This window comes from Clostridium sp. D53t1_180928_C8, from assembly GCF_015667795.1.
In the GTDB taxonomy this organism is placed as follows: domain Bacteria; phylum Bacillota; class Clostridia; order Clostridiales; family Clostridiaceae; genus Clostridium.
Genome location: NZ_JADPEL010000005.1, coordinates 1 through 203540, shown reverse-complemented (window position 1 = coordinate 203540; position 203540 = coordinate 1). Strand labels below are relative to the sequence as shown.

The window sequence follows — 203540 nt, the reverse complement described above, 5'->3', positions numbered from 1 at the left end:
GAAGAAGAAGAGGGCTCTTCTATGAATCGTTACAAAAAAGATAGTTATTATTGGTATAAAAAAGTTATAGAAACAAATGGTGAAGAACTATAATAAAAAGGAGCTAATTATTTTTTTAATTAGCTCCTTTTTTTAGGGAATTGTAATATCATTTATAAAATTATAAGTAATTTCAAGTATGGTATATGCAACTCCAACTAAAGTAATAATTGCTAATAGAATCATAGTATCACTCCAAAAAAACAATATTTATTAATATGGTAATAAAAAATAATAAAAAATATACGTTAATTTTATTTTAAATTATAAAATACTAAACAAATAAATGAGTTATAGGCATTATGCTAATGCCTAAGAATATAGAGGCTACAGAAAGACGTGTATATCCATACTTTCTAGAGGAAGGAATAAGCTCATCTAATGAGATGTAAATCATTATCCCACATACTACAGCGAAAATTATTCCAAGTATAAGTTCATTAATAAATGGTTTTAAACATAAGAATGCAATTAAAGCGCCTAAAGGTTCTGCCATTCCTGAAAGGAAAGAATATTTAATTGCTTTATATCTGCTTTTGGTTGCAAAGTAAATTGGCATGGCAATGGCAATACCTTCTGGTATATTATGAAGTGCTATAGCTAAAGTTACAGCAATTCCTAATGAAGCATCCTGATATCCAGAAACAAATGTCGCAATACCTTCGGGAAAGTTATGTATCATAAGTGCTATAGTTGATACCAAGCCAACTCTAAAAATATCAAAATTATTATCACATTTAGGAACGGTTCCTTTCTCATCTTCAGGAATAAATATATCAATTAAATAAGCCATTAATGCACCTATTAACAAAAAGAGAATAGACCATAGTATACCATTAACTTTTCCATGATACTTTGATATAGCTTCTTGCGCAGTAGGAAATAAATCAGTAAATGATACTGTTATCATAACACCAGCAGAAAAACCAAGAGAAAAGGTAAGAAATTTTTCGTTTCGAGTTTTACTAAAGAAAATAATAACGGCACCTAAAACAGTTGACAGTCCTGCTATTGTGGAAAGTAATAAAGGAAATAATGAATTATTATCAATCATTTTCAACCTCTCTATATTATTGTTACATAATTATTTTATGAATGATGTAAGATAAAAAGAATATAAATTTTTACAAAATATTGGTATAATCATAAATAAAAATAATAAAATTGGGGTGATAATATGCTAGGAACAATAGTAAATTCAATAGCAGTAATTGTAGGATGCTTAGTCGGTCTTGTAGTAAAAGGTAGATTAACTGAAAAAATAAGTACTACTATAATGAATGGACTTGCATTATGTACTATATATATAGGTATAGCGGGAGCTTTAAATGGTGAGGATACATTAATAATGATAATATCTGTAGCTATTGGAGCATTATTGGGTGAAATTATAGATATTGATAAGTGTCTAAATAAATTAGGATATTATTTAGAAAGTAAATTTAAGAGAAAGAAAGAAAGTAATATATCTATAGCTGAAGGATTCATAACTTCAAGTCTTTTATTTTGTGTAGGAGCAATGGCAATAGTTGGTTCTTTAGAAAGTGGATTAAAAGGAAATCATAATACGTTATTTACTAAGTCTATTTTAGATGGAATATCTTCTATTATTTTTACATCATCATTAGGAATTGGAGTTGTATTTTCTGCAGTAACAGTATTTATATATCAAGGAGTTATAACATTAGGAGCAGGACTTTTATCCGGAGTATTAAGTGAAACTGTAATTACAAATATGAGTTCTGTTGGAGGACTACTTATAGTTGGACTTGGATTTAACATGTTAGGTTTAACTAAAATTAAAATTGCTAACTTACTTCCATCTATATTTTTACCAATTATATTTCAATTATTTATCTAATTGCTATTGGATGTAATACTGTTACTCTTTTTATCTGGGAGTTAACAAATTTGTATTACCATACAAAAGGAATTTCTTTCTAGAGATTAAGAAGTTAGGTGATATGGTAAGATTTTATAAAAGTTGAATTAATTCAAGTAAAATTAGTAATAAGAGGTACAAAATGGTAATATATAATTGTAATTATATATTTTTAGGAGGGAAATAATGAAAAAAGATTATTCGGCACTTATTTGGGGACTTGTGTTTGTTGCTGTAGGAATTATCTTTGGAGGGAATGCTCTTAACATATGGGATATAGATGTATTTTTCCCAGGATGGTGGACTTTATTTTTAATTATACCTGGATTAGTATCTATGGTTAGATACGGATTTAATTGGGGATCAGGAATACTAGTAATATTAGGCTTAATATTACTTTTTGATGCCTTAGATATTATTAGTAGTGATATTATGTGGAAATTAGTATTTCCATTGATTTTAGTTATTATAGGTATTTCTATTTTAACATCATTTTTTAGAAGTGGTACTAAAAGAAACATTGAAGATGAAGAGTATACTAAAAGTAAATCATATAAGTATGATTCAACACAATATCCAAGATATACTGCTATATTAGGTGGTGGAGATTACAAGAATAATGCTGAAGATTTAAAGGGGGTAGTGGCAGAGGCTATATTAGGTGGACTAGAAATAGATTTAAGAGATGCTAAAATAACAGAAGATATAGTATTAGAGCTTACTGCTGTATTAGGAGGAATAGATGTATATATTCCTGAGGATGTTAGAGTGGAAATAATTTCTGGAGTACCAGTTTTAGGTGGATTTGAGCATAAGATAAATAGAAACGCTTTGTCTGGCCCTAAGGTGAGAATTAAATATACTGCAGTATTAGGTGGAATAGAAGTTAAATAATATTTTAAGTAATAGTTCTAATTTTAGGACTATTATTTTTTTGAATTTCATTTATAATAAGAATAAATGTTATTTAACAATTACTTTATTTTTATATAAATTTAAGATAAAGAGTAAACTATAAATAATTGAGGGTTCAATTATAGAAGAGGAAGGTGTTATAGATGAAGGTTGTAATTATCGGTGGAGTTGCAGCAGGAATGAGTGCAGCAGCTAAGTTTAAAAGACTTTCACCTAATGATGATGTAGTAGTATATGAGAAGGGTGATATAGTTTCATTTGGAGCTTGTGGACTACCATATTATGTAGGTGGATTCTTTGATGATTCAAGAGAGATGATAGCAAGAACTCCTGAACAATTTAAGGAATCAGGAGTAGAAATACATATTAAACATGAAGTTATAGATGTAGATTTTTCTAATAAAAAATTGAATGTAAAAAATCTTAATACAAATGAAATATTAGAAGAAAATTATGATAAATTAATGATTGCAAGTGGTGCAAGAGCAATAATACCGCCTATTAAAAATATTAATTTAGAAAATGTAGTAACTTTAAAATCTATGGAGGATGGTAATAAATTAAGAGACTTAATGGCAAATGAAGATTATAAGAAAGTTACTATTATAGGAGCTGGATTTATAGGACTTGAGGCTGTTGAAGCTGCAAAGCATAAGGGTAAGGAAGTTACTGTTATTCAATTACAAGATAGGGTCCTTCAAGAAGTATTTGATAAAGATATAACTGAGCTTTTAGAAGAAGAATTAAGAGATAATGATATTAATCTTTTATTAGCAGAAACTGTAGTTGAACTTATTGGTGATGGAAAAGTTTCTAAGGTTAAAACTGATAAAAGAGAAATTGATGCAGATATAGTTATACTTGCAACTGGTGTTAAGCCAAATACTGATTTCTTAAAATCAGATGAAATAAGGATGTTAAAGAATGGAGCACTTATAGTTGATAGCTATGGAAGAACATCAGTAGAGGATGTTTATTCAGCTGGTGACTGTGCGACTATAAATAATTTAATTACAGGAAAAGAAAGTTATGTTCCTCTTGCAACTGGAGCTAATAAGCTTGGAAGAATAGTGGGAGAAAATTTAGCAGGTCAAAATAATTCATTTCAAGGTTCTATGGCATCTAGCTGTATTAAGGTTATGAAGATGGAAGCTGCTAGAACTGGCTTATCTGAAAAGGAAGTTAAAGATTTAGGATTTGATTATAAAACTAAGTTTATAACTGACATGAATCAAACAAGCTACTATCCTGGTAGAGAAAGAATTTATATTAAGCTTATTTATGATGCACATACTAAGGTTATATATGGAGGGCAAGTAGCAGGATATAAGGATGCTGTTCAAAGATGTAATGTAATAGCAGCGTGTATTTATGCAAAGATGACTACAGATCAATTAGGAATGTTAGATCTTTGTTATTCACCACCATTTGCAAGAACATGGGATGCATTAAATGTAGCAGGTAATGTTTCAAAGTAAATTAAGTATATTTTAAAGATATAAATAATGTATAGTGCAATTTCTTTAGGGAGATTGCACTTTTTATTTAAATGGGAAATAAGTAAAAATATAAATAGAACTACATAGAAAATAAGATTATGTAGTTCTATTTATTGTATAATATAGGTAAGGCAAAATAAAGTTAAGAAAAAATTGAGAGGTGTTATGGCAAAAAGCAAGGAATTACTATTAATACGATATATATCTATGTTTATACTTATTTTTCAAGTGTTTATAGAAAAGGAAAACAAAAGTATAGTAAGTATTATTTTTATATTATTATTTATAATAAATAATAATTTGAGAGTATTTTATTTTAAAAGTGATAATGCTAATATATTATCCATAATTGTAGAATTATTAATTATACCTTTTGCGCAAGTTAGATTTGGAGGAAGTATAATTTTTTATGTTATTGGAGCGGCTATTGATATATTTAATTTAAAAAATAATGGATTTAAGTATAGTTTAATTGGCTTTGTATTAGCAATAAGTCTGTCAAATAGTTTTACAGGCAATATAGAAGAAAAGTTTATTTATTTTACTGTTTTAGTAATATTCTTTATTTTATTAAATTATATTTCAAATCTTTATGCTACAAAAAAAGAGGCTCAAAATCTTTATGATAAGCTGAGAATTTCAGAAGAGAGTCTTATAGGTGCTAATAAAGAACTTGAAATGTATGCTAATTCTATAGAAGAAATTACATTGCTTAAAGAAAGAAATAGAATATCAAGGGAAATTCATGATAGTGTTGGACATGCTTTATCAACAGCAATGATTCAATTATCTGCAATGGAGGCAATTGCGAATAAGGAAGGTAGTTCACTAAAGAGCATGGCTAATAATTTAAGAGAATTTATAAATGTAAGTTTTCAGGATGTTAAAAAGGCAGTAAGAGAGCTTAAACCTGATGAATATGATAATTATCAAGGTGTTTTGAGATTACAGGAAATATGTAAAAACTTTGAAAAGATGTCTGGAATTGAAGTTAAAACAATAATATCCAAAGGTGAGTGGAATTTATCAACTAAGCAAATTAGTCATTTATATAGAATAACTCAAGAAGTATTATCTAATTCATTAAAACATGGTAAGGCAGAGTTAATAAAAGTAATTATGAATTTTACAGATAATGAATTCATAATTTCTTTTAATGATAATGGAATAGGAACTGATGTTATAACTGAAAGTGGAGTAGGGCTTAAAAGTATAAGAGAACGTATAGAAGAGTTAGGTGGAATGGTTGATATAAAATCTGAAAAAGGAAGGGGCTTCTTCATTAAGTTAATAGTACCTAGGGAGAAGGAGATTTAGGGATGGATAAAATAAAGTTATTGATTGTAGATGATGAAAAGTTAATAAGAGAAGGTTTAAAAATAATGCTATCTATTTTTGAGGATATTGATGTTGTTGGAACAGCTGAAAATGGATATAAAGCTTTAGAGTTTTGTCAAAATAATGAAGTTGATATTGTTCTTATGGATATAAGAATGAAGGAATGTGATGGAGTTATGGGAACAAGGCTTATTAAGGAACAATTTACAAAAATAAAGGTATTGATTTTAACAACCTTTAAAGATAAAGAATATATTCAAGATGCATTGAAATATGGGGCATTCGGATATATGCTTAAGGATAGTTCTCATGATGTAATTTATGAAGGAATAAAAACAGCCTATAAAGGCAATATGGTAGTACATCCTGAAGTAGCAACACAAATGATGGATAATAGTCCAAACATTAAGAAGAGTATAGAAAAATTTGAGCTGTTAGATAAAGAAATTAAAATAATAGAGTTAATAGCTAATGGATTAACTAATAAAGAAATAGCTGAAGAGATATTTTTATCAGAAGGAACAGTAAAGAATTATATTACTAATATACTTTCTAAGTTAGAACTTAGAGATAGAACACAAATTGCAATTTTTGCATTTAAAAATGGAATAGTGACTTAAGTCATTTATGTAGTGACCTTAAGTAGTGGTTATCCCCCTAAGAATATCTTATTATAATATTAAGATAAGCCTAGGGGGTATTTTTAATGAGTATTATAGAAGTGAAAAATATAACAAAAAGATTTAATGATAAGTTAGTTTTAGATAATGTTAGTTATGAAGTAAATGAAGGTGAGATATTTGGGTTTATAGGACCAAATGGTGCAGGGAAATCTACTTTGATAAATATAATGACAACACTTATTACACCAGATAGCGGAAGTATTAAAATATGTGGATATGATATTTTAAAAGAACCTATAAAAGCAAAGGAGTGTATAGGATATGTTCCACAAGATCTAGCTTTAATTGAAGAACTTAATGCTTATGATAATTTAGAGTTTTTTGGATCTTTATATGGACTGAAAGGTAAAGTTTTAAAAGAAAGAATAAAAGAGTCGCTTAAAGTTACAGGGTTAGAGGAAACAAAAAGGCTAAAGGTTAAGAAATTTTCAGGGGGAATGAAGAGAAGATTAAATATTGCAGTTGCTATAATGCATCACCCAAAGGTTTTAATATTAGATGAACCTACAGTTGGAGTTGATCCACAATCAAGAAATCACATATTTTCTTTTGTAAAAAATATATGTAAAGAGTGGGGAACTACTGTTATTTATACATCTCATTATATGGAGGAAATTGAAGAGCTTTGCAAGAGAGTATTTATAATAGATTTAGGAAAAGAAATTGCTTATGGTGATAGGGAAGAAATTAAAGCTGCTGTATTTTCTAATAATAAAGTGTTAATAGAAGCTCAAGATATAAATGCAAAAACTATAGTAGAGCTTAAATCAATAGATGGAATTAATAATGTTACAGATAAAGATAATAAAGTTTCATTAACTATAGGTTCTAATTTTAAACTTGGAAGTGTTCTTTCCTTGATGGAAAAGGAGGGTATTAATATTAAGAAAATTAGCTATGAAGAAGCTAAGCTTGAAGATGTATTTTTATCATTAACAGGAAAAAGTTTAAGAGATTAGGGGGAATAGATATGAAGCTTTGGTATTACATGAAAATGAATTTTAAGAATATGTTTGCAACTGGAGTCATAACAATAGCTTATTATATATTATTTCCTATCTTATTAGCTGGAGTTATGGGGTTTATGCAAGGGACACTTCATGATAGCCAGTTAAAGATTAAATCTGTAAATACTAAGATAGTTGATTATGATAATAGTGAAATGTCGAAACAATTGGTAAGTTTTTTAGAAGGCAATGAGTTAAGTGAAATAGTTAATATTGTAGATAAAAAACCAGAAGTTGAAATTATAATAAATAAAGGTTATGGAGATGATGTTCTATCATTAAATGGTGGTGAAATAATAATAAATAGAGAGTCTGAAAAGAAGTTAGCTACTATTACAACTTTAAAATCTGTTTTAGATAGATATCATCAAGGGATATATGTTTCACTAAGTGATGGGAATACATTACAGTTAAATAATACGACAAATAGTATTATAAAGAATATATCTATAGATTCAAAAGAAGGTGCCACGGAGTATGAAAAAATGTCTGCATCTATGATTGGATTTATAATAACTATGCTTATATATTCATTAATTAAAGCTGGATATATGCCAGTAAGTATGAATATTGATAAAAGGTTAAATTCTACTCCTATTACAAAGGTAGAGCTTTTAATAATTGATTCAATATGTTTAGTAGCATATATATTTATAATTCTTTTTGCATATGTTATGTTCTTTAGAATATTAGGTATTAGTTTTACAGGAGAATTTTTAAGCTTAATTATATTGATATTGTTAGGAGCAATGCTTGTTGTAGGTATAGTTAAGTGTATATCTACATTATTTGGAGCTAAATATGGTAATTTAATAGGAGTTATTTTATTTACATTACCTTTAATAAGTGGAGAGATATTCTTAGGAGAAGGAAATAAATTAGCGGTAGCAACTCCAACACATTATTTGAATAATGCCTTTTCTTTATATAATTTAAATGGAAATTTAGAAGGCTGTGGTAATTGGTTAATTATTATAATTGCTATTGTTGGAATTACCTTTATGTTAGCCTTTTTAAAGGAATGGATATTAGGGAGGAAAAGAATATGGGGTTAATGAGATTAACGTTTATTAATATAAAAAGACAATTAAAAAATCCTTTTGTAATCATAATAACTTTATTAATGCCAGTAGTAATGCTTTTAATTATTAATGGAGGCAAAGGCGAAGGTCGTGATAAAATTGGAGCTATAGGAATTGTAGATAAAAGCAATTCAATTTACTCACAAGAGATAATTGGTGAATTAGAAAAAAGTTATAATATTACTTTAACTGGAGATGCAGAAGAAAATTTAAATTTAATAAGGGATAATAAGGTTGGAGCTATTTATGTTATAGACAGTAACTTTAAAGAAGTTTTAGAGCATGGTAATAGTCCAGAAGTTAAATGTTATAGCAATGGCACTAGCAATGGAATAATATTGGCAGATGAAATAATAACAACCTATATAAATAATGTTGTTCAAGAAAGTATTAGTGAAGGGTTAAGTACAAAATCAATAAAGACTATAGTTAACAATGAAAAAGTAACAGATAAGTCAAATTATATAATGATAGTTTTAATGTTATGTTATTTTATGATGATTGGTGGATCTATAATATCAGAAGAAATAATTAAACTTAAAGAACAAAATGTTTTAAGGAGAACAATAGCTACAGCTAATTCTGATAGAGCTATATTAGGAAGCTTATTTATGTCATCATTTATAATACAAGGAGCCTTATGTAGTTTAGGATTATTAATTTTAATATCAGTTTTAAAGCCGGAAAATGCTAATATAGCTCAAGGGATATTGGCGGTTGTATTAGGAAGCTTAATTACCACATCTCTTATTGTAGCAGTAACAAGGTGGATAAAAAATAAGACATTAGCAAGTTTAGCTATTGTAGTTATAGGTCTAATAGCTTTTGTAGCATCTATGATGCAATGGGGAATGGATTCTATTGAAAATGTTCCTATATTCATAGAAGGACTATCTATAATATCACCATTTACATGGCTTTTAAGAATAATTGATACAGGAAGTATAATTATGCCTTGCTTAGTTTTAATTTTGATGTCGGTAGTATTTTTTACAGCTGGAAGTTTTAGGTTAAGAGACTTTGTTAAGGATTAAAAATAAAAAGACCAACTGGTCTTTTTATTTTTTTCCTTTATTTGAATTTGAATTAGATTCTTTAAGCTTATCACTTCTAATAGAATTTTCAATTATAGTATAAAAAATGGCATCTTCAACATCTACGTCACTAGTATCATTAATAGTAATTTTATATTTATGAGTAGGGCTAAAAATACTACCATCAATAATATAATCAACATTATCGTCATTATCAAAAATCTTATAATCTCTACATAAGATTATAGAGTCTGGAATTCCCCTACCTAACTTTTTATAACTGGAATTATAAAAGTGTTCAACTCTTTTTAATCTCCAAAAATCAGTAAGTTTTTGTTCACCTATGTAACCAGTTATATTACCATTAGAGTCTTCTACCTGTGCTAATCTGTTTATAGATAAATTGAATAATTTAACTTGAGTTAAGCCCATTCTTTTAATTTGATTTTCTTTTTTTATAAGATTTCCATTAATATCTTTTAATTTTAAAGTATCTCCGAATATAGGAAATAGCTTTCCTGTAACTTCACCAACAAGTACACCATCACTAAGGATATAATAGTGTTTCCTAAAAGAAAAAATCTTTTTTTCAATAGTGATTTTATTAGAAATATCCATTATTTCATCAAAGGTTTGAACTTGAGGATTTATTAAATCTGTAGAAGTAGTGCCAAAAACCCTAACTTTTTGTGCAACATAAAAGCTTAAGTTCCATATTAAAATAAATAAAAGTATTCCTAAAAAGGTTTTTAAGAATTTATTTTTGATTTTCATTTTTCCCCCTAATTTTATAGCGTTAATTAGATAATTATAGCATTTGGGCGTTTTAGCATCAATAAATAATAAGAAGGTATTTAATTAATTTATTGATTGAGATAGAAAGAAAAGAGTGTTTTAAAAGTTATGATATAAAAATATAATTCTTGTTAAATTTTACGAATTATAAATATTCTGAATAAATTTTATTTCGTATTTTATAGTTTACTTTATTAAAATTTTGTGCAATAATATTATATATTTTGTGCCTAATTAATAAGAATAAAATTGAAATTTTTTATTAATAGTTGCAATTAGTATAAATAGTTCTTTATATTAAAAAGCTATTTATGCTAAAAAAAAACTATAAAATTAGGAGTGGACATATGAAAATAGGATTTGATCATGAGAAATATTTAGAGGAGCAATCAAAGTACATATTAGAAAGAGTAAATAACTACGACAAGTTATACTTAGAATTTGGAGGGAAACTTTTGTTTGATTTACATGCAAAAAGAGTTTTACCAGGATTTGATGAAAATGCAAAAATTAAATTATTACATAAATTAAAAGAAAATGTAGAAGTAGTTATTTGTGTTTATGCAGGAGATATAGAAAGAAATAAAATAAGAGGCGACTTCGGAATCACTTATGATATGGACGTTTTAAGACTTATTGACGATTTAAGAAGTTATGATCTAGAAGTTAATTCAGTTGTAATAACTAGATATAATGATCAACCTTCAACTACTGTTTTCATTAATAAATTAGAAAGACGTGGAATAAAAGTTTATAAGCATAGAGCTACTAAAGGATATCCAACAGATGTTGATACTATAGTTAGTGAAGAGGGATATGGAAAGAATCCATATATTGAAACTAGTAAACCAATAGTAGTTGTTACTGCACCAGGACCAGGAAGTGGTAAACTGGCTACATGTTTAAGTCAATTATATCATGAAAATAAAAGAGGAAATGTAGCTGGATACTCTAAGTTTGAAACATTCCCAGTATGGAATGTTCCGCTAAAGCATCCATTAAATATAGCTTATGAAGCAGCTACAGTTGACTTAAAAGATGTTAACATGATAGATTACTTCCATTTAGAAGCATATGGAGAAACTGCAGTTAACTATAATAGAGATTTAGAAACATTCCCAGTGCTTAAGAGAATAATAGAAAAGATTACTGGAAAAGAATCGATTTATAAATCACCAACAGATATGGGCGTTAATAGAGTTGGATTTGGTATAGTTGATGATGAAGTTGTTAAAGAAGCTTCAAGACAAGAAATTATAAGAAGATATTTTAAAACTGGTTGTGAATATAAGAAGGGGTATGTAGATAAAGATACTTTTGAACATGCAAAACTTATAATGGAACAAGTAAACTTAAAAGAAGAAGATAGAAAAGTTGTAATGCCAGCTAGAGAGCGTGCATTAAAATTAAAAGAAGAAAAAAATAATGAAATATGTACAGCAGTTGCAATAGAATTAAATGACGGAACTATTCTTACAGGAAAAGGTTCAGAGTTATTAGATGCATCAGCAGCAGCGTTATTAAATTCTGTAAAACATTTAGCTAATATAGCAGATGATATGCACTTAATTTCACCTGTTATTTTAGAGCCAATTTTAGATTTAAAATCTAAAACTTTATCAAATCAAAAAGTATCATTAAACTGTGAAGAAGTTTTAATTGCTTTAAGTATTTCAGCTGCTACTAATCCAACAGCACAAGTTGCTATGGAAAAGTTAGCTATGCTAAAGGGATGTCAAGCACATTCAGTTACTATATTACCAACTAGTGATGAGCAAACATTTAGAAAACTTGGAATAGACGTTACATGTGATGCAGAATACGCTTCAGAAAGTCTTTTCTATAATAACTAATAAATAGATAAATTAAAGAGATTATTACAAAAGTGAATGTAATAATCTCTTATTTTTATATAAGTTTCAATATTAATATAAAGTACTCACTATTTTTTTGTGTGATGAATAGTAATAAAGTATATCTAAAATATTACGCAAAGGAGTAGAGAGATGACAACTTATAAGGGGATAGATATTAGCAATTGGCAAGGAAGCGTAAATTTTTCAGAGGTAAAGAATAGCGGAGTACAAATAGTTTATATTGAAGCAACAGAAGGAAACTTTTATACAGATCCTTATCTTCAAGAATTTTATGATGGAGCATCTGATAGTGGATTATTAATAGGATTTTATCATTTTTTTAGCCCATCTGTATCAGCATCAGAACAGGCAAGATATTTTACTAATGCTATAAGTGGAATGACAAGTGAATGTAGATTGGTATTAGATTTAGAAGAAGCAGGTGGATACGGGCCTTCAGAATTATCAAGTATTGCAAGTGAATTTTTAAAAGAGGTTCAATCAAACAGTGGATTAGATGTAGCTTTATACACTTATGCAAGCTTTGCAAATAATAATATTGAAACAGGATATGGATTAGAAAATTATCCATTATGGATAGCAGAGTATGGAACTAGTAGTCCAGAAGATAATCCAATATGGGGAAGTAGTTATGCAGGCTGGCAATATTCAGATACAGGATATACTCCAGGTGTAAATGGAAACTCTGATTTAGATACTTTTAATAGTGGTATATTGCTAAATAGTAAGGTAAGTATTCCAGGAACTAGAAAGCAAGAGTTGGAAAATGGGAGTATCAAGTATTATGTAGTACAAGCAGGAAATACATTAAGTGGAATTGCAGCAAGATTTGGAACTACAGTTCAAGCATTAGTACAATTAAATAATATAGCAAATCCTAATTTAATCTATGTAGGACAAGTATTGAAGATATATGGAAATAGTAAAGTTCAAAGAGGAAATAATAGTTTTAGTGGAACCTATGTAGTTCAATCAGGAGATACTTTGAGCGGATTAGCATTAAGATTTGGCACAACTGTACAAGCATTAGTGCAATTAAATAATATAGCAAATCCTAATTTGATATATGTTGGAGAAGTATTAAAACTTCCAGTTTCTAATTCAGTTAAAACTGGAGCATCATCTAAACAATATCAAACAACTTATGTAGTACAATCAGGAGATACATTAAGTGGAATTGCAGCAAGATTTGGAACTACAGTTCAGTATTTAGCAAGAATAAATGGAATAGTAAATCCAAATTTAATATATGTTGGGCAAGTGTTGAAAATTAGCGGATCAGGAGTATCTGCACAAAGAGGAGACTCAACTGCAACTTATGTAGTTAAATATGGTGATACTTTAAGTGGAATAGCATTAAGGTTTGGAACTACAGTTAATAATTTAGTGGCATTAAATGATATTTCAAATCCAAATTTAATATATGCAGGACAAGTTTTGAAAGTTTAGTTGTAAAGTAAGATGGAAGCTATATAATTTAGCTTCCATCTTATTTTATAATTTTACATAATTATTTAAATATTAGTTTGGGCATCACTTTTAGCCTTTTTTAATGAAGTGAAGCTTTCTACAACAAGAACTATAGCTAAAATAAATAGTATTATAGCAATAACTCCAAGTATATAATTAGGAGTTGAGCTAAATAAGTTTGTTTTAATTAAAAGTCCAAGGGCAACTAGAGTAACTATAAACATAAATACCATAGGAATTATAGTCATCATAGTTTTCTTACCTTTCTTTGCAAGCCATGCAGTTATAGCTAATAATGATAATGCAGCTAATAATTGGTTTGCAGATCCAAACATTGGCCAAATTTTATCATAGCCATATCCTAATAATATTGCTGCTAGTAAAACTGTAATTATTGTTGAAGTATATATATTTCCAAAGAATTTTTTTACAGGTTCACTGGCATCATCAAATAATTCCTGAAATATATACCTACCAATTCTTGTTGCAGTATCTAAGCTTGTCAAAGCAAATGCAGAGAAAGTAAGAGTTACAAATATTCTACCTATTTCCATTGGTAAACCAAATTTATTCATAAATGTAGCTAAACCATTTGAGAATATTTGAGCAGGGGTAGCACCATCAGCTTTTGCAACTGAAGCAACAGCTATAAGTGCAAGTACAGCAACAACACCTTCTATAAGCATAGCACCATATCCTATAAGTTGAGTATCCTTTTCAGATTTTACTTGTTTTGCAGTTGTTCCAGAACTTACAAGTGAATGGAATCCAGAGACAGCACCACAAGCAACTGTTACAAATAAAAATGGAAATAATGTATTTCCATTAATTTTAAATCCAGCAAACATAGGTATTTCTGAAAGAGATGGAGTTGAGAATAATATACCTATTACACCACCAATTAACATTGCATATAAAAGGAATGAACATAAATAATCTCTTGGTTGTAATAAAATCCATACAGGTAGAATAGAAGCTAATGCTATATATATTATAAGAATAATATTCCAAGCGCCTTGGGAAAGTTTAACTACTGGGAATAGGTATCCTAGGCATATACATATAAATAAAACTAAAACGCCAATTATCGTAGCAATACCAAGTTTAGCTGATTTTCTATAGACAAAGTAACCAAATGCAACAGCTAAGGCAATGAATAGAAGAGAGGCAGTACCAGCCCTAGCTCCAGTTAAACTTTCAGGTGCAGTTGGATTATATGCAAATGTACCAGCACAAATAGAAGTAAAGGCAGCAACAACTAATATTAGTGTTGCATATGCAAATACATCAAATAATAATTTGCCTCTTTTGCCTATATTAACTTTCATTATTTCACCAATACTTTTACCATCATGACGAAGGGAAGCAAATAGTGCACCAAAATCATGAACTCCACCAATAAATATAGATCCAACTAAAATCCATAAGTAAACTGGAAGCCAACCAAATACAGAAGCAAGTATAGGGCCAGTTATGGGACCTGCACCAGCAATTGAAGAAAAGTGATGTCCGAGGACTACTTTAGCATCTGCAGGAACATAGTCAATGCCATCTTTTAAAGTGTTTGCAGGAGTTTTTCTTTCAAAATCAATACCCCATTTTTTTGCTAACCAGCGTCCATAGGTTAGATAAGCAATAATGAAAATAGCTATAGCACCAATAAGTAATAATAATGAGTTCATATAAGTCCCCCTTATAAAATATAATTAAGATGTAGGTAAATACACCTTTTTTAGCTTTTTACCTGCTTTATTAGATTCAACTAAGTTATCAGAAAGACCTACAATAAATAATCTTATTTCGCAAAAACCTTGAAAGTAAAATTTATATATTTTTTCAAATTTGAACTCTTTAATTTTTTTTATTGTTGATTTATTAGGAAGAGTATTGCAGACAATGATTGCATTTATATAAGAACTTTTATGATCTTTATGGGGTTTTACTAAAAGGTTAGGGGTAGTTTTTATGTATTCTATAAAGTCATCAATTTTATAATCATCTATAGATTCAAAATATTTTACTAGAACATATTCATTTGATTCAAATTTATCTATTATATCTTTTTGAGATATCATTGTTCTACCTAGAATTAGCTTTGTGCTAGCGAAAATGTTAAATGTATTAGAAAGTAATTGATTATCGTATTGTATATCAAAATAAGAATTCAATCGATTAGATAAGATGCTTGTATAATGAGATATATCCATTAATAGCCTCCTTTATAGAAAGAATATTTTAAAAATAAACGGGGAATAATGGTTGTACAATATAATGATATTCTTTGATTTGATAAAATAAAACTATTTTTATAATAAATACATTAAATAATTATAAAAATAAAATAGTTATAAAAACAAAATAATTATAAAAATATACTTTCAATTTATAGAATAACTAATAATATGGCAAGGAATAATAATAATAGATATATTAGATATTTTATGAAAGGAATTGTTTTGATGAATGAAGAAAAAGTTAGAATAATACCTCTTGGTGGATTAGGGGAAATAGGAAAAAATATTACTGTTATAGAGTGTGATGATGAGATTATTGTTATTGATTGTGGAATAGCATTCCCAGATGAAGAAATGTATGGAGTTGACCTGATAATTCCTGATATTACTTATTTAAAAAACAATGAAAAAAAAATAAAAGGTATTTTTTTGACTCATGGACATGAGGATCATATAGGAGCATTACCTTATGTGTTAAAGGAAATTAATGTTCCTCTTTATGGAACTAAATTAACAATAGGTATTGTTAAGACTAAGCTAGAAGAACATAATGTTTTAGCAGAGGCAAAGTTAAACAATGTTGAGCCAGGAGACGTTATTTCATTTAATAAGCTTAAAGTAGAGTTTATAAGAAATACTCATAGTATTGCAGATTCATGTAGTTTAGCTATATTTACACCTGCAGGAATAATACTTCATACAGGTGATTTTAAAATAGACTATACACCAATAGATGGACAAAAGATGGATTTGCAAAGAATATCTAATCTTGGTAAAGAGGGAATAGCTTTATTAATGGCAGATAGCACTAATGTTGAGAGACAAGGACATTCTTTATCAGAGAAGAGTATAGGATTAACATTAGATCGTATTATTGGAAAAGCAAAGGGAAGAGTTATAGTTGCTACTTTTGCATCTAATATTCATAGGATGCAGCAAATAGTAGATGCATCTATTAAAAGTAATAGGAAAGTAGTTTTTAATGGAAGAAGTATGGAAAATATATCTAAGGTTGCTATGGAGCTTGGATACTTACATATTCCTAATGAACATATTATTAGTATTGATGATTTAAATAATTATGAAAATGATAAAATTACATTGATTACTACAGGAAGCCAGGGTGAACCTATGGCATCATTAGCTAGAATAGCATTTTCAACTCATAGAAAAATAGTTATAGAACCTAATGATACTTTTATAATTTCAGCATCACCTATACCAGGAAATGATAAACTCATTTCAAGAGTTATTAATCAATTGTTTAGAAAAGGTGCAGACGTAATATATGAGGATTTAGAAGATGTTCATGTATCTGGGCATGCATATCAAGAAGAATTAAAGCTTATACATACATTAGTGAATCCGAAATATTTTATGCCTGTTCATGGCGAGTATAGACATTTAAAACATCATGGTGATTTAGCTGAAAATTTAGGAATGAAAAAAAGTGATATATTTATCTTAGAAACAGGAAATGTTTTAGAATTAACAAAGAATAGTTGCAAAAAAGAAGGTAAGGTTAGAACAGGAGCTATATTTGTTGATGGCTTAGGTGTTGGAGATGTTGGAAATATTGTATTACGTGATAGAAGACATTTAGCTCAAGATGGAATGTTAACTATTGTGGTTGCAATTGAAAGAGATACTTTAAGTATTGTTTCAGGACCAGATGTAATCACAAGAGGCTTTGTATATGTTAAAGAGTCTGAGGAACTTATAAATAAAGTAAAAGAATTATCAGTAAATGAGCTAGAAAAGTGTTTAGGAATGGGCGTTATTGAGTGGTATGTATTAAAGAGTAGCATTAAAAAAACTGTTGAAAATTATATATATGAAAAAACCAAAAGAAGACCTACAATAATTCCAATTATTATGGAGACTTAGTTAGTATTTATATAGATTTAATTATATTTATTATTTAAATTGTAAAATATGAATTGTGATTTTTAGTTGTCGTTGAAAAAATGTAGATATATGTTGTATAATTGAAATGTAAACATTTAAAAAGGGAGAAAAGGGGAAAAAATATGAATACAGGAACAGCTAAAAAATATCAAGAATTATTGCAAGAATTTTCAAAAACTCCAAGAGCTGATGTTAAAGGCTTTAGAAAAAAAACTGAAGAGGTTTTAAGTGAATTTTTTAAATTAAATGAAGTTTATACAATAGCTTCAAGAAGTGCAACAGTTGAAGAGGTTAATGAAAATACAGCAAAACCATTATGTGCTTTAAATCATAAGAAAATGCCATGTATGTGGTTCTTTTCAGAAAAGGAATTTGCACAAAATTTTGTTAAACATTTTAATATTATAAAAGATGGTACTGAATATATAAGAAAATTACAAGGTAAAGAGTTAATTGATGTTATAAAGTTTGGAGTATTTAATGGAATATATCAATTTTCTATAGATGAAGGCAAATGTACTATGGTTGTTGTACCATATGATTTATTAAATGCGTATTTTGCTAGTAATGGAGAAGAAAATTTCTTAGAAAAAGATCAATATGAGTTAATGATTTTATTTACAATGATGAAGTTCCATAAAAAACTTGTATATGCAATTGAAAGTGATGAGAAAGATTGTAACGATAAAAATATATTAGCAGCAGATAGAAAAGGTGTCCTTAATATTTTTGATAAAAAGGATGATGCAGATGTTCATAAGTATGATATTGGATATGGGAGAAAAGAAGCAACATCGCTTAATATAATTGAATTCAGAAATGCAATTAATGCAATAGTTGATTGTGTTGAACTAGTTAGGTTTGAAATAAGAGAGAAAATTATTGAAGTAAATAGTAAGAAATTAGCTTACATATTAAATGAAATGGTTAGGGTTGATTATAAATAAACAAGAAAAAACTACCTATAGGTATAATATTATAGGTAGTTTTGTTAATATAAAGAAATTTTAAGTGAGTATAAATTTTATTTATTAATTATAATAAAAATTTATATAGATTTATAATTAAATAGATGATATAAAAGAATATAAAGAGAAAAGCTTATAAATCTATAGTTAATAAATAGATAGTAAAAGCAAAGTATATTACATTTATTTGAGAGGAGAAGTTCTATGAAAGATTTATTAGATAAGGGAGCTGTAGTTCAAAGAGATATGGAAACATATGCAATAGCTCCACATTTAACAGGAGGGCTTATAACTCCAAAGCAACTTAGAGATATTGCCGATGTTGCTGAAAAGTACAATGCATCAGCAGTAAAGGTAACAGGAGCTCAGAGAATAGCCATAGTTGGCTTAAAAGAAGAAGATATTGATAATGCATGGGCTGATTTAGGTATGAAGCCAGGAGCTGCAATAGGGTTATGTGTAAGAAGTGTAAAGATATGTCCAGGAACTACCTTCTGTAAAAGAGGGCTACAGGATTCAGTAGCTATAGGTTCAAAATTAGATGGAGCATTCCATGGTAGAAATCTTCCTAATAAATTAAAAATAGGTGTTAGTGGATGTCCAAATAGCTGTGCAGATAGTCATACTAGAGATATTGGTTTAATAGGTGGACCAAAGGGGTGGATTCTTTACCTTGGAGGAAGAGGTGGAGTTATTCCTAGATTAGGTGATAGAATTGCTATGAATATTCCAGATGAAAGAATTTTTGAGGTTGTTGAAAGAGTAATAGATATTTACGCTGAAAATGGCCAAGGAAGAGAAAGACTAGGAAATTATATTGATAGAATTGGATTAGAAGAATTCAAGAAGATATTAAATATTGAAGAATTCTTAAACTCTTAAAAAATACAAAAGGCAAATTCAAATTGTTGGTAATAGTTTGAGTTGCCTTTTATTTTTTTATTTACTTAATATAAATATAGGTTATACTAATTAAATGAAATATAATAAATAAAATTTATAAAAACGAGGTAAATATGTTAAAAAATACATTTAAGGATTACAATTTATGTAATGAAATAATGAAGTCATTAGAAGGAATAGGCTATAATAAGCCTTCTGATGTACAAAGCAAGGTTATACCTGAAGTATTAAGTGGAAAGGATGTTGTAGTTAAATCTCAAACAGGAAGTGGGAAAACTGCAGCTTTTGGAATTCCATTATGTGAAAATGTGCAATGGGAAGAGAGTAAGCCAGAAGCCTTAATTTTAACACCCACTAGAGAGTTAGCTATTCAAGTTAAAGAAGAATTAACAAATATAAGTAGATTTAAAAGGTTAAGAGCTGTTGCTGTATTTGGAAAGCAGCCTTTTTCTGATCAAGCAAGAGAGTTAAAACAAAAAACTCATATTGTAGTAGGAACTCCAGGTAGAATATTTGATCATATTGATAGGGGAACATTAGATATATCGAATATAAAATATTTAGTAATAGATGAAGCTGACGAAATGCTTAACATGGGATTTATAGATCAAGTTAGGGATATAATAGATGCATTAAGTAAAAATAGACAAACAATGTTATTTTCAGCAACTATTCCAGATGAGATATTAGGATTATGTAAGGTATATATGAATAATCCTGTTAATATTGAAATTAAGGCACAAAAGTTAATAACAGACAATATAACTCATGAATTATATAGATTTGATGAGTTTTATAAGTTAGATAATTTAAGTAAGCTTTTAATAAGTGAAGTGCCAGAGACAGCAGTTGTATTTTGCAAAACAAAAGAAAATGTAGATAAAGTTTTTGAAGTCTTAAATAAAAAAGGATACTCTGTAAATAAGATTCATGGTGGAATGCTTCAAAAGGAAAGATTAGAAGCAATGGATAAATTTAAAAAGGGTAACTTTAAAATATTAGTATCTACAGATGTCGCAGCAAGGGGAATTGATGTAGAAGGCATTACTCATGTAATTAATTATGATTTACCAGTAGAAAAAGAAGCTTATGTACATCGTATAGGTAGAACAGGTAGAGCAGGGGCAAAAGGAAAAGCTATATCCTTTGTTAATCAATATGAGGATAGACTTTTAGACACAATACAAGATTATATAGGATTTAAAATTCCTGTTGCAGGAAATATTATTGAAGTAAATAAAGAAAAAAGAGATGAAGCGATAAAAGCTTTAAAATCTAAACCAAAGGTCAAAAAGGAAAAAGCTAAGGTTATAAATAAAAATATAACTAAAATATATTTAAATGGTGGTAAAAAGAAAAAATTAAGAGCAGGAGATTTTGTAGGGGCTATATCTAGAATTGAAGGAATAACTGCTGAGGATATTGGAATAATAGACGTACAAGACACTGTTTCGTATATAGATATATTAAATGGTAAAGGAAATAAAGTAATAGAAGGGCTTAAGAATTCAACTATAAAGGGAAAGAAACTTAGAGTTGAAAGAGCAAGAAAATAACTAAATTACATATAAAGTGCTAATGCCATGAGATCAAAAATTAATGATATTTTGATAGCATGGCATTTAAGATTTAATTGTAATGAGTATTTCTAAATTCAGATGGAGATACTCCTTCAAAGGATTTAAAAGTTTTTGAAAAATGACTTTGATCATAAAAACCAAGTGATATTGATATATCAAGCATGCTTTTATTGGTTGTAAGTAATAAAACTTTAGCTCTATCTATTTTAATTTTTTTTGAGTATTTCATTAAAGATATTCCCATATGTTTTTTAAAGCAAGTTGATGCATATTCTGGTGTTATTCCAAGATGTTCAGATATCTTTTCAAGAGACATAAAACTTTCGATGTTCATATGAAGATGTTGAAGTAATTTATTTACTATGAAGTTATCCTTAACTTCTACATCACTAATTAAAAATTCAAGATATGCTTCAGCCATTTCTATTTCTAGCTCTTGAAGTGAGTTTAAATCATTAAGTGTAGGAATTTTAATATAATATTTATTGTAAAGGGTATGAAGATATTTTTTTGAAATACCGTGTCTTATGATTTCTTTAGAAAATATAGCATTCCAAATATATAAATCTATTTTTTTATCTTCTATATTTAAATCTTCTTCTAATTCTCCAATATGTTTTTGCTTAATTTTATAAAGAATAGCAGGTCTATTACTAGTATCAATAAAAGATGAAAATTCATTGCTAAAAATATTTAAATCGGAAATAAAACTTTCGTACATAATAATCCTCCCCAATATAGAAAGTTATATTAATTATATATATATTATATTATAAATATACAAACTGTGGTATAAAAAATTTTTATAATAGTTATGTAAATGTTTTAATATAACAGGAGGAAATTTATGAATAAGTATGCAGTTTTTCATGTTTTAGATACTCCTTATTCTTATGGAAAAGATAAGGATACTTTAGTTGTAAGAGTTAGAGTTGCAAGAAATGATATTAAGGAATGTTATATTTATTATAAGGATAGATATGATTGGGAAAATCAATACAATAAAAAAGCTATGAGAATAGTTGGAGAAACAGAGTTTTTCACATATTATCAAACAGAGATATCAGTTTTTAGAAATAGGTATAGATACTATTTTGAGTTTGTAGATACAAATTGTGAAAAGTTTCAATATAATGAGAGAGGCTTTGTAAATAAACATTTTAACTATAATGATATGAATTCTTTTCAATTCCCTTATATAGCAGAAGAAGATTTATATGAAGAGATTAAATGGTTGCAAGAATCAGTTGTATATCAAATATTTCCTGATAGATTTTGTAATGGTGATTCATCTATAGATATTGAAGGAACTAGTGAGTGGGGAAAAGGAAGAGTTCATAGAAGAAGTATTTATGGAGGAGATTTACGAGGAATAATTAATAAGTTAAATTATTTAGATGATCTTGGAGTAAATTTAATATATCTTACACCTATATTTAGAGCAAGTACTAATCATAAATATAACACTCAAGATTATTTTGATATAGATCCTCAATTTGGAACATTAAATGAAGCTAAGGAATTAGTAGATAAGGCTCATAAATTAGGTATGAAAGTAGTTTTTGATGCAGTATTTAATCATTCGGGTTCAGACTTTTTTGCTTTCGAAGATTTAATAGAAAATCAGCAAAAATCTAAATATAAAGATTGGTATTTTATAGATTCATGGCCTGTAACAAAATCAAAAAATAAATATTACACTTTTGCAAATGGTTGTGACAATATGCCTAAGCTGAACACTAATAATAAAGAGGTCAGAGAGTATTTGTTGAGCGTTGGAGAGTTTTGGATTAAAGAAGTAGGGATTGATGGTTGGAGACTTGATGTTTGTGACGAAGTTGGACATGAATTTTGGAGAGCATTTAGAAAAAGAATTAAGAGTATAAAAAAGGATGCAATAATAATTGGGGAAATAATGCATGAGGCTAATGCCTTTTTAAAAGGAGATCAACTAGATGGTATAATGAACTATCCTTTTAAAAATGCTATTATAGATTTTTTTGCAAAAGGAATTATAGGTGGAAGAGAGTTTTTTGATATAATGGCTGAAAATCGAGTTCTATATATGGAGAGCATAACTAAGCAAATGTGGAATTTAGTTGGAAGTCATGATACAAAGAGAATTTATACAGAATGTGATGGAAATATTGATAGAATAAAACTTTCTATAGCATATCAATTTTTATATATAGGTGTTCCGTATATATACTATGGTGATGAAATTGGATTAAGTGGAGGAGATGATCCTAACAATAGAAAGTGTATGGATTGGAATAATAATACACAGAATAGAGAAATATTTGATTTTTATAGAGATATAATTAATATTAGAAAAGAAAATAAAGTATTTATTTATGGAACATTTGAAGAAGTACATTGTGAAAATAATATAATAGCTTTTAAGAGAGTTTTAAATAATGAAGAAACTTTAATAATATTTAATAATAATGAAGATGAATCTCTAGTAAGACTTAATTTAAGGTCAAAGGGAGTAAATTTAATAACGAAAACTATTGAAGATTTATTAGAGGTTAGATTGGATAAACTTTCATTTAAGGTATATAAAGTATTAAATAATAAATAATGAATAAGGGCTAATATAAATTAGCCTTTATTTTAATTTGAGTAAAATAATATTGACAAAATATAAAGATATGATAACATAAAGATAAGAAAACAATTTCAAAGGTCTTTAAGATAGAAGAAATTTTTTTGAAGACTTTATTAAAATAATTAATAAAGAAGTGGTAATGTGAGTAAAGTATTAAAAGGTAGTTTTGAGTTAATGAAACAATTGAATGTTTCAGCGGTACTTAAAGTTATAAGAGATAATGGAAGTCTATCACGTGCAGAGATTGCAAAACTAACGGGGTTAACTCCAGCTAGTGTTACTAATATAACAAAAATTTTAATTGAAGATAAAATTCTTGTAGAAGGTAAAATTGGAGAATCAAGTGGAGGAAGACCACCAATAATATTAGAGCTTAATCCCAATGCTAGATATGTAATAGGTGTATGCATAGGGGTTGGTGTAATAGAAGTAGTGATAACTAATCTTTCAGCTATGATAATAATTAAAAAATCAATAAAAATAGATGATGAAAGATTTAATCATGATTTAGTTTTTAATAAGTTAGTTAATTTAATTAATGAAGTTATTGATGATAGTGAGATAGATAAGGAAAAAATATTGGGGCTAGGAGTAGCCTTACACGGGATAGTAAATGCAAGAACAGGAATATCTATATATGCTCCATATTATGGGTGGAAAAATGTAGATATAAAGAGCGAGTTAGAAGAAGCTCTTGGATTAACAGTATATGTAGATAATGATGTAAGAGCAATGGCACTAGGTGAAAGTTGGTTTGGAGTAACTTCAGATATAGCTAATTTTATAATTCTAAATATATCAAATGGTATTGGAGCTGGAATTATTATAAATAATAAGCCTTATTATGGAGTTGATTTTAGTGCTGGAGAAATAGGACATATAGTAGTAGAACCAGATGGTGACAAATGTAATTGTGGTAATTATGGGTGTCTTGAAACTGTTGCATCTAATAATAATATAACTAAAAAAGCTATTAAGCTTATAAAACAAGGGGTAAATAGTTCTTTAAAGATAAAACATAATGATATAAATAATTTAACTATAGAAGATATATGTATAGCTGCAAGGGATGGTGATGAGCTATCAATAACAATATTAAAAGAGGCAGCTAGATATATAGGAATAGGTATTACAAATTTAATAAATATACTAAATCCTACGGCAATAGTAGTTGTTGGAGAAATATTTGAAAATACAACACATGCTATTGAAACACTAAATGAAATAGTTAAAAATAGAGGGCTTAAATTATCAAGCGAAAATGTAAAGATAATTAAGAGTTTACTAGGTAGAGACGTTGCAGTAGTAGGAGCTACAACATTAGTTATTCAAGAAATATTTAATGGTATTACAATAAAGTAATACAAAATTAGACTATTAAATTTTATTTTAAATATTATTAAATTAAAAGTGGATGGTGAAAATTATGTGTAATATTGGGTATGAAATTGAAAGGCTTTTAAAATTTGCTTTAAAAAAGGAAATGATTTCAAAATGGGATGTGATTCCTTCAAGAAATGCATTAATAGATTTATTAAAAGTAGAAGCACCTTTTGAAGGAGAAGTAGAAGAGGGTATAGAAGAAAATGCAGTTGGTATATTAAATAATATTTTAGACTTCGCTGTTGAAACTGGTTTAATAGAAGAAGATACTACTACATTAAGAGATTTATTTGATGCAAAAATAATGGGATTATTAATGCCAAGAGAAGGAGAAGTTGTTAAAACTTTTTATAATAAATATGAAAATGAATCAAAAGAAAAAGCAACAGATTGGTTTTACGATTTAAGCAAAGCATCAAATTATATAATGACTGAAAGAATAGCTAAAAATCTTTGGTGGCCAGCAAAAACTGAGTATGGGGATTTAGAAATTACAGTTAATTTATCTAAGCCAGAAAAAGATCCAAAGGAAATTGCAAAAGCAAAGCTTATGAAACAAGCAACATATCCAAAGTGTTTGCTTTGTAAGGAGAATGTAGGTTATGCAGGAAGAATAAATCATCCAGCTAGGCAAAATCATAGAATTATTCCTATGAAATTAACAAATAAAGAATGGTTCTTACAGTATTCACCATATGTGTATTACAATGAACATTGTATTGTATTTAGTGGTGAACATGAGCCTATGAGATTAACAAGAAATTCAATTGAAAGACTTGTTGAATTTACAGAAGTTTTACCACATTATTTTATAGGCTCTAATGCTGATTTACCAATTGTTGGAGGATCAATATTAACCCATGATCATTATCAAGGTGGAAGACATGAATTTCCTATGGAGAAGGCTGAAATAGAAAAGTATTATGAAAGCAAAAAATATAAAGATATTGAAATTGGAACTGTTAAATGGCCAATGTCTGTAGTTAGAATAAAGGGTAATGATAAAAATAGAGTTGTAGATTTAGCTATGGAAATATTTGAAGCTTGGAAGGGTTATTCAGATGCTGAAAATGAGATAGAAGCTTTTAGCGGAGATGTACCACATAATACAGTTACACCAATTGCTAGAAGAAAAGGTGAAGCCTTTGAATTAGACTTAGTTTTAAGAAATAATAGAACTTCAGAAGAACATCCAGATGGTATATTCCATCCACATAAAGAACTTCATCATATAAAGAAAGAAAATATAGGTTTGATTGAAGTTATGGGACTTGCTGTTTTGCCAGGAAGACTAGAGAAGGAATTAGATACTATAGCTAAAATATTATGCGGGGACTTAGTTTATAACAGAGTTGAAGCAGAAAAAAATGATGAAATTAATAAGCATATACCATGGATAGAAAGAATGATGTCTGAAAATTCTTCATTAACTTATGGAGAAGCTAAGGAGTTATTAAAAGAAGAAGTTGGAATTATATTCTCAAGGGTGCTTGAAGATGCAGGAGTATTTAAGAGAACTGAAAAGGGACAAGGTGGACTAGAAAAGTTCTTAAGCACAGTACTTTAAGCAGTTTATAGTTATGAGTGTTTATTTAGTAGTTAAGTATGAAACTACATGGTAGTTTCTTTGAATATGTTTTCTAAATTTTGATAAGGAATAATCTATTCCATAACTCCTAATTTCTAACTAGAAAAAATGATTTTAAGAGAGGTTGAAGAAAAAATGAATAGAGAAGAAATGATACAATTATTTAAAAATGAATACGGGGTAGATAACAGAGAAATAAAGACTTTCTTATCTCCAGGAAGAGTTAATTTAATTGGTGAACATATAGATTATAATGGCGGTTTTGTATTTCCAGGAGCATTAACAGTTGGTATTTATGCAGCTTTATCCTTAAGAGATGATAATAAAATAAGAATGAGATCAAAAAATGTTGCTGGAGAAGTTATAGTTAATTTAGATGAAGAGTTAGTTTATAAGAAAGAAGATGATTGGGGTAACTATCCAAAAGGTGTTATTAAGGCACTTAAGGATTTGGGACATGAAGTACCAGGAATGGACATAGTTTTATATAGTAATATTCCAGATGGGGCAGGACTTTCATCATCTGCTGCACTTGAAGTACTAATGGCATATATAATACTTTATTTAGAAAATCCAGAGCAAATTGATAGAGTAGAAGTATCTAAACTTTGCCAAAAAGTTGAAAATGAATTTGTTGGTGTTAACTGCGGTATCATGGACCAATTTGCAGTTGCAGTAGGTAAAAAAGATCACGCGATACTTTTAGATTGTGCATCTCTTTACTATGAATATGCACCATTAAATTTAGGTGACTATAGCTTAGTTATAATGAGTACTAACAAGAGAAGAGAACTTGCTGATTCTAAATATAATGAAAGAAGAGCAGAATGTGAAAAAGCTCTTGAAATAATAAATGAGAATAAAACAGAAAAGTTAGAAAATCTTTGTCAAGCAACATTAGAAGATATAGAAAACTTTATTAATGATGAAACTATAAAGAGAAGGGCTATACATGTTGTTACTGAAAATGAAAGAGTTAAAAACAGTATGGAGATGTTAAAAGCTAACGATATATTAGCATTTGGTAAGCTATTAACAGCATCTCATATGTCTCTTGAAAATGATTATGAAGTTACAGGACTTCATCTTGATACTTTAGTACACGAAGCATTAAAAATAGAAGGTTGTATTGGTGCTAGAATGACAGGAGCTGGATTCGGTGGTTGTGCTATTGCTTTAGTAGATAATACTAAAGTTGAAGAATTTAAGGAAAAAGTATCAGTAGCATATAAAGAAGTTACAGAAATTACACCTTCATTCTATACAAGTAACATAGGTGAGGGAACTCACGTATTAAACTAAATAAATTTAAAAAAAGTTGTCCTTTAATTGGACAACTTTTTTTTGGTTGATATTATATATTAACTAAGAGAATTTCCAATAGTTTTTAGAAAAATGAGATTATAAAAGCATTGACTAGAAAATAATATAAAAGTATAATTTTAAGGTGTTGCTAAAAACTAAAAAGTGATAAAATTCGACATAATACGAATTTAAAATAAAGTTAATTTAAATAATATTCATATAATATTGTTCTAATAAAAAAAGAGGAAAGTTCCTTTAATATTAATTGAAAAAGGAGGCGTTTAAATGAGAAACAAGCTGTCAATTAAAGCTATAGTTGCAATTGGTATTGGAGCAGCAGTATTCATGATACTAGGAAGATTTGGTTCTATTCCAACAGGAATACCGAACACTAGCATTGAAACAAGTTATGCGCTTTTAGCGTTAATGTCAGTTATATATGGACCAATAGCAGGATTTGCAATAGGGGTTATAGGACATGGTTTAAAAGATTTAGTGTTTTATGGAATGCCATGGTTCAGCTGGGTGTTTGCGTCAGGAGTAGTTGGTCTTATTATAGGATTTTCAGCAAGAAGATTAAAAATAAATGGTGGAATATTTGAGAAGAAAGAAATTGTAATTTTTAATATATATCAAATAATTGCAAATATATTAGCATGGGGAGTAGTGGCACCAACGTTAGATATAGTTATATATGCCGAACCGGCTAACAAAGTATATTTACAAGGAACTATAGCAGCAATATCAAATTCAATTACAGTTGCTGTGCTAGGCACTATATTATTACATACTTATGCTAAAACTAAGATAAAAACAGGTAGTTTAGATAAAGAAGATTAATTTGAATTAAAATAAAAAGTATGGAAATTAATTATATTACATTACATTACATATAAAAACGAGGGAGATTTGCTATGAAAAAACCTGTAATTGAGTTCGAAAATTTTACATTTCAATACAGAGCTCAAGCAAAGCCAACATTAAAAAATATAAATTTAACTATATATGAAGGAGAGAAGGTACTTATTGTTGGACCATCTGGTTCCGGGAAAAGTACATTTTCTAATTGTATAAATGGTCTTGTTCCTTTTTTACATGAGGGAACAATAACAGGAAGCTTGAAGATTAAGGGAAAAGAAAGTAAGAATTCGAGTATTTTTGAATTATCTAATACAGTAGGTACTGTACTACAAGATCCAGATGGACAGTTTATAGGTCTTACAGTGGGTGAAGATATTGCTTTTAAGTTAGAAAATGATTGTGTATCGCAAGAGGAAATGAAGAGTAAAGTAAGTCTTGTTTCAAAAATAGTAGATATAGAAAGTCATTTAGATTCAGCACCTTACAGTTTGTCAGGAGGACAAAAACAACGTGTAACATTGGCGGGAGTTATGGTTTCAGACGTAGATATATTATTATTTGATGAACCACTTGCAAGCCTAGATCCAGCTACAGGAAAAAATGCCATAGAGTTAATAGATCAAATACAAAAAGAAAGTGATAAAACTATATTAATAATAGAACATAGATTAGAGGATGTATTACATTCATCTATAGATAGAATAATTGTTATTGATTCAGGAGTTATTGCTGCAGATATAACTCCTGAAGAATTATTAAGTTCTAATCTACTTAATGATATAGGAATAAGAGAACCATTATATATTACAGCTTTAAAATATGCTGGATGTAGAATTACACCAGAAATTAAACCAGAAAATATAAATTCATTAAAAATAGATGAATCTATAGATAAAATAAAAAATTGGTACAATGAAACAAGAGAAGAATTAGAAGTTACTAATGAACAAGTATTGCTTGAAATGGAAGATGTAAAATTTGGTTATGAAAAAGGTAAAGAAATTTTACATGGAGTTTCTCTTAAAATTAATAAGGGCGAAATGGTTAGTATAGTGGGAAAAAATGGAGCAGGAAAATCTACTATATCTAAGTTAATATGTGGTTTTTATAAACCAACTGCAGGAAAAATATTATTTAATGGACGAGATTTAATAAATGATACTATTAAAGAGCGTGCTGAGAAAATTGGTATGGTAATGCAAAATCCAAATCAAATGATATCGAAGACTATGATTTTTGATGAAGTTGCTTTAGGATTGAAGGTTAGAGGAGTTCATGAAAGGGAAATAAAGGAAAGAGTAGTTGAAACACTAAAAATATGTGGTTTATATCCATTCCGTAATTGGCCAATTTCTGCATTAAGCTATGGACAAAAAAAACGTGTTACTATTGCATCAATACTAGTTTTAAATCCAGAAATAATTATTTTAGATGAGCCTACAGCAGGGCAAGATTTTAAACATTATACTGAAATTATGGAGTTTTTAAGAGAATTAAATAAAAAGGGAGTAACTATTTTAATGATTACTCATGATATGCATTTAATGCTTGAATATACTAACAGAGCAATTGTTTTGGCCAATGGCTTAAAGTTAGCTGATGATACAGCAGCTAATATTCTTACTGATAAAAATGTGATAAAAGCAGCTAATTTAAAAGAAACTTCTTTATATGAATTAGCAGTAAAAACAGGGTTGGAAAATCCAAGATTATTTATTAAAAAGTTTATTGATTATGATAGGAGGGTTAGGCAAAAATGAATACAATGTTAAGTTATTCAGAAATAGATTCGCCTATTCATAAGCTGACAGGTGCTGCAAAATTGATAGCATTAGTTTTATGGGCAATAGCTTCAATGATAACATATGATACGAGAGTTCTTGTAGGAATGTTTATTATAAGTATTATTGTATTTAAGCTTTCTAAAGTAGAATTTAAACAAATTGCATTTGTGGTATATTTTATATTAGTATTTTTATTAATAAATAATATAGCTATATTTATTTTTTCACCATATGAAGGTGTAGAGATATATGGAAGTAGAACAGAGTTGTTTAAAATAGCAGGTCCATATACAGTTACAGTTCAACAGTTATTTTATCAATTTAATATAACTCTTAAATATTTTTCCATAATACCAATGGCATTATTGTTTATGGTTGCTACAAACCCAAGTGAATTTGCAGCTTCATTAAATAAAATAGGAGTTAATTATAAAATAGCTTATTCAGTATCTATAGCTTTAAGATATATTCCAGATGTTCAAAGAGATTATCAAGATATATCATTTGCACAGCAAGCAAGAGGAATAGATACATCAAAAAAAGAAAGTTTTATTAAAAGAATAAAAAATTCAGCTGCTATTTTAATGCCACTTATTCTTTCAAGTCTAGATAGAATCGATACAATAAGTACGGCTATGGAGTTAAGAGCATTTGGAAATAAGAAGAAGCGTACATGGTATAGTGAAAAGCCATTTAAGAAAAATGACTATATTGCGATTGTTTTAGTTGTCTCTATATTAGCTATTGCTATAATTGCGAATATAGCTAATAAAGGACGTTTTTATAATCCATTTATTTAAATAAGAAAGTTAGTGCTATAAAATTTTATGGTGCTAACTTCTTTTTATATTTTAATTTAGAAATAAAATAAGGAAAAAAATTCACCAATAGCCATAAATTATAGTTGCATTGTAACTCTTTTGTAATTTAATTTAGCACTTATATAGGTATAATATAAAGTATAGAGATATGTAAGAAGTAGCTAGGGGGAATTTAAGATGAACAAATCAAAAAAGTCTATAAGAAAACAACGTAGCAAAAAAAGAAGTGTTATAATAAAAAATAGTATTGCAATAATAGTTTTAGTAGTTGTTTTGTTGGGAATAAAAACTTTATATAATGATAACGAAGATAGAGAAGTTATTGCTAATCAAACAGTAAGTATAAAGGAAGAGAATGAATCAGAGGAAAGTAGTAACACTAAGTCTGAGGGTGAAGAATCTAATATATCTAACAAGGAAAATGTTAATACTGCTACAAAGAAACAAGACTTAGTATATACTTCTTATGAAAATGATTTATATGCAGATAATGCTAAAGATATAGAATGTATGCTTAGTAAATGGAATTATTTAAGAGAAGATGGAAAGAAAATTGCATATCTTACTTTTGATGATGGGCCTTCTACTGAAGTAACACAACAAATTTTAGATACTCTTAAAGTTAATAATACAAAGGCTACTTTCTTTGTGTTAGGAAGTAATGTTGAGAAAAGTGATACGCAAAAAGAATTATTAAAAGAAATGGTTATGGAAGGACACGCCATTGGAAATCATGGGTATTGTCATGATTATAGTGTTTTATATCCAGGCAGGGTTGCAGATCCTACAGCATTTATAAATGATATGAAAAAATCAGAAGAAGTAATGAAATCAGTTTTAGGTGAGGAATTTAGTACAAATGTTATTAGATTACCTGGAGGACATATGTCATGGAATACTAAAGCATTAGATCCTATTCTAGAACAAAATGGTTATAGCTACATAGATTGGAATAGTTTAAATGGAGATGCAGAAAGTAACGATAGAACAGTTGAGCAATTAGTAAGTAGATTAAAGGGTTCAGTAAATGATTTAGCAGGAAACGATGATGTTTTAGTGGTGTTAATGCATGATACAAATGCAAAGGAAACAACAGCACAAGCATTACAACAAATTATAGATTATTTAAAGTCTTTAGGATATGAATTCAGAACGCTAAAATAAAAAGGAATCTTAAAATACTGGGTGAATTAATATATTTATCCAGTATTTTATTTGTATATATTAGAAAATATAAATAGAGAAAGTAAGGCTATAAAACTGAAAGGAAATTTGTATGAAAAAAATATTGATAGTTGAGGATGAGGAAAGTATAAGAGGGTTTTTAAAAATAAATTTAAAGAGAAATGGCTTTGAAGTTTTAGAAACTGATAATGGAGAAGAAGGGTTAGAGATAGTAGAGAGAGAAGGGCCAGCTATGGTGATATTAGATGTTATGTTGCCAGGAATGGATGGCTTTGAGGTGTGTAAAAGAGTAAGGGAAAAACAAGATGATATAGGAATTATAATGCTGACAGCAAAGGGACAAGAGATGGATAAAATAATAGGGCTTGAATATGGTGCAGATGATTATATGGTAAAACCATTTAATCCTATGGAATTATTGTTAAGAATAAAAGCTATATTAAGAAGAATTGGGAAGGATGATGAGAAAAAAGTTTTAAAAGAAGGGATATTCACTGTAGACATATATGGAAAGAAAATATTTAAGGGGGATGAAGAGATAGATTTAACTCCTAAAGAATATTCACTTATTAAGATATTTATAGAGAATCCTAATAGGGCTTTCTCACGAGATGAATTACTGGATTTAGCTTGGGGAAAAAATTATTTTGCAGATTCAAAGATTATAGATGTTAATATAAGAAGACTTAGAAGTAAAATAGAAGATTCATCATCCAAACAAGGATACATAGAGACAATATGGGGATTTGGTTATAGATGGAGAGGAGAAGAGTGTGAAGAGTATACGAAGTAAGTTATTAAAAAATTTCCTTATAGTAATAATATTAACAGTTTTAATATTAGATGTATTAACTTTGTTATGTTTAAAGGGATATTATTATAAAAATACTCAAAATACTTTGCTTAATCAATTAGAATCATCTATTAATTTTTATCAAAAGTATTTTTCAAATAATAAATTAATGGAGAATATATATGAAAATGTTGATGTTTTTTGGAATACTAATGATGAACAAATTGAAATATTAGATTCAGATGGAAATTTATTAATGGATTCATATGGGGTAAGAGATGCAGAACTTTTAAGCACACCGGATATTGCAAAGGCTAAAGCTGGTGAGGTAGGAGTTTGGACTGGAAAGGTAAATTGTTATAATGATAAGGTAATGATAGTATCTAAAGCTATTACCTCTAAAATAGACACTAATGAAAGAATTGGTATAGTTAGAATTATTTTTTCGTTAAAGGAAGTACATAAAATAATAGATTCGTTTAGTATATTATTTTTAGCTATTTCTGTAATTGTGGTAATGCTAGGGATAATAATGAGTTTAATAATAGCCAGAGATATAGTATATCCAATAAAAAAGATAACAGAGGTTGCTAAAGAAATGGCAAAGGGAAATTTAAATATTAGAAGTAATATTACTGATAATATTGAAATTGCACAATTATCAAAAACATTGAATTATATGGGATGTGAAGTTGAAAAAAGAGAAAAATTAAAAAATGAGTTTATATCATCAATTTCCCATGAACTAAGGACTCCATTAACATCAATTAAAGGGTGGGCTGTTACATTAAAATATGATTGTAGTGATATGGAAACAGTAGCTTTAGGTCTTGATATTATTGAAAAAGAAAGTGATAGGTTAACTGATATGGTTGAAGAGTTGCTTGATTTTTCAAAACTTATAAATGGTGTTATTTCATTAAATGTAAAAGAAAATGATGTTAAAAGTTTTATTGAATATATTGCAAATTATATGAGACCAAGAGCTGATAGAGAGAAAAAAAGGTTTATAATAAATATAGATAAAAATGTTGGTAAAGTTTATTTTGATGAAAATAGGATTAAGCAAGTTTTAAGTAATATTATAGATAATGCTTTTAAATTTACTGGTGAGCATGGAGAAATAATTTTAAGTGTTAAGAGAGAAAATGATAATTTAGTATTTATAGTAAAAGATAATGGTAGTGGAATAAGTATTAAAGATTTACCGAGGGTAAAGGATAAATTTTATAAGGGGAAAAATAGTAAATCTAGAAATGGAATAGGTTTATCTATATGTGATGAGATAGTAAACTTACATAATGGAAGTTTAGAAATCGAAAGTAAGGAAAATGAAGGGACAGAAATAGTTATTAAAATTCCCTTAAATCAGGGAGAAATATAGTATGAGTAGAAAATTTTTGTTAATATATTTTTTTATTATAATATTATTTTTTGGATGTAAGGCAAAGAGTATTAATGAAGAGAATAATGGGATTTTTAATTTTATTGGAACTTGGAGAATTGAATCAGTAGAAAAACTAGGTGATAAGGAAGATGATGAAGAGGACTTAGCATATTTAATTGGTGATGAAATACAGTTAGATAGTAATAAAGTTAATATTTTAGGGATTTATAAACAAAATATTCATTATAAATTAAAAGCTATTCAGGGAGATTACATCATTTCTTATGAAAATAGCTTAACAATGAATGAGTTTATGAACGGTAGAAAAATGGTAGATTTAATATCCATAATTGATAAGAATCAAATAATAGGAGAATTCTTTTTAAACTCTGATACTGAAATGATATTATTATATAAAAGTAATCTAATTAAATTAAAGCGTATAAATAAAAACACTAATTTTGATGATATCAAGAATGATGTTATCATAGGAAATGAAACTCAAGAGGAGGAATTTGATGCAAAAGAAGGAATTATGCTAGGCATTAAAACTCCAAGTAAAGAAATAGATGAAGGAATATATAGTGATGATAAATATAAAACCTTATGGATATCTCATGATAATTGGAAAATAGGAAATGTTTATGAAAAACCAAATGTTATTTTTCCAAGATTAAATGGAATATGGAAATTAGAAGTTAATCAAAAGAGTAGTAATGGTTTTGAACGTGATGAGTTTATGGTTGGAAAATATGATGAAAAATTAAAAGATAATGCAGTAGGAAAGTTAAATCTAGATAAAAGTGAGTATAAAACTATAAAATTTGTTGGAAATGATTATATTGCAATAGGGAAATATCAAGGAACTTCTTTTGAGGGGAATTATCCAATTTATCAAATAATACCTGTGAATAATATTAATATTGAAAATGGTTTACAGATAGATGAGATATTTACAGGAACTGAGAAGGAAAAATACTTAGAAGAATTTCAAAGAGAAATTAATAGTTTATCGAAGGAGCAATTAGAGGAATTAAATATTTCATCAATAAATTATAATAATTTAGCAATAGAACGAAGAATAGGGCGCTGGATGTTTGTAGCTAATTTGCTACCAAAAGATATGAATGAAGCAGGGGAAAGTTTTAAAATATCAATACTACCAGATAGTAGATTTATAAATTATAATTCTCTTTATATGTCTTGGAAAGCTCTAAAGCAACAGTTTGGATTTTTTAAGGACGTATTTATATCTCCATTGGGAAAAATCGCATTAGTCCAATTTGATGATTATATAGCAATTTATAAAATAGAGAATGGAAATTTGATAACTGAGCCATTAGAAATGATTCCTATAGGTGAAAATGATGAAATAATAATGTCGGAATGGGCTAGTGGAAGTTATGTGGAACAATGGGAAAAAGCATTTGTCGATGGGGAGTTAATAATAGAAAATTAATAATAGTAAATAGTGTTTTTTAAAAGGATAAAAAATTAATAAATTGTATAAAAGTGTTGTAATATAAAATTTATGTGATATAATTAAAAAAGAAGTCAAAAATATTTGACTAATACAAGCACAAGATTTAAAGTAGATTAATAAAATTTCTCCTATTCAAGAGATATGTTATTAACCATGATAAATCTTAAGAAAATGGAGGAATTTAAAATGGCAGATAAGACTATCGTATGCAGAGACTGCGGAAAAGAATTTTTATTCACTGAAGGAGAGCAAGCTTTCTACAAAGAAAAAGGATTCGATAACGAACCAGTAAGATGCGTTGAATGCAGAAGAGCAAGAAAAGCTCAAAACAACAGAAAGTAATTGAATTTTCAAGACTATAAGATTAATCTTATAGTCTTTTTTTTATAAAAAAAATTAATATAGTAAAAAATATATTTGTATAAAAAGAATGAAAGTATACCATGACTAATGAAAATTATGGTAAAATATAAAAGTCGTATAGTTTATTAATAGGGGGCAAAAAAATGAGCAGAAATACAGTAGATAAAAAGAAAAAATTCCCTAAAAAGAAAAGAGTGATTGTTTCAATTATAACTTTAGTAATGGTAGGTATAATTGGCGTAGTTATGGGATATTTTAGTTATGTAAAGAGTAAAATATATACAGAGCCTAATGAAGTGAAATTAAAAACTGTAGAGAAGAAAAATGAAGATGATGTAGATTATAAAGAAGTGGAAGGAATTACGAATGTATTATTAGTTGGGACTGATGGAAGAGATTTAGAGGAGCCTGCAAGAGCGGATTCTATTATAATTGCAACGTTAGATAGCAATAATAAGCAAATAAGATTAACCTCATTATTTAGAGATACACTTGTTGATATTGAAGGATATGGAGCTGAAAAGTTAAATGCAGCTATGTCTATTGGTGGGATAGAATTGTTAAAGGATACAATAAGAGAAACATATGACATAAATATAGATAAACATATAATAATAAATTTTTGGGGATTTGAAGCTATAATTGATCAAATTGGTGGTTTAGAAATAGATGTTAAAGATTATCAGTTAAAGGAATTAAATAAGTATATAGGTGAATCTACTGGAGGAAATGACTGTCCAGTTACAGAAACAGGATTACAATTATTAAATGGAAAACAAGCATTATCTTACGCGAGAATAAGAAAAGGTGTTGGAGATGATTTTGAAAGAACTGAAAGACAGAGAGAAGTGTTGTTTAAGGTTGCAGAGAAGTTAAGAGATACAAAACCAACAAAATACTTAGGAATTGTTAATAGTATGTTAGATTATATAAATACTAATATAGACATTATGGATGCTATAAATATGGCATATACAATTTATAAATTTCCTAGTTTAGATACAAAGCAAATTCATATTCCTATTACAGAATTATCTGATGATATGAATTATGGAGGCGGAATAGGTTCTGTGTTTATAATGGATAGAAGACAAAATACAGAAATTTTACATGATTTTATATTTAATGGCATAGAACCAGATGAAAGTAAATTTGATTATAAGTCATTAAGAGAAGCTCTTTATGAATATAAAACTGGAGAGTGGAAATCAGATTATAAAAATAGTTATGATAATAAAAGTAATAAAAAAAATATAAATAAAGAAGACGACGAAGAAGAAGTTACTGGTGAATGGGAATAATTAATCAGGAAAATTGTTTGTAGTTATTAAATTACAAACAATTTTCAGTAATTAAATTATTTGATATAAATAATATTAAAATGTATTTATTTGTAGATAAGGATTGAAAAATAGTATACAATTGATATATAAGTCGGAAACGTTTCCGAGAGTTATTAGAGAATGAATAAAGTTTATAGATGGGAGAGAGTAAAATGAGTATTAAAATAGAATTTAATAATGATTTTGATAAAATATATGGTTATAACGGAGAACTAGGAGCAATTTATAATAAAGATAGATGCAAATTTATATTATGGGCACCTACAGCAATTAGTGTTGAAATAGCATTGTATGGTGAGGATGGATATAAATATAATTGTGATGCTAAAGAAGTTTATCCTATGAGTAAGGGGAGTAATGGAACTTGGGTAATTGAGATAAATGGCGATTTAAGTGGTAAATATTATAATTATTTAGTTAATGTAGATGGGAAAATTAACGAAGTAGTTGACCCTTATGCTAAGGCGGTAGGTGTTAATGGAAATAGAGGAATGGTAATAGATTTAGATAGTACAAATCCCGAAGGATGGCAAGATGATAAAAAGCCAGAGTTAAAGGATCCTACTGACTCAATAATATATGAAGCTCATATAAGAGATTTATCTATTGATGATTCTTCTGGAATAGATAATAAATATAAGGGGAAATTTAAAGCATTAACTATTAAGGATTCATGCATTCCGGGAACAAAAATTAAAACTGTTATAAATCACATAAAGGATATGGGATTTACTCATATTCATTTATTACCAGCATTTGATTATGGATCTATAGATGAAACTAAGTTAGATAAGCCACAGTTTAATTGGGGATATGATCCTAAAAATTATAATGTACCGGAGGGGTCTTATTCAACGAATCCTTATTTAGGGAATATTAGAATAAAAGAGTTTAAGGAAATGGTTAAATCACTACATGAGGTAGGAATAAGAGTTGTAATGGATGTTGTTTATAATCATACTTATAACCTAGAATCTTGTTTAAATAAGGCTGTACCAGGATATTACTATAGACAAGACGCAGAAGGAAGTTATAGTGATGCTTCAGCTTGTGGTAATGAAACAGCATCAGATAGATATATGTTTAGAAGATATATGGTAGATTCAGTTGTATATTGGGCTAGAGAATATCATATTGATGGATTTAGATTTGATTTAATGGGAATACATGATATAGAAACTATGAAATTAATAAGAGAAGAATTAAATAAAATAGATCCAAGTATAATTGTATATGGCGAAGGTTGGATGGGAGGTCCAAGCCCTTTGAAAGATAATGAAGCAGCATTGAAGAAAAATACTTATAAGTTTGATGAATTACAAATAGCGGCATTTAGTGATGATTGTAGAGATGGAGTAAAAGGACATGTTTTCTATGAGGAAGAAGCTGGATTTGTAAATGGTAAAGAGGGACTTGAAGAGACAATTAAGTTTGCTGTAGTAGCATCAACACCTCATAAAGAAGTTGATAAAACTAATATAATATATTCAGAGGATTTTTGGGCTAATGAACCATATCAAACAGTAACTTATGCATCAGCACATGATAATTATACTTTGTGGGATAAACTTCAAATAGTATCACCACATTGTACAGAAGAACAATTGATAAAGATGAATAAGTTAATAGCGGGAATAGTACTGACTTCACAAGGGATAAGTTTTGTACATGCCGGTGAGGAGATGGCAAGAAGTAAAGTTGATGAAAGTGGAAAGTTAGTTGAAAATAGTTTTGCATCTTCTGATGAAGTAAATAAAATTTGTTGGAATAGAAAAATTAAGTATAAAGAGTTAGTTGAGTATTATAAAGGGTTGATTTCTTTAAGAAAAGAGTATAAAGCTTTTAGAATGAATAGCAATAAGGAAATACAAAGAAATATTCATTTCTTAGAAAAAGGTAATGAATTTGAGGCTGATAATTTAGTTGCGTATGTAATAGATTCTAAAAATATTGATAATAAATGTTCTAAAATAGCTGTTATAATAAATGCCAATGAAAAAGAAGAATCTATTAATCTTAATGAAAAAAAATGGGGAGTACTTGTTAATGAAAAAAAAGCAGGAACTGAAATTATTGAAAGTGTAGATAGTAATATAGTAATAGTTCCAGCAAAATCAATAAAAGTATTAATAAAATAATATACTAAATATATAGGCAATAGAATAAATTATATAGTATGTAGTTTTTATTAAAATTAATAAACTACATACTATATTGTATTTAAAATTGATAAAAGGGGTGAGACTTATGGGCATGAATATGATAGTTTATCAAATAGTCAATGAGTTTAAGCGATTAGATGAAGTAGTTGCTATAACTTTAGCAGGATCATGTGCAAGTGGAAGAAAGGATAATTATTCAGATATTGATATAGATATAATTACTAAAAAAGATATACCAATTGAGAAAAGAGAATTAATTGCGAAGAAGTTTTCGGACTTAATGGAAATAAATAATAATTTTTGGGGTACTTCAGATGAATTTGTATTGAGAAATTCATCAATACAAGTTGATATAGCTTATTTTGAATTTAATTGGTTAAAAAATCAATTAGAAAATGTTGTAGGTAGATGTAATCCATCTATAGGATATACAACTTGTTTTTGGAATAATGTAATTAATTCATTAATAGTTTTTGATAGATATAATGAATTTAAGGACCTCCAAGAGAAATATACAGTAGATTATCCAGAGAAGCTTAAACAAAATATAGTTAATAAAAATTATCCTATATTAAAAAAGAATTTCTCTTCATATTACAATCAAATAGAAAAAGCAATAAATAGAAAGGATTTAGTTAACTTGAATAATAGAATAGCTGCATTTTTTGATAGTTATTTTGATATTATTTTTGCTGTAAACGAAACTCCTCATCCTGGAGAAAAAAGACTTTTGAGTATAGTTAATGCTTCGTGTAAAAAGATACCTAATAACTTGCTGAGTAGTATTGATAGTTTGATTAATAATATTCCTGCATGTAATGAAAGCATATTAGAAGATATTAATAATCTTGTTAAAGAGTTAGATATAATTCTTAAAGAGGAAAATTTGATAAGTTAAAGTGGTAATGTTTACAGCTGTGTTTATGGTTGGTATAATTAGTATGATAGAATATTATGTAAATATGTTAATGGAGGGGCAATAATGAGAATACAAAAAGAAGAAATGCTAAATAAAATTGATAATAAATCAGTTTATATTTATACATTAGCCAATAAAGACACTAGCGTGAAGATAACAAACTATGGTGGAATAATACTATCATTACTTACCAACAATAAACATGGAGAGCAAGACGATATTGTTTTAGGATATGATAACTTTGAGGATTATAAAACAACAACAACATATTTTGGATCTATTATTGGGCGTTGTGCCAATAGAATTGGAAAGGCTGAAATTGAAGTTGATGGAGTAAAATATCAGCTTGAAAAAAATGATGGTAATAATCATCTTCATGGAGGAAATAAAGGGTTTAACAGAGTAGTATGGGATTCAGAGATTAAAAGTGATAAAGATGGAGAGTATTTATCATTATCATACTTTAGTAGAGATGGTGAAGAAAATTATCCAGGAAACTTAGAAGTTATTGTTGAGTATAAGTTAACAGAAGAGAATGAATTGGTTATTAATTATTATGGTAAATCTGATAAAGATACAGTTTTAAATTTAACTAACCATTCATACTTTAATTTAAGAGGACATGCTTCTGGTGATATATTAGAGCATAAGGTTAAGATTTATGGAAGTAATATAACAGTAGCAAATTCAGAAAGTATACCAACTGGTGAAATAAGAGATATATTAGGAACTCCAATGGATTTCACTACGCTTAAACATGTTGGATTAGATATAGAAAAAGAATATGATCAATTAATTAATGGAAATGGATATGATCATAATTGGATTATTGATGATTATACAGGAGACTTAAAGAAAGCTGCTGAAGTTGTAGATGAGAAGAGTGGAAGAGTACTAGAAGTATTCACTACAAAACCAGGAATACAATTTTATACAGGGAATTTCTTGGATGAAAATGAAGTAGGAAAAGGTGGAGTAAGATATAAGAAAAGACAAGGATTATGTCTTGAGACACAGTACTTCCCAGATAGTTTACATCATTCAGGATTTTCAAATATACTATTAGAAGCTGGTCAGGAATATAAACATACTACAGTTTATAAAATGAGTATTATAGATAAATAGAGAATAAAAAATGACTAAAGAGTGATTCTACTCTTTAGTCATTTTTTTGCAAGATTTACAATAGCCATATATTTCAAGTCGGTGCTCAGTTACATCAAAATCCATATCATCACGTATATGCTGTTCATAAACACATAGAGGACAATCGTTTATAGGAAATACCTCTTTACATTGTTTGCAAATTAAGTGATGCTTATGCTCAGAAGTGGTCAATTCATATGAAGTTTTGTTATCATCCCCTAAAATACATTTAGAAATTACATTTTTATTAGAAAGAGAATCTAATATTTTATAAATTGATGATAAATTTATAGAAATTGAATTTTCCTTTAATTTTGAATATATTTCTTCAGCGCTAAGTGGGTGGGTACTATGGGATATAATCTGAAGTACAGAAGTTCTATGCTTAGTTACCTTTAACCCTTTTGATTTAAGTATATCATTAAAGTTAATTTCGTTATCCAAATTATTACCTCCAGGCATTGTTTAAGTTATATTATACAAATTTACGCCTAACAATTAAAGTGATAAAAAATATTGCAGATGATACAAGAACGATTGTTGCACCTGTAACTGTATTTAAATAGTATGAAATTATTAGTCCTGTAATACCAGAAAATATAGCAATTAATACTGAGAATAAATGATATTGGCGAACGTTTTTAGATATATTACGTGCAGCAGCAGCAGGTAATACTAAAAGTGAATTAATTATAAGTAAACCAACCCATCTAATTGTTATTGTAACAATTACCGCTATTGTACAAGTAAAAATAATTTCAATTAATAAGGTATTCATACCACGACTATTTGCTAGTGAAGTGTTTAAACTTGTAACAAGTAGTTTGTTAAATATTAAAGCCCATAAAATAATAACAGTTATAAATACAAAAATTAAAAGGATTATTTCACCTTTAGATATACTAAGTAAATCTCCAACTAGGTATGAAGAAAATTTACTTAAACTACTAGAAAAGCTCATAAGCACTAATCCAAGAGCGATTGAAGTAGAAGAGAAAACTCCTATAATGGTATCTGTAGAAGAAGTACCTTTATTTTTAATAATAGTTATTGCTATTGCAAAGCACACTGAAAATAAGGTTGCTCCCCACATAGGATCCATGCCACCTAGTAATATTCCAACAGCTATTCCAGTAAAGGCACCATGTCCTAATGAGTCAGCAAAGAAAGACATTTTATTACTAACAACCATAGTACTAAGTAATCCGAATAAAGGTGTTATTATTAGTATGGCAATAAATGCATTCTTCATAAAGGTATGAGATAGCCATTGAAAAGGTAGTAAGAGATCAAGTGTATTATATAAAGTGTCAAACATATTTTAAATTCCTCCTGTATTAGACGATTCTTCATTAGAGCTTGCAAATGATAAGCCAAATATTTTTTTTGCAGCAGGATTATTAAATACTTGCTTTGGAGTTCCTGAACAAATTATAGTTCCATTTACAAGTGCTACACGATCTGAATATTTATAAACTAAGTCTAAATCATGAGAAACTAAAATAATTGATAAATCATAATTCTTTTTAATATCCATTAAAATTTCATAAAATAACTCTAATCCATTTTGATCTACTCCAGATACAGGTTCATCTAATAAAAGAATATTTGGAATAGGGTCTAAAGCTAGTGCAAGTAATACTCTTTGAAGTTCGCCACCTGATAAAGCCCCAAGTCGTCTATCTATTAAATAAGGTATTTTAACTCTTTCTAAGCTTTCTAAAACCTGTTCACGTATTTTCTTTTTTGGAGTTAACCAAGCGGGTATAGAAGTTTTGCAACAGACAAATAAATCAAGAACACTAATAGGTGTATTTTTATCAAAAGTTAAGTATTGAGGTACATAACCAATTATAGGTTGATTATATTTATTGTCATTTTGTCCCATAAAGTTTAAAGTTCCATTATGTTTAACTTCACCTAGAAGTGCTTTTAAAAGTGTACTTTTACCTGCACCATTAGGCCCTATTATAGAAGTAAGTTCTCCACAATGAATGTGGAGATTTACGTCTTTTAATATTTCATTATTGCCTAAAGTAACTGAAAAGTTTTCAATTTTAGTGCAACAAAAATTATTACAAGTAGTATTTTTATTAAAATTCGATTTTTTTATCATTTTAAAGCCTCTTTTAAAACATTAAGATTTTCTTTCATTTTATTTATATAATCATTGTATGAATCTGATGTAGCATCCCCTGTAACAATTGGATCTAATTCATAAACAGTAGCTCCGGTTTCCTCTGAAATAGTATTAGCAACTTTTGATGAATATTGAGGTTCTGTAAATAATGCAGTTATATTATTATCTTTTACTGTTTGAATTATCTCCTCAATTTCTTTTGCAGAAGGTTCTGAATCAGGTTCTATTTGCATTACTCCAGCAATGTTTAAATTAAATTCTTTTGCGAAGTAAGGAAAAGCTTCGTGGAATGTAATTATATTTCTATTAGGTAAATTATCTAATTCAGAATGCATTTCATTACTTAAATTTTCAAGTTTAGAAACATATGTATTTTTATTATCTTCATAAGTAGCCTTATTTGAAGGATCTAATTCGGCTAATTGAGAAGCTATGGTCTTAACTTGATCAATGTTACCAGATACACTTACCCAAACATGGGCATTATATTCATGATCGTGATCATGATCAGTATCCTCTTCATGATCGTGGTCTGAATGAGATTCTTCACCATCGTGATCGTGTTCATCTTCTTCTAAAAGATTCAATCCCTCACTGGCGTTAATTATTTTTAAGTTAGGGTATTGTGAAATTATGTCATCTAAGAAAGATTCCATTCCAGCACCATTTACAACAAGAATATCAGCTTTTTCTAATGTTTTTAAATCTTGAGGTGTAAGTTGGTAGTCATGTAAACAACCAGTTTGAGATTTTGTCATATTTGTAAGGGTTACATTTGGAACATCTTTTACTATATTTAAAGTTGATATATATATAGGGTAAAATGAAGTCACTATGTTTAAAGTGTTATCATCTTCATTCTTTGTAGATTGATTATTATTACAACCTATAAGTAAAAGTGATGTTGATAGTAGCAATATTAAAATTTTCGATATTTTAAATTTCATAACTTGTCCTCCTAAAGTCAAATGATAATAATTTGCAATTATAATAACTATTATACTACTTTTCTTAAAAAAGTAAATTAAAAATTTTATAGTAATTTTGAGGGTATAATATATTAATCGACAACAAAATATAAAAATGTATAAAAAAGTTATAAATAGTGAACGAAATTTAAAAAAAATAAAAAAATGTTCGTAAAAAGTATTGGAATTTTTAAAATTTCTGTTATTATATAAAAGTACTAAAAAAACAGAGGAAAAAGGGGATTATATAATGAATAGTTTTTTAGATAATTTCTTTAAACTTAAAGAAAATAATACAAATGTAAAAACGGAGTTTATAGCAGGGATTACAACCTTTATGACAATGGCATATATATTGATAGTCAATCCTTCAATTTTATCAGCAGCAGGGATGGATTCAGGAGCTGTATTTACAGCTACTGCAGTATCATCAATAATAGCTACGTTAATAATGGGTTTATACGCTAAGTTGCCATTTGCACAAGCTCCTGGTATGGGGTTAAATGCATTTTTTGCATATACTGTAGTATTATCAATGGGATATTCTTATCAATTTGCATTAACAGCAGTTTTATTAGAAGGACTTATATTTATATTATTAACTGTATTTAATGTTAGAGAAGCAATTGTTGATTCAATACCAACGAATATAAAAAGGGCTATTTCAGTTGGGATAGGTTTATTAATAGCTTTACTTGGACTTGAAGGAGCAGGGATTGTTATACATCCTAAAGATGGAGGAACAATAGTTGCACTTGGTAATATAACTTCAGGAGCTGGACTTTTAGCTATTATAGGTATTGTAATTACAGGAGTACTTGTAGCAAGAAAAGTTAAAGGTGCATTATTTTTAGGAATGCTTATTACAGCCGTAATAGGAATACCTATGGGTGTTGTAGATCTTCCACATAAAATAGTAAGTATGCCACCATCAATAAGTTCAACATTTATGCAATTTGAATGGCATAATATTTTCTCTTTGGATATGGTTATAGTATTATTTACTTTATTATTTATGGATATGTTTGATACTATAGGAACTTTAGTTGGAGTTGCAACTAAAGCAAATATGTTAGATAAAGATGGAAAAGTTCCTAATATTAAAAAAGCTTTATTTGCAGATGCCATAGCAACTACAGTAGGAGCTTGCTTAGGTACTAGTACAGTAAGTACTTTCGTAGAAAGTGCGTCAGGTGTTGCTGAAGGTGGAAGAACTGGATTAACAGCTGTATCTACAGCGTTTATGTTCTTCTTAGCATTGTTCTTATCACCTATATTTGGAATAATAACTCCTGCAGTTACGGCTTCAGCTTTAGTTATTGTTGGATTATTTATGATAGAAACAATAAAGGAAATAAATTTAGAAGATTATACAGAAGCTATTCCAGCGTTTTTAACAATAATTATGATGCCTTTTTCATATTCTATTTCTGATGGAATTGTATTTGGGGTTGTATCTTATATATTATTAAAACTATTTGCTGGTAAGAGCAAAGAAATAAGCATGGCAACAATAGTTGTTGCAGTAGTGTTTGTACTTAAATTTGTATTTATTAAATAGAAATAATTAGAACAAAAGCTCACATTGATTATATTCAATGTGAGCTTTTGTTTTAGTAACGATTATTGAATTGTAAAATATAGTATATAAGAAAATTAAAATTTGTTTATAATGGGAATTAACTCATCTAGTGAATTTGAAAGAATGTTAATATCGTTATTATCAAGAGTGGATATTTTTTCAAGTATATCTTCTTTGATATATTCTTTCCCTTCTTTTAGAAAATCTAATGCCTTATCTGTACTTTGAATTAGTATAACTCTTCTATCATTAGGATCATAATCTCTAGTTACTAGTCCATCTTCCACCAATTTATCTATTACAGGAGTCATATTAGGTTTTGAAATACAAAGCTCCTTAGCCATCTTAGAAATAGATGTTGGGCCGTGATGAATTAAATAAAATAATACCTTTATATGTGAATGTGGAACATTAAATTTTTTTGTAAGAGTATGGGGATTAAAAATATGTCTATTTAGAGATAATAATAGCATATATAAGTTTTCAGATATATCATTTAAATTTTTTGAAGTATCCATGGAATCCTCCTTCTGTAGTAATTGATATTATTATAATTCATTCCCAAAAACTTTACAATATATTAATTATAAAAATATAACTATTATAAAAATATAACTAAATTGTATTGACATTATATAGTTATGAAAATATAATTATTATAAAATCAGAAATATATTTAATTAAATGAGGAGAGAAAAGCTTATGCTTAAATTACTAAAACATTTAAAACCTTTTATTGGCTCAATGATAATCGCAATAGCACTTTTATTTGTTCAAGCTATATGCGACTTATCATTGCCTGATTATATGTCTGATATAGTCAATGTAGGAATACAACAAGGGGGAGTAGAAAATGCTGTTCCTAAAGTTATTCAATCATCAGAGTTAGATAAATTATTTATTTTTATGAGTGATGATGATAAAAATGTGATTATGGATGATTATGAGCTGCTTAATAAGGAAACATTAAGTAGTGATCAATACAATAATTATTTAAAACAGTATCCAGAATTGGAAAATGAAGACCTATATAAACTAAATGTTAAAGCTAAGGAAAAGATAGACAAACTTAATAGTATATTTAGTAAACCAATGCTAATAGTGTACATGTTAGAAACGGAAGGGTTAAATGGTGTTTCTAGTGATAGCAATATGATGTCACAGATGATACAACCACCACCTGGTGTTGATTTATCAACTATGGATACATTTGAAGTTTTAAAAATGATGTCTAAAGAGCAAATTAATCAAATGATATCTAGTATAGATGAAAAACTAAATTCTATGCCAGAAAGTATGATAACTCAATCTGCTACATCATACGTAAAATTACAATATAATAATATAGGAATAAACACAGATAAGCTTCAATCTAATTATGTAATTTTTGCAGGGGCTAAAATGGTAGGGATAGCATTAATAAGTATGCTAGCTACAGTAATTGTAAGCTTTATTGCTGCAAGAGTTGGTGCTGCATTAGGTAGAAACTTAAGGAAAGATGTATTTAATAAGGTTGTTGGGTTTTCAAATTCAGAATTTGATGAATTTTCAACAGCATCACTTATTACAAGAACAACAAATGATATACAACAAATTATTATGCTTGTAGTAATGGGATTAAGAGTAGTATTCTATGCACCAATATTAGGTGTAGGTGGTGTTATTAAGGTTATTAACACTGGAGCATCAATGGGATGGGTTATAGGTGTTGCAGTAATATCTATACTACTTCTAGTAATAGTATTATTTAGTTTTGCTATGCCAAAATTCAAAAGTGTGCAAAAGCTTGTTGATAGATTAAATCTTGTTACAAGAGAAAGTTTAACTGGAATGCTTGTAATTCGTGCATTTAGTACTCAAAAGTATGAAGAAGATAAGTTTGAAGTTGCAAATAAGAATTTAACTAAAACAAATCTTTTTGTTAATAGAATAATGACAACAATGATGCCTTTGATGATGTTTATTATGAATGCAATAACATTATTAATTGTATGGGTTGGAGCTCATAGAATTGATGAAGGTATTATGCAAGTTGGTACAATGATGGCGTTTATGCAATATACTATGCAAATAATTATGGCATTCTTAATGATATCTATGGTTTCTGTTATATTACCTAGAGCTATGGTATCGGCTCAACGTGTATCTGAAGTTCTAGGGGTTGATGTTGCAATTAAGGATGTAGAAGAAATACAAACATTTAATAGTAATGAAAAAGGAACTATTGAATTTAAAAATGTTTCATTTAGATATCCAGGTGCAGATGAAGATGTAATTCATGATGTTAGCTTTAAGGCACTTCCAGGTGAAACTACTGCATTTATAGGTAGTACAGGTAGTGGTAAATCAACTTTAATTAATTTAATACCTCGTTTCTATGATGCAACACAAGGTGAAATATTAATTGACGGTGTAAATATAAAAAATGTATCACAATATGATTTAAGAGAAAAAATAGGTTTTATACCGCAAAAAGGATTGTTATTCTCAGGTACAATTGAAAGTAACTTAAAATATGGCGGAGAGAATATAACTGATGAAGATATGATAAAGGCTTCTGAAATTGCTCAAGCAATGGAGTTTATAAGTAGTAAAGAAGAGAGATTTAATACAGAAATAGCACAAGGAGGTACAAATGTTTCTGGAGGACAAAAACAAAGACTTGCAATTGCTCGTGCTATAGCTAAAAAACCAGAGATATTTGTATTTGATGATAGTTTCTCTGCATTAGACTTTAAAACTGATGCTAACCTTAGAAAGGCAATAAATACTGAATTAAATGAAAGTACTTTGTTAATTGTAGCTCAAAGAATAAGTACTATAATGGGTGCAAATCAAATTATAGTTCTTGATGAAGGTAAGGTTGTAGGTAAAGGAACTCACAAAGAGCTTATGGAAAACTGTGAAGTTTATCAACAAATAGCTCTATCACAACTTTCAAAGGAGGAGCTTTCAAATGAGTAAGCATGGAAGAGGTCCAATGGGTGGAGGTCCAATGGGCGGAATGGGAAAAGGTGGAGAAAAGGCTAAGGATTTTAAAAAGACTATGAAAACTCTTATGAAATATTTAAAGCCTTATAGATTATCAATAATAGTTGTTATAATATTTGCAATTGGATCAGCGGCATTTTCAATTGTTGGTCCTAAAATATTAGGAAATGCAACAACAGAGATATTTAATGGATTAGTTAAAAAAGTTACAACAGCTAATGCAGAAGGAATTAATTTTACTCGTATAGGGGAAATTATTATATTTTTAGTTGGCTTATATCTAATTAGTGTACTTTTCTCTTTGATACAAGGATGGGTAATGACTGGTGTTGCTCAAAAAGTATCATATAATATGAGAAAAGAAATATCAGAAAAGATTAATAGAATGCCACTTAAATACTTTGATACTAGAACACATGGTGAAGTGTTATCAAGAGTAACAAATGATGTTGATACTGTTAGCCAAACTTTAAATCAAAGTTTATCACAAATGTTAACAGCGGCTACTACTCTTATTGGAGTACTAATAATGATGTTTTCAATAAACTGGATAATGACAGTAGCATCATTAATTATAATTCCAGTATCAGTTGGTTTAATTGCAGGAGTTGTTAAAAAGTCACAAAAATATTTTAAAACTCAACAAGAATATTTAGGGTATGTTAATGGTCAGGTTGAAGAGGTTTATTCTGGACATAATGTAATGAAAGCTTTTAATGCAGAAGAAAGAGAAATTAAGAAATTTACAGAACTTAATAATACTCTTTATAATAGTGCATGGAAATCACAATTTTTATCAGGTATGATGATGCCTATAATGACATTTGTAGGAAACTTAGGATATGTATTAGTGACTATACTTGGTGGATGGCTTACTATAAAGAAGGTTATTGAAGTTGGAGATATTTTAGCTTTCGTTCAATATATTAGATCATTTATGCAACCAATTAGCCAAACAGCTCAAATAGCAAATGTTCTTCAATCAACTGCAGCAGCGGCTGAAAGAGTATTTGAATTCTTAGATGAAGATGAAGAGGCTATAGATGTTGAAAACCCAGTAAGTGCTGAAGGCATAGTTGGAAAAGTTGATTTTAAAGATGTTCATTTTGGTTATAATCCAGAGAGAACTATAATTAATGATTTTACAGCTAATATTAAGCCAGGACAAAGAGTTGCTATAGTAGGACCTACAGGAGCTGGTAAAACAACAATGGTTAAGCTTCTTATGAGATTCTACGATGTTAATGATGGAGCAATTTTAATAGATGGTAATAATATTAAAGATTTCAAGAGAAATGATTTAAGAAAAATGTTTGGTATGGTTCTTCAAGATACATGGTTATTTAATGGAACTATAATGGATAATCTACGTTATGGTAGATTAGATGCAACTGATGAGGAAGTTAAACAAGCGGCTAAGGCAGCTCATGTTCATAGTTTTATAAAGACATTACCTCATGGTTATGATATGGAGCTGAATGAAGAAGCAAGTAATGTATCTCAAGGTCAAAAACAGTTATTAACTATTGCTAGAGCTATTTTAGCAGATCCAAAGATATTAATACTTGATGAGGCAACAAGTTCGGTTGATACTAGAACTGAGGTGTTAATTCAAAAGGCTATGGATAATTTAATGCATGGAAGAACAAGTTTCATAATTGCTCATAGATTATCAACAATAAGGGATGCTGATCTAATACTTGTAATGAAGGATGGAGATATAGTAGAACAAGGAAATCATGAAGAGTTATTAGCTAAAAATGGATTCTATGCAAATCTTTATAACAGTCAATTTGAAGAGGCAGAAGCGTAAAACTATATATAAAAATTAGTTTAATTAAAAAAGGTGGATTTTAAAATCCACCTTTTTAAAATAATCTTATTTTTTTCCCAGGACTAACAAAGCTTAAATCAGTAATATTATTAATTTGTATTAGTTTATTAATACTTAATCCAAATGATTTAGAAATACTTTCTAAGGAGTCATTTTCTTTTATTTTATATATTCCAGAAGAATATATTTGTAGAATCTGATTCTTTGAAAGTTTGTTAGGATTTTTTATATTATTTAGTTTAGCAATTTTATCATAGGGAATATCGAATTTTTTCGAAATACTTATTAGTGTATCATTATTTTCCACTACATAAGTAAAGGGAAATTTACAATCCTGTATTCGCCATTGAATAGCTTTAAATTCATCTGTTGGAACTATTGATTTAAAATACTTTGTATAAGGCTCATTCTTAATGGTAATAGATATATTGTTTGTTTTATAATAATCCCTTAACGTATAATAAATACACTCGAAAAATAAGGATGCATTAAGTGAATTATTATTTAAATTATTTATAATTTTTTCAGATAAGTCTATATAAGCAAAGTTATTTTTAACGTTATAATACATATTATTTATTTTTATATTACGATTTATTAATGGAAGTAGTCCATAAGGAGGGGTTTCAAATAGTTTTGAAAAGCCGAGACTTATATCCTCATTAGTGTAGTAACTTAATGTTCTAGGGGAAAACCAAATAGAATTTAAGTTTTTATCTGGATAGTAGACTTTAATATTTTTTGAATAAGAGGAGTTTTCTTGTATATCTTCAAGTTCAAAATATAATATTCCTGTTTTTTTAGTATAATATATACTTTTAACAAGTCCTATACCTAGCACGTAGTAATCTACAGAAAATTCACGGTTATTTTTTGAAATGGTAACAATCTCAATAGCTGCTGGGAATATATTAAATTGAGTTTTAACTTCTATGTCTATATTAGTAATGCAACGCTTACTTCCGTTAGATAAAAACCACATATTATCTTTAATAATAGGATCTTTTATTAAATAATTGTTTTTATAATTATTTTCATTTAATAAATTCTGGTGATAACAAGTATTCCCTGATTGAAAAGATAGTTTAATACCATCATCTACATATTCATAAACATTTATAGCATTAGTTATACCGTTATCGAGTCTAACTTGAAGTTTATTTTCATTAAAATAATCTATAGAAGTTTTAAAATTAATCGAACTATCGCTAAAGCCTCTGTAGATATAGATTGAATTTGACTTAGGTGGAAAGTATTCTTTAGATTTTATATTCATAGTAACTCACCTCATAATCATTTGTGCAGTAATTTCTTTGATAGATAATAATAGTATATGAATAAAAATAGAACTTTGATTAAATAAGATAGGGTTTCTTAAAATTATAATTAAATTACACAGATTAATTTTCAGAAGAAAATATTAGAATTTACCTTTTAATTATTAGGAAGAAACTGGATAAAAGACTAATATTGACCTGTGTTTGAAAATGTGATAAAATAAAAAATTACAAAAAAACAAAAAAGTGTGCTATAATTAAATGATAAACACCTAAGGAGGTAATTATTTGTTTAATATAGGAGATAAAATTGTTTATCCAGGTCAAGGAATTGGGGTCATAGATTGTATTGAAGAAAGAGAATTTAAAGGTGAAAAGCAGAAGTTTTATAAAATAGACATTTTTAATAGTACAATGAAACTTACATACCCTATGAATAGAATTGAAGATAGTAATATTAGATTGGTAAGTGAAAGTAAAGATATAGATAGTTATTTAAAAGATTTTAGTAAAACTAATTTAAATGGCGAAGATATTAAAAGTACTACGGCCAAGGAAAGAATGAGTATTAATTCTAAAAGAATAAAAGATGGTACTTTAAAAGATTATTTAGATGTTATATTAAATTTAAGTGAAGTTATGAATAATGGAAATATAAATGCTAATGAAAAACAAGTTTTAAATTCAACAAAATCTTTAGTAGCTGAAGAAATAAGTCAATCTAAAAATATATCTTTAGATGAAGCAAAAAATATCCTTGATGAATCATTAAAATTTTAAAAAAGTACTTGTATTTATATTTGTATATGATATAATTATGTTCTAGCCAAGTGGCAAAAAAAAAGGTTTATATGTATGTGTATGTAAATTTCTTCTTTTAGAAAGTTATATGGATAGCTGTATTAATCTTTAATAAAAGGAGGAAATTTATTATGACAGATAAGACTTTAACATGTAGAGATTGCGGAGCTGAATTCGTATTTACTACAGGAGAACAAGAATTCTACAAAGAAAAAGGGTTCACTAATGAGCCAACTAGATGTGTTGCTTGTAGAAGAGCTAAAAAAGAACAACAAAACAGAAGATAGTTTTGATATAAAAATAAGTTATGCACAATGTGCATAACTTATTTTTTTTTGTTTGAGTTTTCTAAAATTTACGTTCTAAAATACTTATTTTCTTAGGATCTTCAAAATCTTTTAATGATGTTATGCCTATTCTATCTAAAACATCATCAAGAACTTTACTATGAACAGCAACTTTTATTGAAGCATCATAAGCAAACTTATCTACTGCTTTTTTACCTTCTTCTGGAGGAACTAAAATTTTAGGACCACCAACACAACCACCAATACATCCCATTCCTTCAATGAAGCTAGCATTTGCTTTTCCAGCTAAAGCTTCATTAAGTACCTCCTTACATTCCTTAACGCCTTCGGCTTTTCTGGCTTTAAAGTTTTTTATTTTTTCAGGGTAAAGTTCTTCAACAGCTTCTGAAACAGCAATTGAAACACCACCAGTACGAGCGTATAACCTTCCACCTTTAGAAGTATACTCTAGAGAAGGAATTCCTTTTAAATCTCTAGGATGAATTTCTAAAGATTCAAATATATTATTAAGTTCTTCAAAGGTTAAAACAAAGTCAATTGCACCAGCAACATCTTTCTCTTTAGCTTCAGCTTTTTTAGCTATACAAGGGCCAACAAATACAACTTTAGCATCTTTGTTAAGTTCTTTAATAACTCTACCAGCAGCAATCATTGGAGAAACTGATGGTGAAAGGTTAGGAATTAGTTCTTTATAAACTTTTTTCAACATACCTACCCACATTGGACAGCAGCAAGAAGTAATCATTAAATCATCTGGCCCTTTTACGTGCTTATTAAATTCAACAGCTTCCTTTACTGTTAACATGTCAGCCGCAAAAGCAACTTCAATCATATCTGTAAATCCAATTTTAACAAAGGCAGATCTTAACTGATCCATAGTTACATCACTACCAAATTGACCTATAATAGCAGGGGCAACAGCAGCAATAACAGTTTTATTATTTTTTAATAAATCTAAAATAGGTAAAAACTCTATTTTATCTAAAATACGCCCATTATTACATGAATCTACACAAATACCACAATCTATACAAATATCATTATCAATAAAAGTTGTATTATTTGAATAATCAAATTTTATAGCATCAAATGGACAAGCACGTTGGCAACCATATGTATTATTTGCATCAGGTTTACAATGAGAACCGGAACATTCTAACTTTTCTACTATTTTTTTATTGACATTATAATTAGTTATTGCTTTTTTTAGGTTATAGACATAGTTGTTATCAAAGTCAACTTTTACTCCACATAATGAGGTTATTATTTCAAAAGTTTCTTGTGGAGATTTTTCATGACAAGTAATTATTTTGTTAAGAGTTTCATCAAAATTACCGTCATAATAAGATTTTATTAATATATCAAATAAATCAGTGTACTTATTATTCATCATATACCTCCTAAATATAGAAATAATAAATAATTCCGTATAATTTAGTATATCTCTATTTAGATATGAAAATACTTATATTTTAATAAAAAATAAATTTGTTAAGGGATCATTTACAAGATAAAAACAATGACTATTTTATATAAATTTGTTATAATATCTTGAAAATAGAGGATTGGGGTTGTTGAGAGATGAGTAAAATAATAGGGAAAGTGGCGATATTTTCGTTTGTTTTATTATGCACTTTTTTTTATAATGCATATGCAGAAAAGATAGGTAATATTAACTTTCAAAGTATAACAATAGATGATGGATTATCTCAATCGTTAGCTGAATACATATATCAAGATAGTATTGGATATATATGGATAGGAACTAGTGATGGATTAAATAGATATAATGGAAGTGAATTTAAGGTATATAGAAATATTAAAAATAATGATAATAGTATAAGTAATAATGCAATTACATCGTTGGTAGAAGATAATTATAAGAATCTGTGGATAGGCACTGATAGTGGATTAAATAAAATGAATTTAGTTACTGGAGATATAACAAGATATTTAATTTCTGAAGAAGATAAAACGTATTCAAACTCTGTAATTGAGGAATTGATGATTGATTCTTCAGGAAAACTATGGGCATGTAGTATTAGTGGAATAAATTATTATGATAGAGAAAATGATAAATTTATTACTATTCCAACAGATTTATTTAAAAAAACTATTATTCAAGATTTTGTGGAAGATGATGAAGGGAATATATGGATTTCAACTGATGTAGGATTATACAGGTATAATCCTATAAATAAAAATATAGAAGAATTCAATGATCCTAAAAATATAATTGGAAAAAAAGATATTTTTTCAATGTTTTGTGAGGGTGGAAAGTTATGGATGGGAACTAAAACAGAGGGATTATTAATAATGGATTTAAAGGATTATAGTATAAAATCTTATAGGCATAATCCTAATGATAGTACAACTATACCTAGTAACTTTATAAGAGACATGCTTAGAGCTAAAGACAATACTATGTGGTTAGGAACAGATCAAGGATTAGTTTTATTCGATGAGGAAGAAGGAAAGTTTTATAATTATCAAAATAGTACTAAAAGGTATAGTTTATCAGATAACAATATTGTAAGTTTATTTCAAGATAAATTAGGAGTTATTTGGGTAGGTACTTTTAGTGGAATAAGTAAGTTTTCTATAAATAGAGAATTTAAGGTTTATAGAAATGATCCACTAAATGACAATTCATTAAGTAATAATAGTGTATGTGGAATATATGAAGATGATGATGAAATGCTTTGGGTAGGTACTTTTAATGCTGGAGTAAATAAAATAAATAAAAAAACCGGGGAAATAACTCAATACTATAATTTACTTAATGATTCTCAAACATTAAGTAGTAATAGAATAAAAGATATAACAGGAATAGGAAATGAAGTATGGATAGCTACTGATAATGGTCTAAATTTGTATGATAAGAATACAGGAATATTTAAAATTTATAATAATGAAAATAGTATTTTAAATAATGAAATAAGATCTTTGTTTATAGGTAAGGATGGTTTGCTTTGGATTGGAACTAAAGGAGGGCTATATACTTTTGATAGAAAAGATAAATTTATATCTTATAATCAAATTTTAGAGGAAAGTGGAATTTATGAAAAAAATATTTCAGCTATTTATGAAGATAATAATGGAGAAATGTGGATTGCCGTTGGGAATGAGGGTGGAATAGTAAGATATAACAGGAAGACAGGAAAAATAAAGCAATATATTTCAAATGAGAATGATATAAATTCTTTAAGTTTTAATACAGTTAGATCAATTTCACAAGATAGTAGCGGAGCAATATGGATAGGAACTCAAAATGGACTGAATAAGTTTGATAAGGATAAAGAAATATTTACTACATATACATATGGGGATGGGTTATCTAATAACTTTGTATATGGAGTTGTTGTAGATAATAATGATAATATTTGGGCAAGTACTAATTATGGATTAACAATGTATGACCAAGATAATAATACGTTTGTAAGATATTATGAATCAGATGGAATTTCAAGTAATGAATTTAATGGATTTTCTTATCATATAAATAAAGATGGTACTAGTATTTATTTTGGTGGTGTAAATGGATTAACAGAAATAAATCCTAGTAATGTTAAATTAAGCTTGAATACTGAAAAAGTAATAGTGGATAGTATTAAAACAAGTGGAGGAATTGAAGTCAAGGAACGTGACAACATTGTATTAGATTATAATTCAAGGGAACTATATATAAAGTTTTTTATTCCGGAATATAAAAATACTAAACAAATTCAATATGCTTATAAATTAGAAGGTGCAGAAAATGAATGGACATTTCTTGGAAATGAAAATTATGCGAGGTATGCTTGTTTAAAGCCAGGTAAATATACTATGTTAATATCAGGAAGAAGTTATAATAGTGTTTGGTCTGATATATCTAAAATAGAAATTATAGTTAAAAATTCTATTTGGAAAAGCCCAAGTGCATATGTTGTCTATATTATAATAGTTTGTATAATAGTATATTTATTTTATAATGAGGTTAAAATATTAGATGGTTTAGTTGATCAAAGAACACAACAATTAAACAATAAGTTAAGTGAAAATAAGAAGTTATATAATAAATTAATTGAGACAGAAAAATATAAAAATAATTATTTTATAAACTTATCACATGAGCTTAGAACACCATTAAATGTTATTTTATCTATAGAGCAGTTAATTTCTACTCTTAATAGTGAAGGTAAACAAATAACTAAAGAAAAGATGGAATCTTATATGAATGCCTTAAAGGGTAATTCAAAAAGATTATTAAATTTAATTAATAATATCATAGATACGTCAAAAATAGATTCAGGATCATATAAACTAGATAAAGAAAGAACTGATATAGTAAGCCTAGTTGAAGATACAGCGCTAAGTATGGTTGAACTTGCAGAGATAAAAGGATTAGAGTTAATAGTGGATCCTGAAATTGAAGAGCTATTTATTAAATGTGATAAATTAGATATAGAAAGATGTATAATTAATTTAATTGGAAATGCTATAAAGTTTACAGAACCTAAAGGAAGTATAACTGTTAATATATCACAGTTAAATGAATATGTAAAAATAAGTGTTAAGGACACAGGAATAGGTATAGATAACAAATATCATAAAGGTATATTTGATAGATTTGGACAAGTTTATAATGAGGCCTCAGAGGAGTTTGGAGGAAGCGGGTTAGGTTTAACGTTGACTAAAAACTTAATTAAGCTTCATGGTGGAGAGATTAGTGTAATTAGTGAAAAGGGAAAAGGGAGTGAGTTTATAATTTTACTTCCTATCTAATATTATAAAAGGAGTTTGTAATAAATAGTACAAATTCCTTTTTTTTATTGCAGTTAAAATATTAATATACACATTTAAAATTATGGGAAAAATGTAAAAAGTATAATTGAAATGATTAATTTAGATAAATTTGTTATAATATGTAGAAGATATAGAAGTGGGGGAGCGATAAACCAATGAATAAAATTATAAAAAAGGTTGTAATATTTGTAGTTATATTAATAGGTATATTTTGTAGTAATTCTTATGCCAAAGATAATTATAATATTAATTTTAAGAGTATAACTATAGATGATGGATTATCACAATCTTTAGCGGAATATATATATCAAGATAGCTTTGGGTATATATGGATAGGGACTAATGATGGATTAAATAGATATAATGGAAATGAGTTTAAAGTATATAAGAATATTAAAAATGATATTAATAGTATTAGTAATAATATGATAAGTTCATTGGTAGAAGATGATGATAAAAATTTATGGATAGGTACTGATGGTGGATTAAATAAAATGAATTTAATTACTGGGGATATAACCAGGTATTTAGTATCGGATGATGATAAAGCAAGGTCTAATACCGTTGTTGATGAGTTATTAATAGATTCAAAAGGAAGACTTTGGGTTTGTACTATAAATGGATTGAATTTATATGATAGTAAGAATGATACATTTATAAAAGTAGCAAGTGAGTATTTGGAAAATAAAGGACTTCAAGATATTGATGAGGATAATGAGGGGAATATTTGGGTATCTACAAGAGATGGATTATATAGATATAATCCTAGTAATAATAAAACAGAGGAATTTTTACATGATGAAAATAATGAGAATACAATTAGTGAAAATAATATATTTTCTGTTTATTATAGTGAAAAGAAATTATGGATAGGCACTAAAACAGGTGGATTAAATGTAATGGATTTAGAGGATTATAGTATAAAGGTATATACTCATGATTCTAATAATTCTAAGTCTATTCCAAGCAATTTTATAAGAGATATAATTAGGGATAAAGATGGTACAATGTGGTTAGCTACAGATCAAGGATTAGCTCGTTTTGATGAAAAAAATGAAGTGTTTTATACATATAAAAATAATACAGATAAATATAGCATTTGTGATGATAATATTATTAATTTGTATCAAGATAATTTAGGAGTAATATGGGTAGGTACATTTAATGGAATAAGCAAGTTTTCATCTAATAAAGATTTTAATGTCTATAGAAATAATCCAACAGATGATAACTCATTAAGTAATAGTAGTGTTTGTGGGATATATGAAGATGATGAAGGTATGGTATGGGTTGGAACATTTAATTCAGGAGTTAATAAAATAGATAAGAAAAATGATATCATTACTAGATATTATAGTGATATTAACAATAATAATTCCTTAAGTAGTAATAGAATAAAAGATATAACAGGAATAGGAAATGAAGTTTGGATTGCAACTGATAATGGATTAAATAAATATGATAAAGGTACAGATGAATTTACTGTTTATAAAAAATCTGATGATAAAAATAGTATAGTAAATAATGAAATAAGAGCATTATATATTGATAAAGAAGGAATTCTTTGGATAGGAACTAGAGGTGGAATATCTACATTTGATAGAAAAAATGAATTTATTTCATACAATGATGTATTGGAGAAAAATGGTATTTATGAAAAACTATTAGCAGCATATATGAAGATAGTGATGGAGTAATGTGGTTCGGACTTGGAAATGAAGGGGGAGTAGTTAAGTATAATAAAAAAACAGGAGAGATTAAGAATTATTTAGTTAATGATGAAGATGTAAATTCATTAAGTTTTAATAATATAAGATCTATAGCAGAAGACAGCAAAGGGAATATATGGATAGGAACTCAGAGTGGATTAAATAAATTAAATAAGGAAACTGAAGAGTTTACAGTATATACTTACAGTGAAGGATTATCTAATGATTTTATTTATGGAGTAGTAGTAGATAGTAATGATAATATTTGGGTAAGTACTAATTATGGAATATCAATGTATGATCAAAAAAATGATAAGTTTATAAGATATTATGAATCAGATGGGCTAGCAAGTAATGAGTATAATGGATTTTCTTACCATAGAAATAAAGAAGGTAATATTTATTTTGGTGGAGTAAGTGGTTTAACAGAATTTAATCCAGTAGATATTCAGTTGAAAATGAATACTAGTAATGTAATAGTTGATAGTATAAAAACTAGTGCTGGAATTGAGATAAAGGTACACGATAATATTGTTTTAGATTATGATTCAAGGGAGCTTTATATAAAATTTTTTATACCAGATTATAAAAATATAAATCAAATGCAGTATGCTTATAAACTTGAGGGAATGGACAGTGAATGGACATTTGCGGGGAATGAAAACTATGCAAGATATGCTAATTTATCACCAGGAAAATATAAAATGTTAGTAGCAGGAAGAAATTATAATGGTGTTTGGTCTGATGTATCAGAGGTGAAAATAAAGGTAAAGAATTCTATTTGGAAAAGTCCTATAGCATACATAATATATATTATCATTATATCAAGCATAATATATATATATTATAATCAGGTAAAAATATTAGATGCACTAGTAATTCAAAGAACGCAGGAATTAAATAATAAATTAATTGAAAATAAAAAGTTATATAAAAGACTTATAGAGTTAGAAAAATGTAAAAATAATTATTTTGTTAATTTATCACATGAGCTTAGAACACCATTAAATGTTATTTTATCTATAGAACAGTTAATAAGTTCATTAAATAAATCAAAAACTGCTATATCTAATGAAAAACTACAAACATATATGAATACTTTAAAGGGAAATTCAAAAAGATTGTTAAATTTAATAAATAATATTATTGATACATCTAAGATAGATTCAGGATTTTATAGGATTGATAAAGAGGAAGTTAATATAGTAGAGCTTGTAGAAGATACATCCTTATCTATGGTGGAATTTGCACAAGTTAAGGGGATAGAGCTTATAGTAGATCCAGAGATAGAGGAGTTATTTATAAATTGTGATAAATTAGATATAGAAAGATGTATAATAAATTTAATTGGGAATGCTATCAAATTTACTGAGGCAGGAGGAACTATAAGCGTTAGTGTTAATAAATTAGATGAAAAAGTTAAAATAGGAGTTAAGGATACTGGAGTAGGTATAGATAAAAAGTATCACAATAGTATTTTTGATAGATTTGTTCAAGTTTATAATGAGGTATCAGAAGAATTTGGAGGAAGTGGTTTAGGATTAACATTAACTAAGAATTTAATTACACTTCATGGAGGAGATATTAGTGTAATTAGTGAAAAAGGAAAAGGTAGTGAGTTTATAATTATGTTACCTATACAATAGAAAAGGAAGTATTCTTATGGAAGAAATAATTAAAAAAATAAAGAAAAATCAATTATTTATTGGATTAAATGATGATGGGATAAGAAATGTTTTAAAAGAAATTAAGTATTATATAAAGACATATAGTAAGGGTGAAATAATTGCACATGAAGATGATGAATGTAGAAGTTTATCATTAGTTTTGTTTGGAACAGTAGAAATACAAAGGTTATATTCTAATGGAAAATACATAGTTTTAAGTAGGTTACTTGAAGGGGAGGTATTTGGAGAGGCATTAGTATTTTCAAAATCAAAAACATATCCTGCAACCGTAATAGCTTTAAATGAATGTAAGGTACTTTTTATAAATAAAGAGGATGTTTTAAAGATATGCTCTTATGAGGAAAAGGTATTAGAAAACTTTATATCTTTATTAAGTGATAAAGTCTTTATTTTAAATTCAAAAATAAAGAGTATATCTTTTAAAAGTTTAAGACAAAAAGTAATTAACTATATATTAAATGAAATAAAAGAACAAAAAAGTAATTCTATTATATTAAATAACACTAAAGAAGAAATAGCATCATTATTAGGTATTCCAAGGCCATCATTATCTAGAGAATTAATTAGTTTAAGAGATTTAGGATATATTGAATTTGATAGAAAAATAATTAGAGTATTAGATGTTGAAAGTTTAGAAGAAGAATTATTTAATTAGAAAAAAAGAGTTTGTAACTATTGTTACAGACTCTTTTTTTATATGGATATAGAATAAGGTCATGAAGTTTAAAAAATATATTTCGTAAGGAGATTTTAAATATGGAAAATAAGATGTTTTGTTTTCAATGTCAAGAAACAGCAGGATGCACAGGATGTACTAAATTTGGGGTGTGTGGTAAAAGCCCAGAATTAGCTAATATGCAAGATTTATTAATATATGTTACTAAGGGATTATCAGAAGTAACAACAAGATTAAGAAAAGAGGGGAAGAAAATTGATAAGGAGTTAAATCATTTTATCACTTTAAATCTTTTCACAACTATTACAAATGCAAACTTCGATAATGAAGTATTTTATGGAAGAGTAAAAGAAACTTTAAGAATAAAAAATGAATTGATATCAAAGTTAGCTAACAAAGAAGTCTTATCAGAAGTTGCTTTATGGGATGCTTCTTCAAATGAAGAAATGGATAAAAAAGCAGGTATATTAGAAAAAATTAAAGGTGTAGTAAGTGGAAGTAAAGAAACTAAATCACTAAACTTAATATTAAAGGAAAAGTCAAATAGCAATGAAGTAGGAGTTCTTGCAACTAAGGATGAAGATGTAAGATCTTTAAGGGAACTTATAACTTATGGATTAAAAGGATTATCAGCATATTCTAAGCATGCTAATGCTTTAGGTTATGATAATGAAGAAATAGATGCATTTATGCAAGAAACTTTAGCTAAGCTTTTAGATGATTCATTATCAATAGATGAATTAATTGCTTTAACTTTAGAAACAGGAAAAGTAGGGGTAGATGGCATGGCATTATTAGATACTGCTAATACAACAACTTACGGAAATCCTGAAATTACAAAAGTAAATATAGGAGTAGGAAAAAATCCAGGTATATTAGTATCAGGACACGATCTAAAAGATATTGAACAATTATTAATTCAAACAGAAGGAACAGGGATAGATGTTTATACTCATTCAGAGATGTTACCAGCTCACTACTATCCAAATTTAAAGAAGTACAAGCACTTAGTAGGTAACTATGGTAATGCATGGTGGAAGCAAAAAGAAGAATTTGAAAGCTTCAATGGCCCAATTCTTATGACTACTAATTGTATAGTACCACCAAAGAATGAAAGCTATAAATCAAGAATGTACACAACAGGGGCTGCAGGCTTTGAAGGGTGTGTTCATATAGAAGCTGATGAAAATGGATTTAAAGATTTCTCTGCAATTATTGAAGAAGCTAAGAAGTGTAATGCACCAACAGAAATAGAACAAGGTGAAATTATAGGGGGATTTGCTCATGCACAAGTATTAGCATTAGCTGATCAAGTTGTTGAAGCAGTTAAAACTGGAGCTATTAAAAAGTTCTTTGTTATGGCAGGTTGTGATGGAAGAGCTAAGTCAAGAAATTATTATACAGATTTTGCAAAGGCTTTACCAAAGGATACAGTAATATTAACTGCAGGATGTGCTAAGTACAAATACAACAAGTTAGACTTAGGAGATATAAATGGAATTCCAAGAGTTTTAGATGCGGGTCAATGTAATGATTCTTACTCATTAGCATTAATAGCTCTAAAATTAAAAGAAGTATTTGAATTACAAGATATTAATGAGTTACCAATAGCATTTAATATTGCTTGGTATGAGCAAAAAGCTGTAATAGTATTATTATCATTATTATATCTTGGAGTTAAGAATATTCACTTAGGACCAACCCTTCCAGCATTCCTTTCACCTAATGTAGCTAAAGTTTTAGTTGAAAACTTTGGAATTGGTGGAATAACTAATGTTGAAGATGATATGAAGATGTTTTTAGAATAGTTAAGATTAATAGTAGAGTTATATAATTTATAAATAAAAGTTCCTAGAAATTTACCGGGGGATGGTATTTTTCTAGGAACTTTTTTTATAGGGGAAATTTTTGTTTAACACTTTATGATTAAATTATAGTATTAAAATATGTCAATTGTGTTTCAATTTAATGAAGTTAATATGATTAATTTAAAGGAGTAATTTACCTTGGGTAATAATGTAAAGTGATTTATAATAATGTTATATTAATAAATAAAAAAAGAGGCGATTATTAAGTGAAAAATTTAGTAATATTTTATTCATTAGAAGGTAATACGAAATTAATTGCAAGTACTATAGCAAGGGCTATAAATGCAGATGTTTTAGAGTTGAAAACAAAAAAGAAATATAGTGAGAAAGGATTTAAAAAATATTTCTGGGGCGGGAAAAGTGTAATTTTTAAGGAAAAGCCAGAGCTCTTAGAAGTAAATAAAAATATAGAAGATTACGAGAATATTATTATTGGAACACCTATATGGGTTGGAACTTATGCACCGCCATTTAATACTTTTTTAAAAGGAAATAAAATACAAGGAAAAAATATAGCGTTATTTGCATGCCATGGTGGCGGTGGAGCAACTAAGTTTTTTAATAATATAAAAAAAGAAATTCCAAATAATAAGTTTATGGGAGAAATAGATTTCTTTGAACCTCTTAATAATGATAAAGAGGAAGCCATGAAAAAAGCAGTAATATGGATAAAAGAACTAATAGAGTAGTGGAGGAAATATATGAAAAAGAATGCAGCGCTAAGAGAGTTTAAAAAATTAAAGAGTCAAATTAATCAAATAGAAGAGATAGTACATCATTCTAAAGTAGGAGCATTAATAGAACAAGAAACATCAATTAGAAAAAAGATAAGATTACTTAAGGAAATGGAGAATGAAGGTTTTAAGGAATATCAAGATGTATGTGACAGGTATGAGGAGATATTAGAGGATGCCTCTAAGAGAATGCTTGAGGACTATAACAAAAAGAATAATACAGATTTTGATTTTTATGAGGTTGTAAGGGGAAATTATAATACCTTTTTAAATTCAGGTGTTATGACAGTTCTTACAAAGCAACATATACCTAAACTTATAGGTGAAGCTTTTGAAGAAGCATTTCCTGATAATCCTAAAGATGAATATATGGTAACCAGAAGAATGAAAAGAAAGATATATGTCCATTTAGGTGATACAAATACAGGTAAGACCTATAATGCGGTAGAAAGATTAAAAACTGCAAAGAAGGGAGTATATTTATCACCACTTAGAATACTTGCACTAGAGAACTATGAGAAATTAAATAACGAAGGTGTAGTTTGTGATTTAATGACTGGAGAAGAAGAGATAATCAAAGAAAATGCTACACATGTTTCTTGTACTATTGAAAAGGTTAATTTAAAGCAAAATTATGATATTGCTGTAATTGATGAAATTCAAATGATTAACGATTTACAAAGAGGAATTGCATGGACTAGGGCTGTTCTTGGTTTAAGATGTAATGAAATTCATATTTGTGGAGCAATAAATGCTAAAGAGTTATTAATTAGGATTTTAGAAGATTGTGAAGATGATTATGAAATAAAAGAGTATCACAGAAGTATACCATTAGAAGTAGAGACTAAGAATTTTAGTTATAATGATGTTCAAGAAGGCGATGCTATTGTAGTTTTTTCAAAAAAGAGAGTTTTAGAAATAGCACAGGATTATTCTAATAAAAATGTTAAGACTAGTATTATTTATGGAGATTTACCTCCTGAAGTTAGAAAAATGCAGTATGAAGAATTTATAAATAAAGAAAATAAAGTGTTAGTTACAACAGATGCTATTGGAATGGGCGTTAATCTTCCTATTAGAAGAATTGTGTTTATGTCTATAAGAAAATTTGATGGGGAAGAAATGAGAGAATTAACTTCTCAAGAAGTTAAACAAGTAGCAGGAAGAGCCGGTAGAAAGGGAATTTATGATGTGGGATATGTAGCAGGTGTTTCTGACACACATAACTTTATAAGTAGAAAACTTGAAGTGAAAGATGAAGTTATTAAACAAGCAGTTGTAGGTCCATCAGAAGCAATTCTTACCATTAAAAGCTTACCTTTAAATGAAAAGTTAGTTTTATGGAAAACAAGAGAAGAGAAGCTAGATTACTATACAAAAATGGATATAAGTGAATACTTATTAATATTAGAAAAGATTAAAAGGTACAAACTTAAAGAAGAAGATCAATGGGATTTATTAAAGGTTCCTTTTGACGTTGCAAATGAAGAACTTATGGATAAGTTTTTAGAGTATGTTGATGAGGTATTTGTATCTAAGGCAAAAGAGATAACTAAGCCAGCATGCTTTACAGGGAATCTTGAAGATTTAGAAATTTATTATCAAAAAATAAATATGTATTACTCTTTTTCTAAGATATTTAATTTAAAGTTTGATGTGGATTGGGTTTACTCTGAAAGACTTAAAGTAAGTCAAGATATCAATGAAATTTTAGTTAAGATTTAAAGTGAAAAGGGCGTAAATGTAAGAGGGATATAGTTATATAACTGAACATTTATGTCCTTTTTTATTTTATGAAATTAATTTGCAAATGCTATTAAAACAATAGAAATAATAGTTTGATAAATGGAAAATACTTGAAAAGATAATGTTTACATGGTATTATTATCTCAATAAATGAAAAAAAATTTCTTGCGTGGATTAATTAATTTATATATTAAATAAGTAGAAACAAATCTTATAATTTTAAAAATAAATAAAACAGTAGTTAAAGTAGAATATTTTTTATTTATAATATTTTGAATAATAAGGTGAGATATGAGTATATTAATGCAGTTAGATAATCCTAACTTTAAAACAAGTAAATCAGACAAACAAATAATTGAATATATACGAGATAATGCTGAAAAAATTATATACATGACTATATCAGAATCAGCTAAGAAGACAAATACTGGTGAGGCTACAGTTACTAGATTTGCAAAGAAAATGGGGTTTTCAGGATTTCAAGATTTTAAAGTAACTTTAGCACAAGAAATTTCATTGAAAGTAAGAAATAGTATAATAAATAATGAAATAACTAACAATGAAGATGTAATGGAAACTGCTAATAAACTACTTAAAAATAATATAAATGTTTTGGAAGGAACAGTTAATAAATTAAATAGCAATAATATATATGTTTGCGCAGATTTAATAAAAAAATCTACAAGAGTATATTTTATGGGGATTGGATATTCGGGGATAGTAGCTCAAGACTCAAATTATAAATTTATGAGAATAGGCATAAATAGTGTTTACTATTCAGATACTCACACTATGGTAATGATGTCTGCTTTAACTAGTGAAGATGAAGTTGTTTTTGTTATATCACATTCTGGGGAAACAGAAGAAATTATAAGGGCCACCAAAATTGCAAAAGAAAATGGTTCAAAAATTATATCAATAACTGAGAATGAAAATTCAACTTTAGCTAAAATTTCAGATATAAATTTAAGTTATATTTCTTCAGAAACATTGTTCGAAAGTGGTGCAGTATCATCTAAGTTAGCGCAGATTTTTATTGTTGACTTAATATATACGCAAGTAGTGAAAGAAACGCATGTTAAAGCAGTAAATAAAAAGATTAAAACTACTGAAGCTATTTATAAATAGCAAAGTGAGGTAGAATGAAAATTAAGTATATATTGTATATATAAGGGATAGATTGTATAGACTGTAAGAAGGTTATTGGATATAATAATTATATATTATCAATGGAAGGGGGAGGGTGTAATGCTTAATTGGGGAGGGAAAGATGTTAGATAAGAACTCAACAATGCCAATATATCTTCAGTTAGAACAGTCAATAAAGGAAAAAATTAAGAATAAAGAATATTTACCAGGAGAAGAGTTACCTACAGAAAGAGAGCTTACAGAATTATATTGCGTAAGTAGAATGACTATAAGACAAGCTATTTCTAATCTTGTACATCAAGGTGTTCTTTATAAAATTTATGGTAAGGGAACATTTGTATCAAAAGAAGTAATAGAAAAAAAGTTAGAAATTGAAAGCTTTAGTGAAGATATGATAAAAAGAGGACTTTCTCCAGGAAGTATAGTGATAAAGTTTGAAAAAATCAAACCAAGTAATGAAATAAAAGAAAAGTTAAGTTTATTAGAGAATGAAGAAGTGTATTTTTTAAATAGATTAAGATTAGCAGATAATGAGCCTATAGCTATAGAATACTGCTATTTACCTGAAAAATTTTTCTCGGATATTATAAAGTTCAATATGGGACATTGTTCACTTTATAAAATAATGAAGGAAGAATATAATACACAGTTTAATTATATGAAACAGAGCTTGAGAGCTATAAAGCTTAATAAGAAAGAGTCAGAAATGTTATTTGGAAAAGCTAATGGTATTGGTTTTGCTTCTGAAAAGCTTATGTATAATTTAGATGATACTCCAATTGAATTTACCAGAACAATTTATCATTCTGAAAGATATACTTTTAATATGGTTTTATTTAATAACAACTAAATAATTGATTTTTTTGACAAAAGTGTAATTCTGAATATTAAAGAAAGAATTTACACTTTTGTTTTTTTATATAAAATTCAAAAAAATGTATATATAATTAGTTTTTGTATAGACAAAAAAAATAAAGGTGATATAATTAACATATAAAAACAGAATTTACTTATTTAGTAAAATGTTAGAGGAATGGGGGAGGTAAGATGTATAATTCAGAAAAGGTACTAAAAACTATTAAGGGTGGGCTTATTGTATCTTGTCAAGCACTTGAAAATGAACCTTTACATAGTTCGCATATAATGATGCGAATGGCTAAGGCTGCATTAGAGGGTGGGGCAATAGGAATAAGAGCTAATTCACCAGAAGATTGCAAAGAGATTAAGGAGCATGTTCAGTTACCGATAATAGCAATATATAAGAGTGTTTATGCTGAAAATAATGTATATATAACGCCTACAATAAAAGAAGTAAAAGAATTATTACCTATAAAACCAGAAATAATAGCTGTTGATGCCACTAGAAGAGAAAGACCAGATGGAAAATCACTTGAAGAGTTTTTTAAAGAAATAAGGAAGATTTATGATGGATTACTTTTAGCTGATATATCTGACTTAGAAGAAGGTATAGAGGCTGAAAGAATAGGATTTGATATGGTTTCAACAACACTAAGTGGTTATACTGAGTATACTTTAGACAAGCCTAAACCAGATATTCAATTAATTAAAGACTTAAAAAGTTCTATAAAAATACCCATTATTGCTGAAGGAAATATAGCTGTGCCAGAAGATGCTATTAAATGTTTAGAAGCTGGTGCATGGGCAATAGTTGTAGGGGCAGCAATAACTAGACCGCAATTAATAACTAAGAAATTTGTAGAATACATAAAATTTTCTACAAAATGAAAACGATTATATTGAATTGATATAATAAAATTTTAAAAGTGTAGGGGGAAAAACAATGAAACGTATTAAGACTTTAGTAGCTTTAAGCCTTGTATCAGTATTATCTTTAAGTATTTTTACTGGATGTGGGAAAAATGAATCAACAACTACAGGTGATTCTAAAGATGAAGATAAGCCTGTTGAAATAACTTGGTGGAATTATCCTAATTATGATACTATCGATAATACTCCAGGGAAATTCGAACAACAAATTATTGAAAATTTTAATAAAAAGTATCCAAATATAAAAGTAAATGTGGAAATGATAGATTTCAATAGTGGTCCACAAAAGATAAATACAGCTATAGCATCAAATTCTGCACCTGATTTAGTTTATGATTATCCAGGAAGAATTATAGAATATGCAAGAAATGCTGTAATGGCGCCATTAGATGATATGTTTACAGATTCTTTTAAAGAGGATGTACCATCAACGATTTTAGATGCATGTAAGTTAGATGAACATTATTATATGTATCCTATAAATACAGCACCATTTATGATGGCATTTAACAAAACTATGTTAGAAGAAGCTGGTATTGCAGATATGTTACCATTAGACAAACCTGATAGATTATGGACAATAGATGAAATGACAGCTCTTTTAAAAGCAATAAAGGAAAAGCTTCCAGATGTTGCTCCAATGACAGTATTTAGCAAATCAAGTGGTGGGGATCAAGCTACAAGAGCTTTGATTTCTAATATATATGGAGGTGAAACAATATCAAATGATTTAAAAGAGTACACTATAAATAGTCCAGAAGGAGTAAAGGCTTTAGAATGGGTTGCTAATGGTGTTAAAGAAGGATATATAGCAAAAGGTGCAGAGGCTTTAACAAGTAATGATGCTATGGATATGTATCTACAAGGAAAATCAGCTTCAACTATAATATACTCAACAGTATTAATGAAAACTAATTCTTCTAAAAAGGTAGGTAACTTTGAAGAAGTTTTAATTCCATTCCCAACTCCAAGCACTTCTACAAAGCCACAATTAGAAGCGTTTGTAGGAGGCATAGGTATATTTGATAATAATGACCCAGATAAAGTAGAAGCAGCAAAGAAATTAGCTGACTTTATAGCTAATGATCCAGAAACATTTAAAACTAATTTAGTAGCTACAGGTGGATTATCTGTAAGAAAATCAGTTACAGGTTTATATGATAATGAAGAGGTAAAATATGCTGAGACTATGGTTAAATATATAGGAACATATTATAATGCAGTTCCTGGATTTACAGAAATGAGAACTTATTGGTTCCCTACACTTCAAAATGTTCTACTTGGAAATACAACAGCAAAAGATGGACTAGATGAATTTGTTCAAAAGGCAAATGAAACTTTAGATAAGAAATAGTTATATATAGTATGGAGCAGTTTTCGGCTCCATACTATACATAAAACTCTAAATAATTAATATTTAGAGTTTAGTACATCAAAAATAATTATTAAATTTAAAGGTTATTGATTTTGAAAATTCATCTTTAAAATTGGTAAACTACTTAATTTAATTTTATTTTAGTATTAATCATAGTGGAGGTGTTATTATGCAAAATATGCAGAAGGTAGAGCATAGATTAGCAAAAAAACATAAAAAAATCAGTAAATTAGATTTAAAAGAATGGATTTCTGCATACTTATTCCTTTCACCAATTCTAATAATCTTTGGTTATTTTGTCGTTTATCCAATGCTTAAAGGTATATATATAAGCTTCTTTGATTATTCTCTTAGAAAATTTGAGTTTATAGGCTTAGAAAACTATAAAAGTTTATTGTCTGATGAAGTATTTATAAAGTCTTTAATAAACACTTTACTTATAGTGCTTGGAACAGTCCCCGTTGTAATTGTCTTATCACTATTTATATCATTAGTAATATATAAGAAGAATCCTTTTTTAAGATCATTATTTAGAGGAATATTCTATCTTCCTACAGTTTCATCAATAGTTAGTATAACTGTAGTATGGGGTTGGATTTTACACCCTAATTATGGAATACTAAACTATATAACTAGCCTTTTTGGGGCAGAACCCAAAACATGGTTAGGAGATCCAAAGTATGCATTGATATGTATTGTGGTAGTCTTAATAACTCTATCAGTCGGACAACCTATAATTTTATATGTAGCATCATTAGGAAATATTCCGGCATCATATCTAGAAGCGGCAGAAATTGATGGGGCAACATCTTGGCAAATATTTAGAAAGATTACATGGCCTCTTTTAATGCCAACTACATTATATATTGTAATAATTTCAACAATAAATTCATTCCAAACATTTGCTATAATACAACTTTTAACTTCAGGGGGACCTGCATATTCTACATCAACAATTATGTATTTAGTCTATGAGAGAGCATTTACATTAAATAAATATGGTTTAGCTTCGGCAATGGGAGTTGTTCTTGCGATAATAATAATGATTATTTCAATAGTTCAATATAAATTCTTTGGAGAAGAGGTTGACTACTAAGAGAAGGGAGTGAAGGTTTAATGGGTAAGTTAAAAAAAATATCACCTAAAGATATAATTTTTATGACAATAATAATAGTACTTAGTATTATATTCCTTTTTCCATTTTATTGGATATTAACAGGTGCTTTTAAAAATCAAAGTGCAACTATACAAATACCGCCACAGTGGTTTCCAAGCCCTGCTACATTAGATAACTTTAAAGATTTGGCTAAATCACCACTATTAAAATGGTCTTTCAACAGTTTTTTTATTTCTTTTAGTACAATGATATTAGTTTGTTTAAGTTCAACTATGGGAGGGTATGTATTAGCTAAGAAAAGGTTTCCGGGAAGGAGAATAATATTTTGGTTTTTCATAATCGCAATGGCGTTACCTAAACAAGTTGTTTTGATACCATTATTTACAATATTGGCTAAATTAGATTGGATTAACTCATATAAGGCATTAATACTTCCAGCTGTTGCTTGGCCATTTGGGGTGTTTTTAATGAAACAATTTTCACAAGGAATTCCAGGAGAACTTTTAGAAGCTGCTAAAATAGATGGATGCTCAGAGGTAAGAATTTTTTGGAATATTGTTATTCCTCTTGTGAAACCAGGAATTGGAGCCTTAGCGATATTTACATTTATAAGTTCTTGGAATGACTACTTCATGCAACTTATTCTTATAAGAAGCAAGGATATGGTTACTTTACCTTTAGGAGTGGCTTTATTACAATCAGAATTTACTACAAACTATGGATCGATTATGGCAGGTGCAGCATTAGCATCACTTCCTATGATAGTAATATTTATAGCATTCCAAAAGTATTTTACTCAAGGTATTGCTATGGGTGCAGTAAAAGGTTAATAGTATAAAAAGGATGGTGTAATTATGAAATTTTGTAAAGATGACTTTAAAGGTATATTTATAGCATTTTATGCTTGTTTTGATAAAGAGGGAAATATAAGTACAGAAGCTACTAAAAAGTTAGCAAGATTTTATGCGAGTAAAGGTGTAAAAGGATTATATGTAGGTGGAAGTTCTGGAGAGGGGTTTCTTTTAACTGTAGATGAGAGAAAGAAAATGTTAGAAGCTGTAATGAATGAAGTTGGAGATGAACTAACTATTATAGTTCATGTAGGAGCCGCAGCGACTAGGGATAGTGTTGAGCTTGCTAAACATGCAAAGGAAATTGGAGCTCATGCACTTTCAGCTGTTCCTAATGTTTATTATGGTCTTCCGGAAAGAAGTATTGAATTGCATTGGAAGAATATAATGGATAGCGCAGATCTTCCATTTATAATATATAACATTCCTCAAACTACAGGCTATTCACTATCTAATAACTTATTAAATAAAATGCTATCATATAAAAATGTTGCAGGAATAAAAAATAGTAGTATGAGTACTTATGATATTCAGAGGTTTAAGGCAATTGCAGGAGAGGATTTTTTAGTTTTTAATGGGCCTGATGAACAATATATATCAGGAAGAATAATGGGTGCTGACTCAGGAATAGGAGGAACTTATGGTGTAATGCCCGAGTTGTTTTTAAAGGCAGAAGAGTATTTTTCAACTGGAAATATAGAAAAAGCAAAGGAAGTACAATTTGCAATTAATGATATAATAGGAGAGTTGCTTTCATTTCCATCTCTTTATGGAGTTGCAAAAGAAATTGTTAAACTTAGAGGTGTTGATATAGGAACAACAAGGCTTCCTTTAGAACCTGTAGATGAATATGAAATGCCAAGAGTGAAAGCGCTTTACGAGAGGGTTATTAATGTAATAGAAAAGTACAATGCTTAGTATAGTAATAAAAAATAGGCATAGATAAATCTATGCCATTTTTTTATGTATTAAAATTAAACTTAGGTGGTTGGGAGAGGTTAAGATAAGATAGTTATTAATTAAGTAGAGTGAACTTTTGATTTATTAAATGAAAAAATATTACTTATTGAGGAGTCTTTTTTTATGTATTTTTGAAGTTTCTTAGTATCATAATATGGTTTCATATTACTTATGTATATATTCATTACGAACTCGAATTGAGTATTATTTAATGATTCAAATGTCAATCCTAATAGATTATCTTTATTCCTAACAACTTTACAAGGAATTATATTATTATCAATATGTAAATCAATTTTTGAATTTAATGTAATATCCGAATATTTATCTAAATTCACAGCTAGTCCATTTTCTGATATATCTATTAATGATCCAGTTAATTTACCTTTTTCAGTATTAATAAAAATATTTATGGGATCTTGAATCGGAATTCTTTCGCTTTTCCTATATAATGGATTTTGATACGCAACTTTAATAGAAATTATTGCACCTAAAAAGTTATATATACTCCATATAATATTAATTAAGTAAGCGCCTAAGTTAATTTTATTATTTATTAGGAATATAGTGCCAAAAATCCAAGCTAGTATACTTAATAGTATTATTAAAATATGAGGTAAAGCCATTTTAAATTGGAACTGTTTTTTGTTATTAGTTATATCTTTAGATGTAACATTAAACTTTAATTTTAAACAAAATAATTCTCGTAATATAGAAAGACTTATATGAGGAGCCATAGCTATTTCATAATAGTGAGACCACTTTAAACTTCTTGTTCTAGGGGAAAGTCTATTAAATATTAATATTTGACCAAGTAAAAAAGGAATAAAAACTATTAATAAGTTTTTCACTGAAGAATCTATAATTAATTTACTACTTAATAAAAATATTAATGGACACAATATGTATATAAGTTTTTGAAGACTTGAAAGCCAATATATTACACCATCAAGGTATGCAATTTTTTGCCCTAAGGTTAAGCCTTTATTAAATAAAACATTAAATTGTTTTATTACTTGTAGGTTTCCTCTACACCATCTATCTCGTTGTTTAACAAGTTCAGTAAAAGTTGTAGCACTTAAGCCTAAAACTAATTCTTCATTTACAAATACTGAATCATATCCCTTTGATTGCAATAACATGCCAACAGCCATATCTTCAGTTAGCGAGGAGGTAGGGTATCCACCTATATCCATAACATATTTTTTTCTAAAAACTGCATTTGTTCCAACATGTAAAACAGCATTTCTAGCAGCTCTAGCTTCTTCTATATCTCTCATAAAGAAGTCTTGTTCATTAGGAAGTGTTTTATTAAGGTTATATTGATACATATCTTGATTATAATAAACTTGTGGAGCTTGTACGAAAGATATGTTTTCATTAATAAAATATCCAACAGTTCTATTTAGAAAGTTTTTCTTAGGAATCATATCTGCATCTAGAATAGCAAATAAATCACCATTTATTATACTTAAAGCATTATTTATATTTCCTGCTTTAGCACCTTCATTATTATCTCTAGTAATATAATTTACATTATAGTTTTTACACAAATTTTTTAATGTTACTCTATTACCATCATCGCAAACATAAATTTTAAGTTTATTTTTAGGATAATCTAAATTTTTACTAGCTATTATGGTTTTTTTAAGTAAGTTTAATGGCTCGTTATATGTACATATAAGTACATCTACTGAAGGAATATCATTAGGAAGATAATCATTTAATGATTTACTCTCTAATTTATAATTTTTAGTAAATAAGTACTGAAAATTTATAAAGGATATTAGACCTAAAACTTCTGCAGAATATAAAGATAAACCTAATATAAAACTTATGAGTCCGTATTCAGTAGGTATAACAGTAAATCTCCATATAATATATATAAGTGATATAAAGACATTTATAATTATTAATATTTTTCTGTAATCTGTTTTAATAACAGAAAGTAAAAATGATATCAATAATGCAAAAATAGAAATAATTAAATACATTATATATTTTCCTCCTCTTCTTTAGATTATTAATACAATGTGCAATAATACTCAAATATTATATGAGGATGAGAGGAAGTTGTCAAAAAATATAATAAATATTAAGAGTATATTTTAACCAAAATAGCATTTATTTTGATATAATTGAATAATACTTAACCATTACATAAAAGTAATTAATAGGTATTACAAAGGAGTATGAAGATAAAGTGAGATATTTAAAAGAGTGTAAAAAGAATTTATTTTATAAAAAACCAGTAGTGTTTAATAAGTATTCAGATAAAGATATATTGAAATATGCAGTAGGCGCTAATTTATATATGAATGGAGAAAAAGACTTTTATGAAAAAATAATTAATGGGGATTTTGATGAATTAGGAGCAATTTCTATTTGTTTTGAGGATGCAACTAGAGATAGTGAGGTTGAAGCTGCAGAAGATAATGTTGTTAAAATGTTAGATAAATTGAAAATTTATAGTGAGAATATAGAGGTTATAAATAGTAGTCCTCTTATTTTTTTTAGGATAAGAAATTATAATCAATTTATTAGGTTTACATCCAAATTAAGACCAGAGCATTATAGTTATATTGCTGGATTTATTTTTCCAAAGTTTACAACGAAAAACTCAATAGATTATCTTGAATATATAAAAGAACTTTCTAAAAGATATAATGAGATTTTATACGCTATGCCTATTTTAGAGAGTGAAGCTATTATTTATAAGGAGACAAGACTACAAGAATTAATAAATTTAAAAGAAGTAATAGATAAATATTCTAATATTATTTTAAATATTAGAGTTGGAGGAACAGATTTTTCTTCAAAGTTTGGATTAAGAAGGAGCGTTAATTCAAGTATATATAATGTAAGGGTTGTAGCTGATTGCTTGATTGATATTATAAATATATTTTTAAGAGAAGGACAAAATTATGTTATTTCAGCACCGGTTTGGGAGTATTTTTCTGAGGATATAAGTTCTAAAGAAGTTATTGGATTAATAAATGAGATTAAAATCGATAAAGAAAATGGATTTTGTGGTAAAACAATAATTCATCCAAGTCAAATTAAATATGTAAATTCATTGTATGCAGTTACTTATGAAGAATATATTGATGCAAAAAATATAATTGGATCTTGTAATGATGGAGGCGTATTTAAAGGATATGGCGGAAATAAGATGAATGAGGTAAAACCACATTTTAATTGGGCGAAAAAAATAATGAGTAGAGCAAAAGTTTTTGGAGTATTAAATGAAAAAGTATTAAATGAAGAGTTATATAAAGAAAATGATAAGTCTGAATTTAGCAATAAAAATATAGAGTAAAAGGGGATGAATTATGAGTATAGATATAAATATAAGAGAGAATAGATATAATTTAGATTTAAATGATTTGATAGTAATGGGAAAAAGGATTAATAATGAAAAGAGAAATTTTTTGTTTATAAGTAAGGTGCTAGGTAAACATATTGAAGCTAGGCCTAATATATGCAAAGAAATGGGAGCAAAATTAGCTGGTCTTATTTTTGATAAAGAACAAAAAGAATTGCCTTATAAAAGTAATGAGAAAATATGTGTATTAGGGTTTGCCGAAACAGCAACTGGATTAGGAATGTCTGTAGCTTCATATATTAAAAATTGTTATTATATTACAACTACTAGAGAAGATATAACAGAATTAAGTTCACTTTTAAAATTTGAAGAAGAGCATTCTCATGCTACAACACATAAATGCTTTCCATTAGATAAAGATAAGATTCTAAATGCAGAAAAAATAATTTTAGTAGATGATGAAATAACAACAGGAAAATCTATGATAAATATAATAAGAGAATTAAAATCAGTAAGTAGCGTAAGGGATTTTATTATTCTTAGTATATTAGATTGGAGAAGTGAAGAACATAGAAAATCATATAATGATTTAATTAAGAAAGAAAATATTAATGTAGAAGTTTTATCGTTAATATGTGGAGATATTAAAATAAATGATAATAGTACTTACATAGATAATTCGGATAAGTTAATAGAAGAAACTACTGACATTCTAAATTATAAGGTTTTAGAGAGAATAAATTTAAAGACGAGCTATAAGGCGGAAAAAGAGAGTTATTTATTAAATACAGGTAGATTTGGAGTAGAATTTAATGAAATAGAAGCCTTAGAAAAAAGCTGTGAAGAGGTTGCTAATAAGGTGCAATCTTTTATTAAAAGTAGTGAGAAAGTATTAATATTAGGTCATGGTGAAAATATATATATTCCATGTAGAATAGCTTCTTACATAAAGGGTAATGTATTTTTTAAAAGTACTACAAGAAGTCCTATTTATTGCGAGAATATTGATGATTATCCAATAAAAGAAAAGCATGTATTTTATCATAAAGGAGTTAAGTATTACTTCTATAATAAAAGCGAAATAGAAGAAAGGTATGATAAAGTAATTTTAATAACAGAAGATGATTTAAATGTTAAATTAACAAATAATATGATTATAGTAAGGATTTAAGAGTTATGGATAATATAAATTTAGTCAAGCATAGTTATGATGGAGATTGTATATTTTTACTTAAAGATTTAACTAATGATATAGAGGAAATTACAATAAAGGAGAAAGAGGCATTAATAAGAAATGGAATTAATTATTCAGAAATGATTTCAAAAGAAAATAAGCCTAGTAAAGAGATAAAAAGTTTGTTTCTTAATATGCTAAATAGAGATAAAAAAATAATTGCATACTATGTGGCAAAAATATCAGAAATAGTATATAGAGAAAAGGGAAATGATTTAGTAATAGTATCTTTAGCTAGAGCTGGAACTCCTTATGGAATATTAATGAGTAAGTATCTAAGATTAAAGTATAATGTTAGCATACCACATTACAGTATTTCTATTATAAGGGGAAAAGGACTAGATATAAATGCTTTAAAATATATTTTAAACAAAAATAAAGATGCAAAAATACAATTTGTTGATGGATGGACAGGGAAGGGGTCTATAACTAAAGAGTTAAATAAATCTATAGATATTTTTAATAGTGAAAATGGAACTAATATAGATAGTTCTTTAGCTGTTATTTCTGATCCAGCAAAATTATGTGAAATATGTGGAACGAGAGAAGACTTTGGTATAGTGACATGTTGTTTAAATTCAACTGTAAGTGGGTTAATAAGCAGAACTATTCATAATGAAAAGTATATTGGGAAAAATGATTTTCATGGAGCAAAAACCTTATATTATTTAGAGGATGAGGATTATTCACAATATTTTATAAACAAAATATATAATGAGTTTAAAAATATAACCATTAAAAGTAAAGAGTTATATTTGGAAGTTGTAGATAAGCAGTATTCAATGAATATTGTTAATAGTATAAGAGAATTATATGATATTAACAATATAAATAATATTAAGTTAAGTGTTGGAGAATCAGCTAGGGTTTTGTTAAGAAGAGATCCGAGAATTGTATTAGTAAAAAATAAGAATGATAAAAATGTAGAGCATATAATTAAATTAGCAGAGGAAAAGGGAGTAAAGGTTATTGAGTACAAAAATAGTGATTATAATTGTATTTCGATAATTAATGAAAAATAAATGGAGAATATATTTTTTATTACAGATTTAGATAGAACAATTATACATTCTAAGTATAAAGGATATAAGTGTGTTGAGACGTTAGGAAATAGGGAAATAACATATATGACTAATTATGCTTATGATAAGTTACAAGAATTATTAAAAAATGAATTATTTACATTTATACCATGTACAATGAGAAGTATTAGTCAAACATTAAGAGTTGATTTTATAAGGAATTATAATCCGAGGATTATTATATGTACTAATGGAGCTCAAATTTATATTGATGGGAAGCTAGATAATGAGTGGGACAAGCAGATGAAGAATTTGTGTAATTATAATGATCTAATTGAAAATATTAATTATCTAGAAGAATTAAAAGAAATTTATAAGGAAAATATAAATGTTATAGAGGTAAGAAATATTGAAAATTTCTATATTACTGTTAAGTGTAAAAGTTCAGAAGAGGCAAATAAGTTTTATTATATTATAAAGGATAAGTTTAGTAAGGATATTGATGTTTTAAAAATAGAAGCTAAGATATTTATTATTCATAAAAAAATAAATAAGGTATATGCTGTTGATTATATTGTTGAAAAATTTAATATAAAAAATCTAATTACTTCTGGGGATACAGAGGTGGATAGGGAATTTACTACTAGAGGGATAGCTATTTTGCCTAAGCATAGTTCCTTTAAGCATGATAAGGCCATAATAACTAGAAAAGATAAAATAAGTTCGACAGAAGAGATATTAGATTATATAAGTAATTTATTGTATAAATATGAGAATAAGATTATCTAAAATAGGAAGATGTTGAAAGTAAAGTATGAAATAGGTTAAAATTTAGATGTAAGGTTTATTCTAGGAAAGTAAGAGGTTATTTGAAAAATGGCTATAAATTTAAAAAACATAACAAATTATATGTTTAGAACTATTTATGAAAGGGAAGATACATATAATAAGTTTAAGCCATATTTTTATAGATTTATAGGTGTAGAAGATAGTTCAAAATATGATGACTTTATTAAGACAATTCAAAGTAAATGCATAGAAGAGCAAGATAAGTGTATTATATTTGATAATAGTATTCCGTTAAGTGGCGAAATGGAGTTAATTCAATATATTTTTAATGAGCTTGCATCTATGGATGTTTATAAAATGACTTCGCAAGATATTACAATATTTGATGATTTAGAAATTAATTTTAAATTTTTAAGTTCATTAGAATATATTATACCAGTTGCTTGCAATAAAGAAAGTTTCTTTAATGAAAATGTAAGAAATAATTTTATAACAAAATTAATTGTTTGGACTTATACCTATGCTAAAGATATAAAGTATGATGCTAATATTAATCCAAAATGTATTTATTATGGAAATATTCAAAGGCATGAAGTGTATTTTTTAATTATGCTTTATAAAATGGGATTTGATGTTATTTATATTAACCCATTAAAAGAAGAGTTATGGAATGAAATTGAAGATCAAGGCTTAAGTGAATGTATAAAAAGCTTAGAAATTTTAAATGTTGAATCTTTTGAAGAAAGAGCTAGCAAGGGAAAGGTAATTGATAACTTTGAAACTATTACTAAGCAAATTCAAAGAGATGTAGAAGAAAAGCTTTTTTCTAATACAGGAATGTATAAACCTTGGCAGTTTAGAAAAGGTTATACAAAAAGTGTTTTATTAGACACAATATTAGAGGATATTTATATTTATTGGGATGAACCTTGTAAATTGAGAAGTGGATTTAAAGTTGAAGGAGATACAGTTCAAGTTCCTTGCTTTTTTAAAAAGATAGATGGTGTATATAGTGATGAGTTTGAATATCAAAAGCTAGTTAAGTATTGCACATCATCACAAAATACTTTAGTTTTCAATGGAAGATATTTTTCAGAAGATGTACAGTTTACAGATGATATGTATCAACTTATGTTTTGTCAATTAAGTGATGGTTCTTTTGATATAGAGGAAATTAAGAAATTACCTTTATATAGATTTTCGAAGTATAGTGATGATGTTCAGAATTTTTTACTTAATAAGTTTAATGAAACAATAAGTAGCAAGGATTTGTTTAGTAGAACATTCAATAAAGAAGAAATATTAAGATTATTAGTACTAGTGTTAGGATTAAATGAAAGTATTGTTAGGTTAATAGATAATTTTGATTTTACAGGTGCTATACCTAAAATAGTAATTTATCTTGAAGATGAAAATACTATGCCTGAATCTATGCAGATATTATTAGGATATATTCATACTATAGGAATTGATATAGTTATATTTAATCCATCAGGGTTATTTAATATTAATAATGTTATTAAGGAAACAGCCTTAAATGATTTTAGATTAGATGTGATGAAATATGATTCAAAGTACAATAATTTAATAAATTTAAAGCAGGGTGTTTTTTCGAGGTTTTTAAGAAGATAAAAAATAAAGTTTAAGAGGAGTTTTAGAAATGAATAATGATAATAATGATATGTTTGGACAAACATTAAATCAAGATATATATTCAAATCAGCAAATGGGATATCAAAATCAACAAGGAATGTATCCAAATCAACAAATGGGATACCAAAATCAGCAAGGAATGCCTTTTAATGAAATGATGCAAGGGGAAAATATACAAGTTCCTAATGAAAAATTTGATATGGCAACTATATCAGAATACAAGCAAAGATTAAGAGGGTTGAAAGAAGTTCAAGACCTTACTAGTGAAGTGGAAATTCAAAACCCTAATTCTATAGTAATGTTTGGACAAAAAGCTAGTGAAAATATATCTAAAGTTTCTGATGAATTATTAAAGTCTATGAAAGCTGTAAAAGCAGAGGAAGCTAGTGAAATGTTAGTAAACTTAACTAAAATAATGGATAAGTTTGATGTTAAGGAATTTGAGGCTGAAGAGAAACAATCTATATTTTCTAAATTTGTTAAAGGTGTAGGTAATAGTGTTGCTAAAATATTTCAAAAATATGATACTATGGGATATGAAGTTGAGAAAGTATATGTGTTATTAAAGAAATATGAAAATGATATTAGAGAATCAAATGCCAATTTAAAAAGATTATATGATGCTAATCTTCATTTCTATCAATTACTTGAAAAATATATTGTTGCTGGAGAATTAGCATTAGAGGAAATAGATTTATATATACAACAAATATCAATGAATAATGCAATGAATGATGAAGAAAAACACATGCTTACTCAAAAACTTGAAATAAGTAAGGAAATGTTATCACAACGTGTATATGATCTTCAAATAGCAGAAAATGTTGCTATACAAGCAGCACCAATGATTCAAACTATACAAATGTCTAATTTTAATTTAATGAGAAAAATAAATTCATCATTTATAGTTACATTACCAATTTTTAAACAATGCTTAGCTCAAGCCGTTATATTAAAGAGACAGGAAATTCAAGCTAAATCAATTAAACAATTAGATGATAAAACTAATGAGCTTATTATGAGAAATGCACAGAATACAGCAAGACAGTCAGTTGAAATTGCAAGAATGGCATCAGGAAGTTCGGTAGCTATTTCTACATTAGAAAAATCATTTGAAACAATAATGAAGGGAATAGAAGATACAAAAGCAATTCAAGAGGAGAACAGAGCACAAAGAGTAGAAAACTCAGCTAAGCTTGAACAAATTAAGCACACAATGAAGAAAAATATAGCCCAAGCGTAAAATATTTTAAAATTAATTTAAGGTGAATAATTTTTAAGAAGTGGACATAATTAAAATAAAGGAATAAATTAATAAAATATACCATAAAAAACGTTGCATTATAATTTATTAAGTGGTATAATTTATCACATAAGATAATTAATAATAATCCTTAGTGACAAGGGAGGGTATAAAAATGGGAATTAATTTAGGTTCAATGATGGGAAGCATGCGTTCTAATACAAGTGATAATGGAGTAAATGCTTTAAATTTAAAAAAGAATGATGTTTTAAATTTAACTAAAAAAAATCCAGGTTTAAAGAAAGTAATATTAGGTGCTGGCTGGGATGTAGCTAGTATAGGGCAAGATTTTGATTTAGACATAGCAGCATTTTTATTAAATGAAAATGGTAAAGTTCAGAATATACCAGATGATGTAATCTTCTTTAATAATATGCAAAGTCAAGGAATCCTTTTAGAAGGAGACAATAGAACTGGTGCAGGTGATGGTGATGATGAGAGAATAAGGATTGATTTAGAATCTATTTCACCATATGTTCAAAAAATAGTTTTTGTTGTTACAATTCATGAAGCTCAAATGAAAAGACAAACATTTGGAATGGTAGAAAATTCTTATGTTAGAATCTTAGATGAAGAACGAAATGAAAAAGAGGTTTGTAGATTCAATTTAAAAGAGAATGGTTCAACAGTTACTTCTGTAATATTTGCGGAATTATATAAGATAAGTGGAGAATGGCAATTTAAAGCACTTGGAGAAGGAAAAATCGCTGACTTAAATGGTATTTTAGGTTTATATATGTAGAAAGAATAATATGGAGGAAAAAATATGGCTGGAGTTTTAAATTTACAAAAAAATGATGTTTTAGATTTAAGAAAGGCAGAACCAGGATTAAAGCATGTTATATTAGGAGCTGGCTGGGATGTAGCTAAAAAAGGATTTTTTAATATAGGCGCTGATTATGATTTGGATTTAATAGCATTATTATTAGATAGTAATGATAAGCTTATAAATAGAGGAGTAATATATTTCGGAAACTTAAACGGAGAAGGAATATATTTACACGGAGATAATAGAACTGGTGCTGGAGATGGAGACGATGAGAAGATATCAGTTGATTTAGATAAATTACCATCAAAATGTGAGAAAGTTATATTTGCTCTTAATATTTATGATGCAGTATCAAGAAAACAAGGTTTTTCTAAGGTCAAAAATGCTTATATTAGATTATTAAATGAAGATAATGGAAATAAAGAGATTTGTAGATATAATCTATCAGAAGATGGTGGAGATAATACAGCATTACTTTTTGCTGAATTAAATAGAGCTAATGGAAGTTGGCAGTTTAAAGCTAAAGGAGAATTGTTACATGCTACAGTTAAATCTTTAGCAGATATGTATAAATAAAGGAGGAAACTAAAATGGGAATTAATTTAGGATCAGGATTTGGAAATTTAACAGGCAATACAAATAATAACGCACCAGCAGGAGGAGTTTTAAATTTAAGTAAGAATGATATATTAGATTTGACAAAAAGAAACCCAGGATTAAAGAAAGTAATGCTTGGTGCTGGATGGGATACTTCCAATAGTGGATCAGATTTTGATTTAGACATAGCAGCATTTTTATTAGATGCAAATAATAAATTTAATACTGTTTCGAATGTAATATTCTTTAATAATAAAGCAGGTAGAGGTATTACATTAGGTGGAGATAATAGAACTGGTGCTGGTGAAGGTGATGATGAAGTTATAAATATCGAATTAGATAATATCGATCCAAGCATAGTAAAGATAGTGTTTGTTGTTACAATTCATGAAGCTATGGCTAAGAGACAAACATTTGGAATGATAAATAATTCATACGTTAGATTAGTTGATTTGGAACAAAATGGAAAAGAATTATGTAGATTTAATTTAAAGGAAAATGGGTCTACAGCTACATCAGTAATATTTGCTGAACTTTATAGAAATGGATCAGAGTGGCAATTTAAGGCTGTTGGAGAAGGTAAAATTGCTGATTTAAATGGTGTATTAGCTTTATATCAATAGTTAAAGAGATACATGCAAAAGATAAATTCACTTTTGCATGTATATTTTTTAAAGAAAAGTTAACAATATGATATTTAAATAAATGATAAGATATTATATATAGTATATTTATAAATAGATGTAAATTTTGTTTAAGGAGAGAATGGAATGATTAAAGGGCTTAATAAAGAGCAAATAGAAGAAAGTAGGAAGCTCTATGGAGATAATATAATTCATGAAGCAGAGCCAGAAACTTTTTGGGACAAATTTAAGGGTGCATTCGATGATCCAATGATTAAGCTATTGCTTGCAATTGCAGCAATTATGGCAATTATGGCGTTTATGGGATATGCTGAATTTGGAGAATTAATAGGTATAGCAATATCAGTATTATTAGTAACTGGGATTTCTGCAAAGACAGAAATTGCAAGTGATAATGAGTATAGAAAGTTAAAAAATTCTACTAAAAAAGATGTATGTAAGGTACATAGAGATGGTAAGGTAGTTGAAATTGAAGTAAATGAACTAGTTGTAGGAGACATGGTTATTCTTCAAAGTGGAGATAAAATTCCTGCTGATGGATATCTTTATAATGGAGAATTAAGAGTAGACAATTCAGCTCTTAATGGTGAAGCAGAAGAATGCAAAAAAATTGCAGTTGAGGATTCTAAAACTTATAAAGAAATTGCTATGACAGCAGATATAACTGGAGATACATTCGTTGACTCACATTCTTTATTTAGAGGTGCTGTAGTATTTAATGGCGAAGGGGTTATGGAAGTAACTAAAGTTGGTATGAAAACTATGATGGGTGCTATGGCTGCAGATATGGCTGATGATGAAGTTGAAAGTCCATTAAAAGTTAAGCTTACTAAACTTGCAGAGCAAATTTCTATGTTTGGTTATATTGGTTCAGTTGTTATTGCATTAGCTTTATTAGGACATAAAGTCCTAGTTGAAGGTGGATTTGCAGAGTACTTTGCACAAGGTGGAGTATTAATATTTAAAGATGTATTAGAAGCTATTATGTTAGCAGTTGTTATTGTAGTTATGGCAGTACCAGAAGGATTACCACTTATGATTGCAATTGTTCTTATGAGAAATACATCTAAGATGCTACAAAATAATGTACTTGTTAGAAAACCAATAGGTATTGAAACAGCAGGATCATTAAATATTTTATTCTCTGATAAAACAGGAACAATTACTAAAGGACAATTAGAAGTTGTTGAGTTCTTTGATGGAAACTTAAAGGATACTTATAAAGAAGGTTCTAAAGTTAAAGAAATGATGAAGCTTTGTATTGGAAAAAATACAGGAGCTATGTTTGATGCAAATGGCAAAATAGTAGGGGGTAATGCTACTGATAAGGCATTACTTAATTTCTTAACACAAGAAGAAATGGAAAAGTTAACAGGACTAGTTGTTGAAAAATCACAAGGATTTAATTCGTCTAATAAGTATTCAGCAAGCCAGCTAAGTGGAAAAACAGTATATAAAGGTGCTCCAGAAAGATTACTTGCTAAAGCAACAAAGATGCTAGATGAAAATGGAAATGTAGTTGATATAAATAAGAATAAAATTAACTCTAAGATAGATGAATTAGCTGTAAGAGCTATGAGAGTTTTATCATTTGCTTATAGTGAAAGTGGATTAGTAGAAGATACTCTTCCAGATGATTTAGTTATTGTTGGATTTGTTGGAATTCGTGATGATGTAAGAATGGAAGCAAAACAAGCTATTGAAGAAGTTCAAAATGCTGGAGTTCAAGTTGTAATGATAACTGGTGATAGAAAAGAAACAGCAGTTGCAATTGCGAAAGAGGCTGGATTATTAAGAGAAGATACAGATGTTGCATTAACTTCAGAAGAATTAAATAAAATGTCAGATGACGAAGTTAAAGCTATTATACCAAACTTAAGAGTTATAGCTAGAGCATTACCAACAGATAAATCAAGAATGGTAAGACTTGCTCAGGAGTTAAATCTTGTGTGTGGTATGACTGGTGATGGTGTTAATGATGCGCCAGCATTAAAGAGAGCTGATGTTGGTTTTGCTATGGGTAGTGGTACAGATGTAGCTAAAGAAGCTGGTTCAATAGTAATTTTAGATGATAACTTTAAATCTATAGAAAGTGCTATTTTATATGGTAGAACAATTTATAATAATATATTAAAATTTATAAAGTTCCAATTAACTATAAATGTTGCAGCTGTTGCAGTTTGTGCTATTTCACCTTTCTTTGGTATTGAGGAGCCACTTAAGATTACTCATATACTTTGGATTAACTTAGTTATGGATGGTCTTGGTGCACTAGCATTAGGTTCTGAACCTGCGCTTAAAAAATATATGCTTGAAAAGCCTAAGTCAAGAACTCAAAGTATAGTTTCAGGTAAGATGATGAATCAAATTATTTTTGCTGGAATTTGGGTAACTATATTAAGCTTTGTATTTTTAAAAGCTCCATTCTTTGTAGAGATGTTTGCTAATACTGAAGAGCATATGACATCATATTTCTCAATGTTTGTGCTTTGTGCAGTGTTTAATGGATTTAATGTAAGAAGCAGTAATGCTAATATATTTGAACATATAAATGAAAATATGAGCTTCTTAAAGGTTATGGGAATTATTGTATTAGTCCAAGTAGTATTAACAATAGTTGGTGGAGAAATGTTTAGTTGTACGCCAATTTCAATAAATCATTGGGTTGTTATAATACTTATGGCAATTACAATTATCCCAGTAGATATGATAAGAAAAGCTATAGTTAATATTTTTAATAAAGAAACAGTTAAACAAAATGTTGTAGAAGCTGCATAAAAATAAAATATATTAATATAAAAAGTCAGTTTTAATGAGTTATTTTCTGTCTACTTGACGGAAAATAGTTCAAGAGACTGGCTTTTTTATGTAAATTAATAAATGTGTTAATACGGAAATATTTGAAATATTTATTAAAAATAATATAATAGAATAAGCACAACTATAAAATAGGAGATTAACACTGTGAGAAAAAACAATAACAAACTTTTAGAGGTTGATTATTTAAAACAACTATTTGATATTATAAGAATAGTTGATCCGATTAAGAAAATAGTAATTGAAGAGAATGGAAAAGTAATAAAAGAAAATATTAAGTGCTTTAAGTTATGTAATAGAGATTCCGTATGTGAGAATTGTATTTCTATTAGAGCATACAATCAAAACACTAGTGTTATGAAATTTGAATATATTAATAATAAAGTATATATGATTATGGCTACACCTTTAAACGGAGAAAAAAGTAATTATGTTATGGAAACAATTAGAGACATAACAGATTGTAAAATAATTGATAGTATTGAAGTGACGTCAATTGATGAAATAAAAAGTACATTTAATAAAATGAATAGATTAATAATTACGGATGAACTTACACAATGTTATAATAGACGATATATAAATGAAAGATTACCTATAGATATAGATTTAGCAATAAATAATAATTTAGACTTATCAATTGCTATGATCGATATTGATCTTTTTAAGAATATAAATGATGAATATGGACATTTAGCAGGTGACTTTGTATTAAAGGAAATAAGTAAATTAATTAAAAATAATATAAGAATAAAAAATGATTGGATAGCAAGGTATGGTGGAGAAGAATTTTTAGTTCTATTTAAAAATACTGATAAAGAGGATGCTTATATTTTATCAAAGCGAATAAAGTCAATAGTTGAAGGAAAGATAATTAAATATAATAATGTAGAAATAAAAATAACTATTAGTGTAGGAGTAGCTAGCTTAAGCAAAAAGGTTAATACAATGAATAGGTTAATAAGTATAGCGGATAAAAAATTATATAAAGCTAAAATAAGTGGTAGAAATTCTATTTGTATGTAAATAGTTACATTAAAGAGGTGTTAGGGAATATATGAAAAAAATATTAGTTACAGGAAATAATGGCTTTTTAGCATCAAGATTTATAGAGTTTTATAAAGATAAATATGATATTATGAGTTTTAATAAAAATGATTTAGATATTTCAAATGAATTTAAAGTTTATAATATATTTAAAGAAAATAAATTTGATATAGTAGTACATTTAGCAGCTATTTCAGATACTGGTAAATGTCAAGGTAATCCAACTTTAGCTAAAAAAATAAATTTACAGGGAACTATAAATATAGCTAAGGGATGTGAAATGAAAAAATCAACTTTGGTATTTGCTAGTAGTGATCAAATTTATGCTGGAAATAAAAAGGAAGGTCCTTATAGTGAGGATATTATAATAGAACCTAATAATGTTTATGCAGAAAGTAAATTTAATGCCGAAAATGAAATTAAAAATATATTAGATAATTATTATAATTTGAGATTAACATGGCTTTTTTCAATGGCAGAGAGGAATAAAAAAGTTAATACTAATATAATAACTAATATTTTAAATGCAGCGTTAAAAAAACAGCCTTTAAATTTATCAATTAATGAATTTAGGGGTATGACATATGTATATGAAGTTATAGAAAATTTTGAGAAATTAATTGAAATACCATTTGGTGATTATAATTATGGGTCAGAAAACAACCTTTCTACATATGAAATTGGTACAAAAGTGCTTGAACATATGGGGTTAGAGAATAGAGATGAAGATATAATAATTAAAGATAGTGAAAGATTTAAGGATAAGAAAAGGGATCTAAGAATAAGTAATAGAAAATTAAATAAACTAAATATAAACTTTAGTGATACAGAAGAAGCTATACAAAGATGTATACAAGAGTTTAAATTTTAAAATATTGTATAGTAATTTATTAATAATAAATGGGTAATTAATGAATGAAATTCCTTAGGAAGTTTCAAGATTAAGTACCCATTCTTTATTATATTACTTTAAATTTATTTAATTATATTGTAAAAGTCACAATTATTAATTAAACTAAGGTTTCCCATTCTTCATAAAGTTGAGCAATACAATCCTCTAGTTTCTTTATTTCATTATTAACTCTTTGACTTTCAGTTGGATTAGAATAAATTGATTCTAAGCAAAGTTGTTCTTGTAAAGAAGTTAATTCATCTTCCTTTTCAGATATTGTTTTTTCTATTGTTTTAATTTTAAGCTGAAGAGCTTTAGCCTCTTTTTCAGCTTCACGTTTTTTCTTTTTTTCGTCCTTAAGTTGAGTTTTGGTTTTACCATTAGCTAATTCTTCATAATCCTCAAAGCGAGTTGGATTAAGTTTCTTTTCTTGATAATAACTATAGTTTCCAAGGTATTCGGAAACACCATCCTCTTTAAGTTCAAGTATACGACCAATTACTTTATTTAAGAAGTATCTATCATGTGATATAACCATTAAAGTACCATCGTATTCTAATATAGCATCTTCAAGTGCTTCTCTAGACATTATATCAAGATGGTTAGTTGGTTCATCTAATAGAAGAAGATTTGATTTTGAAAGCATAAGCTTCAATAAATTAATTCTACACTTTTCACCACCACTTAAAGTATTTATAACTTTAAATACATCATCACCTATGAATAAGAAAGATGCTAAATAACTTCTAAGTTTGGATGTTGTTAAATTAGGAAACTCATCCCACACTTCATCTAATATAGTCTTATCTAAATTTAAATCAGACTGTTCTTGATCGTAATATCCAACATTAACGTTAGTTCCTAATACTTTAACCCCCTTATCCGATTGAACTTTATCCATTATTATTTTAAATAAAGTAGTTTTACCTCTACCATTTTCACCAATTAAAGCAACTTTTTCACCACGTTTTAAATCAACATTTAAGTTAGTGAATAGTATTTTTTCTCCATAAGATTTAGACATATCTTCTATATGTAAAACATCATATCCACTTTTTACAGAGGCTTCAAATTTAATTTTAGAGCCTTCTTTTTCATGTGTAGGAGCTTCGATTTTTTCCATTTTATCTAATGCTTTTTCTCTACTTTCAGCAGCACGAACGCTTTTTTCCCTATTAAAAGAACGGAACTTTTCAATAATTGCTTCTTGACGTTTAATTTCAGCTTGCTGTAGATTATAAGCTTTAAGTTTAGCTTCATAATTCTTTTTTCTAAGATCTATAAACTTAGAGTAAGGTACATTGTAACATTCAATTTTTCCACCAATAACTTCAAAAGTACTATTAGTTACTGAGTCTAAAAAGAATCTATCATGGGAAATTACTAGAACTGTTCCCTTATAGTTTTTCATATAGTCTTCTAACCAACTTATAGCTTCTAAATCTAAGTGGTTAGTAGGCTCATCAAGTAGTATAATATCTGGTTTACGTAATAATAACTTGCATAAGGCAACTCTTGTTTTTTGACCACCACTTAATGTAGTAATAGATTTATAAAAATCATCCTCTGTGAATCCAAGACCTTTTAATACTCTTGATATTTCTCCCTTGTATACATAACCACCCTTATGTGAATATAAATCTTGAAGAGTAGTGTAATCCTTTATAAGCTTGTCATGGTAAGAAGCATTATTTTCATCATAAGGTTCATTCATTTTTATTTCTAAAGATGAAAGTCTTTCTTCAATATTTAAAATATCTTCAAATACTGAAAGTGCTTCTTCATATATATTTTTATTAGAGTCTAATGATAGATTTTGTGATAAATACCCTAAAGTTTTATTTTTATCTATAAATATTTCTCCTGAATCTTGAGATATTTCCTTAGTTATTATTTTAAAAAGAGTTGATTTTCCTTCACCATTTGCACCAATAATTCCAACCTTATCACCTTCATTAATTGAAAATGTAATATTTTTAAGGACATCGCGTATTCCATAACTTTTACATATATCTTTACAACTTAGTATTATCATAATTTCCTCCATAATTATTTGCAGTAGCAAACCTTAACCTAATTAATTATACTATTATAATAAATCTATATCAAATTAAAAAAGGAGATGTTTTTCAACAACTCCTAAATTTATATTGCATCCTCTACAAAGAGGTATCCAAGTGGTGGTTTATCTTTAAATAAACCTATAATATATATAGTATAGAATTTACCGCCATCTAATGTAATATTTTTAATATATTTTGTAGAGATTTGAGAAGAGCCTAAAAGCACTTCAAAATTATAAATACCAGATGATAATTGATAATATCCAGTAGTTTCTAAGTATTCAGCTTCATTAAATAAAGTAATACCATTAGGTAATGCTAAGCTAAGCAAAGGTGAATTTGAAGATAAATTTATGAATCTTAAAAGTGCTTGAGATTTAGTAATAGGAACATTATCATCTTTTAGCCTAAATAAATATAAATTATTAGCGAGTGTAACGATTGAAACAGTATAATTAGCATTAGCTATTAATTGAACATTTTGACTTAATAAAGGTTTATCATATGTTCCAGATGGGAAAATTTGAAACTCGTATTCGCTAGGAGATAGTGTTGAATACTTAGAAATTTTTCCAAATGCCAAATTGCTTGCTATAAGATTTCCATTTACATAAACATCAACATTTGGTGCGTTAGGCACAGAATGAAGAATTCTTACACTAGTCTCAATTCTAGGGAGTGACCTTGAAAATTGTTCCATAAAAATCACCTACCTTTTACAATTATCAAGAGAGATTTTTATTATTTTTTTTATTAATAATTTAGCAATAGGATAAGGTATTCTATAAGCCTTCATAGTAGCTAATATTCCAGGATTATCCTTTTCGATTAAGGCAAATAGTTCATTAACCTCATCTTCAGTACAATTGTACTTTCTAGAATCAGTTGAAGAAAAGTCTAAGGATATATCTAAGTTTCTTAAGATATCAATAGTATTGATTGAGTCATCTAAATATCTGTCATTAACCTTTTCTTCATTATAAGAATAGAGAAAACTATCATCTAATTCTGTTGGATATTCTAATTCAGTATTATTGTTATTTATAATATTAGTGTTATTGTTACTTTCTTTAAGTGAGGTATTTGAGTCTATATTTGGCACATTTTTAGGGTAAGGTGTAAGTGGAGCGATTTCAGTCATTGGATTAGTATTTAACGGAATTGGTGTTGGATTGATATTTAAATTTGGAAAACCTAATGATAAAGTACCAAAGGTTTTAGTAATAGAAATTCCATCAATATTAAATAGTAGTGGAAATTTTGTACTATTAGGTGCTAAAGAGGAATCAATATTTAAAGGCATAAAATTTAAATCATCATCATTATATTTTTGTGTATTAGTTTTTTTAGAACTCATTATTACCCTCCAAATAATAATTTATTAATAATATATGTATTTTAAACACATATGTTACTTTATAGAATATGACTATAATGAGAGGTATATTACTATTGAATAATAGAATGTATAGTAAATAATCACAATAGCAAAAAAGTAAGAATATATTGTATTGGAGGGGATTATTATGCATAAAGAAAATATAGATGATTTAAGAAAGCTATTTATAGGGTTGGATAAAAAGGTTAATGTAGATGGAAAAGGAAGATTAATTCCTATAAATTTTGATAATGCAGCTACCACTCCACCTTTTAAAAGAGTTATGAAAAAGGTATTAGAAACTAGTGAGTATTATGGATCGATTGCAAGAGGTGATGGTAAAAAATCTCAATATTGCAGTGATTTATATGATAGTTCTAGAAAATATATATTAGAATACTTTAATGCACCAGAAGATATATATACAGCAATTTTTGTAGGAAATACTACTGATGGATTGAATAAGTTATCTAATATTTTAATTGAAAGTAAAGATGATGTAGTTATTACAACTAGAATGGAACATCATTCAAATGATTTGCCTTGGAGAAACAAATGTGATTTGAAGCATGTTGAAGTAGATAAGGATGGAAGAATTAAGGTACAAGATATCGAAGAATTACTTGATAAGTATCAAGAAAAAGTTAAATATGTAACAGTAACGGGAGCGTCTAATGTTACTGGTTATGTAAATGATATAAGAAGAATAGCCAAAGCAGCTCATAGATATGGAGCAAAAATAATTGTTGATGGAGCTCAATTGATTCCTCATAAAAAAATATCTATGATACAAGATGATATCACTGAAAATATAGATTTTTTAGTGTTTTCTGGACATAAGATATATGCTCCATTTGGAAGTGGAGTTATTATTGGTTTGAGGAAAATATTTAATGAGAAGGAGCCAGCTTCAAGTGGTGGAGGAACTGTTCAAATAGTTCTTGATGAACGTCAACTATGGTTAGATACACCAGAAAAAAATGAAGCTGGTACGCCGAATCTTTTTGGAGCAATATCAATAGCAGAAGCACTAAAGGAAATGGACAAAATAGGATTTCATGTTATTGAAAATAATGAAAAAAACTTATTATCATATTTAATTAAAGAATTAAAGCAATTTGAAAAGGTAACTTTATACGCAGATAATGAAAATATAGACGATAGATTGGGAATTTTAGTGTTTAATATTGATGGAATGACTTATGAAGAAGTTGGAGGAGCCCTTGCTGATATAAGAGGAATAGGGGTTAGAGAAGGGGGATTTTGTGCCCATCCATATACAAGAAGAGTTCTTGGAATAAAAGATGATGAGCTTCAAAGATATATGAGTGAAGTTGGAATTCCAGGATTGGTTAGAGTAAGTTTAGGAATTTATAATACTAAAAAAGAAGCAAATATATTCTTAGATACTATAGAATATATTTGCAGAAGATATAGTAAATAAATTACTAAGTAATTTAGTAAAGTAAAAGGTAAGGGAATAATTCAGAATAGCTGAATTAAAATAGCAGTTTCAATTTTAACTGTTATCTCTTACCTTTTCATTTTAAAAACTATTTATTAAATACTTTAAAGTCTGGCATTGGTGAAGATGAAATTACAGTTGGAACTTCAGAAACTAGTGGAGCTAAATATTCGATAGCTTTTTCATTTACGTTATTTCCAGCTTCATTTATCCATTCAATTGGGAAGTATTTAACGTTATTAGCAATTTTATCAGCCTCTATTAAGAAGTAAGAAGATTTATAAGGTACATTATTTTCTCTTTTTATTCCGATCATATATCCACACTTTCCAAGACTAGCTTGTCTTAATGCTTCATATCCAACTTCATAGGCTTCTTCTAAATCTAAATTAGAAGCACAATGTATAGCACATCTTTGAAGAACACCAAGTTCAAGTGATTTAACTCTTTTAGTTATACCAGAAGATATTATTAAATTTTTTAAATATGAGCCAACACCACCAAGTTGAGCATGGCCAAATTTATCATGAGCTTGAGCATGAGCTTCAGCAACGAATTTGCCTTCAGCAGTTCTTACACCTTCAGAAACAACTATATAAACTTGATTTTGTTCTTCAAATTTATTTTTTACATCCAGTAAAAATTGATCTACATCAAAAGCTGTTTCAGGTAAGTAAATAAAATCAGCTACTCGTTTACCATTTAATGTAGCTAATGAAGCGGCAGCAGCTAACCAACCAGTATCACGGCCCATAGTTTCTAATATAAATATTCCATTATTTATATATACAGATGAATCTAAATAAGTTTCAAGTACACTTGTTGCAATAAATTTAGCAGCACTACCAAAGCCAGGTGTGTGGTCAGTGTACATTAAGTCATTATCTATAGTTTTAGGAATGCCTATAAATTTAACATCTATTCCAGTTTCCTTTGCATATGAACTTAGTTTAGCAGTAGTATCCATAGAGTCATTACCACCAACATAAAAGAAAGCTTTAATATCATTAGCTTTTAAAATTTCAAGTAGTCTATCATATTCCTCTGTTGATTCTTCAAGTTTTTTCATTTTATATCTACAAGAACCTAATCCAGATGAAGGTGTATATCTAAATCTATTTATATCATCTTTAGAAAATGATGAAAGTTCTATTATATTACCATTAAGAATTCCTTCAATTCCATTTAAACCTGCATAGACCTTATTAAAAACTCCTAAAGTATTATTTGCTTCTACTAATCCAACAACGCTTGAATTTATAACTGCTGTAGGACCTCCAGATTGTGCTATGATACAATTTGCCATTAAAATACGCTCCTTTAAAGTTGAAATTAATTTTAATTTATAAAAATAAAAAATATACATTAATTACTAGAAAATTTGCATTAATGTGATATACTATTTCTTTTATTATTAAATACAATATATACTATACAACAAAATAGTATTAAATAAAAGACATAAAAAATAAAATTTACAATATGAATCATAGGTTGATGAACTTAATAATAAAATTATACAAATAATGTAAAATGGGGGTTGGGATGAATATAAAAGATGTGATTATAGTTGGTATTGCTTTAGCTATGGATGCTGTTGGAGTAACTATTAGTATTGGAGTTAATCCTATGGTTAGAAGACATAATAAAATAGCTTTCGTTATGTCTTTTGCAATATTTCAATTTTTATTTTTCCTTTTAGGAGGGATTGGCGGGCATTTATTTGAAACGTATGTAACTACTATTCCCAATATAGTTGGAGGGATAGCGATAGCTATTGTAGGAATGCTAATGATAAAAGAAGGGATAGATGGTGATGAAGAGAGTCAAAGTTTATTATTAAAAAAAGGAATGGTATTAATACTTGGAATATCTGTTAGTATTGATGCATTTGTTGTAGGATTTACAGCATTTAATTACATAAGTAATCCTTTAATGATGATAGCAGATTGCTCAATTGTTGGGCTTATAACTTTGATATTATGTACAATTGCCTTTTATTCATGCAGATATATAAGAAAAATAGAATTTATAGCAAAGTATGCAAATTTTTTTGGTGGAATAACATTAATTATTTTTGCTATAAAGATGATTTTCTTTTAAAAGTTGATTTTTATATAAGTAAATTAAACTTTATAAATCTATAATAATGAAATTTTTTTATTATTATAGATTTTTTTATTTAAATTAATTTGACAGTAGTTAAAAAATGGGTTATAGTGAATTTAGAGAAAAGACAAATGTCTTTCCGTAGAAGACAAGAGGGGGCTGTTTAATGAAAAAATTATCTTTAATTACAAGGATATTTTTGTGTTTAGTATTAGGAATTGGAATTGGATTATTATGTGGGGCAAATAACATTCAATTTCCAGTAAGATTACTAGCAACTTTTAGTGGATTATTTGGTAGCTTTTTATCGTTTGTAATTCCTTTAATAATTATTGGATTTATAATTCCGGGAATAGCATCATTAGGAAATAAGTCGGGAAAAGGACTTATCATAACTACAGTAATAGCATATGTCTCTACATTAACGGCTGGATTTGCAGCATATTTAGTTGGGATAGGAATACTACCTAAATTAATAAAAGGTGGAGTTTCATTAAGCAAAGCAGGGCAATCTATAGAGCCATACTTTACTATTGAAATACCAACAATAATGGGAGTAATGTCTGCATTAGTATTAGCATTTATACTTGGTATAGGTTTATCAAAAATTAAAAATAGTCAAATGTTAAAAGTAGTAAATGAATTTAATTCAATTATTTTAATGATTGTTACGAAGGTTTTAATACCATTAGTTCCTATTTATATAGGTTGTGTTTTTGCAAAGTTAAGTTATAGTGGTGAAATATTTAATACATTAAAATCTTTTGGAATAGTATATGTAATATTGTTTTCACTACAATTGCTATATATAGTTCTTCAATATTGCATTGCAGGAGCTATTAAAAGGGAAAATCCTTTTAAGTTAATAAAAAATATGATTCCAGCATACATGACTGCTGTAGGAACTCAATCTTCAGCAGCAACAATTCCAGTAACACTTCAATGTGTTAAGAAAAATAAAGTTAGTGAAGAAGTTTTAGATTTCGTTGTACCTTTAGGAGCAACAATACATTTAGCAGGTGATACTATTACTTTAGTTCTTACTTCTATGGCAGTGATGTATATGAATGGACAAACTCCTACTTTTGGAATGATAGTTCCATTTATATTTATGTTAGGAGTTACAATGATTGCAGCACCAGGGGTTCCTGGTGGTGGAGTCATGGCAGCATTAGGATTGCTTGAATCAATGCTTGGATTTGGAGCAGTAGAAAAACCAATTATGATTGCGTTGCATGCAGCACAGGATAGTTTTGGGACTGCAACTAATGTTATAGGTGATGGGGCAATAGCTATAATTGTAGATTATTTTATAACTAGAAAAAAAGGTAAGAGTATTGAAAAGCAGAATAATAATATAGCATCATAAAAATTATATTAAAATATTACTTTTAAAGTTAAAGAGTTAGGGGGTTTTACCTAGCTCTTTTTAATTTCTAAAATAATCAAATATATAAGTTGACGCCTTAATAAGTTATCTTATGTACAATTTACCTCACATGCAATTTACACATTATATAGTTTTTTATAGAGTAATTAAGTAATTTGTTAAATAAATATTAAAATAGAATAATTTAACTTGAAGAATATGTATTAAGAGAGTATACTAGCTTATCATAATTATTAACCATACTAATATTTATAAGGTGATATAATAATATTTAATATTAATTTAAAAGTAAACAATAGTAGAAATTTTATATTATTTTGGGGCAGATGAAAAGCTATGAAATAAAGTAAGGTAAAGTTATATTATACAAAGGAGAGTTTGAAATGGAGAAGTTATATTTTAATGGAGATATACTAACACTTGAAAATGAATTATATGTTGATGCTGTTTTAATTAAGGGTGATAAGATATATAAAATTGGAGAAAAAGATGAACTTCTTAAAGAAGTCAGTGAAGAGGTAGAATTAGTTGATTTAAAAGGAAGAACACTTATGCCATCTTTTATAGATGCACATTCTCATTTCTCAGGGTATGCAATTTCTTTTACACAGGTAGATTTGTCAAAAACTGTAAATTTTGATGAAATTAAAGAGGCTATTCAAAACTTTATAAAGAAGAATAACATTCCAGAGGGAAAATGGATACAAGCAGATGGCTATGATCAAAACTTTTTAGATGAAAAATCACAACCAACTTTAGAACTTTTAGATGAAGCATCACCTAAAAATCCACTTTTATGCAAGCATAAATCAGGTCATATGGGAGTATTTAATTCTTTAGGTTTAAAGGAAATGAAAATAACTATAGATACACCAAATCCTGATGGCGGAATGATAGAAAAAAAAGATGGAAAACTTACAGGTTATTTAGAAGAAGCTGCATTTATGGATTATATTCAAAAGTTACCTATGGCGTCTAATGAAGAGTTTATGGGGAATTTAGTTAAAGCGCAACAATCTTATGCAAGTTATGGAATAACAACTGTACAAGAAGGGTTTGTTGTAGCCCAATTAGCTCCTATATTTCAATATTTAATGCAAGCAAAACTTTTAAAAATAGACTTAATAGGATTTATGGATATTTCTAAAGCGGGTGAGTTAAAAGAAAGCTTTAAAAATTGTTTAAATAAATATAATAATCATCTAAAAATGGGAGGATATAAAACATTTTTAGACGGATCGCCACAAGGTCGTACAGCTTGGATGCGTACACCATACTTAGGGGAAGAAAAGGATTATTATGCTTATGGTACTCAAACAGATGAGCAGATAGAAGCAAAATTGGAATTAGCATTGAAAGAGAATATGCAAATTTTAGTTCATTGCAATGGGGATGCTGCTTGTGAGCAATATATAAGCCAATATGCTATAGCAAAAGAAAAAATAAAATCTAATAATGATATAAGACCTGTTATAATACATGCACAATTATTAGATAGAGATCAATTAGATAGAGTAAAAGATCTTAAAATGATTCCATCATTCTTTGCCGCACATGTATATCACTGGGGAGACATACACATAAAAAATTATGGCATGGAAAGAGCAAGTAGAATAAGTTTAGCTAAGGATGCTTTAGATAAGGAAATATTATTTACATTCCATCAAGATGCACCAGTTATAGAGCCCAATATGTTAGAAACTATATGGTGTGCTGTAAATAGAACAACTAAGAACGGAGTTTTATTAGGAGAAGATGAAAGAATATCTCCGTTAGAGGCTTTAAAGGCAGTTACTAAAAATGCTGCTTATCAATATTCAGAAGAAAGTATTAAAGGTACTATAAAAGAAGGAAAATTAGCTGATTTAGTTATATTAGATAAAAATATACTAAAAGTTAATCCTATGGATATTAAAAATATAGAAGTGCTTGAAACAATAAAAGAAGGAAAAACTATATTTAAAAAGTTATAATAATTAGTTTTAAATAATATTTGATACAAATCTTTTCTAAAAAATATAGAATATATTTAAGGATATATACAGAAGATATTAGTAACTTAAATAGATAATTAATATTTTAAGGAAAGGGCTTGATAACTAATGATGAAAAAAATAATTTTTGCAGTTGTAGTAATTATAGTTTTAATATCATCCCCAATAATAGCTGATGCCAGTACTTTAATTAAGAGTATTAATCCACCAGTAGCTGATATTTATAAAGAGGGAATATATCATTTTTCTGAAGGTTCTGGTAAAAAGCTTTATTTAAAGCTAGAAAGTCCCAATAAACCTATGATTTTGATGATTATAGAAAATGACACTAGAACTTTAAAGTATTATGTAGAATTTACTAAGGAGTCTCCTGAAATAGATATATATTTAGCAAAACCATTATCAGAGCATACTACAATTATGGTAGGAGAAGGAGAGATTTCTTTTACCTATGATTAAAAAATAGGAAGAATATATATGAGAAAAAAATGAATCTATTTATTAATACATTTTATAAATAGATTCATTTTTATTTAAATTACTTTAACTCAGAATGACTTGAAATTATATTATTAACGATTCCATAATCTAAGGCTTCTTTTGAACTTAACCAATAGTTCCTATCGGTATCTTTATTAACCTTTTCTATAGGTTGACCAGTTGATTCACTTATAATATTATTAATTCTTTTACGAACTCTCAATATTTCTTTAGCTTCGATTCCTATATCTGTTGCTTGACCATTAAATCCACCCAATGGTTGATGTATCATATATCTAGTATTAGGAAGTGAGTATCTATTTTCTTTATCAGCCGCTAGATATATTGTTATTCCAGCACTTGCAACCCAACCAGTTCCTATCATTATAATTTTAGGTTTAACAAATTTAATCATATCATGTATTGTATCTCCAGATTCAACATGACCACCTTGACTATTTATAAAAATTTTAATTGGATCATTACTCATTTCTTCAAGAATTAATAATTGAGTAGTAACTTTTTCAGCTAAAGATTGATTGATTTCACCAGAAATAATTATTGTTCTTGATTTTAATAATTTTTCCAGAGCTAAGTCAGATAATGGTTTTGATTTTTCTTCTTTTTCATTTTCATTATTATAAATAAACATTTCTTTTTCCTCCTTTATTTTATGAATATATTTCCTATTTAATATAATAACACTAAATGTAAATAAATGGTATAAACAAAAAAATAATGATATTAATAGAAAAATAGTATATACTTATAAAAAGAAACGCTATATAGATGCTATTTTAGTGATTTAGCATTTAATAGTGTTTCTTTTTTATTTCAATTAAAAAGGAGAAAATATGTTATTTAAAGATTTAGATATAATAAAACCAATATTAAGAGCTGTTGAAGAGGCTGGATATGAACAACCTACAGAAATACAAGAAAACTCAATTCCAGTAGTATTAAAAGGAAAAGATATTTTAGGGTGTGCACAAACTGGAACAGGAAAAACAGCAGCATTTGCAATACCAATATTACAAAATATAGCTAGAGAGAAAGAAAAAAATAGTGAAAGAAATATAAAAGCTTTGATAGTTGCACCAACAAGAGAATTGGCAATTCAAATTGAAGAAAATTTTGCTATGTATTCTAAGTATTTAGATATAAAAGATACTGTTATTTTTGGAGGAGTAAATCAAAGTTCACAAGTAAGAAAAATTAAATCAGGTGTAGATGTATTAGTTGCAACACCAGGAAGACTTTTAGATTTATCTAACCAAAAGCATGTTGATTTAAAAAGTGTAAAATATTTTGTACTTGATGAAGCTGATCGTATGCTAGATATGGGAATGATTCATGATGTGAAAAAAATAATATCTAGACTTCCTAAGGAAAGACAAAACTTATTATTTTCAGCAACTATGCCTAAGGAAGTAATGAAACTTGTTAACTCTATATTAAAAAATCCTATAAAGGTAGAAGTTCAACCAGTATCATCAACAGTCGAAATAATTTCACAAGGTGTATATCATGTTCCTAAAAAAAATAAAAAGTCATTACTTATACATTTATTAAAAGATGAAAGTATAAAATCTGTTATAGTATTTTCAAGAACTAAGCATGGAGCAAATAAAATAGCTAAGGATCTTGAAAAAGCTGGAATAGCTGCTGCAGCTATTCATGGTAATAAATCACAAAATCAAAGACAATTAGCTTTAAATAATTTCAAAGAAGGAAATATAAGAGTTTTAGTTGCTACGGATATTGCAGCTAGAGGAATTGATATTGATGAACTATCACATGTTATAAATTATGATTTGCCAGATGTAGCAGAAACTTATGTACATAGAATTGGACGTACAGGAAGAGCAGGAGCTTCAGGTATTGCAATAACTTTCTGTGATGAAGAAGAAAAAGCAATGTTTAGAAGTATTGAAAAAGTTATTGGGAAGTCTATACCTGTATTAGCAGAAGAAGAATACGAAATAATTCAGCCTGTAGTACAGACAGCTCAAAAGAAAAGTAATAATCAAGGTAATAAAAATAATAAAAATAGAAATTACAGAGGATATAGAGGAAATAATAGAGGAATTAATAAGCCTAAGGGGAGAAGTAATAATAAAAAAGAAAATTCTAAGTAATTTAGAATTATGAAAACTGAATCGTATCACAAGTAAATGAGGTTTATAGTCTTGGGCATTGATATGACTTGTCTAAGACTATTTTTATAGCATGAAATAACGTATCATAAGTAAGATTCAATTTACAAATTAAGTTATAATAAATTTAAAGTGAAAGGTAAATTGGAATTTATCGAGGAGTTAGATATTCTAAAATTATTTATGTTTATTTTTTATAAAAATTTGATATAATATAAATAAGAAAAGCTTAGTGCGTCAACACTAAGCAATCCTTAGAACGTTTTTAGTTTTAGGGCTATTGGATTTAAACGAATATGTTAACAAAAATGATGCTAATCTTTGCTGGATGGAGCATCTTTTTGTTTGCTTTTAATTTCAATATCAAAACCAAGAAACTTAATTTTAGTTTTTAAATGACGTATAAAAAGATTATGGCTTAAAACTAATCTAATAACATAAATAATATAATAAGAGGATGATTAAGTATGGATGAAAAAACAAATGTAATGAGAATTCTAGATCAAAAGAAAATAAAGCATCAAACACATAGTTATGTAGGAACAGGAGCTATTAGTGGAACTGAAGTTGCAGAAGCGTTAGGTCAAAATCCTAAATGTGTTTTTAAAACTTTAGTTACTATAGGTAAAAGTAAAAACAACTATGTATTTGTAATACCGGTTGAAAAAGAGTTAGATTTAAAGAAGGCTGCAAAAACAGTTGGTGAAAAATCTGTAGAAATGATAAAATCAAAAGAATTATTACCTTTGACTGGATATATTCATGGTGGTTGTTCACCAATTGGAATGAAAAAGTTTTTTAAAACTGTAATAGATATTTCGGCTGAAGAGTGTGAAACTATTATTTTTAGTGCAGGGAAAATTGGATACCAAGTAGAAATGTCACTTAATGATCTTTCGAAAGTTATAAGATTTACTACGTCAGATATAACGTTATAGAAAAATACTGCAAATCAATATTTTTATCAGTTTGTAGAAAAAACCCTTTGTTGAAAAACAGAGGGTTTTTATATTATTAGTTGTGGAGAAGATTTTAGTTATGTGTTGGAATTTATAAAGGGGATTAAGGCTTCAGCATCTTTATATCCCTTATTATAAAGAGCAAGTAAGTTTTCTGTTTTTTTAGTTAAAGTATTAACTCCACAACAGTTATCTGGTGAGATTATTAAAGCTTTATTTTGTGATTGATATTTTAAGGCAATTTCAATACCTTCATTATATTTTTTATGACGATTAATAAGTTTTTTTGAAGAGATTGGATAAGTTTTCTTTAATAATTGTGAAAATAATTTATCTGTTTTATCTGGTTTCTCAAAGCCAACAGGTTTAGTAAGTATAATAACTAATTTATCACAACCATCATTAGTAGCTTTTTTTATAGGAAGAGGGTCAGAGAGCCCACCATCAAAGTAGTTAGTATTTGAAATGTTATAAGGTCTGCAAACTACAGGAAGACAACAGGAGGCTTTGAATATATCATAATCATCTTTTGATAATGAATCTTTATCAAAATATACAGTTTCTCCAGTTAAAGCATTAGTAGTTACAATTTTAAAAATACTTTTTGATTTTTTTATTTCTTCAAAATTAAGTGGATTTTCAGAATCAGAATTTGAAAGATCGCTATAAACATAATCTAAATCTATATAAGAACCATTTCTAAAAAGATTATGTAGGCTCATATATTCTTTTCTAAAAATATATTTAGAATAAAATTTTAAATTTCTACCTTTTTGTTTTCCAAAGAAGGATGCAATATTAGCACTACCTGCAGATACACCTATACCATAATCAAAGTTAATATTATTATCTAAACAAAAATCAAAAATTCCTGCACCATATATTCCTCTAAGTCCACCACCTACATCAATAACACCTATCAAATATGTTCCCTCCTTTAATTAATAACAAATTTAATTATAAAACTATTTTATATTATTTAGTTTAAATAGTAAATAAATGGAAATGAAAAATGCTATAATTTTATTATTATAAATGAATTAACTATAAGTTAATTTATTTAATTATATATTAACAACCATTCAATTGTAGTTAATTATTATCCTTGATAGACTATTAATATAGAAAGCTTTCGAAATATAGAAAGGAATATATAAGTTATGAGGATAAATGAGATTATAAGAAAAAATAGAGTTCTACAAGATTTAACACAGGAGCAAATAGCTGATTATTTAGGGGTATCTACTCCAGCCGTAAATAAATGGGAAAGGGGAGTTAGTTACCCAGATATTACGCTTTTACCTTCTTTAGCTAGGGTTTTAAAAATAGACTTAAATACACTTCTTTCTTTTAAGGAAGATTTAAGCGATAAAGAAATAGCAAATTTTATTAATGAACTTAGTACTGTAATTAATGATGATGGGTTTGAAAAAGGGTTTGAAATAGCAATAGATAAAGTTCATAAATATCCTACTTGTGATAAGCTTATTTTAAATATTGGACTAACATTACAAGGCTCAATGTTTATGTATAATGTTGAAAACAAAGAAAAATATGAAGAAAAAATAGATAAGTTATTTGAAAAAGCTTTTAATAGTGAGGATATAGAAGTAAAAAATCAAGCTATTCCAATGATTATGAATAAATATTTTGAAAAGAAGGAATATGAAAAAGCTCAAGAATGTATAGATAAAATTCCTAATATTACTTATGATAAAAAGATAATGCAGGCTAGGCTTTATAGAGAGCAAGGTAGTTTTAAGAAAGGTTCAGAAATATATGAAGGAAAGCTATTATCAGTTACAAGTGAAATTTTTATAAGTTTAACTAGTATGATGGAAATTGCATTAGAAGAAAGCAGAGATAGTGATGCAGAGTATTATGCTGATATTTTAGAAAAGACAGCTAATTTATATGATTTATGGGAATATAATTCTTATGTTTCATATTTTCAATTATATATAAAACAAAAAGATGAAGAAAAATGTGTAGAAGTTATAAAAAAGATACTTAGAGCCTTAAAAAATAAATGGGATATATCAAGCTCGATGTTATATAAGAATATTAATAAAAAAGAAGGACAAGAAGGAATAAATAAAATATTTCTTTTGAATTTTATTAATATGCTTGAGAGTAGCTGCGATAAAGAATTAAGCTTCTTAAAGAATAATGAAGAATTTATTAAAATCTTAAAGGAATATAAATAATAAAGTGGGTCAGTTAAAGATAATAATAAAATGTTTTAACTGGCCTATTTATTTTTTTTAATTTTAGTTGAGGAAATACTTTACAAATGGATTGTAATACTGTACTATTTTAATAGAACAGTAGAACGGAGGTTGAAGATGACGTTAAATATTAATAATTTTGAGTTTAATAATAAAGAGCCAATATATCTTCAAATTGTTGAGTTAGTTAAGAAAAATATAGCAACTGGAGATCTTGTTCCTGGAGAAAAGTTACCATCAGTTAGAGAAATGTCTAAAGACTTAGGAGTAAATCCCAATACATTACAAAGATCATATGGAGAGCTTGAAAGATTAGGAATAACTTATACAAGAAGAGGTATGGGATCATTTATAAGTGAGGGTGATAATTCTATGAAAAGTTTAAAAATTAATATGGGAAAAGAACTAGCTAAAAAATTCATAAAGGATATGGAATCTATAGGCATAGAAAAAGAAGAAGCAATAAAAATATTAAAATCAGTGGGGGAATAAAATGAAAAGATGGTTTAAAAGGAATTTTTATTTTAATGAATTAAATAGTATGTTGTTTATCACTATAACATTTTACTTAGTATCAGCAGGAGCAATTTATTTCGCTTATAAGAATGGAGCTTTAATAACTACAAGTATTTATGACATAAGTTTTGAAATAGAAAATGTAGTATTAGCACCAACAGTACCATTTATTATTCTATATAGTTTTTTACAAGTTGCAATTCCACCATTTTTTTCAGTTTGGCTATTTTTTGAGTACCAAAAAAAGTTTTCTAACGTAGAAAAAATTAATAGAATACTTCCAATTTCAAATAGAAATAAAATAATAAATATTACAATTAGTATAGTATTATTTTATATTATCTTTTTAATAATTACTTATATTACAAATTTAAATATAGGGATAAAAGAATATAATTCTTTTTATAAAATTGCATTAAGTGTATCAATAGTATTTTGTGCAATAATTACTGACATTTTATGTAGAGAAAGAAATGTAGGGGAAAAAGGAAGTTTAGTCTTTATAGTAATTTCAGTTATAATTTTCTTTAATTTGTGGAAAGGATTTTTCGGGGTATTGGAAGAGTATTTAGTATATATTATAGTTGTTGCATCTATAGTATTAGTTGTTTTTAGTATTTTAGAGTTTGTTTACATTTTAAAAAAGATAGATAATATAAAAATAAATTAGGGTGGAGATTTTATGATTAAATTAGTTAATTTAAATAAAGAATACAAAGATAAGAAAATATTTAAAAATTTAAATTTAGAAATAAACAAGGGTGAAATAATAGGGCTTTTAGCACCTAATGCAGAAGGAAAAAGTACACTTTTAAAAATACTTGGAGGGCAAATAACCTTTGATAGTGGAGAATATTTCTTTAATGGAGAAGAGTTTAATTACAAAAATAAAGAGTTAATAGGATATATGAATGATACATCAATAATTCCGCCAAGCTGGAAAGTAAAAGATGGAATTGAATATTATAATGAATATTTTAAGACTTTCAATAAAGAAAAGTGCTTGGAGATGTTAAAGTATTTTGAAATTGATCTTAAAAGAAAAGTAAAGACATTATCAAAAGGTGAAAATGAAAAATATCACTTATCATTAGCTTTGGCAATTGAGGGGCAGTTATATATTATGGACGAACCTTTAGCAGCTATAGATTTAATTTCAAGAGAAGAAGTTATAAGTATGATATTAGATAATTTTAATATAGATAGTACTATAATTATTTCAAGTCACTTAGTATCAGATATTGAAAGGATGCTTGATAGGGTTTTACTTTTAAAGGGTGGAGAAATTGTTGTTAATAAGTTAGTTGAAGAGTTAAGGCTTGAAGGTAAATCAGTTGTGGACTTGTATAAAGAGGTGTATGGGAATGTTTAAATTTAAGAAAGATTGGTTAAGAACAAATCGAAGTTTTTTTTTATTTACCTTTATACCAATGGTGTTTTTAGCAATAATAGTTTTATTTACTAGAAATATAAATGGAAAAATATTTTGGGAGGTAAATTATGAAATAGCTGATAAATTGGTAACAATAGGAACTATGTTTGTGTGCTTTATACCTTTAATGAGCTTTGGGTATATTATTCCTACAAGTGAGAAATCATTTAGTGGAAAGATTAAAGTTAATCATTTACCTTTTAGCAATAAGGAGTTAGCATGGAAAGGTATAAAGATGTGGCTTTTAGCATATCCTTTATGGATTATTATAGCTAGTTTTGTAAGTGTTTCATATGAGTATATAGCAATAAGTAATTCAATAACAACAATGGCATCAAACTTTTCAATAGACTCATTAGAAGGCTTAGTTTTATTTAATATAGCTAAAATAATAATTTTTTCTATATTTATGTTAATAGTTGATATGCAGATTACAGGATCTCTGATAATTTATTTTGCTAAAGAGATAAAATGGTACATTATTGTTATAATTCAGTTATTAATAAATGGTGGATTAATTATAAGTACAATATTTTTTGTAGTTAAATCAAATATAGATTCGGGGTTGAATTCAATTGAAGGATTTATACCAGTAATAATATTATTTTCATTATTATTTATAGTAAGTTTACTATATTTCTTATATTCATTAAAAGACATAGAAAAAGTATATAGATAAGATTGTATAAGCTGATTTACATCCATGTAATATCAGCTTTTTTTATTTATAAATATGGAATATAATAGTAAGCATAATGATAAAGGTGACGAGTAATAATGGGGGAGTGGAAAATTATGGACAAAAATTCAAAAATAAATAAATGTCTTGATATAATAGGAATGGTTTGGGTTATAATATTAGTTGTTATGACTTTTATATATTGGGAGAAGGCGCCTGAGGTCGTGCCAACTCATTATAATTTTAAAGGTGAAATTGATGCATATGGTTCTAAAAATACATTATTTATTTTACTACCTATAGCAGTAATAATTTATATTGGAATAGCAATTTTAGCTAAGTTTCCAAACATATATAATTATCCTGTTGAAATAAATTCAAGAAATAAAGAAAAGCAATATTTAATGGCATCAACGTTTATTAGAGTTATTAATGTTGAGACATTATCTATATTTTTTTATATTCAAATTAGTACAGGAGTAGCAATGAATAGTGGTAAGGGGTTATCAATAGCGTTTTTACCTATATCTATAGTTGTATTATTTGGAAGTATTGGGGTTTATATTTATAAATCAGTTAAATGTAAATAACAAAAAGTGAAGTAATCTTAATCTTACTTCACTTTTTAAATTTAAAAGGTTTTATTACTGCTTTCTTAAAATAACATTAAGAATACATAAATTTAAACAAAAAAATTTTTTTGTCGTGTATAATTTTAAATATGAAAAAAATGGGAAGAATAAAAAAGAAATAGTTTAATAATTAAAATAATTTGAAAAACTTAATGCGTGTAGGGGGTTATAAAATGTGCGGTCATATATCTATATATTATAAGGATAAAGAAGCAGATGAACTACTTATAAGACAATTAACAGAAAAAATAATTCATAGAGGACCAGATGATACTGAATATTTTATAAAAGATAATATTGCATTTGGATTTAATAGACTAAGTATAATAGATTTAGAATGTGGTAAACAGCCATTTGAAAAAGAAGAGAGAACTATTATATTTAATGGTGAAATATATAATCACAAAGAATTAAGAGAAGAATTGCTTAAAAGTAACGAATTTAGTACTAACTCAGATACAGAAGTTCTTTTAACAGCTTATATTAATTATGGGGAGAAATGCTTAGATAAGTTAAGAGGTATGTTTACATTTATTATATATGATGAAGTTAAAGATATAGTATTTGGTGCTAGAGATCATTTTGGAATAAAACCTCTATATTATATTAATAATAGTGAATTTATAGCTTTTTCATCTGAATATAAGTCTTTAGTAAGCTTAGTTGATAAATTAAATGTAGATGAAGTTGCATTACAAAATTATTTATCATTTCAATACACACCAAAATACAATACTATTATTAATGAAATTAAGGAGATTCCTAATGGAACATATTTTACAATAAAAAATGGAGATATAGAATTTAATAGATATTATAATTTGAAATTTAATAATAAAGATGTAACTGAAAAGGAGATTTATGATATTATAGATGATTCAGTAAAGCATCATATGATAGCAAATGTTGAAGTTGGAACATTTCTTTCAGGTGGAATAGATTCTACTATTGTTACAGCATTAGCAGCAAAAATTAATCCTAAAATTAAATCTTTTTCTATTGGATTTGATGTAGATGGATATAATGAATTATCTGTAGCGAAGAAAACAGCAGAGTATTTAGGTGTAGAAAATATAGCAGTAAATGTATCTGAACAGGATTATATAAGAGCGCTCCCAAGTGTTGCTTATTATATGGATGATCCATTAGCAGATCCGTCTTGTGTTGGAATTTATTTATTATCACAAGAAGCTAGAAAACATGTAAAAGTAGTTTTATCAGGAGAAGGCTCAGATGAATTATTTGGAGGATATAATATTTATAAGGAATATTATAGTCTTAAACCTTTTTCATATTTGTCAGATAGTATGAAAGATAGGGTTAATAAGGTAGCTAAATCACTTCCTGATATAAGAGGGAAAAGTTATTTATTAAGAGGAACTACTAAGTTAAAGGATAGATACATAGGAAATGCTAAAATATTTAGCGATGAAGAAGTAAAAAATATAATGTGCAATTATAATGAGAACAATAATTATAGCAGTATTTTAGCAGACTTATATGAAGAGTGTAATTTAAATAATTATGATAATGTTACAACAATGCAATACATAGATATTAATACATGGCTAGAAGGTGATATTTTATTAAAGGCAGATAAAATGTCTATGGCGCATTCCTTAGAGCTAAGAGTACCATTTTTAGATAAAGAAGTTTTACAATGTGCTAAAGGTTTAACATTAGATCAAAAGGTAAGCAAACATAATACAAAGGTTTTATTAAGAGAAGCATTTAAAGATATAGTACCACCTTATATGAAAGAAAAGAAAAAATTAGGTTTTCCAACTCCTATAAGAGTATGGTTAAAGAATGATTTAGGAAAGTATGTTAGAACAATAATTACTAATGCAAATGTTGATAAATTAGTAAATAAAAAATATGTATTAAATTTATTAGATGAGCATATTCAAGGTAAAAAGGATAATTCACGAAAGGTTTGGACTGTATTTATGTTTTGTTTATGGTATGAATTATATATAGAAGGAAAATCTATAAATGAATTAGAGATATATAACGAACAAGGTAATGACTACAAATTAGCATAAATAATATTGGATATTAGTTAAAATTAAAAATTTTAATATATTAATATGAATTAAGTGAAGTGGAAGAAGAAAATCTACTTCACTTTTATTATGTTTAATATTAATAAATTGTAATAATTTAATTTATATTAATGTAATATTCGAATTTTATACTATGGTTATAATAGAAAATGAAGTGGAGGACGAGTAATATGGCACTTATAGAAGTTAAGAATTTATGTAAAGTATATGGTAATGGAGAAACAAAGGTAGAAGCCTTAAAGAATATAAATTTAAATATTGAGCAAGGTGAATTTGTAGCAATAGTTGGACCATCGGGTTCTGGTAAAAGTACATTATTACATTTATTAGGTGGGGTAGATAAACCTAGCTCAGGAGAAGTAATTATAAAAGGTGAAAGTATTTATAAATTAAAAGAAAAGGAATTATCTATTTTAAGAAGAAGAAAGTTAGGATTTGTATTTCAATTCTTTAATTTAATACCAGTATTAACAGCAGAAGAAAATATTGAAATGCCAGTATTACTTGATGGAAATAAAATAGATAAAAAATATATGAATGAGCTTTTAAAGTTATTAGGCTTAGAAGAAAGAAGAAATCATCATCCATCGGAATTATCAGGGGGACAACAACAAAGAGTTTCAATAGGAAGAGCATTAGCTAATAAGCCTTCTATTATATTAGCAGATGAGCCAACAGGTAATCTTGATTCTAAAAATTCAAAGGAAGTATTAGAGTTATTAAAATATTGTGCTAAAAAATATAATCAAACATTAATTTTAATTACACATGATATTAATATTGCAAAATCAGCTGATAGGGTTGTTACTATTGAAGATGGTAAAATCACTACTGATGAGGTGATTAAATAATGAGAAGCTATAGTGATATTACTTTAAAATATTTAAAGAAAAACAAGAAAAGAACATTATTTACTATTGTAGGTATAATTCTTTCATTATCACTTATTAGTGGAGTTGGATTTCTAGGATTAAGTTTTAATGATTACATGTATGATAGAGCTATAGATAATAATGGGGATTATGAATTTGGATTTTCAAGTGTCAATGCAGAGGTAGTAAATATACTAAGAAATGATGTTGATCTAGAAAAGGTAGGTACAGTTGCTAATGTAGTTTTAGGAAAGTTAACATTAGAAGGAAAAGGCGAAAATAGTATTTATATAACAGAGCAAGATACAACTTATTCAAATGATATAACTACAACAAAATTAACAGAAGGAGAGTATCCTAAGAGTAGTAAAGAGCTTATTTTAAATAGTAATGCAAAAGAAGGTTTAGGAATTAGTATAGGTGATACTGTAAGATTAAGAGAAGTTCAATATGATAAAGATGCAAATGAAGTATTAACTGATAATTATAAGGAATATAAAGTTGTAGGCTTTATTAAAGAGCAATATGAAACTGGTAATTCAGTATTTTCTGGAGAAACACTTTTAGATAATCTTGAAGATAATAAGGAGTATAATGTATTTTTTACAGTAGTTAGTAATAAAAATAAAACAAATTTAGTTAATGAAAAATTTGATAACTTAAAATTAGATAGAGAATTAAACTATATTCCTATAAATAATGATTTATTAGCTTTAAAAGGAGAAAGTACTTATGTTGGTATAAATACAGCAATTAAAGGTATGGTGATTTTTGTATTAGCTATAATTGTATTAGCTACTATATTTTTAATTTATAATGCTATAAACATATCAGTAACTGAAAGAATGACACAGTTTGGAATACTTAGAAGTATAGGGGCAACTCCAAGGCAAGTAAGTAATATTGTTATAAGAGAAGGCTTATTAATGTGTTTAACTTCAATACCATTTGGTACTATATTTGGATTTTGGGGTGTTTGGATAACTGTTAAGATATTAGATAGTAAAATATCAAATATGTTTGGAGGAGGACAATTAGTTGTTAAATTTTATCCAAGTATAATATTATTTACAATAATATTAGGAGTATTAACGATATTTTTAGCAACTTTTGGGCCAGCAAGGAAAGCAGGAAAAGTTTCACCTATAAGTGTTATTAAGGGAAACAATAGAGAAGAAAAAAATAAGTATTATAAAGGAAATATTATAAGAAAAATATTTGGAATAGAAGGATGGATAGCTTATAAAAATATAAGGAAAAATTCTAAGAGATTTACAGTAACAATACTTTCATTAAGTATTTCACTTATTATGTTTATTACATTTACTACATTAAATATGAAAAGAATGGATGAGTTAGATTATTTAATGAAGAATAGCTTAGCACATGGAAAGCTATATGCTTATAAGAATGTTAATAAGATTGAAAATGAAGTTAAATCAGTAGATGGTGTTGATGATGTATATAGAATTTCTAATAAGTATATACCGTATTTATATGTAGATAGAGATGTATTAACTGATAAGTATAAGAAATATAGAAAAAATGATTTAGGGAATAATTTAATAGAAAATACAGAAATTGAAGGTTATAGTGATGAAGCATTAAATGAATTAGGACTTGATGAAAAGTTAAATGATAATGAAATAGTTCTAGTTAATAGTTTTGCAAATTATAATGAAGAGGGTAAGTTGGAAAATGTTGATTTTACTAACTTAAAAGAGGGCGATACTATTAAAGTTGCAAAGACTTCTATTGAAGGATATTCTACAGAAAACTTAGATGATTTAAATGAAAGATTAGAAAAAGATAAGATAAGTAATGATTTTATAGAGTTTAAAGTTAAAAAGATAATAAATAAGAGTAAATTTGATTATGATTTTAGTGGTATATTTAAAATAATAATGAATTTAAATAGCTTTAATAAATTTTATGATGAAAATGATTATAATTCTACTATTGGGTTTAGATATAACGATATAAGTGATGAAAAGTCTGTTGAGAAAACATCAGAAAGTATTAAAAGTATTGCAGAAAATAATGAAATTACATTTAATGATACGAACAAAGATAATCAAAGGGAAGAAGAAATGTGGAACGTAATAAATGTATTTATTTATGGTTTCATAGTAATGGTAACTTTAATTGGAGTAGTTAATGTCATAAATACTATTTCTCTTAATATACTTCTTAAAAAGAAAGAGTTTGGAACTCTAGGGACAATTGGAATGTGTGAAAGCCAGCTTACTAAGATGGTTTTACTTGAGGGAATATTACATGGTGTATTTTCATCCATATTAGCAGGAGTTCTTTCAATTCCATTAGTTTTATTAGTTGTTAAAATGGTATCTTATGGGTTTACAATGTCAAATAAAATTTATTGGCAGCCATTTGTTATTGGATTTGTTATTAATTTATTAGTTGTTCTTATAGCATCATTAATACCATTAAATAAACTTAAAAATATGAGTTTAGTTGAAACTATAAGAAATGTTGAGTAGTAACTTATTTATAAAGTGAAATTAATAGGTTATAATATATATATTGATTAATTAGGAAAGATTAGTAAATTATTCAATTGAGTATAGAAAGATAGGAGCAGAATAACTTTCTGCTCCTATTTTAGAATAAAGGGGAAATAGTAAATATGATAAAAATATTATTTGTAGAGGATGATTTACCACTAGCATTAGGAATGGAATATACATTAAAGCAAGAAGGGTTTGATGTAATTCATGCTAAAAATTTAAGTGAGGCAAGAGCACAATATAAAAATAATGAGTTTAATATAATATTATTAGATGTTATGTTACCAGATGGAACTGGATATGAATTTTGTAAAACCATAAGAGAGAGTAGTGAAATTCCTATAATTTTTATGACTGCTTGTGATGAAGAGGGGAATGTAGTTATGGGATTAGATATGGGGGGAGATGACTATATAACTAAGCCTATAAGAGTTAAAGAATTAGTATCTAGAATTAATGCAGTTTTAAGAAGAAAAGGTGTAGCACCTAAAAAAGAAGAAAATAAAAATAAAATAATAAGCGGAGATATTACTGTTGAATTATTAAAATATAAAGTATATAAGAAGGACAAAGTAATAGAGCTTACTACTATTGAATACAAGCTATTATTACTTTTAATTAAGAATAATGGAAATGTATTAGAAAGAAATTTATTATTAGAAAGATTATGGGATACTGATGGAAATTTTGTTGATGGAAATTCATTAACTGTTTATATAAAAAGATTAAGAGAAAAAGTTGAAGATGATATAAAAACTCCTGCATATATAGAAACAGTAAGGGGAATAGGGTATAGATGGGCAAAAGAAGTTAGGGAGGCATAAAAATGAGGTTATTAAAGAATAAGGAAGTAAAGCTTATTATAATAACTAGCTTTATAACTTTCTTAGTGTTTTTATTGGGAGTTATTTTAATAACTAATAATTGGTTTAATAACATAAACTTAAAATATATTAATCAAAATATAGCTTTAGTTGGAGCAATTGTAGAAAATAATCCAGAGTTAGAAGAAGAGATAGTACCTATTATAACTAAAGGAAATATAGAAGACTATTATGAAGCAGGAAGTAATATTTTAGACAAATATTATTATAACGAAAACTTAAGTAATATAAAAAATCCAATTCTTAGTGAAAGCTATAAGAAATTTAAGGTGATAATAATATTATTATGGATATTATTTTTTGTTGTAGTTATGGCATTTATTTTAAAGATTATTTCACCAATATTTAATAATATAAAAAAATTAGGTAAAAGAGCTGATGAAATGGTAGAAGGAAAGTTTAATTCTAAAGAGCTTAAGTTTGAGGAAGGTGACTTTTATGTGTTTTATAATAAATTACTTATATGGGAGAAAGACTTGAAAATGCATTAAAGGATCTTCAAGATGAAAAAGTACATTTAAAAGATATAATTAATGATATATCACATCAATTAAAAACCCCACTTTCAGCGTTAATATCTTATAATGATATATTAAAAAATCATGAATATATGGATAATGAAGTAAAAAGTAAGTTTATAGAATTAACATCAGAACAGTTGGATAGAATGGATTGGCTTATTACAACACTACTTAAATATGCAAGAATAGAAAGTAATGCTATAAGTTACAATAAAGAGCTAATACCACTTAGTGAAACTATAAAATATGCTATAGCTCCATTAAAATTAATTGCAAATGAAAAAAATCAAAGTATAAAATTAGAGCTTAATAATGAAGGGTATTATAATCATGATAAAAAATGGATTGCAGAAAGTATAAGTAATATAGTAAAAAATGCTATTGAGCATACTAAAAATAATGGAGAAATAAAAATAAATCTATACGAGACTCCACTTTCTCTTACTATTACTATAAGTGATAATGGGAGAGGGATTGAAAAATCAGAACTTAAAAATATATTTAAAAGATTTTATAAGGGTAAAAACTCTATAAATCCAAAGAGTATAGGAATAGGCTTATCACTTAGCAAAAAAATTATAGAAGCTAATGGTGGGAGTATAACTGTAGAGAGTGAACTTGGAAAGGGAACTATTTTTAGTATAATATTCTTAAAAGGAGTAATATAAGGAGAAAATATGACTAAAGATAAAATTGAAAAGTTAATTGAGTATTATGATACATTAATAGAATTAGGTGTAACTTTTTATTATGGAAGTGAAAGTGTTCCAACTGGTGAAATTACAAATATTGAATTTACTAGAGATGATATGGTAAATCTTGAGTTAGATGATTTCAATGAAGTTGAAGTAGACTTAGATGAGTTTATAGAGAATCACTCAATGGAAGGGAATAATTATCATACTTGGAATATAAGCAGACATTTTGATAATTTATTAATGTCATAAGAAAAACAAGCTAAATTGCTTATCAATTTAGCTTGTTTTTAATTATTATTTAAAGTTTTAACATCATCCTCAACATCCTTTTCAGATGTATCAGAATCCTTAATTTTAACTGATTCCATACGCCATCTACCTTTATCATCTTCAGTAAAGGTGCCTATTAAATAGGTTTTTTTATAAGGCTTCTGATATCCAAATCCATAGGCTTCAACTTCTATACTATTATCAATCTTAGATAGAACAGATATAGATTCAACGTTTATTAATCTTAAATTTTTATCATCCCAGTGAGTAAAATAATAATCAACGGAATAAATAAAATTTGAACATCTAAAATATACATACATATTTTTTATGGAGGTTCCTATAATAAATAATGTTAATAATAAAATAGCTATTGCGATAATTTTTCTATTTCTTTGTATCTTCTTTTTTTTATGTTTCATTTTAATTAAATTTTGTTTTTTTACTGCATGGACAGTGTTCATATGTTAACCTCCACAAAGAAATTACTTTAGCTAAATCAATATTTAGAATCTCGCTTATAATTATATATTACCATATTATGTAAATAAGTAAAGAAAATATTGTATATTTGTAATACTAACAATATAATTAATATAAAACATCCTTTAGATTAGGATTAATATTTTTACAAACTTTAAATAAACATTTTTAGCAAAATAATAGATTTTTATAATTATGTTTAATGATTAAATTCATAAACTTATGAATAAAAAATACGGATAAGAAGAAAAGGAGAATATTATTATGGATTATTCAAGCTTAATATTAATGGAAAGAGACAATGAAACAGGATTTGTATCAAAGGAACTTGGAAGCTTTAAGGTTTCAGAGGGCGCAGAACATATAAAAGGATTTTATGTAAAAGGTGATAATGTTTATATAAAATTTGATACAAATAAAGACGTTGAAGAATGGGAATACTCTGCAATATATGATGTATTTAATGCAGAGTTATTTGAAAATGAAGGATTTGAAATTGAAGAAGTAGATGATGAATATAATCCAACATTTTTAATTAATTGTACTTATAAAGATGATCATCAATACATTGAAGAAAAATTATCTCTTGCTATAGAGTTAATAGAAGAAGCTATGGAAAAAGCCTTTAATGATATTGAAGGAAAAGAAGAAGATTATAAATAAGAATAGAAAGGAGATGCCTATATAGATAGGCTGAAGTTGAGCTATGGAAAGTAAGGTTTTAAAGAAAAGAGAGGAAATACAAAATCAAGACAAGTGGAGTGTTAATGAAGTATACTCTAGTGATGAAGCTTGGGAAAAAGAATATAAGGAATTACAAGAAGAAGCTCCAAAGCTTAAAGACTTTGAAGGTAAGCTTGGAGATGGAGAAACTTTAATAAGATATTTCGAAGAAAATGAAAGAATATCAAGAAAAGCAGAAAAGATTTATGTTTATGCGCATTTAAGATGTGATGAAGATACAAGTAATACAAAATATCAAGCAATGATGAATAAAATAGATGCTTATATGGCTGAATATGCTACTTACACAGCATATGTTGTACCAGAAATTTTAGCACTTCCTGATGGAATAGTAGAAAAACAAATGGAAGAATTAAAAGGTCTTGAACCATATAAGTTCTTATTAGAAAATGTTTTAAAAGAAAAACCTCATGTATTAGATAAAAAAGAAGAGGAATTACTTGCAGCAGCTTCAGATTGTTTAGATGCACCTTCATCTATACATAATATTATGACAAATGCAGATATGAAGTTTGGTAATATAAAAGATGAAGATGGTGAAGAAGTTGAATTAACAGAAGGAAATTATTCTTCATTTATTAAATCAAAGAATAGAGAAGTTAGAAAAGAAGCATTTAAAGGATTATTTAAAGAATATAAAGCTTTTGAAAATACATTAGCAACAACTCTTTCTAGCTCAATAAAGGTATTTAACTTTGGTGCTAGAGTAAGAAATTATAATAGTGCATTAGAAGCTTCATTAAAACCAAATGATATTCCTTTAGAAGTATATACTAACGCTATAAAAACTATAGATGACAATCTTTCATCACTTCATAGATATGTATCATTAAAGAAAAGATTATTAGGACTTGATGAAATGCATATGTATGATTTATATGTTCCTGTAATTGAAATTCCTAAAGAAAGAGTAGAATTTGATGATGCAGTTAAAATGGCAGTTGAAGGATTACAACCTTTAGGAAAGGAGTATTTAGATATATTCCAAGAGGGAATTAATGGTGGATGGATAGATAAATATATTAATAAAGGCAAACGTGGTGGAGCATATTCATGGGGTGGATATGATACAAAACCTTATGTTTTATTAAATTACAATTATGAACTTAATGATGTATCAACTTTAGTTCATGAAATGGGTCACTCAATTCATTCTTATTATTCAAGAAAAGAACAAAGCTATTATTATGCAGGTTATACATTATTCTGTGCAGAAGTTGCTTCAACTACTAATGAAGCTTTATTAATTCATTACTTAATAAATAAAGAAACTGATAAAAAGAAAAAATTATATTTAATAAATCAAGAGTTAGAGCAAATAAGAACTACTGTATTTAGACAGTTAATGTTTGCAGAGTTTGAACTTTATACTCATGAAAGTTTTGAAAATGGTATTCCTTTAACTGCAGAAGATTATAATGCAAAGTGGCATGAGTTAAATGTTAAATATTTTGGACCAGATATGGTAGTAGATTCTGAAATAGATGTTGAATGGTCAAGAATTCCACATTTCTATAGTGACTTCTATGTATATCAATATGCAACAGGGTATGCAGCAGCATCTGCTTTTGCAAAGAGTATACTAGATAATGAACCGAATGCAGTTGAAAAATATGTTGGATTCTTAAAGAGTGGTGGAAGCGATTATCCAATAGAAATATTAAAGAAAGCAGGAGTAGATATGACTACACCTAAGCCTCTAGAATCAACTATTGATAGATTTAATGAATTATTAGATATGTTAGAGAAAGAAATTTAAGAATGAATAAATTAGAAGATGTGTTATTTGGACAGCTAACAAAGCAGGGAGAATTTTATATAAAGGATTACTATAGCGATTTTTTAAAAGAAAAGAAATGGATAGCTATAATGGAAAGTGAAGACTTTATTTATGCTGTTGTAGTATCTAATAGTTATAAAAGTGACTTTATATATTATGAAGCTATTAGTTTTTTAGGGAAAATGTATTCAAAAAAAATATCTTTAAATATGGTTATATACGTAACAGATAACTATGAATCTTTAATAAATCAAAACTATAATAAAGTAATTTATTCAGAAAAAGAAAAACAAGTAGTTTACAGCGATAGTAGCTGTAAACCACTTGTTTCTATACTTAATTATAGCATGGAAAATAAAGTTAAAGAAAAATTAAAGTATAAGGAAAGTATAGTAACATACATATTAATATGTATAAATATTTTAATTTTTATAGTTACAGCTTTTATGTCTAAGAATATACAAAATATTGATTCATATACTTTAGTACAATTAGGAGCAAAAGTTAATGTTTTAATAGACCATGGACAACCATGGAGATTAATAACATGTGCCTTCTTACATGGAGGCTTAGCTCATATAGCATTTAATATGTATGCTCTTAAAATTATTGGCTCAGAGGTGGAGTATGTATATGGAAAAATTAAATATATAGTCATATATTTAATTTCAGCTTTAGGGGGAAGTATTTTTAGTTATCTTTTTAATTCTGATTCAATAAGCGTAGGTGCATCAGGAGCTATATTTGGACTTTTAGGAGCAATGATTATCTTTGGTATAAAACACAAAGATAAGGTTGGAAAAGGATATATAATTAATTTGTTAAAAGTTTTACTCATAAATATATTTATAGGAGTTACACTAAGTAATATAGATAATGGTGCTCATATAGGAGGATTAATATTTGGTGGAGTTTCTGCTTTGATGCTAAAGGATAGAAAAATATATTAATTTATAAAGGAGTAATGCTAATGAGTTTATTAAAGGATAAAGCACTTAGGTTAAATTTAATATCAATGCTAATATTAATTATTACTGTAATATATGATTGTATGTTTAGGGGTGGAGAAAAGCTTTTTAGAATAGGCTTAATGGCAATTACTTTATGGATAATGTATGGCGTATATAAAAAAACTTTTTTAAGAAAGACAAGAATAAGTTTTTATTTAATATATTCTTTTATATTTGGAGCAATGTATTTAGGTAATGTATTTGATTTTTATTTAATTATACCTATGTATGATAAAATATTACACTTGATGTCAGGTCTTATTCTTGGAATGATAGGATATATATTGTTTGTACATGTAAGTAATGGAGCAACTGAAGGCTCATTTAAAAGGTATATGCCTATATTGTTTTCAATAATATTTTCTATTGCAGGTGCAGCAGTGTGGGAAATATGGGAGTTTTCAACAGACCAATTATTTGGATTTGCATCTCAAAATAATAGTTTGCATGACACAATGTGGGATATAATATGTGGTAGTTTAATGGGGGGAATTGCCAATATTCCTATATATTTATACTATATAAAAGGGAAAAAAATAAAGTTTATTGAAAGTTTAAATAAAGAGATTAAGGAGTATTAATAAGGAATAGAAATAATATTTTGTTATTTCTACTCCTTATTTGTATTTTCTTAAGAAAACATTAAGAAAATTATAAGCTAAATGTTAACAAAGAATTAACTTTATATAATAAAATTATTATATAATAGGAGTATAATGAAGATGGATATAAAGTATGCGAAATATTAAAAGGGGTAAAATAGAAATAAGGAGATAGTGGGATGGTGAAGTTTTTTAAAGCTATAGATAGTAAGGGCTTAAAGTACATAAGTGAAAAATGTCAAAATAGAACATTTGATAAGATAATGCCGATTATAACTATGATGGGAAATTTAGGAGTAATATGGTTCGTTATATCAAGTTTAATGTTTTTAAAAGTTGAATATAGACTTATTGGAATAGGTGTTATTTTAGCATTAGCACTAACTACAATAATTGGTGAAGGAATAATAAAACATATAGTCAGAAGAAGTAGACCATTTCAAGATAAAGAAGAAACGTTATTGGTAAATAAACCCATAACATATTCTTTCCCATCAGGGCATACAGCATCATCATTTGCTGCTTTAGCAGTATTCTTACAAATGAATGGAAAGTTGGGCTTAATAGTAAGTCCTATTGCAACATTAATTGCATTTTCAAGGTTATATTTAAAAGTACATTATCCAACAGATGTAATTTTTGGAATGGTTTTAGGATTTACTTGTGGTATAACTGTAGTTTCCTTTTTAGGGAGATTGGTTTTTTAATATTTAAAATTATGTGATATAATAGTAAATTGATTGATTATAGAAATTGTATTGTTAGGGGGACTTTAAATGAATATTCTTATTTTGTCAGCATCGACTGGTGGAGGACATATGAGGGCATCTAAAGCGATAGAGGGTTATATGACCCAAAAAAATAAAGATATAAATGTTAAAATAGTAGATAGTTTATTGTATATAAGTCCAATATTAAATAAAACAGTAACTGGTGGATATGTTTATTTAGCAACTAAGACTCCTAAATTATATGGAAAACTATATGATTTAACTAATAAAGATCATAAGTTAGCTAATTTTGTAACTAGACTTAACAATATATTTGCAAATAAGTTATTACCTTTAATAGATGATTTTAAGCCGGATGTTATTATAACAACGCATCCGTTTCCAACTGAAATGGTATCAAGGTTAAAGTCTAAAAGGGAAATAAATATACCATTAATATGTATAATGACTGATTATGCACCACATAAGGCATGGATAAATGATAAGGTAGATGCATATATTGTGGCTAATGATGATATGGTTACTAAAATGGCTTCAGAGGGGGTAGATGCAAGATGTATTTATCCATATGGAATACCTGTAGATGAGGTATTTTTTGAAGAAAAAGAAAAACAATTAGTAATAGAAGAGTTAGGTCTTGATAAAAACTTGCCAACAATATTAATGATGGCAGGAAGTTTTGGAGTATCCAATGTTTTTGATGTTTATGAAAATATAATAGATATAGATTTAGATTTTCAAATAATATTAGTTACAGGAAGAAATCAAAAGTTGTATAAACATTTTGAAGAAGTTATAGGTAGTAGTCCTAAAAAGACAAAGCTTATATATTTTACAGATGAAATTAATAAGTTTATGCAAGCATCAGACATAATAATTACAAAACCAGGAGGATTAACAGTTACAGAAGCATTAGCTTGTAATATTCCAATGGCAGTTTTTGATGCGATTCCAGGGCAAGAGGAAGAAAATGCAGAGTTTTTATTAAAACATAATATGGCTGTAAGAATTAAAGATGGAAATAGCTGTAGAGAAGCTATTGTAGAACTATTAAAAGACGGTGAAAAGCTAGAGGATATGAAGGAAGCTTGTAAGTCGTTTGATAAAAATGATTCTACAAAGAACATATTCCTATTAATTAATGAATTAATAGAAAATAATTTTATCATGAGTGATAAATAATTTGAAAAAGTTGTGTTTAATAATATTGCACAACTTTTTTATATTTTTTTGAAAATTATCTTTTAAAATTATAAAAATAGGATTATTATATTAATTAGGATTACTATATTAATAAATATATTAATATAAATTTATTAATATAAGAAAAAAATCATATAAATAATACATTTATATGTAAAATAAATCCAAAAAATTATTGATTATAAATGGTAATAAAAATTAAGGGGGAAAACTTATGACAGGAAAAGAATATGTTTTAAGTGTTTTAGAACAAGTAGAAAAAAGAAACAACAACGAAAAGGAATTTTTAGACGCCGTAAAAGAAGTTGCACTTTCATTAGTACCAGTTTTTGATAAACATCCGGAATATATTGCAGAAGGTTTATTAGAAAGAATTGTAGAACCTGAAAGACAAATTATGTTTAGAGTTCCTTGGATAGATGATGAAGGAAGAGTACAAGTTAATAGAGGATATAGAATTCAATTTAACAGTGCTATAGGACCTTATAAAGGTGGATTAAGATTCCATCCAACAGTTAATGCAAGCATAATTAAATTTTTAGGATTTGAGCAAATATTTAAGAATTCATTAACAGGACTACCTATTGGTGGGGGAAAAGGTGGTTCAGATTTTGATCCGAAAGGAAAATCAGATAGAGAAGTAATGAGGTTCTGTCAAAGCTTTATGGCTGAATTATGTAAGCATATAGGGTTAGACACAGATGTGCCAGCAGGAGATATTGGTGTTGGTGCTAGAGAAATTGGATATATGTATGGATATTATAAGAAAATTAGAAATGCTAATGATCAAGGTGTTCTAACAGGAAAAGGATTATCTTATGGTGGAAGTTTAACAAGAACTGAAGCAACAGGATATGGATTAGTGTACTTTACTGAAGAGATGATGAAAGATAATGGGCTTTCTTTAGCTGGAAAAACTGTTGTAATTTCTGGTTCAGGAAATGTTGCTATATATGCAACTCAAAAAGCAGCAGAGTTAGGAGCTAAAGTTGTTGCATTAAGTGATTCAAATGGATATATTTATGATGAGAATGGGATTAACCTTGAAGCTGTAAAAGAAATTAAGGAAGTTAAGAGAGGAAGAATTAAAGACTACTTAAACTATGTTCCTACTGCTAAATATTTCGATGGGTGCAGAGGTATTTGGACAATAAAATGTGATGTAGCACTTCCTTGTGCAACTCAAGGAGAAATAGATGAAAAGTCAGCTAAGCTTTTAGTTGAAAATGGAACTAAGGTTGTAGCTGAAGGTGCAAATATGCCATCTACATTAGAAGCTATAGAAGTATTCCAAGGAAATGGAGTATTATTTGGACCTGCTAAGGCTGCTAATGCTGGTGGAGTTGCTTGTTCAGCTTTAGAAATGTCTCAAAATAGCATGAGAATGTCATGGAGCTTTGAAGAAGTAGATGCTAAGCTTAAGAATATTATGATTAATATTTATAATAATTCAGCAACTGCGGCAAAGGAATACGGACATGAAGGAAATATTTTAATGGGAGCTAATATAGCTGGATTTAAAAAAGTTGCTGATGCTATGATGGCACAAGGTATTGTATAATTATAAAATTATAATTATAAGTATTAAGTGAAATTAACCAATTAGAAAAGCAGATTTTATTATAAAAATCAAATTGCTTTGTAGTTTGTATAATTACAAGGTAATTTGATTTTTTATTTTTGATATATTGACAAATGTTATTAATTTAGCTTTGCTAATTTATTTTAAAATATATAATAAAATGAAGTATTGTAAGTAAAATAATTTGTAAATTTGAATAATGAGGATAATATATAAGTAAGAAATTTAAAAATAATTAATTAAATATAATTTAAATACATGAAAATTTAGATGACTTATTATTATAAAATGGATTATAATTAAATACCATAAAACATAGAAATTTTTAATAATTAAAGAATTGTGATAAAATTAAAAAGTTAATAAAGAACATTAGTTTGATTTTGATATTATGAAATTGTATAATTATATCTAAATTATTACTTAAATGTGAATAGGTTATAATTTTGGAGGTTTATATGAATAGTGAAGTTAATAGTAAATATGATGTAACTGATTTGACATCCTTAGAGAAGCTTGAACCAGTTAGAGTTAGACCAGGAATGTATATAGGGTCTACAGGAACAAAGGGCTTACATCATTGTATATGGGAGATATTAGACAATTCAATAGATGAAATATCTAATGGATTTGGAGATAAAGCTACAATTATTATAAATAAAGATAAAAGTGTTACTGTTATAGATAATGGTAGAGGAATACCAACAGGAATTCATCCCGTTAAGAAAAAATCAGGAGTTGAAATGGTATTTACCGAATTACATACTGGTGGTAAGTTTGATAATAAGAACTATAAAACATCAGGAGGTCTTCACGGAGTTGGAGCGGCAGTTGTTAATGCACTTTCTAAATGGCTTGAAGTTGAAGTTCATCAAAATGGTAATATATATAAGCAAAGATTTGAATATGCTTATGATAAAGAACTTAAAAAAGATATGCCTGGAACTGCAGTAAGTAAATTAGAGGTTGTAGGAAAAGCAAAAGATACAGGAACAAGAGTTACATTTAAACCAGATGGAGAAATTTTTTCTACAACTGATTTCAAGTTTGATATTATAGATGAAAGATTACAAGAACTTGCATTCCAAAATAAAGGCATACATCTTGAGCTTATAGATAATAGAAAAGATGAAGAAGTACGAAAGGAATATTATTCTGAAAGAGGTTTGCTTGATTTTATAGATTATTTGAATGAAAGTAAAACTACAATTCATGCTACACCAATTCTTTTTGAAGGTGAAAGAGAAATAAACAATATTTCAATGTATGGAGAAGTCTGCATGCAATTCACAGATTCTACTACTGAATATATTGCAAGTTATGTTAATAATATTCCTACTACAGAAGCTGGAACTCATGAATCAGGATTTAAAACAGGTATGACAAGAGCATTTAAGGAGTGGTCAAAAAAGTTAGGACTTGTTAAGGAAAAGGATAAAGAGTTTGAGGGTGATGACTTAAGAGAAGGAATGACAGCTATAGTTAGAATCAAGATTACTAATGCTGTGTTTGAAGGGCAAACTAAGACTAAGTTAGGAAGTTCAGAAGCCTATACTATGATGAATGATTTAGCATATACTAGACTTTGTGAATGGATAGAAGATAATAAGGAAGTTGCTACAAGTCTTATAAATAATGCACTTGCTGCAGCCCAAAGAAGAGAAAAAATTAAAAAGATAAATGAAGCTGAAAAGAAAAAGATAGGTAAGGGAACAGCACCACTTGCTGGGAAAGTTGCTGTTTGTACATTAAAAGATAATACTGTTAATGAATTTATAGTAGTTGAGGGAGACTCTGCCGGTGGTTCAGCAAAACAAGCTAGAGATAGAAGATTCCAAACTATAATGCCTTCAAAAGGTAAAATAATGAATACAGAAAAGCAAAAGCTTGAAAATGTACTAGCATCTGAAGAACTTAAAATTTTCAATACAGCTATAGGAACAGGTACTTTAGATAACTATAAAGAAGAAGACTTAAAGTACGATAAAATTATAATAATGAGTGATGCTGATGTTGATGGATATCATATCAGAACTTTATGGATGACTTATATTTATAGATATATGAGACCATTAATAGCTAATGGACATCTTTATTTAGCACAACCGCCTTTATATAAAGTTTATAAGATTGTAAAAGGAAAAGAAGTATCAAAATATGCATATAGTGATGAAGAATTAGAAAAGGTTAAAAAGGAAATAGGAAAGGGAGCTTTAATTCAAAGATATAAAGGTCTTGGAGAAATGAATCCAGACCAACTTTGGGATACTACTTTAAATCCAGAAACTAGAACTCTTTTCCAAGTTACTATTGAAGATGCAGCTAAGGCAGAAAAAATGGTATCACTTTTAATGGGTGATGTTGTTGAGCCAAGAAAAAATTATATGTATAAGTATGCAGAGTTTTAGGTAGAGAAAGGAGCTAAATTATGGCTAAGAAGGGACATGACATTCCAAGGGATAATAATATATTAAGAATACCTCTTGAAGAGGCTATGCCGGATAATTATCTTCCATATGCAGTAGAAGTTGCAAAGGATAGAGCGCTTCCAGATGTAAGAGATGGATTAAAGCCGGTTCATAGAAGAATACTTTATGGAGCTTATCTTTTAAAGGCTTTTCCTGATAGACCTTATTATAAAAGTGCAAGAATAGTTGGGGATGTACTTGGTAAATTCCATCCTCATGGTGATTCATCAGTTTATGATGCTATGGTACTTATGGCTCAAGACTTCTCTACTAGAGAACAATTATTTGATGGACATGGGAACTTTGGTTCAATGGATGGCGATGGAGCAGCTGCCATGCGTTATACTGAGGCTAGATTATCAAAGATAGCAATGGAGATGCTTAGAGATATAGATAAAGATACAGTTGAAATGGTTCCAAACTATTCAGATAGTGAAATGGAGCCTAAAGTATTACCAGCAAGATATCCAAACCTTTTAGTAAATGGTACATTTGGAATAGCTGTTGGACTTGCTACTAATATACCACCACATAATTTAGGTGAAGTTACAGATGGTGTATTAGCATATATAGATAATCCAGAAATAACAACAAAAGAGCTTATGAATTATATTAAAGCACCAGATCTTCCAACTGGTGGAGTTCTTATTGGTAAAAATTCTTTATTATCTGCTTATGAAACAGGAGAAGGAAAAGTTACTTTAAGAGCGAAAACTAATATAGAAAAGCTTGATAATGGTAGATATGGAATAGTTATTACTGAATTCCCTTATAGAAGAAATAAGTCAAAGATACTTCAAACAATATCTGAGATGACTGGAGATAAGAGACATCAAAAAGCATTAGAAGCTATTACTGATATTAGGGACGAATCAGATAGAAGTGGTATAAGAGCTGTTGTAGAACTTAAAAAGGCTGCAGATTATGATATAGCAGATAAAGTTTTAAAATACTTATATAAGAAAACGGACTTACAATGTAACATAAGCTTTAATATGGTAGCACTTGCTGATGGAAAACCACAAACTATGGGATTAAAGACAATAATAATGCATTATGTCAACCATCAAAAAGATATAGTTACAAAGAGAACTATAAAGGAACTTGTTATGGCAGAAAAAAGGTTCCATATAGTTGAAGGATTTATTAAAGCTATAGATGTTTTAGATGAAATAATTAAGACTATTAGAGAATCAAAATCTAAAAAAGATGCAGGTATAAATTTAATTGATAAGTTTGGATTTACAGAAATTCAAGCAGAAGCAATTTTAGAACTTATGCTTTATAGATTAACAGGGCTAGAAATTAAAGTGTTCCAAAAGGAATATGCAGAGCTTGAAAAAACTATAAAGAAATTAAGAAAAATATTAGCTGAGGAAAAAGAGCTATTAAGAGTTGTAAAAACTGAATTAAAAGAGATTACTGATAGATTTAGAAATCCAAGAAGAACTATGATAGTAGAAGATGATAGTGAAGCTAAAATTGATTTAGATGAACTTATTGTTGTTGAAGATGTTATGATTACATTATCTAAAGATGGATTTATAAAAAGAATACCATTTAAAAATTATCAAAGATCTAATGCAAAAGCTGAAGATATTGAATATAGAGAAGGCGATGAGCTTAAATTCTTATTTAAATCAAATACTACAGAAAATATTCTTTTATTTACTGATAAAGGTAATATGTATCAAATTAAAGGAATAAATATTCCAGAAGGTAAATGGAAGGAAAAGGGCGAAAGAGTAGATTCTATAATAAAAACTTTAAATCTAGATGATGAAAATATAGTAGAGACATTTTCTATAGGTGTGTTAGATGGAAGTAAGAGTATTCAATTTATAACTAATAGAGGTATAATAAAGAAGAGCTCTTTAGATAAGTTCCAAACTAGTTATAGTAAAATTCAAGCATTAAAGTTAAAGGAAAATGAACTTGTATTAAATATAATATTATTAGATAGTGAAGAGGATAAGGAATTCTTAGAAGTAAAAACTAAATTAGGATTAAAGTTTAGCTTAGAATTACCTAAGATAGAAGATACACCAAGAAATATTTTAGGAACTCAATTATTTAACTTAATTGAAAGTGATGAAATAATAAATGTAGAATATGTAAATGAATTTGAATTTATAACATTTAGCCTTGGAGTAACAGCAAAGGGTACATTAAAGGGATTTGCAAGAGCAAAGGCTAATGATAGATTAAAAGTTAATACAGATTCTTTAAGTACATTATTAATGTTTACTGATAAGGGAAATGTTTATAAGATACCAGCATTTTTAATTTCTAATGTTATTAAAGAAGAAATTGCAATAGAAAATATAATTGATGGATATTCAAAAAAAGAAAAGATAATAGATGTTTATTCAATTAAGACCTTTAATGAAAAAGATATGGTTTATTTCTTTAGTAAAAAGGGAATGATAAAAAAGACTTCATTGAAAGAATATGATGGAAATTACTCATCATGCCAAGCGTATAAGTTTAAATATGAAAATGATGAATTAATTTCAGTATGCATAGAAGCCAATGATGGAGAAATAGTAATTATAAGTAAAAAAGGAATGGCAATTAGATTCCTTAGTGAAAGTGTAAATGCTATGGGAAGAGTTGCTTCAGGAGTAACAGGAATAAGCTTAAAAGAAGATGATGAAGTACTTTCAGGAAATATACTTAAATTATTAAGTAATACTATGGATGAAATAGCTATAGATGATAATAGAAATGAAGAAATTACCTTATTAACAAAAAATAAAGAAAAAAAGGTAGTAGAGATAAGAGATATTCGAGTTCAAAATAGAGCTGGAAGAGGAACTAATATTATGGTTATTAATTTAGATGACGAAATAACAGAAACGTTATTTAGCTTATAAATGTAATAAATAAAAGGGAGTGTTAAAAGTGAAGGTTGCAGTTTTATTAGCAGAAGGTTTTGAAACTATTGAAGCATTAACAACAGTTGATATTTTAAGAAGAGCAGGTGTTGCTTGTAGTACTTTTGGAACAAAGAGTTTAGAGGTGACAACATCTCATTCAGTAACAATAAAGGCAGATAAAGTTTTAAATGAAGAAGTTTATGATTATGATGTTGTTGTATTACCAGGTGGTATGCCAGGATCAGTAAACTTAAGAGATGATGAAAAAGTTAATGAACTTGTAAAGAATTTTTATGATGAGGGTAAAATTGTTGCTGCAATATGTGCAGGTCCAATTACTTTAGGAAAGCTTGGAATAGTTAATGGAAAGAATGCAACATGCTATCCTGGGTTTGATGATCAATTAGTAGGATGTAATTATAAAGAGGAACTTGTAGTTGTTGATGGAAATGTTATTACTGGAAGAGGTCCAGCAGCTGCAATACCATTTGCATTTGAAATATTAAAGCATGTAGCACCAGATAAAGTAGACCAGATAAAAAACGCAATGCTATTTTAGTAGTTAGTAATTAAAAGCGTAGTAAGTAACAAGTAACAAGTTGTAAGTTAAAGATGAAACTCCTTAGGGAGTTTCTATAATATATTTTTTTAGTAAAGTCAGCGATAGCTGACTTTATTCATTAACTTGAAAATTGAAACTTGAAACTGATAATCGGGGGTGATTTTATGGAAAAATGGATGGTAAAAAACATTAAGTTTGATACCTTAAAATTTGCAAACCAGCTTGGTATAAGTCCAGTTGTTGCAAAATTATTAGTTAATAGAAATATTTATACCATTGATAATGCAAAAGAATTTTTAGAAGGAAATATAAGTGGTTTTAATAATCCTAAGGATATGCTAGGAATGAATGGTGCTGTTGAATTAATGCAAAATAGCATAATTTCTGGTGAAAAGATTCTTATCGTAGGAGATTATGATGTGGACGGTGTTATTAGCACATATGTTCTTTATACTGCTATAAAAAAATGTGGTGGAAATGTTACTTTCCATATTCCAGATAGAATTAAAGAAGGATATGGAATAAATGAAAGTATAATTAAAAAAGCTAGTGAAGATAATGTTGATATTATAATTACCTGTGATAATGGTATAGCTGCAATAGAGCAAACTAAGCTTGCTAAGGAATTGGGATTAAAGGTAATAATTACAGATCATCATGATGTTCCTTTTGTTGAAGAAAATGGTGAGAGGAAATATATTGTTCCTAATGCTGATTTTGTATTAAATCCTAAGCAGGAGGAATGTAAATATAAGTTTGATAAAATTTGTGGAGCTACTGTAGCTTATAAATTTGTTGAATGTCTTTATGAAAAATTTAATATAAATAAAGAAGAACTTTATGATTTGCTTCAATATGTTGCAATAGCTACTGTTTGTGATGTTGTTGATTTAACATCTGAAAATAGAATAATAGTTAAAGAAGGTTTAAAAAGAATAAATTCAACTAATAATATCGGTTTAAAAGCTTTATTTAAGGAAACAGGATTAGAAGATAAGACTATAACTGTTTATACACTAGGATTTGTTATAGGTCCAAGTATTAATGCTTCAGGTAGACTTGAACAAGCGGAGTGGGCATTGAAAATGCTTCTAAGTGATAATGAAATTGAAGCTAAGGAATTAGCAGAAAAGCTTAATGATTTAAATAAAGAAAGACAAGAGCTAACTAAAGAAGGATTAGAGGAAGCACTTGAAATAATAGAAAAAAATAATATGGCTAAGGATAAAGTGTTAGTTGTATACTTAGAAGATGTTCATGAAAGTATTGCTGGAATAATTGCAGGTAGAGTTAGAGAAAAATATAATTTACCTACAATTATTTTAACAAAAGCTCATGATGGAGCTAAAGGATCTGGAAGATCTATTGATAAATATAATATGTTTGAAGAATTACTTAAATGTAAAGATTTATTAGGTAAATTTGGGGGGCACCCAATGGCAGCAGGGATGTCATTACCAATTGAAAATATAGATGAGTTTAGGAATAGATTAAATGAGGTAACAGAATTAACTGATGAAGATGTTATACTAGAAGTTTCAATTGATATGGGATTAATATTAAATCAAATAAATTACGAGTTAATAGATGAAATATCATTGTTAGAACCATATGGAAAGGCGAATCCTAAGCCTACCTTTGGTATAAAAAAGTTAAAAGTAGTAGATGCAAAAATATTAGGCAAAAATAAAAATGTACTTAAGCTTAAATTAACAGATGGAAGGCTTTATATTGAAGGTATATATTTTGGTGATATAGAAGGTTTTGAAAACTCTATAAAAGATGAATTAGGTGAAATTGAGTATAATAAAGTATTTAATGGTATATCTAATAATCTTTATTTAGATATAATTTGTATGCCAGATATTAATGAGTTTAATGGAAATAAAAAGGTTCAATTAGTTATAAGTAATTATAGAATTTCAAATTAATGTATTTTTAATTAAAACAAGGGAATGTATCAAAATTCTATTTTCATATTTGAAATATAGTTTTGATACATTCCCTCTTTTTGTTAATTAAGTTATGATAGTTAACCTCTTAGGAGAAATAATTTACCACTTACTTAAAGTACGTTTACATTAAAAAATGCTTAGAATATAATTTGAGTATGGAGGGCGGAGTGAAGATGAGAATACGAATAGAGGTAGATAATCAAATAGATGAAAATGAAGTTATTATTAAATGTAGTGAATTAAGTGAAGAAATAACAAAAATTCAAAGGGTAATTTCAGAGCTAATAGCAGAGAAAAAAGAAATGATATTTTATAAAGATAATACAGAATATTATATATGTATAGATGATGTGCTATTTTTTGAAACTGAAGAAAGTTCAATTTATGCACATACATTAAGCGAAGTATATCAAGTTAAGTATAAGCTTTATGAATTAGAGGAGATTTTACCAAAGAATTTTGTTAGAGTATCTAAATCTACAATTTTAAATATTAATCATATTTATTCAATAACTCGTAATATAACATCTTCCAGCTTAGTAGAGTTTAAAAACACACATAAGAAGGTATATGTATCTAGATCTTATTATAAGGTGTTAAAATTAAAATTATCAGAAAAGAGGAGATAAGATGAGAGAAAGAAATATATTTTGGGGTATATTATTTGTTTTAGGTGCAATTGGTTTAGTAATAGGCAAGATGGGTTTTTTATCTGATGTTAATCCATTTAGTTTAGGATTCTCAGTAATTTTAGGTGCTATTATTATAGATAGCTTATTTAGATTAAATTATGCAGGAATATTATTTCCAATAGCTTTTCTTTGTATAATATATGATAAACAGCTTGGAATAACTGCACTTACACCATGGACTGTTTTAATTGCAGCTTTATTTGGAAGTATTGGTTTATCAATGATTTTTCCTAAAAAAAATAAATTTTTTAAAAAAAGTTCATCTTGGAGTTGGGAAGAAGGAGAAAAGATAAATATTGAAGATGAAGGTAATATAAAAATATCAGTAGCTTTTTCAGGAGGAACAAAATTTATAAATACTGATAAATTTGCGAGTGCTGATATTAGTTGTAAATATTCAGGTCTTGAAGTATATTTTGATAATGCAGTAATGGCAGAAAATACAGCAGTTATTAGATTAGATGTAGCTTTTTCAGGATTAGAGTTATACATTCCAAAAAATTGGAATGTTGAAAATAGAACAAATGTATTTTTAGGTGGAGTAGAAAATAAAAAATATGGAGATAAAGTATATACTAATACTTTAATATTGACTGGAGATGTTAAGCTTTCAGGAGTAGAGATACATTATATATAGTTTATAAAATAAATAATAGGGTGCTTTATACAGCATCCTATTATTTATTTTGGAAAGTTATTATTTCATTCCATTTTCGTATTGTTCAACCATACGTTTAACCATTTCTCCACCAACGCTACCGCATTGTTTAGAAGTTAGGTCACCGTTATAATCTGTGAAAGGAACTCCCATTTCACTAGAAACTTGGTTTTTGAATTTAGCTAATTTATCTTTAGCATCAGGTACTAAGTTTTGTGCCATTTAAATTCACCTCCTTATATCGTTATGTTAATAGCTTATCCAAATAAAGAAATTGTATTATATTTAATTAGAGGAAAAGGTGGAAAATTACTGGGTTAGTGGTAGAATATATAGAGATGGTTAGCTATTTACAACTTAAATTTGGTAAAAGTTAAATTATTATTAGAATTAAGAGTTGAAATTTGGTTAAAATCTTAATAAAAGTATTTAAGGTAAATATTTAAAATTTGTGTAAAACTATATTATTTTAATAAATATAAATAATAGTATAGATACATTAATAATCAATGAGGTGTTTTAATGAGTAAGTACAAGATTATAATGACTGGTGGGGGAACAGCAGGACATGTAACTCCTAATTTAGCTTTAGTTCCAAAGTTAAAAGAGAAAGACTTTGAGATAAAGTATATAGGGAGTTATGAAGGAATTGAAAAAGAGATTATAGGTGATGCGGGAATACCTTATTATGCAATTTCATCAGGAAAATTAAGAAGATATTTTGATATGAAGAATTTTTCTGATCCATTTAAGGTAATGAAAGGTGTAATGCAAGCAAGTAAAATCTTATCAAAAGAAAAGCCAGATGTTATTTTCTCAAAGGGAGGTTTTGTTGCTGTTCCAGTAGTTATTGCTGCATCAATGAAGAAGATACCGGTAGTATCTCATGAATCAGATTTAACACCAGGTCTTGCAAATAAGCTATCAGCTCCATTTTGTGATAAATTATGTGTAACTTTTAGAGAAAGTTTAAGTTATATAAAAGATGGAAAAGGTGAATTAACAGGTACTCCGATAAGAGAAGAGATATTAAAAGGAAATAGAATAAGTGGAAAAGAAATTTGTAAATTTAATCAGGATAAAGAAGTTATTTTAGTTATTGGTGGTAGTTTAGGTGCTAAAAATATAAATGATGAAGTTAGATATCATATAAATGATATATTAAAAAACTTTAATATAATCCATATATGTGGTAAGGGAAATTTAGATAAATCATTAGATGGGGTAGAGGGATATAAACAGTTTGAATATGTTAAAGAAGATTTACCACATTTACTTAAATATGCTGATTTTATAATTTCTAGAGCTGGGGCAAATGTAATATTTGAATTATTAGCATTAAAAAAGCCAACATTATTAATACCATTATCTAAAAAAAGTAGTAGGGGAGATCAAATCTTAAATGCTAATTCTTTCAAAAAAGAAGGGTATTCTTTAGTTTTAGATGAAGATGAAATGATGGAAAAGCATAACTTAATGGAAAAACTTTTAGAATTACAAGAAAGAAAAAATGATTTTATTAAAAATATGAATAATAGCCAAATGAAAAATGGTGTTGATGCAATTATAAATGTAATAATGAATAGTATTAAGAAAAAATGATTTTGCATATAAGCGTTTTCAAGAAAATAAATTTTAAAATATGGATGTAAAGAACTTGAAAAAAATTTTTAGTGTTATATAATGAAATTAATGGAAAATTTAACATAATAATCTAACAAAAGTAGAAGAGGTGCTAAAATGAAAAAAGTTTCAATAATATATTGGAGTAATGGTGGAAATGTTGAAATTATAGCAAATGCTATAGCAGAAGGAGCTAGTATAGGAGATGTAGAAGTTGAAACAAAACATGTTGCAGATGCATCTATTACAGATGTTATAGAAGCAGATGCAGTAGCTTTTGGAAGCCCAGCAATGATAAACGATGATATAGAAGAAATAGATATGAAGCCTTTTATTAATAGTTTAAGAGGATTAGAAATTAAAAATAAGCCTTTAATATTATTTGGATCATGTGGATGGCGTGATACTAAGTTTATTGATAAATGGGAAAGTAATATGGAAGACTATGGATTTAATGTTTTAGGAAAGTTAACAGTTAAGGATTCTATTGAACAAAATAACTTGATGAAGGCTAAGGAATTAGGGAAGTTATTAACTTCAGAAATGGAATTTTAATTTGTTTCATATCTACTAAGTGAATAAATTATGCAGTTTATGTAAGCAACAATGGTATATTATTGAAATTAAATATAGTTTAATTCGATATATACCATATTATTTATATGCTTAATTTTAAAAAAGGGAAGCGAGGTAGACAAGATGAGAAAAATGAAGACTATGGATGGTAACACTGCTGCTGCACACGTATCATATGCGTTTACAGAAGTAACTGCTATTTATCCTATAACTCCATCATCACCAATGGCAGAACATGTTGATGAATGGGTTGCACAAGGTAGAAAAAATATTTTTGGACAACCAGTAAAGGTTATGGAAATGCAATCAGAGGGAGGAGCAGCAGGAGCGGTTCATGGATCATTACAGGCTGGAGCTTATACTACTACATATACAGCTTCACAAGGTTTATTATTAATGATTCCTAATATGTACAAGATATCTGGAGAGAGACTTCCAGGGGTTATACATGTGTCTGCTAGAGCACTAGCAACATCTTCATTAAATATTTTTGGAGACCATCAAGATGTTATGGCTGCAAGACAAACTGGTTTTGCGATGCTTGCAGAGGGTTCAGTTCAAGAAGTTATGGATTTATCAGCAGTTGCACATTTAGCTGCTATAAAAACTAGAATTCCATTTATGAACTTCTTTGATGGGTTTAGGACATCACATGAAATTCAAAAAATTGAAGTTTTAGAATATGATGAGTTAGGCAAGCTAGTTGATTGGGATGCAGTAAAAGAATTTAGACAATCTGCATTAAATCCAGATCATCCAGTAACTAGAGGTACAGCTCAAAATCCAGATATATATTTCCAAACAAGAGAAGCTGTAAACAGATTCTATGATGATATTCCAGAAGTAGTAGAAGGATATATGGCTGAAATAACTAAATTAACAGGAAGAGAGTATCATTGCTTCGATTATTATGGAGCAAAAGATGCTGATAGAGTAATAATTGCTATGGGCTCAGGAACTGATGTTGCTGAAGAAACAGTAGATTATTTAAATGCTAGAGGAGAAAAGGTTGGTGTTGTAAAGGTTAGACTTTATAGACCATTCTCAATAGAAAAATTATTAGCTGCAATTCCAGATACAGTTAAGAAAATTGCAGTTTTGGATAGAACTAAGGAACCAGGATCAATAGGTGAGCCATTATACTTAGATGTAGTAAGTGCATTTGCAGGTAAGGGAAATGCTCCAATTATAGTTGGTGGTAGATATGGATTAGGTTCAAAGGATCCAAATCCTTCAGATATAGCAGCTGTTTATGCTAACCTTTCTAAGGACGAGCCTAAGAATGGATTTACGATTGGTATAGTTGATGATGTAACATTTACTTCGCTTGAAACAGTAGAAGATATAGATGCTACTCCAGAAGGAACTAAGGCTTGTAAATTCTGGGGATTAGGTTCAGATGGTACTGTTGGTGCTAATAAAAGTGCTATTAAGATTATCGGTGACCATACTGATATGTATGCTCAAGGATATTTCTCATATGACTCTAAGAAATCAGGTGGTATAACAGTTTCTCACTTAAGATTTGGTAAGAAGCCAATTAAATCACCATATTTAATAGATAAAGCTGATTTTGTAGCATGTCACAATCAATCATATGTTTATAAATATAATGTATTAGATGGATTAAAGAAAAATGGTAAGTTCTTATTGAATACAATTTGGACACCTGAAGAATTAGATGAAAAATTACCAGCAGAAATGAAGAAAACTATAGCTGAAAAGAATATAGAATTCTATACATTAAATGCTGTTAAGATAGCCCAAGAAATTGGACTTGGTGGAAGAATAAATATGATAATGCAAGCTGCATTCTTTAAAATAGCTAATATAATTCCAGTTGATGAAGCTATAGCGTATTTAAAACAAGCAGTTGTAACATCATATGGGAAAAAAGGTGAAAAAGTAGTTAATATGAATAATGCTGCTATAGATGCAGGTGTTGAAGCTATAGTTAAGATAGATGTTCCAGCAACTTGGATAAATGCAGTAGAATCAGAAGTATCTACTACTAAAGAAATTCCAGCCTTTATAAAAGACATAGTTGACCCTATGAATAGACAAGAAGGATTTGGATTACCAGTTTCTACATTTGTTAAGCATGGTATGGAAGATGGTACATTCATGGCTGGTACTGCAGCTTATGAAAAGAGAGGAATTGCAATTAATGTTCCAGAATGGGTACCTGAAAATTGTATTCAATGTAATCAATGTGCTGTAGTATGTCCACATGCTGCAATAAGACCATTCTTATTAACTGGTGAAGAGGCTGAAAAAGCACCTGCTTCAATGAAGATTACTGATGCTAAGGCATTAAAGACAGAAGTTCCATATAAGTTCTCAATTGGTATTACACCTCTTGATTGTACGGGTTGTGGAAATTGTGCTGAAGTATGTCCAGCTAAGAATAAGGCTTTAGTTATGAAGCCACAAGATAGTCAACATGACCAAATTGAGGCTTGGGACTATGCAACTACAGAAGTATCTGCTAAGAAGAACCCAATGAATAAGAACACTTTAAAGGGTAGCCAATTTGAGCAACCACTTCTTGAGTTCTCAGGTGCTTGTGCAGGGTGTGGAGAAACACCATATGCTAAACTTGTAACTCAATTATTTGGTGATAGAATGATGGTAGCTAATGCTACTGGATGTTCTTCAATTTGGGGAGGATCTGCTCCAGCAACGCCATATACAGTTAACCATAATGGGCATGGTCCAGCTTGGGCAAACTCATTATTTGAAGATAATGCTGAGTATGGCTTAGGTATGTTCTTAGGAGTTAAAGCTATCAGAGATAGAATTGCTGAAAATGTAAAAGTTGCATTAGACAGTGATTTAGCTGATGATACTAAAACTGTATTAAAAGATTGGTTAGATAATATGGATGAAAGTGCTGGAACTAGAGAAAGAGCAAATGCTTTATCAACTGCACTTGAAAATTGTGATTCTGAAATAGCTAAAACTATTTTAAATGATAAAGAGTTCTTTGTGAAGAGATCTCAATGGATTTTTGGTGGAGATGGTTGGGCATATGATATCGGATACGGTGGACTTGACCATGTACTTGCATCAGGAGAAAACGTAAATGTATTAGTATTTGATACAGAGGTTTACTCAAATACTGGTGGACAATCTTCTAAGTCTACACCAACAGCTGCAATTGCTAAATTTGCTGCTTCTGGTAAGAGAACTAAGAAGAAAGACTTAGGAATGATGGCTATGAGTTATGGTTATGTATATGTTGCACAAGTTGCAATGGGAGCTGATAAGAACCAAGTTCTTAAGGCTATTTCAGAAGCTGAAAGTTATAATGGACCATCATTAATAATTGCTTATGCTCCATGTATTAACCATGGTATAAAAATAGGTATGACTAATTCACAATTAGAAACTAAGAAAGCTGTTGATTGTGGATATTGGGCAACTTATAGATATAATCCAGCACTAAAAGGAATTAAAAATCCATTTACTTTAGATTCAAAAGAACCTAAGGGAGATTTTAGAGAATTCCTAATGGGTGAAGTTAGATATGCTTCGTTAGCTAAAGCATTCCCAGAAGCAGCAGATGCTTTATTTGAAAAAACACAAGCTGATGCAATGGAAAGATTAGAAAATTATAGAAAGCTTGCTAATCAAGAATAGCAATAAATTAATAAAAAAGAGACGAAAGTCTCTTTTTTTTATTTTGTATTTATAGAAATATATCAAATTTTTATAAAAAAAATATATTTTTCTTTTATTTTCCTAAGAATAAGGGTACAATTATAAAGACTAGTTAAGTTAAGTAATAATTAATTATTTAACTTATTTATTAAGGAGGAATGTAAAATGGATAACGAATTAAATAAATGCGGCGAAGGCTGCGGATGCGGACACGATCATGATAGCCACGGATGTGGAGATAACTGTGGGTGTGGAGAACACGAACATGAACACTTTGTTGTTGATTTAGAAGATGATAACGGAAATGTTATATCTTGCCCAATAGTTGATGCATTTGAATTTGAAGAAAATGAATATGTATTAGCTCAAAATCCAGAAGATGAATCAGTTTACTTATTCAGATCAACTGAAGAAGGAGAACTTATAGTTCCAGAAGAAGCTGAATTTGATAAAGTAACAGAATATTATACTAACGTTTTAGCTGACGAATAATATTTAAAGAGATTATGCAAATTAATTTGTGTAATCTCTTTTTTTTTATATTAGTATAGTGAATTTTATTATTTGTTTTCAATTTACATTTTAAAGGTAAGATGATATATTTTTATTATGGGAAATATTACTTGGAAAATTTAAAAATAATATTAAAATTAAGATATTATAATATAAGTTAGAATAACAATTTGATAAGTAACTTAAACTAAGTAAAAGTCATAAATTAAAATTTCACTTAAAGAGAAAAAGGTGAATAAGATGAAGTATGCGGATTTACATATTCATTCAAATTATTCTGATGGAGTAAAGAGTCCAGAGGAAATAATTAAAATAGCAATAAAAGACAATATAAAGTATATCTCTATAACAGATCATGATTCTATATCATCACAGTATGTAACTAAAAATAATTATAAAGAAATAAATATAATTCCAGGAATAGAACTTAGCACTGAATATAAAGAAATGGAATTGCATATATTGGGGTATTTTATGGATATTGATAATAAGGAGTTACAAGAACTTGCAAAAGAGTTAAATACTCAACGAATAAAAAGAGTAGAAGATATACTATATAAATTGAATAAATATGATATTAACTTAGATATAGAAGATTTAGCTGTAGATATAGATGCAACTGTAGGAAGAAGTCATGTTGCAAATGCAATGGTTAAAAAAGGTTATTTCGATAATTATAAAAGTGCTTTTAGAAGTTTTTTAATTCAAGGAAAGCCTGGCTATGTTAAAGGATTTAGGTTAAATTATAAAGATTGTATAGATGTAATTAATAAAGCTGGAGGTGTAGCTATTTTAGCTCATCCCGGGCAAATATATAGAAAAATTGAAGTCGAAAATATCTTAAAGGAATTAAGATGCTTTGGTCTAAAGGGAATAGAGATATATCATCCAAGCCATTCACAAGGCGATATAAATAAATTTTTTAATTTATCAAAAAAGTATAAACTATGCATAACTGGAGGAAGTGATTATCATGGAAAAACATTAGGTTATGATAATCTATCAATAGGAAGTTATGGATTAAATGAAGAGTATTTAGAAAAATTTATTAAATTTAATAATAGATAATGGGGGCAAAATAATGGAACTATCAAGAAAAGCACAAAGAATAGAAGCATCAGTAACTTTAGCAATAACAGCAAAGGCTAAAGATATGAAGGAAAGTGGAATTGATGTAATTAGTTTTGGTGCAGGTGAACCAGACTTTAATACTCCACAAAATATAATTAATGCTGCTATAAAAGCTATGGAAGAGGGAAATACAAAGTATACTAATGTAAATGGAATACTTCCATTAAGAGAAGCCATATGTAAAAAATTTGAAAAAGATAATGGGTTAATATATAATCCATCTCAAATAGTTGTATCAACTGGGGCTAAGCAATCACTTGCAAATGCATTTTTAGCTATATTAAACCCAGGTGATGAGGTAATTGTACCAAGTCCTTATTGGGTTAGCTATCCTGAACTTATAGGATTAGCTGATGGAAAGGCTGTTTTTGTAGATAGTGATGAAAAATCTGCTTATAAATTTACTAGTGAAAACTTAGAAAAAGCAGTTACTACAAAAACAAAAGCTATTATATTAAATACTCCTAATAATCCAACAGGAACTATTTATAATAGAGATGAATTAATAGAAATTGCAGAATTTGCTAAAAAATATGATCTTATAATTGTTTCAGATGAAATGTATGAGAAGTTAATATATGATGGAAAGAAGCATGTAAGTATTGCTAGTGTTTCTCAAGATGCATATGAAAGAACTATTGTTATAAATGGATTATCTAAATCTTACGCTATGACAGGATGGAGATTAGGTTATTGTGGAGCTAGCGAAAAAATAGCAAAATTAATGACTAATATTCAAAGTCATATGACATCTAATGTTTGTTCAATAACTCAATATGCCGCAATAGAGGCTTTAAATGGATCACAGGATAAAGTTAGGGAAATGATTGTTGAGTTTGAGAAAAGAAGAAACTACATGGTTAAAACTTTAGAAGCGATGAATAACTTAAGCATAATTAAACCAGAAGGTGCATTTTATATTATGATAAATATTGATAAATGCTTAGGAAAAGAAATTAATGGAGAAAAAATAAATGATTCAATGGAGTTTTCAGCTAAATTATTAGAGTATGAAAAAGTAGCTGTTATTCCAGGAAAAGCTTTTGGATTAGATAATTATGTAAGAGTATCTTATGCAACTTCAATGAAATTAATTGAAAAAGGTTTAGAAAGAATTAATAATTTTGTTAATGAGTTAAAATAAAAAAGGGGCTGTAGCATATAAAATGCTCAGCCTTTATATAGTTAGTAATTAGTAATTAAACACTAATAATTTCTAACTAAAAAGGAGTTGGAGGAGTAGACGTGGAAAAATTAGCAATATTTGATATAGATTATACTATAACAAGAAAAGAAACTTTAATGGAATTTTTTAAATATATTGTATCTAAGGATATAAAAAATATAAAATTTTTACCAAGAGCATTATATTCTGGAGCAATGTATGGAATTAAAGTTTATGATGAGAAAAAGGTTAAAGAATGCTTTTTAAAGTTTATAGAAAATATAGAGGAAACAGAATTAGCTAAGCTTACTAAATCTTTTTATGATGAAAGATTAAGTACTATATTGTATAAAGATGCAGTTGATATGATAAAAAAGTTAAAAAGTGAAGGATACATGGTAGTATTAATATCAGCATCTCCAGAGTTTTATGTTAAAGAATTTTATGCAATTAAAGAAGTAGATTTAATAATTGGAACTAAATTTACTTTTGAGGGTGGAAAATTCATAAGAAAGATGAGCGGAAATAACTGTAAGGGTGAAGAAAAGGTTAGAAGATTAAATGAAGTATTAAAAGAAAAAAATATAAAAGTAGATTTTAAAAATTCATATATGTTCTCTGATTCTCTTTCAGATAAACCTTTATTAGATTTAGTAGGAAATCCATATTTAATTAATTATAAGAAAAAGCATGAAATAGAAATTTTAAGATGGAAATAAATAATCTTCAAAAGGAGTGTAATATTAATGGAAGCAATAAATAAATTTTATTTTAATAATGGAATAATATATCCTATTAATGAGTTTACTGATGAAGATTGTAAAGAAAAGATAATATATGAGGTCTTAAGAGTTGTTAATGGGAAACCAGTATTTTTAAAAGATCATTTATCTAGAATGAAGAAATCATTTGAATTAATAAATAAAGAATTTCCAGATAGTGAAGAAAATATAGAAAGTTTAATAATAAAGGTTATACAAAGTAATGATAATATTAATGGAAATATAAAGGTTACATATAATATAAATAATGGTAATTTCAAAATATATTATATAATGCATTGCTATCCAGAGGATGAGTACTATAAAAAGGGTATAAAGGTTATTCTTTATTATGGTGAAAGAGAAAATCCTAATTTAAAAATAGTAAGTACTGCATTTAGAGCTAAAATTTCAGAAAAAATTAAGGTTGCCAATGCTCATGAAGCATTATTGGTAGATAGAAATGGATTTATAACAGAAGGTAGCAAATCAAATTTCTTTGGAATAAAGGATAAAAAGATTATAACAGCTAAGGGTGAGGATGTCCTTAGAGGAATTACAAGACATAAAATATTTAAAATAGCAGAATTATTAGGTATAGAAGTGGATGAAAGAGATATAAGAGCTTCAGAAATAATAGATTTAGATGCATTATTTATATCAGGAACTTCAGTTGCTATATTACCAATATCTCAAGTAGATAATATTAAATTTGATGTTAATAATGAAACTTTAAGAAAAATAATGAAGGTTTATAATGAGCTCTTAGATGGAAGCAATAAGGTCAAATAGATTTAGTACTACAAGAATGCCGAAAATAAAATATTAATTTTCGGCACATAAGCTTTAGTACATAGTTTATATATTAGAATAGAAGGATGGGGCTATGGAATTAAATATTAAAAAAGAAATTGATACATATTTATTTGTAATATTTAAACTTATGTTAGGATTTTTTTTAGCAGCATTAGGAATAGTTTTTATGATAAATGCTAATTTAGGATTATCACCATGGGATGTATTACATCAAGGTATCACAAATGTAATTCCTATGACAATAGGACAAGCTAATATTGTAGTTGGAATAATAGTAGTTATATCTAGTATGTTTTTAGGAATAAAAATAGGTATAGGGACTATATTAAATACTATTCTTGTAGGAGTATTTATTGATTTAATAACAATTACTAAAGTTATCCCGATGGTACACAATTTATTTATAGGAATACTAATGTTAGTAGTAGGAATGATTTTTTTAGGTCTTGGAACATGTATTTATTTAAGTTGTGAATTAGGGTGTGGACCAAGGGATGGATTGATGACAGCATTAACTAGAATTACAAAAAAGCCTGTCAAATTAGTAAGAACAACTATTGAAATTTGTGCTCTAGTTTGCGGTTGGTTTTTAGGTGGCTATGTAGGTATTGGAACTATAATAACTGCAATAGTATTAGGGTATATTATTCAGTTATGGTGTAAAATTTTAAAGCTTGATATAGCAACATTAAATCATAGAAGTATATTAGATTATTTTAATAATATTATTAAGAAAGTATAATTTAAAATAAAGAGGTATATTAGAAAACTTATTAGTTATTCTAATATACCTCTTTTATATTTTATATATTATTTAAACTAATTATTGTGTAATGATAAAAAGAATTTCTAATAAATTAAAAGAATTTCGATAATTTTGAAAAGAATTTTGTATGGGTTTAAAACAATGAAAACGTTATAATTAAATTGTAAAAATTAAACAAATAAAAACGGGAATATTTTGGAGGGGTTAAAATGATTAAACTAAAAAAATTATTACCAATGGTTGTTGTTGCAACTATGATTGCAGGTTCTATGGCTGGATGTAGTTCAGGAAATGATACTAAGGGTGATTCTACTGATAAAGGAAAGACAGATTCTACTGAACAATCCAAAAAGGAAAATAGTGGGAATATATTAATTGGATCAGCGATATATAAGTTTGATGATACATTTATGACAGGAGTTCGTACTGCAATGGAAAATCAAGCAGATGAAGAGGGTGTAAAAATTGAGTTGGTTGACTCTCAAAATAAGCAACCAACACAAAATGAGCAGGTTGATACTTTTATAACTAAGGGAGTTAATGCGTTAGCTATAAATCCAGTTGATAGAACTGCAGCAGGACCAATAATCGAAAAGGCAAAAGCTAAAGATTTACCTATAGTATTTTTAAATCGTGAGCCAGAAGAAGCTGATATGGCAGGTTATGATAAGGTTTGGTATGTTGGAGCGAAGGCTGAGCAATCAGGAACTCAATCAGGTGAAATTATTGTAGATTACTTTAAAGCAAATCCTGAAGCAGATAAAAATGGAGATGGAGTTATTCAATATGTAATGTTACAAGGAGAGCCAGGACACCAAGATGCTACATTACGTACAGAATATTCTATAAAGGCTATTGAAGATGGTGGATTTAAAGCTGAAAAGCTTGCGGCTGATACAGCAATGTGGGATAAGGCTAAAGCAACTGACCTTATGAAGGCTTTTATAACTGGACAAGGATTAGATAAGATTGAAGCAGTTCTTTGTAATAATGATGATATGGCATTAGGAGCAATTGAGGCATTAAAAGCTGAAGGATATAACAAAGGTGATGCTTCTAAATATATACCTGTAGTTGGAGTTGACGCAACTGCGCCTGCACTTCAAGCAATGAAAGATGGTTCTCTTTTAGGTACAGTATTAAATGATGCAGAAAATCAAGGAAAAGCCACTGTTAATGTAGCTATAGCTGCATCTCAAGGTAAAGAAATAAATAAGGATACAGTAGGCTATGAAGTAACTGATGGCAAATATATTTGGATTGATTATGTTAAGGTTACTCAAGAAAACTATCAAGACTACTTAAAGTAGTTATGAGTTAGTAGTTAGTAGTTAGGAGTTATGATTGAAGCTCCTTAAGGAGTTTCTTCATTTACTACTAACTACTAATTAAAAACTAATAGCTATCCGAAAGGGGTGTTTAAATGGGTGAGTATATATTAGAAATGAATAATATAACTAAGGTTTTTCCAGGGGTAAAAGCTTTAGATAATGTAACTTTAAAAGTAAGAAAAGGTACTGTTCATGCGTTAATGGGTGAAAATGGAGCAGGAAAATCAACTTTGATGAAATGTCTTTTTGGTGTTTATGAAGAAGATGGTGGAGAAATAATATTAGATGGAAAAAAAGAAGTTATTACGTCCTCAAAACAAGCATTAGATTTAGGAATATCAATGATACATCAAGAGTTACATCCAATAAGATTTAGGCCAGTAATGGAGAATATATGGCTTGGAAGATTTCCTATGAGAGGAATTGCTGTAGATAAAAAAGCAATGATAAGAAAAACAGAAGAATTATTTAAAGAAGTTGGATTAGACATTAATCCAGAAATTTTAGCAGGAAATTTATCTGCATCAACATTACAATTAGTTGAAATTGCAAAGGCTGTTAGCTATAATTCAAAAATAATTATTATGGACGAGCCTACATCTTCATTAACAATAAATGAAACTGAACATTTATTTAAAATAATAAATCAGTTAAGGGATAAGGGATGTGCAATTATATATATATCTCATAAGATGGAAGAAATTTTAAAGATATCTGATGAAGTTACTATTATGAGGGATGGTCAATATGTAGGTACTTGGCATTCTAGGGAGCTTACAACAGATCTTATTATAAAGCGTATGGTTGGTCGTGATATGACTAATAGATTTCCAGACAAAGATTATGAAGTGCAAAGTGAAGTAGTACTTAAAGTTGATAATTTATGTTCAAGTGACAATAGATCATTTAAAAATGTAAATTTTGAGCTACATAAAGGTGAAATATTAGGAATAGGTGGACTTGTAGGAGCTCAAAGAACTGAACTTGTAGAAGCTATATTTGGGTTAAGAAAAATAGAATCTGGAACCATCTATAAGGATGGAAAGGAGATTATTATAAATAATGTTAAGGATGCAAAAAAACAAGGATTTGCATTATTAACAGAGGAAAGAAGAGCAACGGGTATATTTGGAATACTTTCTGTTTTAGATAATACAGTTATTGCTAATCAGAAGCAATACTCTAATTGGGGAGTATTAAGAGAAAGTGCAAGGTATGAAGCGGCAAAGGAATCAAACCAAAATCTAAAAACTAAAACACCTACATTAAATGAAGATATTCAAAATCTTTCAGGTGGAAACCAACAAAAGGTTTTAATAGCAAGATGGCTTTTAACAAATCCGGATATATTAATATTAGATGAACCTACAAGAGGGATTGATGTAGGAGCTAAGTATGAAATTTATTCAATTATGATAGAGCTTGCAAAAAAAGGAAAATCAATTATTATGATTTCATCTGAGATGCCAGAACTTTTAGGTATATCAGATAGAATAATGGTAATGTGTGAAGGCAGAGTTACTGGTATATTAGATAAAGATGAAGCAGACGAAGTAAAAATAATGAGTTATTCAACTAAGTTTATTAAGTAATGAAAGAGGGGGATATATATGGGAAATGCAAAAATTATTTCTAATAAAAAGTATTCAGAAATGTTTTTGATTATGGGAGCTATTATTTTAGCTTTAGGAATAATATTAAAATTTGTTTTAGATAGAGCTGTTTTTTATGATTTACCTATTTATGTAATGCTTGTAGGAGTTGGCTTATTAATATATGGATCAAGAAGGTTTTTTGATAAAAAGAATAGCAATATGGAAGTTGAAATTTCAGCTAAAACAGCTAAGAACTTTTTAACTAACAATGCTATTATAATAGCACTTTTAGCGTTAGTAGTAGTTATAATGATAATACAACCAAGATTTATGCAATATCAAGTTGCTTTAGACATATTAACACAATCATCCACTAAAATGATAATTGCTCTTGGTATATGTTTTACATTGTTAATTGCAGGTACAGACCTTTCAGCAGGGCGTATGGTTGGACTTGCAGCTGTAATATCAACATCAATGTTACAAACATCAGATTATGCAAATAGATTCTTTCCGGACTTACCTCAATTAGCTGTTATTATTCCAATAATTGCAGCAGTAGTTGCTTGTATGATTTTTGGATGTATAAATGGATTTTTAGTTGCAAAATATGATATGCATCCATTTATAGCAACATTGGCAGTTCAAGTAATAGTGTATGGTGTTTGTTCTCTATATTTTGATATGGCACCAAATAGATCACAACCAATAGGGGGAGTAAGACCAGACTTTATTGCATTAGGTCAAACTAAACTATTCCAAATAGGAGATTTTCCCGGAATATCAATATTGGTACCAATTGCATTAGCTTTTGTTGTATTAGTATGGTTTATATTAAATAAAACTGTATTTGGTAAGAATGTTTATGCTATTGGAGGAAATAGAGAAGCTGCAATAGTATCAGGTGTAAATGTATTTGCAACAATAATGGGAATATTTGTTTTTGCATCATTATTATATGGTGTTGGTGGTATTCTTGAAGCTGCAAGAACAGCAGGTGCAACTAATAACTACGGAAATGGATATGAGCTAGATGCCATAGCCGCCTGTGTTGTCGGAGGAGTTTCTCTTAACGGTGGTGTAGGTAAGGTTAGTGGAATTGTAAGCGGTGTTTTAATATTTACAGTTATACAATATGGATTACAATTTATAGCTGTTAGTCCTATGTGGCAACAAGTTATTAAAGGTGTAATTATTGCTGTAGCAGTTGCAATTGACCTTTCTAAATATAGAAGAAAATAATCCATAAGTTTTAAGCAGTCACCTTAAGGTGACTGCTTTTGTTATAATTTAAATAATATATCACTTTACTTATTTTTACAAAATATAAATAAAGTGATATAATTAGTAAAGGATTACACTAGAAGAAGTAGAGGGTGATTTAATAAATGGAATTATATAAAATTCTTATTGTTGATGATGAGGAAGAAATTAGACTTGGTGTTATTAAAAAAATAAATTGGGAAAGCTATGGATTTAAGGTTATAGGAGATGCAGCTAACGGGGTAGAAGCATGGGAGAAAGCTACTAATTTAAAGCCGGATATAGTAATGACAGATATTAGAATGCCTTTTATGGATGGATTAGAATTAAGTGCAAAAATACAAGAGATTATGCCAGCTACAAAAATAATAATTTTTTCTGGGTGTGATGATTTTGAATATGCGCAGAAAGCTATAAGTATAAATGTTTCTGAGTATGTTTTAAAACCAATTAACTCTGAAAATCTAATAGAAATACTAAAAAAATTAAAATGTAAGTTAGATGAAGAATATGATGAAAAAAGAAATGTTGAAGTGTTACAAAAATACTATGCTGAAAGTATACCTGTAATGAGGGAACAGTTTTTAACGGCAGCAATTGAAGGAAAAATATATAATGTAAACTTAAAAGAAAAACTAGATGGGTTAAGAATTAATTTTATATTTGAAAATTTTACTGTAGGAATTATTAACCTAGATATTAATAATGATAATGTAATATTTAAAGAAAATGATAAATTACTTCCTATATCAGCTCAAAAAATATTGCAAGATATAATGAAAAATATCTGTGAATTTACTAGTTTTTTGTATTTAGATAATGTAATAGTAATTGGAAATTTAAAAGAAAAAGAAGAATTGAATTGTTTTATTAATGGACTTAATGAAGTTTGTAGAAGTTTTAAAAAAATTATAAAGGGAAGTATGGTAATTGGATTAGGTAAGGTTTATAAGAATTTTAGAAATATTAATTTATCATATAAAGAAGCTAAAAATGCTTTAGAGTACAAGGTTATTTTAGGGAGAGAAAAAGTAATATATATAGAAGATGTAGAACCAGATATGTCTAAGAGTCTTGATTTTAATGAGAATTTAGAAAGAAAATTTGTTGATGCAATAAAAGTGGGAACTGCTACTGATATAGATAATATTTTAAAGCAAATATTTAATATAGAAAGTATGGGATTATTACCTATAAATGAATTTAGGGTATATGGAATAGAAGTTTTAACATCATTAATTAAAACAATAAAATCGTACAATTTAAATATATCAGAAATAATAGGTGAAGATTTTAATAATTATTTATACTTGAATAATTTAAATTCAATTCTAGAAATAAAAGAATGGTTTAAAGACGCAGCCAATAAAGCAAATGAAGCTATTAAGAATGAGAGAATTAACTCATCTAAAATACTTGTAGATAAAGCTAAAAAATATATAAAGGAAAACTATAATGATTATGAACTTTCTGTAGATAAAATGTGTTTAGTTTTACATTTAAGCCCTGCTTATTTTTCTACAATATTCAAGAAGGAGACAGGAGTAAGTTTTATTAATTATTTAACTGATATAAGAATGGAGGAAGCGATAAGGCTTTTAAACACAACAGATGGTAAGACAAGTATTATAGGGCAAAGTGTTGGATACTTAGAACCAAATTATTTTAGTTATGTTTTTAAGAAAAAGTTTGGAATTTCTCCTACAAGATATAGAAAGAGATAACTATTATGTTCAATAAATTTAAAATAAGGATAAATAAAATAAAAAAATGGTATAAATTAAATAGCATAAAAAAGGTAATAGCTACATCATTTACAGCTATAGCAGCTATTGGAATACTAACCTTAGGTGCAATATTATATTTAAGATATGTAGAGTCCACGGAGAAGATTATTTCAAAAAATAATGTTCTTTTTATAGATCAGGTAAATCAAAATTTAGATAATTATTTGCGTAATATGATGAAAATATCTAATGCCGTATATTATCAAGTAATAAAAAAGACAAACTTTTCTAACGATGATATAAGTGAAGAGTTAAATTTATTATATGAGGCTAATAAAGATTCACTAGTAAGTATAGGGGTATTCTCAGAATATGGACAAGTTATAGCTGCACAACCATTAACACAAGTAAAGAATTATGTTGATCCTAGACAAAGTGATTGGTTTATAAAAGCAAAAGGAAAAAGTGAAAATCTACATTTTTCTACTCCTCATGTTCAAAATTTATTTATAGATCCAGATTATAAGTATAGGTGGGTAGTATCATTAAGTAGGGCTGTTGATATAACTAATAATGGTAAGATAAGCTCTGGAGTATTGTTGGTTGATATGAATTTTACAGGAATAGAACAACTTTTTAAAAATGTTTCTATGGATAATTCTTCTTATATTTATCTTATAGATGGAGAGGGCGAGATAATATATCATCCAAGGCAACAATTAATTTATGCAAATCTAATTGATGAGAATAATATTATAGCTTCTGATTATGAGGATGGAAATCATAAAGAGAAGTTTCAAGGAAATAGTAGATTAATTACTGTTAAGACAGTTGGCTATACGGGGTGGAAGATAGTATGTGTAACTCCAATGAATGATATAATGTATAATTATGGTGAAATGGGGATATTTTCTATATTTATTATGTTATTATTTATTACAATAATTACATTTTCTAATGTTTTTGTATCAACTAGGATAACAAATCCAATAACAGAGCTTGAAAAAAGTGTTAAGAAGCTTGAAAATGGTGAGAGTGATATAGAAATATTAGTAGATGGTTCTTATGAAGTTAGGCATTTAGCAAAAGCAATAAGGTCAATGGTAAATCAAATGCATTTACTTATGGATAATATAGTTAAAGAACAAGAGGCGAAAAGAAAAAGTGAACTTAATGCACTTCAGGCTCAAATAAATCCTCATTTTTTATATAATACTTTAGATTCGATAATATGGATGATAGAAAATGAAAATTATGATGGAGCAATAAAAATGGTAACTGCTTTAGCAAAATTATTTAGGATAAGTTTGAGTAAAGGAAAAAATATAATTTCATTGAAAGATGAAATCGAACATGTGCGAAATTATTTAACAATTCAGAGTATACGTTATAAAAATAAGTTTGAGTATTTTATAGAATATGATGACAATACATTAAATCTTTGTAGCTTAAAATTAGTAATACAGCCTTTGGTTGAAAATGCTATAAAACACGGTATGGAATTTATGGATGGGGAGGGTGAGATTGTAATTAAAGCATATATAAATGAATGTGATTTATTTATAGATGTAATTGATAATGGATTTGGAATGACCCAGGAAAATGCTGAAGCAATTTTGAGTGGAAATGTTAAGTTAAATAGTAAAGGATCTGGAATAGGGTTAAAAAATGTTAATGAAAGAATAAAAATTTGTTTTGGAAGTAAGTATGGACTAAGTATATTTAGCGAATTAGATGAAGGCACAACTGTTAGGATTCATATGCCGTGTATATTAGTTGAGGATTATTTTAATAATGGAGATAGTAAATATGAAAAAAAGTAAAAAAATAAATTTGATTGTGTTAATTATATTACTTATTCTATCATTTATATTACTTTTTTGTGATTTATTATTTAGGGATAAAAATAAGACTTATCAAATTTCAGTTATAGCTTCAGGTAAAAGTGATGAAAGTTTTATGATATTAAAAGAGGGGGCAGAACAAGCAGCCTTAGAAATGAATGCTGATATAAGATTTTTATTTTTATCTAAGGATAACAACGAAGAAGAGCAAATAGATCTTATTAAGAGAGAATGTGATAATGAAGTAGATGCTTTATTAATAAAGCCAATAGAAACTGAAGAGGTAATAAGTACAATTGAGTATGCAAGGAAGAAGGTTCCAGTTGTATTGATGCAATCTTCAATAGATACAAAAAGTTATGTAAATAAAGTAATGTGTGATGAATATAATTTAGGAAGAAAGCTAGCAGAAGAGGCATTAAATAATATAAGTAAGAGTAAAAATATAATGATTATTACAAGTGATGATGAAAGTACAAGCTATTATGAAAGATATAAGGGTATCTTAGATTTGTTAGATGAAAATAATAATAATTATTTTATATCTAGTATTGATAATTATACAGATTATAGGGTGTTAAATAGCATGATAGAGTCAAGTAATTTAGGGGCAATAATATGTATAGATAGAAATATTACAGAGAAAATAGCAGAACTGAAAAAGAAAATTATAAGTGAAAATCAAAATAATAATACATTAATTCTGGGTGTAGGAAATACAAATAAAATAATTTCATTATTGGAAGAAAGAATAATAAACGCAACAGCAGTTCAAAATGAATTTAATATTGGTTATATAGCTGTAAAAAATGCAATTGAACTTAATTCTGGAGAAAAAGTTGAAAAGTTAAAATTAATAAAATCCACGGTAATAGAAAGTGATGATATGTACTCGCCTAAAAATGAAAGAATTTTATTTCAATTTGTTAGATAAGAGGAGGAATAAAATTTATTGTGATTAAGAGATTTAATGGGATAATTATAATTATTGTGTGTATTGGATGTGCTTTTATAGGATGTAGTGAAAATATTGGTGTTAAAAGTCAAAAAAATAATGAATTAAAAATAGGAATAACTGTGTACAAGCAAGAGGATAAATTTATTTCTTGTATGACAAACGTAATTGAAGAATACGTAATAAAAAAAGAAAATGAGACCAACACTAAAATTACTGTAAATATAGCTGATGCAAAGGGAAATTCAACATTGCAAAATAATCAAGTAGATAAGTTTTTAAGTGAAGATTACGATATTATATGTGTTAATATCGTTGATAGAACAGCGGCTTCTGTAATAATTAATAAAGCTAAGAAATATGATATACCTGTTATATTTTTTAATAGGGAGCCAGTAGAAGAAGATATTAACTTATGGGATAAGGTTTATTATGTTGGTGCTAATGCTGAAATGTCAGGTTCTATTCAGGGGAAAATAGTATTAGAACAATATAATAAAGATAACTTTAGTATTGATAAAAATAGAGATGGTAAAATTCAATATGTTATGCTTGAGGGAGAGCCAGAGCATCAAGATTCGCTTATTAGAACTGAATCTACTATTAAAAAGATAACAGGATTAGGCATTGAGGTTGAAAAATTAGCAAGTGATAGTGCAAATTGGCAAAGCTCACAAGCGTATGAAAAGACAACACAATGGATTAATGAATTTGGTGATAAAATAGAGGTCGTTTTTAGCAATAATGATGATATGGCGTTAGGAGCTATATCAGCATTTGAAAATTTAGATATAGAGAAAGAGGATAGACCTATTATAGTTGGAATTGATGGGATACCAGAGGCGTTAAAATCTATAAGGGATGGTTCTTTAAAGGGAACGGTCTTTAATGATTATATAAGTCAAGCTGAAATGATGATAGACATTTCATATGATTTAAAATATAATTATAATTCTAAATTAATAAAAGATCTAAATAAGACCCATCAATTTAAAACATCTTATAAGAAAATAACTACTGAAAATATAGATAGTTATATTAAAGAAGATATTCAGTGGTAAAAATAAAAAAATATAATATAAAAATTATTAGTTACTGGATATATATTAAGTGTAATTATTATTTTAGGAGGTAAGATTATGGAGATAAGTGAATTGATTAATTTAATTGCTAATGTTGGTTTTCCAGTAGCTATTAGTGCATATTTACTAATAAGATTAGAAAAACAGATAATGTCATTAACACTTTCGATAAATAAACTTAACACCATAATTTCAACTAAACTTGGTGTTGTAATTAATAATGAATAAGTAAAAATTAAAAGTGAAGAGGTAAGAAGTATATATTTAATCTTTACTCTTCACTTTTCTTTTTTAACTCTTAACTAACTAATTTGATGAAAAAATTTAGTTTCCAGAAGTTATGGTATTAGTTATTGGAGGTACAACTTGTTTCTTTCTAGAAAGAACTCCAGGAAGGAATGCACCCTTATCCTTTAATGTAACCTTAAATGCTTTTTCAACTATTTCAGGCTTAGCGCCTGTAACTAATATTTCAGAACCTTCGTTTAAGATATCAGTTAATAGTAATAGAACCATTTCTAAACCAGCTTCTTTAGCCTTTTGGTCCATATAATTTAACATTTCTTCTTTTAAAGGCATAAATCCTTCAATATCCATTGTATTAACTTGAGAGATACCTACTTTAGTACCTTCAATAGTAAATGGTTTGAAATCAGTGTTGAAGATTTGTTCAACAGTTTTACCTTTTAATGAAGTTCCTGCTTTAAACATTTCTTTTGCAAATTCTTCTATGTTTATACCAGCAATTTCAGAAAGCTTTTTGCAGATATATTGGTCTTGTGGAGTGCAAGTTGGGCTTCTGAATAATAATGTATCAGAAATTATTGCCCCACAAAGAAGTCCAGCAGCTTTTCTTGATGGTCTAATTCCATTTTCAAAGAAGCATTTAGCAACTATTGTTGAAGTACTTCCAACTGGTTCATTTCTGAAGTAAATTGGATTATTAGTTTGTATATCAGCAACTCTGTGGTGGTCGATGATTTCTAATACTTCAGCATCTTCTAATCCATCAACAGATTGACCTCTTTCATTATGGTCAACTTGAATAACTTTCTTTTTATGATTAGAAATTAGGTGGTATCTAGAAACAGTACCAACAACTCTTCCGTTTTGATCTAAAACAGGATAGCTTCTAAATCTAGTTTCACTCATAATTCCTTTTATATCATCAACTAAATCATCAGTTGTGAAAGAAACTATATTTTCTTTAATCATTACATATCCAACTGGGATACTTTGAACAATAAGTCTTGAAGCAGTGAATGAATCATGTTGAGTTACTATAATAGTTACTCCATGTTCTTTCGCCAAGTTTATTATTTTTTCAGATGGAGCATATCCACCAGTAACTATCATTAATGAAACATTAAGATTTATTAATTCAGCTTGAGCTTCTTCTCTGTCTCCAACAATAGCAATATCTCCTTCTTCTATGTGTTCAGACATAGTGTCAGGTTGCATAGCTGTTACAGCTATTTTACCAGGGAAGCACTTTCTATCTTCATTTACATAAGAAACTTTAGCTGATAATGTATCAATTATGTTATCTAAAGTTGTATTACTCTTTGCTAAAATTCTGTTATCCCAGATGTCCATATAGCAAGAAGTTAAGTTAGCTACAGCTAATACTCCTAATAAATGATCACTTTCGTCTGCTACGGGTAAAGTTTTTATATTTTTATCTCTCATGATTGACCAAGCAGTTTTTAATGAGATATCAGGAGATACTGGACTTATATTATCAAATTGTAAGTCTTCTACCTTAAGTTTTACTGTGTTTAAGAATTTTGGTGATTCTGCGTTGAAATAATCTAGTATAAATTGAGTTTCTTGATTTACATTACCAAGTCTACAAGCAATTGTCTCAACATCACCAATCTTATTTTTAAATTCAGCATATGCGTAAGCTGCACATATTGAGTCTGAATCAGGATTTTTATGACCAGTTACATAAATTATATCTTTCATGCAATATGCCCTCCTTAGTTTGTTTAAATAAAGCTATATAGGATTAATAGCTTTATACATATTTTTGCATACTACTATTCTATATTTGTAAATGAGATTTGTAAATAAAAATGTAAAGTATATTAAGGATAAATTTATTTAATTATTCATAGTATTACATAAACATTAATATATATATACAAGAGTTCTTAAGGAGGAGGAGAAAGGGTGATACAGGAAAAAGAATTTACAAGAGGATTAAGTACAAGAGAAGCAGAAAAAAGAATTAAAACTTATGGTTTAAATGAACTTAAACATAAAAAGAAAAAGTCACCAGTTTTAATTTTTTTATCTCAATTTAATGATTTTTTAGTATGGGTATTAATAGGTGCAACTATTATATCAGGAATTATTGGAGACAAGGCAGATGCAGTAACAATACTTATTATAGTAATTGTAAATGCAATATTAGGTTTTGTACAAGAATTTAGAACGGAAAAATCGTTAGAAGCATTGCAGGAAATGGCGGCTCCAACTTGTAAAGCTATAAGAGATGGAAATATTAAAGTTATAAATTCAAGAGAATTAACAATTGGGGATGTTGTTATATTAGAGGCAGGAGATAGAATTCCAGCTGATGGAACATTTATTGATGCTGCTAATATGGTTGTAGATGAATCTTTATTAACAGGTGAATCAGTAGGTATATCAAAGGATACTAACAAGGGAAAAAATGAAGGCTATATGGGGACAATAGTTTTAAAAGGTAGAGGGTTGTTGTTAATTGATTCTATAGGAATGCAAACTGAAATGGGTAAAATAGCAAATCTTCTAGATAACATAGAAGAGGAAAAGTCACCTTTAAGGGAAAGATTAGATTCTTTAGGAAAGATATTAGTTATTGTTTGTATTGTAGTATGCATAATTGTAACTGTACTTGGAATATTAAGAGGAAATGATATTACTGAAATGTTCCTTTTAGGGGTATCATTAGCTGTTGCAGCAATACCAGAAGGATTAGCTGCTATAGTTACTGTAGCATTGGCTTTAGGAGTAAGCAGAATGCTTAAGAGAAATGCGTTAATTAGAAAATTACCAGCTGTTGAAACTTTAGGATGTACTTCAGTAATTTGTTCAGATAAAACAGGAACATTAACTCAAAATAAAATGACAGTAAAAGAAATTTTAACAAATGGTAAAGTTTATGAATTAGATAAAGAAAAGATATATGATTGCGAAAAACTTAAAGAAGCCTTCATATATTGTAATGATACAAATTATAATTATGATATTAAAGAAGTAGATAAAGCTGTTATGGGAGATCCTACAGAAACAGCTTTAGTTAAAGTGTTTTTTAAGGAAATAAAAGAATTAGAAGGATTTATTGCAAGAGCTAATAGAGTATTTGAAATACCATTTGATTCTACTAGAAAGATGATGACAGTAATAATGAATGCAAATGGTAAAGAAACATGTTATATGAAGGGTGCCCCAGAAAGAGTATTAGAGAGATGTAATGCTGTATTAGAAAATGGAAAGATAAAACCACTTACTGCTCAAAAGAAAAAGCAAATATATAGCTATATAGAATCTATGTCCAATAGAGCATTAAGATGTATAGCAGCGGCTTATAAAGAAGAACATGTTGTTAAAAATGATTCAGTTGAAGAAAATTTAATTTTCTTAGGTGTTGCTGGAAGTATGGACCCTCCAAGAATAGAGGTTAAAGATGCAGTATTAAAATGTAAAATGGCCGGAATTAAGCCTGTAATGATAACTGGTGACCATAAAAATACTGCCTTGGCAATTGCAAAGAGTATTAATATTTGTACTACAGATGATCAAGCTATTACTGGTGATGAGTTAGAAAAGATGTCTGATGAAGAACTAGAAAAGAGAGTAGGGAAGTTAAGAGTTTTTGCTAGAGTATCTCCAAACCATAAGTTAAGAATAGTAAAGGCATTTAAAAAGAATAACAACATAGTTGCAATGACTGGTGATGGTGTTAATGATGCCCCAGCAATAAAAGAGGCAGATATTGGAGTTGCTATGGGTATATCAGGAACAGATGTTACTAAGGAAGCAGCAGCAATGGTTTTAATGGATGATAATTTTGCTACAATAGTATCTGCCGTGGAAGAGGGAAGAATTATATATGATAATATAAGAAAATTTATTAGATACTTACTATCTTGTAATTTAGGTGAAGTGTTAACCATGTTCTTAGCATCATTATTTTATTTACCAAATCCACTTACACCAATACAAATTTTATTTGTAAATTTAGCTACAGATGGATTACCTGCCATTGCATTAGGTGTAGATCCTGCAGATAAAGATATAATGAGACAGACTCCAAGAGAAAAAAATGAAGGTATATTTGCAAGGGGTCTTTGGGAAAAGATTATTGTTAGAGGATGTTTAATAGGGATTTGTACATTATTATCATTTATGGTTGGTAGGTATTATGGAATGGACTTAGCAACTTGTAGGACTATTGCATTATGTACATTAGTTATGTCTCAACTTTTACATGTTTTTGAATGTAGATCAGAAAGACATTCTATATTTGAAATAAATGTATTATCTAATATATATTTATTAGGTGCAGTATTAGTTTCAATTATTATGATATGTGGAATATTATATATACCATTTTTAAGGGGCGTATTTAATACAGTTGCTTTAAATTTAGGACAATGGCTATTAGTATTATTTTTCTCAGGAATAATATTCTTAATAAACAGTGTTTATCTTCTTATAAAATCTAAAAAATAATTTTTAATAGGCTATCTCTAAGAGAGGGATAGTCTATTTTTATGAAAAAATAAAATAAAAATGTTTGCAAGAAAAAAACAGTTGTATTTCTATAAAATACATGGTAATATTTTTATATGGTAATTCTTGCTTAAAAATAGAAATATAATACAGAGGAGTGAAAAATAAATAAAGTTATTGGGGGGGTAAAATGAAATTTATAAGTACTAGAGGAAAAGGGGAAATTATTTCATCTTCTGAAGCAATTATAAAGGGCATTGCAGATGATGGAGGGTTATATGTTCCGATAGAATTTCCAAATTTATATGATGATTTGAAAAAGAAAATGGGGCTTTCTTATGAAGAATTAGCATATAAAATAATTGGAGAATTTTTTGATGATATTGATAATAAAAGTTTAAAAGAGGTAATAAAGGAAGCGTATAATAAAAAATTCTTTGTAAAAGAAGAAAAGAATTTTTTAGAGCTATATCATGGACCTACATCAGCTTTTAAGGATGCTGCACTATTATTTTTACCACAAATAATGAAGGTAGCAAAGAAAAAGGAAAATATTAATCAAGAAATAGTTATATTAACAGCTACTTCTGGAGATACTGGTAAGGCTGCATTAAATGGATTTAGTAATGTAGATGGATTTAAGGTTGTAGTTTATTATCCAGAAAAAGGTGTAAGTGAAATTCAGCAAAAGCAAATGGTAACACAAGAAGGTAATAATGTAAAAGTAATCGGAATTAGGGGCAATTTCGATAATGCACAAAGTGGAGTTAAAACAATATTTAGTGATAATGAATTAAAGAATAAATTAAAAAAAGATGGATTTTTACTATCTTCAGCTAATTCAATTAATATTGGTAGGTTAATACCACAAATTGTTTATTATTTTTATGGTTACTTTGATTTAGTTAATAAGCAAAAAATAAAAGAGGGCGATGAAATAAATGTAGTAGTTCCAACTGGGAACTTTGGTAATATATTAGCAGCTTACTATGGGAAAAGAATGGGGCTACCTATAGGAAAGTTAATATGTTCATCTAATGAAAATAATGTATTAACAGACTTCTTAAATACAGGGCTATATGATAAGAGAAGAGAGTTAATATTAACAGAATCACCATCAATGGATATTTTAATCTCATCAAATTTGGAAAGGCTATTATTTGAGGCTAATAATAGGGATTCAGTAGAAACTAAGAAACTTATGGAGGAGTTGAGTAATAAAGGGGCATATTCAATTTCAAAAAGGGCAAAAGAGTTTTTAAGTGATTTTTATGGAAATTATGCAAATATAAATGAAGTCTATGAAGCTATTAAAGAGCTTTATAATAGTAAGGGGTATTTAATGGATACACATACTGCAGTGGGCTATGTAGTATTGGATAAGTATAGGAGAGAGACTTCAGATTATAGGCAGGCATTAGTTGCATCAACAGCTAGTCCTTATAAATTTCCAAGAAGCATTTGCAATGCGTTAGGAATTGATATTAGTAAAAAAGATGAATTTGAAATATTGAATATATTAAGTAATAATACTAACACTAATATACCTAATAATCTAAAGGATTTAGATAAAAAAGAGGTACTTCATAAGGAAATATGTGATAAGGATAAAATGAAAGAAAGTTTAATTGATTTTTTAAGTGGGGCTAAAAATGATTAAGGTAAGAGTACCGGCGACATCAGCTAATATGGGGCCTGGTTTTGATTCGCTGGGAATTTCTTTAAGTATATATAATGAATATGAATTTTCACTTGAAAGTAATAAGGGGCTATTCTTTGAGGGTGTAGAAAAAGAGTTTCAGAATGAAAATAATATAATTTTTATGACTATAAAGAAAATTTTTGATAAATATGACTTTAAATTTAAAGGAATAAGGATTAAAATAATAAAGCAAGATATCCCAATATCAAGGGGACTAGGTTCAAGCTCAAGTTGTATAGTAGCAGGAATTATAGGAGCTTTTGCTTTAATGGGTAAAGAAATAAACAAAGATGAAATTTTAAGTTTAGCTGTTGATATTGAAGGACATCCTGATAATGTATGTCCAGCAATTTTTGGAGGATTAGTTTCTACAATAATGGTAGATAATAAAAAGCCATTATATAATTGTGTAGAAGTGAAAGAAGGAATTAAGTTTGTTGCATTAATTCCAAGGTTTAAGCTTTCTACTGAAAAAGCAAGAGCAATACTACCTAAAGAGGTTTCGTTTAGAGATTGTGTTTATAATATAGGGAGGGCTGCCCTATTAATATCATGTTTCTCAAATGGTAATTATGCTTTATTAAAAGAAGCAAGCAAAGATAGAATTCATGAAAGATTTAGAAGTAAACTCATTGATAATTTTGATGAAGTTTATAATAAAGCGTTAGAGCTTGGTGCATTTAGTTGTTTTTTAAGTGGTGCAGGGCCAACGGTTATGACAATTGTTGATAGTAAAGATATAGATTTTGTGAATAATTTTACGATATTTATGAAAAAACAAGAGATTAATTGGGATATTAAAGAGTTAAAAATAGATAAACATGGGGCAAAAATTTTGAAAGGTGAATAATATGAACGGTGATTATTTAGTTATTGATAAAAAGGTTTTGCCAGAGGTATTTGAAAAGGTAATTAACACAAAGAAAATTTTACAAGAAGGCAAGGTAAAGGAAATTACAGAGGCTACAAAGCTTGCGGGAATAAGTAGAAGTGTTTATTATAAATATAAAGATTATGTTTTTGAGTTTTCACAAATGTCTAACGGAAGAAAGGCAACTTTTAATATGATAATAGCTCATCAAAAAGGTGTGCTTTCTAATATATTAAACTTTATTTCAGAACATGGTGGAAATATTTTAACTATTGATCAAGGTATTCCAATTAATAATTTAGCAAATTTAAGCTTAACTATTGATATATCAACAATGAAAATTGAATTGAGCAAAATGCTAGAGGAATTAAAACAATTAGAATTTGTAGATAAAGTTGAATTTATTGCAATGGAATAATAAAAAAATAGACAATTATGATTAATAAGTCAGGAATTATTTAGAAATAAAACCTGGCTTTTTTTGTTATTAGAAATAATAATTACAAAAATTATATAATATTTAAGAAAAACTATATAATAAAATATATATTTCATAGAAAAATGATAGGAATACTAGATTTTATTGTATAAATGGTTTACTTATAGTAAAGTAAATGATAGAATTTTAAATTAATATGAAACAACTTTTACTAATGAGAAAGTTGTAAATTTGTAAAATTAAAATTTTAAATTTTACTTATGATGTAAATACTAAAAGAAAGGAGTGATTGTCAGTGAATATTTATTTTGATAATAGTGCTACTACTATGCCTTATGATGAAGTAATAGAAGAAGTAAGTAAAGGTATGAAGGAGTATTTTGGCAATCCATCATCTTTACATAAGATTGGAATTAATTGTGAAAAAAGGTTAAATGAAGCTAGAGAGTATTTTGCATCTACCATTAAATGCAACAAGGATGAGATATATTTTACATCTGGTGGAAGTGAAGGAAATAATTTAATTTTAAAGGGATTACTTAAACAAGGTCATCATCTTATAACAACAACTTTTGAACATCATTCTATAATTAATACATGTAAAGAACTAGAGGAAAAAGGTGTTAGAATTACATATTTAGATGTCGATAATGAGGGTAGAATTTCATTAGAAGATTTAGAGGAGGCTATATGTAAGGAGACAGTTTTAGTTTCAATAATGTATGTTAATAATGAAATGGGAATTATACAAGATATTGAAGCTATAGGGAATTTGATAAAGGAAAAAAGTTCTAGAGCAAAATTTCATGTAGATGATGTTCAGGGATATGGAAAGCTACCTATAGATGTTAATAAGGCAAAAATAGATTTATTAACAGTAGCAGGACATAAAATTCATGGACCTAAAGGTACAGGATTAGTTTACATAAAGAAAGGAATAATATTAAATTCACTTATTTCAGGTGGAAATCAAGAAAAAGGGTTTAGAGCTGGAACAGAAAATCTTCCAGGAATAATTGGGTTTGAGAAAGCAGCAAAAATAACTTTTGAAAATATGAATAAAAGATATACAGAAGTTTCTGAGCTAAAATCATATTTTATTGAAAGATTAAAAGAAATAAATGATATTAGAGTAAATAGCGGAGTAGAAGGATTTAGCCCTTATATTTTAAATGTATCTTTTTTAGGTGTAAGAGCTGAAGTGTTATTGCATTTATTAGAAGAAGCAGGGATATATGTAGCTACTGGATCTGCATGTACATCAAAAAGTAGTGCAGCACATGGGAGTTATGTAATAAAAGCTTTAGGATTAAATAGTAGAGAAATTGAATCTGCAATAAGATTTTCTTTTTCATATGAAAATACAAAAGAAGAAGTAGATTATACAATTGATGTACTGAAAAAGTCATTAGTGTTTTTAAGGAGAGTAAAAAGATGAACAATAAGTTAATATTAGTTAAATATGCTTCTGAAATATTCCTAAAAGGATTAAATAGAGGAAAGTTTGAAAGAAAGTTAAAAGAAAATATAGAAAAGAAACTTTCTGGGTTACAGTTTGAGTTTATTACAGACCAAGGAAGAGGATTTATAAAGGCTGAAGATATAGATGCGGCAGTAGAAAGAGTAAGAAAAGTTTTTGGAGTTGCAGAAGTTTGTATAGTTACTGAAGTGGAAAGAGATTTAACTGCAATAAAGGAAGAAGCCTTAAGAAAAGTTAAAGAAGCAAATCCAAAGACATTTAAAATAGAAACAAATAGAGCTAATAAGAAATTTCACTTAAATTCTATTGAAACGTCTAGAGATGTTGGCGGTTATGTACTTCATCACTTTGGAGAAGGATTAGAGGTTAATGTTAAAAATCCTGAATGTTTAGTAAATGTTGAAATTAGAGAAAAAGCATATGTATTTACAAGTAAAGATAAAATAAAAGGTGTTGGTGGATTACCTTACGGAATGAATGGTAGCACAATGCTTATGTTATCAGGAGGAATTGATTCGCCAGTTGCTGGATACTTAATGGCTAGAAGAGGCGTAGAGCTTAATTGTGTATATTATCACAGCCATCCATATACATCAGAAAGAGCTAAGGATAAGGTTAAAGAATTAGCAAAAATACTTTCAAATTATACAGAAAGAGTTAACTTATATATAGTTCCATTTACAGATATTCAATTAGATATAATGGAAAAGTGTAGACAAGATGAATTAACTATATTAATGAGAAGATTTATGATGAGATGTGCTTGTAGTTTAGCTGAAAAGTACGGAGTACAATCAATTTCAAGTGGAGAAAGCATAGGTCAAGTTGCAAGTCAAACTATGGAAGGTTTAATAGTGAGTACTGACTGTGCAGATAGACCGGTATTTAGACCATTAATTGCAATGGATAAAGGTGATATTATGGATATTGCCAAGGAAATAGGGACTTATGACACTTCAATATTACCATATGAAGATTGTTGTACAATATTTGTGCCAAAGCATCCAAAAACTAAACCACAATTAGAAGCAATGAGAAAGGCAGAGTCAGTTTTAGATGTAGATGCAATGGTAGAAAAGGCAATTAATAATACTGAATTAGTAGTTTATTAAAAATATAATAAAGAATAAAATTATTAACCACGCTATGTATTTAAATAAATATATGGTGTGGTTTTATTAATAATGTAAGTTTTAAGTTAGTAAATGAATAATGTTCATAATAATGCTTTATTTACCTATAGTATTAATAGTATAATCAATAGTGTTAAGTACTCTAAAAATAAATTAAGATAAAGAGGATGTAAATAAGGATGATTGAAATAATATTAGCAATATTAGTAATAGGTTGCATTATATATATATTTAGAGGTGATTTTACAAGAAGAAATGCAGGAGTAACAGTTCTTGAAAGTTTACCTTTATCTATTTTTAAAAAATGGAGTAAAGAAAATAATAATAGTGAACAAGAAGAAATGGTTGAAATAAATAATACAAAAACTAGTTATAATAAAAATACTGTTCATATAGAGAATGAAGTATTAAGTGAAGTAGCGCTTACTACAATAAATGAAGAAAGTGAAGATATAGAAATTATAGATGGGAAAGATAACATAGGGGAAATAAAAAGTAGTGAAGAAGTAAAAATAATGGGTTCAGTGCAAGAAATAAAAGAAGAAGTAGGTAATGAAGTTAATAATTCTTCTGAAAATATGTTTAATGCTCTAATAAATGAATCTAAGGAAAGTATAAAAAATAAAGAAGTTAAGGAAAATAGTAAAGAAATAAACAAGGAAATTAATAATATAAATGAAATGTTTAATGAAAAAAGTGAAGAATTAGTATTCTGGACTCCAAAGGGAAAAACGTATCATACTAAAAGTTCTTGCAGTACTTTAGCTAGAAGTAAAGTAATAAATAGCGGAACCGTATATGAAAGTGGTAAAGACTTTAAATGTGAGCATTGTAAATAAAAAGTAACAAATTTTAACTCCTCGTTGTAATAATTGGATAAAAAATATAAAATTAGATAGTATACCAATAATTAGGAGGAAGATAATGCTTTCAAAATTCAGTGTAAAAAAACCATTTACAGTTTTTGTATCTGTAATATTAGTTATATTGTTAGGTATAATTTCATTTACAAAAATGACTACAGATTTATTACCACGTATAGATTTACCATATGTTATGGTTATGACAACATATCCAGGAGCAAGTCCGGAAAAGGTTGAGATAACTGTAACTAAGCCTTTAGAGAAAGCTCTTGCAACAACTAGTGGAGTGAAAAGTATAAATAGTATATCTAGTGAAAATTCAAGTCTTATAATTTTAGAATTTGAACAAAGTATAAATATGGATAGCGTGTTAATTGAAATGAGTAGCTATATTGATTTGGTAGAGGCTCAATTATCTGATGAAGTCCAAATACCTATGCTTATGAAAATGAATCCAGATATGTTACCTATAATGGTTGCAAGTGTTGATGTGAATAGTATGGATACTAAGGAAATAACTAAAATGGTTAATGAAACAGTAATACCAGCTTTTGAAAAAATTGAAGGGGTAGCATCTGTAAGTGCAACAGGCTTAGTTGAAGAAAAATTAAAAATTCAATTAAATCAAGATAAAATTGATGAAATTAATAATAAAGTTTTAGCAAGTATAGATAGTGGACTAGCTGAGGGAAAAGCACAGTTAGATAATGCTAAAAATCAATTAGTTACAGGAAAAGAACAATTAGAATCACAAGGAAAAGAGCAGGCAGTACAGTTAGCAGAAGTAGAAGCTGCTATTGAAAGTGGAAAGACTAAATTAACAGAAGGAATTAATAGTTTAGCAATAGCGCAAAATAATTTAGAAACTCAAAAAACAGAGATAGAAGCAAAGAAAAGTATTTTAGAAAAGTTATTAGAAAAGCAACAAGAATTAGGATTTGATTTAACTGAAAAAGAAAAAGAGCTGCTTGAACAGTTAATAACAGGATTAGAGAATATTGAAAATGGATTAATAGAAATAAGTAATCAAAAGTCTAATTTAGAAGCTCAATTAACTGCATTAGTAGCAAAAGAAAAGGAATTAGAAATAGGAAAGTTAACATTAAATCAAGAGTTAAGTAAAGCTTCTGCACGACTTATAACAAGTGAATCGGAATTAGATAAAGGTATAAAAGAGTTTGAAGAAGCAAGAGATGAAGCTTATAAAAATGCAGGTATAGGGGAAGCGCTTTCTTCAAACACTATATCTAATATTTTAATGGCAGAAAATTTTTCAATGCCTGCAGGATATATAAAAGAGGGAGAAGAAAAATATTTAGTTAAAGTGGGAGAAGAGTTTTCGTCTATAGAAGAATTAGAAAATTTATTATTATTTAATATTAATGTAGAAGGTATTGGAAATATATATCTTAAAGATGTAGCACAAGTTTCCTTTACTGATAATTCAGATGAAATGTATGCAAAAATAAATGGGAATGATGGAATAATATTATCATTTCAAAAACAGAGTACTTACTCTACATCAGAGGTTTCAGATAAAATTAATAAGACAATAGAAACCCTTCAAAAAAGTAATCAAGATATGCACATAACGTCTCTTGAGGACCAAGGAGTATATATTAATATTGTAGTTCAATCAGTATTAAGTAATTTAATATTAGGTGGAGTTTTAGCAATAATAATTTTATTTATATTCTTAAGAAATGTAAAACCAACAGTAATAATTGCATTTAGTATTCCAATAAGTTTATTATTTGCACTGGTAATGATGTATTTTAGTGGAGTAACAATGAATATTATTTCATTAGCTGGTTTAGCCTTAGGGGTTGGTATGCTAGTGGATAATAGTATAGTTGTAATTGAAAATATATATAGGCTTAGAAATGAAGGAATGTCATCAGTAGAATCGGCGGTTAAAGGTGCAACACAAGTTGCAGGAGCAATTTTTGCATCAACACTCACAACTATTTGCGTATTTTTACCAATAGTATTTACAGAAGGATTATCAAGACAACTATTTACTGATATGGGATTAACAATAGCATATTCTTTACTAGCAAGTTTAATTGTAGCATTAACATTGGTACCAGCTATGGCTTCAAATATGCTTAAAAAGTCAGTTGAAAAAGAACATAAGATATTTAATAAACTTGTAGTTTATTATGAAAAAGCTTTAAGATTTTCCATAAAGCATAAAGCAGTATTCTTAATTTTAGCAGTTGTATTATTAATAGGAAGTACTGTTATTGCAATATCAAAGGGAAGTTCACTTTTACCTACCATGGATAGTACTCAAATTACTGTAACTATGGAAATGGATAAGGAAACTAAAACAGAAGAATTAAGAGAAATGAGTAATACTGTAATAGATAAGATATCAGATATTGAAGATATAGAAACTATAGGTGCTATGCAAAGCTCAGGTGGAATGAGTTTAATGGGTGGTGGAAATAGTAAATCAATTTCTTTTTATATAATTTTAAAAGAGGATAAAAAGTTATCTAGCAAAGAAGTTGGGCAACTTATAGAAGATAAGACTAAAGATTTAAACTGTGAAATAAGTGTCAATACATCAACTATGGATATGTCTGCCTTAGGAGATTCAGGAATAAGTATAGCAATAGAAGGTGATAATTTAGATACTTTGAAAAATATTGCAGGAGATATATCAAAAATTCTTGGAGAAGTAGAGGGAACAATTGAAATTTCAGATGGATTAGAAGATTCATCAATGGAAACAAGAATAACTGTTGATAAAAATAAAGCTATGGAGTATGGATTAACAGTGGCACAAGTTTATCAAGCTGTAGCAAAGGAATTATCTTTAGAAACTTCATCAATAACTATAAATTTAAATTCAAATGATTATCCTGTAATAATAGCACAAGATGATGAAAATGCTTTAAAGAGAGATAATTTAAAGGATATTAAAATTAAGGGAAATAAAAATGGTAATGAAGAAGAAGTGTTATTAAGTACAATTGCAACTATAACAGAAGAAAAAGGATTATCATCAATTAATCACGTTGAGCAAGTAAGATCCTTATCAGTTACAACAGCAGTAGATTCAAATCATAATGTAGGTAAGGTTAGTAATGAAGTTGAAAAGAAGCTTAAAGATTATAATGTTCCTGAAGGTTATACTATAGAAATTGGTGGAGAGCAAGATGCCATGAATAAAGCTTTTAGAGATTTAATAAGTATGATTGCGTTAGCAATAGTATTTATATATCTTATTATGGTTGCTCAATTCCAATCATTATTATCACCGTTTATAGTATTATTTACAATACCACTTGCCTTTACAGGAGGATTCTTAGCTTTAATTATTACAGGCTTTGAATTAAATATGATTTCTATATTAGGATTTTTAATACTTGCAGGTATAGTAGTTAATAATGGAATAGTATTTGTAGATTATGTTAATCAGCTTAGGATAGAAGGTATGGAAAAGAAAGAAGCATTAGTAGTGGCAGGAAAAACAAGAATAAGACCAATAATAATGACTGCTTTAACTACTATTTTAGGTCTTTCTACCTTAGCAATGGGATTAGGGATGGGAGCAGATATGATTCAACCTATGGCAATAGTAACAATAGGTGGATTAACTTATGCAACGGTTTTAACGTTATTTATAGTTCCTATAATGTATGACATACTTCATAGGAAAAAAATAAAAGGAAATTTTAATGATAAATCAATAGATTAAATATATTAAGACGTTTAAACATTTATTTCCTATTATTAAATATAAAAAAAGAGATTTTGCGTTTTGCAAAATCTCTTTTTATATTTAAACTATCTAGTTCTCATTTTAGTAGCTTGTTGTCTAGCTTTTTTTATTTGACCATGGTCAAATGGGTGAAGGTCTTTTCTTGTAGTTAAGTTAGCTATATTTGAAGCAACAACTACTTCAGAATTAGATTTACCTTTTTCACCTTTAATTCCCATAACAATTATTTTGTGACCTTGAGATATATCAATAAATTCTGGTTTTTTGAACCATCTATTTCTTTTGTATTCACATTTAGCTATTTGTTTACCTGCATCAGACTTAACAACTAGCCAAACATGTAATCTATTGAAAATTCCTAGAAAACTTTTAGTTTCAGTTTTAACTGATAAAACTGTACCAGAAACACTCGTCATTCTATCTCCGTATTTATTCATGTATGCATCAGAGTAATATTTAGTCATTTTATCTTTGAAACCCATTGCAAAAACTCCTTTTATTATAAATTATACTATGTTAACACTAATTATATAGACATTATAGCATAAAAGTTATAGAGATAAAACAAAAAATACTATTAATAAAAATAGAATAAATATAGAAGTTTAGTAATTTGAAAAAAAAATCCAATATTTATATTATAATAAGCTTTAAACTTATGTATAATAAAGAGTGTAATAATGTAAAATAAATACATAAATAATAAAAATTTCCTTAAAATTAAAAAGGGGGAGTATTATGGGTAATATTAGTGTAGTGGAAATACAAAAGAAAGAGATTTTATCAAAAGTACAAGAAGTTAGGGATAAAGGAGGAAGATTAGTAGCTATAAATGGTTATGTAGATAATGAGAAAAACAATGTAGTAGTTTATACATTAGAATATGATGATTTTAGAAAGCATTATAAAGTGAGTAGAGAGTCAATATTACCTACAGTAACTAACATATATAAAGGGGCTCAGTGGTTTGAAGAAGAAATACAAGAAATGATGCCATTAAAATTTGAAGGGTTAATATTTAGTGGAAGATTATTTTTGCCAGAGGAATTTAAAGATGGTGAAGGTCAAATACTTATAATGCCATTAAATGAACTCAAAAAAATGAAGGATAATTAAAAGGGGGGAAAGGCTTGAGTTACATTTTACCATTAGGACCTTATCATCCTGCGCTAGAAGAACCAGTACATGTTAAGCTTCTTACTGAAGGGGAGCTTATTAATGATTCAGAGGTTTTTATAGGATATAACCATAGGGGGATAGAAAAACTAACTGAAACTAGAAATTATATTCAAACAATAACTTTAGTTGAAAGGGTATGTGGAATTTGTTCACACTCACATGCTATGACTTATTGTTTAGCAATAGAAAATATTGCTGGAATGGAAGTTCCAAAGAGGGGTAGTTATATAAGAGTAATATTAAGTGAGCTAGAAAGATTACATTCTCATTATTTATGGTTAGGATTAGCAGCACATATAGTAGCATTTGATTCTTTGTTTATGATGTGCTTTGCATCAAGGGAAAAAATAATGGATATGTTAGAGGTTATATCAGGAAATAGAGTTAATTATGCTATGAATATAGTTGGTGGAGCAAGAAGAGATATTAGTAATGAACAAAAAGAAACATTAATAAAAATGATAGCAGAGTTAAGAAATGAATATAAGAATATTTATAATGTTTATGCTAAAGATTCAAGTATAGCTGCAAGAACTAAAGGTGTTGGAATATTAACAAAGGATGATGCATTAAATTATGGTGCTTGTGGTCCTCATGGAAGAGCTTCAGGAGTTAATTTCGATGTTAGAAAAACTATGCCATATAATTGCTATGAAGAATTTGATTTTAATGTAGCTATAGCAAATGATGGAGATGTATTTTCAAGAGCAGTTGTAAGGTTAATAGAAATTGAAGAAAGCTGCAAGATAATTGAACAAGCTCTTAAAAATATGCCTGATGGACCTATTAATTTAGGAAATAAGATTCCGAAGGTTCCTACAGGAGAGTATATAGCGGTAACAGAAGCTCCAAGAGGTGAGGTAACTTACTATGTAGTTTCAAATGGAGGACAAACCAATGGGAGAGTTAATATTCATGTACCAACCTTTAAAAATGCAATGACTGTTCCAGTAATGTTAAAAAATAATACTGTTGCAGATGCTGGTCTGATAGTTGCTAGTATAGATCCGTGCTTCTCATGTTTAGATAGGTAATTTATGCATGAATTAGAAGTAACTCAAGGATTGCTTAAAATATGCTTAGAGGAAGGGAAAAAGCATAATGTTAAGAGTATAAAAGAAATAAATATAAAGGTTGGAGAATTAACAGATTTAGTGCCAAGTTGTATATCATATTATTTTAATATAGTTGCTAAAGACACTATTGCCGAAAATACAAAGATAAATATAGAGAAAATACCCGTATCAATTAGGTGTAATAAATGTAATTATGAGGGTGAAATTGGGAAAAATAATTATGTTTGTCCAAAATGCAAAGGAAATATATACGAAATTACAAAAGGGAGAGAGTTTTATTTAGATACTATGGAGGTTGATTAAATGAAAATAAAAGTTGTAAGGCAAATTTTAGAATGGAATGAGGATTGTCATAAAGAAGTACAAGAAGAGCTTAGAGAAAAGAATGTAAAAATGATTAATATAATGGGGTCTCCAGGTGCTGGGAAAACAACATTTATACTGAATTTAATAGAAGAGCTTAAGGAGAAACAGCTGAGAGTTGGTGTAATAGAAGGAGATATAGAGGGAACAATAGATGCAAAAGCAATTCAGGAAGTAGGAATACCTGTTGTTCAGCTTAATACACAAGGTGCATGTCATATAGAGGCTATGTCTATAAAAAATATAATAAAAGAATTTAATTTAGATGAACTAGATATTATTATAGTTGAAAACATAGGAAACCTAGTATGTCCAGCAGAATTTGATATTGGAGAGGTATTAAAGATTGCATTATTAAGTATACCAGAGGGTGATGATAAAGTAGTTAAATATCCATTAATGTTTTCAAAAGCAGATGCTTTGATACTTACAAAGTATGACATGATACAGTATTTTAAATTTAATGAAGATGAGGTAAAAGAACAAACACTTATTAGAAATCCAAATTCAAAGATTTTTAAAGTTAACTCATTAGAAGAAGGTGGAACTTACGAGTTTACAGAGTGGTTAATAAAAAAAATATAAGATAGAAGGTGGTTATGAATGAAAAAATGGACAGCATTTGTTGGAACTTTTATTTTATCATATTTATTTTGGATTTTATTTTTAATACAAGATTTCAATATTTTAAAATTGGGAGCTCAAGAGCTTATAGTAGGAGCAATTGTAGCAGTAATTGTTTCTTGTTTTTCAAGTACATTTTTCGCTAGAGAAGATGGATTTTGGTTATTTAAAAAATTAAGATTTATAAATTTAATAATTTTTATTCCCGTTTATATATGGGAATTAATAAAAGCTAATTTTACTGTGGCTATAAAAGCATTATCACCGAATTTAAATATAAATCCTGGAATAGTAAAGATTACTACGGATTTAAATTCAGATTATGGACTAGCAATGTTATCAAATTGTATAACATTAACACCAGGAACTATAACAATGGATATATATGAAGATGGAGATAAAAATGCTTTATATATTCATTGGATAGATGCAAAAACAGAGGATACTGATAAAGCGTCAGAAATTATAAAGGGAAGATTTGAGTATTTTGTAAGGAGGCTTTTTAAATAATGAATATGAATTCTATATTTACTGTAGTTTCAATACTTTTAGCCATCCTGGCATTAGTTTTATTATATAGGGTATTTAAAGGGCCTAATGTAATAGATAGGGTTTTAGCTGCTGACTCTATAGATATAATTTTAGGAATAATTATGATTTTATTTGGAGCAATAGAAGGTAGAGCTATGTATTTAGATCTTGGACTTATAGTAACTCTTCTAGGATTTATTGGAACTGTATTAATTTCTAAATATTTAGAGGGGGAATTGTAATGGCTATATTAGAAATAATAGTTTGTATATTGCTTGTAATAGGTATTTTCTTTCTTCTAGCAGGAGTTATTGGTGTAATTAGAATGCCAGATACTTTTTGTAGGCTTCAAAGTGCAACTAATATAGCGACAATGGGAGCAATGCCAATAGCATTAGCATGTAGCATATATGGATTTGGAAGTGGAAATACTTCTTTAGGAATAAAATCTCTAATAATGGTAGTATTTTTACTTATAAGTAATCCTGTAGGTGCCCATGCAATGGCAAGAGCTGCATATAAAATTAAAGCAGGACTTTCAGAAAAAACAAAGTTTGATCATTATGGGAGGGATATAAATGAGTAGCTTTGATGTATTAAATACTTTAATAATAGTTGGATTAATTGCATCAGCAATTTGTGTATTTTTCCTAGATGATATTCTTCAATGTATTATTGCCATGGCTGTTTTAGGTGGTTTTTTAGCTTTAGAGTTTTTACTACTTAAAGCACCAGATGTTGCTATAGCTGAAGCTGCAGTTGGAGCAATATTAACTCCTGTAATTTTTATAATAACTTTAAACAAAGTTAAAACAAAAAAGATTAAGGAGGAAGAAAAATGCGAAAAAAGATGACTTACTTAATTCTTTTCTTGTTACTTGTTATTTTTGTTTTTGTAGGTTTTAAAATGGGATTAAAGCCAGAAGAGTTTGGAGAGGCATCTCAAATAATAGTAGATGAAACTATAAATGAAACAGGGGCTATAAATTCAGTTACTGCAACAGTATTTGATTTTAGAGGATATGATACTTTAGGAGAGGCCATAGTATTATTTACTGCAATTTGTGGAGTTGCAGCTGTTTTAAGACCAGAAAAAAAAGCAAAGGAGGAAAAATAATATGAGGAAGAGAAGAGATTCTATCTTAATATCTTGTACTAATTTAGTATTACCAATTTTGCTTACATTAGGGTTATATATTATAATCCATGGTCATTTATCACCAGGAGGTGGATTCCAGGGAGGAGTTCTAATTGCAGGGGCAATAGCTATTATCTATATTGGCTATGGAATTAAAGGAGTAAATAAAGGCATTGCAGCAAATACATTTAAAGTTGCTGAAGATATTGGGGCTTTAGGCTTTATAATATTGGCCTTTATAGGATTAATAGGTTCAGGGGTTTTCTTTGGGAATATTCTTGAAAAGGGTAATCCAGGAGATTTATTTTCATCAGGAAGTATATTTTTGATGAATTTTGCTGTAGGGTTTAAAGTTTTTGCAGGTATTTCATTTTTAATATTAATTATGATAACTAATTTAAAGAATAAGGAGGAGGAGTAGATGACAATTAATTATATTGGAGCTTTTCTTTTAATTGTAATTGGACTTGCAATAATTCTTTTGAAGAAAAACTTAATCAAGATAGTAATTGGGATGGGAATTTTAGATTCAGGAATTAATTTATTGTTAATTTCAATTGGATTTAGAATTAATGGTACTGCCCCAATATTTAGTGATAACAGTACTTATTTTGTAGATCCGATTCCTCAAGCCTTAACTCTTACATCTATAGTAATTGGTGCGTGTGTTACAGCACTTGCATTATCTATCGTAATTAAAATTAAGAAGCATTATAACAGTATAGACAGTGATGATATAAGGAGGATTAGAGGATGAGTATAGAGTTTATTAATAATCTTCCCATAATAGCCATAATGACTCCTTTTGTTTTAGCTTTTGTACTTGGATTATTTAAGGATAAATATATTAAAGTTAAAAGAACACTTGCAGTTATTGCAACAGCAGTATCATTTGTTTGTGTAATATTATTAGTTAAACCTATTTTAATTAACGGTGAAGTAATAGTAAATTGGATGGGAAATTGGATTCCTATGAGTGGAAGTGCTTATGGTATTGGACTAGAAATAGATTCATTAGGAGTATTTTTAGCATTAATAATTACAGGAGCATCACTTTTGTCAGTAGTATATTCATTAAAATATATGAGTCATGATAATGGGCTAGAAAAATACTATGTGTTATTTTTGTTGCTAACTTCAAGTATGATAGGTTTTGTATTTACTGGTGATTTATTTAATATGTATGTAATGCTTGAAATAATGACATTTGCAGCTATTGCATTAACTGCATTTAGAAATTATAAAGATAAATCAGTAGAGGCAGCATTTAAATATATAGTAACAGGTTCTTTAGGTTCATCATTAATTTTATTAGGAACTTGCTTAGTATATAGTGAAACAAAAACATTAAATTTGGCAGAAATAGCAGCAATAATAAATAGTGTAGATGTAATGAGTCCTACAATAATAGTAGCATTTTCACTTATGATGGTTGGGTATGCAGTTAAAGCATTTATGGTTCCATGCCATACATGGCCAACAGATGCACATATGGCAGCTCCTTCATCAATTTCAATGATACTTTCAGGAGTAATGAGTAAAACAGGAGTATACGCAATTATAAGATTAGTATTTATGATTTTTGGACTAGCATCAAATAAGCCAGTAGGATATTTAATATTAGTTTGGGGAGTTATAACAATGGTAATAGGTGTATCAATGGCATTGTTACAACATGATTTTAAAAGACTTTTAGCATTTCACTCAGTTTCACAAATTGGATATATTATAACAGCATTAGGTATTGCTATAGTAGAAATAGGGGAATTAAGCGTCTTAGCAATGACTGGTGGAACCTATCATATGATTAATCATGCTATATTTAAAGGATTATTATTTTTAACTGCCGGAGCTATTTTATATACTACTGGAACTACAGATCTAGAATCAGTTTCGGGACTAGGCAAAAGGATGCCATTTACTTTAGCAATGTTCTTATTTGGAGCAGCTGGAATTAGTGGAATTCCTCCCTTTAATGGATTTGCTTCAAAATGGATGATATATGAGGCTGGATTTAGTGGATCATTAGGAATAGTATCCATTATAGCAGTGGTGGTTTCAGCACTTACTTTAGCTTCTTTTATAAAAGTTGGACATTCTGCATTTTTTGGACCAGTGAAATCAGAGTATGCAAATATAGAAGAGATTCCAATATCAATGAAGATTCCAATGGGAATATTAGCATTAGGTACAGTTATATTTGGATTATTTCCTAAAACTGTAGTTAATAATTTATTACTTCCTGTAGTTAAGAGTATATATAATTTAACAGGATATATATTTGAAGCATTAGGTAATAATTATAATTTGGGATTAAATGCTAATAAGATAGTCGATGTAGAATTCCTAACAAATGGCATATATAATCCTACTAATTTTTTAATACTTTTTGTAGTATTATTGATTGCTATTTTAGTGTTTGTTATTTTCAAAAGTAGTGAATCAGGAGAAGAAATGCATGAAAAATCAGATAGTGAGTTTGATATGAGAATATTTAAAAAATATGAAAATCATAGTTCAAATGGTGTAAATTATTCGCAGGCACCTTTAGACTCTGCATGTAAATATGATATTTATGTTGGAGGAGAAGAGGGAGAAAATGTAAAGATTGGTGCTAATGATTTGTTTTGGGGAATGAAATATCAATTAAAGGGATATTTTAATAAGATACAGAAAGCTCATAGTGGGAGTGTTAATGATTATTCTTTATGGATAATAGTAACTTTGGTAATTGTATGTGTGATTACAATTATAATTTTATAGGAGGTGGGAATATGGAATATTTGAGTAAGTTAATATATTTAATTATATTCCCAGGGTTCATTTTTACAATGCTTGTGGGATTATTTTTGTCTGGCTTAGATAGAAAAGTAGTAGCTAGAATGCAACGTAGAAGGGGACCTAAAATTACACAACCATTTTATGATTTCGTAAAACTTTTAGGAAAAGATACTATAGTACCTAGAAATTCAAATGAACGCTTATTTATTATATCACCAATAATAGCCTTGGTTAGTATTTGTATAATACCAACATTGTTTCCTATTTATGATTGGTCATTTTTTGGTGGAACAGCTGATATAGTAGTAATAATTTATTTATTAATTATACCAGCAGTAGCAATGATAGTTGGAGGAATGGCTTCTGGATCACCATTTGCATCAATTGGAGTATCAAGAGAAGTAGTAGCAATGGTTGCATATGAATTACCCTTAATAACATCATTACTTGCTGTTTGTAAAAAAGCAGGTTTAATATTGGGGGAAGGAACAACATATTCTTTATCAGCTATAGCTAGTGCACAACAAAGTAACGGAAGCTTTATTTTTACTTTATCTCTAATTCCAGCTGCAATTGCATTTTTAATGATATTACCAGCAAAGATTGGAGTAGCGCCTTTTGATGTAGCAGAGGCTGAAACAGAGCTTTGTGAAGGTCCTTTAGCAGAATATAGTGGATTACACTTAGGGCTATTTAAACTTACACATAATATAAAGATTTATGTTATGACTGCATTATTTGTAGTACTATTTTTAGGTGGAATAGGTATAACTACAGGAAATAGAGGAATTGATTTATTAGTTAATACTATAATATTAATAATTTTAGTGATAGTTATTTCTATAATGTTTTTATCAATAGTTAGAGGCCTTATGGGAAGATATAAAACTAATCAAATGTTTAAATTTTATTGGACAGTTCCAACAATATTATCTTTATTAAGCTATGTATTAGTAAGCTTTAATCTTTAAGGAGGTATAAAAATGTCAATAATTGAAAAGGGAAGAAAAAGATCTCCTTGGGTATATCATGTAAATACAGGATCTTGTAATGGGTGTGATATTGAACTTGTAGCATTACTTGGACCTAGGTATGACATTGAAAGATTTGGTGTAAAGCTTGCTGGTTCGCCAAGACATGCTGATATAGTTGTTGTAACAGGTCCTGTGACAGTTCAATCAAGAGATAGAATGTTACGAGTTTTATCTCAAGTTCCAGAACCTAAGGTTGTTGTATCTATAGGATCATGTCCAGCATCATGTAATGTGTTTAAGGGCAGTTATTCTGTAGATGGCCCTCTAGATAAATGGACAAAAGTTGATGTAACAGTAGCAGGATGTGCACCAAAGCCAGAAGCTATTGCAAAGGGAATATTAGAAGCAGTTGAAATATTAAATAAAAAGAGGGAGGATGAAAGTTATGTTTAAACTTCCTTACTTTTTAGAAGGAATATCTAATATATTTAAGCCTGTACTAACTAATGAAGAGCCCATTGAGGAAGCAAAAGGAGCAGATAATTATAGAGGAAAGCTTTCTTTTGATTCAAACAAGTGTATTGGATGTGGAATATGTATTAGAGTATGTGCAGGAGAAGCAATAACTAAGGAAATGAAACTAGTAGAAGGTGGTCAAGAAATAAAAATGACTTTTGATTTAACATCATGTACATTTTGTGGATTATGTAAAGATTTTTGTCCTAAAAAAGCTATAACATTAACAGAAGAAATTTTTATGATTTCAGAAAATAAAGAAGAGTTAAGTATAGAGGGAAGCTTTATAAAAAAAGCACCTCCAAAACCACAACCTAAGACTAAAGAACAGATAATACCAAAAGAAACAGTGGTAAAAAAAGTTGAGGTTGAAAAGAAATAATTAAGAATATAGAAATAAGGCGCACTTGATGTGCGCCTTTACTATACTTTTAAGAATAAAAACTTTCAATTTTTGATGTGTTTTTTGTTAGAATAGTATTTGAAAGATCTTCTTGAAGTTTAGTGAATTTAGCAGATTGCCAAAGACCAAAGCATTTATCAAATTTATATAAAACTTCATTTATTTCAACTATTGCTATGTTATTTATATCAAAACCTTTAAATGAAACATTTTCTCCTTTGTCTTTTAAATATTTTAGAGCTTTACCTAATAATTCCTCAGGATCAGGAATATTTCTTTCTGCTAAAAAAATTTGAAATGAATCTTTTGTATTATTATAATTACTATCCATAGAAAAACCTCCTAACAATTCCCTTTCGTATTAATATTATATGCCTTATGTAAAATATTTACAATGAAAAAATGATGATTTATCAAAAAAATATTGGAATCAATTCCAAAATGATAAATTTATTAAGAAAAAACAAATTTATAATGATATTATAAAGACATAATTTTTATGTAAGAGAATTAATAGCTAATAATAAAAAAATATAAAGTAGCATATGTAACTGTATATTTTTATTTGAATAGGATGTAATGAAAAGTAATTTTAAATTTAGATTTATGAAAAATTGTAAAAATAATAAAGATAAGACAAATACTAATTCAAATACTAATACGAGTTCAAATACTAATTCAAGCATCACAGATGAAGAAAGAAATCAACTAATTAAGCAAATAGGAATTAGTAATTTATCGGAATTTGGAATTTGTTTAGTTATATATGCTTCTATACTTAATATACAATATCTTGAATGGAGTAAAGTAAAAATATTAGATCAATTAAATTCGACTAATTATGCAGAGACATTACAAGATTTAACAGAAGTGCCGAGAGGAGCAAATATACTATATTTATTTGTAATATCAATATTTACAGGGGTTTTATATGATAATTATCAAACTGCTTTATCACAAACAGGAGAAAATAGAAGTGAAAAAGAAATTAGAGATACCTATAAAAGATTTATTGCTATACTATTAATGCTTTTAGCAACCACAATGAATTTTGAAGTATTAAATTGTTAATTGATATTAGTACAAAAGAATTATAATTATTTATATGAAAAATATTAAAGATATTTACTTAATAGATAAGAATGGTATAAAATATATATTATTCAATATAATGATAAAAATTTAACTAATTGTAAAAAGTGTTCATTTTAAAATATATATTTTAAACAGGTATTAGGGGGAGAAGTATTATGAGAATAATTGTAGGAGCAGGAAAAACAAAATATAATGGATGGATTTCAACTCAGGAGCAGGATTTGAATTTATTATCAATAGATCAATGGAATGATTTATTGAAAAATGATGAAATAGAAGCAATTCTAGCAGAACATGTATGGGAACATTTGACCTATGAAGATGGAGAAATAGCAGCAAAAAATTGCTATAGATTTTTAAAGCCGGGTGGCTATATAAGATGTGCAGTTCCTGATAAAAATTTTAAAAATGAATGGTATCAAAATATGGTTAAAATAGGAGGACCAGGACACGAATCTCATCCAGCATATGAACATAAAGTGATATATGATTATAAAACATTGGTAAAAGTATTTGAAAGTGCTGGTTTTGAAGTAACGCTTTTAGAGTATTGTGATGAACAAGGTGATTTTCATTATAGAGAATGGGATGAATCAAAGGGGAAAATATGTAGAAGCTATAGATTTGATAGTAGAAATTCTAATGGTAAGTTAGGAATGGTTTCAATTATAATAGATGCAGTAAAACCAATAGATAAATAAATTTCTTGTAAATGAAATTTATTATTACTATAATTAATTTATATGAAATTACAAAAGAGGTGCAGTTATGAGTTCATTTAAATCAATTAATAGTACACAAGCTGAAAATTTAATTAAGGATTGTGAAAATTTAATTATTATAGATGTTAGAAGATATAATGAATATAAACAAAGTAAAATACCTAATGCAATAAATATACCAGTTGAAGAATTAGAATGGGAAATTGAAGACTTAAAAGAAAGTATAGATAAGCCTATATTAGTTTATTGTAAGGCTGGACATAAAAGTGCATTAGCATGTCAGATGCTAGAAGAAGAGGGATTTAGTAATTTATATAATCTAGGACAAGGAGTCCTTGGTTATAAAGGTACATTAGAATAGTATTAACGTATTTAAAATAGTAGATATTTATTATTTATTGTTTTAAATACGTTTTTTTGTTTAGTATTTTAATAAGATATTATATAATTATGTATAGGATATCATAAAAATAAAAGTGATTAGGAGAGATGAAAATGCTATATACACTAGAAAATGAAAAAGTTAGAATTATTGTGAGTAGTAAAGGAGCTGAACTTCATAATATTACATCAAAAGCTGATGGAACTGAATATTTATGGAATGGAAATAATAAATATTGGAGTTATCATTCCCCAGTATTATTTCCGATAGTTGGAAAGGTTAAAGATGGCACTTATAGAGTTGATGGAAAAGAGTATAATTTACCACAACATGGATTAGCTAGATTAAAGGAATTTGAGATGATTGAAAAAACTGATAATAAGATTAGTTTTGAATTAATTTATTCAGAGGAAACATTAAAGGTATATCCATATAAGTTTTCATTAAAAATTACTTATACGTTAGTAGAAAATGGCGTTATAACAGCATATACAGTAGAAAACAAGGATGATAAGGAAATTTATTTTTCAATAGGAGCTCATCCAGCATTTATGTGTCCTATGATGGCAGGAGAGATAATAGAAGATTATTACTTTGAATTTAATGAAAAAGAAAATTGTGATATTGTGCTTATAACTAAGGATGGTTATGTAAGTAGAGAAAGAAAAGAATATTTTAATGATAATAATATAATTCCATTAAGCTTTGAGACATTTAAAGATGATGCTTTGGTTTTTGATAGTTTAAAATCTACAAAAATAAGTTTAAAATCAGTTAATCACAATAAGAAATTAACTATGGATTTCACAGGATTCCCTTATATGGGATTATGGACAAAAGCTACAGGCGCACCTTTTGTATGTATAGAGCCTTGGTATGGACATGCTGATCTTGAAGATTTTAACGGAGAGTTAAAAGATAAGGCTGGTATTGAAAAATTAGAACTTGGAGAAGTATTTAATTCTTCATATACAGTTACAATATAATAATCAATAAAGAGTTAAGAGTTATAAAAGAAATTTTTTCAATGATTTCTATTTAATAATTTTTAACTCTTTATTTCTTATCTAATAAAATTACTATAATATAATAATTTTACTTATATTGATAAAAGGTAAAGATGATAATATGGTATTGATTATGAAAAAGATAACTATATAAGGGTGATATGATATTTTGATTAAGAAATTAATGAAAAAGTAGTAAAATGAAAGCTTAAAATTATTAATAGGTACAACAAGTTTAGTTTTAGGATTTATGTTTTATAAAAAAAGAAATTAATTTAGAATAGAACATAATAAAAACAAAAGAATATATTGGTATAAGAAGGAGGGAGTAAGATGAAAATTGATTGGGCTCGATTTAAAAATTATGGGTTATGGGTATCCATTTTTGCATTAATACCTCTTATACTAAATGCTTTTGGTGTGAAAATTGTACCGGAAGAATATACAGAAATAACTAATGCTATATTAGCAGTTTTAGTTGCTGCAGGAATTATAAGTAATCCAACAACAGAAGCAAAATGGTATTTAGATGATAAACAAGCTAATACAGAAGATGAAACAAAGAAAGAATGATGAAGATTATATAAAGTGAATTAGCCACAATATATAGATAGAAATAGCTATATATTGTGGTTTATTATTATCTTAATTAGTATCATCTCTATATTCAACTATTGCTTCAAAAAGTGCATTAGCACATTTTATTTGTCCAGCATCAGAAGAAAGAAATTTTTCGTCGGAAGAGTTTGTTAGGAAACCTAATTCTACTAAGGCTGAAGTTGTAGTGTTTAATTCTAAAACGGCAAGTTCCTCACCAGGAACATATGATTTTACACCACGATTAGTAGTATAATCTAAATCAATTAGAGCTTGTTGCAAGTATTTAGATAAGGTTAGACTACTATCATCAGAAGGATTATACCAAGTTTCAACTCCTAATATTTCATTGGAATCAGAACTATAGTTACAATGGATAGATACAAAGATATCTGCATTACATATTTTAGATATTTTTATTCTTTCTTTTAAGCTATCGTTAGCAGTTTCGATCCAATTCATGGTATCTGTGGAACGAGTATAAACAACTTTGAAGTTTCCTTCTTTTTCTAACAGATCACCTAATTTTAATGAAACAGCTAGTGTAATATCTTTTTCAGCAGTACCATTTGGACTTATAGCTCCATAATCCCAATCACCATGACCAGGATCTATGCATACAGTATAAAGTTTTTTTTCTTCAGTTTTTGGTATAGCTAGATTAAAGGTTGCAACAGTATTGTTTCTATTTGACATAATATTAATTATGGCTATTAGTATTATTGTTAATGGAATTGATAAAATTACAAGCCAAAATATTTTTTGTCTTTTTCTTTTTCGTTCATGAAGTAATTTTCGTCTTGAGTTTAAGTCGAAATTATTATTGTCTATACAAATCACCTCATTTCAAATTCGGCCTTAAAGGAAAAATATACTTCCTAAGTATAAGTATAATTAAAAAAATAGTTATTGTAAATAAATGGAAATTAAAAATGTGAAAAATTTTTTTGAATGTTGGGAACAATTCTAATATTAAGATAGTCTAATAAGTGATAAAACAATTAAGATAAAAAATTAATGAAGTGAGGTTATAAAAGTGAAAAAGATATTAGTAAGCATGTTAATAGCAGTTATGGTTGGAGCAACTTTAACTGGATGTGGAAATAAAAACTCAGGAAATGATTCAGCAACAGAACAAGGTGCTCAACAAAACTCTTCAATTTCTGCAAAAGAGGTTGTGGAAAAATTAAATGAAGAAGGATATGTAAGAATGCCTGGGGAAATAGATGATAATATGGCAAAAGACATATATCACTTAAATTTAGATGATGTAGAAGATTATGGTATATTAGAAACACAAATATCTCCAGGACCAGGATTAATTGTAGTAGTTAAGGCTAAGGATGGAAAAGTTGATGCTGTTAAAGCTTCAGTTGAGGAAATATTACAAGATAAAATAGGAAATGCTTTTTATCCTGAAGAAAAAGAAGTTGCTGAAAATGCAGAAGTAAGAGTTGATGGAAATTTAGTTTCATTATTTATACTTAATAGTGAAGTTGCATCAGATGCAGAAGCTAAATATGCAGAATTAATTAAATAGTTTAATAAAAAAGAGGCTAATTATTTATCAACGGGTTCCGTTTCTGGGTGCAAAAGTTGCTAAAAAGGTAAAAATCTGAAGAGAAATCACACTATGATTCACACATGAAATCACATAGTTGGTTTCTCTTATTTTTTGGCTTAAATACTAAGATTAGCATTATTTTAAATACCTATATGTATCAAAAATCACATTCATAATCGCATACAAAATCACAAGTGTTTTTAAAAAATAATAAATCTATTAGATTTGTGAATACATATGTGAATTTCATAAGTAATATCTTTATGAGTAAGGGTTTATGGAATGTTTTGTAAATTATGTTAATATAATAGTAAATAAGTGGTGAAGAATTGTATTATTATGCGAGTTAGTTGATTATTAAACTACTCGATGAATAGGAATTTATCGGTGTGTTTATGTTTTAACTTCCATGTTGTAGATAATTTAATTATAATCAATATTTTTAAATTCCTTAACCATAGCTTTCAGTATTGGTTAGGAGTTTTTATTTATATAACTAAAAATATATTCGAAAAAATAGAATTTTATAGTATCATTAATAAAGAACAAATGAAATTGAGAGGTAACTATGAAGATCTTATTAATAGAAGATGATGTAAAGCTAAAAAAATATATAAGTGAATATTTAGAGGTTTATGATTATAAAATCACAACAATAGATGATTTTGATAATGTGATGGATATAGTAAATACAGTAAATGCTAATTTGATAATATTAGATATAAATTTGCCAAAGTTTGATGGATTTTATTACCTAAGACTTATTAGAAAAAAATATAAAACACCAGTAATTATCTTGTCTGCAAGAAGTGATGAAGGTGAACAAATAAGAGGAATGGAGTTAGGTGCAGATGACTATGTAACCAAACCTTTTGTTATTGGAATATTACTAGCAAAGATAAATGCCTTGTTAAGAAGAACTAATGAGTACATAGATATAAGTAATAGCAATAAGCAGATAATCAATAAAGAGGATACAGCTTTAGCTCTAATTCATGAAAGTATGAAATTAAGATGCAAAGATAAAATTATTGAGCTTACAAAAAACGAATATAGGATACTTAATATTTTGTTAAGTAACACGGGCAAAGTAGTTACTAGAGAAGAAATCCTTGAAGCATTATGGGATGATACAGTTTTTGTTGACGATAATACCTTAACTGTAAACATGACAAGAGTTAAGAAAAAATTAAATGATTTAGATATTGAAAATGCAATTGTAACTAAAAGAGGAGTAGGCTATGTATTTAATGGAATTGATAATTAAGGTAGGTAAGGCTAAAAGCAGAGAGCTATTAGCACTTGCAATGAATACTTCAGTTATTATCTTATTTTATTACTTACTATTTGAAAATAGCGAAGTAATATACCCAGTGATGCTTAGTGCTTTTATCATAAGTATATATTTTATTTTTGAGCTTATCAAATATAGAGTATTTCAAGAAAAATTAAAAGATAGTGAAGTTAGTCCTAATTATACAAACACAAATTTAACCTCAGATGAAGAGGAGATTTTAAATACTATTAGTAATATTCATAGAGGATATTTAAATAGAATTGATATATTAAAACAGGAAATAGATGAAAGAGAGCAGTTATTTTCACAATGGATTCATAATATGAAAACATCTATAACTATAATTGATTTAGCTTGTGAGAAGAATGAACTAACTAATGGAAGCAATAAATATGTTCAGGATATAAAAGAAGAAAATAATATCCTGAAAAAGAATTTAGAGGAATGTTTAAATGTATTAAGATTAGATGATTTTTCAAGAGATTATATAACTACATCCTGCAATCTAAAGGATATAGTAAATATTGTAGTTAACTCAAAAAAAAGAGATTTTATATATAAAGGTGTATTCCCAAAAGTTGATATAGAAGATGATATTAATATTTATACAGATAAAAAATGGTGTACATATATGCTAGAGCAAATAATTGCTAATGCTATAAAATACTCTAAAGATAAAAAAGGTAATAACATAGAAATATCTGCAGTTAGAAATAATGAGGATATTGAACTTTTAATTAAGGATGCAGGAATAGGTATTAGGAAAGAAGATTTACCAAGAGTTTTTGAACCATTTTTTACAGGAAATAATGGAAGAAAAGAAAGAAGCTCAACTGGTATAGGACTTTATATGGTTAAGATAATAGCTAAAAAATTAGGACATAGCTTAAGTCTAGCTTCACAAGTAGGTATTGGAACAGAGTTTAAGATAGTATTTAAAGATAATATATTAGACCTGTAACCTTTCAAAAATGTAAGATTATGTAAGGTTTATCGATTAGAGAGTTTTAAGCTCTCTTTTATACTTATATTAGAAAGTGTTTAGAAGAAAAACACAAAATAATAATATAAGCGAGGTAGGAAGACATGGATATTTTAAATGTTGAAAATTTAACTAAGGTGTATAGCTCTTTTAAAGGAGCTAAGGAAGTAACAGCTTTAGGTGGAGTAAATTTAGTTGTTAATAAAGGTGAGTTTGTTGGAATAATGGGACCAAGTGGAAGTGGCAAAACTACTTTGCTTAATATTCTTTCGGGAGTAGATAAAGGTACATCGGGTAAGGTTAGTATAAGCAACAAAGATATAAGTAAAATGAAGAAAGATGAATTAGCTTTATTTAGGAGAAAAAATATAGGATATATATTTCAGGATTTTAATCTTTTAGATAGCTTAACGCTTGAAGAAAATATTTCACTGCCATTAATTTTAGATAAAAAGAATCCAAAAGAAATTAATAAAAGTGTAAATAACTTAATGAGCTTCTTTAATATTGCAGATTTAAAGAAAAAATATCCTTATCATATTTCAGGAGGTCAAAAGCAAAGAGTAGCAGCCGCTAGAGCTTTAGTAAATGACCCAGATATTATATTTGCAGATGAACCTACAGGAAATTTAGATTCAAAGTCAGCTAATAATATTATGACAACTATAAGCAAGATGAACCATGAAATTAAAAGTACAGTATTAATGGTAACCCATGACCCTTTTGCAGCTTCATTTTGCAGAAGAATTATATTTATAAAAGATGGTAAAATCAAGATGGAAATAACGTCTGATGGAGATAGAAAAAAGTTTTTCGATAAAATACTTGAAGTCCAAAGTGTTATAGGAGGGGAAAACTAATGACTTTTTCTTCTATAGTACGAAAGAATTTTACTCATAATTTTAATAAATATATATCATTTTACTTTGTAAATTCATTGATAATTGCCATGCTTTTTATGTATGGTAGCTTAATTTATAATCCTTTAATAGCAGATGATATGGGAAGAACATCAATATCTGAAACAGTAAATATGGCACTTATTGGTGTAATATTATTTTCAATAGTATTTATTACATATACCAACGTATCTTTTCTTAAAAATAGAGGAAAAGAGTTTGGAATGTATTTAACCTTAGGAATGACTACGAAGGATTTAACTAAATTAATATTGTTTGAAAACCTAGGAATAATGATAGCTTCATTAGCTACAGGTATGTTAAGCGGAGCTTTGTTTGGGAGACTATTTTACATGGGCTTAAATAAAATTTTAAGTGATACAACTATTCCTTATGAGCTAAATTACAAAAGCTTCTTATTAAGTGGAGGAATTTTTGCACTAATATTTATATGTAATTTTATCTTTAATGCAATCTATATAAGAAGCGTATCTATTATTGATGCTATAAAGGCAGAGAAGAAGAAAGAAGTTGCCGGATCAAATTTATTACTTGGTAGTATTTCAGTTATCTTATTAATAATAGCTTTATATTGTTTACCTAAGACAATGCTTAAAGAGATGTTTAAAGAACAATCTTATATGATAGGTGTATTTGTTGTTATAATAATGATTTGTCCTTATTTAATAATAGGATCATTTATAGCTATAATTAAGAAAATATTTAGCAAAATGCCAAATATATACAATAGGAATTTATTAGTTTTATCTAATTTATCTCATAGATTTTTAGGGTATAAAAATATTTTATATGTACTATCATTACTAGTAGCTGGAGCAATGTTCTTTGTGGGATATAGCTACTCAATTTACGCATCAACTAGAGAGTATGTAAATAATGATAATCCTTTTGAAATTATGTTTGTAGAAAGTGATAAATACAATAGAGTAGATAAAGATAATCTTGAAGAAGCAATAAATAGTGCTAATGGAAACATTGAAAAGTACAATGTATTAGAATTTGTGGAAGTACCTATTTTTAGAGAAAATGGTAATACATTAAGCTTTTGGACAGATGGGCAACCAGTAATTAGTGAGTCGAATTATAATAACCATATGGGAGCTAAGGTAGATATAAAAGAGGATGAAGCATTATATATAACGGTAGCCAATGAAAGATTAGAGTTTGAGCATCCGACTGCAATCTTAACAAACCTTACAGAAGAAAAGTTAGATGAAGTTAGAGAAGCTTCTGCTGACCACAGCTATTCTATAAGTAGAGAAAGTTTAGATAATATTATTGGAGATAACTTTAAGTGGGAAATAAAAGATACTAACATTAAAGAAGAGAAAAATGTTAGATTTACAAACTTTAGATATTGTGGAGAATATTATTCTGGCAGCGCATTAGTTATTGATGATGAAGCTTATGAATCGTTAAAAGTAAATTTCACAGAAAGCTCTATTAAGAATTTGCATTTAATGAATGTTAAGAATAAAGATATTGCCTTCAATGAATTAATGAGCTATTTAAAAGATATAAATAACTTAGATAATTCCTATTGGAAAGAAGGTAGTATCTGGGGTGGAAAAATAAGTGATGATGAAAGAGGTACAATAGAATCATACAGACCTATTTATAGAGAAGAACTTGTCAGAATGCAGCTAGACAATAATGGTATGATGCTATTTACTATGATATTCATTGGTTTGTTATTTGTTATTGCTAATGGAGTAGTACTTTACTATAAGGTATTTTCTGATATAAAGGATGAAGAGGAAAGAATTATATCATTAAATAGAATTGGAATTATACAAAGTGAGATAAAAGCAACAATTAAAAAGGAATTAGCAATAACTTTCTTTGCTCCAATAATTATTGGGGGAAGTCTAGGTTTATATTTCCTATATATCATGGTATCAAACTCTGGAATGACTAAATTATTAATGAGTAAAGCTTTAATAGTGCTTTTAGTAGGCTTTATTATTCAAGTATTATTATATTTGATTAGCTTAAGAAAATATTTTAAGGAAGTTTTAAATAAATAGAAAATGTGAACTCTTGCTTATAATTTAAATAAGTAAGAGTTTACTTTTTTCTTTATATATTTAGTAATGATAAAGATAGTTGATGTTGGTATAATTATTTTGTAAACAATCTAAGTATTAAATTATAGCTTGTACTCCTCGATAAATTCCAATTTAGTGATTAGAATTTGATGAACAATCTTAAAGTATTGCGAATTAAATAAAAATGGAGTTAAGAATCTTAACTCCATTTTTTGCTATTTTAACTTTGTGATTATGGCTGCGATTTTAGGTGTGATTTTATAGGTGATTACATTACTTTGCACCTTAAAACGGAACCCGTTGATTATTTATATAGCCTCTTTTGTATTACCAATAAAGGTTTTTAATTTTACCACACTTTTTACAAGTTAACTTTTCGTAATAACCACCTTTGAAACAGATATTTTTTATTATTTCAGAATTGTATTTATGTATACAAAAAATGAATTTAGGTATTAGCAAAATTAACCCTCCTAATTAAAGTATAAAAAACATTACTTTAATTAGTATGAACAGTAGCTAATAAATTATTACTAAATATTTTTACCATTCACCTGGGTAAGCAAGGACATATAACGTGACATTTTGTCTTCCCCAGTTTTCGCATTCATTTTCGGAATTTAAAAACAAATCTATTCTATGGCCTTTTATAGCACCACCGGTATCAGCAGCAATAGCCTCACCGTATCCAGGGATATAAACTTTTGAACCTAAAGGAATTATTGATGGATCTACAGCAATAGTACTAACTCCATTTGGGTTACGTACAGGGGTAACGCCAGTGGCAGTAGTAGTATCTCCAGTATAAGCAGTAGCTTCCATGTTAAAAGTAGCTTTATATGAAGAGTTAGTTTCTTTAACTTCATTTTCTTTAGCCTCTTGAGCTTTAGCTTCTGCCTTAGCAGTAGCTTCAGCATCTGCTTTAGCCTTAGCTTCAGCGGCCTCTTTAACTTTTTCTTCTTCAACTTTTTTATTATAGATAGACATATCATTCATCATATTATCAACTGTAGAAGTAAATTCAATATTTGAATTAGTATCTGAAGCAATATCCTTGATAATTGAATCATTATCAGAAGCAACTATTGCTGTATTAGCTTCATTAGTTGAAATAGTATTTGAATTTAAATCATTATTATCATTATGGTTTTCTAAATAACTAATATTAACAACTTTTTTATTTGTATTATTTAAAACACTTGCACTAGCATAAAATTCATTTATACCAAACATTGATAGAGCAAGTGAAGTTGTTAAAACAAAAATTTTCTTAAACAGAAAATACACCTCCAAGATTGTGAATTTAATTCCTTCGTCCTGCACCTAGTTTATACTACATATCAAAAATGCTGTCAAACTTACGTGGAACAATATAACAAGGTTCAAAATTCCAAAAATCAAAAGAGAAATAATGGAAAAATACTCGTAATAGTTTGAATTAAAGAGGTTAAAGCATATCGATAAATAAAAGTCAAGAAAAATAAAAAGTATAAATATGGACTATTTACCTTGAATATTATAATAGAGTAAATTGAAAATTTAATAAAAATATATAGACAAATTTTAAATAGATGTTCTAATAAATTAGAGTTATTTTATTTCAAGTATATAAATAAAATAGATAGTATTATTTTGAATAAAGTGTAAATTTATATGGTATAATTTTATAGATGAAAAATATTACTTTAGGGGGAAGAGATGTCAGTTACTTCATATAAATGTCCTAACTGTGGGGCAGAAATTAAATTTGATCCAGAATTACAAAAAGGTAAATGTGATTTTTGTCTAAGTGAATTTACAATAGATGAAATAGAAAAATTGAATAATTCAAAAAATGATCATATAAAAGCAGAGAATTTAGAACAAGACTATAATGAAGAGTGGGATAACATAGGAGAAAGGACTAGAATGTATTCATGTCCAAGATGTGGTGCAGAGATAGTAGCTGATATAAATACTACAGCTACATTTTGTTGTTATTGTCATGGACCTGTAGTTTTAAGTGATAAATTTAATGGAGAATTTAAGCCTTCAAAAGTTATTCCATTTAAAATAGATAAGGATAAGGCTATTGAAAATTTTATAGAGTGGAGTAAGAAGAAATGGTTTTTACCTAAAGAATTTTCTTCACATAAGCAATTAGAAAAAATAACAGGAATTTATATTCCATTTTGGTTAGTAGACTCTAATGTTACTGGGCAGATGAGTGCTAGAGGTAAAAAGATTAAAACTTGGGTTAGCGGAGATTATAAATATACTAAAACAGATATATACAATATTTATAGAGAAGCAAGTTTAACTTTTAATAATGTACCTGGAAATGCATCAAGTAAAATGGATAATAGTGTTATGGAAAGTATAGAACCATATGACTCTAAAGGATTTAAAGAGTTTTCTACTGCATATTTACCAGGATTCTTTTCAGAGAAATATGATAAAACAAAAGAAGAAGTTTTACCTTTAATAGAAAATAAAATAAAGATAGGAACTAATGATATATTAAGGAATTCAATAAATGGATATTCAATAGTTGATGTTGTAGGAACACATGAAAATTTTAATAAAACTTCTTGTAATTATGCATTAATGCCTATATGGATGATGACATACAGCTTAGGAGGAAAAAATTATATTTTTGCTATGAATGGTCAGACAGGAAAAGTATTTGGTGCTTTACCTGTATCTAAAGGAAAAATGTTTATACTATTTTTAGTAATTTTTATAATTGTATTTTTATTAGTATTTATAGGAGGTAGTATTATATGAAAAATGTAAGAAAAAAGCTAATACCTTTTATTAGTATACTAATTTTAATTTTATCATCTAGCTTTTTAGTTATGGCTAATGTAAATCCAGTTGTAGATGAGGCTAAGCTTTTATCACAAGATGAAAGAAATCAATTGATGGAATCAATTGAAGTGTTTAGAAAAGAATATAATATGGATGCAGTAATAGTTACATCAAATGATTTAGAAGGAAAAAAGCCTAGGGATTATGCTGATGATTACTATGATTATAATGGATATGGATTAGGCTATAATAAAAGTGGATTACTATTATTAATAGATATGGATGACAGAAATATATGGATTTCAACTAGTGGAGATGCAATTGAATATTTTACTGATGATAGAATAGAATCTATTATTGCTGATATAAGCAAATATTTAAGTAATGGAGAGTATTTTGATGCATGTAATATATTTTTAACAGATATAAAACATTACATTAATAATGGAATACCAGAAGGTCAGTATACTTATAGTGAAGAAGATAATACAGTGAAAATAGTGTTGATTGCTTTAGTATCAGCAGCTATAGTAGCAGGAGTTACATGTATTTGTGTAGTAAATTCTTATAAAAACTCAAAGTCAGTCTCTAGTACAAATTATGTTGATAATAATTCTATAGTATTTACTAAAAGAAGAGATATTTTTGTTAGTACATTTACTACTAAAACTAAAATTGAAAAGAATAATAATAGTGGTGGAGGCGGAAGCTCAACCCATACATCAAGTAGCGGCAATACACATGGTGGTGGGGGCGGAAGCTTTTAATTAAAGAAATAGTTCCTTAAGAAAATATTTTAAGGAGCTATTTTTATTTATTTACTTATTAAAGTTAATAATATACCATCTAAATATACTGGTATAAATTGATTAATATTTGTAAATAAATTATACTGAATTTATGAAATAATACATATTAAAGGAGTGATTATTTGTTTGGGTATGTGACTCCACTTAAGCCTGAATTGAAAATAAGGGAATATGAAATGTTTAGAGGATATTATTGTGGTGTATGTATGCATATTAAGAAGAAGTTTGGAAATATTCCGAGATTTGCTTTAAATTATGATATGGCATTTTTGGGATTGCTTTTAGATGCATTACATAGTGAAGAGCCTAATATTGAATTTAAAAAGTGTATGGCTCATCCATTAAAAAATAAACCTATGATTATAAATAATAAAGCTTTAGAATATACAGCTGCTATGAATGTTTCACTTGTATATTATAAATTAATTGATGATGTAAATGATGATAAAAGCCTAAAAAGTAAAGTTGAAAGTGTTGCTTTATCTCCGTATAAACGAAAATTTAACAGAAATGTTACTATGATTAATGATATAATAGAAGAAAATTTAAATATGCTATCTAATTTAGAAAAAAATAAGGAATTTTCATCAATTGATGAGATTTCACATCCTTTTAGTTTAATAGTAGCTAAAATTCTAGAGTTATACCCTGAAGAAATAGATGATGATCGTGATGAATTAAGATATGAACTTTATGATTTAGGCTATGCCCTTGGAAAGTGGATTTATTTAATAGATGCTTTGGATGATTTAAAAGAAGATATAGAAAAAGATAAATTTAATCCAATAAATTATTTATATAATAAGAATAATAAAAGCTACGAAGATTTATTAGAACAAATTAAGCCAAGAATGGAATTTACTATTTTGAATTGTGGATATAATTGCAAAGAAGCTTTAAATAAGTTACCACTAAAGAGAAATAGAGCAATATTAGAAAATATAATTAATCTTGGAATGATGGATAAGTATGAGAAGATAATTAATAATTGTAACTGTAAGGATAAAAAGAATAAATATTAATATTTTGTTTTAAACATGTAATATATAATGATAGCATAGGATAAAAGGAGTGTTTTATAATGAATCCGTATGAGGTATTAGGAGTGAAGCAAGGAGCTTCTCAAGAAGAAATAAAATCAGCTTATAGAAAATTAGTAAAGCAATATCATCCAGATCAATATGTAGATAATCCACTTAAGGATTTAGCTCAGGAAAAATTAGCTGAAATAAATCAGGCTTATGAAATGCTCAAAAATTCTGGGGGAGACTCAAATTATAGCTCTTCATCAACAGGAGCTAATTCATATAGTAGTAATACACCTATATATGCAGAGGTAAGAAGTCTTATTCAAATGAGAAATATATCTGTTGCAGAATCAAAGCTTAATGCCATAAAGCAAAGAGATGCAGAATGGTATTATTTATACGGAAATGTGATGATGGCAAAGGGTTGGTTTGAATCAGCTTATAATAATATACAAAGGGCATGTTCTATGGATCCAAATAATTTTGAGTATAGGCAAGCACTTCAACAATTACAAGCAAGAAGCAGAGGATATAGTCAAACTTATAGAACTTCAAATGGGAATATGAATAGTTGTGATTGTTGTATGAATTTATGGTGTTTAGATTCATTATGTGAATGTTTTGGTGGAGATCTTATAGGCTGTTGTTAAATAGATAAGTAATAATAGGAATAAATTGCTTCACAATTTAACTAAAGGGGTGGTTTTATGAAGGCTAAGGATATAGCTCTTGGTGGAATTTTAGTAGCACTAACAATTATAGTATTATATGCAACTTCAATATTGCCGATAAGTACATTAGCTATATTAACAGTTGCTTCAGCTTTAATACCAGTATGTATTATAAGAAGTAATGTTCAAACATCTATATTTGTATATATAGCATCTAGTTTAATTGCTTTTTTATTAGTGCCAATTAATATATCATTTTTATACTTTATTTTCTTTGGAGCATATGGAATAGTAAAATATTTTGTAGAAAGAATTAGAAAAGAAAAATTAGAAATAGTATTTAAATTAGTTTTCTTTAATATAGTATTTATAGTTGCTTTTGTAATAATGCAGAATATTTTAGGCATAAATATAATGGATGGATTAGAAGCATTAATAGGAAACTTTTTTGATGCTTCAGCAAGAACTGTTTCATTTATAATATTATGGATAGTAGCACAGCCAATTTTTTTAATTTATGATTATGCTATGACTATGATTATTACATTTTATATGGAAAGAATACATAAAAATATATAAAATAATAATAAAAAAATGAACTGCTATTTTTAGCAGTTCATTTTTCTATATTTAAATATCTAATAAATTCTTCTTGTAAGAAGAGTACATATTTCTTAATAAGCTCATTTTATCTTCTAATTCTAAATAAAGATCAGATGCAACTGCTAAGTTATCTTCATTAATTGCATCTTTAAGTCTTGTAAATAGACTCTTAGTAGAATTAGTATCTTTCATTATATAAAGTCTTAATTCATGAATTTTCATCCAATTAGTTAAATCTAAATCTAAAGCTTTATTTGCATCATGAAGGCATTTACAAGCTCTTATTTCAGCAGTAAATTTATTTACTATTCTATGAGCTATTTCCATTTTCCATCTTTTAATAGTTGCTATTTTAAAGCTATTAATAAGTTGGTCAGTTAATACGCCATTTCTTTTTAAGACTTCTACTTTTTCAGGGTATCTATCTAAAGCGCTAATATTTTCATAGATTGTAGCTGGAGCCTTGCTAAAGTATTTGTTTCTTTCTTCTTCCGTAAAATCTTCAAATACATCTTCTTCAGCTCTATATTTTCTATTTTTTTCTAAATAATCTGCATCAGCACCATATTCTTTAGAAAGTTCAGCTAATAATTCATCATCAGTTTTATTATTATTTACTGCATAAAGAATACCATCAAGCATAGCCATGTAACATACGGCTATAGTTATATAGGCGTTTGAATGTGGATTTGGAGAACGTAATTCAAATCTTGTAGCTAAAGGGTTAGCTAGGTCTCTAATAAGTCCAACAAGTATAGATCTATTTCTAGATGGATTACTTGGAGATAAACCAAGAGAAGTAACTATACAAACTGGAGCTTCAAATCCAGGTTTTAATCTTTTTAAAGAATTATTAGTTGAAGAGATAAATGGATTCATAACTTCATAGTTTTTAAGAAGACCCATTAATGAACCATATCCAAGAACACTTAGGAAATGATCCTTAGTAGTATGGAACAAGTTTATTCTTTTACCATTTTTAAGTTTTAAGCTAATTCCTACATGAACATGCATACCAGAACCAGCAACACCATCAATTGGTTTAGCCATAAATGTAACATCTAAACCATATCTTCTATAAGTTTCTTGAACTAATATTTTTATAAATAGTTCATTATCAGCAGCTTGAACTGCATCTGAATATTTCCAGTCTACTTCGATTTGTTCCATTACATGATTAAAGTTACCAGAAGCATCTAATTTAGCTCTAACTCCACCAACTTCTTTATGTCCCATTTCAGGTTCAAATCCATAGGCTTCCATTAATAATAAGCTTTCTTCTAAAGCAGTACGAACTTTACCCTTAGTTCTTGTCCAATACTGTTCATGAAGCACTTGAGAAGTTGATAATTCTTCAAGTTCAGCATCAGTGTTTGGAGTTCTAACCCAGAATTCTAATTCGGTAGCTGAAGTTATTACAATTTCATCTATATCATCTTTTTTTATGTTATAAATATCTAAAACTTCAGGATGTGTTTCAAATATATTCCATAAATTATCTTTAAAAGTTTTAACTGCGTTATTTAAGATGTTTCTTGAATCTACAGGCTTATTATCGTGATATAAAAAACAAGGAATCCTTAAAGTACCTACAGGTTTATTTGTTGATTTATCAATAAAATCATAGTTATAATCAACAAACCATTTACAATTTAAGTCTGCAATCATATCTACTTTTGCATTGTTTAATGTTGCTATCCCTGGTAAAACAACTGATGATCCGTCAGTTTGAACTGCAACTCCATGTAAGAATGAGTCTAAGTCATCTAAAAATAAATTAACTGGAATTTTTTCGTCTGTATCATTTCCAGAAAGGTCAATACCAACAAATGATACGAATTTTATTTCTGGATGATTAGATAAAATTTCTTTTACTTGTTCTTTTGTATGATTTTCTTTTGGTATAGTGTAAAGTAAATTGTCAATCATAGGCTTGATTTCGCAATATTGATAAAATATTTACGAAATAAATTCACATCCTTCCTAATATAAGTCGAATAATATTATTTAAAAATATTAAAACATTCGTAATTTCCTTATAGTGATTTTATTACAAATTTATCAATTATGTCAATATATTTATTAATATATTATAAATAAAATATGATATTTTTTTTAGAAACTGAATTTTTAGATTTAGGTGTAGTATTAACTTTATCTAAAGGTTAGGAAAAATTTAATACCCTATTTACAAATTATAACACAGTTTTACAAATATTTAATAAAAATATTGGAGCTTTAATGCAAATATTTCAAAAGTTAAGTATTATAAATGTATAATAATATCTATATTATTAATAATAGAAATATATAAGTATAGTTAAAAAAATAAGGAGAGTTATTATGGATGATGTTTTATGTCCAAAGTGTGGAAAAATAATTTTTGAGGAGCCAAGTTGTGAAGCTAATGGAATTATAACTTGTGATAGCTGTAAAAATCAGATTAAATGGAAGTGTAATGGGAAAAAGACAATAGCTAAAGTATTTGAATAACTTAAATTAAAAATCTAATTTTACATAAATATAAAGGTCTCACGGAAGTGAGACTTTTATATTTATGTAAAATAATTTATATACCACAATTTGGAATAATATGGTAAAATTATAGTGGGGTATATATTTTATTGGTAATTTATATAAAATTAATTATAAATAGGGGATAAATAATAAAGGAGATGGGAGTAAAAGTGAATAAATGTAAAGAAAGGGTTAGAGAAGAATGGTATGGAGTAGCAATTACATTAGGTGTAATGCTAATAAGTTTTCTTATTTCTAAAAGTAATTTAAATGAATATTTTGATGTAATATTATATGCAGGTGTACTTCTAGTTATGGGTGGATTTTTATATGCTATTATGAAGATTGATAATATAAAAATAGGACAAACAGTAATAATAGGAGGCATAGCAACTATGCTATTGAGCTGTGTATTATAATGTTAATTATTATAAAATAAAAAAAGTCTGAATTTCAGACTTTTTTTATTTTATAGTAAAATTTACTCTTCTGATATATTTGAACTGGTATATTCATCATACCACTTATTAAATAAAACTCTAATAGAAGCTGCAATTGGAACAGCAAGCAACATTCCAAGTAATCCGCCTATGTTACCTCCTACTAAAATTGCCATCATAGTAAATACAGCATGAAGTCCAACGCTATTTCCAACTATTTTAGGTGCTAATAAATTATTATCAACTTGTTGTACAACAAGCATTGCTATAACAGCATAAATAACTTTTATAGGCTTTCCGCTTAATAAGCCCATGACGGCTGCTAAAATAGTACCAACTAAAGGACCAACATAAGGTATCATATTACAAATTCCTGCAATAAGTCCTATTACAACGGCATAATCTATACCAACTATAGATAAAGCTATTGCTGATAATATTCCAACACAAAATGCCTCTAATAATTGACCGCGAATGAACTTTGAAAACACATCATTTACTAGAGAAAATGTTTCAGAAAGTTTCTTTCCTGTATGGCTACTTCTAAAAATTAAATAATATAACTTTTTCCATAAGCTGATAAAGTATTCAGAATCTTTAAGAATATAAATACTTATAATAATTGCAATAAAGAATGAAGCAATACTACTACCTATAGACATAATATTAGAAGTCATATTTCCAAGGTTAGTCATAATGTATTTTTGCACTGTATCTACTATTTGAATTATATATGGTTGTAAGTTATCAATAAAAGGTATATTTAAGTTTTTTAGTGTATCTTCTATTGATGAAGTAGAAAATGAATTAGTGTTTAAATATGATGATATATCTGACATTATATTTGTTAGTGTAGTATTTTTAGAAAGTTGTCCGCCAATCATAAAATAAATACCCCAAATTAAAGCTAATACAATACCGATTATTAAAAGGTAAGAAGATACAATGGCAATAACTCTTCTAGCAGATTGAGTTTTTATTTTATATAAAGTATTTGTTCTTAGAAAATTTTCTATAATTTTTGTTAATGGATATAACAAATAAGCTATAACTATAGCAATAATTAAAGGTTTAATTAGTTTTAGTGTAGTTCCAATAATATTAAATGTAGTAGTAAAGATGGTACCTATATTAGACATTATAGTTAAGGCTAAATAAATAGCAATGGCTGTTAAGGTAACATATACTGAATATTTCAACAGCTTCTTATCAAAATGTATTTTCAATTATTTCACCGTCCTGATGTTAGCGTATTTTTATAGTATAAGGTATATTATATCATAAAACAAAAATCTTAAAGGAGAATTTTAGTAAAAAAATACTCTGTTAATTTTTTTATAAAAATATATAAGATAAAAAAATTACATTTATTAGAAGGAAAATAAGGAAAGATATAGAATAATCATAATTATCAGAATTTTTATAAAATAGTAAATTGAAAGGGGGAAGGAGAAGGTAGGAATATTTTAATTAGTTGGAATATATAATAAATATAAATTACTTAATTACATATGATGTAATTTTAAAAGTTATTAAATTAAAAGTATTAGGGAGGAATGTAGTATGGAAAATGTTTATTCACAAATTGATGTTAACGCTTACGTAGCAAAATATATGGATGAGACTGGATGCAATCTTAATCAGGCTTGTGAGGAGTTAGAAATTGATCCTACAAAAGTATTTGTAGCACATTCAGAAGATGATGAATTACAATAATTTATAAAATATAAATTTAAATTAAAATTAATGATCCACAGATAGAATATAAAATTAAAATAAATATTTTAATTTTATATTCTAGTTTTGGATCATTAATTTTGTAGCAAATTATATAAGACTTTACTATAATGAGACAAGCTGATATACTATAAAACACTAGTAAAAGATTTCAATAAAAATAAGAAATAGGGAGGAAAAATTTGAAGAAAAGAACAAAGGAAACAATTTTAATAGGCGCTGGACTTGTATTATTATCTGTAATTTTACATTATGTACATGTTCTAATTTTTAAGGATATACATCATACAATGATATTTTTAGTTGCAGATATAGCATTTATTCCATTAGAAGTATTTTTTACTACAATAGTAATTGATAAAATGCTTGAAAGAAGAGAAAAAGAGCATCTATTAGAAAAGTTGAATATGCTTATAGGATTATTTTATACTGAACTTGGAACAAAGCTATTATCGGATATAGTAAAGGGTGACGCTCATGGCGTTATGTCTAACCATAGAACTATAACATCTGATACATGGTGTGATAAGTCTTTTGCAAAGTTACATCAGGATATTCTTCAATATGATTATGAAATCAATATAGAAAAGATTGATTTGAAAAATATAAGAAATAGATTAGATAATAATAAGGATTTATTGATTAACTTAATCTCTAATGGAAATTTATTAGAGCATGAGACATTTACAGAAATGTTAATGACTATAATGCATTTAAAGGAAGAGTTAGATACAAGATACTGTGAAGAGATTGAAGAATATGAAATAAAGCATATAGAAACTGATTTGATGGCAGTATATAAATACTTGACAATAGAGTGGGCAGAGTATATGAAATATTTAAGTAAAAATTATCCTAGTTTGTATTGTAAGGCACTTATAAATAATCCTTTTGATAATAGGGATAAAAAAATTAAGGATAAATGTTTTTTAGGAAATATAAAATAGAAAAGCATTTTGTATAGATAGCAATCTTAATTAATAAAAGATTGTTATTTTTTATATATTAATTGAAAAATATTCCATAAATGAAATAAATGTGATAAAATTATAAAGATTTATAGGAGGGATTATGGATAAAAAGGGTGATAAAATATTATATTTAAATATTTTTGTTAGAATATTAATTAGTATATTTACAGCTGTAGCAATTATATCAATTGCTACAATAATATCATTAAATCTTAGATTTATATATAAGTTTATTATAGATAAGTATGAGTTAGTTAATATTACAGGAGTTTCTAGAGCAAATTTAATTATTGATTACAACGAATTAATAAATTATCTTCAAAATCCATTTATAGAATCATTAAAGTTTGAAAATTTCACTATGAGTTCATATGGAGAAATACATTTTGAGGAAGTTAAAAGAATTTTTATTACGTTGATAATTATAGCTTTATTTTTTATAATAGCTAATGTGTTTTATAGTTTTTTATGTAAACTTAAGATGAGAAGCTCTTATAAAAATATTATAAAAAATCTTAATTCAGGATCAAATATTTTAATAATATTTTTTATAGTATTATTA

The 203540-nt window shown here is 27.7% G+C and carries 181 protein-coding genes and 1 pseudogene; 154 read left to right on the top strand and 28 right to left on the bottom strand.

Features of this window, described 5'->3' with window-relative positions:
* Positions 1 to 313 precede the first annotated feature (313 nt).
* Complete coding sequence (gene zupT / locus I4V51_RS06010; protein WP_195987413.1) at positions 314 to 1093, bottom strand: zinc transporter ZupT; 780 nt, start codon at positions 1091 to 1093, stop codon at positions 314 to 316.
* Between the two features lie 123 nt (positions 1094 to 1216).
* Here zupT and I4V51_RS06005 point away from each other — a divergent pair, with 123 nt between their 5' ends.
* From I4V51_RS06005 to I4V51_RS05970, 8 genes are all read left to right on the top strand, one after another.
* Entirely contained in the window at positions 1217 to 1900 is a 684-nt protein-coding gene (locus tag I4V51_RS06005; protein ID WP_195987412.1) for a DUF554 domain-containing protein, read from the top strand.
* 207 nt (positions 1901 to 2107) lie between these two features.
* Complete coding sequence (locus I4V51_RS06000) at positions 2108 to 2815, top strand: hypothetical protein (RefSeq protein WP_195987411.1); 708 nt, start codon at positions 2108 to 2110, stop codon at positions 2813 to 2815.
* Between the two features lie 164 nt (positions 2816 to 2979).
* Entirely contained in the window at positions 2980 to 4314 is a 1335-nt protein-coding gene (locus I4V51_RS05995) for a CoA-disulfide reductase (RefSeq protein ID WP_195987410.1), read from the top strand.
* A gap of 186 nt (positions 4315 to 4500) precedes the next feature.
* Positions 4501 to 5652: a sensor histidine kinase gene (locus I4V51_RS05990; protein WP_195987409.1), complete on the top strand. Its 1152-nt coding sequence runs from the start codon at positions 4501 to 4503 to the stop codon at positions 5650 to 5652.
* A 2-nt stretch (positions 5653 to 5654) separates the two neighbouring features.
* Entirely contained in the window at positions 5655 to 6293 is a 639-nt protein-coding gene (locus I4V51_RS05985) for a response regulator transcription factor (RefSeq protein ID WP_195987408.1), read from the top strand.
* Positions 6294 to 6379: 86 nt separating this feature from the next.
* A complete protein-coding gene (locus tag I4V51_RS05980; RefSeq protein WP_195987407.1) occupies positions 6380 to 7315 on the top strand; it encodes an ABC transporter ATP-binding protein in 936 nt (311 codons plus the stop codon).
* Positions 7316 to 7326: 11 nt separating this feature from the next.
* A complete protein-coding gene (locus I4V51_RS05975; protein WP_195987406.1) occupies positions 7327 to 8418 on the top strand; it encodes an ABC transporter permease in 1092 nt (363 codons plus the stop codon).
* A complete protein-coding gene (locus I4V51_RS05970; RefSeq protein WP_195987405.1) occupies positions 8409 to 9479 on the top strand; it encodes an ABC transporter permease in 1071 nt (356 codons plus the stop codon). Before I4V51_RS05975 ends, I4V51_RS05970 begins: the two co-directional genes overlap by 10 nt.
* A 24-nt stretch (positions 9480 to 9503) precedes the next feature.
* On the opposite strand, the gene I4V51_RS05965 is transcribed toward I4V51_RS05970, so the two are convergent.
* Complete coding sequence (locus I4V51_RS05965) at positions 9504 to 10253, bottom strand: hypothetical protein (protein WP_195987404.1); 750 nt, start codon at positions 10251 to 10253, stop codon at positions 9504 to 9506.
* A gap of 368 nt (positions 10254 to 10621) precedes the next feature.
* On the opposite strand from I4V51_RS05965, the gene I4V51_RS05960 reads away from it, so the two are divergent.
* Together I4V51_RS05960 and I4V51_RS05955 are read left to right on the top strand one after the other, a co-directional pair.
* Positions 10622 to 12127 (top strand): DUF1846 domain-containing protein, encoded by a 1506-nt coding sequence (locus I4V51_RS05960; protein WP_195987403.1) that lies wholly within the window; start codon positions 10622 to 10624, stop codon positions 12125 to 12127.
* 153 nt (positions 12128 to 12280) lie between these two features.
* The gene (locus I4V51_RS05955) at positions 12281 to 13600 is read left to right on the top strand and encodes a LysM peptidoglycan-binding domain-containing protein (protein WP_195987402.1); all 1320 of its coding nucleotides are present in this window, start codon (positions 12281 to 12283) and stop codon (positions 13598 to 13600) included.
* Positions 13601 to 13665: 65 nt separating this feature from the next.
* On the opposite strand, the gene I4V51_RS05950 is transcribed toward I4V51_RS05955, so the two are convergent.
* Together I4V51_RS05950 and I4V51_RS05945 are read right to left on the bottom strand one after the other, a co-directional pair.
* Positions 13666 to 15303 carry a carbon starvation CstA family protein gene (locus tag I4V51_RS05950; protein WP_195987401.1) on the bottom strand — a complete coding sequence of 546 codons (1638 nt, stop codon included), beginning with the start codon at positions 15301 to 15303 and terminating at the stop codon, positions 13666 to 13668.
* Between the two features lie 24 nt (positions 15304 to 15327).
* A complete protein-coding gene (locus tag I4V51_RS05945; protein ID WP_195987400.1) occupies positions 15328 to 15828 on the bottom strand; it encodes a hypothetical protein in 501 nt (166 codons plus the stop codon).
* Positions 15829 to 16077: 249 nt separating this feature from the next.
* Here I4V51_RS05945 and I4V51_RS05940 point away from each other — a divergent pair, with 249 nt between their 5' ends.
* The 4 genes from I4V51_RS05940 (at position 16078) to I4V51_RS05925 (ending at position 21190) form a co-directional block, all read left to right on the top strand.
* Positions 16078 to 17742 (top strand): ribonuclease J, encoded by a 1665-nt coding sequence (locus I4V51_RS05940; protein ID WP_195987420.1) that lies wholly within the window; start codon positions 16078 to 16080, stop codon positions 17740 to 17742.
* A gap of 143 nt (positions 17743 to 17885) precedes the next feature.
* Positions 17886 to 18710 carry a hypothetical protein gene (locus I4V51_RS05935; protein WP_195987399.1) on the top strand — a complete coding sequence of 275 codons (825 nt, stop codon included), beginning with the start codon at positions 17886 to 17888 and terminating at the stop codon, positions 18708 to 18710.
* A 225-nt stretch (positions 18711 to 18935) separates the two neighbouring features.
* Entirely contained in the window at positions 18936 to 19613 is a 678-nt protein-coding gene (locus I4V51_RS05930) for an NAD(P)/FAD-dependent oxidoreductase (RefSeq protein WP_195987398.1), read from the top strand.
* A gap of 134 nt (positions 19614 to 19747) precedes the next feature.
* Complete coding sequence (locus I4V51_RS05925) at positions 19748 to 21190, top strand: DEAD/DEAH box helicase (protein WP_195987397.1); 1443 nt, start codon at positions 19748 to 19750, stop codon at positions 21188 to 21190.
* Positions 21191 to 21263: 73 nt separating this feature from the next.
* Here I4V51_RS05925 and I4V51_RS05920 read toward each other — a convergent pair whose 3' ends face one another.
* Positions 21264 to 21935 (bottom strand): helix-turn-helix transcriptional regulator, encoded by a 672-nt coding sequence (locus tag I4V51_RS05920; RefSeq protein ID WP_195987396.1) that lies wholly within the window; start codon positions 21933 to 21935, stop codon positions 21264 to 21266.
* Positions 21936 to 22061: 126 nt separating this feature from the next.
* Here I4V51_RS05920 and I4V51_RS05915 point away from each other — a divergent pair, with 126 nt between their 5' ends.
* The 16 genes from I4V51_RS05915 to I4V51_RS05840 all read left to right on the top strand — a co-directional run bounded on the left by I4V51_RS05915 (position 22062) and on the right by I4V51_RS05840 (position 42327).
* On the top strand, positions 22062 to 23798 hold the full coding sequence (locus I4V51_RS05915) for a glycoside hydrolase family 13 protein (protein WP_195987395.1): 1737 nt from the start codon (positions 22062 to 22064) through the stop codon (positions 23796 to 23798).
* Between the two features lie 168 nt (positions 23799 to 23966).
* Positions 23967 to 25187, top strand: a complete 1221-nt coding sequence (locus tag I4V51_RS05910; RefSeq protein WP_195987394.1) for an ROK family transcriptional regulator — start codon at positions 23967 to 23969, stop codon at positions 25185 to 25187.
* Between the two features lie 64 nt (positions 25188 to 25251).
* The gene (gene galT / locus I4V51_RS05905) at positions 25252 to 26775 is read left to right on the top strand and encodes a UDP-glucose--hexose-1-phosphate uridylyltransferase (RefSeq protein WP_195987393.1); all 1524 of its coding nucleotides are present in this window, start codon (positions 25252 to 25254) and stop codon (positions 26773 to 26775) included.
* A gap of 156 nt (positions 26776 to 26931) precedes the next feature.
* A complete protein-coding gene (locus I4V51_RS05900) occupies positions 26932 to 28098 on the top strand; it encodes a galactokinase (RefSeq protein WP_195987392.1) in 1167 nt (388 codons plus the stop codon).
* Between the two features lie 288 nt (positions 28099 to 28386).
* Positions 28387 to 28941 (top strand): ECF-type riboflavin transporter substrate-binding protein, encoded by a 555-nt coding sequence (locus tag I4V51_RS05895; RefSeq protein WP_195987391.1) that lies wholly within the window; start codon positions 28387 to 28389, stop codon positions 28939 to 28941.
* A gap of 74 nt (positions 28942 to 29015) precedes the next feature.
* Positions 29016 to 30722, top strand: a complete 1707-nt coding sequence (locus I4V51_RS05890; protein ID WP_195987390.1) for an ABC transporter ATP-binding protein — start codon at positions 29016 to 29018, stop codon at positions 30720 to 30722.
* Entirely contained in the window at positions 30719 to 31546 is an 828-nt protein-coding gene (locus I4V51_RS05885) for an energy-coupling factor transporter transmembrane component T (RefSeq protein ID WP_195987389.1), read from the top strand. The genes I4V51_RS05890 and I4V51_RS05885 overlap by 4 nt, the downstream gene beginning before the upstream one ends.
* A 198-nt stretch (positions 31547 to 31744) precedes the next feature.
* Entirely contained in the window at positions 31745 to 32731 is a 987-nt protein-coding gene (locus tag I4V51_RS05880) for a polysaccharide deacetylase family protein (protein ID WP_195987388.1), read from the top strand.
* A gap of 112 nt (positions 32732 to 32843) precedes the next feature.
* Positions 32844 to 33545, top strand: coding sequence for a response regulator transcription factor (locus tag I4V51_RS05875; protein ID WP_195987387.1), 702 nt, complete (start codon positions 32844 to 32846; stop codon positions 33543 to 33545).
* Positions 33526 to 34929 (top strand): HAMP domain-containing sensor histidine kinase, encoded by a 1404-nt coding sequence (locus tag I4V51_RS05870; protein WP_195987386.1) that lies wholly within the window; start codon positions 33526 to 33528, stop codon positions 34927 to 34929. Before I4V51_RS05875 ends, I4V51_RS05870 begins: the two co-directional genes overlap by 20 nt.
* Position 34930: 1 nt before the next feature.
* Positions 34931 to 36391 carry a hypothetical protein gene (locus I4V51_RS05865; protein WP_195987385.1) on the top strand — a complete coding sequence of 487 codons (1461 nt, stop codon included), beginning with the start codon at positions 34931 to 34933 and terminating at the stop codon, positions 36389 to 36391.
* Between the two features lie 210 nt (positions 36392 to 36601).
* On the top strand, positions 36602 to 36757 hold the full coding sequence (locus I4V51_RS05860; RefSeq protein ID WP_195987384.1) for a zinc-ribbon domain-containing protein: 156 nt from the start codon (positions 36602 to 36604) through the stop codon (positions 36755 to 36757).
* A gap of 164 nt (positions 36758 to 36921) precedes the next feature.
* Positions 36922 to 38079, top strand: coding sequence for an LCP family protein (locus I4V51_RS05855; RefSeq protein ID WP_195987383.1), 1158 nt, complete (start codon positions 36922 to 36924; stop codon positions 38077 to 38079).
* A 194-nt stretch (positions 38080 to 38273) separates the two neighbouring features.
* A complete protein-coding gene (gene pulA / locus I4V51_RS05850) occupies positions 38274 to 40259 on the top strand; it encodes a type I pullulanase (RefSeq protein ID WP_195987382.1) in 1986 nt (661 codons plus the stop codon).
* Positions 40260 to 40368: 109 nt separating this feature from the next.
* Entirely contained in the window at positions 40369 to 41181 is an 813-nt protein-coding gene (locus I4V51_RS05845; RefSeq protein ID WP_195987381.1) for a nucleotidyltransferase domain-containing protein, read from the top strand.
* Between the two features lie 84 nt (positions 41182 to 41265).
* Positions 41266 to 42327 carry an aldose epimerase family protein gene (locus I4V51_RS05840; RefSeq protein WP_195987380.1) on the top strand — a complete coding sequence of 354 codons (1062 nt, stop codon included), beginning with the start codon at positions 41266 to 41268 and terminating at the stop codon, positions 42325 to 42327.
* 27 nt (positions 42328 to 42354) lie between these two features.
* On the opposite strand, the gene I4V51_RS05835 is transcribed toward I4V51_RS05840, so the two are convergent.
* Genes I4V51_RS05835 through I4V51_RS05820 form a run of 4 tightly spaced genes read right to left on the bottom strand, consistent with a single transcriptional unit; the run spans position 42355 to position 45435 of the window.
* Positions 42355 to 42792, bottom strand: a complete 438-nt coding sequence (locus I4V51_RS05835) for a Fur family transcriptional regulator (protein WP_195987379.1) — start codon at positions 42790 to 42792, stop codon at positions 42355 to 42357.
* Positions 42793 to 42823: 31 nt separating this feature from the next.
* The gene (locus I4V51_RS05830) at positions 42824 to 43666 is read right to left on the bottom strand and encodes a metal ABC transporter permease (RefSeq protein ID WP_195987378.1); all 843 of its coding nucleotides are present in this window, start codon (positions 43664 to 43666) and stop codon (positions 42824 to 42826) included.
* 3 nt (positions 43667 to 43669) lie between these two features.
* Complete coding sequence (locus tag I4V51_RS05825) at positions 43670 to 44464, bottom strand: metal ABC transporter ATP-binding protein (RefSeq protein ID WP_195987377.1); 795 nt, start codon at positions 44462 to 44464, stop codon at positions 43670 to 43672.
* Entirely contained in the window at positions 44461 to 45435 is a 975-nt protein-coding gene (locus I4V51_RS05820; RefSeq protein ID WP_195987376.1) for a metal ABC transporter substrate-binding protein, read from the bottom strand. The genes I4V51_RS05825 and I4V51_RS05820 overlap by 4 nt, the downstream gene beginning before the upstream one ends.
* Before the next feature lie 271 nt (positions 45436 to 45706).
* Between I4V51_RS05820 and I4V51_RS05815 the strand changes: the two genes are divergently transcribed.
* Complete coding sequence (locus tag I4V51_RS05815) at positions 45707 to 47017, top strand: NCS2 family permease (RefSeq protein WP_195987375.1); 1311 nt, start codon at positions 45707 to 45709, stop codon at positions 47015 to 47017.
* Between the two features lie 95 nt (positions 47018 to 47112).
* Here I4V51_RS05815 and I4V51_RS05810 read toward each other — a convergent pair whose 3' ends face one another.
* Positions 47113 to 47556 carry a MarR family transcriptional regulator gene (locus I4V51_RS05810; RefSeq protein WP_195987374.1) on the bottom strand — a complete coding sequence of 148 codons (444 nt, stop codon included), beginning with the start codon at positions 47554 to 47556 and terminating at the stop codon, positions 47113 to 47115.
* 184 nt (positions 47557 to 47740) lie between these two features.
* Here I4V51_RS05810 and I4V51_RS05805 point away from each other — a divergent pair, with 184 nt between their 5' ends.
* Both I4V51_RS05805 and I4V51_RS05800 read left to right on the top strand, forming a co-directional pair.
* Complete coding sequence (locus I4V51_RS05805) at positions 47741 to 50002, top strand: ABC transporter ATP-binding protein (protein ID WP_195987373.1); 2262 nt, start codon at positions 47741 to 47743, stop codon at positions 50000 to 50002.
* A complete protein-coding gene (locus I4V51_RS05800) occupies positions 49995 to 51842 on the top strand; it encodes an ABC transporter ATP-binding protein (RefSeq protein ID WP_207745904.1) in 1848 nt (615 codons plus the stop codon). The genes I4V51_RS05805 and I4V51_RS05800 overlap by 8 nt, the downstream gene beginning before the upstream one ends.
* A 55-nt stretch (positions 51843 to 51897) precedes the next feature.
* Here I4V51_RS05800 and I4V51_RS05795 read toward each other — a convergent pair whose 3' ends face one another.
* Positions 51898 to 53139, bottom strand: coding sequence for a LysM peptidoglycan-binding domain-containing protein (locus tag I4V51_RS05795; protein WP_195987372.1), 1242 nt, complete (start codon positions 53137 to 53139; stop codon positions 51898 to 51900).
* Positions 53140 to 53428: 289 nt separating this feature from the next.
* Between I4V51_RS05795 and I4V51_RS05790 the strand changes: the two genes are divergently transcribed.
* Both I4V51_RS05790 and I4V51_RS05785 read left to right on the top strand, forming a co-directional pair.
* Complete coding sequence (locus I4V51_RS05790) at positions 53429 to 53920, top strand: CarD family transcriptional regulator (protein ID WP_195987371.1); 492 nt, start codon at positions 53429 to 53431, stop codon at positions 53918 to 53920.
* A 152-nt stretch (positions 53921 to 54072) separates the two neighbouring features.
* Positions 54073 to 54228 (top strand): zinc-ribbon domain-containing protein, encoded by a 156-nt coding sequence (locus I4V51_RS05785; protein WP_195987370.1) that lies wholly within the window; start codon positions 54073 to 54075, stop codon positions 54226 to 54228.
* Positions 54229 to 54289: 61 nt separating this feature from the next.
* Here I4V51_RS05785 and I4V51_RS05780 read toward each other — a convergent pair whose 3' ends face one another.
* Entirely contained in the window at positions 54290 to 55639 is a 1350-nt protein-coding gene (locus tag I4V51_RS05780; RefSeq protein ID WP_195987369.1) for a [Fe-Fe] hydrogenase large subunit C-terminal domain-containing protein, read from the bottom strand.
* 191 nt (positions 55640 to 55830) lie between these two features.
* Between I4V51_RS05780 and I4V51_RS05775 the strand changes: the two genes are divergently transcribed.
* From I4V51_RS05775 to I4V51_RS05715, 14 genes are all read left to right on the top strand, one after another.
* Positions 55831 to 59013, top strand: a complete 3183-nt coding sequence (locus tag I4V51_RS05775) for a sensor histidine kinase (RefSeq protein ID WP_195987368.1) — start codon at positions 55831 to 55833, stop codon at positions 59011 to 59013.
* Positions 59014 to 59189: 176 nt separating this feature from the next.
* The gene (locus I4V51_RS21115) at positions 59190 to 60731 is read left to right on the top strand and encodes a two-component regulator propeller domain-containing protein (protein WP_243281410.1); all 1542 of its coding nucleotides are present in this window, start codon (positions 59190 to 59192) and stop codon (positions 60729 to 60731) included.
* Positions 60698 to 62389 (top strand): ATP-binding protein, encoded by a 1692-nt coding sequence (locus I4V51_RS21110; protein ID WP_347708645.1) that lies wholly within the window; start codon positions 60698 to 60700, stop codon positions 62387 to 62389. Before I4V51_RS21115 ends, I4V51_RS21110 begins: the two co-directional genes overlap by 34 nt.
* Before the next feature lie 16 nt (positions 62390 to 62405).
* Positions 62406 to 63086 carry a Crp/Fnr family transcriptional regulator gene (locus tag I4V51_RS05765; RefSeq protein ID WP_195987367.1) on the top strand — a complete coding sequence of 227 codons (681 nt, stop codon included), beginning with the start codon at positions 62406 to 62408 and terminating at the stop codon, positions 63084 to 63086.
* A 101-nt stretch (positions 63087 to 63187) separates the two neighbouring features.
* Entirely contained in the window at positions 63188 to 64915 is a 1728-nt protein-coding gene (hcp, locus tag I4V51_RS05760) for a hydroxylamine reductase (RefSeq protein ID WP_195987366.1), read from the top strand.
* Positions 64916 to 65181: 266 nt separating this feature from the next.
* Complete coding sequence (locus tag I4V51_RS05755) at positions 65182 to 65664, top strand: flavodoxin (RefSeq protein WP_195987365.1); 483 nt, start codon at positions 65182 to 65184, stop codon at positions 65662 to 65664.
* A 12-nt stretch (positions 65665 to 65676) separates the two neighbouring features.
* Positions 65677 to 67434 carry a helicase-related protein gene (locus I4V51_RS05750; protein ID WP_195987364.1) on the top strand — a complete coding sequence of 586 codons (1758 nt, stop codon included), beginning with the start codon at positions 65677 to 65679 and terminating at the stop codon, positions 67432 to 67434.
* Positions 67435 to 67746: 312 nt separating this feature from the next.
* Positions 67747 to 68583, top strand: a complete 837-nt coding sequence (locus tag I4V51_RS05745; protein WP_195987363.1) for a MurR/RpiR family transcriptional regulator — start codon at positions 67747 to 67749, stop codon at positions 68581 to 68583.
* A 142-nt stretch (positions 68584 to 68725) separates the two neighbouring features.
* On the top strand, positions 68726 to 69454 hold the full coding sequence (locus tag I4V51_RS05740; protein ID WP_195987362.1) for a GntR family transcriptional regulator: 729 nt from the start codon (positions 68726 to 68728) through the stop codon (positions 69452 to 69454).
* A 197-nt stretch (positions 69455 to 69651) separates the two neighbouring features.
* The gene (locus tag I4V51_RS05735) at positions 69652 to 70350 is read left to right on the top strand and encodes an N-acetylmannosamine-6-phosphate 2-epimerase (protein WP_195987361.1); all 699 of its coding nucleotides are present in this window, start codon (positions 69652 to 69654) and stop codon (positions 70348 to 70350) included.
* Positions 70351 to 70405: 55 nt separating this feature from the next.
* On the top strand, positions 70406 to 71746 hold the full coding sequence (locus I4V51_RS05730; RefSeq protein WP_195987360.1) for a sugar ABC transporter substrate-binding protein: 1341 nt from the start codon (positions 70406 to 70408) through the stop codon (positions 71744 to 71746).
* Between the two features lie 190 nt (positions 71747 to 71936).
* A complete protein-coding gene (locus I4V51_RS05725) occupies positions 71937 to 72863 on the top strand; it encodes a sugar ABC transporter permease (protein ID WP_195987359.1) in 927 nt (308 codons plus the stop codon).
* 20 nt (positions 72864 to 72883) lie between these two features.
* Positions 72884 to 73714, top strand: coding sequence for a carbohydrate ABC transporter permease (locus I4V51_RS05720; RefSeq protein WP_195987358.1), 831 nt, complete (start codon positions 72884 to 72886; stop codon positions 73712 to 73714).
* Positions 73715 to 73738: 24 nt separating this feature from the next.
* Positions 73739 to 74653 (top strand): dihydrodipicolinate synthase family protein, encoded by a 915-nt coding sequence (locus I4V51_RS05715; protein ID WP_195987357.1) that lies wholly within the window; start codon positions 73739 to 73741, stop codon positions 74651 to 74653.
* A gap of 101 nt (positions 74654 to 74754) precedes the next feature.
* On the opposite strand, the gene I4V51_RS05710 is transcribed toward I4V51_RS05715, so the two are convergent.
* Positions 74755 to 76689 carry a glycosyltransferase gene (locus tag I4V51_RS05710; protein WP_195987356.1) on the bottom strand — a complete coding sequence of 645 codons (1935 nt, stop codon included), beginning with the start codon at positions 76687 to 76689 and terminating at the stop codon, positions 74755 to 74757.
* A 209-nt stretch (positions 76690 to 76898) separates the two neighbouring features.
* Between I4V51_RS05710 and I4V51_RS05705 the strand changes: the two genes are divergently transcribed.
* The 12 genes from I4V51_RS05705 to I4V51_RS05650 all read left to right on the top strand — a co-directional run bounded on the left by I4V51_RS05705 (position 76899) and on the right by I4V51_RS05650 (position 90766).
* Positions 76899 to 78014: an HpcH/HpaI aldolase/citrate lyase family protein gene (locus I4V51_RS05705; protein WP_195987355.1), complete on the top strand. Its 1116-nt coding sequence runs from the start codon at positions 76899 to 76901 to the stop codon at positions 78012 to 78014.
* Positions 78015 to 78027: 13 nt separating this feature from the next.
* Positions 78028 to 79191 carry a phosphoribosyltransferase domain-containing protein gene (locus tag I4V51_RS05700; protein WP_207745903.1) on the top strand — a complete coding sequence of 388 codons (1164 nt, stop codon included), beginning with the start codon at positions 78028 to 78030 and terminating at the stop codon, positions 79189 to 79191.
* Between the two features lie 5 nt (positions 79192 to 79196).
* Positions 79197 to 80276: a cysteine protease StiP domain-containing protein gene (locus I4V51_RS05695; RefSeq protein ID WP_195987354.1), complete on the top strand. Its 1080-nt coding sequence runs from the start codon at positions 79197 to 79199 to the stop codon at positions 80274 to 80276.
* Positions 80277 to 81065, top strand: coding sequence for a haloacid dehalogenase (locus I4V51_RS05690; protein WP_195987353.1), 789 nt, complete (start codon positions 80277 to 80279; stop codon positions 81063 to 81065). It abuts the gene before it with no gap.
* Positions 81066 to 81152: 87 nt separating this feature from the next.
* Complete coding sequence (locus I4V51_RS05685) at positions 81153 to 82697, top strand: YceG family protein (protein WP_195987352.1); 1545 nt, start codon at positions 81153 to 81155, stop codon at positions 82695 to 82697.
* A gap of 28 nt (positions 82698 to 82725) precedes the next feature.
* Entirely contained in the window at positions 82726 to 83961 is a 1236-nt protein-coding gene (locus tag I4V51_RS05680) for a toxic anion resistance protein (RefSeq protein ID WP_243281407.1), read from the top strand.
* A gap of 175 nt (positions 83962 to 84136) precedes the next feature.
* Entirely contained in the window at positions 84137 to 84763 is a 627-nt protein-coding gene (locus I4V51_RS05675) for a TerD family protein (RefSeq protein WP_195987351.1), read from the top strand.
* A gap of 24 nt (positions 84764 to 84787) precedes the next feature.
* Positions 84788 to 85366 (top strand): TerD family protein, encoded by a 579-nt coding sequence (locus I4V51_RS05670; protein WP_195987350.1) that lies wholly within the window; start codon positions 84788 to 84790, stop codon positions 85364 to 85366.
* 14 nt (positions 85367 to 85380) lie between these two features.
* On the top strand, positions 85381 to 86010 hold the full coding sequence (locus I4V51_RS05665; RefSeq protein ID WP_195987349.1) for a TerD family protein: 630 nt from the start codon (positions 85381 to 85383) through the stop codon (positions 86008 to 86010).
* A 147-nt stretch (positions 86011 to 86157) separates the two neighbouring features.
* The gene (locus I4V51_RS05660; protein WP_195987348.1) at positions 86158 to 88809 is read left to right on the top strand and encodes a calcium-translocating P-type ATPase, PMCA-type; all 2652 of its coding nucleotides are present in this window, start codon (positions 86158 to 86160) and stop codon (positions 88807 to 88809) included.
* Positions 88810 to 88995: 186 nt separating this feature from the next.
* The gene (locus I4V51_RS21485) at positions 88996 to 89874 is read left to right on the top strand and encodes a GGDEF domain-containing protein (protein WP_195987347.1); all 879 of its coding nucleotides are present in this window, start codon (positions 88996 to 88998) and stop codon (positions 89872 to 89874) included.
* Positions 89875 to 89905: 31 nt separating this feature from the next.
* Complete coding sequence (locus tag I4V51_RS05650) at positions 89906 to 90766, top strand: sugar nucleotide-binding protein (RefSeq protein WP_195987346.1); 861 nt, start codon at positions 89906 to 89908, stop codon at positions 90764 to 90766.
* Between the two features lie 139 nt (positions 90767 to 90905).
* Here the strand turns inward: I4V51_RS05650 and abc-f are convergent, their stop codons facing one another.
* The 3 genes from abc-f to I4V51_RS05635 all read right to left on the bottom strand — a co-directional run bounded on the left by abc-f (position 90906) and on the right by I4V51_RS05635 (position 94207).
* Positions 90906 to 92822 carry a ribosomal protection-like ABC-F family protein gene (gene abc-f, locus I4V51_RS05645; RefSeq protein ID WP_195987345.1) on the bottom strand — a complete coding sequence of 639 codons (1917 nt, stop codon included), beginning with the start codon at positions 92820 to 92822 and terminating at the stop codon, positions 90906 to 90908.
* Between the two features lie 110 nt (positions 92823 to 92932).
* Positions 92933 to 93550 (bottom strand): DUF4397 domain-containing protein, encoded by a 618-nt coding sequence (locus I4V51_RS05640; RefSeq protein WP_195987344.1) that lies wholly within the window; start codon positions 93548 to 93550, stop codon positions 92933 to 92935.
* Positions 93551 to 93559: 9 nt separating this feature from the next.
* Complete coding sequence (locus I4V51_RS05635) at positions 93560 to 94207, bottom strand: hypothetical protein (protein ID WP_195987343.1); 648 nt, start codon at positions 94205 to 94207, stop codon at positions 93560 to 93562.
* A gap of 169 nt (positions 94208 to 94376) precedes the next feature.
* Between I4V51_RS05635 and I4V51_RS05630 the strand changes: the two genes are divergently transcribed.
* The gene (locus I4V51_RS05630) at positions 94377 to 95672 is read left to right on the top strand and encodes an aminotransferase class V-fold PLP-dependent enzyme (protein ID WP_195987342.1); all 1296 of its coding nucleotides are present in this window, start codon (positions 94377 to 94379) and stop codon (positions 95670 to 95672) included.
* A 109-nt stretch (positions 95673 to 95781) separates the two neighbouring features.
* Here the strand turns inward: I4V51_RS05630 and I4V51_RS05625 are convergent, their stop codons facing one another.
* On the bottom strand, positions 95782 to 96999 hold the full coding sequence (locus I4V51_RS05625) for a 6-phosphofructokinase (RefSeq protein WP_195987341.1): 1218 nt from the start codon (positions 96997 to 96999) through the stop codon (positions 95782 to 95784).
* Positions 97000 to 97238: 239 nt separating this feature from the next.
* Between I4V51_RS05625 and I4V51_RS05620 the strand changes: the two genes are divergently transcribed.
* From I4V51_RS05620 to I4V51_RS05605, 4 genes are all read left to right on the top strand, one after another.
* Positions 97239 to 97796, top strand: coding sequence for a manganese efflux pump (locus I4V51_RS05620; RefSeq protein ID WP_195987340.1), 558 nt, complete (start codon positions 97239 to 97241; stop codon positions 97794 to 97796).
* A gap of 172 nt (positions 97797 to 97968) precedes the next feature.
* Complete coding sequence (locus I4V51_RS05615) at positions 97969 to 99171, top strand: dicarboxylate/amino acid:cation symporter (RefSeq protein WP_195987339.1); 1203 nt, start codon at positions 97969 to 97971, stop codon at positions 99169 to 99171.
* 404 nt (positions 99172 to 99575) lie between these two features.
* Positions 99576 to 101165, top strand: coding sequence for an amidohydrolase (locus tag I4V51_RS05610; protein WP_195987338.1), 1590 nt, complete (start codon positions 99576 to 99578; stop codon positions 101163 to 101165).
* A gap of 129 nt (positions 101166 to 101294) precedes the next feature.
* Complete coding sequence (locus I4V51_RS05605; RefSeq protein WP_195987337.1) at positions 101295 to 101645, top strand: hypothetical protein; 351 nt, start codon at positions 101295 to 101297, stop codon at positions 101643 to 101645.
* 79 nt (positions 101646 to 101724) lie between these two features.
* Here the strand turns inward: I4V51_RS05605 and I4V51_RS05600 are convergent, their stop codons facing one another.
* Positions 101725 to 102318 (bottom strand): ATP-dependent Clp protease proteolytic subunit, encoded by a 594-nt coding sequence (locus tag I4V51_RS05600; RefSeq protein WP_195987336.1) that lies wholly within the window; start codon positions 102316 to 102318, stop codon positions 101725 to 101727.
* 202 nt (positions 102319 to 102520) lie between these two features.
* Between I4V51_RS05600 and I4V51_RS05595 the strand changes: the two genes are divergently transcribed.
* Positions 102521 to 103804 carry a DEAD/DEAH box helicase gene (locus I4V51_RS05595; RefSeq protein WP_195987335.1) on the top strand — a complete coding sequence of 428 codons (1284 nt, stop codon included), beginning with the start codon at positions 102521 to 102523 and terminating at the stop codon, positions 103802 to 103804.
* Positions 103805 to 104289: 485 nt separating this feature from the next.
* Complete coding sequence (gene ybaK / locus I4V51_RS05590) at positions 104290 to 104760, top strand: Cys-tRNA(Pro) deacylase (RefSeq protein ID WP_195987334.1); 471 nt, start codon at positions 104290 to 104292, stop codon at positions 104758 to 104760.
* 98 nt (positions 104761 to 104858) lie between these two features.
* On the opposite strand, the gene I4V51_RS05585 is transcribed toward ybaK, so the two are convergent.
* A complete protein-coding gene (locus I4V51_RS05585; RefSeq protein ID WP_195987333.1) occupies positions 104859 to 105704 on the bottom strand; it encodes a patatin family protein in 846 nt (281 codons plus the stop codon).
* 237 nt (positions 105705 to 105941) lie between these two features.
* Here I4V51_RS05585 and I4V51_RS05580 point away from each other — a divergent pair, with 237 nt between their 5' ends.
* From I4V51_RS05580 to I4V51_RS05520, 13 genes are all read left to right on the top strand, one after another.
* Positions 105942 to 106988, top strand: coding sequence for a helix-turn-helix transcriptional regulator (locus I4V51_RS05580; RefSeq protein WP_195987332.1), 1047 nt, complete (start codon positions 105942 to 105944; stop codon positions 106986 to 106988).
* Between the two features lie 138 nt (positions 106989 to 107126).
* Positions 107127 to 107501, top strand: a complete 375-nt coding sequence (locus I4V51_RS05575) for a GntR family transcriptional regulator (RefSeq protein ID WP_195987331.1) — start codon at positions 107127 to 107129, stop codon at positions 107499 to 107501.
* Between the two features lies 1 nt (position 107502).
* Entirely contained in the window at positions 107503 to 108195 is a 693-nt protein-coding gene (locus tag I4V51_RS05570) for a hypothetical protein (protein WP_195987330.1), read from the top strand.
* A gap of 12 nt (positions 108196 to 108207) precedes the next feature.
* Positions 108208 to 108897 (top strand): ABC transporter ATP-binding protein, encoded by a 690-nt coding sequence (locus I4V51_RS05565; RefSeq protein WP_195987329.1) that lies wholly within the window; start codon positions 108208 to 108210, stop codon positions 108895 to 108897.
* On the top strand, positions 108890 to 109636 hold the full coding sequence (locus tag I4V51_RS05560) for a hypothetical protein (RefSeq protein ID WP_195987328.1): 747 nt from the start codon (positions 108890 to 108892) through the stop codon (positions 109634 to 109636). Before I4V51_RS05565 ends, I4V51_RS05560 begins: the two co-directional genes overlap by 8 nt.
* A gap of 116 nt (positions 109637 to 109752) precedes the next feature.
* Positions 109753 to 110226, top strand: a complete 474-nt coding sequence (locus I4V51_RS05555; protein ID WP_243281404.1) for a DUF1648 domain-containing protein — start codon at positions 109753 to 109755, stop codon at positions 110224 to 110226.
* 215 nt (positions 110227 to 110441) lie between these two features.
* Complete coding sequence (asnB, locus tag I4V51_RS05550) at positions 110442 to 112313, top strand: asparagine synthase (glutamine-hydrolyzing) (RefSeq protein ID WP_195987326.1); 1872 nt, start codon at positions 110442 to 110444, stop codon at positions 112311 to 112313.
* A 191-nt stretch (positions 112314 to 112504) separates the two neighbouring features.
* On the top strand, positions 112505 to 113185 hold the full coding sequence (locus I4V51_RS05545; protein WP_195987325.1) for an ABC transporter ATP-binding protein: 681 nt from the start codon (positions 112505 to 112507) through the stop codon (positions 113183 to 113185).
* Complete coding sequence (locus I4V51_RS05540; protein ID WP_195987324.1) at positions 113185 to 115707, top strand: FtsX-like permease family protein; 2523 nt, start codon at positions 113185 to 113187, stop codon at positions 115705 to 115707. Before I4V51_RS05545 ends, I4V51_RS05540 begins: the two co-directional genes overlap by 1 nt.
* 146 nt (positions 115708 to 115853) lie before the next feature.
* Positions 115854 to 116558, top strand: a complete 705-nt coding sequence (locus I4V51_RS05535) for a response regulator transcription factor (RefSeq protein ID WP_195987323.1) — start codon at positions 115854 to 115856, stop codon at positions 116556 to 116558.
* Between the two features lie 2 nt (positions 116559 to 116560).
* On the top strand, positions 116561 to 117109 hold the full coding sequence (locus tag I4V51_RS05530; RefSeq protein WP_195987322.1) for a hypothetical protein: 549 nt from the start codon (positions 116561 to 116563) through the stop codon (positions 117107 to 117109).
* Complete coding sequence (locus I4V51_RS05525) at positions 117082 to 117807, top strand: HAMP domain-containing sensor histidine kinase (protein WP_195987321.1); 726 nt, start codon at positions 117082 to 117084, stop codon at positions 117805 to 117807. Before I4V51_RS05530 ends, I4V51_RS05525 begins: the two co-directional genes overlap by 28 nt.
* Before the next feature lie 9 nt (positions 117808 to 117816).
* Positions 117817 to 118086: a hypothetical protein gene (locus I4V51_RS05520; RefSeq protein ID WP_195987320.1), complete on the top strand. Its 270-nt coding sequence runs from the start codon at positions 117817 to 117819 to the stop codon at positions 118084 to 118086.
* Between the two features lie 38 nt (positions 118087 to 118124).
* On the opposite strand, the gene I4V51_RS05515 is transcribed toward I4V51_RS05520, so the two are convergent.
* On the bottom strand, positions 118125 to 118571 hold the full coding sequence (locus tag I4V51_RS05515) for a hypothetical protein (protein ID WP_195987319.1): 447 nt from the start codon (positions 118569 to 118571) through the stop codon (positions 118125 to 118127).
* Positions 118572 to 118854: 283 nt separating this feature from the next.
* Here I4V51_RS05515 and I4V51_RS05510 point away from each other — a divergent pair, with 283 nt between their 5' ends.
* The 13 genes from I4V51_RS05510 (at position 118855) to I4V51_RS05450 (ending at position 135435) form a co-directional block, all read left to right on the top strand.
* Positions 118855 to 119253: a DUF6762 family protein gene (locus I4V51_RS05510; RefSeq protein ID WP_195987318.1), complete on the top strand. Its 399-nt coding sequence runs from the start codon at positions 118855 to 118857 to the stop codon at positions 119251 to 119253.
* A 43-nt stretch (positions 119254 to 119296) separates the two neighbouring features.
* Positions 119297 to 121093, top strand: coding sequence for an oligoendopeptidase F (gene pepF / locus I4V51_RS05505; RefSeq protein WP_195987317.1), 1797 nt, complete (start codon positions 119297 to 119299; stop codon positions 121091 to 121093).
* 2 nt (positions 121094 to 121095) lie between these two features.
* The gene (locus I4V51_RS05500) at positions 121096 to 122064 is read left to right on the top strand and encodes a rhomboid family intramembrane serine protease (RefSeq protein WP_195987316.1); all 969 of its coding nucleotides are present in this window, start codon (positions 121096 to 121098) and stop codon (positions 122062 to 122064) included.
* Positions 122065 to 122084: 20 nt separating this feature from the next.
* Positions 122085 to 122705, top strand: a complete 621-nt coding sequence (locus tag I4V51_RS05495) for a hypothetical protein (protein ID WP_195987315.1) — start codon at positions 122085 to 122087, stop codon at positions 122703 to 122705.
* 200 nt (positions 122706 to 122905) lie between these two features.
* The gene (locus tag I4V51_RS05490) at positions 122906 to 123433 is read left to right on the top strand and encodes a phosphatase PAP2 family protein (RefSeq protein WP_195987314.1); all 528 of its coding nucleotides are present in this window, start codon (positions 122906 to 122908) and stop codon (positions 123431 to 123433) included.
* Between the two features lie 69 nt (positions 123434 to 123502).
* The gene (locus tag I4V51_RS05485) at positions 123503 to 124639 is read left to right on the top strand and encodes a glycosyltransferase (RefSeq protein WP_195987313.1); all 1137 of its coding nucleotides are present in this window, start codon (positions 123503 to 123505) and stop codon (positions 124637 to 124639) included.
* 235 nt (positions 124640 to 124874) lie between these two features.
* The gene (gdhA, locus tag I4V51_RS05480) at positions 124875 to 126221 is read left to right on the top strand and encodes an NADP-specific glutamate dehydrogenase (RefSeq protein ID WP_195987312.1); all 1347 of its coding nucleotides are present in this window, start codon (positions 124875 to 124877) and stop codon (positions 126219 to 126221) included.
* Positions 126222 to 126700: 479 nt separating this feature from the next.
* Positions 126701 to 128650: a DNA topoisomerase IV subunit B gene (locus I4V51_RS05475; RefSeq protein ID WP_195987311.1), complete on the top strand. Its 1950-nt coding sequence runs from the start codon at positions 126701 to 126703 to the stop codon at positions 128648 to 128650.
* 20 nt (positions 128651 to 128670) lie between these two features.
* The gene (locus tag I4V51_RS05470; protein WP_195987310.1) at positions 128671 to 131586 is read left to right on the top strand and encodes a DNA topoisomerase IV subunit A; all 2916 of its coding nucleotides are present in this window, start codon (positions 128671 to 128673) and stop codon (positions 131584 to 131586) included.
* A gap of 28 nt (positions 131587 to 131614) precedes the next feature.
* Positions 131615 to 132148, top strand: a complete 534-nt coding sequence (locus I4V51_RS05465) for a DJ-1 family glyoxalase III (RefSeq protein WP_195987309.1) — start codon at positions 131615 to 131617, stop codon at positions 132146 to 132148.
* A 167-nt stretch (positions 132149 to 132315) separates the two neighbouring features.
* Positions 132316 to 134082, top strand: coding sequence for a single-stranded-DNA-specific exonuclease RecJ (gene recJ / locus I4V51_RS05460; RefSeq protein WP_195987308.1), 1767 nt, complete (start codon positions 132316 to 132318; stop codon positions 134080 to 134082).
* A gap of 197 nt (positions 134083 to 134279) precedes the next feature.
* Positions 134280 to 134735, top strand: a complete 456-nt coding sequence (locus I4V51_RS05455) for a LytTR family DNA-binding domain-containing protein (protein ID WP_195987307.1) — start codon at positions 134280 to 134282, stop codon at positions 134733 to 134735.
* 1 nt (position 134736) lies between these two features.
* Complete coding sequence (locus I4V51_RS05450; protein WP_195987306.1) at positions 134737 to 135435, top strand: hypothetical protein; 699 nt, start codon at positions 134737 to 134739, stop codon at positions 135433 to 135435.
* A gap of 60 nt (positions 135436 to 135495) precedes the next feature.
* On the opposite strand, the gene I4V51_RS05445 is transcribed toward I4V51_RS05450, so the two are convergent.
* Positions 135496 to 135678, bottom strand: coding sequence for an alpha/beta-type small acid-soluble spore protein (locus tag I4V51_RS05445; RefSeq protein ID WP_195987305.1), 183 nt, complete (start codon positions 135676 to 135678; stop codon positions 135496 to 135498).
* 300 nt (positions 135679 to 135978) lie between these two features.
* Here I4V51_RS05445 and I4V51_RS05440 point away from each other — a divergent pair, with 300 nt between their 5' ends.
* The 17 genes from I4V51_RS05440 to I4V51_RS05360 all read left to right on the top strand — a co-directional run bounded on the left by I4V51_RS05440 (position 135979) and on the right by I4V51_RS05360 (position 156495).
* A complete protein-coding gene (locus I4V51_RS05440) occupies positions 135979 to 137058 on the top strand; it encodes an undecaprenyldiphospho-muramoylpentapeptide beta-N-acetylglucosaminyltransferase (protein WP_195987304.1) in 1080 nt (359 codons plus the stop codon).
* 138 nt (positions 137059 to 137196) lie between these two features.
* Positions 137197 to 137634, top strand: a complete 438-nt coding sequence (locus I4V51_RS05435; protein WP_195987303.1) for a flavodoxin domain-containing protein — start codon at positions 137197 to 137199, stop codon at positions 137632 to 137634.
* Positions 137635 to 137778: 144 nt separating this feature from the next.
* The gene (gene nifJ, locus I4V51_RS05430; RefSeq protein ID WP_195987302.1) at positions 137779 to 141297 is read left to right on the top strand and encodes a pyruvate:ferredoxin (flavodoxin) oxidoreductase; all 3519 of its coding nucleotides are present in this window, start codon (positions 137779 to 137781) and stop codon (positions 141295 to 141297) included.
* A gap of 186 nt (positions 141298 to 141483) precedes the next feature.
* Positions 141484 to 141810, top strand: a complete 327-nt coding sequence (locus tag I4V51_RS05425; RefSeq protein WP_195987301.1) for a DUF1292 domain-containing protein — start codon at positions 141484 to 141486, stop codon at positions 141808 to 141810.
* Positions 141811 to 142071: 261 nt separating this feature from the next.
* Positions 142072 to 142899, top strand: coding sequence for a PHP domain-containing protein (locus tag I4V51_RS05420; protein ID WP_195987300.1), 828 nt, complete (start codon positions 142072 to 142074; stop codon positions 142897 to 142899).
* Positions 142900 to 142912: 13 nt separating this feature from the next.
* On the top strand, positions 142913 to 144106 hold the full coding sequence (locus tag I4V51_RS05415) for a pyridoxal phosphate-dependent aminotransferase (RefSeq protein WP_195987299.1): 1194 nt from the start codon (positions 142913 to 142915) through the stop codon (positions 144104 to 144106).
* Positions 144107 to 144207: 101 nt separating this feature from the next.
* Complete coding sequence (locus tag I4V51_RS05410) at positions 144208 to 144846, top strand: HAD-IB family hydrolase (RefSeq protein WP_195987298.1); 639 nt, start codon at positions 144208 to 144210, stop codon at positions 144844 to 144846.
* Between the two features lie 27 nt (positions 144847 to 144873).
* Entirely contained in the window at positions 144874 to 145680 is an 807-nt protein-coding gene (locus I4V51_RS05405) for an aminotransferase class IV (RefSeq protein ID WP_195987297.1), read from the top strand.
* Between the two features lie 94 nt (positions 145681 to 145774).
* The gene (locus tag I4V51_RS05400) at positions 145775 to 146446 is read left to right on the top strand and encodes a hypothetical protein (RefSeq protein WP_195987296.1); all 672 of its coding nucleotides are present in this window, start codon (positions 145775 to 145777) and stop codon (positions 146444 to 146446) included.
* A 233-nt stretch (positions 146447 to 146679) separates the two neighbouring features.
* On the top strand, positions 146680 to 147780 hold the full coding sequence (locus I4V51_RS05395; RefSeq protein ID WP_195987295.1) for a galactose ABC transporter substrate-binding protein: 1101 nt from the start codon (positions 146680 to 146682) through the stop codon (positions 147778 to 147780).
* 113 nt (positions 147781 to 147893) lie between these two features.
* A complete protein-coding gene (locus tag I4V51_RS05390) occupies positions 147894 to 149393 on the top strand; it encodes a sugar ABC transporter ATP-binding protein (protein WP_195987294.1) in 1500 nt (499 codons plus the stop codon).
* Between the two features lie 18 nt (positions 149394 to 149411).
* On the top strand, positions 149412 to 150638 hold the full coding sequence (gene mglC, locus I4V51_RS05385) for a galactose/methyl galactoside ABC transporter permease MglC (RefSeq protein WP_195987293.1): 1227 nt from the start codon (positions 149412 to 149414) through the stop codon (positions 150636 to 150638).
* Positions 150639 to 150784: 146 nt separating this feature from the next.
* The gene (locus I4V51_RS05380) at positions 150785 to 152383 is read left to right on the top strand and encodes a response regulator (RefSeq protein WP_195987292.1); all 1599 of its coding nucleotides are present in this window, start codon (positions 150785 to 150787) and stop codon (positions 152381 to 152383) included.
* 5 nt (positions 152384 to 152388) lie between these two features.
* Positions 152389 to 154209 carry a sensor histidine kinase gene (locus tag I4V51_RS05375; protein WP_195987291.1) on the top strand — a complete coding sequence of 607 codons (1821 nt, stop codon included), beginning with the start codon at positions 152389 to 152391 and terminating at the stop codon, positions 154207 to 154209.
* On the top strand, positions 154196 to 155164 hold the full coding sequence (locus I4V51_RS05370; RefSeq protein WP_195987290.1) for a substrate-binding domain-containing protein: 969 nt from the start codon (positions 154196 to 154198) through the stop codon (positions 155162 to 155164). Before I4V51_RS05375 ends, I4V51_RS05370 begins: the two co-directional genes overlap by 14 nt.
* 20 nt (positions 155165 to 155184) lie before the next feature.
* Entirely contained in the window at positions 155185 to 156246 is a 1062-nt protein-coding gene (locus tag I4V51_RS05365; RefSeq protein WP_347708644.1) for a galactose ABC transporter substrate-binding protein, read from the top strand.
* A 78-nt stretch (positions 156247 to 156324) separates the two neighbouring features.
* Positions 156325 to 156495 (top strand): YvrJ family protein, encoded by a 171-nt coding sequence (locus I4V51_RS05360; protein WP_195987289.1) that lies wholly within the window; start codon positions 156325 to 156327, stop codon positions 156493 to 156495.
* 96 nt (positions 156496 to 156591) lie between these two features.
* On the opposite strand, the gene I4V51_RS05355 is transcribed toward I4V51_RS05360, so the two are convergent.
* The gene (locus tag I4V51_RS05355; RefSeq protein ID WP_195987288.1) at positions 156592 to 158235 is read right to left on the bottom strand and encodes a putative manganese-dependent inorganic diphosphatase; all 1644 of its coding nucleotides are present in this window, start codon (positions 158233 to 158235) and stop codon (positions 156592 to 156594) included.
* Between the two features lie 207 nt (positions 158236 to 158442).
* Between I4V51_RS05355 and I4V51_RS05350 the strand changes: the two genes are divergently transcribed.
* From I4V51_RS05350 to I4V51_RS05315, 8 genes are all read left to right on the top strand, one after another.
* Positions 158443 to 160992 carry a calcium-translocating P-type ATPase, PMCA-type gene (locus I4V51_RS05350; RefSeq protein ID WP_195987287.1) on the top strand — a complete coding sequence of 850 codons (2550 nt, stop codon included), beginning with the start codon at positions 158443 to 158445 and terminating at the stop codon, positions 160990 to 160992.
* A 190-nt stretch (positions 160993 to 161182) separates the two neighbouring features.
* Positions 161183 to 162652, top strand: coding sequence for a threonine synthase (gene thrC / locus I4V51_RS05345; RefSeq protein WP_195987286.1), 1470 nt, complete (start codon positions 161183 to 161185; stop codon positions 162650 to 162652).
* Complete coding sequence (gene thrB, locus I4V51_RS05340) at positions 162645 to 163544, top strand: homoserine kinase (protein ID WP_195987285.1); 900 nt, start codon at positions 162645 to 162647, stop codon at positions 163542 to 163544. Before thrC ends, thrB begins: the two co-directional genes overlap by 8 nt.
* A 1-nt stretch (position 163545) precedes the next feature.
* Entirely contained in the window at positions 163546 to 163983 is a 438-nt protein-coding gene (locus I4V51_RS05335) for an ACT domain-containing protein (RefSeq protein WP_195987284.1), read from the top strand.
* 316 nt (positions 163984 to 164299) lie between these two features.
* Complete coding sequence (locus tag I4V51_RS05330; RefSeq protein WP_195987283.1) at positions 164300 to 165442, top strand: cysteine desulfurase family protein; 1143 nt, start codon at positions 164300 to 164302, stop codon at positions 165440 to 165442.
* Positions 165439 to 166596 carry a tRNA uracil 4-sulfurtransferase ThiI gene (gene thiI / locus I4V51_RS05325; protein ID WP_195987282.1) on the top strand — a complete coding sequence of 386 codons (1158 nt, stop codon included), beginning with the start codon at positions 165439 to 165441 and terminating at the stop codon, positions 166594 to 166596. Before I4V51_RS05330 ends, thiI begins: the two co-directional genes overlap by 4 nt.
* A 200-nt stretch (positions 166597 to 166796) precedes the next feature.
* Positions 166797 to 167456, top strand: coding sequence for a hypothetical protein (locus I4V51_RS05320; RefSeq protein WP_195987281.1), 660 nt, complete (start codon positions 166797 to 166799; stop codon positions 167454 to 167456).
* A gap of 85 nt (positions 167457 to 167541) precedes the next feature.
* Positions 167542 to 171189 carry an efflux RND transporter permease subunit gene (locus I4V51_RS05315; protein ID WP_195987280.1) on the top strand — a complete coding sequence of 1216 codons (3648 nt, stop codon included), beginning with the start codon at positions 167542 to 167544 and terminating at the stop codon, positions 171187 to 171189.
* 89 nt (positions 171190 to 171278) lie between these two features.
* On the opposite strand, the gene I4V51_RS05310 is transcribed toward I4V51_RS05315, so the two are convergent.
* On the bottom strand, positions 171279 to 171695 hold the full coding sequence (locus I4V51_RS05310; RefSeq protein ID WP_195987279.1) for a hypothetical protein: 417 nt from the start codon (positions 171693 to 171695) through the stop codon (positions 171279 to 171281).
* 256 nt (positions 171696 to 171951) lie between these two features.
* Between I4V51_RS05310 and I4V51_RS05305 the strand changes: the two genes are divergently transcribed.
* Genes I4V51_RS05305 through I4V51_RS05235 form a run of 15 tightly spaced genes read left to right on the top strand, consistent with a single transcriptional unit; the run spans position 171952 to position 180777 of the window.
* Complete coding sequence (locus tag I4V51_RS05305; RefSeq protein WP_195987278.1) at positions 171952 to 172329, top strand: NADH-quinone oxidoreductase subunit C; 378 nt, start codon at positions 171952 to 171954, stop codon at positions 172327 to 172329.
* A 14-nt stretch (positions 172330 to 172343) separates the two neighbouring features.
* On the top strand, positions 172344 to 173426 hold the full coding sequence (locus I4V51_RS05300; protein WP_195987277.1) for a nickel-dependent hydrogenase large subunit: 1083 nt from the start codon (positions 172344 to 172346) through the stop codon (positions 173424 to 173426).
* A gap of 3 nt (positions 173427 to 173429) precedes the next feature.
* A complete protein-coding gene (gene hypA / locus I4V51_RS05295) occupies positions 173430 to 173771 on the top strand; it encodes a hydrogenase maturation nickel metallochaperone HypA (protein WP_195987276.1) in 342 nt (113 codons plus the stop codon).
* A complete protein-coding gene (gene hypB, locus I4V51_RS05290) occupies positions 173772 to 174416 on the top strand; it encodes a hydrogenase nickel incorporation protein HypB (protein WP_195987275.1) in 645 nt (214 codons plus the stop codon).
* Between the two features lie 18 nt (positions 174417 to 174434).
* Positions 174435 to 174965, top strand: a complete 531-nt coding sequence (locus I4V51_RS05285) for a Na+/H+ antiporter subunit E (RefSeq protein WP_195987274.1) — start codon at positions 174435 to 174437, stop codon at positions 174963 to 174965.
* Entirely contained in the window at positions 174965 to 175228 is a 264-nt protein-coding gene (locus I4V51_RS05280) for a monovalent cation/H+ antiporter complex subunit F (RefSeq protein ID WP_195987273.1), read from the top strand. Before I4V51_RS05285 ends, I4V51_RS05280 begins: the two co-directional genes overlap by 1 nt.
* Complete coding sequence (mnhG, locus tag I4V51_RS05275) at positions 175228 to 175572, top strand: monovalent cation/H(+) antiporter subunit G (protein WP_195987272.1); 345 nt, start codon at positions 175228 to 175230, stop codon at positions 175570 to 175572. Before I4V51_RS05280 ends, mnhG begins: the two co-directional genes overlap by 1 nt.
* The gene (locus tag I4V51_RS05270) at positions 175565 to 175840 is read left to right on the top strand and encodes a hydrogenase subunit MbhD domain-containing protein (RefSeq protein WP_195987271.1); all 276 of its coding nucleotides are present in this window, start codon (positions 175565 to 175567) and stop codon (positions 175838 to 175840) included. Before mnhG ends, I4V51_RS05270 begins: the two co-directional genes overlap by 8 nt.
* On the top strand, positions 175825 to 176103 hold the full coding sequence (gene mbhE / locus I4V51_RS05265; protein ID WP_195987270.1) for a hydrogen gas-evolving membrane-bound hydrogenase subunit E: 279 nt from the start codon (positions 175825 to 175827) through the stop codon (positions 176101 to 176103). The genes I4V51_RS05270 and mbhE overlap by 16 nt, the downstream gene beginning before the upstream one ends.
* A 1-nt stretch (position 176104) precedes the next feature.
* A complete protein-coding gene (locus I4V51_RS05260; protein WP_195987269.1) occupies positions 176105 to 176545 on the top strand; it encodes an MnhB domain-containing protein in 441 nt (146 codons plus the stop codon).
* A complete protein-coding gene (locus I4V51_RS05255) occupies positions 176546 to 176881 on the top strand; it encodes a sodium:proton antiporter (RefSeq protein ID WP_195987268.1) in 336 nt (111 codons plus the stop codon).
* The gene (locus tag I4V51_RS05250; protein ID WP_195987267.1) at positions 176878 to 178887 is read left to right on the top strand and encodes a proton-conducting transporter membrane subunit; all 2010 of its coding nucleotides are present in this window, start codon (positions 176878 to 176880) and stop codon (positions 178885 to 178887) included. The genes I4V51_RS05255 and I4V51_RS05250 overlap by 4 nt, the downstream gene beginning before the upstream one ends.
* A gap of 11 nt (positions 178888 to 178898) precedes the next feature.
* On the top strand, positions 178899 to 179876 hold the full coding sequence (locus I4V51_RS05245) for a complex I subunit 1 family protein (RefSeq protein ID WP_195987266.1): 978 nt from the start codon (positions 178899 to 178901) through the stop codon (positions 179874 to 179876).
* A 12-nt stretch (positions 179877 to 179888) separates the two neighbouring features.
* On the top strand, positions 179889 to 180332 hold the full coding sequence (locus tag I4V51_RS05240; RefSeq protein WP_195987265.1) for an NADH-quinone oxidoreductase subunit B family protein: 444 nt from the start codon (positions 179889 to 179891) through the stop codon (positions 180330 to 180332).
* Positions 180325 to 180777, top strand: a complete 453-nt coding sequence (locus I4V51_RS05235; RefSeq protein ID WP_195987264.1) for a 4Fe-4S binding protein — start codon at positions 180325 to 180327, stop codon at positions 180775 to 180777. Before I4V51_RS05240 ends, I4V51_RS05235 begins: the two co-directional genes overlap by 8 nt.
* Before the next feature lie 49 nt (positions 180778 to 180826).
* Here the strand turns inward: I4V51_RS05235 and I4V51_RS05230 are convergent, their stop codons facing one another.
* Complete coding sequence (locus tag I4V51_RS05230) at positions 180827 to 181129, bottom strand: hypothetical protein (RefSeq protein WP_195987263.1); 303 nt, start codon at positions 181127 to 181129, stop codon at positions 180827 to 180829.
* A gap of 248 nt (positions 181130 to 181377) precedes the next feature.
* Here I4V51_RS05230 and I4V51_RS05225 point away from each other — a divergent pair, with 248 nt between their 5' ends.
* The 5 genes from I4V51_RS05225 (at position 181378) to I4V51_RS05205 (ending at position 184577) form a co-directional block, all read left to right on the top strand.
* Positions 181378 to 181869: a hypothetical protein gene (locus tag I4V51_RS05225; RefSeq protein WP_195987262.1), complete on the top strand. Its 492-nt coding sequence runs from the start codon at positions 181378 to 181380 to the stop codon at positions 181867 to 181869.
* Positions 181870 to 182048: 179 nt separating this feature from the next.
* The gene (locus tag I4V51_RS05220; RefSeq protein WP_195987261.1) at positions 182049 to 182594 is read left to right on the top strand and encodes a methyltransferase domain-containing protein; all 546 of its coding nucleotides are present in this window, start codon (positions 182049 to 182051) and stop codon (positions 182592 to 182594) included.
* Positions 182595 to 182661: 67 nt separating this feature from the next.
* Complete coding sequence (locus I4V51_RS05215) at positions 182662 to 182976, top strand: rhodanese-like domain-containing protein (RefSeq protein WP_195987260.1); 315 nt, start codon at positions 182662 to 182664, stop codon at positions 182974 to 182976.
* Between the two features lie 134 nt (positions 182977 to 183110).
* A complete protein-coding gene (locus I4V51_RS05210; RefSeq protein WP_195987259.1) occupies positions 183111 to 183983 on the top strand; it encodes an aldose 1-epimerase family protein in 873 nt (290 codons plus the stop codon).
* A gap of 354 nt (positions 183984 to 184337) precedes the next feature.
* The gene (locus tag I4V51_RS05205) at positions 184338 to 184577 is read left to right on the top strand and encodes a phage holin (protein ID WP_195987258.1); all 240 of its coding nucleotides are present in this window, start codon (positions 184338 to 184340) and stop codon (positions 184575 to 184577) included.
* Positions 184578 to 184649: 72 nt separating this feature from the next.
* On the opposite strand, the gene I4V51_RS05200 is transcribed toward I4V51_RS05205, so the two are convergent.
* Entirely contained in the window at positions 184650 to 185441 is a 792-nt protein-coding gene (locus tag I4V51_RS05200) for an N-acetylmuramoyl-L-alanine amidase (protein WP_347708643.1), read from the bottom strand.
* Positions 185442 to 185637: 196 nt separating this feature from the next.
* Here I4V51_RS05200 and I4V51_RS05195 point away from each other — a divergent pair, with 196 nt between their 5' ends.
* From I4V51_RS05195 to I4V51_RS05175, 5 genes are all read left to right on the top strand, one after another.
* Positions 185638 to 186141, top strand: a complete 504-nt coding sequence (locus tag I4V51_RS05195; RefSeq protein WP_195987257.1) for a DUF4358 domain-containing protein — start codon at positions 185638 to 185640, stop codon at positions 186139 to 186141.
* 592 nt (positions 186142 to 186733) lie between these two features.
* Positions 186734 to 187432, top strand: a complete 699-nt coding sequence (locus I4V51_RS05190; protein WP_195987256.1) for a response regulator transcription factor — start codon at positions 186734 to 186736, stop codon at positions 187430 to 187432.
* Positions 187407 to 188423 (top strand): sensor histidine kinase, encoded by a 1017-nt coding sequence (locus I4V51_RS05185; RefSeq protein WP_195987255.1) that lies wholly within the window; start codon positions 187407 to 187409, stop codon positions 188421 to 188423. Before I4V51_RS05190 ends, I4V51_RS05185 begins: the two co-directional genes overlap by 26 nt.
* Positions 188424 to 188548: 125 nt before the next feature.
* A complete protein-coding gene (locus I4V51_RS05180; RefSeq protein ID WP_195987254.1) occupies positions 188549 to 189304 on the top strand; it encodes an ABC transporter ATP-binding protein in 756 nt (251 codons plus the stop codon).
* A complete protein-coding gene (locus I4V51_RS05175; protein WP_195987253.1) occupies positions 189304 to 191391 on the top strand; it encodes an ABC transporter permease in 2088 nt (695 codons plus the stop codon). Before I4V51_RS05180 ends, I4V51_RS05175 begins: the two co-directional genes overlap by 1 nt.
* Before the next feature lie 564 nt (positions 191392 to 191955).
* Here I4V51_RS05175 and I4V51_RS21100 read toward each other — a convergent pair.
* Positions 191956 to 192234, bottom strand: a pseudogene (locus tag I4V51_RS21100) (3D domain-containing protein); the annotation flags it as partial.
* Positions 192235 to 193110: 876 nt separating this feature from the next.
* Here I4V51_RS21100 and I4V51_RS05165 point away from each other — a divergent pair.
* The 5 genes from I4V51_RS05165 to I4V51_RS05145 all read left to right on the top strand — a co-directional run bounded on the left by I4V51_RS05165 (position 193111) and on the right by I4V51_RS05145 (position 197289).
* Complete coding sequence (locus I4V51_RS05165; RefSeq protein WP_195987252.1) at positions 193111 to 194178, top strand: hypothetical protein; 1068 nt, start codon at positions 193111 to 193113, stop codon at positions 194176 to 194178.
* Positions 194175 to 194969, top strand: a complete 795-nt coding sequence (locus I4V51_RS05160) for a TPM domain-containing protein (RefSeq protein ID WP_195987251.1) — start codon at positions 194175 to 194177, stop codon at positions 194967 to 194969. The genes I4V51_RS05165 and I4V51_RS05160 overlap by 4 nt, the downstream gene beginning before the upstream one ends.
* 164 nt (positions 194970 to 195133) lie before the next feature.
* A complete protein-coding gene (locus I4V51_RS05155) occupies positions 195134 to 196033 on the top strand; it encodes a DUF5685 family protein (RefSeq protein WP_195987250.1) in 900 nt (299 codons plus the stop codon).
* 59 nt (positions 196034 to 196092) lie between these two features.
* The gene (locus I4V51_RS05150) at positions 196093 to 196689 is read left to right on the top strand and encodes a J domain-containing protein (RefSeq protein ID WP_195987249.1); all 597 of its coding nucleotides are present in this window, start codon (positions 196093 to 196095) and stop codon (positions 196687 to 196689) included.
* A gap of 57 nt (positions 196690 to 196746) precedes the next feature.
* Positions 196747 to 197289, top strand: coding sequence for a DUF2232 domain-containing protein (locus I4V51_RS05145; protein ID WP_195987248.1), 543 nt, complete (start codon positions 196747 to 196749; stop codon positions 197287 to 197289).
* Between the two features lie 51 nt (positions 197290 to 197340).
* On the opposite strand, the gene I4V51_RS05140 is transcribed toward I4V51_RS05145, so the two are convergent.
* On the bottom strand, positions 197341 to 199242 hold the full coding sequence (locus I4V51_RS05140; RefSeq protein ID WP_195987247.1) for a glutamine synthetase: 1902 nt from the start codon (positions 199240 to 199242) through the stop codon (positions 197341 to 197343).
* 414 nt (positions 199243 to 199656) lie between these two features.
* Between I4V51_RS05140 and I4V51_RS05135 the strand changes: the two genes are divergently transcribed.
* Positions 199657 to 199806, top strand: coding sequence for a hypothetical protein (locus I4V51_RS05135; protein ID WP_195987246.1), 150 nt, complete (start codon positions 199657 to 199659; stop codon positions 199804 to 199806).
* Between the two features lie 194 nt (positions 199807 to 200000).
* Positions 200001 to 200249 (top strand): hypothetical protein, encoded by a 249-nt coding sequence (locus I4V51_RS05130; RefSeq protein ID WP_195987245.1) that lies wholly within the window; start codon positions 200001 to 200003, stop codon positions 200247 to 200249.
* A 62-nt stretch (positions 200250 to 200311) separates the two neighbouring features.
* On the opposite strand, the gene I4V51_RS05125 is transcribed toward I4V51_RS05130, so the two are convergent.
* Complete coding sequence (locus I4V51_RS05125; protein WP_195987244.1) at positions 200312 to 201496, bottom strand: AI-2E family transporter; 1185 nt, start codon at positions 201494 to 201496, stop codon at positions 200312 to 200314.
* Between the two features lie 337 nt (positions 201497 to 201833).
* Here I4V51_RS05125 and I4V51_RS05120 point away from each other — a divergent pair, with 337 nt between their 5' ends.
* The 3 genes from I4V51_RS05120 to I4V51_RS05110 all read left to right on the top strand — a co-directional run.
* Positions 201834 to 201986, top strand: a complete 153-nt coding sequence (locus I4V51_RS05120) for a hypothetical protein (RefSeq protein WP_195987243.1) — start codon at positions 201834 to 201836, stop codon at positions 201984 to 201986.
* Positions 201987 to 202189: 203 nt separating this feature from the next.
* The gene (locus tag I4V51_RS05115; protein WP_195987242.1) at positions 202190 to 202954 is read left to right on the top strand and encodes a hypothetical protein; all 765 of its coding nucleotides are present in this window, start codon (positions 202190 to 202192) and stop codon (positions 202952 to 202954) included.
* Positions 202955 to 203078: 124 nt separating this feature from the next.
* Positions 203079 to 203540: DUF1461 domain-containing protein (locus tag I4V51_RS05110; protein WP_195987241.1), on the top strand; the 462-nt coding region annotated here is incomplete at its 3' end.

Excerpts from the sequence above, each read along its gene's own strand:
- zupT (WP_195987413.1), bottom strand. The coding sequence starts at position 1,093 with ATGATTGATAATAATTCATTATTTCCTTTATTACTTTCCACAATAGCA.
- I4V51_RS06005 (WP_195987412.1), top strand. The coding sequence starts at position 1,217 with ATGCTAGGAACAATAGTAAATTCAATAGCAGTAATTGTAGGATGCTTA.
- I4V51_RS06000 (WP_195987411.1), top strand. The coding sequence starts at position 2,108 with ATGAAAAAAGATTATTCGGCACTTATTTGGGGACTTGTGTTTGTTGCT.
- I4V51_RS05995 (WP_195987410.1), top strand. The coding sequence starts at position 2,980 with ATGAAGGTTGTAATTATCGGTGGAGTTGCAGCAGGAATGAGTGCAGCA.
- I4V51_RS05990 (WP_195987409.1), top strand. The coding sequence starts at position 4,501 with ATGGCAAAAAGCAAGGAATTACTATTAATACGATATATATCTATGTTT.
- I4V51_RS05985 (WP_195987408.1), top strand. The coding sequence starts at position 5,655 with ATGGATAAAATAAAGTTATTGATTGTAGATGATGAAAAGTTAATAAGA.
- I4V51_RS05980 (WP_195987407.1), top strand. The coding sequence starts at position 6,380 with ATGAGTATTATAGAAGTGAAAAATATAACAAAAAGATTTAATGATAAG.
- I4V51_RS05975 (WP_195987406.1), top strand. The coding sequence starts at position 7,327 with ATGAAGCTTTGGTATTACATGAAAATGAATTTTAAGAATATGTTTGCA.
- I4V51_RS05970 (WP_195987405.1), top strand. The coding sequence starts at position 8,409 with ATGGGGTTAATGAGATTAACGTTTATTAATATAAAAAGACAATTAAAA.
- I4V51_RS05965 (WP_195987404.1), bottom strand. The coding sequence starts at position 10,253 with ATGAAAATCAAAAATAAATTCTTAAAAACCTTTTTAGGAATACTTTTA.
- I4V51_RS05960 (WP_195987403.1), top strand. The coding sequence starts at position 10,622 with ATGAAAATAGGATTTGATCATGAGAAATATTTAGAGGAGCAATCAAAG.
- I4V51_RS05955 (WP_195987402.1), top strand. The coding sequence starts at position 12,281 with ATGACAACTTATAAGGGGATAGATATTAGCAATTGGCAAGGAAGCGTA.
- I4V51_RS05950 (WP_195987401.1), bottom strand. The coding sequence starts at position 15,303 with ATGAACTCATTATTATTACTTATTGGTGCTATAGCTATTTTCATTATT.
- I4V51_RS05945 (WP_195987400.1), bottom strand. The coding sequence starts at position 15,828 with ATGGATATATCTCATTATACAAGCATCTTATCTAATCGATTGAATTCT.
- I4V51_RS05935 (WP_195987399.1), top strand. The coding sequence starts at position 17,886 with ATGAATACAGGAACAGCTAAAAAATATCAAGAATTATTGCAAGAATTT.
- I4V51_RS05930 (WP_195987398.1), top strand. The coding sequence starts at position 18,936 with ATGAAAGATTTATTAGATAAGGGAGCTGTAGTTCAAAGAGATATGGAA.
- I4V51_RS05925 (WP_195987397.1), top strand. The coding sequence starts at position 19,748 with ATGTTAAAAAATACATTTAAGGATTACAATTTATGTAATGAAATAATG.
- I4V51_RS05920 (WP_195987396.1), bottom strand. The coding sequence starts at position 21,935 with ATGTACGAAAGTTTTATTTCCGATTTAAATATTTTTAGCAATGAATTT.
- I4V51_RS05915 (WP_195987395.1), top strand. The coding sequence starts at position 22,062 with ATGAATAAGTATGCAGTTTTTCATGTTTTAGATACTCCTTATTCTTAT.
- galT (WP_195987393.1), top strand. The coding sequence starts at position 25,252 with ATGTGTAATATTGGGTATGAAATTGAAAGGCTTTTAAAATTTGCTTTA.
- I4V51_RS05900 (WP_195987392.1), top strand. The coding sequence starts at position 26,932 with ATGAATAGAGAAGAAATGATACAATTATTTAAAAATGAATACGGGGTA.
- I4V51_RS05895 (WP_195987391.1), top strand. The coding sequence starts at position 28,387 with ATGAGAAACAAGCTGTCAATTAAAGCTATAGTTGCAATTGGTATTGGA.
- I4V51_RS05890 (WP_195987390.1), top strand. The coding sequence starts at position 29,016 with ATGAAAAAACCTGTAATTGAGTTCGAAAATTTTACATTTCAATACAGA.
- I4V51_RS05885 (WP_195987389.1), top strand. The coding sequence starts at position 30,719 with ATGAATACAATGTTAAGTTATTCAGAAATAGATTCGCCTATTCATAAG.
- I4V51_RS05880 (WP_195987388.1), top strand. The coding sequence starts at position 31,745 with ATGAACAAATCAAAAAAGTCTATAAGAAAACAACGTAGCAAAAAAAGA.
- I4V51_RS05875 (WP_195987387.1), top strand. The coding sequence starts at position 32,844 with ATGAAAAAAATATTGATAGTTGAGGATGAGGAAAGTATAAGAGGGTTT.
- I4V51_RS05865 (WP_195987385.1), top strand. The coding sequence starts at position 34,931 with ATGAGTAGAAAATTTTTGTTAATATATTTTTTTATTATAATATTATTT.
- I4V51_RS05860 (WP_195987384.1), top strand. The coding sequence starts at position 36,602 with ATGGCAGATAAGACTATCGTATGCAGAGACTGCGGAAAAGAATTTTTA.
- I4V51_RS05855 (WP_195987383.1), top strand. The coding sequence starts at position 36,922 with ATGAGCAGAAATACAGTAGATAAAAAGAAAAAATTCCCTAAAAAGAAA.
- pulA (WP_195987382.1), top strand. The coding sequence starts at position 38,274 with ATGAGTATTAAAATAGAATTTAATAATGATTTTGATAAAATATATGGT.
- I4V51_RS05845 (WP_195987381.1), top strand. The coding sequence starts at position 40,369 with ATGGGCATGAATATGATAGTTTATCAAATAGTCAATGAGTTTAAGCGA.
- I4V51_RS05840 (WP_195987380.1), top strand. The coding sequence starts at position 41,266 with ATGAGAATACAAAAAGAAGAAATGCTAAATAAAATTGATAATAAATCA.
- I4V51_RS05830 (WP_195987378.1), bottom strand. The coding sequence starts at position 43,666 with ATGTTTGACACTTTATATAATACACTTGATCTCTTACTACCTTTTCAA.
- I4V51_RS05825 (WP_195987377.1), bottom strand. The coding sequence starts at position 44,464 with ATGATAAAAAAATCGAATTTTAATAAAAATACTACTTGTAATAATTTT.
- I4V51_RS05820 (WP_195987376.1), bottom strand. The coding sequence starts at position 45,435 with ATGAAATTTAAAATATCGAAAATTTTAATATTGCTACTATCAACATCA.
- I4V51_RS05815 (WP_195987375.1), top strand. The coding sequence starts at position 45,707 with ATGAATAGTTTTTTAGATAATTTCTTTAAACTTAAAGAAAATAATACA.
- I4V51_RS05810 (WP_195987374.1), bottom strand. The coding sequence starts at position 47,556 with ATGGATACTTCAAAAAATTTAAATGATATATCTGAAAACTTATATATG.
- I4V51_RS05805 (WP_195987373.1), top strand. The coding sequence starts at position 47,741 with ATGCTTAAATTACTAAAACATTTAAAACCTTTTATTGGCTCAATGATA.
- I4V51_RS05800 (WP_207745904.1), top strand. The coding sequence starts at position 49,995 with ATGAGTAAGCATGGAAGAGGTCCAATGGGTGGAGGTCCAATGGGCGGA.
- I4V51_RS05795 (WP_195987372.1), bottom strand. The coding sequence starts at position 53,139 with ATGAATATAAAATCTAAAGAATACTTTCCACCTAAGTCAAATTCAATC.
- I4V51_RS05785 (WP_195987370.1), top strand. The coding sequence starts at position 54,073 with ATGACAGATAAGACTTTAACATGTAGAGATTGCGGAGCTGAATTCGTA.
- I4V51_RS05780 (WP_195987369.1), bottom strand. The coding sequence starts at position 55,639 with ATGAATAATAAGTACACTGATTTATTTGATATATTAATAAAATCTTAT.
- I4V51_RS05775 (WP_195987368.1), top strand. The coding sequence starts at position 55,831 with ATGAGTAAAATAATAGGGAAAGTGGCGATATTTTCGTTTGTTTTATTA.
- I4V51_RS21115 (WP_243281410.1), top strand. The coding sequence starts at position 59,190 with ATGAATAAAATTATAAAAAAGGTTGTAATATTTGTAGTTATATTAATA.
- I4V51_RS05765 (WP_195987367.1), top strand. The coding sequence starts at position 62,406 with ATGGAAGAAATAATTAAAAAAATAAAGAAAAATCAATTATTTATTGGA.
- hcp (WP_195987366.1), top strand. The coding sequence starts at position 63,188 with ATGGAAAATAAGATGTTTTGTTTTCAATGTCAAGAAACAGCAGGATGC.
- I4V51_RS05750 (WP_195987364.1), top strand. The coding sequence starts at position 65,677 with ATGAAAAAGAATGCAGCGCTAAGAGAGTTTAAAAAATTAAAGAGTCAA.
- I4V51_RS05745 (WP_195987363.1), top strand. The coding sequence starts at position 67,747 with ATGAGTATATTAATGCAGTTAGATAATCCTAACTTTAAAACAAGTAAA.
- I4V51_RS05740 (WP_195987362.1), top strand. The coding sequence starts at position 68,726 with ATGTTAGATAAGAACTCAACAATGCCAATATATCTTCAGTTAGAACAG.
- I4V51_RS05735 (WP_195987361.1), top strand. The coding sequence starts at position 69,652 with ATGTATAATTCAGAAAAGGTACTAAAAACTATTAAGGGTGGGCTTATT.
- I4V51_RS05730 (WP_195987360.1), top strand. The coding sequence starts at position 70,406 with ATGAAACGTATTAAGACTTTAGTAGCTTTAAGCCTTGTATCAGTATTA.
- I4V51_RS05725 (WP_195987359.1), top strand. The coding sequence starts at position 71,937 with ATGCAAAATATGCAGAAGGTAGAGCATAGATTAGCAAAAAAACATAAA.
- I4V51_RS05720 (WP_195987358.1), top strand. The coding sequence starts at position 72,884 with ATGGGTAAGTTAAAAAAAATATCACCTAAAGATATAATTTTTATGACA.
- I4V51_RS05715 (WP_195987357.1), top strand. The coding sequence starts at position 73,739 with ATGAAATTTTGTAAAGATGACTTTAAAGGTATATTTATAGCATTTTAT.
- I4V51_RS05710 (WP_195987356.1), bottom strand. The coding sequence starts at position 76,689 with ATGTATTTAATTATTTCTATTTTTGCATTATTGATATCATTTTTACTT.
- I4V51_RS05700 (WP_207745903.1), top strand. The coding sequence starts at position 78,028 with ATGAGTATAGATATAAATATAAGAGAGAATAGATATAATTTAGATTTA.
- I4V51_RS05695 (WP_195987354.1), top strand. The coding sequence starts at position 79,197 with ATGGATAATATAAATTTAGTCAAGCATAGTTATGATGGAGATTGTATA.
- I4V51_RS05690 (WP_195987353.1), top strand. The coding sequence starts at position 80,277 with ATGGAGAATATATTTTTTATTACAGATTTAGATAGAACAATTATACAT.
- I4V51_RS05685 (WP_195987352.1), top strand. The coding sequence starts at position 81,153 with ATGGCTATAAATTTAAAAAACATAACAAATTATATGTTTAGAACTATT.
- I4V51_RS05680 (WP_243281407.1), top strand. The coding sequence starts at position 82,726 with ATGAATAATGATAATAATGATATGTTTGGACAAACATTAAATCAAGAT.
- I4V51_RS05675 (WP_195987351.1), top strand. The coding sequence starts at position 84,137 with ATGGGAATTAATTTAGGTTCAATGATGGGAAGCATGCGTTCTAATACA.
- I4V51_RS05670 (WP_195987350.1), top strand. The coding sequence starts at position 84,788 with ATGGCTGGAGTTTTAAATTTACAAAAAAATGATGTTTTAGATTTAAGA.
- I4V51_RS05665 (WP_195987349.1), top strand. The coding sequence starts at position 85,381 with ATGGGAATTAATTTAGGATCAGGATTTGGAAATTTAACAGGCAATACA.
- I4V51_RS05660 (WP_195987348.1), top strand. The coding sequence starts at position 86,158 with ATGATTAAAGGGCTTAATAAAGAGCAAATAGAAGAAAGTAGGAAGCTC.
- I4V51_RS05650 (WP_195987346.1), top strand. The coding sequence starts at position 89,906 with ATGAAAAAAATATTAGTTACAGGAAATAATGGCTTTTTAGCATCAAGA.
- abc-f (WP_195987345.1), bottom strand. The coding sequence starts at position 92,822 with ATGATAATACTAAGTTGTAAAGATATATGTAAAAGTTATGGAATACGC.
- I4V51_RS05640 (WP_195987344.1), bottom strand. The coding sequence starts at position 93,550 with ATGGAACAATTTTCAAGGTCACTCCCTAGAATTGAGACTAGTGTAAGA.
- I4V51_RS05635 (WP_195987343.1), bottom strand. The coding sequence starts at position 94,207 with ATGAGTTCTAAAAAAACTAATACACAAAAATATAATGATGATGATTTA.
- I4V51_RS05630 (WP_195987342.1), top strand. The coding sequence starts at position 94,377 with ATGCATAAAGAAAATATAGATGATTTAAGAAAGCTATTTATAGGGTTG.
- I4V51_RS05625 (WP_195987341.1), bottom strand. The coding sequence starts at position 96,999 with ATGGCAAATTGTATCATAGCACAATCTGGAGGTCCTACAGCAGTTATA.
- I4V51_RS05620 (WP_195987340.1), top strand. The coding sequence starts at position 97,239 with ATGAATATAAAAGATGTGATTATAGTTGGTATTGCTTTAGCTATGGAT.
- I4V51_RS05615 (WP_195987339.1), top strand. The coding sequence starts at position 97,969 with ATGAAAAAATTATCTTTAATTACAAGGATATTTTTGTGTTTAGTATTA.
- I4V51_RS05610 (WP_195987338.1), top strand. The coding sequence starts at position 99,576 with ATGGAGAAGTTATATTTTAATGGAGATATACTAACACTTGAAAATGAA.
- I4V51_RS05605 (WP_195987337.1), top strand. The coding sequence starts at position 101,295 with ATGATGAAAAAAATAATTTTTGCAGTTGTAGTAATTATAGTTTTAATA.
- I4V51_RS05600 (WP_195987336.1), bottom strand. The coding sequence starts at position 102,318 with ATGTTTATTTATAATAATGAAAATGAAAAAGAAGAAAAATCAAAACCA.
- I4V51_RS05595 (WP_195987335.1), top strand. The coding sequence starts at position 102,521 with ATGTTATTTAAAGATTTAGATATAATAAAACCAATATTAAGAGCTGTT.
- ybaK (WP_195987334.1), top strand. The coding sequence starts at position 104,290 with ATGGATGAAAAAACAAATGTAATGAGAATTCTAGATCAAAAGAAAATA.
- I4V51_RS05580 (WP_195987332.1), top strand. The coding sequence starts at position 105,942 with ATGAGGATAAATGAGATTATAAGAAAAAATAGAGTTCTACAAGATTTA.
- I4V51_RS05575 (WP_195987331.1), top strand. The coding sequence starts at position 107,127 with ATGACGTTAAATATTAATAATTTTGAGTTTAATAATAAAGAGCCAATA.
- I4V51_RS05570 (WP_195987330.1), top strand. The coding sequence starts at position 107,503 with ATGAAAAGATGGTTTAAAAGGAATTTTTATTTTAATGAATTAAATAGT.
- I4V51_RS05565 (WP_195987329.1), top strand. The coding sequence starts at position 108,208 with ATGATTAAATTAGTTAATTTAAATAAAGAATACAAAGATAAGAAAATA.
- I4V51_RS05560 (WP_195987328.1), top strand. The coding sequence starts at position 108,890 with ATGTTTAAATTTAAGAAAGATTGGTTAAGAACAAATCGAAGTTTTTTT.
- I4V51_RS05555 (WP_243281404.1), top strand. The coding sequence starts at position 109,753 with ATGGACAAAAATTCAAAAATAAATAAATGTCTTGATATAATAGGAATG.
- asnB (WP_195987326.1), top strand. The coding sequence starts at position 110,442 with ATGTGCGGTCATATATCTATATATTATAAGGATAAAGAAGCAGATGAA.
- I4V51_RS05545 (WP_195987325.1), top strand. The coding sequence starts at position 112,505 with ATGGCACTTATAGAAGTTAAGAATTTATGTAAAGTATATGGTAATGGA.
- I4V51_RS05540 (WP_195987324.1), top strand. The coding sequence starts at position 113,185 with ATGAGAAGCTATAGTGATATTACTTTAAAATATTTAAAGAAAAACAAG.
- I4V51_RS05535 (WP_195987323.1), top strand. The coding sequence starts at position 115,854 with ATGATAAAAATATTATTTGTAGAGGATGATTTACCACTAGCATTAGGA.
- I4V51_RS05530 (WP_195987322.1), top strand. The coding sequence starts at position 116,561 with ATGAGGTTATTAAAGAATAAGGAAGTAAAGCTTATTATAATAACTAGC.
- I4V51_RS05525 (WP_195987321.1), top strand. The coding sequence starts at position 117,082 with ATGGGAGAAAGACTTGAAAATGCATTAAAGGATCTTCAAGATGAAAAA.
- I4V51_RS05520 (WP_195987320.1), top strand. The coding sequence starts at position 117,817 with ATGACTAAAGATAAAATTGAAAAGTTAATTGAGTATTATGATACATTA.
- I4V51_RS05515 (WP_195987319.1), bottom strand. The coding sequence starts at position 118,571 with ATGAACACTGTCCATGCAGTAAAAAAACAAAATTTAATTAAAATGAAA.
- I4V51_RS05510 (WP_195987318.1), top strand. The coding sequence starts at position 118,855 with ATGGATTATTCAAGCTTAATATTAATGGAAAGAGACAATGAAACAGGA.
- pepF (WP_195987317.1), top strand. The coding sequence starts at position 119,297 with ATGGAAAGTAAGGTTTTAAAGAAAAGAGAGGAAATACAAAATCAAGAC.
- I4V51_RS05500 (WP_195987316.1), top strand. The coding sequence starts at position 121,096 with ATGAATAAATTAGAAGATGTGTTATTTGGACAGCTAACAAAGCAGGGA.
- I4V51_RS05495 (WP_195987315.1), top strand. The coding sequence starts at position 122,085 with ATGAGTTTATTAAAGGATAAAGCACTTAGGTTAAATTTAATATCAATG.
- I4V51_RS05490 (WP_195987314.1), top strand. The coding sequence starts at position 122,906 with ATGGTGAAGTTTTTTAAAGCTATAGATAGTAAGGGCTTAAAGTACATA.
- I4V51_RS05485 (WP_195987313.1), top strand. The coding sequence starts at position 123,503 with ATGAATATTCTTATTTTGTCAGCATCGACTGGTGGAGGACATATGAGG.
- gdhA (WP_195987312.1), top strand. The coding sequence starts at position 124,875 with ATGACAGGAAAAGAATATGTTTTAAGTGTTTTAGAACAAGTAGAAAAA.
- I4V51_RS05475 (WP_195987311.1), top strand. The coding sequence starts at position 126,701 with ATGAATAGTGAAGTTAATAGTAAATATGATGTAACTGATTTGACATCC.
- I4V51_RS05470 (WP_195987310.1), top strand. The coding sequence starts at position 128,671 with ATGGCTAAGAAGGGACATGACATTCCAAGGGATAATAATATATTAAGA.
- recJ (WP_195987308.1), top strand. The coding sequence starts at position 132,316 with ATGGAAAAATGGATGGTAAAAAACATTAAGTTTGATACCTTAAAATTT.
- I4V51_RS05455 (WP_195987307.1), top strand. The coding sequence starts at position 134,280 with ATGAGAATACGAATAGAGGTAGATAATCAAATAGATGAAAATGAAGTT.
- I4V51_RS05450 (WP_195987306.1), top strand. The coding sequence starts at position 134,737 with ATGAGAGAAAGAAATATATTTTGGGGTATATTATTTGTTTTAGGTGCA.
- I4V51_RS05445 (WP_195987305.1), bottom strand. The coding sequence starts at position 135,678 with ATGGCACAAAACTTAGTACCTGATGCTAAAGATAAATTAGCTAAATTC.
- I4V51_RS05440 (WP_195987304.1), top strand. The coding sequence starts at position 135,979 with ATGAGTAAGTACAAGATTATAATGACTGGTGGGGGAACAGCAGGACAT.
- I4V51_RS05435 (WP_195987303.1), top strand. The coding sequence starts at position 137,197 with ATGAAAAAAGTTTCAATAATATATTGGAGTAATGGTGGAAATGTTGAA.
- nifJ (WP_195987302.1), top strand. The coding sequence starts at position 137,779 with ATGAGAAAAATGAAGACTATGGATGGTAACACTGCTGCTGCACACGTA.
- I4V51_RS05425 (WP_195987301.1), top strand. The coding sequence starts at position 141,484 with ATGGATAACGAATTAAATAAATGCGGCGAAGGCTGCGGATGCGGACAC.
- I4V51_RS05420 (WP_195987300.1), top strand. The coding sequence starts at position 142,072 with ATGAAGTATGCGGATTTACATATTCATTCAAATTATTCTGATGGAGTA.
- I4V51_RS05415 (WP_195987299.1), top strand. The coding sequence starts at position 142,913 with ATGGAACTATCAAGAAAAGCACAAAGAATAGAAGCATCAGTAACTTTA.
- I4V51_RS05405 (WP_195987297.1), top strand. The coding sequence starts at position 144,874 with ATGGAAGCAATAAATAAATTTTATTTTAATAATGGAATAATATATCCT.
- I4V51_RS05400 (WP_195987296.1), top strand. The coding sequence starts at position 145,775 with ATGGAATTAAATATTAAAAAAGAAATTGATACATATTTATTTGTAATA.
- I4V51_RS05395 (WP_195987295.1), top strand. The coding sequence starts at position 146,680 with ATGATTAAACTAAAAAAATTATTACCAATGGTTGTTGTTGCAACTATG.
- I4V51_RS05390 (WP_195987294.1), top strand. The coding sequence starts at position 147,894 with ATGGGTGAGTATATATTAGAAATGAATAATATAACTAAGGTTTTTCCA.
- mglC (WP_195987293.1), top strand. The coding sequence starts at position 149,412 with ATGGGAAATGCAAAAATTATTTCTAATAAAAAGTATTCAGAAATGTTT.
- I4V51_RS05380 (WP_195987292.1), top strand. The coding sequence starts at position 150,785 with ATGGAATTATATAAAATTCTTATTGTTGATGATGAGGAAGAAATTAGA.
- I4V51_RS05375 (WP_195987291.1), top strand. The coding sequence starts at position 152,389 with ATGTTCAATAAATTTAAAATAAGGATAAATAAAATAAAAAAATGGTAT.
- I4V51_RS05370 (WP_195987290.1), top strand. The coding sequence starts at position 154,196 with ATGAAAAAAAGTAAAAAAATAAATTTGATTGTGTTAATTATATTACTT.
- I4V51_RS05360 (WP_195987289.1), top strand. The coding sequence starts at position 156,325 with ATGGAGATAAGTGAATTGATTAATTTAATTGCTAATGTTGGTTTTCCA.
- I4V51_RS05355 (WP_195987288.1), bottom strand. The coding sequence starts at position 158,235 with ATGAAAGATATAATTTATGTAACTGGTCATAAAAATCCTGATTCAGAC.
- thrC (WP_195987286.1), top strand. The coding sequence starts at position 161,183 with ATGAAATTTATAAGTACTAGAGGAAAAGGGGAAATTATTTCATCTTCT.
- thrB (WP_195987285.1), top strand. The coding sequence starts at position 162,645 with ATGATTAAGGTAAGAGTACCGGCGACATCAGCTAATATGGGGCCTGGT.
- I4V51_RS05335 (WP_195987284.1), top strand. The coding sequence starts at position 163,546 with ATGAACGGTGATTATTTAGTTATTGATAAAAAGGTTTTGCCAGAGGTA.
- thiI (WP_195987282.1), top strand. The coding sequence starts at position 165,439 with ATGAACAATAAGTTAATATTAGTTAAATATGCTTCTGAAATATTCCTA.
- I4V51_RS05320 (WP_195987281.1), top strand. The coding sequence starts at position 166,797 with ATGATTGAAATAATATTAGCAATATTAGTAATAGGTTGCATTATATAT.
- I4V51_RS05315 (WP_195987280.1), top strand. The coding sequence starts at position 167,542 with ATGCTTTCAAAATTCAGTGTAAAAAAACCATTTACAGTTTTTGTATCT.
- I4V51_RS05310 (WP_195987279.1), bottom strand. The coding sequence starts at position 171,695 with ATGGGTTTCAAAGATAAAATGACTAAATATTACTCTGATGCATACATG.
- I4V51_RS05305 (WP_195987278.1), top strand. The coding sequence starts at position 171,952 with ATGGGTAATATTAGTGTAGTGGAAATACAAAAGAAAGAGATTTTATCA.
- hypA (WP_195987276.1), top strand. The coding sequence starts at position 173,430 with ATGCATGAATTAGAAGTAACTCAAGGATTGCTTAAAATATGCTTAGAG.
- hypB (WP_195987275.1), top strand. The coding sequence starts at position 173,772 with ATGAAAATAAAAGTTGTAAGGCAAATTTTAGAATGGAATGAGGATTGT.
- I4V51_RS05285 (WP_195987274.1), top strand. The coding sequence starts at position 174,435 with ATGAAAAAATGGACAGCATTTGTTGGAACTTTTATTTTATCATATTTA.
- I4V51_RS05280 (WP_195987273.1), top strand. The coding sequence starts at position 174,965 with ATGAATATGAATTCTATATTTACTGTAGTTTCAATACTTTTAGCCATC.
- mnhG (WP_195987272.1), top strand. The coding sequence starts at position 175,228 with ATGGCTATATTAGAAATAATAGTTTGTATATTGCTTGTAATAGGTATT.
- I4V51_RS05270 (WP_195987271.1), top strand. The coding sequence starts at position 175,565 with ATGAGTAGCTTTGATGTATTAAATACTTTAATAATAGTTGGATTAATT.
- mbhE (WP_195987270.1), top strand. The coding sequence starts at position 175,825 with ATGCGAAAAAAGATGACTTACTTAATTCTTTTCTTGTTACTTGTTATT.
- I4V51_RS05260 (WP_195987269.1), top strand. The coding sequence starts at position 176,105 with ATGAGGAAGAGAAGAGATTCTATCTTAATATCTTGTACTAATTTAGTA.
- I4V51_RS05255 (WP_195987268.1), top strand. The coding sequence starts at position 176,546 with ATGACAATTAATTATATTGGAGCTTTTCTTTTAATTGTAATTGGACTT.
- I4V51_RS05250 (WP_195987267.1), top strand. The coding sequence starts at position 176,878 with ATGAGTATAGAGTTTATTAATAATCTTCCCATAATAGCCATAATGACT.
- I4V51_RS05245 (WP_195987266.1), top strand. The coding sequence starts at position 178,899 with ATGGAATATTTGAGTAAGTTAATATATTTAATTATATTCCCAGGGTTC.
- I4V51_RS05240 (WP_195987265.1), top strand. The coding sequence starts at position 179,889 with ATGTCAATAATTGAAAAGGGAAGAAAAAGATCTCCTTGGGTATATCAT.
- I4V51_RS05235 (WP_195987264.1), top strand. The coding sequence starts at position 180,325 with ATGTTTAAACTTCCTTACTTTTTAGAAGGAATATCTAATATATTTAAG.
- I4V51_RS05230 (WP_195987263.1), bottom strand. The coding sequence starts at position 181,129 with ATGGATAGTAATTATAATAATACAAAAGATTCATTTCAAATTTTTTTA.
- I4V51_RS05225 (WP_195987262.1), top strand. The coding sequence starts at position 181,378 with ATGAAAAGTAATTTTAAATTTAGATTTATGAAAAATTGTAAAAATAAT.
- I4V51_RS05220 (WP_195987261.1), top strand. The coding sequence starts at position 182,049 with ATGAGAATAATTGTAGGAGCAGGAAAAACAAAATATAATGGATGGATT.
- I4V51_RS05215 (WP_195987260.1), top strand. The coding sequence starts at position 182,662 with ATGAGTTCATTTAAATCAATTAATAGTACACAAGCTGAAAATTTAATT.
- I4V51_RS05210 (WP_195987259.1), top strand. The coding sequence starts at position 183,111 with ATGCTATATACACTAGAAAATGAAAAAGTTAGAATTATTGTGAGTAGT.
- I4V51_RS05205 (WP_195987258.1), top strand. The coding sequence starts at position 184,338 with ATGAAAATTGATTGGGCTCGATTTAAAAATTATGGGTTATGGGTATCC.
- I4V51_RS05190 (WP_195987256.1), top strand. The coding sequence starts at position 186,734 with ATGAAGATCTTATTAATAGAAGATGATGTAAAGCTAAAAAAATATATA.
- I4V51_RS05185 (WP_195987255.1), top strand. The coding sequence starts at position 187,407 with ATGTATTTAATGGAATTGATAATTAAGGTAGGTAAGGCTAAAAGCAGA.
- I4V51_RS05180 (WP_195987254.1), top strand. The coding sequence starts at position 188,549 with ATGGATATTTTAAATGTTGAAAATTTAACTAAGGTGTATAGCTCTTTT.
- I4V51_RS05175 (WP_195987253.1), top strand. The coding sequence starts at position 189,304 with ATGACTTTTTCTTCTATAGTACGAAAGAATTTTACTCATAATTTTAAT.
- I4V51_RS05165 (WP_195987252.1), top strand. The coding sequence starts at position 193,111 with ATGTCAGTTACTTCATATAAATGTCCTAACTGTGGGGCAGAAATTAAA.
- I4V51_RS05160 (WP_195987251.1), top strand. The coding sequence starts at position 194,175 with ATGAAAAATGTAAGAAAAAAGCTAATACCTTTTATTAGTATACTAATT.
- I4V51_RS05150 (WP_195987249.1), top strand. The coding sequence starts at position 196,093 with ATGAATCCGTATGAGGTATTAGGAGTGAAGCAAGGAGCTTCTCAAGAA.
- I4V51_RS05145 (WP_195987248.1), top strand. The coding sequence starts at position 196,747 with ATGAAGGCTAAGGATATAGCTCTTGGTGGAATTTTAGTAGCACTAACA.
- I4V51_RS05140 (WP_195987247.1), bottom strand. The coding sequence starts at position 199,242 with ATGATTGACAATTTACTTTACACTATACCAAAAGAAAATCATACAAAA.
- I4V51_RS05135 (WP_195987246.1), top strand. The coding sequence starts at position 199,657 with ATGGATGATGTTTTATGTCCAAAGTGTGGAAAAATAATTTTTGAGGAG.
- I4V51_RS05120 (WP_195987243.1), top strand. The coding sequence starts at position 201,834 with ATGGAAAATGTTTATTCACAAATTGATGTTAACGCTTACGTAGCAAAA.